The following is a 229697-nucleotide window of genomic DNA, read 5'->3' on the forward strand; positions in this document are numbered from 1 at the left end:
CGCCCCCCCCCCCCCCCGCCCCCCCCCCCCGCCCCCCCCCCCCAACCCCCCGCCCCCCCCCCCCCCCCCCCCCCCCCCCCCGCTTCATCTGTGCGCGAGGGGGGAGTTGAACCCCCACGCCCTTTCGGGCACTGGAACCTGAATCCAGCGCGTCTGCCTATTCCGCCACCCGCGCATTGGGTGGTCTCCCGGCTCCCTCACCTTTCGGTTCGTTTGCCTGGCGACATCTGAAGATTAGCACGTCGGAGGCGGTGGATTCACATCCGTTGTCCGTGACCCCCTCCACACCCCCTTCGCACCTCCCCCGGACCCCGTCCCCACCCACCCCCACCTCGTTCCCGTGCCGTTCCCGGAGCCGCGACGCGGCCGGGACCCGAAGGAGAACAAGAAGGCGGGGGCCGAGGAGGAGACCGGGGAAGGCAACGAGTGGAGGACGGAGGAGAACGAGGAAGGAGGGGGAGACCAAGAGGGAGCGGATGACGGGGAGGGCCGGGCCAGGAAGAGGCGGGGCGCGCCGACGAGGAACCGGAGAAACCAGAGGAACCAGAGAGATCAGCCGAGCCCTCCCGCCCGAAGAAGGCGCGGGTCGGGCACGTCTCGGGGAAGTCCCAGGGACGACCCTGGGGGAAATCAGGGGGAAAGCAGGGGGACAGGCGGATCGTCCCGGGGGAGGAAACAGGGAGAAGCGGGGAGGAAGCGGAGGCGGACCGGCGGCGGGCCGGGCCGGAAGGGGGCGGCGCGCGGGGGACGGCGAGGCGGTGACGTACGGGGAGCCCTCCTGCTCCGGCCCCCGGTGCGGGACACTGTCCACAGGCCACCTCTACGATCCGTGGGGAAGGCCCGCCGGAGCCTGCGAAGTCTGCGGAAGGTCTGTGAGAGAGGTGACACTCGTCCACAGGGCAGAGAAGGGGAACCAGCCGATTTCCCGACGCGTGGATACGATCAGTAAGCAGTACCAGGGCGACAACGACGGAGGAGGTGCCCCATGGGAGTCATGAAGAGGTTCGAGCAGCGACTCGAAGGTCTGGTCAACGGCACCTTCGCCAAGGTCTTCAAGTCCGAGGTCCAGCCCGTCGAGATCGCCGGCGCGCTCCAGCGCGAGTGCGACAACAACGCGACGATCTGGAACCGCGAGCGGACCGTCGTCCCCAACGACTTCATCGTGGAGCTGAGCGCGCCGGACTACGAGCGCCTCAGCCCCTACTCGGGCCAGCTCGGCGACGAGCTCGCCGGCCTGGTCAGGGACTACGCCAAGCAGCAGCGCTACACCTTCATGGGCCCGATCAAGGTCCATCTGGAGAAGGCCGACGACCTCGACACCGGTCTGTACCGGGTGCGCAGCCGCACGCTCGCGTCGAGCACGTCGCAGCCGCAGCAGCCCGCCGCCGGCCAGCAGTCCCCCGGCGGCTACGGCTATCCGCCCCGGTCCGCCGGGGCGCCGCCGATGCCACAGACCCCGCCGCCGGGTGCCCCGGCCATGCCGTCGCACCGTCCGCAGACCACCGCCCCGGGCGGCGGCGGTCAGACGCGGCGCTGGATCGAGATCAACGGGACCCGGCACCAGATCTCCCGCCCGACCCTGGTCCTCGGCCGCAGCACCGACGCGGACGTGCGGATCGACGATCCCGGCGTCTCGCGCCGGCACTGCGAGATCCGGACCGGAACGCCCTCGACGATCGCGGATCTCGGGTCCACCAACGGCATCGTGGTGGACGGGCAGCACACCACCCGCGCTACGCTCCGCGACGGCTCGCGGATCGTCGTGGGCAGCACCACCATCGTTTTCAGGCAAGCCGAAGGGTGAAGCGGGGGCAATGTCAGAGCTGACCCTGACGGTCATGCGGCTGGGTTTTCTGGCCGTTCTGTGGCTGTTCGTCATCGTGGCCGTACAGGTCATCCGGAGCGATCTGTTCGGTACGCGGGTCACCCAGCGCGGTTCCCGCCGCCAGGAGGCGCGGCCCCAGCAGGCCGGCCGCCAGGCGGCGCCACCGCAGCAGCGGGGCGCGCAGCCGAGCGCGGGCGGCGGCGGGCGGCAGCGCCGCGGCGCCCCGACCAAGCTCGTCGTGTCCGAGGGCACCCTCACCGGCACGACGGTCGCCCTCCAGGGGCAGACCATCACGCTGGGCCGGGCCCACGACTCGACCATCGTGCTGGACGACGACTACGCCTCCAGCCGGCACGCCCGGATCTATCCGGACCGGGACGGTCAGTGGATCGTCGAGGACCTCGGGTCCACGAACGGCACGTATCTCGACCGGAGCCGCCTCACCACCGCCACACCGATTCCGCTGGGCGCGCCGATCCGCATCGGCAAGACCGTCATCGAGCTGCGGAAGTAGTGCTACATCATGAATGAGCGCGAGTGGAGCGAGCGCCCCGGAACGGTCCGGTCGACGGACCGGACCGGAGTCGGCGCGGGCGCCCGGGCAGCGGGCCCGGGCGGGTACGTGCTCCCGACCGGAGGGTGGGCAGTGTGTCTCGAGACCGGCGGCACCCCCAGGCGGCGCCGACAGGGCAGGTGGGCATGAGTCTTTCGCTGCGTTTCGCCGCGGGTTCGCACAAGGGCATGATCCGCGAGGGCAACGAGGACTCCGGTTACGCCGGTCCCCGGCTGCTCGCGATCGCCGACGGCATGGGCGGTCAGGCCGCGGGCGAGGTCGCCTCGTCCGAGGTGATCTCGACCCTGGTGACGCTCGACGACGACGTTCCCGGCTCCGACATCCTCACCTCGCTCAACGCCGCGGTGGTCCGCGCCCACGACCAGCTGCGGATGATGATCGAGGAGGACCCGCAGCTGGAGGGCATGGGCACCACGCTCACCGCCCTGCTGTGGACCGGTCAGCGCCTCGGTCTCGTGCACGTCGGCGACTCGCGCGCGTATCTGCTGCGCGACGGTGTGCTCACCCAGATCACGCAGGACCACACCTGGGTGCAGCGGCTCGTCGACGAGGGCCGGATCACCGAGGAGGAGGCCACCACGCACCCGCAGCGTTCGCTGCTGATGCGCGCGGTCGGCACCGGCGACCACGTCGAACCGGATCTGTCGATCCGTGAGGTGCGGGCCGGCGACCGTTATCTGGTCTGCTCCGACGGCCTGTCCGGGGTGGTGTCGCACCAGACGATGGAGGAGACCCTCGCCGGGTACCACGGCCCCCAGGAGACCGTGCAGGAGCTGATCCAGCTCGCGCTGCGCGGTGGTGGCCCCGACAACATCACGGTGATCATCGCCGATGTCTTCGACGTCGACGCCGGTGACACCCTCAGTGGACATCTCGGCCATCTCAGCGACACCCCCGTGATCGTGGGCGCCGTCGCCGAGAACCAGCCGCTGCTGCACGACGGCGGTGCCATGCACACGCCCGCGGGCCGGGCCTCCGGGCTCGGCCGGCCGGCGCACCAGCGGCCCCCGGCCGGCGGCTTCGGGCCGCCCGGCAGTGGCGACGACCACGGCTACGGCGACATGCCCCCGGGCTCCTTCGACTCGTACACGGACGACGACTTCGTGAAGCCGCGTTCGGCGGGCTTCACCTGGTTCAAGCGCTCGCTCTACCTCGTGCTCGCGCTCGCCGTCGTCGGCGGCGGTCTGTACGGCGGCTACCGCTGGACGCAGACGCAGTACTACGTGGGCGCCAAGGACGACCATGTGGCGCTGTACCAGGGCATCAGCCAGGAGCTGGCCTGGGTGAAGCTGTCGGAGGTCGAGAGCGACCACCCCGAGATCGAACTCAAGTACCTGCCCGCCTACCAGCGCAAGCAGGTCGAGAAGACGATCGCGGGCGGCAGCCTCGGCAAGGCCCGCACGCGGATCGCCGAGCTGTCCCTGCAGGCCTCGGCCTGCAAGAAGACCGAACAGCGCCACAAGGCGGCCGCGGACGCCGCGGAGAACGCGAGCCCCAAGCCGCCGGCCGGCGACGACAAGTCCAAGGCAGCCACACCGTCCCCTGGACCGACCCTGTCCGCGGAGGAGCAGAAGCTGGCCTCGAACTGCGGCAAGCAGTAAGCGAGCCGCAGACCCGAGGGGGCCTTTCACCACCATGAGCGTTGTCACCAACACGACCACCATCGGCGCCATCGAGGCGCCGAGCCGTCGCAACACCGAGCTGGTCCTGCTCGCCTTCGCCGTCGCCATCCCGGTGTTCGCGTACCTGAACGTCGGTCTCGCGATCGACGGCAAGGTGCCGCCCGGCATGCTGGGCTACGGGGCGGGCCTCGCCCTGCTCGCGGGCGTCGCGCATCTCGTGGTGCGCAAGTGGGCACCGTACGCGGACCCGCTGCTGCTGCCGCTCGCCACCCTGCTCAACGGCATGGGCCTGGTGCTGATCTGGCGCCTCGACCAGTCGCCGCGGCTGATCGCCCTGGCCAAGCGCGCGTACGGCGCGTTCAGCCCGTCGGCGCCCAACCAGATGATGTACTCGGCCGTCGGCATCGCCATGTTCGTGGGCGTGCTGCTGCTGCTGAAGGACCACCGGGTCCTCCAGCGCTACACGTACATCTCCATGGTGGCGGCGCTCGTGCTGCTGCTGCTGCCGCTCGTCCCGGGCCTCGGCGCGGACGTCTTCGGCGCCAAGATCTGGATCCGCGTCGGCGGTTTCTCCATCCAGCCCGGCGAGTTCGCCAAGCTGGTCCTGGCGATCTTCTTCTCCGGTTATCTGATGGTGAAGCGGGACGCGCTCGCGCTGGCCAGCCGCCGTTTCATGGGGCTCTACCTGCCGCGCGGCCGTGACCTCGGCCCGATCGTCACGATCTGGGCCGTCAGCCTGCTGATCCTGGTCTTCGAGAACGACCTCGGTACGTCGCTGCTCTTCTTCGGCATGTTCGTGATCATGCTGTACGTGGCGACGGAGCGGACCAGCTGGGTCGTCATGGGTCTGCTGATGTCCGCGGCCGGTGCCGTGGCCGTCGGCTCCACCGCGAGCCACGTGCAGTCCCGTGTCGCGGCCTGGCTCGACCCCTTCGAGTGCCTGAAGACGGCCCCTCCGGGCACCAACATGGCCTACGCCTGCGACCAGATGACGCAGGTCCTGATGTCCTTCGGATCCGGCGGCATCCTCGGCACCGGCCTCGGCGAGGGCAACTCCGACCTCGTCCAGTTCGCCGCCAACTCGGACTTCATCTTCGCCACCGTCGGCGAGGAGCTGGGTCTGGCCGGTGTCATGGTCTTCCTGCTGCTGTACGGCCTGATCATCGAGCGCGGTGTGCGCACCGCCCTCGCGGCCCGCGACCCGTTCGGCAAGCTCCTCGCGATGGGCCTGTCCGGCGCGTTCGCGCTCCAGGTCTTCGTCGTCGCCGGCGGTGTCATGGGTCTGATCCCGCTGACCGGTATGACGATGCCGTTCCTCGCGTACGGCGGTTCGTCCGTGATCGCCAACTGGGCGCTGGTCGGCATTCTCATCCGGATCAGCGACACCGCGCGCCGCCCCGCGCCGTCCCCCGCCCCCAACCCCGATGCCGAGATGACCCAGGTGGTCCGTCCGTGAACAAGCCCCTGCGCCGGGTCGCGATCTTCTGCGGCCTGCTGGTCCTCGCCCTGCTCGTACGGGACAACTGGCTCCAGTACGTCCGTGCCGACGAGCTGAACTCCCACCCGAAGAACAAGCGGGTGCAGATCGAGCGCTACGCCAGCGAGCGGGGCAACATCATCGTCGACGGCAAGCCGATCACCGGCTCCGTCAACTCGGGCGACACGTTCTACCAGTTCAAGCGAACGTACGTGGACGGCCCGATGTGGGCGCCTGTGACGGGCTACGCCTCGCAGGCCTTCGACGCCAGCCAGATCGAGAAGATCGAGGACGGCGTCCTCACCGGCAACGACGACCGGCTCTTCTTCGACCGCACCCTGTCGATGTTCACCGGGGAGAAGAAGCGCGGCGGCGATGTCGTCACCACGCTGAACGGGGCCGCGCAGAAGGCCGCCTTCCAGGGCCTCGGTTCGAAGACGGGCGCGGTCGTCGCCCTGGACCCGGCGACCGGCAAGGTCCTGGCGCTGGCCTCCACCCCGTCGTACGACCCGGGCTCCTTCTCCGGCTACCACGACTCGGACGCCAAGGCGTGGCAGAAGCTGGAAGGGGACAAGAACAAGCCCAAGCTGAACCGCGCGCTGCGCGAGATCTACCCGCCCGGTTCCGTCTTCAAGGTCGTCACGGCCGCGGCGGCGCTGGAGAGCGGCAAGGTCACCGACATCAACGCGGCGACCGACACGCCCGAGGGCTGGAAGATCCCGCTGTCGACCAAGCCGATGATCAACCACGCGAGCGGCTGCGCCAACGCCAGCCTCAACGAGGCGCTGCGGGTCTCCTGCAACTCGGTGTTCGCGAAGCTCGGCGACGACGTGGGCCGGGACAAGATGGTGGAGACGGCGGAGAAGTTCGGCTTCAACGCCGAGCAGTTCATGCCGGTCCGCGCCGTGGCCTCGGTCTACGACAAGCAGTCCGACCGCGGTGGCAACGCGCTGTCGTCGATCGGCCAGTTCAACACCGCGACGACCCCGCTGCAGATGGCGATGGTGACGGCGGCGATCGCCAACGACGGCAAGCTGATGAAGCCGTACATGGTGGACGAGCTGCGCGCGCCCAGCCTGGAGCTGATCAAGAAGACCGAGCCGGAGGAGCTGAGCCGCCCGGTCTCGCAGAAGAACGCCCAGCTGATCCAGCAGATGATGGAGAACGTCGTCAGCCGGGGCACCGGCGCCAACGCCGATCTGGGGATTCCCGGGGTGAAGGTCGGCGGCAAGACGGGTACGGCGCAGCACGGCGAGCTGAACTCGAAGCGGCCGTACGCGTGGTTCATCGCCTACGCCAAGACCTCGCAGGGCTCGCCGGTCGCGGTCGCCGTGATCGTCGAGGACTCCGAGGGCACGAACCGTGAGGACATCAGCGGTGGCGGTCTGGCCGCGCCGATCGCCAAGGCCGTGATGCAGGCCGTCCTGAAGAGCAAGAGCTGACCCCTGGCCTCCGGGCGGCCGCTCGGCGACCGCCCCGGCCCGGATCGTGACCGACGTTACGGCGGGCGGCGTTCCGGTCCGGGAAGCGGCCGCCGGCACGGGCCGCGACCTGGGAAGGTTCCGGCGGCGGGCCGGCCGGTGAGCGGGCCGGGCCGGGTACCGGTCGGGTATCAGGTGCCGGTCTACGGGCCGGGCGCCACCCCGCGGCCGGTAGCGTATGCGCGAACAGCACACCGCCGGACCACACACGGGTGCGGTCGGGACAGACGGAGAGGGCTGGAGTAGCTATGGAAGAGCCGCGTCGCCTCGGCGGCCGGTACGAGCTGGGCTCGGTGCTCGGCCGTGGTGGCATGGCCGAGGTGTACCTCGCCCACGACACCCGGCTCGGCCGCACCGTCGCCGTGAAGACGTTGCGGGTCGACCTCGCCCGTGACCCGTCCTTCCAGGCCCGGTTCCGCCGTGAGGCCCAGTCCGCCGCCTCCCTGAACCACCCGGCGATCGTCGCCGTCTACGACACCGGCGAGGACTACGTCGACGGGGTCTCCATCCCGTACATCGTGATGGAGTACGTCGACGGGTCGACGCTGCGCGAGCTGCTGCACTCCGGGCGCAAGCTGCTGCCCGAGCGCACGCTGGAGATGACCGTCGGCATCCTCCAGGCGCTGGAGTACTCGCACCGCGCCGGCATCGTGCACCGCGACATCAAGCCGGCGAACGTCATGCTGACCCGTAACGGCCAGGTCAAGGTCATGGACTTCGGCATCGCGCGCGCCATGGGCGACGCGGGCATGACCATGACGCAGACGGCCGCGGTGATCGGCACCGCCCAGTACCTCTCCCCGGAGCAGGCCAAGGGCGAGCAGGTCGACGCCCGTTCCGACCTGTACTCCACCGGCTGTCTGCTGTACGAGCTGCTGACGGTCCGGCCGCCGTTCATCGGCGACTCGCCGGTGGCCGTCGCGTACCAGCACGTACGCGAGGAGCCGCAGCCGCCGAGCAACTTCGACCCCGAGATCACGCCCGAGATGGACGCCATCGTCCTCAAGGCGCTGGTCAAGGACCCCGACTACCGCTACCAGTCCGCCGACGAGATGCGCGCGGACATCGAGGCGTGCCTGGACGGCCGTCCGGTCGCGGCGGCCGCGGCGATGGGCGGCGGCGCCTACGGCGGGGGCTACGGCGGTTATCTGCCGGAGGAGCAGCCGACCTCGGCGATGCGCCAGGCTCCGGACGCGCAGGGCGCGCCGACCACGATGATGGCCCCGATGCCCGGGGACGACGCCGGCTACGGCGGGTACGACGACCGCCCGGCCCGGCGCCGGCAGAAGAAGTCGAACACCTCGACGATACTGCTGGCCGTCGCGGGCGTGCTCGTGCTCGTCGGCGCGATCTTCATCGGCAGCTCGCTCTTCGACAAGAAGGACGCCCCGGAGCAGGTTCCGGTCCCCCAGCTCGTCGGCAAGACGATGAAGACGGCCGGGGAGCTGGCGGAGAACTCGCGGATCAAGGTGGAGCAGAGCGGCTCGGAGCGCTGTGATCAGCCGAAGGGCACGATCTGCAGCCAGAAGCCGGAGTTCGGCCCGTCCGAGAAGATGGCCGTCGGCGACACGGTCTCCGTCGTGGTCTCCGAGGGTGCTCCGCAGGTCGAGATCCCCGATGTCGTCGAGCAGTCCCGCTCGCGCGCCGAGGAGCGGCTGACCAACCAGGGCTTCAAGGTCGTCGTGAAGACGGAGGAGTCCGACCAGGAGCCGGGCAAGGTGCTGAGCCAGAGCCCGGAGGGCGGCTCGAAGGCGGAGAAGAACTCCGAGGTCACGATCACCGTGTCCAAGAAGAAGCAGACTCCGCTGCCGGACGTCGTCGGCCGTGAGGTCAACCAGGCGACCGCCGACCTGGCCACGCTCGGGTTCGCGAATGTGGCCCGGCAGGAGGTCGACTCCGACAAGCCCGCGGGCGAGGTCGTCGGCATGACGCCGAACGGCGGCACCCCGCAGGCGAAGGACGTCCAGATCACGCTGAAGGTCTCCAAGGGCCCGCAGCAGCCGGAGCCGCCGGCGGGTCAGACCGTTCCGCCGGTGACGAACATGACCGTCGACGCGGCGCGCGCCGTCCTCGCGGCGGCCGGGTTCCAGCTCACCGTCGACGGTCCCAGCGACCCGGACGCGGTGGTCAAGGACCAGGACCCGAAGCCGGGACAGCAGGGGCAGCCGAACCAGGTGGTCACGGTGAAGACGGAGAAGGCCGGCGGCGGCCACGGCCTGTTCGGGCGGTAGGCCTGTTCAGGCGGTAGGCCATTTCGGCCGGTAGGAATCGCCTCGCGGACGCGAGCGCACGGCACACGGGTGAGCCCCGGTATCCGATACGGATGCCGGGGCTCGCGCGTGGGTGGGGCGGATCCGGCAGACCGGTGGTGACGGTTCCGGCTGCCGTGCCGTCAATGGCGGAGTTCCGCCGGAGGGGTGCGCTTGGCGTCGACCTTCTCGGTGCGGACGAGTTCGCCCCAGACGATGTAGCGGAAGTCCGAGGTGTACATCGGGGTGCAGGTCGTGAGGGTGATGTAGCGGCCCGGCTTGGTCTTGCCGGACTCCTTGGGGACCGCCTGGAGGACGTCCACGTTGTACTTCGTGGTCTCCGGCAGGGTCTTGTAGACCTTGTAGACGTACCAGGTGTCCCGCGACTCGAAGACGATCGGGTCGCCGCTCTTCAGCTTGTGGATGTTGTGGAACTTCGCGCCGTGCCCGTCGCGGTGGGCGGCCAGCGTGAAGTTGCCCTGCTTGTCGGCGGGCATGGCGGCCTTGACCGGATCGACGTAGTAGCCGGCGACACCGCCGTTGAGGACCTCGCTGTCGGTGCCCTTCTTCACGAGCACCTCGCCGTCGCCCATGGCCGGTACGTGCAGGAAGCCGATGCCGCCCTTTATGTCGATGGCTCCGGGACCCGCGGTCGTGCCGGCGGCCCACTGGTCGCGGACCTTGTCGCCCTCCTTGTGGGCGGCCCGGTCGGCGATGACGTTCGTCCACCACAGCGAGTAGACGACGAAGAGCCCGAGGATCAGGCCCGCGGTGATGAGGAGTTCGCCGAAGACGCTGATGATCCCGGCGATCCGGTTGCGCGCACGTGCCACGAGGTCGTCCCGTTTTCGAAGTGATGGTCCCGGTGTGGGGTCAGCCTACGAGCGCGGGGGGCTTCCCCTTGCTCCGCGGCCGTTCGTCGGCGAGCTGTCCCCACACGATCATGCGGTACGTGCTGGTGAATTCGGGGGTGCACGTCGTCAGCGTGATGTAGCGGCCGGGTTTCGTGAATCCGGACTGCTTCGGCACGGGGTCGATGACCGAGACGTTCGACGGCGAGGTCTGCGGCAGGATGCTGGTCATCTTGTACGTGTAGTACGCGTCCCGGGTCTCGACCACGATCGGGTCGCCCGGCTTCAGCCGATTGATGTAACGGAACGGTTCACCATGGGTGTTGCGGTGGCCGGCGACCGCGAAGTTGCCCTGTTTGTCGGCGGGCATGGCGGTCTTGAGACCGCCCTCGCCGTAGTGGCCGACCATGCCCTTGTCGAGGACGGCGGTCTTGCCGATGCCCTCGGCGACGGGCACCACGACGTCCAGCTTGGGGATGTACATGATGGCGAAGCCCTTGCCGGGTTCGAAGGCGCCCGGCACGTCGTCGCCACCCTGTTCCCAGGAGTTCTCTATCTCGTGCTTGGCCTGGTCGGTCTCCTGCCCGGCCCGGACGTTCGTCCACCACAGCTGGTAGGTGACGAACAGCAGCATCACCACGCCGAAGGTGATGAACAGTTCACCGACGCCGCGGCTGAGGACGACACCGAAGGAGTCCTTGGCGGCCCGGGCGGCACGGCGGGCCTCCACCCGGGACAGCGGACGCTCCGGCGCCCCGGGGGCCGCCGGGGCGGTGCCGGACGGGGCGGTGCCGAACGCTGCCGGGCCGGACGGGGCGGGGCCGCGCTGTCCGGGTACGGAGGGCCGCGGCGCGGCGCGGCCGCCCTTGCGCTTGGCGGCGCGGCGGCGCTCGGCGCGTCCGCCGGACGGCGCCGGCGGCTCACCGTTCGGGACGGCGTTCGGGACGGCGTTCGGGGTGGCGTTCGGGGCGGCGTTCGGGGCGGGAACGCCGTCGATGACGGGCATGGACACCGTCTCGCCGTCCCGCCCGTTGCGGTACCCGGGGCGGGGCCGACGGGGCGCGGGGGCCGGAGTGGGAGCGGGCACCGGAGCCGGCATGGGGGCGGGTGCGGGCATGGGGGCGGCGGGCTCGGCAGGCGTGCCCGGGGTGTCCCAGGCCGGCACGGCCGCGTAGGCCTGGGTGGCCTCGGAGCCCTGCGCCGTGTCATATGCCGGACCGGAGGTGTGGGCCTGCGCGGCGCCGTACGCCCGCACCGGTTCGTACGCCTGAGTGGGCGCGTACGGCGACGTCTCGTACCCACCGCCCGGGAACACCGGCTCGTACGGGGCCCCGTGGGCCTCCTGAGGCGCCTGAGGCACCTGGAACGGGCCCTGGGCATCAGGGTGGCCCGAGGGGGCCTGGTGGGCCCGCGCCGCCCCGTAGGGGGCCGTGTGGGCCCCGTACGCGGGCGGTGCCGGCTCTGGCTCCCCGTCCTCCGGCTGATTCGTCGCCCGGAACCACGGCGACCCGGCCGTCACGCGACGGCCTTGCCCACCACCGGCGCGAGTCCCGTCGACCGCGCCACCGCTCCCGTGTCGCCACACCGCTCCAGCCAGTTGGCGAGCATCAGGTGGCCGTGCTCGGTGAGCACCGACTCGGGGTGGAACTGCACGCCCTCGACGGGCAGTTCCCGGTGGCGCAGCCCCATGATGATGCCGTCCTCGGTGCGCGCGGTGACCTCGAGCTCGGCCGGCAGCGCGGCCGGCTCGGCGGCCAGCGAGTGGTAGCGGGTGGCGGTGAAGGGCGAGGGCAGCCCGGCGAAGACGCCCTTGCCCTCGTGGGTGACCGGCGAGGTCTTGCCGTGCAGCAGTTCGGGCGCGCGGTCGACCACACCGCCGTAGGCGACGGCCATCGACTGCATACCGAGGCAGACGCCGAAGACGGGCACCCCGGTGGCGGCGCAGTGGCGCACCATGTCGACGCAGATTCCGGCCTGTTCGGGCGTGCCGGGACCAGGTGAGAGCAGGACGCCGTCGAAACCGTCCTGCGCGTGGGCCGGCTCCACCTCGTCGTTGCGGCGCACCTCGCACTCGGCACCGAGCTGGTAGAGGTACTGCACGAGGTTGAAGACGAAGCTGTCGTAGTTGTCGACGACGAGAATGCGCGCGCTCACTGACCGTCCACCGTCACGTCATTGAACGGAAGCAGCGGCTCCGCCCAAGGGAACACGTACTGGAAGAGCCCGTAGACGACCGCGAGGACCAGCACGACCGAGATCAGCGCCTTCACCCAGGCGTTGCCCGGCAGATGCCGCCAGATCCATCCGTACATGACGTCCGAGGCCCCTTCCGTTCGTTACGGGGACCAGAGTACGGGTCGCGGGGGCGCTCGGGGGTCAGCTGTCCAAAGCCCGTGGCCGACCGTCCGAGACCGGCCTGGTGGCGTCCAGACGGGCCCAGACCACCAGCCGGTGACTGCTGCCCCATTCGGGGTCGCAGGTGGTGAGGGTGAGATAGCGGCCGGGGCCGGTGAAGCCGGATTTCCCAGGGACCGGATCGACGACTCCGGTGTCGGTGGGGACGGTCCGGTACGGGGCGCGGTCGACGCGGTACGTGAACCAGGTCGTGCCGTCGGTCAGGACGACGGCGTCGCCGGGGCGCAGCCGGGGGACGTCCTTGAAGGGGTCGCCGTGGGTGCGGCGGTGGCCGGCGACGGAGAAGTTGCCGGTCTGGCCGAGGCGGGCGGTGGCGGGGTAGTGGCCGAGGCCCTCGGCGAGGACTCCGGGCCGGGTGCCCTCCAGGACGGGCCACTCCCAGTCGCGGCCGAACCGGGGGACGTACATGACGGCGAATCCCTTGCCGTCGGCGTACGGGGCGGGGGCCGGGGCCGTCGGCGCGTCGGGAGTGGGCGCGGGCGCGGGTCCGGGGTCGGGGGCGAGGGGGCGGTCCGCCCATTCCCGCTGGAGGCCGTCGAGCCGTCCGGCGACGGCGCCGTCGGCCTGGACGCCCGTCCAGTACAGGAGGTAGCCGACGAAGAGCACGATCAGGGCGCCGGCGGTGACGCACAGCTCACTGAGGGCGCGGATCACCAGGCGGGCTGTCACAGGACCTCCCGGGCGGGCGGCCCGGGGCGGGGCGGGCGGCCGGAAGGCCGGCCGGGCGGCGCCGTCAGCTCACGGGCTTCGCGTAGTGGAGGTCCACTGTGCCCGAGTAGCCGGGCAGAGTCATCGCCTTGTGCTCGTCGACTTTCCAGCCGAGTCCGTACGCCTTCACGTACAGCCGGTAGTTCTGGATCGCGGGGGAGTCGGCGAGGGCCTTGTTCAGCCGTTCCCGGTCGCCTACGGCGGTGATCTTGTAGGGCGGGGAGTAGACGCGGCCCTGGAGGATCAGGGTGTTGCCGACGCAGCGCACGGCGCTGGTGGAGATGAGCCGCTGGTCCATGACCTCGATGCCCTGGGCGCCGCCCTGCCACAGGGCGTTGACGACGGCCTGGAGGTCCTGCTGGTGGATGACCAGGTCGTTGGCCTGCGGCTCGGGGTAGCCGGGGGCGGCCTGGGCGTTCGGCGGGGCGTCGTTGAGGGTGACCGTCAGACCGGTGCCGGAGATCTCGGAGGTTCCGGCGGCGCCCTCCAGGGCGCCGAGGCGCTTGTCCTGGGCTCCGCCGGAGCCGTCGTCGCGTGCGGCCAGGGAGTCGACCTGGCGGCGCAGGGCGGCGGCGGACTCGTCGAGGCCGGCGTTCTTGTGGCTGCGTTCCTCGATCAGGTCGGAGAGCCGCAGCAGGGAGGCGTCGGTGCGGAGGTTGGTGCCCTTGGCGGTGTTGAAGCTGGTCACGAAGATCAGCCCGGCGAGCGCGAAGACGGCGGCGGTCAGCACGCGGACCGGGCGCCACCTGAGGCTTCGTCCCGGCCTCGCGGGAGCGCCGGCGGAGGTGCCGGCGGGAGTGTCGGCTGAATTGCTCAACGTACCCTGATCCCCTTCGGTGCCGCGGAACCACTACGCTAACGGACGCCCGGGGGACGCCGCGGTCCGCTTCGTCGCTTCCGTACGTTCCGCCGGCGCCCGTCACAGTCCCCTGCGCGGTCACGCAGCGCATCGACAGGAGAGTCCCTCGTGCCGAAGTCACGGATCCGCAAGAAGGCCGACTACACGCCGCCGCCCGCCGCGAAGCAGGCCGCGACCATCAAGCTGACCAACCGCAGCTGGGTGGCCCCGGTGATGCTGGCGCTGTTCGCCATCGGCCTGGTGTGGATCGTGGTCTTCTATGTCACCGACGGCACGCTGCCGGTCCAGTCGATCAAGAACTGGAACATCGTGGTCGGTTTCGGCTTCATCGCCGCCGGCTTCGGTGTCTCCACGCAGTGGAAGTGACACTTCCCACCACATAGTTATCCACAGTGTTGTGCACAGCACTGGATAACTTACGAAGATCTGTGGATAACTCACACCAGGTTGACGCCGGTACGACTGCGGGATGCCCGGCCACCCCTGACTGTGAACACGCCAAAGCCCCTCGCCTCTGAGGCATCACTGCTGGTCAGAGACGAGGGGCTCAGGCATGTCCCGATCAAAGTAACCCCGTCGCCACACACTGTGGATAACTCTGGGGAAAGCTTGCGCCGCAGCGTATCCCCGCGCACGTTTCCCCGGGCCGCTCGGGGCCGCTCGGGGCCGCTCGCGGACCGCCCGGCGCCCTCAGAGGAGGGCGGCCGTGCGGACCAGCACCATCCCCAGGACGCTCAGCAGCACCAGCGCGCACGCCCCGTACTGGACGAACTCCCGCCGGGCCCGGGGCGCGTACACCATGGCGGCCGTCAGCAGGACGCCCGCCACCAGGCCGCCGACGTGCGCCTCCCAGGAGATGTCCGGCCGGGTGAACGTGATGAGCAGGTTCAGGCCCAGGAAGACGACGACGGGCCGCATGTCGGAACGCCGGTACCGGGCCAGCACCGCCCACGCGCCGAGCAGGCCGTAGACCATCCCGGAGGCACCGAGCGAGGGCTGGTTCGGCGGGGCGAGGAGATAGACCAGGGCCGAGCCGGAGAGGCCGGACAGCAGCGAGAGCGCGGCGAAGCGGCCGCGCCCCAGCTCCGGTTCGACGATCCCGCCGATCACCCACAGCCCCATCATGTTGAAGAGGAAGTGGACCAGGTCCTGGTGCAGGAACATCGAGGTGAACAGCCGGTACCACTCGCCCTCGGCGACGCCCACGACCTCGCCGAGCACCGGGTAGTACGCGTGCCCGATCAGGTCCAGCCGGTCCACCAGCCGGTCGCCGGCCGTGTGCACCGCCAGGAACAGGGCGAGGTTGACCGCCATGAGGACCTTGGTGACCGCCCGGCCGTCCGTCCGCAGCCGACCGCCGACGAGCGTCCTCGGCTGATTCGCGCCGGGGGCGTGCCCGGTGCCGGAGCCGCCCCTGACGCAGTCCGGGCACTGGAAACCGACGGACGCCGGGATCATGCACGACGGACAGACCGGCTGCTCGCAGCGGGTGCAGCGGATGCCGGTCTCGACATCGGGGTGCCGGGAGCAGCGCGGCAGACCGGACTGCACGTCCATGAGGGTCCTCCCGAGGGCGGGTGGTACGGGTGCGGGCGTGCGGGGCGTGGCGGACCGGGCCCGCGCGCCACCCCGCCCTCCTCCTGACGGACGGGCGGGGCTCAAGGTTCCTGCGCGCCGCTGATCAGCGGGTTTCGGCCGGTGGGTGGCGATCGGCGCGTCTCGATCAGCGCGTCGCGATCAGCGGGTTTCGATCAGCGGGTATCGATCAGCGGGTATCGATCAGCGGGTTTCGACGACCACCGTGTGCAGGACGACATCCTCGACCGGGCGCTCGGTGCGCGGGTTGGTCTCCAGGGCGGCGATCGCGTCCACGACCTTCTTGCTCTCCGCGCCGACGACCTCGCCGAAGATCGTGTGCTTGCGGTTGAGCCAGGTGGCCGCGCCAACCGTGATGAAGAACTGCGAGCCGTTGGTGTTCGGGCCGGCGTTGGCCATGGCGAGCAGGTAGGGCCGGTCGAAGAACAGCTCGGGGTGGAACTCGTCGGCGAACTCGTAGCCCGGGTTGCCCGTGCCGTTCCCGAGCGGGTCGCCGCCCTGGATCATGAAGCCCTTGATCACCCGGTGGAAGACCGTCCCGTCGTAGAGCGGGGCCGTGGACACCTCGCCCGTCGCCGGGTGCGTCCACTCGCGCTCGCCCCGGGCGAGCTCGGTGAAGTTCCGGACCGTCTTCGGGGCGTGGAACGGCATCAGCCGGACCTCGATGTCCCCCTTGCTGGTCTTCAGCGTCGCGTACTGCTGTCCGGCCACGGCCCGTCGTCCTCCACTGCTTCGGCATCCTGGTCGGTCGGCATCCTCGCATGCCCGCATGCCCCGGATGCCCGCCCCGCATGCCGGAGCGCGGACGGACATGCATGATTCCGAAAGGGATGGATAGGCGAAAACCGACTGCCACCGAGGATGATCGAGGAGGGATCCCGTGAACCGCATGGACAGCGTGCGCGCCGCGAAGGATTCGGCGAAGGAGAGCGTCCTGCACGCCGCGGACGCGGTGGCGCCGTACGCGGATCAGGCCGTCCACTACGGGCGGTGCACCGCCCGGGGGGCACGCGAAAAGCTCGCCCCGACGGTCTCATGGGCCGCTTCGCAGGCCCGTACTCAGGCGCGTCAGCAGTACGCCGCACTGGTCGCACCGCATGTACCGCCGCAGGTCGACGAGGCCGCGCAGCGTGCGCTGGCCATGACCCGCAAGGCCGCCCGGCAGGCGACCGACTACACCGTCCCGCGTGTCGAGCACGCGGTCGCCGCGACCGGTCCCGTCCTGGAGGAGGCCGGGTCGCGTTCGGCCGCCGCCCTGGCCGCACTGCGCGGGCAGGTGACGCCGAAGGACATCGAGCGGATCGTGCGGAAGAACGAGCGCCGGGCCTGTACCGGGCGCTTCGCCAAACGCGTACTGATCCTGAGTCTGCTGGCCGGCGGCGTCTACGCCGCCTGGCGGTGGTGGGACGCGCAGGCCAACCCCGACTGGCTGGTCGAGCCGCCGGCGCCCACCGATGTGGACGAGAGGGACGCGGAGGAGGGGACCGATCTGGAGACGCGGGTCGAGAAGGCCAGGGCCGCGGCGGAGGCGGAGGACCGGGCACGCGACGAGAGGCGCCGCTGAACGACGGGGACCGATGCCGGTGCCGAAGGCGGTGCCGGTGCCGGAGGCGTGGGCCGCGGGTAGTGCGAGTGGCGGGGGTGGTACGGGTGGCACGGGGCGATGGTGCGTACGGCCGCCGGCGTCGCCCCTGCCGCGGCGCTTCGTGCGCGCGAGCCGCTGGGGGTGGTGGTGCGTGGGGCCGGGTGCCGTGTGGCGAAGTGCCGTGGGGCCGTCGGCTGGAGGGCTGCGGGCTCTGCGGCCGCGTGCCGTGGAGCTGCGGGCCGGGAGGTTGTGGACGGTGAGGCTGTCGGCCGTGGAGCTGTGAGCTCTGCGGCTGCGTGCCGTGGGGCTGTGGGCCGGGAGTCCGTAGGTCTGAAGGCCGTGGGCCGGAGGCCGGAACTCGTCAGCGGGAGGGCACGGACCGGGAGGCGTGGATCGCGCCGGCTGTGCGAGCGGGCCGCGTGCGACGGGTACGAAGACCGCGACGCGTGCGACGTGTACGAGGAGTGCGACGCGTACGGCGAAGGGGCCGAACCGTCGGATGAGGCGGGGTGCGCCGGCCGGTGCGCGTCAGCCGAAGGGGTGAAGCGCGAGACGGGCGGGAACCGGAAGGCGTGAACCGCGAGCCGTGGGGCGTGTCCCCGGGGCCGTGGACCGCCGGGCCGCGCATGTGTGCGGGCGTCGTCCGAAGCGGGGCGGGGCGGAGAGAACACCGCCCTGCCCTACGCGGCCGTCGCGGACTTCGCCGCGTTCGCGTTGCGCGTCGCGGGCGCCGGGCTCGTCTCCTCGGTCTGGTCGGTCAGACGGGCCAGATCGGCGCTGACCGGGGCGTGGACATCGGCCCGCAGATGGCGGACGGAGGGGGAGGAGCCGTGCGCCTCGGCGCGGATGCGCTGCTTGAGGGTGGGTGGCAGAGCCTTCTTGGCGCCGGAGTACGCGTGCGTGGAGGCGGTCCGCTGGGCGGGGACGCGTACGGACCCGGAGCCGGATGCCGGCGCGGACCCGGGTGTGGATCCGCCGGGCGACTCGGCCGCCGGTCCGGCCGCCGCGGAGCGGGCACCGGAGACGGTGGCGGGCGTGCCGGAGGCGCGGTCGCCCGTGGGGGCCGGCTGCTCGCCGCGCGCGGTGGCGGGGGTGGCGAGGCCCAGGGAGGCGAGGAGGGCGAAGAGGACGGAGACGAAGGCGGTCCAGAACTGCTTGGCAGCGGCCATGACCCCTCACTTTCGGGACGTTCTCGGATGGTTCATTCCGAATTGCGTGTTTTTCGTACGTCCCTCATCATGGGGACGCGCAGCCGGAATATCCGGAACGACGCCGTTGCCGCGCAGTTCTTCTGATGAACACCACCCGACCGGCTCAGTCCCGGTCCGCCTCGCCCAGCCCTGGGGCGCCCCAGACGGGGAACCAGCGTTCCAGCTCCGGCTCCATCGCGAGGTCCCCCGCCAGCAGCCCTCTGACCTGCAACTCCAGGGTGTTGTTCCGGGACTCCGTACCGTCGGAGCGGGGGGCGAAGGGGTAGAAGGTGCCGCGTTTGTAGAGGTAGACGAGGGCCAGGTCGTGGCCGAGCGGGCTGCCCCCGCGCTCGGTACCCTCCGCGTGGAACACGGTCAGGGAGCAGAGCAACTGGGGCCCGAAGCCGGCCTCCTCCAGCAGGCTGTTGACCGCGTGCAGATCGTTGACCAGCGTGATCAGGTCGTCGGCGGAGCGGCGGGCGGCGAGCCAGGTGTAGCCGTACGCGTCCTGGCTGAACGCGACCGGCGCGGCCCCCAGCCGTTCGTCCACGTCGAGCAGCTGCCGTACGTCCTCCTTCAGCCGGGTGAACGCCCCGCCCTCCACTCCCGCGAAACAGACGGACCCAGCCCCGGTCGGCACGTAACCGGTGCCCGCCTCCAGGGTGAGCGCGGCGCCCGGAAGCGCGAACAGCCGGTCGAGATCGGGCCGGACCGGCTTGCTGCGCCCGAGGATGGTGTCGAGGAGTCCCATGGGCCCTGCTTTCGCTCGCGTCGGGTGGGGTGGGGGTGGGTCGTCTCCGTCAGTCAGTCAGTCAGTCCATCCGTCCGTCTGTCCGTCCGTCCGTCCGGAGCCGGGCAGGGGGATCGCGGGGCCGTCAGGGCGGCATCGGGGCGGCATATGCCTCGTGGCGGATCAGGCCGCCTCGCCGAGCTGCGCCGAGATCCGGGCGAGCTGGTCGAGCCGCTGCTCCAGGGTGGGGTGGGTGGCCAGCAGCCGGCTCAGGCTCTCCTTCGAGGAGAAGGCGGGCGCGAACCAGAAGGCGTTGTACGGCTCCGCCTTGCGCAGGTCCTGGGTCGGGATCCGGGACATGTCGCCGGTCACCTTGGTGAGCGCGGAGGCGAGCGCCGACGGCCGGCCGGTGAGCAGTGCGGCGGCCCGGTCCGCGGCCAGTTCGCGGTAGCGGGAGAGCACCCGGGTCAGCAGGAAGCTCAGTACGTAGACCGCGCCGCTGACCAACGGGACGAGGACCATGACGGCGGCTGTACCGGGGTCGCGGCCCCGGCCGAGGCCGCTGTAGAGCGCGACGCGGGTCATCATGCCGGCGAGCACGCCGAGGAACGAGGCGATCGTCATCACCGCGACATCGCGGTGGGCCACATGCGACATCTCGTGCGCGAGGACGCCTTCCAGCTCCTGTGGCCCGAGGCGGCGCAGCAGTCCGGTGGTGACGCAGACCAGCGCCGTCTTCTCGCCCCGCCCAGTGGCGAAGGCGTTGGGCACGTCGCTGTTCGAGATCGCCACCTTCGGCTTGGGCATGTCGGCGAGCGCGCAGATCCGGTCCACGGTGCCGTGCAGTTCGGGCGCCTCCTCCCGGGTGACCTCGCGGGCGCCCATGCCCCGGGCGGCGATCTTGTCGCTGAACCAGAACTGCGCGATGAACAGCCCGCCCGCGACCAGCAGGATCAGCGGCCAGGAGCCGCGCAGCAGCACCATCAGGACGCCGACGAAGACCACGTACAGCAGTCCGATCAGGAACATCGTCGTCGCCATCCGGGTCGAGAGTCCCCGGTCCGGGGCGTAGCGCGAGTGCGCGCCGCGTCCGGTCGTCCCCGGTGTCCTGGCCATACCGAGCACCTCTTCCGAGCCTGCCCCCTCCTGCCAGTGTGCGCCCGCTCCGCCCCGTACGCGACAAACCGCCCTGGTGGACGTCTTGGCAGGTCAGAGAGGTTCAGGGCACGGATTCGTCCGCTTGCGGAACGGGGGCCGGGGTCGGGGGCCGAGGGCGGGCTCCGCCGTCGCTACGCGAGCGCGTCGGCGGTGGCGTGCGCGAAGTCCCGCGGGTTGTCGAGCATGATGTTGTGCCCGCAATCCCGGATCGCCACGACGGACACCCCGGCGGCGCGCAGCTCGTCGGCGCCCGGGAGCGGCCCGTCGGCCTCGGGCAGCAGGAAGGTCCGGGGGATCTTCAGGTCGAGCAGCAGCTCGCGCATGGTGGGAACGGTCCCGGCGACGAGGTGCGTGGCGCTGCGGTGCAGGGCCTCGCGGCCGGCCAGGCGCATGGTGGACCACCAGTGGGCGCCGACCCGGTCGCGTACCTCGGCCCAGCCGCCGTCCAGGAACTCCTCCTCGGTGTACGCGGCGATACCGCTGCTGCCGGCGGCCCCGGGCACGCGCGGGAGCGGGTCGAGGTTGGCGTCGACCAGAACGAGCCGGGACACCAGGTGCGGGTGCCGGGAGGCCAGGACGATGGCCACGGAACCGCCCATGCTGTGCGCGATCAGCTCGGCGCCGCTGACGTCGGCGGCGGTGAGCGCCGCGGCGAGGGCGTCGGCGTGATCCTCCAGGGTGTAGCCGAAGCTCGTCGGCCGGTCGCTGTGGCCGTGGCCGAGCAGGTCGATCAGGAGGGAGCGGTGTCCGGCGAGGAGCGGGTGGACGGCGGTACCGGTGAAGTAGGCGGGCGAGGTGGCGCCCAGCCCATGGACGTAGACGCGGACCGGCTCCCGGCCCGGCAGCTCGACCCAGCGGATCCGGTCGCCCTCGGACGTCACGATGGCGTTGCGCACGGCTTGTTCCCCCTGAGGTCCTGGTGGGTGCGGAGAAGGAGCGTACCCATGGGTTGCGAACGGATGTGCTGGTCCCGGTAACCGGGCCAGGCCGGGCGGATCAACAGATCGGCGGATCACCGGCCCGGCCGGGCCATCGGGCGGGTGGTCAGGTGAGGTAGTACTGATACTTGGCGGTGATGGCGCCGTCGGTCAGCATGAACCTCGCGTTCGACCCGCCGACGTACGGTTCCTGCCGGCAGAAGTAGCCCACTTCATGCCCGGTCGTAGCGGGCCAGTTCGGGTACTCCTCCTCGCTCTGCACACACGAGTCGGGTGACACGTACGACCACAGCTGCGCCTCGGTCATCCCCAGTTTCACCTGGTTGAACTGGGCGAGGGTGATCGACGGCGTCTTCGGCTCGTACAGGAATTCGTGGTGCTTGCTGTACAACTTGCCGTTCTTGTCGAACGAGAAGGTGCCGTACGGCGCGTAGTCGTCGGACTTCGCGAAGCACTGGATGTACGTGCCGCCATCCGTGCACCAGCCGACGGACGATCCGGGCTTCGGCGACTGCGGGCCGCCGAGCTGCTGCCACACATTCGCCTTGCTCGTACCGAACGCCACCGCGGCGTACTTCTCCGCCGTGAAGAAGGCCTCGTCCGTACGCGCCTCGGCCCCCGTCGCACCGGCGAGCACCGTGCCGAGTGCCGCCGCGCTCGCCGCGGCGCTCGCCACCGCCGTCCGTAAGCTCCGCGCCGTCCTCGCCGGCGTCCGCATCCCGCGTCCTCCCTCTCCCCGTGCCCCACCGGTGATCCCCATCGACCACCGGCCCGGCCATCGTGGCGGGCGGCGCTCTCCCCGGGATCTCCGCCGCCACTCGAAACAGCGGCGGCGGCGGCAGCAACAGCGAGAACAGCGGGCGGTCAGCCGAGGACGGTGTCGACGTCCACCGCCTCCAGATGCCGGGGGTCGAGGATCCGTGAGCCGGCCGGGGCCCGCCGGGACAGTTCCCGGGCCGCCGGGGAGCCGGCCGCCGTGGACCCGGTCACGGCGAGGCCGAGCGGGGTGGTCAGGTCGTCGTGGTGGGTGGGGATCAGCAGGGGCGGATGACCCGTGGCACGCAGCAGCCGCTCGACATAGCGGTGGACGGCCGCGTGGGACGTCATCGGGACCAGCGCGATGTCCGGCCGGATGCCGGACAGTTCGCGCTCGACGAAGTTGCCCGCCCCCATGAGCAGGATGCGCGGACCGCCGTCGACGGACACCTGGAAGGCGAGGGTGTCGCCCTCGACGAGGTCGCCGAGGGCGTCCGGGCGGCGGTCCGGCGCGGCGATCAGCCGGCCGGGGGCGAAGTAGCCGTGGTCGGGCAACTGGCTGTGCAGACTGCGGAAGACCTCGACCGTGTAGCCGTCGAACTGCAGGTATTCGCCGCCGGTGACCTGGATGACGTCGGCGACCCGGGTGGGCGGGGTGCCGAGGGCGGTGAGCAGATGGCGGACGGTCTCGTCGCAGACGGTACGGATCCGGGCCCGCCGCCAGTCCGGGCGGGCCAGCAGCTGCGGGACGTCCGCCAGGTGGTCGAAGTGGCCGTGGCTGACGAGGACGAGTTCGGGCGGGCCTGCCAGATGGACGTCGGCCACCCGTTCCACCACGGCCCGGTCCTGGCGCAGCGGGAGCCGGGGGTCGAGCCCGCCCGAGCGGTCCCAGCAGGGCATCCGGCTCAGATACGGGTCGAAGAGAATGCTGCGGTCGCCGCCGATGACGATCTCCCAGCCGGCGACGCCGAGCCAGCGCAGCCGGACGGGGGTGGAGAAGGGGCCGCCGCGTCCCGTCGCCGGGGGCGCGGCGGCCCCCGTTCCGGCCACGGCGGCACCCGAGGCCGCGAGAACTCCCTTGAGCACCGACCGCCGGCCGGCCGGCCGCGTACCCCGGGCCCCGGAAACGGGACCGGGCCCCGGGCCGAAACCAGATCCGGGAGCCGGACCGGCCCCCGGACCAGGCCCGGATCCCAGGCCGGGAACGGATCCCGGACCGGACCCGGATCCCGCACCAGGCCCGGGACCTGCCTGCCGTGCCGCTTGCCGTACCGCTTGTACCGCTTGTACCGCTTGCCGTGCTGTTTCCCGTGTCTGCCGTCCGGCCACCGCCGCCGCCCTCGCCTTGCCCTGATGATCGTCTCGAACCAGGGCGAACGTAAGGGAGGAGACGGGACGGACGGCCCGTTTCACGCCATCCGGACGCGGGTCAATAGCCCCCGGGAATGGCGGCACGGAGGAAACGTTCGTCCTGGCGCAGGATGGCCTGCATCACCTTGGTCATCGGGGCACCGGGGTTGATCCCGATCTGCTCGCGCAACAGCTTCTTCGCCTGGTGGAAGACCTGGACGGCGTCGGCCTGGCGGCCCTCCGCGTAATAGGCCTTCATGAGGTCGGCGTAGAGGTCCTCGCGGAAGGGATCGCGGTGGATCAGCCCGTTGAGGCGGCTGATCGCCTGGGTGAACCGCCCGAGGCCGAGGTCGGTCTGGGCGTACAGCTCGACCGCCGAGGTCCGTTCCTCCTCCAGCACCTCGGCCTGGAGCCGGAGCCGGGAGGAGGTGACGTCGGCGAGGGCCGGGCCCCGCCAGAGGGCGAGCCCGGTATCGAGCCGTTGGGCCGCTTCGTGGTGCTTGCCCCGCAGATGGAGTTCGCGCGCGGTGCGCACGAGATCGCGGAACATGAAGAGGTCGATGGCTTCCAGGGGCGCTCTCAGTTCGTAGCCCCGGTCGTGCGAGCCGAGGACGTCACGGGGCAGGCCGGCCTGGGTGAGCACCTTGCGGATCATCCAGGCCGAGGTCTGGAGCTGGCCGGAGACGGTGAGCGGCGGCTCGCCGTCCCAGGAGTCCTCGCTGATCGTCTCCTTGGAGACGACCTGCCCGGCGCGCAGCGCCACGGAAGCGAGGAATCGTCGCTGTCGCTGTCCCTGCATCGGGACCGGTAGGCCGTCCTGGACCAGGGCCACGGGGCCGAGGAGCCGGATCGTCACGTTGTTCCAAGAACTCATGCGAATGTCTCCCGTCGGGGGTGTGCCGTGCCCGGAGGAGGAGTCGGGGCACGGCAGGGGAGTGTTTCTGGAGCAACTGCTGCTGACTGTCGTCCAGTCGTACGCAGGTCGTGCCGGTCTGGTGCGAGAAGTGGTGCCTGGGGGTGGTGCCGGGAGTGGCACCGGGAATGGCACCGGGAGTGGTGACGCCGGGGGAATGGCGCCGGGGGTGGTGGTGCCTGGGGAATGGTGCCGGAAGAGGGAGATGAGGAGAGGGCGAGGGCAGGACGAGAGAAGCGGGCGGGAAACGAGGGACGGGAAGGGGGGGAGGGAGTGGAAGAGAGAGGGGGGAGCCCGGGAAGGGGCAGGGGGGCTGCCGTGCCCCGGTCGGGCCGGGGCCGCACGGCGGAAGAGATTCGTCCGGATATCACCCCGTCAGGTTCCGCAGGAACTTCGCCGCGATGGGTCCGGCGTCCCGGCCGCCGGAGCCGCCGTCCTCCAGCAGCACCGACCAGGCGAGTTCGCGGTCGCCCTGGTAGCCGATCATCCAGGCGTGCGTACGCGGCGGGGTCTCGGAGCCGAACTCGGCCGTGCCCGTCTTGGCGTGCGGTTCGCCGGACAGACCGCGCAGGGCCTTGCCCGCGCCCTCGGTGACCGTCGCGCGCATCATGTCGCGCAGCGAGTCGAGAACCCCCTGGTCCAGCCGGGTGGGCGCCTCGTACCGCTTCTTCACGGCGTCGGGCACGAGGACCGGCTGCTGGAAGGTGCCGTGCTTCACGGTGGCCGCGATGGAGGCCATCACCAGCGGGGACGCCTCGACGCGCGCCTGTCCGATGGTGCTGGCGGCCTTGTCGTTGTCGCTGGTGGAGACGGGGACGCTGCCGTCGTACGTGATGGTGCCGACGTCCCAGTTCCCGCCGATGCCGTAGGCCGCGGCGGCGTCGTGGAGGCCCTCCTTGGGCAGCTTGGCGCGGGAGTTGACGAAGAAGGTGTTGCAGGAGTGGGCGAAGCTGTCCCGGAAGGTGGAGCCCGCGGGCAGCACGAACTGGTCCTGGTTCTCGAACTGCTGTCCGTTGACATGGGCGAACTTGGGGCAGTCCGCGCGGTCGGAGGGCTTCATGCCCTCCTGGAGCAGGGCGGTCGCGGTCACCACCTTGAAGGTGGAGCCGGGCGGATAGCGGCCCTCCAGGGCACGGTTCATCCCACCGGGCCGGTTCGCGGCCGCGAGGATGTGCCCGTTGGAGGGGTCGATCGCGACGATGGCCGCGTTCTTCTCCACGCCTTCCAGGGCGGCGGCGGCCGCTTCCTGCACCCGGGGGTCGATGGTCGTACGGACCGGGGTGCCCTTCGCCTCGCCCTTCCCGGTCAGGTTCTTGACCACCGAGCCGGAGTTGCGGTCCACCACGACGACCGACTTGGCGTGGCCCGCGCCGCCGGAGAGCTGCTTGTCGTAGCGCCCCTCCAGACCGGAGACGCCCTTGCCGCTCTTGGGATCGACGACCCCGACGACGGATCCGGCGCGCAGTTCCTCGCCGTTGGCATCCAGGATCGCGGCCCGCTCCTGGGACTTGAGGGCGAGGGTCTGTCCCGGGACCATGGCCGGATTGATCATGGAGGTATTGAATTCCACCTGCCACTTTCCGCCCGCCCGCTGATCACCGGCGGCCCCGGAGCTCTTGGCTCCCTTCGCTTCGAGGACGGTGGCCTTCGACTTCCAGGAGTAGTCGCCGGCTCCCGGAATGATCATTTTCACGGTAAACGGAAAGGTGATTCCCGCTTCCGCTTTCCGCTCCCCCCGGCCGGCCTCGATCAGCGTCTTCGACGGCTTGAGGTTGGTCATCACGGATTTGATCAAGGACTCGGCATTGTCCGGGGTGTCGGTGAGCGATCCGGCCCGCTTGGCGTCACCCGCCGCCCAGGCGTCGAGGAAGGTGGTCAGCGCTTTCGCCGCCTCCTCCACCTCGGGGTCGCCCGAGCCGCCGTCATCGCCGGTCAGGGTGGTGTATCCCCAGTAACCGCCGCCGCCCAGGACGGCGAGCGCCACGACGGTCCCGACGGCCAGGGGGCCGCGGGAGCGCCGGCGACGGGAGGGCGATAAATCGCCTGGACTGCGAGAGTGCGTCATGTGTCCGAGGTTAAACAGCTTCCCTCCACGCGCCACACCTCACGTGCCGATCAGGACATCTGTTCGCGTTGGGGAAAAAGGAGACGGACAAACTCGACAAACCATGCCGAGGTTTACGCGGAGGGGCATGATTCAAACAACTCCCCCGCCCGGCGAACCCCTTCGGGACCCCTACACCACGTCAAAGGCGGACACACAACTGGCCGAGAAACAGGGGAGGCAGGCGAAAAATATCGCCCCTTACAGGTTCCGATCAGGCCAAGATCTGTCCTGATCGGAACCCGCAGGGGATACCCGGTAAAAGGTTCCGTTTAGCGGACCTGGAATCCGTCCACGCCGGACCGCCCCGCGCCTCCCTCGGACGAACCGCCTGTTCCCGGCCCCGGCCGCGCCCTTGTCCGGTCCGCCGTTCGCCGGCCGTTGGACCGCCGTTCACCTCCGGGACCGCCCTCGCGCGAGAGCTTCGGCGGCCCCCTGCTCTCGCCCCTCTCTCCGCTTCCTCCTTCCGATACATCCGGGAGAGTCCGAGAAGAGAAGGCCCGGTCAGGGTGGCGGCACCGCACACCCGACGGACTGTCTGGAGACGCCCATGTCCCGAGTTTCGACCGGCCCCGGCACCGAGCCCACCGCCGCCCACGCGCTGCTTTCCCGGCTGCGCGACCACGGCGTGGACACGGTGTTCGGGGTCGTGGGCCGCGAGGCCGCGTCGATCCTCTTCGACGAGGTCGAGGGAATCGACTTCGTCCTCACCCGGCACGAGTTCACGGCCGGCGTCGCCGCCGACGTGCTCGCCCGTATCACCGGCCGTCCCCAGGCCTGCTGGGCCACTCTCGGCCCCGGCATGACCAACCTCTCCACCGGCATCGCCACCTCCATGCTGGACCGCTCGCCCGTCATCGCGCTGGCCGCCCAGTCGGAGTCGCACGACATCTTCCCGAACGACACCCACCAGTGCCTCGACTCGGTGTCGATCATCGCGCCGATGGCGAAGTACGCCGTGGAGCTCCAGCGTCCGCACGAGATCACCGACCTGGTGGACTCCGCGGTGAGCGCCTCGATGACCGAGCCGGTCGGTCCCTCGTTCATCTCGCTCCCCGTCGACCTCCTCGGCTCCGCCGAGGGCATCGACACCTCGGTGCCGGCCCCGCCGGCCCGCACCCCCGCCAAGCCGGTCGGCGCGATGGCCGACGGCTGGCAGCAGGCCGCCGACGAGGCCGCCGAGCTGCTGAGGGGTGCCGAGCACCCCGTCCTGGTGGTCGGCGCCGCCGCCATCCGCTCCGGCGCGGTGCCCGCGCTGCGCGCCCTGGCCGAGCGGCTGAACATCCCGGTCATCACCACCTACATCGCCAAGGGCGTCCTGCCGCACGGCCACGAGCTCAACTACGGCGCCGTCACCGGCTACATGGACGGCATCCTCGACTTCCCGGCCCTCGACACCCTCTTCGCCCCGGTGGACCTCGTCCTCACCGTCGGCTACGACTACGCCGAGGACCTGCGGCCGTCGATGTGGCAGAAGGGCGGCGCGAAGAAGACCGTCCGCGTCTCCCCCACCCCCAACCCGATCCCGCGCGTGTACCGGCCGGACGTGGACGTCGTCACCGACGTGCTGGCGTTCGTCGAGCACCTCGACGCGGCGACGGCCACCGTCGCGGCCAAGGACCGGCACGACATCACCCCGCTGCGCGAGCGGGTCGCGGAGTTCCTCGCCGACCCGGAGAACTACGACGACGGCATGCGCGTGCACCAGGTCATCGACGCGATGAACACCGTCATGGAGGAGGCCGCAGAGCCCGGCGAGGGCACGATCGTCTCCGACATCGGCTTCTTCCGTCACTACGGCGTGCTGTTCGCCCGCGCCGACCAGCCCTTCGGCTTCCTCACCTCGGCCGGCTGCTCCAGCTTCGGCTACGGCATCCCGGCCGCGATGGGCGCCCAGATGGCCCGCCCGGGCCAGCCGACCTTCCTCATCGCGGGTGACGGCGGCTTCCACTCCAACAGCGCCGACCTGGAGACCATCGCCCGGCTCGGCCTGCCGATCGTGACGGTCGTCGTCAACAACGACACCAACGGTCTGATCGAGCTCTACCAGAACATCGGTCACCACCGCAGCCACGACCCGGCCGTGAAGTTCACCGGGGTCGACTTCGTCGCGCTCGCCGAGGCGAACGGTGTCGACGCGACCCGCGCGACCGACCGCCAGGAGCTGCTGGCCGCGCTGCGCAAGGGCGCGGAGCTCGGCCGTCCGTTCCTCATCGAGGTCCCGGTCAACTACGACTTCCAGCCGGGCGGCTTCGGCGCCCTGAGCATCTGAGCATGAGGACGCCGGGTTTCCCGGCTGCCGTCGGATTCCTGGCCTCCGTCCGCTTCAGCGGCGGGGGCCGGGTTCCCGGCGCGGCGTTCGCCGCCCTCGGCAGCCGTACCGACATCGATGTCCGCCCGTCGTCGGGGCCGTCCCCGCAGGGGTCGTCCCCCGCCGGATCGCCCCCCGCCGGAACCCTGGACGGGCTGTCCCTGACCGCGACCCTGGTGCACCACCCGGACGTCGCGCCCGAAGGCGCGCTCGCGCGGGACGAGCGCACCGCCACCGCCGTCCTGCTGGCCGGCGAGCTGTACGACCGCACCGCGCTGCGTTCCGTACTGCCGGCCTCCGAGCCGGTGCCGGACACCGACGCGGCACTGCTCCTGGCCCTGCTGCGCCGCTACGGTCCGCACGCGTTCCGGCTGCTCAACGGGCGCTTCGCGGCCGTCGTCCGTACCGGGACCGGCGAGGACGCGCGGGTGCTGCTCGCCACCGATCACGCGGGCTCGGTGCCGCTCTACGCGCGCGTGGCGCCTGGTGAGGTCACCGCCGCCACCGAGGCCAAGACCCTGGCCCCGGGCGCCGGGAACCCTCCGGCACCGGGTCTCGCGCTGCCCGAGGGACGTCCGGTTCCGGGCCTCCCGTACGTCCACCAGGTCCCGGCGGGCACTTGGTGGGAGATCCGCCCCGAGTCCGGGGCCCTTGCGGCCCACCGCACCTGGGAGCCCGCCCACTCCCGGCGGATCGTGCCGGAGGAGGAGGCGGTGGCGGCCGTACGCGCCGCCCTGGAGAAGGCGGTCGCCACCCGCGTCGCCGACGGGGACACCCCGCTGGTGGTGCTGTCCGGCGGCATCGACTCCTCCAGCGTCGCGGCCTGCGCGCACAAGGCGGCCGGCACGCTCGACACGGTCTCCATGGGCACCGACACCTCCGACGAGTTCGCCGAGGCCCGCGCCGTGGTCGACCACCTCGGCACCCGGCACCGCGAGATCACCGTGCCGACGGCCGATCTGCTGGCGCAGCTGCCGTACGCGGTGTGGGCGGCGGAGTCGGTGGACCCGGACATCATCGAGTACCTGCTGCCGCTGACCGCCCTCTACCGGGCGCTCGGCGGTCCGCCCCGCCGGATCCTCACCGGGTACGGCGCGGACATCCCGCTCGCGGGCATGCACCGCGAGGACCGGCTGCCGAACCTGGACACGGCGGTGGCCTTCGACATGGCCACCTTCGACGGTCTGAACGAGATGTCCCCGGTGCTGTCCGCGCTCGGCGGCCACTGGACGACCCATCCGTACTGGGACCGCGACGTGCTCGATCTGCTCGTCCCGCTGGAGGCCGGGCTCAAGCGCCGGTACGGGCGGGACAAGTGGGTGCTGCGGGAGGCGCTCGCGGACGCGCTGCCCGAGGAGACCGTCCACCGGCCCAAGCTCGGGGTGCACGAGGGCTCGGGCACCACCTCGTCGTTCTCCCGGCTGCTCGCGGAGCACGGTGTCGCCGAGGAGGCGATGCGGGAGACGAAGCGGGCCGTGGTGCGCGAGCTGTTCGAGCTGACCGTGGTCGCGGGCCGGCATCCGTCCGAGGTGAGCACCGCCGAGGTGGTGCGGGCCGTGGTCGCCCGGGCCGGCCGGGAGACGTCATGACGGCATATGCCAAGCCGGCCTCGGCTACGGCCCCGGCCTCCGCCCCCACCTCCATCCTCCACACCGAGAAGGGGAGCTGACCGTGGAGCGCATCGACTCGCACGTCTCACCCCGCTACGCCCAGATCCCCACCTTCATGCGGCTGCCCCACGAGCCGGACCCGCGCGGCTACGACGTGGTGGTCATCGGCGCCCCGTACGACGGCGGCACCAGCTACCGTCCGGGCGCCCGGTTCGGCCCGAGGGCGATCCGGGGCGAGTCGGGGCTGATCCACGGCGTCGGCATCGACCGGGGCCCCGGCACCTTCGATCTGATCAACTGTGTCGACGCCGGGGACATGGACCTCACCCCGTTCGACATGAACATCGCGATCGACACGGCCCAGCGGCACCTGTCCGAGCTGCTGAAGGCCAACGCGGCCTTCCTGATGCTGGGCGGCGACCACTCGCTGACGGTGGCCGCGCTGCGCGCGGTCGCCGAACAGCACGGCCCGGTGGCGGTGGTGCACCTGGACGCGCACTCCGACACCAACCCGGCGTTCTACGGCGGCCGTTACCACCACGGCACCCCGTTCAGGCACGGGATCGACGAGAAGCTGATCGATCCCCAGGCGATGGTGCAGATCGGCATCCGCGGTCACAACCCGAAGCCGGACTCGCTCGACTACGCCCGAGGCCACGGCGTACGCGTGGTGACCACCGACGAGTTCGGGGAGCTGGGCGTGCGTGGGACCGCCGACCTGATCCGGGAGCGGGTCGAGGGCCGGCCGGTGTACGTCTCCGTCGACGTGGACGTCCTCGACCCGGCCTTCGCCCCCGGCACCGGCACCCCTTGCCCGGGCGGGCTCAGCTCCCGTGAGGTGCTCGGGCTGCTGCGCTGCGTCGGCGACCTCAAACCGGTCGGCTTCGACGTCATGGAGGTGTCCCCGCTCTACGACCACGCCGGGATCACCTCGGTCGTCGCGACCGAAATCGGCGCGGAGCTGCTCTACCAGTACGCCCGCGCCCACCGCATCCAGAAGTAAGGAGACCCGACGTCATGGCTTCTCCGGTCATCGACTGCACCCCCTTCGGGAAGGAGCTGCGCGCGCTCGCGAGCAGGCTCCCCCGGGTGCCGCGCGAGGATCTGTACGGCTTCCTGGAGGAGGCGAAGACCCTGTCCGCTGAACTGCCGGGGGAGATCGCCGACGCCCTCGACTCGTTCAACGCCCAGGGCAACCACGATGGCTACCTGCTGCTGCGCGGGCTGCCGGTGGACGACTCCGAGCTGCCCGTCACCCCGACCTCGACCCCCGCTCCCCTCGACCGCCCCCTGCTGGTGATGGAGGCGATGCTGGCGCTGGCCGGCCGCCGCCTCGGGCTGCACACCGGCTACCAGGAGCTGCGCTCCGGCACGGTCTACCACGACGTGTACCCGTCGCCCGGCGCGCACTACCTGTCCTCGGAGACCTCCGAGACCACGCTGGAGTTCCACACGGAGATGGCGTACCACGTCCTCCAGCCCAACTACGTGATGCTGTCCTGCTCGCGGGCGGATCACGAGCGCCGTGCCGAGACGCAGGTCGGCTCGGTCCGCAAGGCGCTGGAACTGCTCGACGACGCGACCCGGGCGCGGCTGCACGAGCGGCCCATGCCGTGCTGCGTGGACGTGGCCTTCCGCGGCGGGGTGCCGGACCCGGGTGCGATCGCCCTGGTCAAGCCGCTGTACGGCCCCGCGGAGGACCCGTACCTCGGCTACGACCGCGAGCTGCTCGCGCCGGACGACCCGCGCGACCAGGAGGCCGTGGCCGCCCTGTCGAAGGCGCTGGACGACGTGACGACCTCGGTCAAGCTGACCCCGGGCGACCTGCTGATCATCGACAACTTCCGTACCACGCACGCGCGGACGCCGTTCACCCCGCGCTGGGACGGCAAGGACCGGTGGCTGCACCGGGTCTACATCCGCACCGACCGGAACGGTCAGCTGTCCGGTGGCGAGCGGGCGGGCGACGTGGTCGCCTTCTCGCCGCGCCGGTAGTCGTACCGGAAGGCCGTACCGGAAGTCGTACCGGAAGTCGTGACGGGAGCTTGAACAGGGGCCGCTCCAGGGGCCCTTCGCGGCTCCCGACGCCCGCGCCCCGCCACCTTTTCGGGTGGCGGGGCGTTTGCGCGGGGTGCTGCATGAATATACTGACTTACTGAAAGTGATGCATCCTGGGGTGACAACCGGCCCCGCCGGTCACCCCCTGTCGCCCGCAGCCGCCCCCGCTCGACAGGAGACGCCACATGCCCGACACCACTTCCCGCGAACCGCGCGGTTTCGTCGTCCACACGGCTCCCGCCGGACTCGCCGACGACGGCCGGGACGACTTCACCGTGCTCGCCTCCACCGTCCCGGCCACCGTGAGCGCGGTCTTCACCCGCTCCCGTTTCGCCGGCCCCAGCGTGGTGCTGAGCCGCGCCGCCGCGGCGGACGGACAGGCCCGCGGCGTCGTCGTGCTCGCCCGCAACGCCAATGTCGCCACCGGGCGCCAGGGCGAGGCCGACGCGCGCGAGGTGCGCGAGTCCGTCGCCCGCACTCTCGGCGTTCCCGAGGACGAACTCCTCATCGCCTCCACGGGGGTGATCGGCCGTCAGTATCCGATGGAGAAGGTCCGGGAGCACCTCAAGTCGCTCGCGCTCCCCTTCCCGGACGGCGGCTTCGAGCGGGCCGCGCGCGCCATCATGACCACCGACACCCGCCACAAGGTCATCCGGCTGCGGGTCGGCGAGGCCACCCTCGTCGGCATCGCCAAGGGCGTCGGGATGATGGAGCCCGACATGGCGACGCTCCTGACCTTTTTCGCCACCGACGCCCGGCTGGACCCGGCGGAGCAGGACCGGATCTTCCGGCGGGTGATGGACCGGACGTTCAACGCGGTCAGCATCGACACCGACACCTCCACCAGCGACACGGCGGCGCTGTTCGCCAACGGGCTGGCCGGCGACGTCGACCCGGAGACGTTCGAAGAGGCCCTGCACACCGCCGCGCTCGCCCTGGTGAAGGACATCGCGAGCGACGGCGAGGGCGCCACCAAGCTCATCGAGGTGCGGGTCACCGGCGCCCTGGACACCGCCCAGGCCAAGCGGGTCGGCAAGACGGTCGTCAACTCCCCGCTGGTGAAGACCGCGGTGCACGGCTGCGACCCCAACTGGGGCCGGGTCGCCATGGCGATCGGCAAGTGCTCCGACGACACCGACATCGACCAGGACCGGGTCGCGATCCGCTTCGGCGACGTCGAGGTCTACCCGGAGCCCGCCCCCGACGCGTACACCGAGGCCGGCACTGACGGCACCGGCGACGAGGGGACGGAGGAGGCGCTGCTGGCCGCCGTCACCGCGCATCTGCGTGGCGACGAGGTGGTCATCGGCATCGACCTGGGCATCGCGGACGGCGCGTTCACCGTCTACGGCTGCGATCTGACCGAGGGGTACGTGCGGCTCAACTCGGAGTACACGACCTGAGGTTCACAAAGAAGTGATCGGTGCGAGCCCCGGCCGCCCCGGTCCCCTCGGTCGCCCCGGGTAGGCATATGCCTGCCCGGGGCGGCTTCGTACGAACGCTCCGTACGGCCGCGCCGTACGACCGTCACGGCATATGCCACCCCGCGCCGGGCCCGTACGACCGTCCCCCGCCGGATATGCCGAGCGGCGCCCGGCTATGCGTACGCCCTCCCGGTCCACCCCTCCCCGCCGCCCGCCCCCGGAGCATGGGACCGACGGCATCCGCGACGAGGGCTGGAGGACCATGGAGACCGAACGGTCGATGACCGCGGACGAGGGATTCGACGCCGCCGTACGGGGCGTGGCCGGGCCGACCGACACGCCGGGCGGCACACTCCGGCTGGTCCGTACGGACGACTTCGACTCCCTGGACCCCGGCAACACCTACTACGCGTACACCTGGAACTTCCTCCGGCTCGTCGGGCGGACCCTGGTCACCTTCGACACCGCGCCGGGCAAGGCGGGCCAGCGGCTCGTGCCCGACCTCGCCGAAGCCCTGGGCGAGTCCTCCGAGGGGGGCCGGGTGTGGACGTACCGGCTGCGCCCCGGCCTGCGTTACGAGGACGGCACCCCGGTCACCTCGGCCGACGTCAAGTACGCCATCGCCCGCAGCAATTACGGCACCGACGTGCTGGGCGCCGGGCCCACCTACTTCCGGCATCTGCTCGGCACCGACTACGGCGGCCCCTGGCGGGAGCCGGACGCCGACGGACCGGTGACCCTGCAGACCCCCGACGAACGCACCCTGGTCTTCCGGCTGAAGGAGCCCTTCGCCGGTCTCGACCTGCTCGCGACCATGCCGTCGACCACCCCGGTGCCGCGCGGCCGGGACACCGGCGCCGCCTACCGGCTCGCCCCCGTGGCCACCGGCCCCTACCGGGTCGCCTCCTACACCCGCGGCGAACTCTGCGTCCTCGAACCCAACCCGCACTGGGACCCGGCGACCGACCCGGTCCGGGTCCGGCGGGCCGAGCGGATCGAGGTGCACCTCGGCAAGGACCCGCACGAGGTCGACCGGATGCTGCTGGCCGGCGAGGCCCACATCGACCTGGCCGGCTTCGGCGTACAGCCCTCCACCCAGGAGCGGATCCTCGCCGACCCGGCGCTGCGCGCCCAGGCCGACAACCCGCTCACCGGCTTCACCTGGATCTACTGTCTGTCGAGCCGCATCGCGCCGTTCGACAACGTGCACGCGCGCCGCGCCGTCCAGTTCGCCACCGACAAGGCGGCCATGCAGCTCGCCTACGGCGGCCCGGTGGGCGGCGACGTCGCGACGACGCTGCTGCCGCCGACCCTCGACGGCCACCGGCCCTTCGACCGCTACCCGGTCGGCCCCGACGCCACCGGCGACCTGGACGCCGCCCGCGCCGAACTGAAGGCGGCCGGGATGCCGGACGGCTTCCGGACGAAGATCGCGGCCCGCAAGGACCGGCTCAAGGAGTACCGGGCCGCCGAGGCGCTGGCCGCCGGCCTCGCCCGGGTCGGCATCGAGGCCGAGGTGCTCGACTTCCCGTCGGGCGACTACTTCGACCGCTACGGCGGCTGTCCCGCGTACCTGCGCGACCACGGCATCGGGATCGTCATGTTCGGCTGGGGCGCCGACTTCCCCGACGGCTACGGCTTCCTCCAGCAGATCGTCGACGGACGGGCGATCAAGGAGCGCGGCAACCAGAACATGGGCGAGCTGGACGACCCGGAGATCAACGCGCTGCTCGACGAGGGCGCGACCTGCGCCGACCCGGTGCGGCGCGCGGAGATCTGGCACCAGGTCGACCGGCTCACCATGGAGCACGCGGTCATCGTGCCGTACCTCTACCCGCGTTCCCTGCTCTACCGGCACCCGGGCGCCCGCAACGTCTACGTCACCGGCTCCTTCGGGATGTACGACTACGTGGCGCTGGGCGCGAGCTGAGCACCCGCCGCCGGCCGGCCCCGGCCCACGGGCCGGCCGGCGCGGGGCAGCGCCGGACCGGCCGCGCCGCGGCAGGAGACGGCGGCCGCGCGCAGATCGGCCTCGTACCCGTCGAGAAGGCGCAGGAAGCGGCGGGTGGGGCCGGTCAGGCTGGTGCCCCGGGGACTGCGCAGAAGCAGCCGCGCGCCGAGCGCCTGTTCCAGGCGGTGGATGCGGCGGGTCAGGGCGGACTGGCTGATGGACAGCACGGCGGCCGCCCGGTTGATGCTGCCGTGCCGGGCCACCGCGCGCAGGAGGTGCAGATCCTCGATGTCGAGCTGACGCCCGGTGACGGGGGCGGAGGCGGAAGCGGAGGCGGGGCCTGTGGCGGGGACGAGGCCGTGAAGGGCGTCGGGCCCCGCTCCAAGCCCCGCCTCGGCTCTCGCTCCGGCTCTCGTACCGGGTCTTCCCCCGGCCCCGGCCGCCGCCGGATCAGCGTGTCTGCGGGTCTGCTCGGTGTGCCAGTCCGCCCACCAGGGGTCGGCGAGCAGATCGCGCTGACGGGCCGCGAACCGGCGCAGATGTCCCCGGGCGATCAGCGCGGCCAGCCGGCCGGCCAGCTCCGGCGGGACGACCGACGGATCGACGAGCAGGCTCGCCGTGCGGCTCGGGCGCTCGACGAGCGAGCGGCGCACCAGCCAGGAGGCGTGCACGGCCGGATGGGTGGGGGAGCCGAGCCCGACGGCGTCACCGCGGCCCAGGATGCCGCGGACCACCGAGGCGTCGGCGACCTGGAGCCGCGCGGGCGCCGGCAGACCGGCCGCGTGGAAGATCCGGGCCACCAGGGCCTCCGAGCCGGGCCCGGACTCCGACACCCATGCCTCGTCGCGCAGTTCGGCGAGCGAGAGCACCGGCCGGGCGGCCAGCGGATGGTCCTCCGGAAGGATCACCCACAGCGGGTCGTCGAGGACATGCTGGGCGCGCGTCGGCCGTTCCAGCGCGTGGCGCGGCGCCTCGGCGCCGCCGGTGCTCCAGGTGTACGCCGCGTCGGCGAGGTAGTCCGCGAGCTGGCCCGCGACCCGGTGCGGCTCCTCGCGGCGGACCGAGAGCAGCAGCCCGAGCGCGGTCGCGGCCTCCTCCACCATCTCCTCCAGGAGCGGTGTGGTGGTCGCGAGGGAGAGGATCTCCGGGGCGACGACGGCCTCGGCGCCGTGGCCGAGGAGCTGGGTCCGGGCGGCGTGGTCGATCCGGCGGAAGAAACGGCGTCCGGCGACCAGCATCCGCGAACCCGCCGACGTGAGCCGGGCGGTGTGCCGGCCGCGCAGGGTGAGCGGGGCGCCGACCGCCCGGTCGAGCCGTTCGAGGCGGCGGTCCACGGTGCCGTGCCGGACGCCGGCGTGCCGGGCGACCTCCGTGAGGTCCCCGTACTGTCCCACCGCGGCCAGCAACGACAGGTCGGTCCGGCTGAACGACACCGGGAATTCCGTTCCGTCGGCGACCTGCATCCACTCCACCCCGAGAGACAATTTCGAATCCCTTTTCTCCGAAGAATGACCGCCGCCGAATTACTTTTGCTTTTGACCTTGCCTTTTACCGGTCCGGAATGACGGAGCCGATCATAGGCAGGCGGTTCTCTTCTGGCGCTCCTCGCCGCGGGGCGCCGAGAGCGCGCGGAGATCGGGCCGATAGCGCACAGGACCGGCTGGATCCGACCGCCCGGGCCTGGCCGGTCCCGGCCCGTCCTGTTCGCTCGGGATAGGCCGGTTTTGTTCGCCGGGGCCCGGGGTCCGGCGCCTGGGGTCCGGGGCGCCTGGGGTCGGAGGCGCCTGGGGACGGGGGCTCGATCGTGGCCGGTCCTGGCCGGTCATGGCCGGTCGCGCCTGGCCGGTCGGCCGGAACCGGATCTCCCCGCCGGCCCGTGTACGGGTTTTCCGGTTTCCGGGGAACCGGCGCGTCAGAGCACCAGGGAATACGAAGCGGACGGCCCCCTGGGGTTTTTTCGGTTATGACCGTCCCCGCCTGGTTATGCGACCGGCCGCCGGGCCCGGCCACGGCCCGCGCGGGTCCGGCAGATTGGCCGTGCCCGGGCGCGCCACAGAACCGCACCGCACAGCACCACCACCTACGACAAGGAGCGCTGATGCAGGACGTCGCCGGTTCCCCTCCCCCCTCGGCCCACCCGTCCGACCGCGCCCACCAGGCCCACTCCTCCGACCGGGCCCGCGCGGCGCTCGCCACCGACCGCTCCCCCCTGGGCGAGGCGTCCCGCTGGGCCGTGGACCTGCTGACGGCCCCCGTCCCGCCCGCCGAGGACGCGGTCGCCGCGCGCTTCGTGCCCCCCACCCCCGGCCGTACGCCGGGCGACTTCCTCGTACGGCTCCGGGAGTGGCGGGAGCAGGGGCCGTTCACGGTCGAGGAGTACGAGCCCGTCGCCCACAAGGCATGGATCGTCCTCGCCGGTGCCTGCGGCGCCCGCCACACCCTGTCGCTGACCCTGGACTCCACCGGCCTCGTCCGCCTGTTCACCCTCCGGCCCGAGACCGTGATCCCGTACGTGAGCACCTGGGCCGAGGTGGAGGACGCGCTGCGCACTCCCGGGATCCGGCACTCCGTACTCGCCGCGCGGCTCGCCCCCGCCAAACCCGACAGCCCCGCCAGCCCCGCCGGCCCCGAGATACTCCACGAGTCGGCCGCCGGCCTGTCGATGCCCACCGGCTCGGCGTACAAGCTCTTCCTCCTGCGCGCGCTCCTGAGGGCCGTCGAGGAGGGCCGGGTGAGCTGGGACGACGAGGTCGTCGTCCGCCCCGAGTCGCGCAGCCTGCCCACCGGCGACATGCAGGAACTGCCCGACGGGACACGGGTGTCGGTCCGCGAGACCGCGACCAAGATGATCGCGATCAGCGACAACACCGCCGCCGACCTGATCCTGGAACTGCTGGGCCGCCGAGCCGTGGAGGACTCCCTGGCGGACGCCGGGCACCACGACCCCGCCCTCCTGCGCCCCTTCCTGACCAGCCGCGAGTTCTTCGAGCTGGGCTGGGGCGACCCGGCGCGGCTCGCCGAGTGGGCGCGGCGGGACGAGGCCGGACGGCGCGCGCTGCTGCGCGAGATCGACGGACCCCTCACGGTGGGACTGGCCGACCTGGGCGAGACGGTGCACCGGACGGGCCTCGACTGGTTCATGAACGCCTATGACGTCCTGCGGGTCCTCGACGGGCTGCGGCGGGACAGCGCGCGCGACACCACCGGCACCGCGGAGCGGATCCTCACCGCCAACCCCGGGCTGCCGGTGGACCGTGACCGCTGGTCGCGGGTCTACTTCAAAGCCGGCTCAAGCCCCGGAGTGATGATGTACGCCTGGCTCTTCGAGGACGCCGGCGGCGAGGCATGGGTCCTGGTGCTGCGGCAGTCCGCCGACGAGCAGAAGACGATCGGCGACGGTCTGTTCCTGCGCGGGATCGGCCGGCGGATCGCCGAGTCCGGTCTGCTGTCGGCGGTGACCCGATGAGCGCCCGGGACCGGCTGCTCGCCGTCCTGGTCGCCGTGGTGTGGGGCCTGAACTACCTCGCGGTGCGCGTCGGGCTCGACCACTACCCGCCGGTGTTCATGTCGGCGCTGCGGTTCGTGGTGCTCGCCGTGCCGGTCGTCCTGTTCGTGCCCTGGCCGAAGGTCAAGGTGCGCTGGCTGGTGCTGTACGGACTGGGCTACGGAGTCCTGCAGTTCGGGCTGCTGTTCCTGGCGATGGACCAGGGCATGCCGGCCGGGCAGGCGTCGGTGGTGGTGGAGGCCTCGGCGCCGTTCACCGTGCTGCTCGGGCTGCTGCTCGGCGAGCGGGTCACCGGGCGTCAGGTCGTCGGGATCGTGCTCGCCGCGGCCGGCCTGACCGCCATCGCGGTCGAACGCGCCCGGGGCGCCGCGCTGCTGCCGCTGGTGCTGACCCTGCTGGCCGCACTCGGCTGGGCGCTCGGCAACATCGCGGGCCGCAAGGCCCGGCCCGACCATCCGCTGCGGTTCGCCCTGTGGATGTCGGTGGTACCGCCGCTGCCGCTGCTCGCGCTCTCCGCGATCCTGGAGGGCCCGACGACCGGCTGGCGAGCGTTCGGCGCCTCGTTCTCCACCGAGGGGGTGCCCGGCCTCGTGGCGCTGCTGTACGCCGCGCTGGCCGGGTCGGTGGTCGGCGCGGGCATCTGGACGATCCTGCTGAAGCGGTACGAGGCCGGGACGGTCGCCCCGTTCTCCATGCTGGTGCCGGTCGTCGGCGTCGCGGTGTCCTGGATCTTCCTCGACGAACGTCTCTCGGCCTCGTCGGCGGTGGCCAGTGCGGCGATCGTCGCCGGTGTCCTGGTGGGCAGCACGGCCCGCCGCCCCCGGCCGGCCGACCGGGCCGGGGACCCGGCCGGGGAACCGGAGCCGGTCCCCCCGGTCCCGGCCCCCGACGTCCCCGCCATCCCACCCGCCCCCGGTCAGTCCTCCGCGCCGGCGTCCCCGGCCCAGAAGACCCAGCGGTCGTAGGGCTCGAACCCCATCGCCTCGTTGAGCGCGATCATCGGGTGGTTGTCCTCGGCGTTCGCCGTCTCCAGGAACCGCACCTCCGGCTCGTGGCGCAGCACCTGGGCCAGATTGGCCAGCTTCAGGAGCATGCCGAGCCGGTGGCCGCGGTGGTCGCGGTGCACCACCGTCATGCCCTGGAGGGCGTACGCCGGGTTGCCCGTCGTCTTGGACACGCTGGTGTACCCGGCGAGGACACCGCTCGCCTCGTGGACCACCCCGGTGTGATGGGCCCGCCGCCCCCGGCCGATCCGCATCGTCTCGAACTGCCGGGCATAGCTGGTGCGGACGTCCGTCTCGGCCGCGTCCGCCGGCTCGTCCCCGAGCGACAGTTCGAGCCGGGACACCTGCACGGCGTACTCGTCCGGGGTCCGGGTCCCCCAGGTGACCAGGGCGTACCCGGCCGGTACGGCGGGCACCCCGGCCGCCAGCGGATCGGTCCGGCCGAGGTCCAGCCACTGGTGCAGCCCGGCCGGGATCCCGGAGCGGCGCGCGCCCACGGCGTCGGCGAAGGCGGCCGCTCCCGGGTCCCGCCGCGGACCGGAGGGCAGGCTCTCCACGACCATGCCGGTGAGCACCGTCCGCCCGTGCTTGCGGGCGAGGCGTACCGCGTGCGCGTACAGCGCCCGGCCGATGCCCCGGCGGCGTGCCCCCGGATGGACGATCAGCTGGTCCACCCGGGCCGACGGCGCGCCCTCGGGCAGCGCGAGGCGCAGCGCGCCGACCAGCCGGCCGCCGCTGCGGACCACCCAGTCGTCCAGGAGGGTGGCGGGCGGGGCGAACCGCAGCGAGCCGATCAGGTCGACGTTGCAGGGCGGGGCGGAGCGCGGTCCGGTGGCGGCGGTCACGGCCACCAGGTCGAGCCACTGCCCGGCCGTCTCGTCGTCGTCGGCGCTGAGCGGGACGAACTCCAGGTCGTACGGCGGTTCGTGAGCGGCGTCGTTCATACGGTGTCCTTCGTGTCTTCGTACGGGTCACGGGGGGGGTACGGGGGCGCGGAGGTACGGGGATACGGGGATACGGGGATACGGAGGCCCTACGAGCCGCAGCCGCAGCCGGAACCAGAACCGGAGCAGCAGCCGCAGCCAGAACCCGAACCGCAGCCCGCACCGGCTCCAAAGCCGGACGGCGCGTCGGCGGCAAGGCCCATCGCCTGGATGTCGTAGAGCCCGAAGGCCGGGTGGACGTAGACGTTGGTGACCCAGGGATTGCGGAAGTGCAGCGTCTTGTCGTGCACGAGCGGCAGCAGCACGGCGTGGTCCATGACCCGGCGCTCCACCTCCCGCCAGAGGCGGGTGCGTTCGGCGGGGTCGGTGCTGTGCAGGGTCCGGTCGATCAGCCCGTTGACCACGGGGTCGTCGAGTTCGGGCAGGTTCCAGTTGCCCCCGTTGCGCTTGATCTGCCGGCCGTCCACCAGAGGCGCGAGGAAGCCGTACTCGGTGGGGAAGTCCGCGCCCCAGTCGGTGACGATCAGCCCGAGCCCGTGCTCGCGGACCGTACCGGGGTGTCCGGCGCCGAGCCGGAAGTACGTGGCCACGTCGAGTTCCTTGACCGTCAGCCGGATGCCGACCCGGGCCACCGACTCGGCGAGCGCGTCGGCGACCATCCGGAACTTCCCGCGCTGGGTGCCGATCACCGCCTCGAAGCCGTCCGGCATTCCCGCCGCCGCGAGTTCGGCCCGGGCCGCCGCCAGATCGCCGCGCAGATCCGGACCGGCCGGGTACGGGTCGAGGTCCTGGTGCGCGGGCAGCCGCGGCGGGAACAGGGCCGAGGTCAGGTCCCCGCCGGTGACGGGACCGCCGCGGGCCTCCTGGAGGAGGATCCGGTCCGCCGCGTAGTGCACGGCCCTGCGCGCGTGGACGTCGCCGAACGGCGGAATGTGCGGCTGGACGGCGACGAAGTGCAGGAAGCTGGTGCGCGGGTTGTCGGTGTGCGAGCGCAGGACGTCGTCCTTCGCGACCCGGTGCTGGGCGGCGTGCTGGAGTCCCCGGCCCTCCAGGTTGATGTCGAACTCGCCGTCGATCAGGCGGGTGTCGAGCTCGTCGACGTCCACCCCGATGGCGAGCTCCACCCGGTCCGGCAGCGCCGGCCGCAGCGGGTCCGTCGCCCGGTCCCAGTACGGGTTGCGTTCCAGCGTCAGCCGGGCGCCGGGCCGGTGTTCCGCGACCCGGTAGGGCCCGCTGGACAGCGGTGCCTCGCCGTAACGGGCGCCGGTGTCGGCGCGCTGTGGCACCGGGGCGGTGCACGGCTGCGCCATCAGATGGTCGAAGTCGGAGAAGGGCCGGTTCAGGCGGAACACGATCGTGTGCTCGCCGTGTACTTCGACCGACCGCAGCGGCTTGTCGCCGCGGTACGGCCCCGGGTAGGGCCGGTCCGGGTCGTCGAGCAGCGGGACCAGGTACGTCGGCCCGCCCGGCAGTACGTCCTGCGCGAAGATCCGCAGGACGGCGTGCCGGACGTCGGCGGCCGTGATCGGGCTGCCGTCGTCGTAACGCAGCCCCGGCCGCAGCCGGTACGTCCAGGTCCGGCCGCCGTCCGCGACCTCGGCCGGGCCCTCGGCGAGGTCCGGGACCGGGACGAGCCCGGCGGGGCCGGGGTCGGTCGGATAGGCCATGAGGGTCCGGTTGAGCATCCGCTGGAGCAGCCACACCCACACGTAGTAGGTACGGGCCGGGTCGAGCGAGTCGACATCGGCGGACGAGACCAGGCGCAGCGTTCCGCCGCGCCGGCCGGACGGGTTGACCAGGGCTCCGGTACCGGCGTTCCAGCCGGGGCCGAGGCCGGGAGTCGGCAGCCCCTGGACGTACGGCAGGCTCGGCACATCCGGCAGGCCCGACGCACCCGGCCCGCCCGGCGTGCTCGGCGTGCTCGGCACACTCGGTGCACTCATCGCGAGGACCTCTCCAGTCGGAGGAGAAAGGAATGTTCCCGGGCGGCGAGACAGCCGCGCGCGAGCTTGGCCTCGACGCTGCCGATCCCGGCGTGCAGCACGGGCACGCCCCTCTCGGCGGCGGCCTCCATGACCCGGTAGTACAGGACGTCGTAATAGAGCGGCAGCTTGCCCTGGGCCTCGTAGTCGAAGCCGGCCCGGTGGCCGAACCACTCCTCCCGGCCCCGGGCGCGCGAGCGCAGCACCATGCCGAAGCCGATCGGCACCCCGTCCTTGCGGGCCACCGACACCATCGCGTCGTCGCCCATGACCTCGCCGATCCAGCCGATCATCCCGGCCGAGTGCTCGGGCGAGGCGGGATTGCCGTACTTCCGCAGCAGATTGCAGTCGAGCTCGCCGAGCCGGGGCACCAGCTCCGGGGTGATCCGCTCGATCCGCGTCTCGATGCCCGCCTCGGCCAGGGCCCGGCGCTCCAGGCGCACCCGGCGGCGCCGGTGCTTGCTCATCTCGGCGAGGAACTGCTCCCAGCCCCCGGGTGGCACGGCCAGCCAGGCGTAGTGCGCCGACGGGTGCGAGCGGTAGCCGCGCGCCGCCAGCAGCTCCATCAGGGCGGTGTCGCGTTCGTCGACGTGCGGGAAGCAGACGGTGGCCGCGCCGCGCTCGCGGGCGATCGCCTCGGCCTCCTCGACCAGGGCCGCCACGTCCTCGGGCAGGGCGCCCGAGGCCGTCAGCGGCCGGGTACGGCCCAGGTGCCGGCCGCCGCACACGAGCGACGGCAGCAGCCCCGCGGGGTCGCCGCCGGCGGTGTCCCGGAGCCGGGCGAGCGCCTCCGGTTCCTCCTCCGCGACGCCCTTGCCCAGCATCGCGTCGGGGCGGGCGAGCAGCCAGGGCACCGTGTCGTCGGCCCAGGCGGTGACCAGGGCCGCCATCGGCCGGCCGGCCCGGCGGCGGACCAGGAAGTCCATGGTGGTGCCGGAGTTCTTCTCCTGTACGGCGAGCCAGCGCGAGGACTGGAAGAAGTCCTCCGGGCCGGCCAGCTCCGCCCAGCCCGCCGCGTCCAGGGCGGCGGCCCCGGGCACCCGCTCCACCACGGCCCGCGCCCCGGCGGGCACGTCGCCGCTCACGAGCGCCCGGCCCCGGCGGCCCCGGAGCCGTTTTCGGCCCCGGCCCCGGCCCCGGCGGCACAGGCCCCGTTTTCGGACTCGTCCTCCTCGACCACGAAGTCGAGGCACGCGGCGGCCTTGTCGGCCAGCGCCCGCGCCTCCAGCCGGTCGGGCCCGGTGCAGTAGGTGAAGCCGACGCAGGAGGAGTTGTCCATGCGCTGGAGCAGCTTGTCGCCCTTCTCCACGTGCAGCAGCACCTGCACGCCGGGCACCGCCTCGGCCGCCTCGACGCCGTCGACCCGCTTCAGGGTGCCGCGCCGCGCCGGGTAGATCATGCGGACGGCGGCGCCGCCCCGGTGGACGACGGGCTCGATCGGCGGGACCTCGCCGATCGTGAGGAGCCACGCGTCGAGGATGGGACTGCGCCCGGTGACATCGGTGACCAGCATCGTCATACAGCTCGACGGGGTGCGCGGGTTGGCCTCGATGACCCGCCAGCCGGTCTCGGTGCGCCGCACCTCGGTGTGGCAGGGCCCGTGCCGGTAGCCGATCGCGTCCAGGGTGGCGCGGACGACGCCGTACAGCGCCTCGCGCTCCTCGTCGGGCAGCGGCACCGGGAAGGTGTGCCCGCACTCGATGTACGCCGGGTCGCCGAACAGGTCCTTGGAGGTGACGCCGAAGACATGGGTGTGGCCGTCGACGGTCATCGTCTCGACACTGACCTCGACCCCTTCGACGTACGTCTCCAGGAGCACCTCGCCGGTGCGCGGCTGACCGCGCAGGCTGCGTCTGACCCGGGTCAGTTCCTCGAACGCCTCGGTCAGCTGCGCCATGTCGTCGACCCGCCGGACGCCGTAACTGATCGCCTCGGCCGGCGGCTTGGCGATCATCGGGAAGCCGAGCCGCCGGGCGGCCTCGGCCAGCTCGCCGGCGCTGGAGACCAGCATGTGCGGGATGTTGTACGGCACGTCGCCGAGCGCGACCCGCAGCCGGTCCTTGACGTTGGCGGTCTCCACGGCCTCGGGGTCGGGCCCGGGCAGAGCGAGCCGCCGGGCCGCCCGCGCGGCGAGCAGCGTGTGATAGTCCGAGAACGAGGTGAGGCCGTCGACCAGCGGCCGGCCGGCGTCGTCGGTGACGACGGCGAGGACGGCCTCCAGGTCGGTGGTGTCGACGTCGATCACCCGGTCGACGGCCGCCGCCAGGGGGTGGGAGTCCCAGTCGTGGCCGTGGGTGTACCAGCTCCGGTCCCCGGTGAGCAGCCACACCTCCAGACCGTTCTCCCGGGCCTGGTGCAGGCCCAGGACGAAGGGATGGTTCTGCATGTGCTCGACGATCGCTATCCGCTTGCCCGCGAACGTGGCGTAGTCGGCCAGGGGTGTGGTCATCGAACCGCCTCCGAGAATCCCCGTGCAGTCGCTTGAGTCGCTTGAGTGGGACTCAGTTGACCGCGCCGCCCTCCCGGAGGTCACGGAGGAGACGGCGGAGCGCATAGGCGGCGGGCGAGGCGCATAGGGAGAACGGCGGCGGCGGGCACGCGGCGGGTGTCTCACACGGCGACGAGCCGGACCTGTCCTCCGCAGAGCTTGCTCATGTCGTCGGTGTCGGAGGTCAGCATGATCACCGGGCGCTGCTGCCGCAGGGCGGCTTCGGCCACGGCCGCGTCGATGGCGTACTTGTGACCGTGCAGGCCGGTGCTCATCAGCAAGGCCGAGGCCGCCTTCGCCTCTTCGTCACCCACCGGAATCACCCGCAGGCCGGACAGCAGCCATCCCAGCCGCGCCTTGTTCGTGCGGGTGTGCACGGCCTCGATGATGGTGAGCGCGCTGATCACCACTTCCATGCCGCGCGAACGCGCCTCCGCTACCAGGGCGACGACGGTCTCGTCGTCGGCGAGCAGGCGCGAGAGCCCCTCGCTGTCCAGAACCAGGGTGCCCTGGTGGCTCAGCTTGCGGCGGGCCACTGCTCGCCCTCGGCGAACTGCTCGTCCTCGGCGGGCCGGTCTTCCTCGGCGAGCATCCCGTCGAACGCATCGTCGAACACCTGCCTCGCCCGCCGCCGCGCTGGCTCGGACACCGGCCCCTTGCGGCGCTCGTAGTCGGCCAGGTACTCGTCCAGCACCTGCCCCCTCAACTCCCTTTCGACGGCAGCGGCGATGAACGCGGAGAACTCCCGCTTCCCGACCCGTTCCCGGATCGCCTCCGCGGTTCCCTCGGGCAGGGAGAGACTGACCCGGACCGCGGGCCCCTCGCCGACGCTGTACTCCTTCTCGGACATGGAGCCATTGTGTCAAACGAGTAGGAAAGCGGAAAGCCGCAACGCAAAACACCTCCCTGACCAGCATTGACGCAGGTCAGGGAGGTGTCATCCGGTGGAGCCTAGGGGAGTCGAACCCCTGACATCTGCCATGCAAAGACAGCGCTCTACCAACTGAGCTAAGGCCCCGGAACGAGACCAGAGTACCGGGTCACCCCCCGTATCCCGCAAAAGGATTGGGACTCCCCGGATCCGACCACTCTCCGTAAGATGCTGACCGGGGTTCGCAGTGGCGAACCCAAGGGATGGGGAGAAACATTCATGGACACAGCGCAGCAGGAAGCCACGGCAAGAGCCCGCGAGCTTCAGCGCAGTTGGTACGGGGAGCCGCTCGGCGCGCTCTTCCGCCGGCTGATCGACGACCTCGGGTTGAACCAGGCCCGGCTCGCCGCCGTGCTCGGCCTGTCGGCGCCCATGCTCTCCCAGCTGATGAGCGGCCAGCGGGCCAAGATCGGCAATCCCGCCGTGGTCCAGCGGGTCCAGGCGCTCCAGGAGCTGGCCGGACAGGTCGCGGACGGCAGCGTGAGCGCCGCCGAGGCGGCGGACCGGATGGACGAGATCAAGAAGTCGCAGGGCGGCTCGGTGCTGACCGCCGGCACCAACGGCCAGTCCACCGGGACGAGCGGGGCGCCGACCGTGCGCCGGGTGGTCCGCGAGATCCAGTCCCTGCTGCGCTCCGTGGCCGCCGCCGGCGACATCCTCGACGCGGCCGACTCGCTCGCGCCCGTCCACCCCGAGCTGGCGGAGTTCCTCCGGGTGTACGGCGCCGGGCGCACCGCGGACGCGGTCGCCCACTACGAGGCGCACCAGAACTGACGCGGGACGGCCGGATCCGGGGACGGGTCCGACCGGCCCACCGGCCCTCGGCCCACCGGCACGAGCCGAGCAGGACCGGCCGGATCCGGGGACGGGTCCGACCGTCCGGGCGGGGCGAACGGGACCGGGCCGGGCACGTCAGACGAGTTCGAATCGAAGTCGGGCAGTCGGCCGTCACGTCCGTCGCGGCAGCCGAGACGGACGTACGTACGGGGAGCGGGCGCAGCGCGATGGGTGAGGTCTTCGCGGGTCGGTACGAGCTGATCGATCCGATCGGCCGCGGCGGGGTCGGCGCGGTCTGGCGCGCCTGGGACCACCGGCGCCGCCGTTACGTGGCGGCGAAGGTGCTCCAGCGGAGCGACGCCCACTCGCTGCTGCGCTTCGTGCGCGAACAGGCGCTGCGGATCGACCATCCGCACGTCCTCGCCCCGGTCAGCTGGGCCGCCGACGACGACAAGGTCCTGTTCACCATGGACCTGGTGGCGGGCGGCTCGCTGTCGCACGTGATCGGGGACTACGGCGCGCTGCCGCCCCGCTTCGTGTGCACCCTGCTCGACCAGCTGCTGTCCGGGCTCGCCGCGGTGCACGCGGAGGGGGTCGTCCACCGCGACATCAAGCCGGCGAACCTTCTGCTGGAGGTCACCGGCACCGGGCGGCCGCATCTGCGGCTGTCCGACTTCGGCATCTCCATGCGCAAGGGCGAACCGCGCCTCACCGAGACCAACTACGTGGTGGGGACGCCCGGTTACTTCGCGCCCGAGCAGATGCTGGGCGCCGAACCGGACTTCACGGCCGACCTGTTCGCGGTCGGTCTGGTCGGGCTCTATCTGCTCCAGGGCGCGAAGCCCGACTCGGACGCGCTCGTCCGCCACTTCCTCGACCACGGCACCCCGGGCGCCCCGCAGGGCATCGCGGAGCCGCTGTGGCAGGTGCTCGCGGGGCTGCTCCAGCCCGATCCGCAGGCCCGGTTCCGGACGGCCACGGGGGCGCGCAAGGCGCTGAACACGGCGGCCGAACTGCTGCCCGACCCGGGTCCCGACGGCGAGGACCCGGTCGAGATCTTCGACCAGATCGGTCCGCTCCCGGCCGGCTTCGGCCCGGACGGCCCCGAAGCACCCGAAGCACCCGAGGCCCCCGAGGCCCCCGAACCGGACCTGGCGGCGCCGCTGCCCGGACCGTCCGAGACGGGCAGCTTCCATCTGCCGCCGCCCCCGCCCCGCACCCCCGCGCAGCCCGCTCCCACGCCCGCCGCGCCGGCCCCGGCACCCGCCCAGGCTCAGTCCCAGCCCCAGCCCCAGGCGCCGCAGCCCGCGTACGCCCCGCCGACGCCCGGATACGGTCCCCCGGCCACGCCCCAGGCGTCCTACGGACCGCCCTACGGCCCCGCCACCCCGACCGCCCCGTTCACACCACCGGCCCCGGTCCCGACCCCCATGGCGCCCTTCTCCGCGCCCGCGCACGCCCCGGCACACGCCCCCGCACTCACCCCGGCGCCCGTTCCGGCGCGCCGCCCCGGCCCTCCGGCCAAGGTGGCGGTCCCGGTCCTCGTCACCGCGCTGGTGTGCCTCGCCGTGGGAATCTGGGCGCTCATCCAGGCATAGTCCCGGCGGAACCACCCGCCCCGCCCGTCCCGGCGCCCGTCCCGACAGCCGCTCCCCCCGCCGACCGCCGGCCCCACACCCACCACACACCGAGCCCGAGCAGCAGCACCGTCCCGGTGCCGATCCCGGCCATGCCGACGATCCACAGGGTGCCGTCGCGCCCCCGCGCGGACGCACTCGGCCCGCTCGACCCGCTCTCGGCCGCGTCCCGGTCGTCGCCGGTCACCGCGAACGGCCCGGCGTCCCCCTGATAGGCGGGCCCGGCCTTGGCCTGCCCCCGGACGGTCACCCGCAGCGTCAGCGGCAGCGGCCCGTCCCCGTACGCCTCCGCCAGCCCGGGGCTCAGGGTGGCCGACAGGTAGTACCAGCCGGCGAAGCGCATCGCGCTGGTTTGGCTGTTGGAAGCGAAACGGTTCTCGTAGGCGACCGGCCGCCGCGCGTCGAGCGTCATGCTCGCCGGGCCGCCGGAGTAACCGCTCTGGCGGTCGTCGACGTGCCCGTACGCCGGGTTCTCCAGGGAGAGCGCGAGCGCACCGCCGAAGTACGTGTTCGCGGCCGGGCTGCTGCCCAGCTCGGCGCCGACGAAGAGCTGCTGGCCCCAGTCGACCGGCACCCGGTAGAAAACCGTCCGGCCGGGCCGCAGATCCGTCCGCCACTCGCCCTGGCCCAGGGAGACCGCCTCGTGCAGCCCCGCGCCGCCGTCGCGCCGCCGGGGGCCTCCGGCGGGCGGCTGGGGCGTACCGGAGGCCCAGACCTCCGGCAGCTTCGTCGGACCGACCGGCTTCACCCCCGGCTCGGTGCGCAGCCGGATCTCCAGCTCCCAGTCGCCCGGGTCGGAGTCCTCCTTGGAGGAGCGCTCGACGAGGACGTAGTACGCGCCCGCCCGCCGGCACGTACTCGAATCGGGCTTCAGGGTGCGATCGGCATATGCCACGATCGGCCGCCCGTAGTCACCGGACCCGAAGCCCTCGTTCTGGTAGCCGCACTGCGTCCCGGAGCCGTCCCGCATGCTCACCTTGAGGCCGTCGGCGAAGGTCGCCACGGTGCCCGGCTTCGGTACGGCGACCACCGAGGCATAGGCGTTCCGCTCGCCGTCCAGATCGACCCGGTAGTAGAGCTTGCCGTCCTTCGCGAGGGTGTCGCGGTACGTCCGGCCGTCCTCCAGCCGCTCGGCGTCCAGGGTCGAGACGGCGCCCTTCACCCGCGGGGCGTCCGCCTCGAACGCGTACCCCTGCCCGCCCGCTCCGGCCCGGGCCCCGGCAGCCCTGACCCCGTCACCACCGGCCGCCCACGCCGCCCCGCCCGGCACCGCGAGCGCCCCGCACACCGCGACGCACACCACCGCGCCCAGCACTCCCGCCGTACGACCGCGGCCGCCACCCCGTCGCCTGTCCACACGCGCCCCCTCCTCGTGTCCGTGCCCGAGACCCTACAGACGCACGGAATACGGACGGGCGTTCGCTCGGGTGAAGCGGGTGCCGGAATGAGAGCCCCCACGGACACCGAGGACAGCCTGCGAGGACACGAGAACCTGACCCACCCCGCAAACAGAGTGAGGCCCCGACCGCTTTCGCGGCCGGGGCCTCACTCACAGACGACGCTTCGTCTCACACACCCGAACCTGCGGGCACGGAGTCGGTCGCCTCCGTCCACAGATCCTGCTCGGCGCGATCCGCCTGGATCTGGCGGTACACGAGGAGCCCGCCGATGGCGGCCAGTGCGACCAGGAGAAGCTTCTTCACCGCGCGACCTCGTCTTTCGTAGGCGTAGGAATTCTGACGCCCACTCTACACACCGGCCCTCGTGGACAAAGCAATCGGCCCGGACAGGTGAACTGTCCGGGCCGATCCATACTGTGGGGCTAACAGGATTTGAACCTGTGGCCTCATCCTTATCAGGGATGCGCTCTAACCAACTGAGCTATAGCCCCGCCGCGCTTTGCGGAGTGTGTCCCGCGCGCTGACTCCTGAAGATTAGCGCACGTGGGGGCCAGTCCCAAAATCGGTTTCCCGGGGCGGCCCCCACGCGTCTCACTCGTCCTCGGCCAGCGTCAGCTCGACACCGCCCACGAAGCCCGCCGACAGGTTGTAGATGAACGCGCCCAGCGTCGCCAGCGCCGTCATCAGGACGACGTCGATCACGGAGATCACCGAGGTGAACATCAGCACCCGCGGCAGCGACAGGAAGGACTGCAGGTCGAAGCCGTTCGACTCGTTGGAGCCGGTGGCCTCGCTGATGGTGCCGCCGACGGTCGAGAAGACGCCCATGGCGTCCATGACCATCCACAGCACCGAAGCCGCCACCACCGTGCACACGCCGAGCGCGATGGAGAGCAGGAAACTCACCTTCATCACCGACCACGGATCGGCCTTGGCGACCCGCAGGCGCGCCTTGCGGGTGCGCGGCGTGGTGCGCGCGCCCGTACGGGGCTTGCGCGTCGCCTCGGCCCCGTTCTGGCCGCCCTGCGTCCCGCCCCCTGCCTTGGTGGCCGCGCCCTGACCGCCGGCGCCGTACGCCTGCGGCGGGTGGTACGGGCCCTGCTGCCGCTCACCGGCGCGCTCGCCGGGCAGCGGCCCGTTGTAGGCCTCGTACGAGGGCTGCTGCCCCCGAGTGTCCGTCACCGTAACCCCCTGGGAGTCCGTGGCGGAGCCACGGGCACCGTTTGATCCTGCGGACCGTCCGTCGACCGGACCGGTGCCCGTGGCTCCACTCACGCTCTACTCCTCGTGCTCCCCGGCCGGGGCTTACATGCCCTCGGCCGCCTCGGCCCCACCGGCCGACTCGGCTGCTTCCTCGACACCGCCATCGGCGCCGCCGTCGACGTCGACCTCGCCGCCGACCTCGACGTTGCCGTCGCCGTCGCCGTCCACATCGCCGTCCACGTCGTCGTCCTCGCCACCCGCCTCGGCGTTGCGGGCGATGCCGACGACGGCATCGCGCTTGCCCAGGTTGATCAGCTGGACGCCCATCGTGTCACGGCCGGTCTCCCTGACTTCGTTGACTCGCGTACGAATCACACCGCCGGACAGCGTGATGGCGAGGATCTCATCCGTCTCCTCCACCACCAGCGCGCCCACGAGCGAACCGCGGTCCTCCACGATCTTGGCGGCCTTGATGCCGAGGCCACCGCGGCCCTGGACGCGGTACTCGTCGACCCCGGTGCGCTTGGCGTAGCCACCATCGGTCGCGGTGAAGACGAACGTACCGGGCCGGACGACATTCATCGAGAGAAGCTCGTCGTCCTCACGGAAACTCATCCCCTTGACACCGGACGTCGCTCGTCCCATCGGACGCAGCGAGTCGTCCGTCGCGGTGAAGCGGATCGACTGCGCCTTCTTGCTGATGAGGAGCAGGTCGTCGGTCGCCGACACCAGCTCGGCGCCGATCAGCTCGTCATCGGCGCCGTTGTCCCGCTCGCGCAGGTTGATCGCGATGACACCACCGGAACGGGGCGAGTCGTAGTCCTTCAGCGCGGTCTTCTTCACCAGACCGCCCTTGGTCGCCAGGACCAGGTACGGCGCGGCCTCGTAGTCGCGGATCGCCAGGATCTGGGCGATCTGCTCGTCCGGCTGGAAGGCCAGCAGGTTGGCCACGTGCTGACCGCGGGCGTCCCGGCCGGCGTCCGGCAGCTCGTACGCCTTGGCGCGGTAGACACGGCCCTTGTTGGTGAAGAAGAGCAGCCAGTTGTGGGTGGTGGTGACGAAGAAGTGGTCGACGATGTCGTCCTGCTTCAGCTTCGTCCCGCGCACACCCTTGCCGCCGCGCTTCTGCGAGCGGTAGTCCTCGGTCTTCGTCCGCTTCACATAGCCGCCACGCGTGATGGTGACGACGATGTCCTCCTCGGCGATCAGGTCCTCGATGGACATGTCGCCGTCGAAGGGCACCAGCTGGCTGCGGCGGTCGTCGCCGAACTTGTCGACCAGCGCCGCCAGCTCCTCGCTGACGATCGTCCGCTGCTTCTCCGGCGAGGCCAGGATCGCGTTGTACTCGTTGATCTTCGCCTGAAGCTCGTCGTGCTCGGCGACGATCTTCTGACGCTCCAGGGCGGCGAGCCGGCGCAGCTGCATCTCGAGGATGGCGTTGGCCTGGATCTCGTCGATCGCCAGCAGGTCCATCAGGCCGCCGCGGGCCACCTCGACCGTGTCGCTGCGCCGGATCAGCGCGATGACCTCGTCGATCGCGTCGAGGGCCTTGAGCAGACCGCGCAGGATGTGGGCGCGCTCCTCGGCCTTGCGCAGCCGGAACTTCGTCCGGCGCACGATGACCTCGATCTGGTGCGCCACCCAGTGCCGGATGAACGCGTCCAGGGAGAGGGTGCGCGGCACGCCGTCGACGAGCGCCAGCATGTTGGCGCCGAAGTTCGTCTGGAGGTCGGTGTGCTTGTACAGGTTGTTGAGGACGACCTTGGCGACGGCGTCGCGCTTGAGCACGATGACGAGGCGCTGGCCGGTACGCGAGGAGGTCTCGTCGCGGACGTCGGCGATGCCGCCGATCTTGCCGTCCTTCACCAGGTCGGCGATCTTCTGCGCGAGGTTGTCCGGGTTGGTCTGGTAGGGCAGCTCGGTGACCACCAGGCACTGGCGGTTCTGGATCTCCTCGACCTCGACGACCGCGCGCATCGTGATGGAGCCGCGGCCCGTGCGGTACGCCTCCTCGATGCCCTTGCGGCCGACGACGAGCGCGCCGGTCGGGAAGTCGGGGCCCTTGATGCGCTCGATGAGCGCGTCGAGAAGCTCCTCGTGGCTCGCCTCGGGGTGATCCAGGAACCACTGGGCGCCGTCGGCGACCTCGCGCAGGTTGTGCGGCGGGATGTTGGTCGCCATGCCGACCGCGATACCGGCGGAGCCGTTGATCAGCAGGTTCGGGAAGCGGGCGGGCAGAACGGTCGGCTCCTGGGAGCGGCCGTCGTAGTTGTCCGTGAAGTCGACGGTCTCCTCGTCGATGTCGCGGACCATCTCCATCGACAGCGGCGCCATCTTGCACTCGGTGTAGCGCATGGCGGCGGCCGGGTCGTTGCCCGGGGAGCCGAAGTTGCCGTTGGAGTCGACGAGCGGCATCCGCATCGCCCAGGGCTGGGCGAGGCGGACCAGGGCGTCGTAGATCGAGGAGTCGCCGTGCGGGTGGTAGTTACCCATGACGTCACCGACGACGCGGGCGCACTTGTAGAAGCCCTTCTCGGGCCGGTAGCCGCCGTCGTACATCGCGTACAGGACGCGGCGGTGCACCGGCTTGAGGCCGTCGCGGACGTCGGGGAGCGCGCGGGAGACGATGACGGACATCGCGTAGTCGAGATACGAGCGCTGCATCTCGGTCTCGAGCCCGACGGGCTCGATCCGCATCTGCGGGCCCTCTTCTTCGGTGGTGCCGGTCGGCGTGGTTTCGTCGGCCATTGCTGGTCGTCAGTCCTTTCGTACGGTCAGCTGAGACCGACTCAGATGTCGAGGAAGCGAACGTCCTTGGCGTTGCGCTGGATGAACGAGCGCCGCGCCTCGACGTCCTCGCCCATCAGCACCGAGAACAGGTCGTCGGCCTGCGCCGCGTCGTCCAGGGTGACCTGGCCGAGCACACGGTGGTCGACGTCCATGGTGGTGACGCGGAGCTCCTCGGCGTTCATCTCGCCGAGACCCTTGAAGCGCTGGATCGAGTCCTCGCGGATGCGCTTGCCCGCCTGCTTGCCCAGCTCGACGAGCGCGTCGCGCTCACGGTCCGAGTACGCGTACTCGATCTCGTCCCGGCCCCACTTGATCTTGTAGAGCGGCGGACGGGAGAGGTAGACGTGACCGGCCTCGACCAGCGGGCGCATGAAGCGGAAGAGGAACGTCAGCAGCAGGGTGTTGATGTGCTGACCGTCGACGTCGGCGTCCGCCATCAGGATGATCTTGTGATAGCGGAGCTTCTCGATGTCGAAGTCCTCGTGCACACCGGTGCCGAAGGCGGAGATCAGCGCCTGGACCTCGGTGTTCTGGAGGATCTTGTCGATCCGGGCCTTCTCGACATTCAGGATCTTGCCGCGGATCGGCAGGATGGCCTGGTACATCGGGTTGCGGCCGGACTTCGCGGAGCCGCCGGCGGAGTCACCCTCGACGATGAAGATCTCGCACTTGGTCGGGTCGTTCGACTGGCAGTCGGACAGCTTGCCCGGCAGCGACGCCGACTCCAGCAGACCCTTGCGGCGGGTCAGGTCGCGCGCCTTGCGCGCGGCCACGCGCGCGGTGGCGGCCTGGATGCCCTTGCGGATGATGTCCGCGGCCTCGTTCGGGTTGCGGTCGAACCAGTCCGTCAGATGCTCGAAGACGACCTTCTGGACGAAGGTCTTCGCCTCGGTGTTGCCGAGCTTGGTCTTCGTCTGGCCCTCGAACTGCGGCTCGCCGAGCTTGACCGAGATGATCGCGGTCAGACCCTCGCGGATGTCGTCACCCGTGAGGTTGTCGTCCTTCTCGCGCAACAGCTTCTTCTCGCGCGCGTACTTGTTGACGAGGGTCGTCAGCGCGGCGCGGAAGCCCTCCTCGTGCGTACCGCCCTCGTGGGTGTGGATCGTGTTCGCGAAGGAGTACACGCCCTCGCTGTACGACGAGTTCCACTGCATCGCGATCTCGACGGAGAGCAGCCGCTCGGTGTCCTCGGCCTCGACGTCGATGACGGTCGGGTGGACCAGGTCGCCCTTGCGCGAGTTGAGGTACTTCACGAAGTCGACGATGCCGCCCTCGTAGTGGTACTTCACCGTGCGCGCGGTGGGCTCGGCGGCGGCCTCGGCGTCCGGGTCGTCGGCACCGACGGTGGCCTTGGCCGACTCGCGCTCGTCGGTGAGCGTGATGGTGAGGCCCTTGTTGAGGAAGGCCATCTCCTGGAAGCGGCGCGAGAGCGTCTCGAAGGAGTACTCGACGGTCTCGAAGATCTCGGGGTCGGACCAGAAGGTGACCGACGTACCGGTCTCCTCGGTCGCCTCGTGCTGGACCAGCGGCGCGGTCGGCGCGCCCATCTTGTAGTCCTGCGTCCAGCGGTGGCCGTCGGTCTTGATCTCGACCGCGACCTTGGTGGAGAGGGCGTTGACGACGGAGACACCGACGCCGTGCAGACCACCGGAGACCGCGTAACCGCCGCCGCCGAACTTGCCGCCCGCGTGCAGGACCGTCAGCACGACCTCGACGGCCGGCTTGCCCTCGGACTCGACGATGCCGACGGGGATGCCGCGGCCGTTGTCGACGACGCGCACGCCGCCGTCGGCCAGGATCGTGACGTGGATGGTGTCCGCGTGCCCGGCCAGGGCTTCGTCGACCGAGTTGTCGACGACCTCCTGCACCATGTGGTGCAGGCCGCGCTCGCCGGTCGAGCCGATGTACATGCCAGGGCGCTTGCGCACCGCATCCAGGCCTTCGAGGACCTGGATGTTGCTGGCGGTGTACTGGTTGTTCTCGTTGGAATTGCCGGAATCGGCCACGAAGCGCCCTTTCTGGCACAGCACAGGCCGTTCTCCGGGCATGCGGGAGCGGCTGCGTCGTTCGACATGTTCCGCAGTGTGGCGGGATTGGCTCCCAGTCTACCGGTACCACTGACAGTCATGGGGGTTTGCCGGTCCCTGAAAGCTCATGTGCCGCCCTGAGCGGGCGGAAGACGACTCCCCATATCAAGGGAGGGGCTTCAGGGGCCTTAGACGGCCACCTAGCGCTTCCGGTCGTAGCGCGTAGTGGCGACCGGCGGTCAGGGCGGGGGTTTGGGGGCGTTTCCCCCGGATCGGGGGGCGGCGAACGCGCCGCGGAACACCCCGACGCGCACGAGTCAGCCCACGAGTCCGCGCAGGTGGGCGCGGGTATCGAGGGACACCGTGGGGACCCTGCGGAGTGCCGGGGGGTGCGCAGGGTCACCGGTGCGATACCCGGAGGCGGAGCCGGGCCCTGAAAGCCGGTCCCGCGAAGATCCGGGGCCGTGACGGTGAGGAGATTGTGGAGATGGGGAGGTACCGGGACGATTCCCGGTACTCAAGCCGCTCGCGCCGCCCGGGAAGCCCTTGTTCTTCGGGCGGGTGCCGGGATCGAGAGCGTGGGTCGGGCGGCCGGGTCGGGCGGGTGGGGTCTACCCGTAGGTGTCCCCCGGGCCGACGCTTCCGGGCGCCCGCAGCGGCCCGTAGCCGCGGCGCGGTCCGCCCGGCCCCAGGACCTTGATCATCCGTACGGTGCCGTGCCCCAGGTCCTCGTTCAGCCGGGCCACCAGCCGAGGCGCCAGCAGCCGCAGCTGGGTCGCCCACGCCGTGGAGTCGCACTGCACGGTGAGCACCCGCTGGTCCGGCTCCTCGTCGTACTTCAGCGGGACGCAGTGCTTGGCCAGGTCCTCGCCCACGATCTGCGGCCAGCGGCCCATGACACCGCCGACCGCCGCCGGCGTCTCCCAGCCGCGCTCGGTGATCAGCCGGGTGATCGCGGCGCCGAGCGCCATCGGGTCCCGACCGTCCGCGCGGGCCCCGGAGCGCAGTCCGCCGCCGCGCCGGGCCTGCTTCTTCTGGGCCGCCGCCGCGCCCCGGGCACGGGCCTGCTCCTTGGCGGCGCGCAGCGCGACGCGCGCGAGATCCACGCCGGACGGCTCGGGGGCCTTGGCGGCCTCCGGCTTGTCCACAGGCTGTGGGGAACTTTCTCCGTTCACGACCCGGCCGGCCTCTCCACAGGTTCGACCGGTTCGATCGGCTCGGCGGGCTCGGCGGGCTCGGCAGCCTGGGGCTCAAGCTCCACCGGTGCCGCGGAATCGGGTACGCCGGAAACCGTGCCCGGCTCCCCGCGCGTGATCCGCTCGACGGTCCCGCCGGACACCGCGTACCGCGTCCCCGCCAGCACCCCGGGCACGTCGTCGTCGACCGCCGCCGTGACCAGCACCTGCTCACCGGGGGCCACCAGCTCCGCGAGCCGCTCCCGGCGGCGCGCGTCCAGCTCGGCGAAGACGTCGTCGAGGACCAGCACCGGCTCGTTGCCCTCGCAGCGCAGCAGCTCGTACGAGGCGAGCCGGAGCGCCAGGGCGTACGACCAGGACTCGCCATGGCTCGCGTACCCCTTGGCCGGCAGATCGCCCAGCTTCAGGAGCAGATCGTCGCGGTGCGGGCCGACCAGCGTGACGCCCCGCTCGACCTCCTGCTTGCGATGGTCGGCGAGCGCGGCGAGCAGCTGCCCGTACAGCTCCTCGCGGGTGTGCCCGGAGCCGGGCGCCGAGCAGCGGTACTCCAGCTGGACCGGGCCGCCGCCCGGCGCAAGCTGCTCGTACGCCTTGTCGGCGAGCGGGCGCAGCACCTCGATCAGATCCAGCCGCCGGGCGAGCAGCTCGGCGCCGGCCCGGGCCAGATGCTGGTCCCAGACGTCCAGGGTGGACAGGTCCAGGGAACGCCCGCCGTGCCGCCGGGCCATGGCCGTGGACTTCAGCAGGGTGTTGCGCTGCTTGAGCACCCGCTCGTAGTCGGAGCGCACGCCCGCCATGCGCGGCGCGCGCGCCGTGATCAGTTCGTCGAGGAAGCGCCGGCGCTCACCAGGGTCGCCCTTGATGAGCGCGAGATCCTCCGGTGCGAACAGCACCGTCCGTACGATCCCCACCACGTCACGCGGCTTGACCTGCGAGGACCTGTTGATACGGGCCCGGTTCGCGCGGCCCGGGTTGAGTTCGAGCTCGACCAGCTGGGAGCGCTCGCCCTGGGTGACCGCGGCCCGTATGACGGCCCGCTCGGCGCCCATCCGCACCAGCGGGGCGTCGGAGGCGACCCGGTGACTGCCGAGGGTGGCGAGATAGCCGACGGCCTCGACCAGATTGGTCTTGCCCTGGCCGTTCGCGCCCACGAACGCGGTGACGCCCGGATCGAGCGGGACCTCGACCCGGGCGTAGGAGCGGAAGTCGGCCAGCGACAGATGCGTGACGTGCATGGTGGGCGCCGACCTTCCCCGGCCGGCTGTGCACCGCGCGGTGCACAGCCTGTGGATTGCTACTTCTTCTCGACCGCGTGGCCGCCGAACTGGTTGCGCAGCGCGGCGATCATCTTCATCTGCGGCGAGTCGTCCTGACGCGAGGCGAACCGCGCGAACAGCGAGGCGGTGATCGCCGGCAGCGGGACGGCGTTGTCGATGGCGGCCTCGACGGTCCACCGGCCCTCGCCGGAGTCCGACGCGTAGCCGCGCAGCTGCGCCAGGTGCTCGTCCTCGTCGAGGGCGTTGACCGCGAGGTCCAGCAGCCAGGACCGGATGACGGTGCCTTCCTGCCAGGAGCGGAAGATCTCGCGGACGTTCTCGACCGAGTCGACCTTCTCCAGGAGCTCCCAGCCCTCGGCGTAGGCCTGCATCATCGCGTACTCGATGCCGTTGTGGACCATCTTCGCGAAGTGGCCGGCGCCGACCTTGCCCGCGTGGACGGAGCCGAACTCGCCCTCCGGCTTGAGCGCGTCGAAGACCGGCTGGACCCGGGCCACGTGCTCGGCGTCGCCGCCGTACATCAGCGCGTAGCCGTTCTCCAGGCCCCAGACACCGCCGGAGACGCCGCAGTCGACGAAGCCGATGCCCTTGGCCGCCAGCTCCTCGGCGTGCTTCTCGTCGTCGGTCCAGCGCGAGTTGCCGCCGTCGACGACGACGTCGCCCGGGGACAGCAGCCGCGCCAGCTCGTCGATGGTCGACTGGGTCGCGGCACCGGCGGGGACCATGACCCACACGACGCGCGGACCCTTGAGCTTGCCCACAAGCTCTTCGAGGCTGTGGACATCGGCGAGGTCCGGGTTGCGGTCGTATCCGACGACGGTGTGGCCTGCGCGGCGAATCCGCTCGCGCATGTTGCCGCCCATCTTGCCGAGACCGACGAGACCGAGCTCCATCAGAGATTCCTTAAGCGTCGTGTGTGCGGTTCCTACCCGCGTCCGAGCCTACGCCGGGACGCGGGCGCACACCTTCCCCCGGGGCTCCGCCCGGGGGTACGCGGGGCCTGTCCGTCTCCGGTGGCCCCGCCGGCCGGTCAGCCGCTCAGGCGCACCGGCATGATCAGGTATTTGTACGTCTCGTCCGCCTCCGCGTCGACCGCCGGACGGCCACTGAGCAGGGCCGGCTTGGTGGAGGTCGTGAAGGAGAGCTGGGCGACCGGGGAGTCGATCGCGCTCAGACCGTCCAGCAGGAAGGTCGGGTTGAAGGCGATCGAGATGTCGTCGCCGTCCAGCTGCGCGTCGACCCGCTCCACAGCCTGTGCGTCGTCGCTGGAGCCGGCCTCCAGGATCAGCACACCCTGCTCGAAGCTGAGCCGGACCGGGGTGTTGCGCTCGGCCACCAGGGCGACACGCTTGACGGCCTCGACGAACGGGGCGGTCTCGATCACCGCGACCGAGTTGAACTCGGTGGGGAAGAGCGTCCGGTACTTCGGCAGGTCGCCCTCGAGCAGGCGGGTGGTGGTACGGCGGCCCGCGCCCTCGAAACCGATCAGGCCCTCGCCCTTGCCGGAGCCGGAGAGCGCCAGGGTGACCGTGTCACCGCTGGTCAGCGCCTTGGCGGTGTCCAGCAGGGTCTTCGCGGGCACCAGCGCGACGGCGGAGGCGTCCGGGGACTCCGGCTTCCACAGGAACTCGCGGACGGCGAAGCGGTAGCGGTCGGTGGAGGCCAGGGTGACCGTGTCGCCCTCGATCTCGATGCGCACACCGGTGAGCACCGGGAGCGTGTCGTCACGGCCGGCGGCGATGGCGACCTGGGCGGCGGCCGCGGCGAAGATCTCGCCGGGGACGGTGCCGGTCGCGGTCGGCATCTCCGGCAGCGCCGGGTACTCCTCCACGGGCAGGGTGTGGAGGGTGAAGCGGGAGGAGCCGCAGACCACGGTCGCGCGCACACCGTCGGTGGAGATCTCCACCGGGCGGTTGGGCAGGGCGCGGCAGATGTCGGCGAGCAGGCGGCCGGAGACCAGGACGGTGCCGGTCTCCTCGACCTCGGCCTCGACGGAGACGCGGGCGGAGACCTCGTAGTCGAAGCTCGAGAAGCTCAGCGCGCCGTCCTCGGCCTTCAGCAGAAGGCCCGCGAGTACGGGCGCCGGCGGACGGGCCGGAAGGCTGCGGGCCACCCACGCCACCGCCTCCGCGAGTACATCGCGCTCCACCCGGATCTTCACCGGAACCGCCTCCTGCTTGTTGCTGGCTCTTCGTCGACTGCGGGATCCAGTCTGACGTACGCCGCCGACACTCGGTGCGGCTCGGGGTCAAGTCGCGACAAGAGGAGGTCGGGGTCCCGGCATCGAGTTGTGCACAGGCCCCGCTTCAAAACGGATTCCGAGCTAACTATGGGTGGGAGTAGTAGTAGGGCCTGTGGAAACCGTGGATAACGCCATCCATGCAGGTCAGGCCGCAAATTTTGTCCACTGCCCCTGTGGGTGGAACCGGTGGAAAACCGGGGTCCGCTGTGGACACCGGAAAGTTCTGCACACCCCATGCACAGGCCGGGCCCTGTTCCCCACAGCTCCGTCCCCAGGTTTTCCCACGTTCCCCACAGCCCAAACGTCGCCGTCGGTGTGACCGCTTTCACTCGGGGCAGTGAGCCCGGGCGTTTCGTTGCCGAACAGTGGACAGGGGTGTGGAGAAGGTGTGGGTAAGGGACCCCTGCCTGTGGGCGGCCGGTGGACAAGTCCGAGGGCCGCCTGTGGACGAAACTTTCATCCACAGGCTGTGGATGAAAGTTGCCAACAATTCCACACCCCTCTGAGCTGGGGTGATGGCCAGTCAGCGCGGGCGCCTGTGGATGCGTTCCGGATAACTCGGTGGTCCCCACCCTGTGGACGGAAGATCATCCCTCAATCTGTGGAGAACCGGGTAGCGGAGCGGCTTAATCGAACAGACTCGGCTCGCCGGAGACGGTCTCCTCGACCGCCGAAGCCCTCGTTCGGCCCTCGATCGGCCCTCCCGAAGCCTCTTCGGAGGCCTTTCGGAGCCCTTCCGGAGCCGTCCTGGGGCCCGCTGAGGGCGCTTCCCGTACGTCTCTCGAAGTCCTTCCCCGGGCGCGCCGGCGGCAGTCGTCCACCGCATGGCGTTCACCCGCCCGCTCGCCGCTTTCCTCTCTCCTCGCTCCTCTCCCGGCCGCCGCACCACGACCCTCGCGGCCGTTCTCGGGCCCATGCGCCGTTTCCCACTGCTCTTCCGGCCGCCGTACGCCGCCTGTGCCCCTCTTTCTCAGCTCAGCTCCCTTGGCCGCCCGCCGGCTCCCCGCCCGGCCACGGAACACGCGAAGGGCGCCCCAGGAGGTGTCCCGGGGCGCCCTTCGAGGCGTTTCGACGGCCCGCTCGGCCGCGGCTCAGCCGTTCTTGATGCGGTTGGTCAGCTCGGTGACCTGGTTGTAGATGGAGCGCCGCTCGGCCATCAGCGCGCGGATCTTCCGGTCCGCGTGCATGACCGTGGTGTGGTCCCGGCCGCCGAACTGCGCGCCGATCTTCGGCAGCGACAGATCCGTGAGCTCACGGCACAGGTACATGGCGATCTGACGGGCGGTGACCAGCACGCGGCTGCGTGAGGAACCGCACAGGTCCTCCACCGTCAGCCCGAAGTAGTCGGCCGTCGCCGCCATGATCGCGCTCGCGGTGATCTCCGGGGCGCTGTCCTCGCCGCCGGGGATGAGGTCCTTGAGCACGATCTCGGTGAGCCCGAGGTCCACCGGCTGCCGGTTCAGACTCGCGAACGCGGTCACCCGGATCAGCGCGCCCTCCAGCTCACGGATGTTCCGTGAGATCCGGGACGCGATGAACTCCAGCACCTCCGGCGGCGCGTTCAGCTGCTCCTGGACGGCCTTCTTGCGCAGGATCGCGATCCGCGTCTCCAGCTCGGGCGGCTGCACATCCGTGGTCAGGCCCCACTCGAAGCGGTTGCGGAGCCGGTCCTCCAGGGTCACCAGCTGCTTGGGCGGCCGGTCCGAGGACAGCACGATCTGCTTGTTGGCGTTGTGCAGCGTGTTGAACGTGTGGAAGAACTCCTCCTGCGTCGACTCCTTGCTCGCGAGGAACTGGATGTCGTCGACGAGCAGGATGTCCACGTCGCGGTAGCGCTTGCGAAACGCGTCGCCCTTGCCGTCACGGATCGAGTTGATGAACTCGTTGGTGAACTCCTCGGAGCTCACGTACCGCACCCGGGTGCCCGGGTAGAGGCTGCGTGCGTAGTGCCCGATGGCATGCAGCAGGTGGGTCTTGCCGAGCCCGGACTCGCCGTAGATGAAGAGGGGGTTGTACGCCTTCGCCGGCGCCTCGGCCACCGCGACGGCGGCCGCGTGCGCGAAGCGGTTCGAGGAACCGATGACGAAGGTGTCGAAGAGGTACTTGGGGTTCAGCCGGGCGTGCGGCTCGCCGGGACCGCCGGCCCCGCCGCCCTGGCCCGACGGGCCGGAGTGACCGCCCGCGCCGCCGCGGCCCTGGGGGCCGCCCGGACCGCCATGGCCGCCATGGCCGCCGGAATTCTGCCGGGGACCGTGGCCCTGGCCCGGTGCCTCCGGCGCCGGCAGCTCGGCCCGCTCGGGGCGTTGCGGCTGCTCGTACGAGGAACGCTCGTCGTAGCGCGACGACGGGGACTGCTGCGGGCGCTGCGTCCCGTACGGCTCGCGCCACTGCTCCCCGGCCGGCTCGCGGTCCTGGAAACCGCCGAGCCGCTGCTGCTGCCAGGCGCTGACGTCGTCCTGGGCGCGCGGCCAGACGCCCGGGGCGGGGCGCTGCGGCTGCTGGTACTCGGGATAGGCGGGGCGGGCCGTCGGCAGCCCGTCCTCGGGCATGGGCCGGCCGTAGTCGTCGTAGGAGTCGTACGACTTCTCGTAGGTGTCGTATTTCCCATACGGCTGCGGGGCCTGCGGCCCGGGCGGGGCGGGCGGCGTCGGCTCGCCGGCCGAGTCGTCGACGGTGATCGCGATCCGGATCGGACGGCCGCAGGCGCGGCTGAGGGCCTCGCTGATCAGCGGCGCGAGCCGGCCCTCCAGGACCTGCTTGCCGTATTCATTGGGGACCGCGAGCAGCGCGGTGTCGGCGACCAGGGCGAGCGGCTGGCAGCGCTCGATCCACTGCTTGTCCTTGGGCTCTACCGCCTGTGGGCCCTCCCCGAGAAGCTGTTCGAGGACGCGCGGCCACACTGCGGCAAGATCGGCAGGTACGTCAGCCACGGGGCACGCTTCCTCGCAGGTCCCACGAAGGTGTGGTTCTCGGGGACGATCAATGGGAGTCCGGTCAGGACAGGTAAGGACAGAACGGAAAAAGACTGTGGAGTTCTGCCACGGTAGTCGGGGCGGCTGACGTGGTTCAAGTCGTTGTCCACAGCCTGTGTACAAGGGCCCCTTGTGACGGGCCGGTTTGACCGGATGGCGTAGCCGCGCGTACCGTAACCAAGTCGAGTTGTCGATGGCTGCTGCCGCCTGCCTCCGATGGGCAAAGGTCACCCTATGTGATCACGAAGCGGTGCACTCGGGCGTATTGCGAGCTACTCGTGGGCGCACGGTGACAGCCAGGCGATGTCCCGCCACCAACGAATCATTTCTGGAGCCCCCGAGTGAGCAAGCGCACCTTCCAGCCGAACAACCGTCGTCGCGCGAAGACCCACGGCTTCCGCCTGCGCATGCGTACCCGTGCCGGCCGCGCCATCCTGGCGAACCGCCGCGCCAAGGGTCGCGCGAGCCTGTCCGCCTGATCCGCGCACAGGTCATGACGTGCTGCCTACCGAGAATCGGCTGAGGCGGCGCGAGGACTTCGCGATCGCGGTACGACGAGGGCGCAGGGCCGGACGCCCACTCCTCGTCGTCCATCTACGCAGCGGTGCAACGGACCCGCACGCGTCAGGGGAGAGCGCTCCTCCGGCACGTGCGGGTTTCGTCGTGAGCAAGGCCGTAGGCGGCGCGGTCGTCCGCAACCAGGTCAAGCGGCGCCTGCGCCATCTCGTGCGCGACCGGCTCACCGTGCTGCCCCCCGGTAGCCTGGTGGTCGTACGGGCGTTGCCCGGAGCCGGTGACGCCGACCACGCACAACTGGCCCGCGACCTGGATGCCGCTCTCCAGCGACTGCTGGGAGGGGGCACGCGATGAAGTACCCGCTGCTGGCTCTCATCAAGCTGTACCAGTGGACGATCAGCCCGCTCCTGGGCCCTGTCTGCCGGTACTACCCGTCGTGTTCCCACTACGGATTCACGGCCATAGACCGGCATGGCGCGATCAAGGGCACTGCCCTGACCGCCTGGCGCATCCTGCGGTGCAACCCGTGGTCGCCCGGCGGCGTGGACCATGTCCCGCCGCGCAAGCGACCGCGCTGGCACGAAACGCTGCGCCATGCCCTGCGCGGGGACGAGGGCGGGCTCTCCGCCGAGACGAGCCCGGCCGCAGAGACCTCGCCCAATGCTCAAGGAGCCTGATTAGTGGACACGATTGCCAGTCTGTTCAGCTTCATCACCACACCTGTCTCATGGGTGATCGTCCAGTTCCACACCATGTACGGGGCGATCTTCGGCCCTGACACCGGTTGGGCCTGGGGTCTGTCCATCGTGTCCCTGGTGGTGCTGATCCGTATCTGCCTGATCCCGCTCTTCGTGAAGCAGATCAAGTCGACGCGGAACATGCAGGCGCTCCAGCCGAAGATGAAGGCGATCCAGGAGCGCTACAAGAGCGACAAGCAGCGTCAGTCCGAAGAGATGATGAAGCTGTACAAGGAGACGGGCACCAACCCGCTCTCCTCGTGCCTGCCCATCCTGGCGCAGTCCCCGTTCTTCTTCTCGCTGTACCACGTGCTGTCCGCGATCGCCTCGGGCAAGACGATCGGCGTCATCGACGAGCCGCTGCTCGCCAGCGCCCGGCAGGCCCACATCTTCGGCGCGCCGCTGGCCGCCAAGTTCATGGACAGCCCGGAGAAGGTCGAGGCGCTCCACGCCTCGCTGACCGACGTCCGGGTCGTCACCGCGATCATGATCGTGATGATGTCGGCCTCGCAGTTCTTCACCCAGCGCCAGCTGATGATGAAGAACGTCGACCTCTCGGTGAAGACCCCGTACATGCAGCAGCAGAAGATGCTGATGTACATCTTCCCGCTGATCTTCGCCGGCATGGGCATCAACTTCCCCGTCGGTGTCCTCGTCTACTGGCTGACCACCAACGTGTGGACCATGGGCCAGCAGATGTACGTGATCAACCAGAACCCGACCCCGGGCAGCAAGGCCCAGGACGCCTACCTGCAGCGTCTGCTCAAGAGCGTCACGCAGCACGGTGAGGTCCGCGGCCGTCGCCGGAAGACCATCGTCAAGGTGATCGTCGCCAAGGGCGCCGACCGCAACGACAATGAGCGCCGCTTCTTCGCGGGTCTGGCCAAGTCCGGCTTCGCCGCCCAGGCCGATGGCACCGTGATCAAGAGCGACAACGTCTCGGTCGAGGCCGAGGGAGGCGCTCCCAAGCGTCAGCAGCCCAAGCGCCAGACCAAGTCCCAGCGTCAGACGGGCAGCGGTCAGCAGGCGGCGGAGAAGCCCGAGCAGACGGAGCAGACGGAGCAGTCCGCGCAGGCCGCTCCTTCGCTGGAGAAGAAGCCGCAGGCGTCGCAGAAGGGCGCCAAGGCCGGTTCCGCCTCCGCGGGTGACAAGCCCGCTCGTCCGAGCCGGGCCAATTCCGGCCAGCGCAAGGGCCAGCAGCGGCCCAAGCACCCCTCCTCCAAGAAGTAAGCCTCCACGAAGCTAGAAGGAGTCCATCCGTGACGGAAGGCACCACCTCCGCCGCCGAGGGTGGCGACACCCTGACCCGCCTGGAGCAGGAGGGTGAGATCGCGGCCGACTACCTCGAGGGCCTGCTCGACATCGCCGATCTCGACGGTGACATCGACATGGACGTCGAGGCGGACCGGGCCTCGGTCTCGATCATCAGCGACTCCGGCGGCCGTGACCTGCACAAGCTGGTCGGCCGTGACGGAGAGGTGCTGGAGGCTCTTCAGGAGCTGACGCGGCTCGCCGTCCACCGGGAGACCGGTGACCGCAGCCGTCTGATGCTCGACATCGCGGGCTTCCGCGCCAAGAAGCGGGCCGAGCTGGCCCAGCTGGGCGCCCAGGCCGCGAGCGAGGTCAAGTCCACCGGCGAGCCGGTGAAGCTGGATCCGATGACCCCGTTCGAGCGCAAGGTCGTGCACGACGCGGTCGCGGCGGCAGGTCTGCGCAGCGAGTCCGAGGGCGAGGAGCCGCAGCGCTTCGTCGTCGTGCTCCCCGCCTGAACTCTCTCTTCGTGTCGGCCCCGTCTGTTCGCAGGCGGGGCCGAGTTTTGTCAGCCTGATAGTCAGCACCCAGTGCGCTCGGACGGTACGTGCGCGGTACGGAAGGACGGTTCCCCGTGACGGAGGCAGCGGAGGCAGCGGAGCTTCCCCAGGCGCCGGAGCAGGCGCGGACGGTCTTCGGTGAATACTTCCCGGAGGCGGTCCGGTACGCGGAGCTCCTGGCGGACGCCGGGGTCAAGCGTGGTCTCATCGGCCCGCGGGAGGTCCCGCGGCTGTGGGAGCGCCATCTGCTCAACTGTGCCGTGCTCTCCGAGGTCGTCCCGGAAGGCGTCACGGTCTGCGATGTCGGCTCCGGCGCCGGTCTGCCCGGCATCCCGCTGGCCCTGGTCCGCCCGGACCTGAAGATCACGCTGCTGGAGCCGCTGCTCCGCCGCACCAACTTCCTCCAGGAAGTCGTGGAGCTGCTCGGTCTCGACCATGTCACCGTGGTCCGCGGCCGGGCCGAGGAGATGCTGGGCAAGCTCCCGCCGGTGCATGTCGTGACCGCCCGGGCCGTGGCTCCCCTCGACCGGCTGGCCGGCTGGGGTGTGCCGCTCCTCCGTCCCTACGGCGAGATGCTGGCCCTCAAGGGCGACACCGCCGAGGAGGAGATCGTCGGAGCCCGTGCCGCGCTCGCCAAGCTGGGCGTGGTGGAGGCGTCCGTGCTGCATGTGGGGGAAGGCATCGTCGACCCGCTGACCACGGTGGTCCGGGTCGAGGTGGGCGAGAGCCCCGGTGGTGTGCGGTTCGCCGCCAAGCGGGCCAAGGCCGCCCGGCCCAGCCGGCCGCGCCGTCGTCGCTGACCCGGCAGCCGCAGCCGCAGGCACGTGCGTGCCTGCGGCTTTCCGCACCCTTGTGATCATTCCTCCCGCTCTGCTCCGTACAATCGGCGATACCTGCTGATGTCGGAGTGTCGAGAGCTCCCGGCCCTGCGGCACGTGCATCGTGTTTCACGTGAAACGTCGCTCACTGCTGCAAGGGATCATCAGCCGTGGCCGTGCGGTTGCCACGCCCCGAGATCGCACACCTCAGGCGAAGCCCCCCGTGAGGGTTACGGAGTTGTCCACAGAGGTGGATTCATCCACAGATCCACGGGCCTCGCTGGTTCACGGCCCCGGAAGCATGACAGGCTCTGTGCATCGCGAGCCTGAAGCCGAGGAGAGTGAATCCTTGCGGTCCGACGCCAACACTGCGGGACCGATGACCGACCCGGTCCCCGGTCCCCGAACCGAATCGGTCGGGGCGGATGTTTCACGTGAAACACCGCCTCCGATGGACGACACCCCCATCGGCCGTGCGGCCCAGCTGGCCGTCCAGGCCCTGGGCCGGGCCGGTGAAGGACTTCCCCGGCCCGCCCGGACCCGTGTGATGGTGGTCGCCAACCAGAAGGGCGGCGTGGGCAAGACGACCACGACCGTCAATCTGGCCGCGTCCCTCGCGCTGCACGGCGCCCGCGTCCTGGTCATCGACCTCGACCCGCAGGGCAACGCCTCCACCGCGCTCGGCATCGACCACCACTCCGATGTCCCCTCGATCTACGACGTCCTCGTGGAGAGCCGGCCGCTCTCCGAGGTGGTTCAGCCGGTCCTGGATGTCGAGGGCCTGTTCTGCGCCCCCGCCACCATCGATCTCGCCGGTGCGGAGATCGAGCTGGTGTCGCTGGTGGCCCGGGAGAGCCGGCTCCAGCGCGCGATCCTGGCGTACGAGCAGCCGCTCGACTACATCCTGATCGACTGCCCGCCCTCCCTCGGACTGCTGACGGTCAACGCCATGGTGGCCGGCGCCGAGGTGCTGATCCCCATCCAGTGCGAGTACTACGCGCTGGAGGGCCTCGGCCAGCTGCTGCGGAACGTCGATCTGGTGCGGGGGCACCTCAACCCAGCCCTGCATGTCTCGACGATCCTGCTCACCATGTACGACGGCCGTACCCGGCTCGCCTCGCAGGTCGCCGAGGAGGTGCGCACCCACTTCGGGGACGAGGTCCTGCGCACCAGCATCCCGAGGTCGGTGCGTATCTCGGAGGCGCCGAGCTACGGACAGACTGTCCTCACCTACGACCCGGGCTCCAGCGGTGCCCTGTCGTATCTCGAAGCCGCACGTGAGATCGCCCTCCGCGGCGTCGAGCTGCGCTATGACGCCACCCAGGCCCACGGCGGACAGCCGCCCATGGGTCACCAGAACAGCCAGCGAATGTCGGAGGGGATGCAGTGAGCGAGCGACGTAGGGGGTTGGGACGGGGCCTCGCCGCGCTGATCCCGGCTGCTTCCCCGGAGCCTCAGGTGTCGGCTGTCGGGGCGGGGACCGCCGGGGCCACCGTGTCTCCCGCGGGCCTTCCCGCGCTCGGCTCGGAGCGCGGGGTGGCCGCGGCGAAGCTGGTGACCCTGCCGGAGAGCGGGCAGCCGGTGGAGTCCGCGCCGCCGGAGCCGGGACCCGCGCCGCTACCGGAGGCCCCGGCCGGTGCGTTCTTCGCCGAGCTGCCGCTGGACTCCATCACGCCGAACCCCTGCCAGCCGCGCACGGTGTTCGACGAGGACGCTCTCGCGGAGCTGGTCTCCTCCATCAAGGAGGTCGGTCTGCTCCAGCCCGTCGTGGTGCGCCGGCTGGACGACGAGCGCTTCGAGCTCATCATGGGCGAGCGCCGCTGGCGGGCCTGCCGTGAGGCCGGACTGGAGCGGATCCCGGCGATCGTGCGGGCCACCGAGGACGACAAGCTGCTCCTCGACGCCCTGCTGGAGAACCTGCACCGGGCCCAGCTGAACCCGCTGGAAGAGGCCGCCGCCTACGACCAGCTGCTCAAGGACTTCGACTGCACCCATGACCAGCTGGCCGACCGGATCGGCCGGTCGCGTTCGCAGGTCACCAACACGCTGCGGCTGCTCAGGCTCTCGCTGCCGGTACAGAACCGGGTCGCCTCCGGGGTTCTCTCGGCCGGCCATGCCCGTGCCCTGCTCGCTGTGCAGGACCCGGAGGCGCAGGACCACCTCGCCCACCGGATCGTGGCCGAGGGGCTCTCGGTGCGGAACGTCGAGGAGATCGTGACGCTGATGGGCTCCGAGTCCTCGGCTCCGGTCAAGCCCCGGAAGCCGCGGGCGGGCGGCCGGGTCGCGCCGGCTCTGCAGGATCTGGCGACCCGGCTCTCCGACCGGTTCGAGACCCGGGTGAAGGTCGACCTGGGCAAGGAGAAGGGCAAGATCGTCGTCGAGTTCGCCTCGATGGAGGACCTGGAACGGATCCTGTCCACCCTCGCCCCGGGCGAGGGCCGTGTCCTCGGCCAGGGCAACGCCGACCAGGGCTGAGTCCCTGTAGTCGTCCCCAGGGCGGGGCGTGATCCGGACTTCACCGGATCACGCCCCGCCCTTTGCCTGTCGGCGGTATCGCCCCGAACAGGCCGTCGTTACGATGCGGAAAGGCTTATTCGTACGGCGCTGGCCGAGGGAAACGAGGAGGAGCCGTGGGGCGTCGGCTCGTACCGCTCACCCTGGACAACCTTCCGGATCTCCCCAAACGGTGTCGCTCCTGTGTCTTCTGGGAGCTCGACCCGGTGAGCGGGGAGGCGGCCGTGAAGGCCGGCCGCCCGGAGCTGGAGAAAGAAGCCTGGATCTCCGCGGTGCTCCTCGAATGGGGTTCCTGCGGACGGGTCGTCTATGTCGACGAGGTCCCGGTCGGCTATGTGCTGTACGCGCCTCCGGCGTATGTGCCGCGTTCCACCGCCTTCCCCACCAGCCCGGTCGCCGCGGATTCCGCGCAGCTGATGACGGCCTGGATCATGCCGGGGTATCAGGGCCAGGGGCTGGGGCGGGTGATGGTGCAGACCGTGGCGAAGGATCTGCTGCGACGCGGCTTCAAGGCGATCGAGGCGTTCGGAGACGCCCGCTGGAAGGAGCCGGCCTGTGTGCTGCCCGCCGATCATCTGCTGGCCGTGGGCTTCAAGACCGTACGGTCGCACCCTGCTTATCCCCGCCTCCGGCTGGAACTGAGGTCGACGCTCTCCTGGAAGGAGGACGTCGAGATGGCGCTGGACCGGCTGCTCGGCGCCGTACAGAAGGAACCGGTCCTGCGGCCTCTGTGAGGTGCGGCGGCCGGAAAGACGGCGGCCCGCCCCCTCGGAAGGGGGCGGGCCGCCGATGTTTCACGTGAAACAGCGAGAAGGTCAGGCCTTCGCGACGAGGAAGTCCGCCAGGTCACGCTCGAGCGCGGCCTTCGGCTTGGCGCCGACGATCGTCTTCACGACCTCGCCACCCTGGTAGACGTTCATCGTCGGGATCGACATGACGCCGTACTTCGCGGCGGTGGCCGGGTTCTCGTCGATGTTGAGCTTCACGATCTCGATCTCACCGTGCTCGGCGGCGATGGCCTCCAGCGACGGGGCGATCTGACGGCACGGGCCGCACCAGGCCGCCCAGAAGTCGACCAGAACGGGCTTGCCGCTCTTGAGGACCTCTTCCTCGAAGTTGGCGTCGGTGACGTTCTTGAGAGTGCCGGCCACGGCAGGCTCCTTCATTCGTGGGGTGTGGGGTGGGGGAGAAGAAAGGGTCAGACCGCGGGGGTCTCGGCGAGCTTCTCGCTGTCGGCGAGGGCGGCCAGGAAGCGCTCGGCGTCGAGAGCGGCGGAGCAGCCGGTACCGGCGGCGGTGATCGCCTGACGGTAGGTGTGGTCGACGACATCGCCCGCACCGAAGACACCGGGGAGGTTGGTGCGGGTGGAGGGGGCCTCGACCTTGAGGTAGCCCTCCTCGTCCAGGTCCAGCTGGCCCTTGAAGAGCTCGGTGCGCGGGTCGTGACCCACGGCGATGAAGAGGCCCGTGACCGGGAGCTCGCTGGTCTCGCCCGTCTTGGTGTTGCGCAGGGTCAGACCGCTGAGCTTCGGGTCACCGTGGATCTCGGCGACCTCGCTGTCCCAGGCGAACTTGATCTTCGGGTCGGCGAAGGCACGCTCCTGCATCGCCTTCGAGGCGCGCAGCGAGTCACGGCGGTGGACGATTGTGACCGACTTGGCGAAGCGCGAGAGGAAGGTGGCCTCCTCCATCGCGGTGTCGCCACCGCCGACCACGGCGATGTCCTGGTCCTTGAAGAAGAACCCGTCACAGGTGGCGCACCAGGAGACACCACGGCCGGAGAGGGCGTCCTCGTTCGGCAGGCCGAGCTTGCGGTGCTGGGAGCCGGTCGTGACGATGACGGCCTTGGCCTGGTACACGTTGCCGGCGGTGTCCGTCACGGTCTTGATCTCGCCCGTGAGGTCCACGGAGACGATGTCGTCCGGAACCAGCTCGGCGCCGAAGCGCTCGGCCTGGGCGCGCATGTTGTCCATGAGGTCCGGGCCCATGATGCCGTCACGGAAGCCCGGGAAGTTCTCCACCTCGGTCGTGTTCATCAGCGCGCCACCGGCGGTGACAGCACCCTCGAAGACGAGGGGCTTCAGCGAGGCGCGAGCGGTGTAGAGCGCAGCGGTGTATCCCGCAGGCCCGGAGCCGATGATGATCACGTTACGGACGTCGCTCACGGGTTTGTTCCTCGTCTCTGCAGACTGCCTACTGCCTACGGCGGCTGGGATTGCTTCCTTCACCCCACCCAACGGATCCTACGGGGCGGGCATTCCCGAGACCGTCACCCGGCACGACGAGGAAGGGACTAGGGCATGTGTCGAAAGTAGCTCCGTCCGCCCGCAGGCCAGGAGGGGCTTTCGATACATGCCCTAGCGCGGCAGGGACAGCTGAGCCAGGACCGCGGCCTTGCCGCTCTCTCCGTCGGCGCAGGAGACGTCCATCACATAAGCGTGCACCCGGGTGCTGTCGGCGGTGTCGGGGAGCACGACGAGATAGGCGGGCGTGCCGCTGTAGTCACCGCGCTGGAAGGCGAGGACCGGGTCGGTGCGCTGGATACCGGCCCGCACACAGGCGGGCAGCTCGTCGGCCGTCGCGCTCTTCTGGCTCTTCCCGCGGGCTTCGGCGGAGAACGATTCGGGAGCGCCGCCGCTCTCCTGGGAGGCCCTGAAGCCGGCGTCCCGGTGCAGCAGGCTGCGCACCGTGGTGGCGACCGGACGGCCGTCGAACCGGGTGGTGCCCGCGGCGACGGATGTGTCGGCCGGGCTGTCGGCGGTCGTCTCGTCGTTCCGGTCGTTCGACTGGAGGAAGAACAGACCCAGACCGAGGACCGCGGTGCCGAAGGCGGTGCCGAGGAAGGCGGTCCGACGGCGGATCCGGCGGGGGCGACCGGGTCCGGTGGCGGCGGACGGAAGCCGGGAGGGGCGGTCGGCCGCAGGACGGGCCGGGACGGAGGGAGCAGGTCGGCCGCGCGATGTTTCACGTGAAACATGGGCGTCGGCGTCCGGCGCGGTCGCGTTCAGCAGGGCCTCGGCGGCGAGGGCGGCGTCGATCCGGCCGGCGATCTCGGAGGGCATTCGCGGTGGTCCGGGCAGGGTGCCGAGCAGTCCCCGGATGTCCTCCAGGGCGGTCCGGACATCGGTGCACAGAGAACACCCGTCGAGGTGCTCGCGGATGGCCGCTCCCCGGGAAGGGGACAGCAGCCCCTCGGTGAGGTCGGAGATCTCCGAGACGTCCGGGTGCCGAGTCGTGTCGGCCGTGGAAGTCACGCGCGCCCACCTCCGCCCTTCACAACAGCTGGATTGCCTGGTCCGGATGGTGTCGGTCCCGGCACCGGTGGGACGGATGCCCCCGGCGTCCGGTTCCTTCCCCCATCGGAGCCCTCGTTACCCACCGTGTCACCGCGCAGATGAGTGAGGAGCGGCAGAAGTTTGGCCCGTCCGCGCGCGCAGCGGCTCTTCACGGTGCCGGTGGGGACATCAAGCAGCCGTGCGGCCTCCGCCACCGGGTATCCCTGCATGTCCACCAGGACGAGGGCCGCCCGTTGTTCGGCGGGCAGCGTGGCGAGCGCGGCGAGCAGCTGGCGGTGCAGATCCTGCCGCTCGGCGGGCGCCTCGGCCGATTCGTGAGGTTCGAGGAGCTGCTCGAAGCGGGCCGTGTCGTCCACGGGGGACGTCCGGCGCGAGGCCGCCTTGCGGGCCCGGTCGAGGCAGGCGTTCACGGTGATCCGGTGCAGCCAAGTCGTGACGGCCGACTGGCCCCGGAAGGTGTGGGCGGCCCGGAACGCCGACACCAGGGCGTCCTGGACGGCGTCGGCGGCCTCCTCGCGGTCGCCGAGCGTCCGAAGCGCCACCGCCCACAGCCGGTCGCGATGGCGCCGCACAAGCTCCCCGAAGGCGTCGGGATCACCGGCCACATGGCCGGCGAGCAGATCCTGATCGCTCCGGGAGCCGGATTCGCCGGCCTCTGATGCCACGTCCCCCTCCTCGATCAGTGGCATTACCCGTATTCACGCTGGTGCAACATCCGGGGAGCGGGAAGGTTACGCCGGGGCCCCCTTGAAGGACACGTTGGTCACGGCCTGCTTGTAGCCGGCGTTGCTGTACTGGTCTGCCCCGGAATGCGGGAGCGCTGTGAACCAGATCAGTACATAGCGGACCTTCTCCGGTGACTTCAGGGTCATCGGGAGAGAGGAACCGGAGGTCGTCGCCGTGGCGAGCTTCTTCATCGAGTCGGGGGAACCCCCCGGACTCAGGGAGTCCGCCGCGTACATCGTCGCGGCCGTGTGATTGCCGCCGTAGCGCAGGTCTATGGACACGGAGGCGAGACGCTGCTCGGAGCCGAGGTCGTAGACGATGCCCACGCCCTGCCGGAAGGGCGCCAGAACCGGTCCCTCGAAGAAGCTCTTGGTACGCCAGTAGGTGGACGGGTCCTTGTCGTAGGTGGCGCCCACGTTGTTGGCGTTCTGCAGTGGGCCGTCCGGGGCGTACTCCTGCGCCGCGGCGATGGTGAGCGGCTTCGCCGGCTCGGGCTTCTCGTCCCCGTCCGGGGTCTGCTGGGTGGGCGCGGGGGTCTCGGGAGTGTTCCCCTGCAGGAGCCGGTCCGCGATCTGCCAGCTGCCCAGGCCGAGGGCGGCGATCAGGAGGGCCGAGACGGCCCACTTCAGCGCCTTTCCGGTACGGCTCTGCAGCGGGGGCGGCGGGACCACGACGGGCTGGGTCACCGCGGGATGCGCCTGCGGACGCCCGTAGGTGCCCTGCTGATAGGTGGTGCGCTGGTACTCGGGCGGACTGGGGAGCGGGAACTCCGGTTCCGGCGGGCGGATGCGCGGCATCGCCGCGACGGCCTTGGCCAGCTCGTCCGGGGTGGTGCAGGGCGGCTCCTGGCGCGAGGCGGTGGCCCCGTCGTTCGCCAGGGCCCGCATCGCGATCTCCGAAAGCCCGCGGTGGACGCCCGCCCGTACCTGATCGGGGGCGAGCAGCCCGGTGCCCTTGGGCAGGCCGGAGAGCCCGTACGCGTCGCTCTCGTACGGCCAGCGCTGGGTGAGAGCCGCGTACAGCAGGGCACCGATCGCCTCGGTGTCCGTGCGCTGGGGGCGCTCGGCGCTGATGCCGCGCAGCGCGGCGTTCACGGCGAGACCGCGGATGCGGTACTGGCCGGTGGAGCTGCGCAGGACGGCACTGGGGGTGAGACGCAGATGCGAGAGGCCCTCGCGGTGCGCGGCGGCCATGGCCTGCGAGACCTGGCTGACGAGCTGGTAGGCGTCGTGCGGCTCCATGGGGCCGGCCGCGAGCAGCGCGGTCAGTTCGGTGGAGTCGGGCAGCCACTCGTGGACGACGTAGACGAGGTCGTTCTCCTCGACGGCGTCGAGGACCTGGACGAACCGGGGGTCGCCGAGCAGCGCGGCCGAGCGGGCGGCGGCGAGCACGGAGCGGGCGCGGGGGTGGTCGGCGGGCAGGATGTGCACGCCGACGGCGCGCCGCAGCTTCTCGTCCACGGCCCGCCAGCTGCTGAATCCGTCCAGCCGGGTGACGCACTCCTCCAGCCGGTACCGCTTCGCCAGCTTGTGGCCGCTGTGCAGTTCGGTTGCCGTGGAGGAGGACGGTTCGCCGTCGCTCTTCCGGTCGGCCGCTTCGTCCTTCGTGGTCTCGGCGGAAGGATCCGCCTTCTTCCGCTCTTCCGCCACCCCGTCGGTCGCGGCCGTGTCCGCCTTGGCGGTCAGCGGGTCGTCACCGCTGTTGTCGGCCACGTCGACGGCAGCCGTGCTACGTTCCGCCACCGTCGTTCCTGCCTCCCCATCCGTTGCGCCACATCCAACAGCCATGCCAATTGTGCCCACAGTCCGGCGCTATGCACGACACGCGCCGGCCTCCGATGGTTGTGCCGATCGCGCGTTCTCGTGTGTGGATCAGCGTCCCAGACGGCCGCGGACCATGCCGACCATGGAGTTGAGTTCCGCGATCCGCATGCGCTTGGCCGCGACGAAGAAGACTCCGAGCAGGACCACACCGCCGACCACGAGGGCGGCGAGCGACCCCAGGGCGCCTTCACCGAGCAGCTTCATCAGACCGAAGCCGGTCGCGCCGCCGACGAGGGCGGCGGGCAGCGCGGCCAGGCACAGCCGGGCGTAGGTGCGCAGGACGTGCGCGCCGTCCAGATCGCCGCCGAGGCGGTTGCGCAGTCGGCGCCAGGCGATGCCCACGCCGACCGCGTAGGCCAGGCCGTAGGCGCCGGCCATGCCGACCACGGCCCACTGGGCGGGCAGCACCACGTAACAGACGGCCGAGACGGCCGCGTTGACCGCGGCGACGATGACGGTGTTGTAGAAGGGCGTCCGGGTGTCCTCGTAGGCGTAGAAGCCGCGGAGCACGACGTACTGGACGGAGTAGGGGATCAGACCGAGGCCGAAGGCCATCAGGATGAAGCCCATGCCCCGGGCGGCCTCGACGCCGCTGGACGCGTAGAGCAGGGTGCACATCGGGACGCCGAGCGCCAGGAAGGCGAAGGCCACCGGGACGATCGCGACGGCCGAGTTGCGCAGGCCCTGGGAGATGTCGTCGCGGACCGCGCCCGCGTCGTCGTCGTGGGCGGCGCGGGAGATCCGCGGCAGCAGGGCGGCCATGACGGAGACGGTGATGATGGCCTGCGGCATGCCCCAGATCAACTGGGCGTTGGAGTAGGCCAGGAAGCCGGCGCCGTTCTTGCCGGACTCCTCGCCGGCCGCGGTGGCGAGCTGGGTGACGACCAGGACACCGGCCTGGTTGGCGAGCACGAACAGCACGGTCCACTTGGCCAGCTTGACCGTCTTGCCGAGGCCGTGGCCCTTCCAGTCGAAGCGGGGGCGGAAGCGGAAGCCGGTCTCGCGCAGGTACGGGATCATCGCCAGGGCCTGCACGACGAGACCGAGCAGGGTGCCGATGCCGAGCAGGCGGACGCCCTCGTCGGGGATGGTCGTGACGCCCATGTGGGATTCGGCGGAGGTGCCGTACACCCAGATGAACAGGCCGAAGGTGGCGATCATGACGATGTTGTTGAGGACCGGGGTCCACATCATCGCGCCGAACTTGCCGCGGGCGTTGAGGATCTGTCCCATCACCACGTGCACACCCATGAAGAAGATGGTGGGCAGGCAGTAGCGGGCGAAGGTGACGGCGACGCTGTTGGCCGCGGCGTCGTCGGCGATGGTGCTCGACATCGCCTTGATCAGGAGCGGCGCCGCGAACACGGCGACCGCGACGATCGCGCCGAGCGCGACCATGACGAGGGTCAGCAGCCGGTTGGCGTAGGCCTCGCCGCCGTCCTCGTCGTTCTTCATGGAGCGGACCAGCTGCGGCACGAAGACCGAGTTGAGGCCGCCGCCGACGGTGAGGATGTAGATCATCGTCGGCAGGGTGTAGGCGACGGTGAAGGTGTCACCGAGCAGGGCGGCGCCGAGGGCGCCGGTGATCACCAGGCTGCGGACGAAGCCGGTCAACCGGGAGACCAGGGTGCCGGCGGCCATCACGGCGCTCGACTTGAGCAGCCCGGACGCGCGGCCGGTCTTCTTCGACGCGGGGGGCGTGGGCAGCGGGTTCGGCTCCGGGGCGGGCGGCGGCACCTGGCCGGGGGCCTGCTGGTCGCGGTAGAGGTGGGCGAAGGCGTCCGCCTCGGTGGCCTCCTCCCCCGCCGCGGTCACCAGGTCGTCGACACCGGTGAACTGGACGGTGTGGGCGTCGTCGGCGTACGGCAGATGGCGCGAGGGGCCGTCGGGCTCCGGCGCGGGCGTCTGGGCCCACACCCGCGGGTCCGGGGCGTGCGGCTGCGCGGCCGGCTGCTGGTAGAGCGACTGCGGCTGCGCGTAGGTGCCGGGCGGGGGCGGCGGGTGCGCGGCCCGGTCGTAGAGCGCCTCGGAGACCGGGTCCTGGGCGGACAGATCGCGTCCCTGGTAGGGGTCGTGGGTGTAGGCGTCCTGGACGTACGGGTCCTGGCCGTACGGGCCCGGGGCGTACGGCGACGGCTCGGGGGTCCGGCCCTGCGGTGTCTGGCCGTACGGCGCCTGGGGCGCCTGCCCGTAGGGTCCCTGCGGGTTCGCGTGCGGGTTCGGGACGTACGGGCCCGGGGCGTACGGGGCCTGCCCGTACGAACCCTGCTGCGGCGCGTCCGCGTCCGGGTGCTGCGGGTGCGGGCCCCGCGGCGGCGTCGGCACCGGCGGGTGACCGCCGTCCGGTGTCGGGGGCGTACCACCGGACGGCGCGGTGTTGCCCGCGCCCTGACCGCGGTCACCGTCGTACGGCGCGTTCATGGTTTACCCCACCTCATCGTCCCCGGCCGACCGGCCACGACATCGCTCAACGGTCCACTTTCTCACCCGTGCCCGACGGGTCGCCGCTTTCGGACCCGGTGTTGGGTGTCGGGTCACTCGGCTGCTCCGTCTCGGCGCCGGGGTCCGCGGCCCCCGTTCCGGCCGTGCCCTCGTCCTCCTGACCGGCCTCGGACTCCGCTTCCGCCTCGGCGGCTGCCTCGGCGGCTGCCTCGGCCGCGGCACGCCGGGCGGCGGCCCGCTTGCGCTGCCGGTACATCCGGATGCCGGCGAGGACCAGCAGCAGGACACCGCCCGCGATGACGAGCATCACGGTGGGGGTGATCTCGGAGACCTTCACCGTGAACGTCATCGGAGCGCCGTAGGGCGTTCCGTCCTCGGTGTACAGCTGGGCCCTCATCAGGACCGGTCCGTTGGCGTTCGCCGAGGCGGTGAACTTCACCGACTGGCTGTGGCCGCCGTCGATCGTCACCGGCCGCGAGGCGACCGGGTCGCCCTCGACCAGCTTCAGACGGGTCCGGTTGTCGGAGGACAGCCGCAGCTCCAGATGCTCCACACCCTGCAACAGCCGGTTCTGCACGGTCACCGGAATGGTGGCGCTCCGGCCGGACAGCGTGAGGTCCGACTTCTTGACCAGCTGCACCTCTTCGGTGAGGCTCCGCAGATAGCGCAGGACCTCCTCGCGATAGAGGGTGGCCGAGGGGCTCTCGCCCCGCCAGGACGTGGACATCTCCCGGCTGATCGCGTTGGTGAAGGGCGGCACGACCCGGTCCGCGGCGGTCAGGATCACCCGGAAGTCGTCCAGCTCGTCCCGGGTCTCCTTCATCTTCTGGAAGGCCGCGGTGTCGAGTTCCCGCGCGCGCAGCTTCTTCGGGTACGAGGCGCTGCCCGGGACCCGCGTGGAGGCGTCCGGGTCGGCGGTGTCCAGAGCGGCACCGGGGAGGTCCTGCGGCTCCGTCCACCGCTTGGCGGACAGCGCCTGCAGCGCCGCCGCCATGCTCTGGGCCTGCGCGGTGGTGGGCATGCGCTGCGGGGCGACCACGACGCTGCGCTGCTGTTCGGGCAGCTCCAGGGTTGTGGCCAGCGACTGGGCGAGGAACGACTGGATCGCCAGCGTGGAGTTCTCGGCGCGGACGAGGTCCCCCTGGAACGCCTTCGACAGCGCGGCGTCGCTCACCACCGCGGTCGTGCCGCCGCCCACCGCACGAGCGGCGGTCGGGGTGTACGGCAGATCGTCGCGGAAGCTGTCGCTGCGGGCGATCACATTGCGCGCGCCCGCCGAGGTGGCGACCGACATGACGGAGGGATCGACGGCACCGTCGACGGGCCAGGCGAAGTCGGTCGACGGCTTCACATGGAGCACCGTCTCGACCGTGCCGGACGCCAGCGCGGTCGCCTGCTGGAGGTGCGCCAGGGAGCCCGGGACCTCCTTGCCGTGGTGGGCGAGGGCGGCCAGATCGGGATCGGCGAAGGGCAAGGCGACGACCTTGTGGCCCTGTACGGCCTTCTCCAGCTGGTCCAGCCAGCGCTTGGCGATGTCCTGGTTCTGGCCCGGCACCGTGGTCGTGCCGTTCTTGACCATGTACGGCGCGGCCATGGCGTCCACGCTGGCGAGCAGGTCCGGGTCGATGACCCAGGTCACCGGGAGGTCCTTGCCGAGCGAGACCATCTCGTCGAGCCGCCCGCCGGGGGCGAGGTCGGCGGCGAGATCGTCGTTCTCGAAGACGGGGGTCTGCTGCTGGTTGGCGCCCGTCTCCGCGGAGACGTGCGCCGTGGAGATCAGCGGCCAGAGATAGGTGAGCTTGGTGCGCTTCTCGGTCTCGTCGGGCTGGTACGGCAGGAAGGTCCGCTCGATGCCGAGCACCCGGTCGTACGGCTGGCTCGCGGTCCGTCCGCTGACGGACACCCCGAGCTGATAGACGCCCGGATCGTCGAGCTCCAGCTTGGACACGGGCACGGACAGCGAGAAGTCGCGGCTGAGCCCGGAGCCGAGCCGGGGGATCTCCACCGTGTAGCGCCCGCCGAGCGCCTCCCCTTCGCCGCCGAGACGGAAGGCGCCCCGGCCGGACACGTCGTCGATCTCGCTGCGATTGGTCATCCGGGGGCCGACACGGAGGTCGACGGTGGCGTTGGTCACGGCCTGCTTGGTCCGGTTGGTGACCGTTCCCGTGACGGTGAGCGTGTCGCCGTCCACGGGGGCCTTCGGCGCCAGGGTCTCCAGCGACACGTCCACGCCGCCGGCGCTGTTCGCGCTCTCGGCGGCCTGGGCCGCCGGCGCGGGCACACCCTGAAGGAGGCCGGTCAGCAACGGCGCGGCCACAGCGAGTGAGGCCATGCGCCGTAGCCTGCGGCGGGCAGGTGAGGGATGGGTCCCCTGAATAGCTGCCGCCTCGCCCACGCGTCGCCCGTCCTCGTCGTTGTCTCGTGGTGTCAGTGGTGTCGGTGGTTCCGGATGCTGTGTCCAGGCATGGTAACGAGCAGCGCGGGGGCCGAGTGCCGGGGACCGCTCCGGCGGAGGGCGCGCACGGGCTTCCCCGGGACCTCTCCCGGGGCCGTTCACGCCCCGCGGGCGGGAAACCGGGACGCCGGGGTGAGCCGGGGCACGTACCCTTTTCTGTTGTGCCGAACGCCAACGAAGACACCCCCACCGTACTGAGCCAGGTGCAGCGCCGCGCCGTCAGCGAACTGCTGCGCGTCTCCCCTGTCGCCGACGACCTCGCCCTTCGCTTCAAGGAGGCGGGGTTCAGCCTCGCGCTGGTCGGCGGCTCGGTACGGGACGCGCTTCTTGGGCGTCTCGGCAACGACCTGGACTTCACCACCGACGCCCGCCCCGAGGACGTTCTGAAGATCGTCCGGCCCTGGGCCGACGCGGTCTGGGAGGTCGGAATCGCGTTCGGCACGGTCGGCTGCCAGAAGAGCGGTTACCAGGTGGAGGTCACCACCTACCGCTCCGAGGCGTACGACCGCACCTCCCGCAAGCCCGAGGTCTCCTACGGCGACTCCATCGAGGAGGACCTGGTCCGCCGCGACTTCACCGTCAACGCGATGGCCGTGGCACTCCCCGAGAAGGAGTTCATCGACCCGCACGGCGGTCTGGAGGATCTGGCCGAGCGGGTGCTGCGCACCCCCGGTACCCCCGAGGAGTCCTTCTCCGACGACCCGCTGCGGATGATGCGTGCCGCGCGCTTCGCCGCGCAGCTGGACTTCGCCGTGGCCCCCGAGGTCGTCACCGCCATGACGGAGATGGCGGGCCGGCTGGAGATCGTCTCCGCCGAGCGGATCCGCGAGGAGTTCAACAAGCTCCTGCTCTCGGCTCACCCCCGCAAGGGCCTCGGTCTCCTCGTCGGCACCGGTCTCGCCACGCATGTCCTGCCCGAGCTTCCGGCGCTGCGCCTGGAAAGCGACGAGCATCACCGGCACAAGGACGTCTACGAGCACTCCCTCACCGTCCTCGACCAGGCCATCGACCTGGAGGAGGACGGCCCGGACCTGGTGCTGCGGCTGGCGGCCCTGCTTCACGACATCGGCAAGCCGCGCACCCGCCGCTTCGAGAAGGACGGCCGGGTCTCCTTCCACCACCACGAGGTGGTCGGCGCGAAGATGACCAAGAAGCGCATGATCGCGCTCAAGTACTCCAACGAGATGGTCAAGGACGTCTCGCGGCTGGTGGAGCTGCATCTGCGCTTCCACGGCTACGGCACGGGCGAGTGGACCGACTCGGCCGTCCGCCGCTACGTCCGGGACGCGGGCCCTCTGCTCTCCCGGCTCCACAAGTTGACCCGCTCCGACTGCACCACGCGCAACAAGCGCAAGGCCGCCGCGCTCTCCCGCGCCTACGACGGTCTGGAGGAGCGCATCGCCCAGCTCCAGGAGCAGGAGGAGCTGGACGCGATCCGTCCCGACCTGGACGGCAACCAGATCCAGGAGATCCTCGACATCGGCCCCGGTCCGGCCATCGGGCGCGCCTACAAGTTCCTGCTCGAGCTGCGCCTGGAGAACGGGCCCATGGAGCAGGACGCCGCCGCCGCCGCGCTCAAGGAGTGGTGGGCGACCCAGGAAGGCTGAGCTGGAGCCGGCCGTTTCACGCGATGTTTCACGTGAAACATCGGTAGGCCGGCCATGCGGAGGGGCGGTGTTTCACGTGAAACACCGCCCCTCGGTCATTCGGCCGCGCGCCGCCACCACAAGGCCAGGGGGATGACCGCGTAGAGGACGGACACCAGCACGACGAGCGCGGACGAGCGCCCGTCGGGCGGCAGCATCAGGGCCGCGACCCCGGCCGCACCGACGAAGGCGACATTGAAGAGCACGTCGTAGAGGGAGAAGACGCGTCCGCGGTAGGCGTCGTCCACCGTGGTCTGGACGACGGTGTCCGTCGCGATCTTCACCCCCTGGGTGGTCAGGCCCAGTGCGAAGGCCGCCACCAGGAAGGGGGCCTTGGCGAAGGTCAGCCCCAGGGCAGGCGTGAGAACCGCGGCGCCCCCCGCGCAGCACATGATCCAGCCGAATGCTCCCAGGTGGCCGATCGCCCAGGGCGAGAGCACCGCCGCGGCGAAAAAGCCGGCCCCGGATGTGGCGACGGCCAGCCCAAGGACCGCGAGCCCTTGTGCCTCGGTGGTGCCCCACGCGTACCGGCTGAGCATGAGCAGCGTCACGAACAGCGCGCCGTAGCAGAACCGCATCAGGGTGACCGCGGCGAGCGCGCGGGCGGCGGGGCGCCGCTGGGACAGATGCCGCAGCCCGCTCACCAGCCCCCGCGCGGTGGAGGACAGCGCGGCGCCGAGCCGGGGCTGGATCCGGTCCGGGTCGGGCCCGAGCAGTTCGCGCGACATCCTGAGCGAGGAGAGCGCGGAACAGAGGTAGAGCGCGGCACCCAGCAGGACGACGGCGGCGTCGGAGTTGTGGGCGATCAGCCGGACGATGAAGGCGAGCCCCCCGCCGAGCGTCGCCGCGAGGGTGCCTGCGGTCGGCGACAGCGAGTTGGCGATGACCAGACGCTCGTCGTCGACCACGCGCGGGAGCGCGGCGGAGAGTCCCGCCAGGACGAAACGGTTGACGGCCGTGACGGCGAGGGCGGAGGCGAAGAAGAGCGCGTCGGGCGCGGAGGACAGCATGAGCAGCGCGGTCCCGTAGGCCAGGAGAGCCCGGAGCGCGTTGCCGTAGAGGAAGACCTGGCGCCGCTCCCAGCGGTCGAGCAGCACGCCGGCGAACGGCCCGACGAAGGAGTACGGCAGCAGCAGGACCGCCATGGCGGAGGCGATCGCGGCGGCGCTGGTCTCGTTCTCGGGAGAGAAGACGACATAGGTGGCCAGCGCGACCTGATAGACGCCGTCGGCGCACTGGGAGAGCAGTCGCACGGTCAGCAGACGGCGGAAGTCCCGCAGATGGAGGAGGACGCGCAGATCACGCACGACGGACATGGCAGCAAGACTCACATACGACGAGGGTCCCCGGGCAGTGCCACGGGGACCCTCGTCGTCGGATCGGCGGTTCTCAGCGGTCCGTTCGGACTGCCGGACGGCCTTCAGGGGCTGGCCGGTGCGCGGTTCAGCGCTCGACCTCGCCCTTGATGAACTTCTCGACGTTGGCCAGGGCCTCGTCGTCGAAGTACTGCACCGGCGGGGACTTCATGAAGTAGCTCGACGCCGAGAGGATCGGGCCGCCGATGCCGCGGTCCTTGGCGATCTTCGCGGCGCGCAGGGCGTCGATGATGACACCCGCGGAGTTCGGGGAGTCCCAGACCTCGAGCTTGTACTCCAGGTTCAGCGGGACGTCGCCGAAGGCGCGGCCCTCAAGGCGGACGTACGCCCACTTGCGGTCGTCCAGCCAGGCCACGTAGTCCGACGGGCCGATGTGGACGTTCTTCTCGCCGAGGTCCCGGTCGGGGATCTGGGAGGTGACGGCCTGCGTCTTGGAGATCTTCTTGGACTCCAGGCGCTCGCGCTCGAGCATGTTCTTGAAGTCCATGTTGCCGCCGACGTTCAGCTGCATGGTGCGCTCAAGGCGGACACCGCGGTCCTCGAACAGCTTCGCCATGACGCGGTGCGTGATGGTCGCGCCGACCTGCGACTTGATGTCGTCACCGACGATCGGGACACCGGCCTCGGTGAACTTGTCCGCCCACTCCTTGGTGCCGGCGATGAAGACCGGGAGGGCGTTGACGAAGGCGACCTTGGCGTCGATGGCGCACTGGGCGTAGAACTTCGCCGCGTCCTCGGAGCCGACGGGCAGGTAGCAGACGAGGACGTCGACCTGTCGGTCCTTGAGGATCTGGACGACGTCGACCGGGGCCTCGGTGGACTCCTCGATGGTCTGGCGGTAGTACTTGCCGAGACCGTCGAGGGTGTGGCCGCGCTGGACGGTGACGCCGGTGGCCGGCACGTCGCAGATCTTGATGGTGTTGTTCTCGCTGGCGCCGAGGGCGTCCGCCAGATCGAGGCCGACCTTCTTCGCGTCGACGTCGAAGGCGGCCACGAACTCCACGTCACCCACGTGGTAGTCGCCGAACTGGACGTGCATCAGACCGGGGACCTTGGACGCCGGGTCGGCGTCCTTGTAGTACTCGACGCCCTGCACCAGCGAAGTGGCGCAGTTGCCCACGCCGACGATGGCTACGCGAACCGAACCCATTTCGGTTGCTCCCTGTGTGATCGTGGAAGCCCTGCGGCGAGCAGGGTTTCACTTGGCGGTGTCGTCGGACGGATCCGGCCGGGGAGTGCTCCCGGGCCGGGGCAGACCGTCCGTGTCTCCAGAGTTTTCGTGCTGCCGAGCGGTGTCCTCGGATCCGGAACGCTGGTCCCGTCCCGCCCGCTCGCTCTCGATGAGCTCGTTCAGCCAGCGCACTTCGCGCTCCACGGACTCCATTCCGTGGCGCTGGAGTTCGAGCGTGTAGTCGTCCAGGCGCTCGCGCGTCCGGGTCAGGGAGGCGCGCATCTTCTCCAGACGCTCCTCCAGCCGGCTGCGCCGGCCCTCCAGCACCCGCATCCGCACGTCGCGCTCGGTCTGCCCGAAGAAGGCGAAGCGGGCGGCGAAGTGTTCGTCTTCCCAGGAGTCGGGGCCGGTGTGGGAAAGGAGCTCTTCGAAGTGCTCCTTCCCTTCGGTCGTCAGCCGGTAGACGATCTTGGCGCGGCGTCCCGAGAGTGAGGCCGCCACGGCGTCCTCGGGCCCACTGCCCGGCTCCTCGATCAACCAGCCGTTGGCGACCAGCGTCTTGAGGCAGGGGTAGAGGGTCCCGTAGCTGAACGCCCGGAAGATCCCCAGCGAGGTGTTGAGCCGCTTGCGCAGCTCGTACCCGTGCATCGGGGCCTCACGGAGCAGACCGAGAACGGCGAACTCGAGGATTCCTGAACGCCTGCTCACTCGCCGCCTCCTTCGCTCCGCGGACCCGCCCGCCGTGCGGACGGGTCTCGGTGACCTCATGGGAAAACTCGTATGCCGAGCCGATGTGCCGCGCTGATGTATCGACTCGATACATCCAGACGATAGGGCTGCCCCTGTGTCGCGACAAGGGGGGCTCGGGTGACCGGTGTCACATCACCAATTCACAGCAATCGACTTGCCTGATTTGGGGTGAACTCGGAATCTAGGCAGGTTTTGGCCGTGCGTAGTCTGTGCGGCATGCAGACCACCGGGAACCGCGCAATGCCGCGAAGCGTCAGTGAAGCGAGTGCCCGGTCGGCACGGTCCGGCCTTGTTCGAGGCACGGCCGTGTGCATGTCGGGGGGACCGGAACTCAACTGCCGCTTCCAGGCGTACGCGCCTGCCCGAGGAGTAGTCGTTCGATGAGCGAGCACCGTCGCAAAATGCCGCAACAGCCGCCGACCGGCGGCCGCGCTGCGGCCCGGCGCGCCGCCCAGCAGCCCATGGGCCGCGGGCCGGCCCCTGAACATGATTCCGCTGCGGGGTCCCCTTCGGCCTCGTACGGTCCGCCCCCCACGCATGGTGGAGAGGAGCGTCCCTACGGTGGACGCGCCGAGGCCCGGCGGGCCGCTCAGCGGGGCGGGCGCAGGCGCGTACCCGAGAACGGAGGCGCCGGCGGGGGGCGCCGCGGCGGTGGCGGTGGCACGCCCCGGGGCGGCGGTGGACCCGGACGCGGCAGAGACGGCGGCCGGCCGCCCGGCAAGAAGCGGATGATCGACTACCCGCGTCACGACAAGTACGGCTGGAAGCGCTGGCTGCCCTCGTGGAAGCTGACGACGGGTCTGTTTCTGGGGTTCATCGGCAGCCTGCTGGGCGCGAGCGTCATCGCGTACGCCTGGGTGGACATTCCCAACGAGGCCCTCAGCGCCAAGCAGCAGAACAACGTCTTCTACTGGGACGACGGCACGCAGATGGCCGCGACCGGTGGTGACGTCAACCGTCAGATCGTCGAGTACGCGCAGATCCCGCAGGCCATGCAGGACGCGGTCGTCTCCGCCGAGAACAAGACCTTCTGGACCGACTCCGGCATCGACCCGTGGGGCATCGGCCGTGCCGTGTGGAACATGGCCAAGGGCGGTAACAAGCAGGGTGGCTCGACCATCACCCAGCAGTACGTGAAGAACAACCGTCTCGACGACCAGTCGCAGACAGTGAGCCGCAAGGTCAAGGAACTCTTCATCTCCATGCGGGTCGGCAACGACCTGGAGAAGAACGAGATCATGGCGGGCTACCTCAACACCTCGTACTACGGCCGAGGTGCCTACGGCATCCAGGCCGCGGCCCGCACGTACTTCGGCAAGGACGCCCGCAAGCTCAACCCGAGCGAGTGCGCCTTCCTCGCCTCGCTGCTCAAGGGCGCCACGTACTTCGACCCGGCCGGATCCCCCGAGATCGACCCGACGGCCACGGCCGAGGCGAACACCGACCGGGCCAAGAAGCGCTGGAAGTGGATCCTCAAGGAGATGGTCAAGGACGGGCACCTGACCGAGGCCGAGCGCGCGAAGTACCCCGAGTTCCCGAAGGTGAAGCCCCGCACGCAGGGCGCGCAGCTCGGCGGCCAGGTCGGCTACCTGGTGCGGACGGCCGAGGCGAACTTCCTCAACAAGAACGACCGCGGCATCACCACGCAGCAGTTCGCCAAGGGCGGCTTCGAGGTCCACACGACCTTCAAGAAGAAGAACGTCAGGGCCCTCGAGGACGCCGTCAACGGCATCTACAAGGAGTACATCAGGCCGGAAGAGCGTCCGAAGACCGACACCCATGTGCAGTTCGGCGGCGCTTCGGTGGACCTGAAGACGGGCGCCATCGTGGCGCTGTACGGCGGCAAGAACGCCACCGAGCACTTCATGAACAACGCGGACACGACCGGTGCCCAGGTCGGCTCGACCTTCAAGCCCTTCGTGCTGGCCGCCGCGATGCGGGACGGCGTACGCGACCCCAAGCTCGACAAGGTGCAGGGGCCCGCCGACCGTACGAAGGTCGACCCGGACAAGAGCCGCTACAACGGCCAGAACGGTCTGGTGATCAAGAATTACGACGGCACGGTCTGGCGCGACGAGAAGGACAAGGAGTGGCGCCAGGTCAACGACGACGACGCGAGCTACGGCAACATCGACCTGCGTGAGGCGATGGAGCACTCCGCGAACTCGCCCTATGTCCAGCTCGGTATGGACGTCGGCATCGACAAGGTCCGCCAGGCCGCCATCGACGCGGGTCTGCTGGAATCCTCGCTGGTGAAGAGCGACGTGCCGTCGTTCACCCTCGGCATCTCCTCCCCGAGCGCGATCCGGATGGCCGGCTCGTACGCCACCTTCGGCAACAACGGCAAGCAGAACGACCCCTTCTCCGTGACCAAGGTCCTCCAGCGCGGCGAGGTCATCTACGAGCACAAGCTGGCGCCCAAGCAGGCGTTCTCGACCGCGATCGCGAGCAACGTCACCGATGTCCTGAAGGATGTCGTCAAGAAGGGCACCGGACGGACGGCCGCCCTGCCCGACCGCGACTCGGCCGGCAAGACGGGTACGACCGACGGCAACAACTCGGCCTGGTACGTGGGCTACACCCCCGAGCTGTCGACCGCCGTCGACATGTACCGCTTCGACGACGCCGACACGGCCAAGAACCGCACGTTCGAGTCCATGTACGGAACGGGCGATCAGCCGAAGATCCACGGAAACTCGTTCCCCTCGCGCATCTGGCGCGAGTACATGACCGCGGTCCTGCAGGGCACCCCGGCCCAGAGCTTCCCGGAGCCCGAGGAGCTCGACGGCGAGGCGGTCTTCGGTGGCGGCGCCGTCAGCCCGACGCCGACTCCGACGCCGACTCCGACGCCGTCGCCGGAGCCGACCGAGGAGCCGTCCGAGGAGCCGACCACCCAGGCGCCGACCAAGTCCCCGAAGCCGGAGAAGTCCTGCACCGTCTGGGAGTGGCCGTGCGATCCGAGCGGTGAGAACAACGGCGGGGCCGCGAACGGTGGAGCCGCTAACGGAGGCGCCGCCAACGGAGGCGCCGCCAACGGAGGCGCCGCCAACGGCGGGGCCGCTAACGGAGGCGCCGCGAACGGTGGAGCCGCCAACGGCGGGACGACCGCGGGCACCGAGACCGGTGGAGCCGCCAACGCCGGGACGACCGGCGGCGACAACGGCGGGGGTCGGCCCAACGGCGGCACCGGCTGGGGTGCCATCGGCGGCTGAGCAGCCGCGCCCGGCACCTTCGAGGGCCGCCGCGCCGGTCCGTACCTCGCGTACGGCACCGGGTGCGGCGGCCCTCCCCGCGTTCCCGGGCCCGTACGGCAGGATGGCCCCCATGCCGAGCCTCCAGAAGACGAGCCTTCCGCGGGATCAGGTGGTCCGCCCCACCCGCGCGGACGAAGTGGCGGCCCGGGGCAGCGAGCTGATCGGCGGGCCGGCCGGACGCCGGGCGGCACCCGGCCGCGGCGGGCTCACCCCGGTCGGCGTGGTGGCCCTGGTGACCCTCGGAATGTTCGCCCTCGGCATGGTGCAGAAGCTGCCCTGCTACAACTGGGCCTGGTTCCAGGGCTCCACCTCCCAGTACACCCACGCCTGCTACTCCGACATCCCGCACCTGTTCTCCGGACGCGGCTTCGCGGACGGCCTGGTCCCGTATTTCGACCGGATCGGCGGCGACATACCGTTCCTGGAGTACCCGGTCCTGACCGGCCTGTTCATGGAGGTCGCCGCCTGGCTGACCCCGGGCGGCGAGCTGATCGCGCGGCAGCAGTCGTACTGGATGGTCAACGCGGGCCTGCTGATGGTCTGCGCGGCCGTGCTCGCCGTCTGCGTCGCGCGGACGCACCGTGCGCGGCCCTGGGACGGTCTGCTGGTGGCCCTCGCGCCTGCCGTCGCGCTCACCGCCACCATCAACTGGGACCTGCTGGCCGTGGCCCTCACCGCCGCCGCGATGCTGCTGTGGTCGCGCGGGCGCCCGTTCGGCTCCGGGGTGCTGCTCGGCCTCGCGACGGCCGCCAAGTTCTACCCCGTGCTGCTGCTCGTCCCCCTGTTCCTGCTGTGCTGGCGGGCGGGGCGGCCGCGGGCGTTCGCCACGGCGGCCGCGGGCGCGGCCGGGGCGTGGCTCGTGGTGAATCTGCCGGTGATGCTGGCGGCGCCCGAGGGCTGGCGGCAGTTCTACGTCTTCAGCACCGAGCGGAACGTCGACTACGGCTCGATCTGGCTGCTGATCAGCCAGAACACCGGAAACACGATCCCGCCCGGCACGGCCAATCGCGGGGCGATGGTCCTCATGGCCCTCGCGGTCCTGGGCCTCGCGTATCTGACCCTGACCGCGCCGCGCCGGCCCCGGTTCGCCCAGCTGGCGTTTCTGATCGTGGCCGCGTTCGTGCTGGTCAACAAGGTCTACTCGCCGCAGTACGTGCTGTGGCTCGTCCCGCTCGCCGCGCTCGCCCGGCCGCGCTGGCGGGACTTCCTGGTCTGGCAGGCGGGCGAGGTGCTCTACTTCCTCGCCATCTGGCTCTATCTGGCCTACGGGGCGAGCGGCGACAAGCAGGGTCTGCCGGGCGACGGCTACCAGTTCGCGATCGTCCTGCACGTCCTCGGCGCGCTCTGGCTGTGCGCGCTGGTCGTCCGCGACATCCTCGCGCCCGACCGGGACGAGGTACGGCGGGACGGCTCGGACGATCCGTCGGGCGGGGTCCTGGACGGTGCGGGGGACGTGTTCGTCCTCGGCCGCACGGCGCGTACGGCGCTCGGGGCGCTTCCCGGGGAGCCGGACGGCCAGGGGCCGCGGGTGGAGTGGGGTACGCCGGAGAAGTGAACCCGGCGGATGCACGAGGAGCGGCCCCCGGGGTGTCCCGGGGGCCGCTCTTCTCTCGTACGGGGCGATGCCGCCCACCGGACCGCCGGCGGGCGGGCCGGCGGATCAGCGCTCGACGATCCGGTCGAACTGGGTCGTGGTGTGGCGCAGGTGCGCGACGAGTTCGTCGCCCACCTTGGGCTCCTGGGCGTCGGACGGCACGAACAGGATCGACACCTGCATGTGCGGCGGCTCGGCGAACCAGCGCTGCTTGCCGTCCCAGACGAACGGGGAGAGGTTCCGGTTCACCGTGGCGAGACCGGCGCGGGCGACGCCCTTGGCGCGCGGCATCACCCCGTGCATGGCCTTCGGGGCCTCCAGGCCGACACCGTGCGAGGTGCCGCCGGCGACCACCACGAGCCAGCCCTCCGAGGCGGCCTTCTGCTGCCGGTAGCCGAAGCGGTCGCCCTTGGCGACGCGGGTGACGTCGAGGACCGATCCCCGGTACTCGGTGGCCTCGTGGTCGCCCAGCCACAGCCGGGTGCCGATCCGGGCGCGGAACCGGGTCTGCGGGAACTGCTGCTGGAGCCGGGCCTGCTCCGCGGCGCGCAGATGGCTGACGAACATGGTGTGCAGCGGCAGCCGGGCGGCCCGCAGCCGGTCCATCCAGGCGATGACCTCATCGACGGCGTCGGTGCCGTCGGTGCGGTCCAGCGGCAGGTGCAGGGCGAAGCCCTCGAGCCGTACGTCCTCGATGGCCGCGTGCAGCCGGGGCAGGTCCTCCTCGTGGACGCCGTGACGCTTCATCGAGCTCATGCACTCGATGACGACCCGGGCGCCGACCAGGGCGTGCACACCGTCCACGGACGACACGGAGCGGATCACCCGGTCCGGCAGCGGCACCGGCTCCTCGCCCCGCCGGAACGGCGTGAGGACGAGCAGGTCGCCGCTGAACCAGTCCTTGATCTGGGCGGCCTCGTACGTGGTGCCCACCGCGAGCACGTCGGCGCCGAGCCGGGCCGCCTCCTCGGAGAGGCGTTCGTGGCCGAACCCGTAGCCGTTGCCCTTGCAGACCGGGATGAGACCGGGGAACTGCTCGGTCACGGTCTTCTGGTGCGCCCGCCAGCGAGCGGTGTCGACATAGAGGGAGAGCGCCATGGCCGGCCCGGGACCTTTCTGGTGGCTACGACAGATCGAGAGAAGGTGTACGAACTGCTTATGAGACTACGCAAGCCTCGGGCGTGCCGTCAGCGCCGCGACATGTAGATGTCCAGGGCCTTGTGCAGGAGCTTGTTGAGCGGGAAGTCCCACTCGCCCACGTACTCGGCGGCCTCGCCGCCGGTGCCGACCTTGAACTGGATGAGACCGAAGAGGTGGTCGTTCTCGTCCAGCGAGTCCGAGATGCCCCGCAGGTCGTAGACGGTCGCGCCCATCGCGTACGCGTCGCGCAGCATCCGCCACTGCATCGCGTTCGAGGGCCGGAACTCACGGCCGATGTTGTCGGAGGCGCCGTAGGAGTACCAGACGTGTCCGCCGACGACGAGCATGGTGGCGGCGGAGAGGTTCACTCCGTTGTGGCGGGCGAAGTAGAGCCGCATGCGGTTGGGGTCCTCGTTGTTGAGGACGGTCCACATGCGCTGGAAGTACGAGAGCGGGCGCGGGCGGAACTTGTCGCGGACGGCCGTGATCTCGTACAGCCGCTGCCACTCGGCGAGGTCCTCGTAGCCGCCCTGGACGACCTCGACACCGGCCTTCTCGGCCTTCTTGATGTTGCGGCGCCACAGCTGGTTGAAGCCCTTGAGGACGTCGTCGAGCGCGCGGTTCGCGAGCGGGACCTGGTACACGTAGCGGGGCTGCACGTCGCCGAAGCCGGCGCCGCCGTCCTCGCCCTGCTGCCAGCCCATCTTCCGCAGCCGGTCGGCGACCTCGAAGGCGCGCGGCTCGATGTGGGTGGCCTCGATGTCCCGCAGACGCTTGACATCCGGGTCCTGGATGCCGGCCTTGATCGCGGCCGCGTTCCAGCGGCGGATGACGACCGGCGGGCCCATCTTCACGGAGAAGGCGCCCTGGTGCTTCAGATGGGCGAGCATCGGCTGGAGCCAGTCGTCCAGGTTCGGGGCGTACCAGTTGATGACCGGGCCCTCGGGCAGGTAGGCCAGGTAGCGCTTGATCTTCGGCAGCTGGCGGTACAGCACCAGACCGGCGCCGACGAGCCGGCCCTCCTTGTCGAACCAGCCGAGGCTCTCCGAGCGCCACTCGGTCTTGACGTCCGCCCATGCCGGGACCTGGCAGTGACTGGCCGAGGGCTGGCTCTGGATGAACGCCAGATGCTGCTCGCGGCTGATGGTCCTCAGGGTCAGGCTCATGTCGGGGCGCTCCTCGGCAGGTGTGTCCCCATCGGGTCAGGGGCTCCGGCTCTCGCGCCGAAGCCTACTGCGACCTCGGAGCGCTCCGAATGGCCGTGCCGGGCCCGGCATCCCCCGTGACGTGCCGGGACCGGCACGAGGTCGAGTCATGATCGACTCGCCCGCTAGTGGATCACGCCGCCGAAGAGGCCGCCGTGGGCCATGCCCAGAAAGAAGCCCACGCCCGCCAGGCCGAGACCCACGACCAGCACGAAGCGTTCGCGCGTGGTGGCGGAGATGTACTGCCCGTAGGCACCGGTCAGGATCCCGATCAGACCGGACCAGGAGCTGAGCAGATGCAGGTTGTGGAACATCGCGGTGATGAAGGAAAGCAGGCCCAGCACCAGCGTCACGGCCATCAGGGTGTCCTGGACCGGGTGGGGCTTGCCGTCGGTGGCGAAGAGGGAGTGTCCGGAGTCGGGTCGCATTGCCTGTGCCATGGGGCACCTCCTGGCGTACCTGCGGGACGGCGGCGCCTGTGACGCCGCCGACATCCGTCGTGTACAGATTGCGGCCCTCCACCGCTGGATTTCAACCGCAGCGCCCTCTCGGGCCGCGTTTCGACCGCCGTGCCCCTCACCACTTAATTTCAACCGCAGGGTGATGTGCGGGTAGTCTGTACCGTCTGCACCGGTGTCTGCCCAGGTCCGTCCAGGACTCGCGTGGCCGGCGCCGTTGCTACACGCATCACGACCCTCCTGCCACGGAACGACCGTGGCCGCTGAGTCCAAAGGAGGTGGGTTCCACATGCGTCACTACGAGGTGATGGTCATCCTCGACCCCGATCTCGAGGAGCGCGCTGTCTCCCCGCTGATCGAGAACTTCCTCTCCGTCGTCCGTGAGGGCAACGGAAAGGTCGAGAAGGTCGACACCTGGGGCCGTCGTCGTCTCGCCTACGAGATCAAGAAGAAGCCCGAGGGCATCTACTCGGTCATCGACCTGCAGGCCGAGCCTGCGGTCGTCAAGGAGCTCGACCGCCAGATGAACCTGAACGAGTCGGTCCTCCGGACCAAGGTCCTCCGTCCCGAGACCCACTGAGCCTTCGGCTCAAAGGTTCTCGGGTCCGAGTAGCAACAAGCAGCCAGAAGCAATCCCGCCGAGAGGTTCCCCCATGGCAGGCGAGACCGTCATCACGGTCATCGGCAATCTTGTCGACGACCCCGAGCTGCGCTTCACCCCGTCCGGCGCGGCGGTCGCGAAGTTCCGTGTCGCGTCCACTCCCCGCACCTTCGACCGTCAGACCAACGAGTGGAAGGACGGCGAAAGCCTCTTCCTGACCTGCTCGGTCTGGCGTCAGGCGGCGGAGAACGTCGCGGAGTCCCTTCAGAAGGGCATGCGCGTCGTCGTGCAGGGCCGTCTGAAGCAGCGGTCCTACGAGGACCGCGAGGGTGTCAAGCGCACGGTCTTCGAGCTGGACGTCGAGGAAGTCGGCCCCAGCCTGAAGAACGCCACGGCCAAGGTCACCCGTACCACCGGTCGCGGTGGCCAGGGTGGCGGCGGCTTCGGCGGCGGCCAGCAGGGTGGCAGCGGCGGTGGCTGGGGCAACGCCCCTCAGCAGGGCGGCGGAGCTCCCTCCGACGACCCCTGGGCCTCCAGCGCTCCGTCCACCGGCCAGCAGGGCGGTGGCGGCGGTGGCTGGGGTGGAAACTCCGGCGGCGGCTACTCGGACGAGCCCCCCTTCTAGGGCGCAAGCCCCGGAAGCGGCTCGTACCCCCACTTCTTGATCACACAGGAGAAACACCATGGCGAAGCCGCCTGTGCGCAAGCCTAAGAAGAAGGTCTGCGCATTCTGCAAGGACAAGGTCACGTACGTTGACTACAAGGACACGAACATGCTGCGGAAGTACATTTCCGACCGCGGCAAGATCCGTGCCCGTCGCGTGACCGGCAACTGCACGCAGCACCAGCGTGACGTCGCCACGGCCGTCAAGAACAGCCGTGAGATGGCGCTGCTGCCCTACACGTCCACCGCGCGCTAAGGGAAGGGTGACCGAAAAATGAAGATCATCCTCACCCACGAGGTGTCCGGCCTCGGTACCGCCGGCGACGTCGTCGACGTCAAGGACGGCTACGCTCGCAACTACCTGGTCCCGCGCGGTTTCGCGATCCGCTGGACCAAGGGTGGCGAGAAGGACGTGGCGCAGATCCGCCGCGCCCGCAAGATCCACGAGATCGCGACCATCGAGCAGGCCAACGAGATCAAGGCTCAGCTCGAGGGCACGAAGGTCCGTCTGGCCGTTCGCTCCGGCGACGCCGGCCGTCTCTTCGGCTCCGTGACGCAGGCCGACATCGCCGACGCGATCAAGACCGCCGGTGGCCCGGCCGTCGACAAGCGTCGTGTCGAGCTCGGCTCGCCGATCAAGACCCTGGGCTCGCACCAGGTGTCGGTGCGCCTGCACGCCGACGTCACCGCGAAGCTCGGCGTCGAGGTCGTCGCCGCGTAACACTGCCCCTGGCAGTTCGCGTTCAGCAGTACGGAAGGGCCGTACCCCCTCGGGGGTGCGGCCCTTCCACTGTTTCACGTGAAACCTTGGCCTCGCGGTGCGCCCGGTGTTTCACGTGAAACACCGTGAGCCGGGAGCCTCAGCGGGTGGCCCCGGTGACGACCCACCGGCCGGAACGGGCGCGCCACCACAGGGTTGCCAAGCGCACCGTCATCATCAGCGTCATCGCGCCCCAGAGCGCCGTGAGCCCGCCGCCGAAGGCCGGGACCAGCAGGGCGACCGGCGCGAAGACGAGCAGCGTGACGAGCATGGCCCCGGCGAGATACGGGCCGTCGCCCGCGCCCATCAGGACGCCGTCCAGGACGAAGACGGCCCCGGAGACCGGCTGGGAGAGCGCGACGACGAGAAGCGCGGGCAGCAGAGTGTCCCGGACCGCCGAGTCGCCGGTGAAGAGCGGGATGAAGAGGGGGCGGGCGAGGATGACCAAGACTCCCAGGACGATCCCGGAGAGCACTCCCCACTGGACCATGCGACGGCAGACCTGCCGGGCGCCGTCCGCGTCGTCGGCGCCGAGGTACCGCCCGATGATGGCCTGCCCGGCGATGGCGATCGCGTCGAGAGCGAAGGCCATCAGGCTCCACAGGGACAGGATGATCTGGTGCGCGGCGACATCGGCGTCGCTGAGCCGCGCGGCGACGGCGGTGGCGATCATCAGGATCGCCCGCAGCGAGAGCGTCCGGACCAGAAGCGGGGCACCGGCCTGGGCACTGGCCCGTATACCGGCCGCGTCGGGGCGCAGAGAGGCGCCGTGCCGACGGGCGCCGCGGACGACCACGTAGAGATAACTGGCGGCCATGCCGACCTGGGCGATGACCGTACCCCAGGCGGATCCGGCGATGCCGAGCCCGGCGCCGTAGACCAGGACGACATTGAGGACGCCGTTGGCCGCGAAACCGGCGATGGCGACGTACAGCGGAGTGCGGGTGTCCTGGAGGCCGCGCAGCACCCCGGTGGCGGCGAGGACGACGAGCATCGCCGGGATGCCGAGGCTGGAGATCCGGAGATAGGTGACGGCATGGGCGGCGGCCGCGTCGGAGGCTCCGAAGACGTCGACGAGCCAGGGTGCGCCGGGCAGGGTGACGGCGATGACGACGGCGCCGAGCAGCAGGGCGAGCCAGATCCCGTCGATGCCCTGACGGAGGGCGGCCCCGAGATCGCCCGCGCCGACGCGACGGGCGACGGCCGCGGTGGTCGCGTAGGCGAGGAAGACGAAGACGCTCACCGCGGTGGAGAGCAGGGCCGAGGCGATGGCGAGACCGGCCAGCTGGGGGGTGCCGAGATGGCCGACAATGGCGCTGTCGGCCATGAGGAAGAGCGGCTCGGCGACGAGTGCGCCGAAGGCCGGCACGGCGAGGGAGACGATCTCGCGGTCGTGTCGGCGGCGGACGGCTGCGGGGGTCGCGGGGGCCGGATGCATACGCACAATCTAATCGTCCACAGGTAAGTGATGCAATGCTGTGGCGATCCTTACATTCCAGGAGCGGGGGGCTCCGGGTGTGCGCCGTTTGTTCTGATCTTGGTCCAAGCGGAGAAGTTTTTCTCCCCCACAGCCCGTGGATGGAAAAAGTGCAGGTGAGGGGCGCGTGGGAGGGTGCCCTATGAGTTTGTCCACATGGCTGTCCCCCGGTCCGTGCACAGGTTCCGCCGAGTTCTCCACAGCATCTGGGCCTTCGCCCACAGGGCCTGTGGATAACCAGATTGGCTGAAGGTGCCGACGGCCCTACCGTGGACCGGCGACCAACGCGCCAGAAGCGGGTTCAAAGCCTCTCGTTTGTCCGAGCCGTGGCGTAAGAAAGAGTGGCACGGTTGTCCGCGGTGCGGACGTGAGGAGGTGGCCGGGTGAGCATGCCCGACCCCATGGACGATCCCTGGGCCGACAGCGGTCCCGGAGACCGCCTGCCCACCCGCACTCGCGGTGGCGGCGGCAAGGGCGGCGAGAGCCGCGGCCGTGGCCGCGAGGACCAGCACGAGCGCGGCAGCGAGGGCGGCTGGGACGGCGGGATGTCCCCGTTCGAGCGCGTCCCCCCGCAGGATCTCGACGCCGAGCAGTCCGTTCTCGGCGGCATGCTGCTCTCCAAGGACGCCATCGCCGACGTCGTCGAGATCATCAAGGGCCACGACTTCTACAAGCCGGCCCACGAGACCGTCTACTCGGCGATCCTCGACCTGTACGCGAAGGGCGAGCCCGCCGACCCCATCACGGTCGGCGCCGAGCTGACCAAGCGCGGCGAGATCACCCGGGTCGGCGGCGCCTCGTATCTGCACACGCTCGTCCAGTCGGTGCCGACGGCCGCCAACGCCTCGTACTACGCGGAGATCGTCCACGAGCGCGCCGTGCTGCGCCGGCTCGTGGAGGCCGGTACGAAGATCACGCAGATGGGATACGCGGCGGACGGCGACGTCGACGACATCGTCAACCGCGCCCAGTCGGAGATCTACCAGGTCACCGAGCAGCGCACCACCGAGGACTATCTGCCGCTCGGCGACATCATGGAGGGCGCGCTCGACGAGATCGAGGCGATCGGCTCGCGCAGCGGCGAGATGACCGGTGTCCCCACCGGCTTCACCGACCTCGACGCCCTCACCAACGGTCTGCACCCCGGCCAGATGATCATCATCGCGGCCCGTCCCGCCATGGGTAAGTCGACTCTCGCGCTCGACTTCGCGCGCGCGGCCTCGATCAAGCACAACCTGCCCAGCGTCATCTTCTCCCTCGAAATGGGCCGCAACGAGATCGCGATGCGTCTGCTCTCGGCCGAGGCCCGGGTGGCGCTGCACCACATGCGTTCCGGCACCATGACCGACGAGGACTGGACCCGGCTCGCCCGCCGGATGCCGGACGTCTCGCAGGCCCCGCTCTACATCGACGACTCCCCGAACCTGTCGATGATGGAGATCCGCGCCAAGTGCCGCCGCCTCAAGCAGCGCAGCGGCATCAAGCTCGTCGTCATCGACTACCTCCAGCTGATGCAGGCCGGCGGCTCCAAGCGCGCCGAGAGCCGTCAGCAGGAGGTCTCGGAGATGTCGCGAAACCTGAAGCTGCTCGCCAAGGAGCTCGAACTCCCGGTGATCGCGCTCTCCCAGCTGAACCGTGGCCCCGAACAGCGCACGGACAAGAAGCCGATGGTCTCCGACCTCCGTGAGTCCGGATCGATCGAGCAGGACGCCGACATGGTCATCCTGCTGCACCGCGAGGACGCCTACGAGAAGGAGTCCCCGCGGGCCGGCGAGGCCGACATCATCGTCGGCAAGCACCGTAACGGTCCGACGGCGACCATCACCGTCGCCTTCCAGGGCCACTACTCGCGCTTCGTGGACATGGCCCAGACCTGATCCGTCGCGGCGACGCGGACGCGGCGATCGGGTCGCCGCGATCGGGAGGTCCTGGCGCGCCCGCGCTCCGGATGTCGTGGCGCGCGCCGCGAGCCGGCGTCAGCGCCTGGTCTCGTACCTGGTCAGGGTCACGCCGCAGGGAAACGTCCGTGTCTCCACCAGGTTCAGGTTCACCCAGGTGTCCAGCGTGGTGAAGAACGGCGTGCCGCCGCCCACCAGGACCGGCGCGGTGGCCAGCAGGTACGTGTCGATCAGCCCGGCCCGCATGGCCGCCCCGGCGAGTGTCGCGCCGCCGATGGCCATCGGGCCGCCCTCCTCGGCCTTGAGCCGGGTGATCTCGGCGACCGCGTCGCCGGAGACCAGGCGGGTGTTCCAGTCCACCCGGTCGAGCGTCGAGGAGAACACCACCTTCGGCATCTCCCGCCAGCGGCGCGCGTACGCGGTCTCCGCCGGGGTGGCGCCCGGCTGCCGGTCGGCGGTCGGCCAGTGGGAGCTCATCGTCTGCCACAGCTTGCGCCCGTACAGCGACAGATCGGTCGCCCGCAACCGGTCGGACCAGAACTGGAACAGCTCGTCGCTCGGCACGCTCCAGCCGATGTCGTCGCCGGGTGCGGCGATGTAGCCGTCCAGGGACAGATTCATGCCGTAGATCAGTTTCCGCATGGCGCCAGCCTTCCGTGCTCCGGTCTCACGGGTACGGATCGACGCGGCGTGGGAAAGCCCCGTGGCTCCTGTCCCGGCGCCTCGCCCGTTCCTCGGATCAGACCGCGTAGCTCACGACGAGCACGGCCACCGAGAAGGTCGGCATGCCCAGGCGGTTGAGCCGGAACTCCTGTTTGAGGAACCGCGCCCGCATATGGGCATATGCCGCACAGAGGAAGTACCCGACGACGGCGATGTTCGTGGTGAACGCGACGCCGGGGTAGCGGAGGCCGGCGACCGGCCCGGCCGCCGCCAGGAGCTCGACCGCGATGAGGGCCCACCACCAGTCACGTGGCAGCCGGACCCCGTCGAGGCAGCGCTGGATGAAGACCGGCGGTCGGAACGACATCACCGCGTCGCCGAGCAGGACGAGCGCCGGCAGTGCCCTGAGCCACCGGTGGTGCGGGGTGCCGATCATCGCTCTTCTCCTTCACGGGCGATCGCGAATTCGATCACTTCGCGGAGCCGGTCCCTCGCGTCGTGGTTCACCGAGGGCGCCGTCGGCGAAGGCCATGAGGAGGCCGAGATGCGCGAAGTAGACGACGCGGGCACCGGGGCCGGCGTCGGCGGCCGGCCGGCCCGGGGGCGTGAGTACGGCTTCGATCTCGGTGATCAGGGACAGGGCGAGATTCTGGAAGATCACCGACTCGCGCTGTCCGCACACGATGACCGCCGCGTACTCGCGGGAGAGCGGCCCGGGTTTCCGCGCTCAGAACCAGTGGAGGCAGTGCGGGGGACGCGCGGTGTGGAAGAGGGCGTCGGCGTGGGCTGTGGCGTCCGGGTGATGGGCCTGGACACGGCCCGCGCGGACGAGCGTGCCCGGGGTGGTGCCGCCGAGATACACCGAGCCCAGGTCGCTTATGTCCAGCGACAGGTCGGGCGCCCGGTCCGTGGGGACGCACGTGGCCTCGCCGCCCCGGACGGTCAGCAGATGACGCTGGTGCTCGCCCAGGAACGGATCGTCGACATCGAGGACGAGTTCGCCGTCCGTGAGCCAGCCGCGTGCGGTCAGCGCGCGCGGGATGTCCAGCAGCCGCACCCAGAGCCAGTCGCTCTCGTTGCCCACCTGCCCGGCACGGAAGTCGGTGAACTGCCAGCGCAGCGGGTTCTCGGCCGGGACGTGCCGGAACACGACCTCGGAGACCAGGTCGTGGCCGAGGATCAGGCGGGCCAGGGCCGTGAAGACGGCGTCGTCGGCGGCGATGGTCTCGTCGACCGTCAGCACGCCGGAATCGTTGATCGAGTACACGGCATACCCGTCCGGAACACCGTCGGCGTCCCGGTGGACGGCGACATGGCGCGGTGTACGGGCGATCGGGGGATGCCCCGCGCCCCGGGTCCACCAGAGGGGCGGACGGGACAGCGCGCCGGGCTGGACGCGGCGGTAGCGGTCGTAGATCTCCTCCAGGAGCCCACCGCACTCGGCACGCCGGTGGATCTCGAGGGAGCCGGTGTCCGTGCCGTCCACACGCGGGTCGAAGACGGCCCGGTGGCGCTCCACCGTCAGACGGCGCGTGTACGTCGCGGGGCCGTATCCGAATCTGCGGTAGATCGCGGCCTCGGAGGCCAGCAGCACGGAGAGAAAGTCCCCCCGCTGCCGTATCTCGGCGAGCTGATGACGCATCATCGCGCTGAGCACGCCCTGGCGGCGGTGCGACGGGACCACACCGACGCAGGTCACTCCGGAGGCCGGAACGACGGCGCCACCGGGCAGCGTGAGCTCGAAGGAATACGCACCGGCGGTACCGGCCGGCCGGCCGTCGTCGGTCTCGGCGAGCAGACAGCGGTCCATTTCGAGGGCCGACCACCAGAGCCCGCCCCCGTCCTCGTCCGGTGTCTCCGTGAAGCGCCCGAACGCGGTGTGGAGTGTGTCGACGAAGACGCCGGAGTCCTGGTCGGTCGTCGTGCGGATCTTCAACGCTGCAGCCTCCCGAATACCGGCCCCACGACGCGTGGCGCCCGCCACAGTCCAGCCTCGACAGGCGGCCGGGGCAAGCGAATTACCAGGGGACGGGGGGCGGCCGATGGCGCGAAATCCGGGCCGCGCCGACCGGAAGCGGGGTGATGATGTCGGTATGACCTCATCCTTCGAAGCTCTGCTGCCCAGCACCGAACGCGCTCTGTTGCACCGAATCGCCGTCGCTCAGACCGAGGGACGTGCGCCGTCCTTCGCCGCGGGCGTGGTGCGAGAGGGGAAGGCCGTCTGGTTCGGCGCGCGCAGTTGTGTGGACGGGCACGAGCCCGACACCGGCACCCAGTTCCGGATCGGCTCGATCACCAAGGTGTTCACGGCGGTTCTGGTGATGCGGATGCGGGATGAGGGCCTGCTCGGGCTCGACGACCCGCTGGAGAAGCATCTGCCGGGTACCGGCGTGGGCGAGGTGACGATCGCCCAGCTGCTGAGCCACAGCGCGGGGCTGGCCGCGGAGACGCCGGCGCCATGGTGGGAGCGGTCGTCGGGCACCCTTAGGCCGGAGCCGGCCGACGTCCTGGGGGAGCGGCCGACGCCGCATCCGGCCGGGCGGTTGTTCCACTATTCCAACCCCGGTTACACGCTGCTGGGCTCGCTGGTCGAGGCCGTACGCGGAGTGTCGTGGGAGGAGGCGCTGCGCGGCGGGATCCTGGAGCCGCTGGGGCTCACCCGTACGACGCTCCGGCCGGTCGCCCCGCACGCCGGGGGCTGGGCGGTGCACCCATGGGCCGATGTGATGCTGCCCGAGCCCCTGGAGGACCTGGGGATCATGGCACCGGCCGGCGCGCTGTGGTCGACGGTCGGGGACCTGGGCAGGTTCGCCGCGTTCCTCGCCGAGGGCGACGACCGGGTGCTGTGCCGGGCGTCGGTGGAGGAGATGCGGGTGCCGGCGGTGCCCCCGGCCGCCGGTGACGCGGAGGGGGGCTATGGCCTCGGACTCCAGTTGCTGCGCCGGGACGGGCGTACCCTCGTCGGCCACACCGGCTCGCTGCCGGGCTTCCTCGCCGGTCTCTGGGTGAGCGTCGAGGACGGTGTGGCCGCCGTGGCGTTCGCGAACGCCACCTCCGGGCCCCTCGTGCCCACGGTGGCCGCCGATCTCATCCGGATCGTCGCCGAGGCCGAGCCGCGTATTCCGGAGCCCTGGCGACCCCTTTCCGAGGCCGAGGCGGACCCGGAACTGCTGGCGCTCACCGGCCCTTGGTACTGGGGGACATCGGCCTACGGGCTGAGGGTGAGCCCCGGAGGCGGGGTGACCCTGGAGCCGCTCCGGGGCGTCGGGCGGCGGGCGAGGTTCCGGCCGCTGCCCGAGGGCGGCTGGATCGGCCTCGACGGTTACTACCTGGGCGAGACGCTGCGGGTGGTGCGGAGGCCGGACGGCTCGGTGAGCCATCTCGATCTGGGGTCCTTCGTCTTCACCCGGGAGCCGTACGGGCCGGAGGACGCCGTGCCCGGCGGGTGGACGAGGCCGGCTGGCGCGGTCTCTGACCGGCACCGCCGGACGCGGGTGCGCGCTGTTTCACGTGAAACAGCGCGCGTCACCGCTCACAGACTCAGCTTGAACCCGAGGTGCGAGGGCTCGAACCCGAGCCGCTCGTAGAAGCGATGGGCATCGGTGCGGGTGACATCGGAGGTCAACTGCACCAGCCCGCAGCCCTGTGCGCGCGAGGTCTCGATGGCCCACTCGATGAGCCGGGTACCGAGGCCGCTGCCGCGTTCGTCCGTGTGGACGCGGACGCCCTCGATGACCGAGCGGGTCATGCCCCGGCGGGAGAGCCCGGGAATGAGCGTGAGCTGAAGGGTGCCGACGACCTTGTCCGCCCGTACGGCCACGACGACATGCTGGTGTGGGTCGCCGTCGAGCCGGTCGAAGGCCTCGGTGTACGGGGTGAGATCGCCCGGCGACTCGCGCAGCGCGCCCAGGGGATCGTCGGCGAGCATCGCCACGATGGCGGGGAGATCGCCGCGTGTGGCGGGCCGGATCGCGAGATCGCTCATGTAGGGGGTGTCCTTCCGGTCGGTTGCCAAAGGCAGGACGGGACCGATCGTCACCGGCCCGCCTTCCGCCTTGCTGCTGAGGCCCGTGCGCGGAAGCCTGCGCACGGGAACGCGTGCTCGGGAACCCGTGCACGGGGACTGCCGCTCTCCCGCGCCCGCTCTCCCGTGCCCGGTCTGCCGCTATCCCGCCGCGACGGTCAGAGGGGCGAAGCGGCGGCTGTCGTCGCCCGGCAGATCAGGGATCGAACGGACCATGAGGGACGTGCGGATGATCCGGTCCATGCCGTTCGCCTTCAGCCAGGAGACCAGGGCGCTGTGCCGTCCGGAGTCGATGTCCGTACGCAGCGGCCGGTCGGTGGCGGCGGCCAGCGAGGCCACCAGAGCCTGAGCCGTCTCCGGGTCGTGGGCGATCAGGGGCCCGAGGACATGGGTGTCCATGTTGGGCCAGAGCGCACCGAAGCCGGTGATCCGGCCGTCGTGCTCGGCGACCCGCAGGTGGTCGGTGAAGGCGGGCAACCGGGTGAGGACATGGGTGCGGTCGGCGCCGAAGACCTCCTGGTCGAGACGGAGGAGGGCCGGCATGTCCTCCGCGGTCGCGGGCCGGACGGACGTCCCGGGCGGGGGCTCCGGAGCCGGCTCGGCGAAGGTGAAGCCGCCCTTGAGCATCTCCACCTGGGCGATCTCGGAGAACCCGAGCTCCTCGTAGAGGGGCCGGCCGTTGGAGGTGGCGTACAGCGTCAGCGGGGTGTCGCCGGCCTCCGCCACGACCTGGCGCATCAGGCGTCGCCCGATGCCCCGGCGGGCGTACCGCTCGGCGACCAGCACCATGCCGATCGCCGCCAGCCCGGGCCCGTACGAGGTGACCACACAGGCAGCGGCCAGGCCCTCGCCGTCGGGGGCGTCGATGCCATAGCCGGTGCCCGCGGCGAGCAGCAGGCCCCACTTGTGCTCTTCCCGGAGCCAGCCCCGGTTCTCGGAGAGGTCGGCGCACGCGAGGAGGTCGTTCGGGGTCAGACACCGGATCGGAAGCTGGTCGAGCGAGGGAGGCGAAAGCGGCATGACGATCATGCTGGGCGACACGGCGACAGCGTGTCCACCCGTTTGCGAGAGCCATGACGGCGAGACGGGCCCTCGGCGCGACCGGTGGATGTTTCACGTGAAACACGTCGAACGAGTCGTCCTTCCCGGATCCGTTCCGGGGGCGCGAGCGGACGTACTAGCCTCGCCATACATGGCGGACAATGAAGCTCCTCACGGCGGACACAGACTGCATCTCTTCGATCTCGACGGCACGCTGATCCGCGGCTCGGCGGCAGCGGTGGAGATCTCCCGGCAGCTCGGACTGAGCGCGGAGATCGAACGGCTGGAGCGGGACTTTCTGCTCCGGGGGCTCGCCCCCGAGGAGTTCGCCGTTCAGGCCCGGGAGCTGTGGGCCGAGCTCACCCTGGAGCAGGTCGCGGCGGCTTTCGAGGGGGCGCCCTGGCTGGCGGGCATCCGGGAGGTGTGGGCGGAGATCCGAGCCGCGGGCGACCACTGCGCGGTCATCTCGCTCTCGCCCGACTTCTTTGTCGAGCGGCTGCTGGACTGGGGCGTGGAGGCGGCCGAGGGGTCGCGCTGGCCCGCGGTCCCGTTCACCGGGCCGATCCACCGCCCCGGCCTTCTCAACGCCGCCGCGAAGGTACGGATCGCCGGGGAACTCTGTGAACGGTTCGGGGTCCGACCGACCGACTGTGTGGCCTACGGCGACTCGATGTCGGACGCGGCGCTCTTCGGGATCGTCCCGGAGACGGTCGCGGTGAACGCCGATCACCACCTGGTGGACCTGGCGACGCACCACTACGCCGGAGCCGATCTGCGCGAGGCGTACGCGATGGTCCGGCGAGGCGGGGCGGTGCCGCCCGGGCTCAGGGGCTGATCCGGCCGGCGTCCGGGTCGAGGCAGGGGCCGACGCCGACCGGACCCGGAGGCCGTTCGGCCGGCGGTAAGCGGACCGTGTCGTGGACGGTGGCTCAGCCCAGGTCGGGGGCGTGCATCGCGCGGACGCCCTCGATGTTGCCGTCGAGATAGTGGCGCAGCGACAGCGGTACGAGATGGACGGCGGCGATCCCGACCCGGCTGAACGGGACGCGGACGATCTCGTACTCGCCCAGCGGCTCGTCGATCTCCGGTCCGTGCCGCTGCCCGGTGTCCATGGACTCGAGCCGGCAGACGAAGAAGTGCTGCACCTTCACCCCGGAGACGCCACCGCCGACGATGTGCTCGACGGTGTCGACGAAGCAGGGCACCACGTCGGTGATCTTGGCGCCGAGTTCCTCGTGGACTTCGCGGTGCAGGGCCTCGACGACCGTCGGGTCGCCCGGTTCGACCCCGCCCCCTGGTGTCACCCAGTAGGGATCGACGCCGGGTTTGGTGCGCTTGATGAGGATCAGGTCGTCCCCGTCGAGCAGGATGGCGCGTGCGGTGCGCTTGACCACTGGTCGTTCGGTCATGGGGAGAAAATGGCCCGTCCCGGATGCCCTGAAACTCACCACTGCTCGGCGGCTCGCAACAGCCGCTCGTGCGCCCGGGCGAGATGCGGCAGGGCGAGCGTGCCGGTGCGGACCACCAGGAAGTAGGTGCGCAGCGGGGGCACGGGCGGGTCGAGCAGGGCCACGAGCCGTCCCCGGGCCAGGTCCGGTTCGCACAGATAGCGCGGCAGCACGGCGAGTCCGGCCCCGGCGACCGTGGACTCCAGGACGGCGCGCAGATCGGGGACGATCACGGCGGCGGTGCCGGACGGCTTGGTCTCGAAGACGGCCGCCCAGTAGCGGGTGACGAACGGCAGCGACTCGTGCACCTCGACCACGGGCAGTCGCTCCAGGGCGGCGGCGCCCTCGAGCGGTGGCCGGCCGGGTGTGAGCGGCCCGGCCCAGCGCGGCGCGGCGACCAGGACGAGTTCCTCGTCGCAGAGCGGGGTGGCGGTGAAAAGCCCGGCGCGGGGCCGGGCCGTGGCCACGGCCAGCTCGTGATGGCCCGCGGCCAGCCCGTCGAGGATCTCCTCCGCGTTGCCGAGCAGACTGAAACGGACGGCGAGCCCCTGGGCGACCAACGGGGTGAGCGCGGGCAGCACCCGGGCCGAGGTGAACTCGGGAGGCCCGGCGGCGTGCAGCGTACGGATGCCGTTCTGCTCGTCCAGGCCGGTCTCGGCGATCTCGACGAGCGCGTCGAGATGCGGTGCGGCCCGCCGGGCGAGTTCGTCGCCGATGGTGGTCGGGGTGACCCCGCGGGCCTGCCGGAGGAAGAGAGGGCGCCCGAGCCGGCGCTCCAGGGTGCGGATCTGGCCGGTGACGGCCGGCTGGGAGAGGCCGAGCAGCGCGGCGGCGCGGGTGAAGGATCCGGCCCGGTGCACGGTGACGAAGGTGCGCAGCAGGGTCAGATCCATGCCCGCCCCTTCCCGGCCTCGCGGCCGTTGGACTCGCTTCGCCGGTGGGCGGACCGTCTGGCGGCGCCCCGGAACCGTCCAACTATAAATAAGTCGATAGGTCGCTGTCGCTACCGTGATTGGACACTGACGCAGGGTCAACTAGCCTTGTTCGAGCGGGAGTCCACAGGGCCAGACCTTGTGATCCGCGCGGAACGGGGCGTTCCGAGCCACGAGGGGGGAGGCTCGGAGCGCCCCCTTCCTGTTGTCGCCGGTGCCGGCCGGGCCGGGCCGTTTTTCAGTCGTTGTCGGGCAGGACGACGTTCAGCGCCCAGGAGACGACGGAGATGATCAGGCCGCCCAGCACGGCGGTCCAGAAGCCCTCGACGTGGAAGCTGAGGTCGAGCACCCCGGCCAGCCAGGACGTCAGCAGCAGCATCAGTGCGTTGACTACCAGGGTGATCAGGCCGAGTGTGAAGATGAAGAGCGGGAAGGTGAGCAGCTGTACGACCGGCTTCACCAGGAAGTTCACCAGGCCGAAGACGAGGGCGACCAGGATCAGGGTCCACGCCTTCTTGGCGGTGCTGTCGCCGGTCAGTGTGATGTCCTGGAGCAGCCAGATGGCGACTCCCAGCGCGCCCGCGTTGGCGAGCGTCTTGACGACGAAGTTCTTCATGTACCAGATCGTGGCAGACAGGATCCGGTCAACGGCAGGGGCGGACAAGAGATGAAGGCATTCCGGCTGGACGAGCTGGAGGCGGAGCGGGCGGCCAACGACGGCGCGTACCTCCAGTTCCTGCGGGAGCGGAACATGTCGGTGGGCCTGTACGCCCTCGACGCGGGCGCGCTGGACCCGCAGCAGCCGCACCGGCAGGACGAGGTGTACTTCGTCGCGAGCGGACGGGCCTCGATCACCGTCGGGGACGAGACGACGCAGGTCGCGCGGGGCAGCGTGGTGTACGTGCCGGCCGGGGTGTCGCACCGCTTCCACCACATCACCGAGGACCTGCGGGTCCTGGTGGTCTTCTCCCCGCCGGAGGCGTGATCCGGCTGGTCGGCGGCCTGGTCGCCGCGGCGGTCACCGGGGTGGTCTCAGGGTCGGCACCCTGATTCACCGGGCAGCCCCTAGGGGTCGGATCAGGGAAGAGCGGGGGCCGGGCGGCCCCCGCTCGGGTGGTCGGCGCCTCTAGCATCGAAGGTGTCCGGCACGGTGGGTGCCGGCGGGCCACCGGGCCCGAAGAGAAGGCTTCGGCTCCGGGCTCTTCAAGACTCTTCCGAGATGAGGTAAGCGCAATGGCGGTGAAGGAGATTCTCGCGGGGATGCCGTGGTGGGTGAAGTGGATCGCCATACCCGTCATCGCTCTGGCCGTGTTCGGCGGTCTGATCACCACGGTCCTGAGCTTCGTGATCGGCGTGGTGTTCAAGGTGCTGCTCTTCGTGGCGCTGGTCGGTGGTCTGATCTTCGTCGTCCGCAGGGTCACCTCGGGCGGCTCGCGCGGGGGCTGGTGACACCGGCGGCTCCCGGCCGGCCCCTTCGGACCGGCCGGACCGACGGGATGGACCGGATCGACGGGGGCGAGAGGGCGGGTGCTCGCCAGGTCGTGTCTTCAAAGTGCCCCTCCCAGGCGAAGCTCCGGGGGAGGCAGTTTGAAGACACGGTCTAGCACGGGCTCTTCGTCGGTTCGAGGCCCCCGTCGGCTTTTAGCCCGGCCGGGGGAACGCGCAGGTTGAAACGGGGGTACCCGTGTGACCTGCCATTAGAGTGGAAATCCTCTGCCGCTCCCGGAGGTTCAGGTCTCGGCCTTTACGGTTCCAGGCCGCGGCGGGCGCGCGGGGGAGGCCCCCGCGGGCGGGTGCGACGCACTCGTCGACACGCCTGGGGGTGACCTGTGGCCACTGCTTCGCAGCCCGCTGCTCCTACCCTGATCGGCTCAGTGCAGCGAGCCCTGAGACTGCTGGAGGCCGTGGGCTCCCACGGGGACGGGGCCCCCGCCAAACAGCTGGCACGCGAAGCGGGACTGTCGCTGTCCACCGCGTACCACCTGCTCCGCACCCTGGCGCACGAGGGCTATCTGCGCCGTGAGAAGGGTGTCTTCCTCCTCGGTGACGCCGCCGGCCGACTGGCCGGCGGCGCTGCTGTGCAGAATCGTCGCACCAAGATCGAGGAGTCGCTCGCCCACTGGCGCGACACCATCGGGGTGCCCCTCTACTTCGCCCTGTACCGCGAGGGCGAGATCGAACTGGTCTCCGTCGCCGACGCTCCGGCCTCCCCGGCCGTCGAGGAGTGGGCCGACTTCCGGGAGACCGGCCACGCGCACGCGCTCGGACAGTGTCTTCTCGGTCAACTCGATCCGAAGAGCCGTCAAGAACATCTCGACCGTCACCCGGTCCGAACCCTCACGCCGTATACGGTGCGTAGTCAACATGAGCTTCTGGACCGTTTGGGTGGAATTGGGCGAATGGAGCCCCTGGTGGAACGCCAGGAATATGCGCTCGGCACAGTCTGTGGTGCCATCCCTATCACCGTGGGCTCCACGGCCGCCGCGCTGGCCCTTTCCCTGCCCCTGCACCAGGAAGAACGGTTGCTGCCCGCAGTCGAATGGCTACGCAATGAGGTCGGATCGCTCTTCTCCTCCCTCGCCCTCTCTATCAGTATCTGAAAAATCACTCCTTGTGATCTGCTAGCGCTTACAGCACGATTGCGTCAAGAGGGCCATGGTGGATCATTCCTGGCCGTTTCGACCACAGCTTTCACCAAGCCTGCGTACACAACTGCCCATCCGATGCGGGGTACATGATGCGAGAGACGGTTCAGGCCGAGGTCCTGATGAGCTTCCTCGTCTCCGAGGAGCTCTCCTTCAGGATCCCGGTGGAACTGCGATACGAGACCGGTGACCCCTACGCGGTGCGGATGACGTTCCATCTCCCCGGGGACGCGCCCGTGACCTGGGCATTCGGTCGAGAACTCCTGCTTGACGGGATCAACGGACCCAGCGGGGACGGCGACGTGCACATCGCGCCGACCGACCCCGACGGACTGTCCGATGTCATGATCCGGCTCCAGGTCGGCGGCGACCGCGCCCTGTTCCGGGCGAGTGCGCCACCGCTGGTCGCCTTCCTCGACCGTACGGACAAGCTTGTCCCGCTCGGTCAGGAACGGACACTCGGCGACTTCGAAGACCACCTGGAGGCGGCACTCGGACGGATTCTCGCCGAGGAGAACGCGGGCTGAGCCCGCGCCCGGAGTGGTGTCACTTGGCCCGGCGCCGCCGACCGCCGCCGCCTTTCCGACCGTTCCACCCCGCCGGTCGTCCCACCGGCTGTCCCCCTTCCCGTTCCGCCGGCGCGTCCCCGGCGCCCGGCCGGTCCGCCGACACCACGAGCGCCGCGAGCGCGGTGGTGACCGGGACCGACGCGACCAGACCGATCGACCCGACCAGGGTCCGCACGATCTCCTCAGCGACCAGCTCGCTGTTGGCCACCGTGCCCACGCTGCTCTGGGCGATGGAGAACAGCAGCAGCAGCGGCAGCGCCGCGCCCGCGTAGGCGAGCACCAGGGTGTTCACCACCGAGGCGATGTGGTCACGGCCGATCCGGATGCCCGCCCGGTACAGCGCCCGCGGTCCCATGGCCGGGTCCGCCTGGTGCAGCTCCCAGACCGCCGACGTCTGGGTGACGGTCACATCGTCGAGCACGCCGAGCGAGCCGATGATGATGCCGGCGAGCAGCAGACCCGACATGTCGATGTCCGGATAGAGACCGTGGATGAGGCCGGTGTTGTCGTCCGTGTTGCCGCTCAGCGAGGCCCAGCCGATGAAGAACGAGCCGAGCAGACCGATCAGCAGCAGGGAGACGAGCGTGCCGAGCACCGCCACCGAGGTGCGCGCCGACAGACCGTGACACATATAGAGCGCGATCAGCATGATCGCGCTCGATCCCACGACGGCCACCACCAGCGGATTCGACCCCTCGATGATCGCCGGCAGGATGAACAGGGTCAGCAGCGCGAAGCTCACGACGAGCGCGATCAGCGCCATCACCCCACGCATCCGGCCGACGAGCACGACGACCAGCGCGAAGATGCCGGCGAGCACGGCGAGCGGCACCTTCCGGTTCACATCGGTGACCGAATACTGGAGTTCGCGCGGTGCGTCCGGCGCGTACGCGACGATCACCCCCTGCCCCTGGCGGAGCTGGCGCGGCGCGTCCGGCGGGACGATCTCGGTGAAGGTGCGGCCCTTGTGCGGACCCGTCGTGACCTCGACCGTGGCCTTCGCGCACAGCTTCTCCGCGGCGTTCGTCGCCGCGCTGTCCCCCGGGGCCGGCTCTCCGGCGCCCGGTGCCTGGGCGGCGTTCACGTCCTTGCAGTCCAGGTGCGCGACGGAGACGACCCTGCCCTGCTCGGTCTGCCGGTCGAAGCCGACCCCCGTGCGATGGTGCGCCGGGGCGCTGCCCGGCCACAGCATCACCAGGCCGACGACCACGGCCGCGGCGAAGGGGACGAGGACCGCGGCGATGACCCTTCTCAGGTGCAGGGAGACGGGCGCGGCCGGCCCGTGGTGGTGGCTGTGGCCCTGTGAGGGGCCGTGCGGATCGGGGGCGTGGGGCGTCGGGTTCACCGGTCGATCATCCCAACAGGGTCCGAGGCCCACTGTTCAGCGCGCCAGAGATGGCGCTAGCGTGGTGACGCCTTTGCACACGCGGGAGCTCGGAGCACCGGGCTGAGAGGGCGCTGACGATTCGCTGCGCCGACCGCCGAACCTGTTACCGGGTAATGCCGGCGTAGGGAGATTCGGTCATATGACCATTCAGGATGCGCACACCCCTGCCTCCGATCGGAACGAGCGGCAGGAGCGCACGCCGGGCTGGCACAAGGGATACGTCGAGGGCTCCCGCCCCGACATCCGGGTGCCGGTCCGCCAGGTGCACCTCACCAACGGCACCGACGTCACGCTGTACGACACCTCCGGCCCGTACACCGACCCCGCCTTCGACACCGATGTCCGGCGCGGTCTGCCGCCGTTGCGGGAGAACTGGATCACCGGCCGGGGCGACACCGAGGCATATGCCGGTCGGCCCGTCCGCCCCGAGGACGACGGCCTCAAGCACACCTCGCCGCGCGGCGGGCTCAGGAACCTCGACGCGGTGTTCCCCGGCCGTCCGCGGCTGCCGCGCCGGAGCCGGACCGGGCGGGCGGTGACCCAGCTCGCGTACGCCCGGCGCGGCGAGATCACGCCCGAGATGGAGTTCGTCGCCCTCCGGGAGAACGTCTCCTCCGAGGTCGTCCGGGAGGAACTCGCGGCCGGCCGGGCCGTTCTGCCGGCCAACGTCAACCACCCCGAGATCGAGCCGATGATCATCGGCAAGCGTTTCCTGGTGAAGGTCAACGCCAACATCGGCAACTCCGCGGTCACCTCCTCCATCGAGGAGGAGGTCGAGAAGATGACCTGGGCGACGCGCTGGGGCGCCGACACGGTCATGGACCTGTCCACCGGTCGCAACATCCACACCACCCGCGAGTGGGTGCTGCGCAACTCCCCCGTCCCGATCGGCACGGTGCCGCTCTACCAGGCGCTGGAGAAGGTCGACGGCCGGGCCGAGGAACTGACCTGGGAGATCTACAAGGACACCGTCGTCGAGCAGGCCGAGCAGGGCGTCGACTACATGACGGTGCACGCCGGTGTCCTGCTGCCGTACGTGCCGCTGACCGCGCGCCGCAAGACCGGCATCGTCTCGCGCGGCGGCTCGATCATGGCCGCCTGGTGCCTGGCGCACCACCAGGAGAACTTCCTCTACACGCACTTCGAGGAGCTTTGCGAGATCCTGGCGGCCTACGACGTCACGTACTCGCTCGGCGACGGCCTGCGGCCCGGCTCGATCGCCGACGCCAACGACGAGGCGCAGTTCGCGGAGCTGCGCACGCTTGGCGAGCTGAACCGGATCGCCCGGCGGCACGACGTACAGACGATGATCGAGGGCCCGGGACACGTCCCGATGCACAAGATCCGCGAGAACGTGGAGCTCCAGCAGGAGATCTGCGACGAGGCGCCGTTCTACACGCTCGGCCCGCTCACCACCGATGTCGCTCCGGCATATGACCACATCACCTCGGGCATCGGTGCGGCGATGATCGCCTGGTGGGGTACGGCGATGCTCTGCTACGTCACCCCCAAGGAGCACCTGGGCCTGCCGAACCGGGACGACGTGAAGACCGGCGTCGTCACCTACAAGATCGCCGCGCACGCGGCGGATCTGGCGAAGGGGCACCCCGGCGCGCAGGCGTGGGACGACGCGCTGTCGGACGCGCGGTTCGAGTTCCGCTGGGAGGACCAGTTCAATCTGGCCCCCGACCCGGACACGGCGCGGGAGTTCCACGACGAGACGCTGCCGGCGGAGCCCGCGAAGACGGCGCACTTCTGCTCGATGTGCGGGCCGAAGTTCTGCTCGATGAAGATCAGCAGGAGCATCACCGAGCGGTTCGGCGGGGACGCGCCGTCGGCGAGCGACGCGGAGATCGCCGCCGGGATGCTGCGGAAGTCCGAGGAGTTCGCGGCGTCGGGCAACCGGGTCTATCTGCCGATGGCGGACGGCTGACCGGTCGGCTGACCGGCTGACCGGCCGGCGGGCCGGCCGACCGGCCCGCCGGCGACAGGGCGACCGGCTGATCAACGGCGGACGGCCGGTGATCAGCCGGGGTCGTGCCCCGGCGCGCCGAGGTCCGGCCCGGTGAAGTCGGGGCTGGTGAAGTCCGGGGCGCTGTAGCCGGTCCGGGGGAGGCGGCCGGTACCCGGAGCCGGGTTCGCCGGGTCTTCCTGGGGCTCCGGGCTCCCACGGTGTTCGTCCGGGGTCGGTGGCAGGGCGCGGGCGTCGCGGAGGAAGGGGACGATCCCCCGGTCCCGCAGCGCCCGGCGCCAGGCATCCTCGGCGCGCGCGGTCTCGTCGTCGGCGGTCGCGGCGGCGACGGCGGGAGCCCGGGTTGCGGCGGTTTTGTTGCGCAGGGCCGTGATCACCAGGGCCATCGCCCCGCACAGCAGCCCGGCCGCCGCACCGGCGCCGAAGTACAGGCCCGTGGTGAGCAGGGTGTCCGCGAAGGCGGGAGCCGGTTCGACGAGCCGGAGGACCGCCCCGGCCAGGAGCAGGATCGCGGCCGCCGTGCCCGCGAGGAGGGGAGCGAGGACAGTGAGGGCGGTGACGAGCTCCGTCCCGCGCGCGTGGGCGGGGCGCTGCGCCGTATCGCCGCCTCCGTGGGCGGAACGGGCCTGTTCACCGGCTTGCTCATGGGCCTGCTCGCCGGCTCGTTCACGGGCCCGGGCCTGCTCGCGCACCCGTTTGAAGTGGTCGTACTCGGTCGCGGCGGTGGTCGTGATCGGTTCCACGGCTTCCAGTGCCCGTGCGCGCAGCTGCGCGATGGTGGGCCGGGCGGCTCCGGCCGGGCCGGGGACATCCCGGCCGGGAACCTCCGCGCCGGCCATGGCGTGCAGCGCGTCGTCGAGGGTCTGTTCGAAAGCGAGACGGTCTTCGGTCAGCAGATGTGGGGCCACGTACATGTGCATCCCCCGATGCTCCGTGGGGGCCAAAACCGGCCGGAAAAGACTGCCGGTCGGGCGGAAACGGAGGAGGACCCGCCACGGAGGGACCGGCCGGGAGCGTGTGGCCGAGTACTGCGCGCGTGGTGGCGGGGCGTCCCGGGGTTCGGATTCCCCGGGTGCGTACGGTTATGCCTCAGGCGGGCAGGGGGAGTTGGACGACCAGTAGCTTTCCGGCCATGGTCACTCCGCCGTCCATCGCGATGGCCAGCCCGTCGGCGTAGACGTGCGGGCCGTCGACGACCGGACGCTCGTCGTCCTCGCCGTCCTCCGTGCCGACCTGGCCGAGGAGGTACGGGATCGGGCTGTGGCCGTGCACGATCCGCCGGCCGCCGTACGTGGCGAGCAGCTCGCGCACGGCGCCCGGGCCGCTTGCCTCGTCGCGGAAGGCGAAGCGCTTGGTGAACTTCCGGAAGAGGTCCCAGACTTCGTCCGCGTCGTTGCGGGTGAGGATCTCGTGGACGGTGTCGTTGACGTCCTCGATGGTCGCGCCGTAGTCGAGATACGCGGTGGTGTCCGAGTGCAGGAGCAGGTGGTCGTCCTCCGCCACGACGGCGTCGAGCCGGGACATCCACTGGAGGTGGACGTCCTGGAGGCGGTCCATGTCGTGCTTCTGGCCGCCGTTGAGCAGCCAGGCGGCCTGGAAGGTGGCGGTGCCGGCCCCGGAGTTGACCGGCGTGTCGCCGAAGCGCTTGGCGCCGATCAGCAGCAGCTCGTGGTTGCCCATCAGGGCCTTGCAGTAGCCGCCGGCGGCCGCGGCCTCGGCGGACAGCCGCATCACCAGGTCGATGACGCCGATGCCGTCCGGACCCCGGTCGGTGAAGTCGCCGAGGAACCACAGCCGCGCGTTGCCCGCGGCCCAGCCGCCGTTCTCGTCGATGAGGCCCTGGGCGCGCAGGGCCGCCACCAGCTCGTCGAGGTAGCCGTGGACGTCGCCCACGACATAGAGCGGGCCGCGGCCGTCGGAGGCCTGGGCGTCGGGGCGCGGCAGCGGGTCGACGTGCACCTGGACGGTGTCGCCGCGGTTGATGACCGGCAGGTCGCGCTCGGTGGGGGTGTACCCCTCGGGCAGCGCGTCCTCGGGGAAGGCGTTCCCGGGGTGCCCGTCGGTCGTCCGCGCCACGGGCGCGGGGGCCGGTGCCAGGGGTTCGGGGACGGCCCCGGGGGCGACCGGCGCGTGCGCGGGGGCCGGCGCTCCGGCGGCGAAGACGTCGTAGGGCTCGGACTCCTCGCCCCGGTACGGGTTCAGGGGGTGTCCGAGCGGGAGGCTGCCCAGGTGGAGCGTGGCGTCCGCGGGCATGGGAGCCGCGGGCGCGGTCGCGGGATCCGGGGCGTGCGCCGGGGCGGTCCGCGGGTCGGCGGGCTGCCCCTGGACGGGCACCTTGGCGTACGGAGGTACACGGAAGTCACGCAACGTCGCCGTGCGCACTACGGGTTCCTGCCCGTCCCCCTGTGTCATCGACCCCTCCACCACCGTCGCGATGCCCTGCACATCGCGGACCGGCCTGGTAGTGATGGTCCGCGGTGTCGTCCGCCCATCATAGGAATGAGCGTCCTCCTGTGTGACGCACCAGGGGTGGTGAATCCGGGTCCACTCCGGGTTCACCGGCCGTTTCGCCCGAATTGGGAAGATCCGGTTCAGGGCTCGGCCCGGGCCGCGTCGCGGTGTGCGACCGATGCCGGGCCGAACGGTTCACGCGTCCCCCGGCTCCCCCGCCCGCCCCGGGGCTCCGGGCCACGCCCGGAGCCTGTCCCCCGCTCGGCCCCCCTCGGGCCGTGTCGTTCCCCTTCGCGGGGCCGCTGCTCCGGTGCCCTTTCGGGCCGGGCCGTCCGGGTCCGTCGCGGTTTTCGTACGGCCCGGGCGGCCCTTTCCGGCGCTCGACGGTTTTCAGTCCTTCGAGGGAGAGCGGGGCGGGCTTACCGTCGTTCGCGGCGGCCGCCGCTGCGACGAGGTGCGGACGATCAGCTCCGTCGGTATGACCCGTTCGACCGGACCGTCCGTCTCGATCCCCTCGATGGCGTCGATGAGGAGCTGGACGACGGCGGTGCCGATCCGGCGCGGTTTGAGCGAGAGCGTCGTGATGGGCGGTTCGGTGGTGGCGTACACCGTGGACTCGCTGCAGCACACGAGCAGCAGGTCGTCCGGGACCCGCAGCCCGTAGCGGCGGGCCGCCGCGAGCAGGTCGGTGCCGTTGGGGTCGAAGAGCCCGTACACGGCGTCGGGGCGGTCCGGGCGGGCGAGCAGCCGGTCGGCCGCGATGGCGCCCGCGCACGGATCGTGCGCCGGATAGGCCTCGTAGACGGGGTCCTGGCCCACCCGTGCGCACCAGTCGAGGTACGCGGTGGTGGAGAGCCGGGTGTACGTGTCGGTCGTCGTCCCGGTGAGCAGACCGATCCGGCGGGCGCCGGCGGCCGCGAGGTGGTCGAGCAGATCGAGGACGGCGGCCTCGTGGTCGTTGTCCACCCAGGCGGTGACCGGCAGCGTGCCGGCGGGGCGTCCGTCGGAGACGACGGGCAGGCCCTGGCGGACGAGTTCGGTCACGACCGGGTCGTGGTCGGAGGGGTCGATGACGACGGTGCCGTCGAGGGCGACGTTCGACCAGACGTCGTGACGGGAGGTGGCGGGCAGGATGACCAGCGCGTAGCCGCGGGCGAGCGCGGCCGAGGTGGCGGCCCTGGCCATCTCCGCGAAATAGGCGAATTCCGTGAAGGTGAAAGGTTCATCCCCGTACGTGGTCACGGTCAGGCCGATGAGGCCGGACTTGCCGGTGCGGAGCGTGCGGGCGGCCGCCGAGGGGCGATAGCCCAGTCGGTCGGCGACCTCGCGGACGTGACGGCGGGTGGCGTCCGGGAGCCGGCCCTTGCCGTTGAGTGCGTCGGAGACAGTCGTGATGGAGACCCCGGCGGCGGCGGCCACGTCCCGGATGCCCGCCCGGCCCTGCCGGGTTCCCCGGGTTTGTGCCCGGCTCACCTGGTGCTTCCCTGCTGCTGTCATGGCGAGCCGATAGTAGGGCGATGCGGGTGGGTCGGGCCGCGCGCATATGCAGGCATCGAGAGGCACGTTTCTGCAAGGCAATGCAGGGTCAATCCCCTTGGAAAGAAAGGGTAATTCGGATGTCGCCATAGGTTCTGCGGCCCCTTGTGCCGATGTGCCTGGCGAGGGGTGGAGGTCTCGAAGAGGTCTCAACTCACCTCTATGGGGGACGCGCGCCACGGCGCCCGCCACCGGCGCGCGCCATCTTGATATGCGCCCCCTGGGTGAAGACCGGGCCGGCGGGCCCCTCGTCACGCCCCGGCGGGCCCGGCTCGCCCCCGAGCGCCCCGAGTTGTCCCCCGCCAGTTGTTCCCAGGCCATTCGCAGCGGAGCCGAATCCTCATAAGGTGAGCAGTATTGGTGCCAGGTACGGAGGAGGACACACTGTGAGCGAGACCAGCGGGATCCCCGGGGCGGATGTGGCAGGCCCGAAGCTGCGTGCCGAACTGGACGGCGTCCCCACTTACAAGCCGGGCAAGCCGGCCGCCGCCGGTGGTCCGGTCGCCTTCAAGCTGTCCTCCAACGAGAACCCCTATCCGCCGCTGCCCGGCGTGATGGAGAGCACCCTCGCCGCGGCCGCGGACTTCAACCGCTATCCGGACATGGCCTGCACGGGCCTGATGCAGGAGCTGGCCGACCGCTTCGGCGTGCCGGTCTCCCACCTGGCCACCGGCACCGGCTCGGTCGGCGTGGCGCAGTCTTTGCTCCAGGCCACCTCGGGCCCGGGCGACGAAGTGATCTACGCCTGGCGGTCCTTCGAGGCGTACCCGATCATCACCCAGATCAGCGGGGCGACTTCGGTGAAGGTGCCGCTCACCGACGGCGAGGTGCACGACCTCGACGCGATGGCCGCCGCGATCACCGACCGGACCCGGCTGATCTTCGTCTGCAACCCCAACAACCCCACGGGCACCGCGGTGCGCCGGGCCGAGCTGGAGCGCTTCTTGGACCGGGTGCCCTCCGATGTGCTCGTGGTCATCGACGAGGCGTACCGCGAGTTCGTCCGCGACACCGAGATCCCGGACGGCATCGAGCTGTACCGCGACCGGCCGAACGTGGCGGTGCTGCGGACCTTCTCGAAGGCGTACGGACTGGCCGGCCTGCGGGTGGGCTTCGCCGTCGCGCACGAGCCGGTGGCGGCCGCGCTGCGCAAGACCGCGGTCCCGTTCGGCGTGAGCCAGCTGGCGCAGGACGCCGCGGTGGCCTCGCTGCGGGCCGAGGACGAGCTGTTCGGGCGGGTCGGCGCGCTGGTCGCCGAGCGCGAGCGGGTCCACGCCGGCCTCGTGGCCCAGGGCTGGACCGTGCCGGAGACCCACGCGAACTTCGTCTGGCTGCGGCTCGGCGAGCGGACCATGGAGTTCGCCGCCGAGTGCGAGCGGCAGGGCGTGGTCGTGCGGCCGTTCGCCGGTGAGGGCGTGCGCGTCACGATCGGCGAGGACGAGGCGAACGACCTGTTCCTGAAGGCGGCCGAGAGCTTCCGCAGGGACGCGTAACTCCCGCACTTCTTTCGTACATACGGCCCCGGGGCCGGTCGCGAGGGCGACCACTCCGGGGTCGTCGCCGTTCCCGGGCCCGTCGTGCTCCGGCACCCGATGATTTCGAGCCGTGCGGTGCCGTGCCCTCGTCAGGCCGTTCGGCCCCGGTCCTCCGGCCGGTCCTCGGCGCGCCGGGCCTCCCGGAGGTCGTCCGGGGCCGTTCGACGGCCTTCGTCATGGCCGGAAATCGTGGGTACGCGTCCAATGTGGCGCGTGCCACGGGATCCGGCCACCGCGCAGGGTCACCCCTTCGGCCCGGTGCCCCGGGGCGGTTGCTTGGCTCGTCCGATAAAAGCCCTGGTCAGCGTGGTGGGGGTGGCCGGAGGGAAGGTGGCGAAGGTCCCGCTCAGGGGGTGACCCCGGGTAGGGGACCCCGGCCGAAGGGGCCTATTGCATATGAGCCATAATGCTTGTGAATGTGAACGCGTTCACAAGCGTGTCCCTGTTCCTCCAGGAATGTGTGGGATCAAAGGGGCAGACTGCCGATGTGACCACGGCGATGTAAGGAGCAGACGTGGACCTCGCTTTGGCGCCCGAGACACTGGCGCGCTGGCAGTTCGGCATCACCACCGTCTATCACTTTCTCTTCGTCCCGCTGACGATCTCACTCGCCGCGCTCACGGCAGGTCTACAGACGGCCTGGGTGCGCACCGACAAGGAGAAGTACCTCAGGGCCACCAAGTTCTGGGGCAAGCTCTTCCTGATCAACATCGCCATGGGTGTCGTCACCGGCATCGTGCAGGAGTTCCAGTTCGGTATGAACTGGTCCGACTACTCCCGCTTCGTCGGCGACATCTTCGGCGCCCCCCTCGCCTTCGAGGCGCTGATCGCGTTCTTCTTCGAATCGACCTTCATCGGTCTGTGGATCTTCGGCTGGGACAAGCTGCCGAAGAAGATCCACCTCGCCTGCATCTGGATGGTGTCGATCGGCACCATCGCCTCCGCGTGGTTCATCCTGGCCGCCAACTCCTGGATGCAGCACCCGGTCGGCTACCGGTTCAACCCCCAGCGGGGACGCGCCGAGCTCACCGACTTCTGGCTGGTGATCACGCAGAACACCACCCTCAACCAGGTCTTCCACACCCTCTCGGCGGCCTTCCTCACCGGTGGCGCCTTCATGGTCGGCATCGCCGCGTACCACCTGGCTCGCAAGCGCCATGTCGCGGTGATGAAGACCTCGCTCCGGCTGGGTCTGGTCACGGTCGTGGTCGCCGGTCTGCTCACCGCGCTCAGCGGTGACACGCTCGGCAAGGTCATGTTCAAGCAGCAGCCGATGAAGATGGCCTCGGCCGAGGCGCTGTGGGACGGCCAGGACAGTGCGCCGTTCTCCGTCTTCGCCTACGGAGACGTCGAGAAGGGCCGCAATACCGTGGCCATCGAGATCCCCGGTCTGCTGTCCTTCCTCGCCGACAACGACTTCAGCTCGCATGTCCCCGGCATCAACGACATCAACAAGGAAGAGCAGGCGCGGTTCGGGCCCGGCGACTACCGGCCGATGATCCCCACCACGTACTGGAGCTTCCGGTGGATGATCGGCTTCGGTATGTCGTCCTTCGTCATCGGACTCGTCGGACTCTGGCTGACCCGCAAGAGGTTCTGGCTGGCCCCCGCGCTGCGGACGGGCGAGGACGAGGTACCGCACCTGGTGCCGTTCAAGAACAAGGCGCTCAGCCCCAAGCTCGCCCATGCCTACTGGATCCTGGCCCTGTGGACGCTGGCCTTCCCGCTGATCGCCAACTCGTGGGGCTGGATCTTCACCGAGATGGGCCGTCAGCCGTGGGCCGTCTTCGGGGTGCTGCAGACCCGCGACGCCGTCTCCCCCGGGGTCTCCCAGGGTGAGGTGATCACCTCGATGAGCCTCTTCACGGCCCTCTACGCGATCCTCGCCGTGATCGAGGTGAAGCTGCTCGTCAAGTACATCAAGGCCGGCCCGCCCGAGCTGACCGAGGACGACCTCAACCCGCCCACCCGGATCGGCGGGGACGACGCCGACCGCCCCATGGCCTTCTCGTACTGAGGCTCAGGAGATCGAGGCATGGAACTCCACGACGTCTGGTTCGTACTCATCGCCGTCCTCTGGATCGGCTACTTCTTCCTGGAGGGATTCGACTTCGGAGTAGGCATCCTCACCAAGCTGCTCGCCCGGGACCGGACCGAGAAGCGCGTCCTCATCAACACCATCGGACCCGTCTGGGACGGCAACGAGGTGTGGCTGCTCACCGCGGGCGGTGCGACCTTCGCCGCCTTCCCCGAGTGGTACGCCACGCTCTTCTCCGGCTTCTATCTGCCGCTGCTGATCATCCTGCTCTGTCTGATCGTGCGCGGTGTCGCCTTCGAGTACCGGGCCAAGCGGTCCGGGGAGAAGTGGCAGCGCAACTGGGAGCACGCCCTCTTCTGGACCTCCCTCGTCCCCGCGTTCCTGTGGGGTGTGGCCTTCGGCAACATCGTCCGGGGCGTGAAGATCGACCAGGACTTCGAGTACGTCGGCAACTTCTGGGATCTGCTCAACCCGTACGCGATCCTCGGCGGCCTGGTCACGCTCACCCTCTTCACCTTCCACGGTGCGGTGTTCACGGCGCTCAAGACGGTCGGCGACATCCGTGGCCGGGCCCGGGCGCTCGCGCTCAAGCTGGGGATCGTCACGGCGCTGCTCGCGCTCGCCTTCCTCATCTGGACCCAGCTGAACCACGGTGACGGCTGGAGCCTCGCCGCGATGCTGGTCGCCGTGGTGGCGCTGGTCGGCGCGATCGGGGCCAACCAGATCGGACGCGAGGGATGGGCGTTCATGCTCTCCGGCGTCACGATCGTCGCGGCGGTGGCCATGCTGTTCCTGACGCTGTTCCCGAACGTCATGCCGTCCACGCTCAACGAGGCGTGGAGCCTGACGGTGACCAACGCGTCGTCCAGCCCGTACACGCTCAAGATCATGACGTGGTGCGCGGCCATCGCGACGCCCCTGGTGCTGCTCTACCAGAGCTGGACCTACTGGGTGTTCCGCAAGCGGATCGGCACACAGCACATCGCCGACGCCGCGCACTGACCCTCTCTCCGCCCGGCCGGCCCCCGCAGGGCCGGCCCTCTCCGGGGCGATGTTTCACGTGAAACATCGCCCCCGGGGAAGGATGTTTCACGTGAAACCGATCGATCCGCGTCTGCTCCGTCATGCTCGGGCGACCCGCTTCTTCCTGCTGGCGGTGGTCGGACTCGGCCTCGTGGGGGCGGTACTGATCGTCGCCCAGGCGATGCTGATCGCCGACGTTGTGGTGGGGGCCTTCCAGAAGGGTCTGCCGGTCTCCGGTCTCACCACGCCGCTGGTGCTGCTGGCCGTCGTGGCGGTGGGGCGGGGGCTGGTCTCCTGGCTCACCGAGCTGGCCGCCCACCGGGCCAGCGCGGCGGTCAAGTCCGAACTGCGCGGCCGGCTTCTCCAGCAGGCCGCGGCGCTCGGGCCCGGCTGGCTCGGCGGGCAGAAGGCCGGCTCGCTGGCCGCGCTCGCCACCCGGGGCGTGGACGCGCTCGACGACTACTTCGCCCGCTATCTGCCCCAGCTGGGGCTCGCGGTCGTGGTGCCGGTGGCGGTGCTCGCCCGGATCGTCACCGAGGACTGGATCTCGGCGGCCATCATCGTGGTGACCCTGCCGCTCATCCCGCTCTTCATGATCCTCATCGGCTGGTACACCCAGGCCCGGATGGACCGTCAGTGGAAGCTGCTGTCCCGGCTCTCGGGGCACTTCCTCGACGTGGTGGCCGGTCTGCCGACGCTCAAGGTGTTCGGCCGTGCCAAGGCGCAGGCCGAGAACATCCGGAAGATCACCGCCGAGTACCGGCGGGCGACTATGCGGACGCTGCGGATCGCCTTTCTCTCCTCCTTCGCCCTGGAACTGCTCGCGACGCTGTCGGTCGCGCTGGTCGCGGTCGGCACCGGTATGCGGCTGGTGCACGGCACTCTCGATCTCACGACCGGACTCGTCATCCTGATCCTGGCGCCCGAGGCGTATCTGCCGCTGCGGCAGGTGGGTGCGCAGTTCCACGCGGCGGCGGAGGGACTGGCCGCCGCCGAGGAGATCTTCGAGGTCCTGGAACAGCCGCTGCCCGCCGGCGGTACGGGGACGGTGCCCGCGTCGTTGCGTCTGGAAATCGACCGGGTGACGGTACGGCACCCCGGCCGCACCACGGCCTCGCCCGCCGCCGCCTCGCTCACCGTCGAACCCGGCGAGACCGTGGCCCTCGTCGGACCGAGCGGCTCCGGCAAGTCGACCCTGCTCGACGTGGTGCTCGGCTTCACCCGCCCGGAGGAGGGCGGCACGGTACGAGTCGGAGGCGCCGACCTCGCCTCGCTGGACCTGGAGGAGTGGCGCTCGCGGATCGCGTGGGTGCCACAGCGCCCGCATCTCTTCGCCGGGACCATCGCGGAGAACGTCCGGCTGGCCCGGCCGGAGGCCTCCGACGCGGCGGTCCGGCAGGCGCTGCGCGATGCCGGCGCGGACGGGTTCGTCACCGATCTGCCGGAGGGTGCCGACACCCTGCTCGGTGAGGACGGTGCGGGTCTCTCCGCCGGTCAGCGCCAGCGGCTCGCGCTGGCCCGGGCGTTCCTCGCGGACCGGCCCCTGCTGCTTCTCGACGAGCCGACCGCCGCCCTCGACGGGGACACCGAGGCCGGTGTCGTCGACGCCGTCCGCCGGCTCGCGGTCGGCCGTACGGTGCTGCTGGTCGTGCACCGGCCGGCGCTGCTCGCGGTCGCGGACCGGGTGGTGCGGATCGGCGCGGCCGAGGAGTTCGGTGCGCCCGAGGGGGCCGTGCGCGATGCGGTGGCCGGTGGCGCGAGGAGCGCGCTGCCCGTGGCTGCCGACCCCAGGGGAGCGGGTACCGCTCCGGCCGCTCCCGCGGCTGTGGAGTCCCGGCAGTCCGCGTCCTCCCTGGACACCGGCCTCATGGGCACCGGCTCCACCGGCACCGGCTCTCTGGGCTCCGGCCCCATGGACGCCGGCGCCGTGGGCCGGGCGCCGTCCGCGCGGCGGGTGTTCGGCCGGGTGCGGGCGATGGCCGGCGGGCTTCGGGGCCGGGTCGCGCTCGCGCTGCTGCTGGGCAGCCTGGCGCTCGGTTCGGCCGTGGGCCTCATGGCGGTGTCCGGGTGGCTCATCTCCCGGGCGTCCGAACAGCCGCCCGTGCTCTATCTGATGGTCGCCGTGACCGCGACCCGCGCTTTCGGTATCGGGCGCGCCGTGTTCCGTTACGCCGAGCGTCTCGTCTCGCACGACGCCGTCCTGCGGATGCTCGCCGATCTGCGGGTCGCCGTCTTCCGCCGGCTGGAGCGGATCGCGCCCGCCGGACTGCGCCGCACCCGGCGCGGCGATCTGCTGGCCCGGCTGGTGCACGACGTCGACGCGCTCCAGGACTACTGGCTGCGCTGGCTCCTCCCGGCCGGGGCCGCGCTGGTCGTCGGCGCCGGATCGGTCGCCTTCACCGCCTGGCTGCTGCCCGAGGCCGGCGCGGTCCTCGCCGCCGGACTGCTGCTCGCCGGCGTCGCCGTACCGCTGACCGGCGCCGCGCTCGCCCGGCGCGCGGAACGGCGGCTCGCCCCCGCGCGCGGCACGCTCACCACCACCGTGGTCGACCTGCTGCGCGGCTGCGCCGAACTCACCGTCGCCGGGGCCCTGAAAGGCCGCGTCGAACGGGCCGCCGCGGCCGACCGTACCCTCACCGCCATCGCCTCCCGGCAGTCCGCCGCCACCGCGCTGAGCGCCGGTCTGTCCGCCCTGGTCTGCGGCCTCACCGTGGCCGGTGCCGCGCTCGTCGGCGTCCAGGCGGTGCGGGACGGCCGGCTCGACGGCGTCGCGCTCGCCGTGGTCGTCCTCACCCCGCTCGCCGCGTTCGAGGCCGTCACCGGACTGCCCCTCGCCCTCCAGTACCGCCAGCGCGTGCGGCGCAGCGCCGAGCGGGTCCTCGCCGTGCTCGACGCCCCGGTCCCCGTTCCCGAGCCGGCCGCACCCGCGGCTGCCCCAGCGAGTCCGTTCCCGCTGGAACTGGACGGGCTCACGGCGCGGTACGCCGGAGCGGACCGGCCCGCGCTGGACGGCTTCGGGCTGCGCCTCGAGGCCGGGCACCGGGTGGCCGTGGTCGGCGCGTCCGGCTCCGGCAAGACGACCCTCGCCCAGGTGCTGCTGCGCTTCCTGGACACCGAGTCCGGTGCGTACCGGATCGGCGGCGTCCCCGCCCGGGACCTCGACGGCGACGACGTCCGCCGCTTCGTCGGCCTGTGCGCTCAGGACGCCCACCTCTTCGACAGCACGCTGCGCGAGAACCTGCGGCTCGCCCGGACCGGGGCGAGCGACGGCGAACTGCGCGAGGCGCTGCGCCGCGCCCGGCTCCTGGACTGGGTGGACACCCTGCCCGACGGGCTCGACACGCTCGTCGGCGAGCACGGTTCACGGCTCTCGGGCGGCCAGCGGCAGCGCCTCGCGCTCGCCCGGGCACTGCTCGCCGACTTCCCCGTCCTCGTCCTCGACGAGCCGGCCGAGCATCTGGATCTGGCCACCGCCGACGCGCTCACCGACGATCTGCTGCGGGCCACCGAGGGACGCACCACCGTCCTCATCACCCACCGGCTGCACGGACTCGACGCCGTCGACGAGGTGATCGTCCTCGACCGGGGCCGGATCGCGCAGCGCGGGCCGTACGCGGACCTGGCGGCGGCCGACGGGCCGCTGCGGCGGATGCGGGAGCGGGAGCGGGCGAGCGATCGGCTGCTCGCGACCGGGGCCGCCGCGACCGACGCCGACGCCGCCGCTACCTTCGTACCGGGGACCGCGCCGGACGACCGGTCCGCGTCCCCGGCCCCCGCGCGGTCCGCACAGCCGACTGCCGCCGCCCCATAGGAAGCGAGAGGCCCACGGTCATGACCGCCGCGCCCGAGGTACCGGACCCGCTCGACGCCGCGACCCAGGCGACCCGGGGTCTGCGCGGTCTGTCGACCGAACTGACCGCGCGCGTGCCGCTGCTCCTGGAGGCGATGCGTTCCGTCGGCGCCGGCCTCGAACCGCACACCACCCTCGACCGGATCTGCGAGACGGCGGCGGCGCTCGCCGGTGCCCGGTACGCGGCCATCGGCGTCGTCGACGAGGAGCGCGACGGCCTGTCCGACTTCGTCACCTACGGCGTCGGCGAGGACGTCGCGCGCCGGATCGGCCACCGGCCCGACGGGCACGCCGGGCTGCTCGGCGCGCTTATCCGTGATCCGCAGACGATCCGGCTCGCCGATGTGGCGGCCGATCCGCGTTCGGCCGGGTTCCCCCCGGGCCATCCGCCGATGCGGACCTTCCTCGGTGTCCCGATCAAGGTGCAGGGCGAGATCTTCGGCAATCTCTATCTCGCCGAGAAGAACGACGGCGGCGAGTTCAACGACTACGACGTCCACATGGTCCGGGTGCTCGCCACCGAGGCCGGGATCGCCATCGGCAACGCGCGGCTGTACGAGGCCGCCCGGCAGCGCGAGCGCTGGATCGACGGCTCCGTCGCCGTCACCACCGCCCTGCTCTCCGGCGGGGACGCCGACGACGCGCTCACGGTCGTCGCCGAGCAGGCCCGGCGGCTCGCCGACGCCGGCGCGGGCATCGTGCTGCTGCCGGCCGAGGAGGGCGGTCTGGAGGTCGTCGCCGTCTCCACCGACCAGGCGAGCCGGACGCTCGGCCTGGTGATCCCGGCCGAGAGTCCGGTGACGGAGAGTCTGCTGGAGGGCGAGGCGGTGTTCCTCGACGACGCCGCCGGCGACCCCCGGATGGCCACCCCGCTCGCGGCGGAGTACGGGCCCGCGATGATGCTGCCGCTGCAGAGCGGCGGCCGGGTGCTCGGGGCGCTCGCGGTGCCGAGGGCCCGGGGCGCGCGGCCGTTCACGGAGGCGGAGCGGACCCTGGCCGCCCAGTTCGCCTCGCAGGCGGCACTCGCGCTGATGATGGCCGAGGCCCAGCGGGACCGGGAACGGCTCGCCGTCTACGAGGACCGCGACCGGATCGCCCGCGATCTGCACGACCTGGTCATCCAGCGGCTGTTCGCCACCGGGATGATGCTGGAGAGCGCCCAGCGCAAGTCGATCGTGCCCGCCGTGCGGGACGGGGTCGGCAAGGCGGTCGACGAGCTGGACGTGACCATCCAGGAGATCCGTACGGCGATCTTCGCGCTCCAGCAGGGGCCGGCGGAGGCGCCCTCGGGGCTGCGCACCCGGGTCCTGCGGGAGATCAACACGGCGGCCGTGCCGCTCGGTTTCAAGCCCGCGCACCGCTTCCTCGGCGCGATCGACGCGACCGTCGGCGAACTGACCGGCAAGAACCTCATCGCCGCGCTGCGCGAGGCGTTGTCGAACGCCTTCCGGCACGCGGAGGCGTCCCGGATCGAGGTGGTCCTGGACGCCACGGTCACGCTGGCGGACGGCACCCCGGGGGTCCGGCTGTCGGTGGCCGACGACGGGATCGGGATCCCGTCCGGGGGCCGGCGCAGCGGGCTGCGCAATCTGGCCCGGCGCGCCGAGTCGCTCGGCGGCGCGAGCTGGTGCGACCCGGGCATCGGCGAGGACGGGGCCGGGACGACGGTGGTGTGGCAGGCGCCGCTCTGACCTGGGTTCCCGGGGCGTTGCCCGGAGGCGGGGACGGCGGGACGGCAGGCAGGACGGCGGGGCGATGTGGCGTGGTGCGGTGCCGGCGTGATTGCGGTGCGGTGCCGGTGTGGCGCGGGCCTGGAGGCGGGCCCGGGCCGGGTGGTCCGGGGCCGGAGGCAGGGCTGGGGCCCGTGCCGGGCCCGGGGGATCAGCGGGCGTGGACGGATTCGGCGACGAGGCGCTCGATGACCAGGGCCACGCCGTCCTCGTTGTTGCCCGCGGTGACGCCGGTGGCGGCGGCGACGGCGTCGGGGTGGGCGTTGCCCATGGCGTAGGAACTCCCCGCCCAGCCGAGCATTTCGATGTCGTTGGGCATGTCGCCGAAGGCCACGACCTCCTCGGGCGTGATCCCGCGCTCGGCGCAGCACCGGGCGAGAGTGGAGGCCTTGGAGACGCCGAGGCCGCTGATCTCCAGGAGCGCGGTGGGGCTGGAGCGGGTGAAGGAGGCGAGCGCGCCGGCGGCCTCGCGAGCGGTGCCGAGGAAGGCGTCGGGGTCGAGGTCCGGGTGCTGGGCGAGCAGCTTGAGGACGGGGTCGCCGGTGCCGGGGGCGTCCTCGAACAGGAGCTTCTCGGCGTCGGCGACGGTGGCACCCGGGTCGAGGAAGAACGGCGGGTAGTCCGGCTCGTAGTGGATGCCGGTCGTCATCTCGACGGCGAAGGTGGTGCCGGGGACGGTGGTCCGCAGGGCCTTGACGATGTCCAGGGCGGTGGGCCGCATCAACGGGCGCACGTCCAGAAACGTTTTTCCACGGTGGAGGTCGACCACCGCGGCGCCGTTGGCGCAGATGGCGAGACCGTGACCGTGGACGTGATCGCTGACGACATCCATCCAGCGGGCCGGGCGGCCGGTGACGAAGAAGACCTCGATACCCGCCCGCTCGGCGGCCGCGAGGGCCGCGACGGTGCGCTCCGAGACGGTCTTGTCGTCCCGCAGCAGAGTGCCGTCGAGATCGGTGGCGATCAGGCGGACGGACCGGTTCTCGGGGTGCGCGGAGTCAGATGGAGTCACCGCTTCATTGTTCCGCACAACGCGCACGTGCGTGCGGAAGCCCGCACATTTGAGTGCGGGAGCGGGCCGGAGCCCGGCGGTTTCCGGCCAGTCGGCACCCTGGGGGACAAGGGGCGGGTGCCGACGGGTCGGGGGCCGTGCGCCGGGGCGGTCGGTCAGCCGAGCTGCGCGAGGGCCTCGGTGGCGATCTGCTCGAAAACGTCCTGGTCGGCGGCGAAGATGGAGTCGGCGACCGGCCAGTGGATCACGATCTCGGTGAAGCCCAGCTCCTGGTGACGGCCGGCGAAGTCGACGAAGGCGTCGAGGGACTCCAGGGGCGCGTTCCGGTCCGGGGTGAAGCCGTGGAGAAGGATCCTGTCCATTTCCGAGACGTCCCGGCCGACCTCGGCGCAGGCCTTTTCCAGCTTCTCGCCCTGGATGGCGAGCGCTTCCCGCGACTGCTCGGGGGTGCCGTTCTCGTACAGCTTCGGGTCGCCGGTCGTCAGCCACGCCTGACCGTGGCGGGCGGCGAGCAGCAGCCCGCGCGGGCCGGTCGCGGCGACCGCGAACGGCAGCCGGGGGCGCTGGGCGCAGCCGGGGATGTTGCGGGCCTCGTGGGCCGAGTAGAACGTGCCCGGCTCGGTCACCGCGTCCTCGGTGAGCAGCCGGTCGAGCAGCGGGACGAACTCGGCGAGGCGGTCCGCCCGCTCCCTCGGCGTCCAGGGCTCCTGGCCGAGCGCGGTGGCGTCGAAGCCGTTGCCGCCCGCGCCGATGCCGAGGGTGATCCGGCCGCCGGAGATGTCGTCGAGCGTGATCAGTTCCTTGGCGAGGGTCACCGGGTGCCGGAAGTTCGGCGAGGTGACCATGGTGCCCAGGCGCAGCCGGTCCGTCGCGGTCGCGGCGGCGGTGAGGGTCGGCAGCGCGCCGAACCAGGGGCCGTCGCGGAAGGTCCGCCAGGACAGGTGGTCATAGGTGTACGCGGCGTGGAATCCGAGCTCCTCGGCCCGCTGCCAGACGGCGCGGCCCCCCTCGGCCCATCGTCGGGTGGGGAGGATCAGGGTGCTCAGGCGCAGGTTCATGCGTCGAGCCTACGTCGGGCGCGTCGGGAGTGCGGCGGGACCACGTCGGGGCTCCCGGGAAGGGCGGTCGCCGGGGCGAGGGGACCCCGCCGCGAGCGGCGCGGGCGCCCATCAGCTCTCGCGGTACCGCGCGAAGACGCGGGCGCGCTCCTGCTCCCAGGTCCAGTCCGCGGACGTCCGGTGGAACGGGGCGCCGATCGCCAGCTCGAAGAACTGGCCGGCGGGCCGGCCGGTCGTCTTGAGGACCACGAGGGCGGAGAGCATGGGCGCGGTCCCCTCGCTGTCCTGGCGGCAGGCGTCGGCGAGGAGATGGCTGATGACCGGGCCGCGGAAGTGGACCCGGTGGCCCTCGGCCTGCAGCTCTTCGCTGAGGGACTTGTACGAGCCGACGCGGCCTTCCCGCGCCCAGCGCCGGAGGATGTTCACCGCCTCGGCCAGTGCTTCCTGGTACTTCTCGTCGCCTTGCTTCACCTGAACCCCCCACGTTCACAGCGGAGTTGCACGGTATCCCGTGACGGTCGACGACTGGATCACTATCGCTTTATTGCTTCCCGGGCGCCGTAGTGTCCGGCTGGTCGTCGCGGGCCCGGGGCGTCGGGATCAGCCTGAGAAGCGGATGTACCGCGGGGGCACGGCGGCGGTGAGCCAGACGCCGTTCGCGCTGACATGGAAGACGTGGCCGCCTTGGTGCATCGCCCCGGCGTCGACGGCGAGGACCACGGGGCGGCCTCGGCGGGCGCCGACCCGGGTGGCGGTCTCGCGGTCTCGGGAGAGGTGCACATGGTGGCGGGCCATGGAGCGCAGGCCCTCTTCCCGGATCGCGGGCAGCCGGGCGGCGATCGTGCCGTGGTAGAGGTACGCGGGCGGCTCGGCGGGCGGCAGGTCCAGGTCGACCGGGATGGTGTGGCCCTGGGCGGCGCGGATACGGGTGCCTTCGACGGTGAAGCGCTTCTTGTCGTTGGCGGCGACCACATGGTCGAGTTCGGCGCGGGTGATCGGGAAGCCGTGCGCGGCGGCGGCGCGCAGGAGCGTGTCGATCTCGGTCCAGCCGTGTGGGTCGAGGGCGATTCCGATGCGGTCGGGTTGGTGGCGCAGATGCTTCGAAAGGTATTTCGAGACTCTCACCACGCGTTTCTCGTCCTTCACGAATTCATTGAATCCCCAGGTTTGATCCACAGGCAAGTTGTTTTATCCACAGGCTAGTTGGCGATTCTGTGGACAACCCGGCCGCATTTTCAGTCTATTTGGGGGATTTCATTACTCTTTGCCCGAGTTGAGGTGAGTGCATCCAAGGTCCGTGTCTGGACTTCCCGTTCGGCGGCGGCCGTGATGAACGCCGACACGTTCCGCTCACCAACGAGCTCCCGTACGGCCCGGATCGTCTCGGCGGGCAGGGTCACCGCACGCGGTTCGCGACCGCCGGGCACCGGGGCGTCCGGGGAGAGGTGGAACTGGAGGTGGGCGGTGGCGAACAGACGCATCGCGCGCGCCAGTTCGGCGTCCACGGTCTGCTGGGCGAGCGGCCGCAGCCGCCGGACCAGGGTCGCGGCCTCGGTCGCGTCCGCGTCCGTCGGTGGACGGTGCTCCAGATAGCGGGCGAAGACGTGCTCGCTCGTGAACTCCAGGAAACGGGCGGCGATGTGCTCGACCTGGCCGCGAAGTTCCCGCAGATGCCCGGTGATCGCACCGAGCGGCACCCCCGCGGCGTACAACTCGGCGGCCACCGCCAGCTCCTGGGGGCTCGGAACCAGGTACTCCTCGTTCTCCCTGCCCGTGACGCGCTCCAGGACACCCAGCTCGATGGCCTCCTGGACCGCGTCCTCGTCCGGCTCGCCGCCGAACCGCGCGTCCAGCTCGGCGCGCGAGATCCGGTCGGCTTCCTCGTCCGTCCACGGCCCGTCGACCTCGGCGACCAGCCCGAGGACCCCGCCCAGACCGCGTCCGGCGTCCCACGCCTCCAGGAGTTCCTTGATGGAGGCGAGGGTGTAGCCGCGGTCGAGCAGGTCCGCGATCTGCCGGAGCCGGGCGAGATGGGTCTCGCCGTAGACGTTCGACCGGCCGCGGCGCTCGGGACGGGGCAGCAGGCCCCGGTCCTGGTAGGCGCGGATGGTGCGCACGGTGGCCCCGCTGCGATGGGCCAGATCCTCGATCCGGTACTCCGGGGGTACCGACTGCTCCGACACATCCGCTCCCACCGACCGATCCTTCCACCCGATGGTACGGCCCGCCCCCGGACCTCCGTACGGACGTACGGACGGCTTGCCGGGGCGGGGCTCCGCGCCACCGGCTCCGCGCCACCGGCTCCGCGCCGCCGGGGCTACGCCGGCGGCTGCCAGCGCGCGAACGCCCGCAGCACCCCCGGCGAGAGCCGGGACAGCGCGTGCGCGCCCCGCGCCTCGGGGGTCACCGGCACCACGGCCCGGTCGTGCAGCACCGCGCCCAGGATCGCGTCCGCGACCTTCTCCGGCGGGTAGTTGCGCAGCCCGTACAGCCGCGACGCGTTCTTCTGGCGCCGCTTCTCCTCCGCCGCGTCCGTCACGCCCGCGAACCGGGCGGTGGAGGTGATGGCGGTGTTCACGATGCCGGGGCAGATGGCCGACACCCCGATGCCCCGCTCGGCGAGCTCGGCCCGCAGGCACTCGCTCAGCATCAGTACCGCCGCCTTCGAGGTGCTGTACGCGGGCAGCGCCCGGGACGGCTGGAAGGCCGCGGCGGACGCCGTGTTGACGATGTGGCCGCCCTGTCCGCGCTCGGCCATCCGCTCCCCGAAGAACCGGCAGCCGTGGATCACGCCCCACAGGTTGACGTCGAGGACCCGCTGCCACTCCTCGCTCGTGGTGTCGAAGAAGGAGCCGGTCAGCCCGATGCCCGCGTTGTTGACGAGCACGTCGACCACGCCGTACTCCTCGGTCACCCGCGCGGCCAGCTTCTCCATCGCCTGCTCGTCGGCCACGTCGACGGTCTCGCCCCAGGCCGCGGGCGCCCCGATGAGCCGGGACATCTCGGCCGTACGGGCCGCGCCCTCGGTGTCCCGGTCGACCGCGATCACCCGCGCGCCCGCCTCGGCGAAGGCGAACGCGGTGGCCCGGCCGATGCCGCTCGCGGCACCGGTCACCAGGACCAGCTGGCCGCCGAACCGCTCCGCGTACGCGGGCCGGGTCCGGCTCTTCACCGCCGGTTTCGGGGCCGCTGTCGCCGGTTCCTCGTGCCGGTCGACGAACTCGGTGATCCAGGCGGCCAGTTGGTCGGGCCGGGTGCGCGGCACCCAGTGCTTGACCGGCAGGGTGCGCCGGGTCAGGTCCGGCACCCAGTCGCCCAGGTCGTCGTAGAGCCGCTCGGAGAGGAACGCGTCACCGGTCGGCGTGATGAGCTGGACGGGCGCGTGGGCGTACGCGTCGGGACGCGGGCGGGTGAGCCGGGAGCGCACGTTGTCGCGGTAGAGCCAGGCGCCGTTGGCCGCGTCCGACCGCAGCGACGCGGTCGGGTAGCCGCCGGCCGGGATGCCCTCCATCCGCTCCAGGAGCGCCGGCCAGTGCTTGCCGAGCGGTCCGCGCCAGGCCAGTTCGGGCAGCTTCGGGGTGTGCAGCGCGTACACGTACCAGGACTTGGCGCCCTGGCCGAGCAGCTGGCCCAGCCGGCGCGGGGTGGGCCGGGCCATCCGCTTCTTGATCCAGTGCCCGAAGTGGTCGAGCGAAGGACCGGACATCGAGGTGAAGGACGCGATCCGGCCCTCGGTCCGCGCCACCGTCACGAACTCCCAGGACTGCACCGAACCCCAGTCGTGACCGACCAGATGGACCGGCCGGTCCGGGCTGACCGCGTCCGCGACGGCCAGGAAGTCGTCCGTCAGCTTCTCCAGGGTGAAGCCGCCGCGCAGCGGGCGCGGCGCCGTCGAACGGCCGTGGCCCCGGACGTCGTACAGCACCACATGGAAGCGCTCGGCGAGCCTCGGCGCGACCTCGGACCACACCTCCTTGGAGTCCGGGAAGCCGTGGACGAGCAGGACCGTCGGCCGGCTCGCGTCGCCCAGCTCCGCCACGCACAGCTCGATCCCGCCCGTACGGACCAGGCGCTCGCGCGCCCCGCTCAGCCCGGTGTCGGCCGCCATCGAACCTCCCCTTCCCGTTCCTCGTCCGCTGTCGTCACTCATGTCGCTCGCATCGTCCGTATCGTCGGCGTGGCTCGCATCGCCGAAGTCCCTCATGCCGCCGCCTCGTTCCAGCGGCGTACGTGCGGCAGGTCGTCGTCCAGCCAGAACGCGCTCTCCTCGGGATCCCGGGAGTCGGTGACCACCAGGATCTCCTCGAACTTCGCGCCCGTGCCCCGGAATCCGAGGTGCGGCTCGACGGCCCACAGGCCCGGCTTGGGCGGGTGGTCGGAGAATTTGTACGGCGACCACAGCGGCGACCAGCCGTCCCGGTGGCCGTGCAGCGCGTCGCTCGCCAGGCCCTTCAGGGACTGGGTGCCGAAGCCGAACAGCGTGGGCGCCCAGCGGCGTTCGCGCACCCGGTCGACCTTGTGGGCGATGACGCCGAAGGGATAGGCGCGGTGCCGGTTCTCGTACCCCTGGCGGACCATGAGGCGGTCCACGTCCTCGTAGATCTCCCGCAGGGGGCGGCGCTCGCGCACCTCGCGGAGGATCAGGGTGCGGTGCTCCTCCAGATCGGCGAGCAGCTTGTCGTGGAGGGGGTCGAGCCCGAGGCAGCCGGAGTAGCCGATGTCCGCCGTGTAACCCCGGTACACCGGGGCCATGTCGAGGATGAACGGCATCCCCGCCTCCAGGCGGCGGTCGGTGGGGAAGAACTGGAGCGGGATCTTGAAGCCGGCGAAGGCCGTGCGGTCGCCGAACCAGGCGAACGGCCGGTGGAACCAGTCCTTCACCCCGCGCTCGTACAGCCACTCGCGCTGCATCCGCGCCGCCTCGCGCTCGGTCACCCCCGGCTTCAGCTGGGCCGCGACCGCCTCCGCGCACGCGTACGCGAGCCGCTGTGTCTCCCTGAACCCCCGCAGCTCAGCGTCGAGTTCACGCGCCGCCACCGTGCCCGTGCCCGTCCCCGACCCCGGCCTCGTGCCCGTGCTGCCCGCCGTACCCGTCGATGCCATGCCACCACCCCGCCCGTCCCGCTCAGCGCCGGCTGCGCTACGTAGCCGTAACTTGACACTGATGAATGTGACAATGGTCGGCGGCTGCGTCAAGGGGTGTGCGCGAGCCTGTGGACAACGGAGCCGTGGCTGGACGGGGGGCCGGCTCGCCCGCCCCGTCCGGCCCCGGTCCCGGCCGAGATCCGCCGTACACCCCCCGGGACCTGTCCCTCCTCAGCCCGCCGGACGGCCCCTAAGGCCCCGTACACCTGGAGACGGAGACGGATCGGACCGCTGGTCTGACGACGGCCGTGACGCACGCCACTACCGTCGATTGCGTGACTGTGATCGCGACCGAAAGCCTCAGCAAGCGGTTCCCCCGGGTGACCGCTCTCGACCGGCTCTCCCTGGACATCGGGCCCGGTGTGACCGGACTGGTGGGCGCCAACGGAGCCGGCAAGTCCACGATGATCAAGATCCTGCTCGGTCTGTCCCCGGCCACGGAGGGCCGCGCCGAAGTCCTCGGGCTCGACGTCGCCACCGAGGGCGGCCGGATCCGCGAGCAGGTCGGCTACATGCCGGAACACGACTGCCTGCCCCCCGACGTCTCGGCCACCGAGTTCGTCGTCCACATGGCGCGGATGTCGGGCCTGCCCGCGACCGCCGCCCGCGAGCGGACCGCCGACACCCTGCGCCACGTCGGTCTGTACGAGGAGCGCTACCGCCCGATGGGCGGCTACTCGACCGGCATGAAGCAGCGGGTGAAGCTGGCCCAGGCCCTCGTGCACGACCCGCGCCTCGTGCTGCTCGACGAGCCGACCAACGGCCTCGACCCGGTCGGCCGCGACGAGATGCTCGGACTGATCCGGCGGGTGTGGACGGACTTCGGGATCTCGGTCCTCGTCACCTCGCACCTGCTCGGCGAACTGGAGAGGACCTGCGACCACGTCGTCGTCATCGACGGCGGCCGGCTCCTGCGCTCCAGTTCCACCAGCGACTTCACCCGCACCACCGCCACCCTCGCGGTCGAGGTCACCGACTCCGACGCGCACCCGGACGGCACGGAGGCCCTGCGCGCCGCGCTCACCGCCGCCGGAGTCACCCTCCACGCGGGCGTGGAGGACGGATTGCCGGGCGCGGGGCACATCCTGCTCCTGGAGGCGCCCGGCGAGGAGACGTACGACCTGGTCCGCGACACCGTCGCCGGCCTCGGGCTCGGTCTGGTCCGCATGGAACAGCGCCGCCACCACATCGCCGAGGTCTTCACCTCCGCCGACCAGGCCCAGGCCCAGGCCCAGGCCCAGGACCAGGTGCAGCTGCAGGCTCAGTCGCAGCCGCACGCGCGGGCCCAGGATCACGCGCAGCCGCACGGGCAGGACCCGCAGAACCAGAAGGAGGTGCCGACGCGATGACGACATCCCCGATGTCCTCCGCTCCCGGACCCGCCCCGGCGGGCGCGCCCGGAGGCTCCGGCCCCGAGGCCACCCGTATCCACAACATCGGATACCGCGGCTACGACGGCCCCCGCCTCGGCCGCGCCGCCGCCCGCCAGGCGCTGTTCTCGCAGTCGCTGCGCGGCGCGTACGGACTGGGCCGCAGCGCCAAGTCCAAGGTGCTGCCGATGCTGCTGTCCGCCGTGATGTGCGTGCCCGCGCTGATCGTCGTGGCGGTCGCGGTGTTCACCAAGTCGTCGAAGCTGGCCATCGATTACACCCAGTACGCGGTGTTCCTCCAGATGGTCATCGGCATCTTCGTGGCCGCCCAGGCCCCGCAGTCCGTCTCCCGCGATCTGCGGTTCCGTACCGTGCCGCTGTACTTCGCCCGCCCGATCGAGCGCGTCGACTACGTCCTCGCCAAGTTCGGCGCGATGGCCTCGGCGCTGTTCGTCCTCACCGCCTCGCCTCTCCTGATCATGTGGATCGGATCGCTGCTCGCCAAGATGGACTTCGCCACGCAGACGAGGATGTTCGGCGAGGGCCTGGCGTCGGTGGCCCTGCTGTCGCTGCTCTTCGGCGGCATCGGCCTCGTCATGGCCGCCCTCACCCCGCGCCGCGGGTTCGGTGTCGCCGCCGTCATCGCCACGCTGGTGATCTCGTACGGAGCGGTTTCCACGCTCCAGGGCATCGCCTACGGCACCGACAACCCCGGCGCCATCCAGTGGATCGGCCTCTTCTCACCGATCACCCTCATCGACGGGGTGAACTCGGCCTTCCTGGGCGGGACCTCGGCGTTCCCCGGCGGTGACGCCGTGGCGCCGGGAGCCGGGGCCGGCGTGGTCTATCTGCTGGTCGTGCTCGCCCTGATCGCCGGTTCGTACGGGGTGCTGATGCGCCGCTACCGGAAGGTCGGCCTGTGACCGCCCCCGGCCCCCGCTCCCTCTTCAGCCCCGGTACCCGCTCCGGCTCCGGCCTCCGCCCCGGTGCCGGCCCCCGCCCCCTTCACCAGAACGGGCCGCGCTCATGAGCGTTCTCACCATCGACCATGTCTCCCGCTGGTTCGGCAACGTCGTGGCCGTCAACGACGTCACCATGACCATCGGCCCGGGTGTCACCGGCCTGCTCGGCCCCAACGGCGCCGGGAAGTCCACCCTCATCAACATGATGGGCGGCTTCCTCGCCCCCTCCGCCGGCAGCGTCACCCTCGACGGGGCGACGATCTGGCGCAACGAGTCCGTCTACCGCTCGATCGGCATCGTCCCCGAGCGGGAGGCCATGTACGACTTCCTCACCGGGCGCGAGTTCGTCGTCGCCAACGCCGAACTGCAGGGCCTCGGCGACGAGGAGGCGCGGCGGGCGCTGGCCACGGTGGAAATGGAATATGCCCAGGATCGCAAGATCTCCACGTACAGCAAGGGCATGCGGCAGCGCGTGAAGATGGCCTCGGCCCTCGTCCACGAGCCGTCCGTACTGCTGCTCGACGAGCCGTTCAACGGCATGGACCCGCGCCAGCGCATGCAGCTGATGGAGCTGCTGCGCCGGATGGGGGCCGAGGGCCGTACGGTCCTGTTCTCCTCGCACATCCTGGAGGAGGTCGAACAGCTCGCCTCGCACATCGAGGTGATCGTGGCCGGACGGCACGCCGCCTCCGGCGACTTCCGCCGTATCCGCCGGCTGATGACCGACCGGCCGCACCGCTATCTGGTGCGCTCCAGCGACGACCGGGCGCTGGCCGCCGCGCTGATCGCCGACCCGTCGACGGCCGGGATCGAGGTCGACCACGCGGACGGCGGGGGACTGCGGATCCAGGCCGTGGACTTCGGCCGGTTCACCGAACTGCTGCCGAAGGTCGCCCGCGAGCGCGGCATCCGGCTGCTGACGGTCTCGCCGTCGGACGAGTCCCTCGAATCCGTCTTCTCGTATCTCGTAGCGGCCTGAAAGGAGCCCGACTCCCATGTACAACCCCACTGTCGCCCGGCTCACCTACCGGGCCCTGCTCGGCCGCAGGCGGGCACTGATCCTCTTCGCGCTGCCCGCGATGCTGATCCTGATCGCCGCCGCGGTCCGGATGTTCAACGGTGCCGACGACCAGGTCGCCGCCGACGTCCTCGGCGGGTTCGCGCTCGCCACGATGGTGCCGCTGATCGGCGTGATCGCCGGAACCGGCGCGATCGGACCGGAGATCGACGACGGCTCGATCGTCTATCTGCTGGCCAAGCCGGTGAAGCGGCCGGTGATCGTCTTCACCAAGCTGATCGTCGCCATCGCCGTGACCATGGTCTTCTCGGCCCTGCCGACGTTCATCGCCGGGTACATCCTGAACGGCAACGGGCAGCAGGTCGCCGTCGCCTACACCGTCGCCGCTCTCGTCGCCTCCATCGCGTACAGCGCGCTCTTCCTGCTGCTCGGCACGGTCAGCCGGCACGCCGTCGTGATCGGTCTGGTCTACGCCCTGGTGTGGGAGGCCCTGTTCGGCTCGCTGATCGCGGGCGCCCGTACGCTCAGCGTCCAGCAGTGGGCGCTCGCGCTGGCCGAGAAGGTCACCGGGGACGGGCTCGTCAGCTCCGAGGTCGGACTGCCGACGGCCGTGGTGCTGCTGGCCGCCGTGACGGTCGTGGCGACCTGGTTCGCGGGGTACAAGCTGCGGACGATGAGCGTGGCGGGCGAGGAGTAGGCGTACGGAGCGTACGGACGTTTCCACACGCGCGTAGAAGTACGCGTAGCGGTACGCGTACGGGTCATGGGTCCGCGTCACGGGTCCACGCACGTGTACGGGTACGCGAACGGGCTCCGGGCGCCGTCTCCTTCGAAGAGGCGCGCCCGGAGCCCGTAGTGCTTCCCTCGCTTCAAGAGCCCTTCGGGACCAGGTTTCTTACGCTGTACGAGCCCGCTCTCACACCGTACGATCGCGGGCCGCGAGCAGCCCCACCACCAGCGCCGCCGCGCACACGCCGAGGACCGTGAGGATCGGCGCCGTCCAGGAGCCGGTCGCCTGGTGCAGGGTGCCGGCGGCCAGCGGGCCGAAGGCGGCGAGGAGGTAGCCGACGGTCTGGGCCATGCCGGAGAGCCGGGCGGCCGTCATCGCGTCGCCCGAGCGCAGCACGATCAGGGTGAGCGCGAGGCCCACCGCCCCGCCCTGGCCGATGCCGAGGGCGGCCGACCACAGCCAGGCACCCTCGACCGGGGCCACCATGAGGCCCACGTAGCCGGCCGCGACCATCGAGGTGACGAGCGCGATCAGCGGACGCTGGCCGCGCATCCGGCCGGCCAGCAGGGGGACGGCGAAGGCGCCCGCGACCTGGACCAGGTTGTTGAAGGCGAAGACGACACCGGCGGTCGACCGGTCCATGCCGTGGTCGGTGAAGATCGTCGGCATCCAGGCGATCAGCACATACGTCCACAGCGACTGGAAGCCCATGAACAGGGTCACCTGCCAGGCGAGCGGCGAGCGCCACACGGAGCGGCGCTCCAGGGCGTGCGCCACCGTCTCCGGAGCCACCGCCGGAGCCGTGCCCGCGCCCGTACTCGTCTGCGCGCCCGCACCCGTTCCCGCGCCCGTTCCCGCGCCCACGCGCGTGTGGGCCTGGAACGGTGCCCGGCGTATCAGGAGCTGGGGCAGCCAGGCGAGGGCCGCGACGCACGCGAGCACCGACCAGGAGGCCAGAGAGCCGCGCCAGCCGCCGAGGGCCCGCTCCAGCGGGACGGACGCGGCCGCGCCGAGGGTGGCGCCCGCGATCATCGCGCCCGTGTAGACGGAGGTCATGGCCGCGGCCCGGTCGGGGAAGTCCCGCTTGACCAGGCCGGGCATCAGGACGTTCAGCAGGGCTATCGCGGTGCCGACGAGGACACCGCCGCCGAAGAGCGCGGCCGTCGACGGCAGGACGCGGACGACGACGCCCGCGGCGAGCAGCAGCAGGGCCGTGAACAGCACCCGTTCGGCGCCGTAGCGCCGGCCGAGCCAGGGCGCGACGACGGCTCCGGCGCCCAGGAAGAGCACGGGCACCGAGGTCACCAGGGAGCCGGTCGCCGACGACAGCCCGTACTCCTGCGCCAGCTCGCTCACCAGCGGTGACACGCTCGACAGGGCGGCCCGCATATTGAGCGAGGCCAGCACGATGGCGAGGAGGAGCAGCGCCGGGTGGGCGAGCCGGGAGCGGCGCGGACCCGGTGCGGCGGTCGTCCCGGCGGTCGTCCCGGCTGCCGTCTCGATGGTCGTCTCGGTGGCGGACCGTATCGAGGACCGCTCGGCGGCCCCCGGACTCACGGCCGTCGTTCCGGAAGTCCCTTCCGTCACAGGGACACCTCCGGCCCTGCCGTATCGTCCGCGCCACCGACGCCACCGACGCCACCGACGCCGCCGTCGGCGGCGTTCGTACCGTCGTCGCCTCCGCCCGCCCCCGCGAGCAGCAGGTTCGTCTCCATCGGCAGCCGCAGCAGCTCGCGGGCGCCCGCCGACGCGGCCTCCGCGTCCCCCCGCTCGATGGCCACGACCACGGCCTCGTGCGCGTCGATGTCCACCGGCGGCATCGCGCGGTCGCCGAGGGCGCTGCTCAGCACCTCGTGCACCTGGGTGGAGAAGAAGCGGTACACCTCGCGGAAGGCCGTGTTGTGGGTGGCCTCGACGACCGCGAGGTGGAAGGCGAGGTCGGCGTCCGCGTCGCGGTCGCCCTCCTCGCGCAGGGTGGTCAGGGCCGCCCGCAGCCGCAGCAGGTCGTGGGTGTCGCGCCGGACCGCCGCGAGCCGGGCCGCCTCGGCCTCCAGGGCGGCGCGCAGTTCCAGGACGTCGCGCGCGCCCGCGCGCCGTACGCCGCCCAGGACGGCGGCCGGGTCGGCGGTGGACCTGACGAATGTGCCGTTGCCCTGCCGGGACTCCAGGAGTCCCGCGTGGACCAGCACGCGGACCGCCTCGCGGACGGTGTTGCGGCCGACCCCGAGGAGCTGCGCGAGTTCGTGTTCGGTGGGGATGCGGTCGCCGACCGCCCACTCGCCCTGGGCGAGCTGGGCGCGCAGCTGTCCGACCACCGAGTCCACCAGCGAGGTCCGTCCCGCCGCCTTCAATGCCATCGCCGTCCTCCGCGGTCCCTCGGCTTCGCTTCCCGCAGCCTTCATTCGCCCGGTTGCCCAGTCATCCTACAACTGCCATGCGCCGGGGTCCCGGGAGTGCCGGGAGCGTCGGGAGTGCGAGGAGCGGCGGAGCTACTGTGGGCACGTACGCGGACTCAACACCCTCATCACCCTCGGGAGTCAGTCATGTCAGACCGCTTCGACGTCGTCGTACTCGGAGCTGGCCCCGGCGGCTATGTCGCCGCCATCCGCGCCGCCCAGCTGGGCAAGCGGGTCGCGGTCGTCGAGGAGAAGTACTGGGGCGGTGTCTGCCTGAACGTCGGCTGCATCCCGACCAAGGCGCTGCTGCGCAACGCCGAGCTGGCCCACATCTTCACCCACGAGGCCAAGACCTTCGGCATCAAGGTCGACGGCACGGTCTCCTTCGACTACGGCGAGGCGTTCCGCCGCAGCCGCACGGTCGCGGACGGCCGCGTCAAGGGCGTCCACTACCTGATGAAGAAGAACGGCATCACGGAGTTCGACGGCCGGGGCACCTTCCTCGACGCGCACACCCTTCAGGTGGCGAAGGCCGACGGCACCACGCAGACGATCAGCTTCGACAACTGCGTCATCGCCACCGGCGCCTCCCCGAAGATGCTGCCCGGCACCGCCCGCAGCGAGCGCGTCGTCTCCTACGAGGAGCAGATCCTCGCCGAGGACGCCCCGCAGTCGATCATCATCGCCGGTGCCGGCGCGATCGGCATCGAGTTCGCGTACGTGCTGAACAGCTACGGCACCAAGGTCACCATCGTCGAGTTCCTCGACCGGGTCGCCCCGCTGGAGGACGAGGAGGTGTCCAAGGAGCTGGCGAAGCAGTACCGCAAGCTCGGCATCGACGTCCTCACCTCCACCCGGGTCGAGGCCATCGACGAGTCCGGCCCGCAGGTCCGCGTCACCGTCACCGGCAAGGACGGCGCGCAGAAGGTGCTGGAGGCCGACAAGGTCCTCCAGGCCATCGGCTTCGCCCCGAACATCACCGGCTACGGCCTGGAGAACACCGGTGTCGCCCTCACCGAGCGCGGTGCGATCGACGTCGACGGCCGCTGCCGCACCTCCGTGCCGCACATCTACGCCATCGGCGACGTGACCGCGAAGCTGATGCTCGCGCACACCGCCGAGTCCATGGGTGTCATCGCCGCCGAGACCCTCGCCGACGCCGAGACGATGGAGCTCGACTACGCGATGATCCCGCGCGCGACCTACTGCCAGCCGCAGATCGCCAGCTTCGGCTACACCGAGAAGCAGGCGCGCGAGCGGGGCTACGACGTCAAGGTCGCCAAGTTCCCGTTCACCGCGAACGGAAAGTCGCACGGCCTCGGCGACCCGACCGGCTTTGTGAAGATCATCGCCGACGCCAAGTACGGCGAGATCATCGGCGCCCACCTGATCGGCCCGGACGTCACCGAGCTGCTGCCCGAGCTGACCCTGGCCCAGCAGTGGGACCTGACGGTCCACGAGGTCGCGCGCAACGTGCACGCCCACCCGACCCTGGGTGAGGCCGTCAAGGAAGCGATCCACGGCCTCGCCGGCCACATGATCAACTTCTGATCCGGCCGGTCCCGACACGTCGGGACTCGCTCGATGAGCCGGTGCTCGTCCCCATGAGCCGGGGTTCCGCCCGGCTCATGGAGGATTCTCGGCGATATACCGGTTTCGCTCACGGTTCACCCTCTTCGAGGTGATAGGCACGGAAACGTGCCGAGTGACAGCGACACCGACTCCCCCGTACCGGGTGGCGAACCGTCCCGACCGATGAGGTCGTGGGTGCGTTCGTCACCCGGTACGCATGTGTGGCTGGCGGTCGTCGCGCTCACCAGCCTTGTGATCGCGCTCGCCCCGGAATCGGTCGACCGCTATCTGATGCACCGCAACAGCAGCAATCTCTACGAGCTGGCCCGCCATCCGACGCGCGCGCTGCTCGGCAGCGCCTTCTGGATCGAGGACCCGGGAAGCCTGCCCCTCTACGTGGTGCTCTTCGAGATCCTGCACGCGCCCGTGGAGCGCTGGCTCGGCACGCTGAAATGGCTGGTCGTCGTCGTCACCGCGCATGCCGCCGCCACGCTCATCAGCCAGAAGGTGGTGCTGCAGTCGATCCAGGACCACGATGTGCCGCGCAGCATGGCGCATGTCGTGGACATCGGGGTCAGTTACGGACTCGCGGCCTCGGCCGGCCTTCTCACGTACCGGCTGCCGCGGCCGTGGCGCTGGTTCTATCTGGGCGGCGCGGTGGTGTTCTTCGCCGTGCCGCTGGTCACCAGCCACACGTACACCGATCTCGGGCACGCGGTCTCGCTGCTGATCGGGCTGGCCTTCTGGCCGCTGAGCAGGGAAAAACCGCTGGAGGGCGGCGGGGAGGGCGGCGCACACTAGAGGAACGGGAGCGGGGCGGCCGCTTCGAGCACGCGGCGGCGAACCGCGTGGGCCGCCCCGCTTCCGTATGTCCGGCCGAGTGACCGTGCGCCGGGGCCCGTGGGCGTACGCCGGGGCCTGTGGCCGTACGCCCGGTAGCCGGGCGTACGGCCTCGTCAGGCACCTCAGGCGTCGAGCAGACGCTCCAGGACGGCGGCGATGCCGTCCTCCTCGTTCGAGCCGGTCACCTCGTGGGACACGGCCTTCAGTTCCTGATGGGCGTTGGCCATGGCCACGCCGTGGGCCGCCCAGCCGAACATCGGTATGTCGTTGGGCATGTCGCCGAAGGCGATCGTGTCCGCGGACTTCATCCCCAGCCGGCGCGCGGCCAGCGACAGACCGGTCGCCTTGCTGAGCCCGAGCGGCACGATCTCCACGATGTCGGGACCGGCCAAAACGACATCGACAATGCCGCCGATGCCGCCGACGGCCTCGCGGGCGACCCGGGTCAGCTCGTCGTCGGTCAGCGTCGGGTGCTGGATGTAGAGCTTGGTCAGCGGCTTTGCCCACACGTCGGCAGGGTTCTCGAACGGGAGGTACGGCAGCGGCCCGTCCTGGTGCCGGTAGCCGGGTCCGACCAGGACCTCGCCGTCCAGACCGTCGCGGCTGGCGGCCAGGGCCAGCGGCCCGACCTCCGTCTCCAGCTTGGTCATGGCGGCCTGGGCGAGCCTCCGGTCCAGGGTCAGCGAGGTCAGCAGCCGGCGCTCGCCCGCGTGATAGACCTGCGCGCCCTGCCCGCACACCGCGATCCCCTCGTAGCCGAGGTCGTCGAGGATGGGGCGGGTCCAGTTGACGCCCCGGCCCGTCACGATGATGTGCGCCGCGCCGGCGGCAGCGGCCGCCTTGAGCGCCTCGCGCGTCCGGACCGAGACGGACTCGTCGGCACGCAGCAGTGTGCCGTCGAGGTCCGTCGCGACCAGACGGTAGGGGAAGGTGCTCACTTGGAGACCGGCTCCAGGACCTCACGGCCGCCGAGGTAGGGACGCAGCACCTCGGGCACGCGCACCGAGCCGTCGGGGAGCTGGTGGTTCTCCAGGATCGCCACGATGGTGCGCGGGACGGCGCACAGCGTGCCGTTCAGGGTGGCCAGCGGCTGTACGGCCTTCTTGCCCTCCTTCTCCTCGCGGAGACGGATGGACAGCCGGCGGGCCTGGAAGCTGTCGCAGTTGGAGGCGGAGGTCAGCTCGCGGTACTTGCCCTGGGTCGGGATCCACGCCTCGCAGTCGAACTTGCGCGAGGCGGAGGCGCCGAGGTCGCCGGTGGCGACGTCGATGACCTGGAAGGGCAGCTCCAGGGAGGTGAGCCACTGCTTCTCCCACTCCAGGAGACGGCGGTGCTCGGCCTCGGCGTCCTCCGGAGCGACGTACGAGAACATCTCGACCTTGTCGAACTGGTGGACGCGGAAGATGCCGCGGGTGTCCTTGCCGTACGTGCCGGCCTCGCGGCGGAAGCACGGCGAGAAGCCGGCGTAGCGCAGCGGCAGCTTGTCGGCCTCGATGATCTCGTCCATGTGGTACGCGGCGAGCGGCACCTCGGACGTACCGACCAGGTAGTAGTCGTCCTTCTCCAGGTGGTACACGTTCTCGGCGGCCTGGCCGAGGAAGCCGGTGCCCTCCATGGCGCGCGGGCGGACCAGCGCCGGGGTGAGCATCGGGATGAAGCCGGCCTCGGTGGCCTGGGCGATCGCCGCGTTGACGAGGGCCAGCTCCAGCAGGGCGCCGACACCGGTCAGGTAGTAGAAGCGCGAGCCGGAGACCTTGGCGCCGCGCTCGACGTCGATGGCACCCAGCGCCTCGCCGAGTTCCAGGTGGTCCTTGGGCTCGAAGCCCTCGGCGGCGAAGTCGCGGATCGTGCCGTGCGTCTCCAGGACGACGAAGTCCTCCTCGCCGCCGACGGGAACGTCGGTGTGGACGAGGTTGCCGATCCGGAGCAGCAGGGCGCGGGCCGTCTCGTCGGCCTCCTGCTGCTCGGCCTCGGCGGCCTTCACGTCGGTCTTCAGCTGCTCTGCCTTGCGCAGCAGCTCGGCCCGCTCCTCGGGAGTGGCCTTGGGAATGAGCTTGCCGAGCGCCTTCTGCTCGGAACGGAGCTCGTCGAAGCGGACGCCGGACGACCTGCGCCGCTCATCGGCGAAGAGCAGGGCGTCGACAAGGTCGACGTCCTCTCCACGGGCGCGCTGGGAGGCGCGAACACGGTCGGGGTCCTCACGGAGCAGGCGAAGGTCAATCACCCCACCAGGCTACCGGTGTGGCAGGGAGAGCCGCCCTCCATAAAAGAGAGTTCTGTGCCGTTTTGCCCGAATTGATTTCCTTTCTTTCCTTTCCTTGGGCGGAGTGACGGGGCACGGATTAGGCACGGGCACACGCCTTCCTCCCCACCTTCGCTTCACTTATCCACAGGCTGTGCGGAAAATCTGTGGACGGGGAGAGGAGGGGTGGCCGAGGGATTTTCCCGCCCTTTTCGCCCGGGGAAAGCGGCGACCTCGTGGAGATAGGGCGTCTCAACAGCGGCGATACCGGGCGATGGGGGCAAAGGGAGAGCCGGAACGGGTTCCGGGCCGGCCGGGAAGGGGCGTCGGCGGCACTGTAAGCATGTCGACTTGTCCCCAGGTCGAGCTGTGGTCCTGTGGATAACTTGACGGAGCTGTGGGCGGGTACGACACAGCACGCTGCCGGGCCTCCCTTTTGCCGGGCCCGGCCATTCCGCATCTCATATGTCAGACGCAGGCGTTCCGGCGCAGGCCCGGGACCGGCGATCTCGGCTCAGGCCTGGCGGTCTCGGCTCAGGCCCGGCCGTCCTGTGCGCGGGCCAGCCAGTCGGAGGCCTCCGTGAATTCGGTGTCCGAGGTGCCGCGCCGCAGCGGCGACAGTTCCCCGGCCGAGACTCCCGCCCTCGGGTACGAGCCGAGGAAGCGCACCTTCCGGCACGAGCGCTTCAGCCCCATCAGGGCTTCTCCGACCCGGCGGTCGGAAATATGCCCCTCGGCGTCGACGGCGAAGCAGTAGTTGCCGATGCCCGCACCCGTCGGACGGGACTGAATGAGCATCAGGTTGACCCCGCGCACCGCGAATTCCTGGAGGAGTTCGAGCAGGGCGCCGGGGTGGTCGTCGTGCGGCCACAGCACCACCGAGGTCTTGTCGGCGCCCGTCGGCGCCGACGGCCGGGCCGGCCGGCCCACGAGCACGAAGCGGGTCTCCGCGTTCTCGGCGTCGTGGATCTCGGTGACCAGGGCCTCCAGGCCGTACGTCGCCGCCGCGAACTCGCCCGCGAAAGCCGCGTCGAACCGGCCCTCCCGCACCAGCCGGGCCCCGTCGGCGTTGGAGGCGGCCGACTCCCACACCGCGTCCGGCAGATGGGCCCGCAGCCAGTTCCGCACCTGCGGTTGGGCGACCGGGTGCCCCGTGACCGTCTTGATGTCCGCGAGCGTGGTCCCGGGCCGTACGAGCAGCGCGAACGCGATCGGCAGCAGCACCTCGCGGTAGATCGTCAGCGGCTCGCCGGACGCCAGCTCGTCCAGGGTCGTGGTCACCCCGCCCTCGACCGAGTTCTCGATCGGGACGAGCGCCGCGGCCGCCTCGCCGTTGCGTACGGCGTCCAGTGCGGCCGGCACCGAGACCATCGGGACGAGCTCCCGCGTCGCGGCCTCGGGCAGCGTACGCAACGCGGCCTCCGTGAACGTGCCTTCGGGGCCGAGATACGTATACCGGGTGGCTGACATAGGGGTCACCCTAATGGCAGCGAACCCCGTCCCCGGGGCCCGTCCACGCCTCGGCGCGCGGCCGGGGCGGGCGGCGGTGACGGATTGACGAAGCGGCCGCCGGGCCGGTGTCGCGTTGGCGTCGCACCGGTCCGACGGCCGCCTTGGCATATGCCGCGAACAGGCCCTACGCCTCCAGGAGCCGCTGGCCCACGTACTCGCCCGTGGCGGGTCCGCCCGGCACCGCGAACAGTCCACTCGCCTCGTGCCGGATGAACGTGGACAGCGCGTCGCCCCGGTCGAGCTTGCGCTGCACCGGTACGAAGCCGCGCAGCGGATCGGCCTGCCAGGCGATGAACAGCAGTCCGGCGTCCGGGGTCCCGTCCGCCGCGATGCCGTCGTGGTAGCTGAACGGACGGCGCAGCATCGACGCTCCGCCATTTTGTGCGGGGGCGGAGATCCTGGAGTGCGCGTTGTTCGGGATGACGGTCTTGCCGTCCGCCCCGAGCTTGTTCAGATCGAGCGGGGTGGTCTCCGAGCCGCCGGTCAGCGGCGCGCCATCCGACTTCCGGCGGCCGATCACCTGCTCCTGCTTCTCCCGGGACAGTTTCTCCCAGTCGTCGAGCAGCATCCGGATCCGCCGGACGACCGCGTACGAGCCGCCCGCCATCCACGCCTGCGCGCCGGACGCGGTGTCGGGCACGTAGATCTGCTGGTCGAAGCTCGCCTGCGCGGGCACGGGGTTGTTGGTGCCGTCGACCTGGCCCATCAGGTTGCGGGCCGTCATCGGCTGGGCGGTGGCCCCGGCCGAACGGTTGAAGCCGTTCATCTGCCAGCGCACCCGGGCCGCCCCGGCCGCGTCCTTCTGTACGGCGCGCAGCGCGTGGAAGGCGACGAGCGCGTCGTTCGCGCCGATCTGCACCCACAGATCGCCCTCCGACCGCTTGGGGTCGAGGACGTCGGAGGAGAAGGCGGGCAGCGGGTCGAGCTGCGAGGGCCGGTGGGCGGTGAGTCCGGTGCGGTCGAAGAAGGTGCGGCCGAAGCCGAACGTCAGTGTCAGGGAAGAGGGGCCGGCGTCCAGCGAGACACCGGTGTCGGTGTCCGGCGTCCCGCCCGCCATCAGCGTCCTGGCCGTCGCCGACCAGCGGCGCAGCAGCGCGGCGGCCTCCTTGCGGCCCGCGCCCGGCACGAGGTCGAAGGCGACCAGATGACCGCGGGACTGAAGCGGTGTGCTGATCCCCGCCTGATGTTTCCCGTGAAACATCACCTCGGTCGACCCGACCGTCGTGAGGGCGGGCGCGCCGGCGGAGGACCCTTCCGAGACGGCCGAGGCGATCCCGGCGCCGCTGACCGCGCCGACCACCAGTCCGCCGGCACCGGCCGCGCCGAGGGTGCCGAGCACCCGGCGCCGGGACATCTCGACGGTGGTGCTCGTGGTGTCGGCGGTGTCTCCGTCCGGGCCGCCCCCGGACGTGCCCCCGGACGTGCTCGCGGACGTGCTCGCGGACGTGTTCACAGACGGATTCACCAGCTTGTTCTTGGACTTGCTCACGGGTCAGCCGATCTTCACGGTCTTCTGGATGGTGGTCTGGTCGATCTCGGAGGTACGGACCGTCACCTTCATCAGCCACTCGCCCGGCATCGGCAGCTGGACGCCGGACGCGCTCCAGTGGCCGCTCTGGACGCGGTCGGGGACGACGGGGAGCGGCCCGATGTTCTTCGCCGCCAGGGTGAAGGAGACCTTCACCTCGGGGACGTCCAGGGCGCTTTTGTCGGGCCGCACCACGAAGAGGTGCAGCGCGTTGGCGCCCGTGCGGCCGGGGTCGAGGGTGAGCTGGACGGTGCCCTTGCCGTTCGTACCGCCGGTGTCGAAGGGCAGCCGGACGTCGACGGGGCGGTCGGGGACGGCGGGGGCACCGGCCGCGGTCCGGCCGGGGCCCGCCTCCTCCTCGGTACGGGCGGGCTCGGTGGAGGTCAGGACGGTGGCCACGGCGAGCAGGACGACGGCGACGGCGGCCTCGGTGAACACCGAACGGCGCAGGCCGGACCGTTCCGGGTCGGCCTCCCGTTCCTTCTTCCGGCGCGCGGTGGCGACGGCGGCCCGCTGCCGGGCGAGCTGCTCGGCCCGCTCGGAGCCGACCCCCGCCTCGCCGGGGTCCACCGTCTCGTCGGCGGCCTCCGCCTCGCTCGATTCGCCGTCGCCCTCCCGGTCCCCGTCGCCCTCCCGGTCCCCGTCCCCGTTCCCGTCTCCCGTGGCGGCCGGTTCCCCGACCCGCCGGACCCAGCGCCGCGAGATCCAGGCGATGCCCAGGAGGACGGCGACCAGACCGGCCTTGACCATGAGCAGCTGCCCGTACCGGGTGCCGGTCAGCGCCGACCAGGTGCCCACCTGCCGCCAGGACTGGTAGATCCCGGTGGCGACGAGGACGGCGACCGCGCCGAAGGCGACCGTCGAGTAGCGCTCGATCGCCCGCCGTTCGAGGGAGGGGGCGCGGTGCAGCGCCACGAGGAGGGTGGCGAGTCCGCCCAGCCAGACCGCGACGGCCAGCAGGTGCAGGATGTCCACCGGCATGGCGATGCCCGGCTGGAGCCCGGTCGAGGCGTGCTCGGCGAGCGCCCAGGTCCCGGCGATGCCGGCGGCGACCACGGTGCCGCCGAGGGCGAGGCCGAAGGTGAGGTCGCGGTGGTCGGCCTCCTCGCGCCGCCGGGCGTACGCGCCGAACAGCACGGCCACGAAGAGCGCCGCCGCGCCGAGCAGCAGCAGCCGCGAGGAGAGGGCGGCCCCGGTCTTGGTCTCCAGGACGGCCCGCAGTCCGCCCAGATCGAAGACATCGGCGAGCTTGCCCGTGCGGGTGTACGGATGCCGGAGCAGCAGCAGCGCGAGGGTGGCGGCGGTCAGTGTGAGCCAGCCGCGGACCACCAGCTTCTGCACGGGCCGTACGGACGCGCCGCGCGGCCAGCACATCAGGACGAAGGCGCCGCCGCCGACGAGGACGACGAAACCGGCGTACGCGAGGTAGCGCGCGGTCCCGTACAGCGCGCCGACGAGTCCGCCGCCCACCGGTGTGTCGGGCAGCACGACGGCGGTCTTCGAGGGGGCTCCGACGGAGAAGGTGAGGGCCCCGGAGACGGGGTGGCTGTCGGCGGAGACGGCCTGCCAGGCCACCGTGTAGGTGCCGTCGGGCAGACCGGGCAGCAGGGCGACCCCGTAGCGGACGGTCGCGTTGCTGCACAGGTCGCGGATCTCGCCGGTGTCGACGCGCTTGCCCGCCGGGTCGAGGACCCGCAGGGAATCGTCGCTGAGGGCGACCTGCTCGGAGAAGGTGAGGTTGACCTCCTTGGGGGCGGTGGCGACCACCGCCCCGTCCTGCGGGTCGCTGCCGGTCAGTGCCGCGTGCGCGGACGCGGGGCCCGCCATGGCGAGCAGGGCGCCGAGGAGCGCGGCGGTGACGAGCAGCAGCCGGGCGAAGGCCGGCCCGAGGCGCGGGGCGGTGGTCAGCATGGGTGGGTCACTCCCTCACAGGGCTCAGTGCTGCTTCGGGTTGTGGTTGGGCGCTTCGACGGAGAGCTCGACCTTGAGGGCGGCGGACTTCTCGAAGTGCAGCTCGACGGCGACCTTCTCGCCCTGCTTGGGGTGCTGCTTCATCTGCATGAACATGATGTGGTTGCCGCCGCGTTCGAGCTTCAGTTCCCCGTTGGCGGGGATGTCGAACGACTTCACCTGCCGCATCTTCTGGTCCTTCGTCTCGTGCAGCGAGACGTCGTCCGAGACGGAGCTGGTGACGGAGATGAGCTTGTCGGCGGTGTCCCCGGTGTTGGTGAGGGTGAGGAAGCCGCCGCCCATGTCCATCACGGGCTGCGGCATGAACGCGCCGCTCACCTTCAGTTCGGGCTTGCCGGTGCCGGCCTTGGGAGAGGCGTCCGAGGAGTCGGACGAGGAGCAGCCGGTCAGGGTGAGCGCGGCGGCGACGGCTATGGCGGAGAAGGCGGACAGGGCGGTGGTGCGGCGGTTCACGGGGTCTCTCCCTTGATGAGCTTCGGCAGGTCCTTGGCGTAGTCGTCGGCGCTGGTGCTCTCGCCGTACAGGACGTAGCCCTGGTCGGTCGTCGGCGAGAACGCGATCACCTGCGCTCCGTGCATGGAGACGACCGTGCCGTCCTTGTCCTTCGTGGCCGGGTCGATGCCGATGCCGATCGACCGGGCACCGGCCTGGATCGCGGCGAAGTCGCCGGTCAGTCCGATGAAGGAGGGGTCCCCGGCGGCGGGCAGCCACTTGCCGAGTTCGGCGGCGGTGTCGCGGGCGGGGTCGGTGGTGACGAAGACGACCTGGAGCTTGTCCTGGTCGGCCTTGGGGAGCTGCTTGCGGGCGATGGCGATGTTGCTCATCGTCAGCGGGCAGACGTCGGGGCAGTGGGTGTAGCCGAAGTAGATCAGCGTCGGCTTGCCCTTGGTCCGCTCGCGCAGATCGAAGCTGCGGCCCTTGGTGTCGGTGAGGACCAGGTCGGGCTTGGTGAACGGCCGGTCGAGGACGGTGGCCGCCTTGGCGTTGTCGGACCCGCCGGCGAGCTGGGCGACACCGCCGTTCGCGCTGCCGGGCCGCGGACTGTCGTCGCCGTCGCCGGAGCCGACGGCGATGGTGATCGCCACGGCCGCGGCGATCGCGGTCGCGGCGATGAACAGCGGGGCGCGGCGGCCCGGTCGGCGGCCCTCGGCGCCCGCTGTGGTGCTCCCGGCCGTCTTGACGGCCGGGGGTGTCTTGTCGGACATGGTGCGTCTTTCGGTTCGGGGACGGGCGTCAGGCGGAGCGGCGGCGGCCGGCCAGGACACCGAAGGCGACTCCGGCGATCCCGAGGAGGATGCCGACGACGCCGAGCACGCGGGCCGCGGTGTCGGTGGCCGAGGTCTCGGCCTTGGCCTCGGCCGTGGTCACGGACTTGGCGTCGGCCTTGTCCGTGGTCGCGCCCGGGGCATGGGTGTCGGTCTTGCTGTCGGTCTTGGCGTCGGCCGCGGCACCGTGACCGCCGTGCTCGTCGTCGGCCGCGGCCGACAGCTTCAGGACCGGCGCCGGGTTGTCGGGTTCGGCCGCGCCGTCCTGGGGCTCCTCGATCCAGCGCACGACCTCCTTGTTGTCGTACGTCTGGAGGGCCTTGAGGACGAGCCGGTCGGTGTCCTCGGGCAGCCGGCCGAGGGAGATCGGGAACTGCTGGAACTGGCCGGGGCCGATCTTCGAACCGTCCGCGGTCCAGGTGACCTTGGTGACGGCCTCGTTGATCTTCTCGCCGTGCGTCTCCAGCGGCTTGGCGAGCTTGGACCGGGTGACGTCGACCTTCCAGCCGGGGACCGGCTGCGGCATCACGGAGGCCAGCGGGTGGCCGGCCGGGAAGCTGAGCTCGATCTTGACGGTGGAGGCGTTGTCGCGCTCGTTCGGGACCTTCAGGTTGACGGTCGCGTACCCGCCCTGGGCGGCCTCGCCCTGCGGCTGCACGCTCACGTGCGCGAAGGCGGTGCCGGACAGCAGCAGGACGGCGGAGGCGGCGACTGCGCCCGCGACGGTGATACGGGACAGAGCAGTGCTCATGGGAGGACTCCACTCGATGGAGGAACGCGGGATACGTGCGGGGGACGGCCCGTGCGTACGGATACGCGTACGGGGCGTCCGCGGTCCCGCTCCCGTCCCGGTGGGGAGGCCGCCGGGGCCCGGAAGGGCCGTCGGGGGCGGTGGAGCGGTCCGCGTCAGGCTGCGAGCACGCAGCGGACGGCGGCCGGCGGGCCGCGCCGGATCACCGTGTCCGCGAGGGCCACCACGACGGGCGGCGGCGAGGAGTCGAAGGCGGTACGGGCGGGGCCGCGGGGGCCGGCGGCCGGGGCGGCCGGCAGGCCGGCGAGCAGGGCCCGTACGAAGGAGAGCGCGACGCGCAGCGAATGGACGAGCGCGGCGCCCGTGAACTCGGCGGCGCCCTCCGCGGACAGCCGTACGAGCCGGCCGAGGGCCAGGTCGCCGCGGCGCAGCAGCCAGCCGGTGGCGAGCGCGGCGAGCAGATGGCCGAGCAGCATGGGCAGGCTGGGGAACATCCCGGCGACCGGGTCGGCCGAACCCATCGCGTGCGCCAGGTGCGACGGCGCCCCGGTGACCGCCGGCGCGGTCGCCGCGGTCGTCGCCGCCGTGGTCGTCGCCGTGGTCGTCGCACCGAACGCGGACGAGGGGCCGAGTCCGGCGTCGTCGACGATCCGGGCGGCCTCGGCGGCGTTCAGCTGGGCGGCGCCGCGCCCGCAGATCAGGTCGGCCGCGAGCCGGACGAGCGCGTCGTTCGCCCGGAGGCCGGTTCCGGTTCCGGTTCCGACGGTGCCCGTACCCGGGGTGAGCGAACGCTGTCCGAGACCGAACAGGGCGTGCAGGGCGAGCTGTCCGAACGCGAGGGCGCCGACGACTCCCGCCAGCGAGCGTTCCCGGCCGGTGAAGAGCACGGCCACCCCGAAGACCCCGAGGAAAGCGGCGATCAGCGACCACGGCGCGATGCCCGCGCAGGCGGCCAGCGCGTGGCCGAGCGCGGCCAGCACGACACAGACCGCGGTGAACACCGCGGCCCTCAGCATGCGTGGCGCGAACGCGGGGGCAGACATGGCGGGGCCATCATCGCACCAGGCCCCTCCCGGCGATACGGCAGGTCCGGAAGGTCACTCTTGCGCCGTCCTCGGGCGGTTCGCTCCGCCATACACCGGGCCGGACCGCACGTGAATCCGCCGAACGAGCGGACCGCGTTCTCTCGCGTGCTTACGGAGGGTTCTGATCGGCAATAGGTATCGGTATGTCGTGCCGCAGCATGTCGAGCCGCAGCCAGGAGGCTGGAGCATGAGCATCTGGTGGTCCTTCCATCTGCGCCGCGATGCCGCGAGCGTGCCGCTCGCCCGTCGGCTGCTGCTCGGCGCGATGGAGACGGCGGGGGTCGACCCGGACGTCTCGTACGAGCTGTCGGTGGCCTTGACGGAGGCGTGCGCGAACGCCGTCGAACACGGCGGCCGCCCCCTCGACGGCGGGGCCGGCGGCGCCGGGGGTGGGGTGGACCCGGCGCGTGGTGCCGAGCAGTACCGGGTGACCGCTTATCTCGACGGCGAGACCTGCCGGATCGAGGTGGCGGACTCCGGGCCGGGTTTCCCCGGTTTCCCGGGACGCGCGGGCCAAGCCCGCGAACGGCTCCCGGCCCCGTCCGCACCGGACCCGGACGCGGAGAGCGGCCGGGGTCTGCGCCTGATCGAGGAACTCGCCGACCACGTCCACTTCGGCCGGACGGGCCGGGGCGGCGCGCTCGTCAGCTTCGACAAAATCATCAAATGGCGCACGGACGCCCCCTTGGTCCTGGCCTGACGTCCGGATGAGGGCCGCCGCGATCCGGTGCGGTCCCGGAGACACCGTGAGTGCGGGCCACCTCCCTGCCGCTTTGCACTCGTGCGGGCCCATTCCCGGAGGCACTGTGAGTGCGGGTCGTGCCTTTGACGAGGCCAGAGCTACCGGGCCGGCCTATGGCCGAGTGAGCCGAAGGGGTGCGTCGGGGGAACAGTGCCGAACGCGCGCAGGCCCGCGAGGAACGAGTGGGCCGAGCACGATCGGTGCTGTGAGTCCGACTCCAGCACCCCGGAGGTGAACCGAGGCACAAAAAGGCCAACGCGACGCAAACAACATGCGCTCAGGCTTGCCGCCTCGCTTACGTGCGGGCCGCACACCAGCCGCCGCGCTTACATGCGCGCCCAGCCCCAGCCGCCTCGCTTCACGTACAAACCCAGCCCCCGCACGTCCCCGCACGCCCCGCCCCAGCCCCCGCACCTACGTACAAGCCCAGCTCCCGCCACCCCCACCCGCCCCCGCACCCTGCCCAGACCACCGCCCCATGCCGCCCTGCCCCGCGCCCCAACCGAAGAAGCCCCCGCCGACCAGTGGTCGGCGAGGGCTCCTCCACGTCATATGACGTGAAGCGACGCGGTGCGAAAGGTCAGCCCTGGAGGCCGGCCATCCACGCCTCGACGTCCTCGGAGCGGCGCGGCAGAGTGGCGGAGAGGTTCCGGTTGCCGTCGGCGGTGACGAGGATGTCGTCCTCGATCCGGACGCCGATGCCCCGGTACTCCTCGGGCACGGTCAGGTCGTCGGCCTGGAAGTAGAGGCCCGGCTCGACGGTGAGGCACATGCCCGGCTCCAGCGTCGTGTCGACGTACGTCTCGGTGCGCGCGGCGGCGCAGTCGTGGACGTCCATGCCGAGCATGTGGCCGGTGCCGTGCAGGGTCCAGCGGCGCTGCAGGCCCAGCTCCAGGACGCGCTCGACCGGGCCCTCGACGAGGCCCCACTCGACGAGCTTCTCGGTGAGCACGCGCTGCGCGGCGTCGTGGAAGTCGCGGTAGCCGGCGCCGGGCTTCACGGCGGCGATGCCGGCTTCCTGCGCCTCGTACACGGCGTCGTAGATCTTGCGCTGGATGTCCGTGAACGTGCCGTTGACGGGCAGGGTGCGGGTGATGTCGGCGGTGTAGAGCTCGTTGGTCTCCACACCGGCGTCGAACAGCAGCAGGTCGCCGGCGCGGACCGGGCCGTCGTTGCGGACCCAGTGCAGGGTGCAGGCGTGCGGGCCGGAGGCGGCGATGGTGCCGTAGCCGACGTCGTTGCCCTCGACGCGGGCGCGCAGGAAGAAGGTGCCCTCGATGTAGCGCTCGCTGGTGGCCTGGGCCTTGTCGAGGACCTTGACGACGTCCTCGAAGCCGCGGGCGGTGGCGTCGCACGCCTTCTGCAGCTCGGAGACCTCGAACTCGTCCTTCACAAGGCGGGCCTCGGAGAGGTGGATCCGGAGTTCTTCGTCCGTCTCGGCGGTGACCTTGTCGGCCAGCGCGGCCTCGATGCCGGCGTCGTGGCCGCGGACGTTGCGGACCGGGCCGGTGGCCTCGGCGAGGTACGCGGGCAGTTCGCGGACGTCCTTCGCCGGGAGGCCGAGCAGCTGCTCCGCCTCGGCGAGGGAGTGGCGGCGGCCGACCCACAGCTCGCCCTGGCCGTCGAGCCAGAACTCGCCGTTCTCGCGGTTGGAGCGCGGCAGCAGGTAGAGGGTGGCCTCGTGGCCGCCGTCGACGGGCTCCATGACGAGGACGCCGTCCTGCGTCTGGTCGCCGGTGAGGTAGGCGTACTCGGTGGAGGCGCGGAAGGCGTACTCGGTGTCGTTGGACCGGGTCTTCAGGTTGCCGGCCGGGATCACCAGGCGCTGGCCCGGGAAGCGGGCGGACAGCGCGGTGCGGCGGGCGGCGGTGTGCTCGGCCTGCGCGATCGGCGTGAGGTCGTGGAGTTCGGTGTCGGCCCAGCCGGACTGCATGTTCTCGGCGAGCTCGTCGGAGACGCCCGGGTACAGGCCGTTCTTGCGCTGCTTGATCGCCTGCTCTTCGGACTGCTCCGGGGTCTCCGGGGTGTCCGTCGTGAGCTCTTCGGCCACGGGTCTGCCTCCTTTTGGTACGACTCTGAACCATCCCCATCGTACGGTCGTACGGAAGAGGGCCCGGAGGCGGAAGGCCCTTGAGGGCCGGGGCGACGGGGCGGCCGGTGACTGTTCTCACGCGATGGTCACGCAGTGCTCGGGGCGCGTGCACAGTCCGTTGATGTCCGGCATATGCCAACTCGCGTGTCCTATGCCATTCCTGTGCCTTTCCCGCCGGCCTGTGCCGCTTCTGGCGGAGCGTGAGGCCCCGAGGGCCCGACCCTTGGACCGTCGAAAGAGGCGGCGGCGGACTCCCGGATCAGTCGAAGCGGACGGCCAGCAGGACGGCGTCCTCGGCACCCTCGGCTCCCTCGGAACCTTCACGGCCTTCGCGCGCCTCACAGCTCTCACGGCCCTCGGCGCCGCCCACACCCCGCGTACCGCCGACACCCCGCGTCCCGCCCGCACCCCGCCCGTCGCGCAGGACGGCCCGCAGGACGTGGTCGGCGACGGCGCCCGGGTCGGTGCGGGCGGCCTTCGGGACGCTCGCGGCGGCCGCGTGCAGCCGGGCGAAGGCCAGGTCGGTGCCGTCACCGGTACGGCGCAGCAGTCCGTCGGTGTACAGCAGCACCGTTTCTCCGGGTGCGGGGGTCAGTTCCACGCTGGGCGCCTCCCAGCAGGCGAGCATGCCGAGCGGGGCGGACAGCGAGGTCTCCACGAACTCGGTGCGGCGGGCGCCGACGAGCAGCGGGGGCGCGTGTCCGGCGCCGGCGAGGAGGATCCGGCGGGCTCGCGGCTCGCAGTAGGCGAAGAGCGCGGTGGCCGAGCGGGCGGGTTCGGTGAGCCGCAGCAGCAGTTCAAGGTCGGACAGGACGGCGACCGGGTCCTCGCCCTCCATCACGGCGTACGCGCGCAGGGAGGCGCGCAGCCGTCCCTTCGCGGCCAGTACGTCCGGTCCGGTTCCGCAGACGGAGCCGACCGCGAGGCCGAGCGCGCCCTCGGGCAGCGGCAGCGCGTCGTACCAGTCGCCGCCGCTGCGGGTGCCGCCGCTGTGGCGGACGGCGAGCTGGACGCCGGGGGTCCGGGGGAGCCGCCGGGGCAGCAGTTCCTCGGCGAGCGCGGCGGCGTGCGCGCGGGCGCGTTCGACTTCGAGGAGCCGGGCGAGATGGGTGGTGGCGAGGCTGCCGTAGAGGCCGACGAGGTGGCGCTGACGGTCGGCGGGCTCGGCGGGTTCGTCGTACAGCCAGACGGCGGCGCCGAGGGTGCCGGTGTCCTCGGTGGCGAGGGGCAGCGCGTAGCTGGCGGCGTAGCCGAGCCGGGCGGCGACCTCGCGGTGCCGAGGGTCGAGGTCCCGGGCGGTGCGCAGGTCGGGGATGGTGATCGGGCGGGGCAGGGCGCCTTCGGGGCGGGGGTCGAGCCCGTCGAGGATGCGGCCGTACGAGGTGACGCCGCGCGGCACGGTCTCGATGGTGCCGAGTTCGGCGTGGGCCAGGCCGAGGCCGATGGTGCTGGCGGGGCCGAGTCCGTCGGCGGGTTCGAGGACGGCCAGCCCGCGGCGCGCGCCGACCAGGGAGGCTCCGGCGCGCAGGAGTTCGCGCAGCGCTTCGTCGAGGGAGGCGGTGCGGATCAGGGCCTCGGTGAGGTCGTGGAGGAGGGTCAGATCCGAGACCCAGCCGGCCAGCTGGTCCTGGAGCGGGGTGGTGCGGGAGGGGGCTTCGTCCGGGCCCGGCGGTCCGCCGGACAGGGGCGGGGGAAGCGGCGCGCCGGAGGGCTCCGCAGTGTGCGGGGGAGCGGTGACGGCGGAATCGATTCCGGCCACATTCGGCGCGTGAGGCGTACTCATGGCGCTTGTCTTTCCGACCAGCACATTCGCTGCAATAGCACCGCGAACCCCCAAGTCATTCTGCGCAGCTATCCATAGATCCACATCTACACGGACATGTAGAGGCATGTCCAGCATCGTCACGTGCGGACTTCTGGTGTCCGTGAGGCTGTACGAGAGGGTTGAAACCCAAGGGAAGTTGGCTGAAAATTGACCCCGGTGTGCACCATTTGCGGTCGACTGGCGTCGTTTTAAAGCGCGTCATTTCAAGCATGACGGGTACGTAATCGGTGACGGGCAGGGGCAGTTGGAGACGCCCCTGGACACGGACGCGGAACCCGAGCGTCCTCATCACCGCAGGCCGCACCCTTACCCCGAGTGGCGGGGAACGTGTTCCGGCAGGACCGACCGCCTGGAACGACCGCCGACCGCCGGAAGCGCGCAGGGGCCCGGAGCTCGCGATGCTCGTGAGACCGGGCGCAGACCGTACGAACAGCGAAGAGCCGCGTACACCGGTGTGTGCGCGTGTACGTGATGTTGTGATGTGGATTCGGCGTTCAACGAAAGGAACGAGCGCTCATGCGCGAGATCCTCGGAAGGCGACGCAGGCTCCGGTTCCGGCGTGACAAGCGCGAGACGGGTACCGAGGGCACCGAGGGCAGGACAAGCGACGCGGGTGGCACCGGCGGCGCGAACGGCGTGGCCGGCGCGGGCGGTCCGGGCGGTCCGGGAGGCTCGGACGGTACGGGCGGCGGCGGGGACGGCGGCGCACCGGACGGCGGTGACGGCGCGGCCCGGCGCGACGAGGCGCTGCGGTGCGCGGCCTGGGGCTGGCCGGTGCTGCCGGGCGCGGGACTGCGGACGGGCGGCGTGCGGGCGACGGGCTTCCTGCGGACACGCGTCCGGGTGATGGACTCCCGTCCGGGCGCGGACCCGGGCCGGGGGACCGGTCCCGGCGGCGTCGTGAGCTGCGCCTGCCCCGACCCCGAGTGCGTCGTGCCCGGTGCGCACCCCCTGGACCCGGAGCTCCTCGCGGCCACCACCGACCGCCGCATGATCCGCTGGTGGTGGGACAGCCGCCCGGACGCCCCGGTGCTGCTCGCCACCGGCGGACGCGCCCCGTGCGCGGTGAGCCTGCCGGCCGTCGCGGGCGTCCGCGCGCTCGCCGCGCTCGACGGGCAGGGCCTGCGGCTCGGCCCGGTGGTGGCGACGCCCACCCGCTGGGCGATCCTCGTCGCCCCGTACCGCCTCGAACGGCTCGGCGAACTCCTCTACGCGAAGGACGGCGTGCCCAGTTCGCTGCGGTTCCACGGCGACGGCGGCTACCTGCCGCTGCCGCCCTCGGTCACCGGGACCGGGCAGGTCCGCTGGGAGCGGGCGCCGCTGGAACACCGGGCGGAGCCGGCGGGTGCGGAGGATACGGCGGGCGCGGCGGACACGGCCGAAACCGCTGGTCCGGTGGGCATGGCGGGTACGGCTCCGGCGGGCGACGGCCTCGCGGTCCGGGGCGGGCGCGAGGGTTCCACGGGGCCCTGGCTGCCTGATGTGGAGGCGGTCCTGGACGCGCTCGTCGAGGCGAGTTCGAGCATGCCGGGCGGCGGCAGCCGGCTCGCGTACTGACCCCTCCCTGCCGGGGCCCGCGCGACCGAGGCCGTAAGAACGCGGCGCGCGAGCAGAGCCGTGGGAACGCAGCCGCACGACGCAGCCGGGCGAGACGCGGTGGCCGCTCCGGTCACGAGTTCGCCATCTCACCCGAACGGGCGAGGGTGCTCCGGCATCCCGGAACGGCGCCCGCGCGCCCCGCCGGGAGCCGGACGGGGCGCGGATAGGTTCACCGGAAGAACCGTCCGGTTCCGGTGGACAGATGGGCCGTCGTATGAGGCACAGGCGCGTGACCCCGGTGGCGCTGCGCGCGTTCGCGCTCGGACTCGTGGTCGCGGCCGCCGCCCTGGTGCCGGTCATGGCGACGGCCGGCCCGGCGGACCGCCCCGCACCGGCGGCTCTCGGGGGCGGATCGCCGGCCGTGCTCGCCGCGCAGGAGTCCCCCGAGCCGGGATTTCCCGAGCCGGATCAACCGGCGCCTTCCGCTCCCGCGCCGCGCCCGGCCCCCGAGCCCTCAGTGGTTCTTGGGGTTTTCGACCCAGAGCCCGACCCCGATACCGCCCCCGCGCCCGCTCCCCTTCCCGTGGTCACGCGCTGCGGCCTTGAACTCTCCTCGCCCGACGGTGTCGAGGCCCAGACGTGTGTGGTGAGCGAAGGAGCCGGGGTCCGCGCGCGGACGTATTACCGCAACGCCACCGGCCGGGAGCTGGACGCGGTCCTCACTTTTCTCGCGCCCGCCGGCCGGACCGTTCAGGTGCGCTGTGCGATCGAGGCGCGCGATGAACCGGGAACGTGCCAGACACCAATGGAACCGAGGGAAGAGAGCCGTGCGGCGGAGTATTCGGCGGTCGCGGAATTCGCCGGATCGGGAGAGGGCGACAGCACGCCACTGTTGCTGCGTTCGGGGAGCAACGGAGCCCGAACGGAGGGTAGTTGAGCCCTGTACGGCTTCGCGGGCGCGAGGCGCGCGCGGTTTCGGGCATGGAAAGGCCCGGTCGCTGGCGACGGGGGATGCACCAGCGACCGGGCTTCAAGAACGGTAACAAGAGATTGGCCGTTCGCAAATTCGATCTCGGTTATTCGGACAGGGATTTAGCCCGTCCGGCGAGAACGTGTGGCGGAGGTCACCGACTGACCGGTCTGTCAGTCACGGATACCGCGCGGGGTATCAGCTGAGCGTCACCTGACGGTTGGTGAGACCGCCGCGCGCCCGGCGCTCCTCGACGGTGAGCGGAGCGTCCGAGGCGAGCGCCTCGGTGAGCCGCTCGGCGAACTCGGCGGCCGGCTTCTCGCACTGCTCCGCCGTCATCGAGGTCGGCAGGTCCCACACGGGAACGGTCAGACCGTGCGCCCGGAACGAGCCCACCAGCCGGGTGTCCGCGCCGAGCGAGGACGTGCCGGCGGCCTGGAGCCGGGCCAGCGCGTCGAGCAGCTTCTCCTCCGGGTACGGCATGACCCAGCGCAGGTGGTTCTTGTCCGGGGTCTCGCACCAGTAGGCGGAGTCGACGGAGGACAGCTTCACGGTGGGGATGGCGGCGGCGTTCGCGCGCTCCAGGGAGGCGGCGACCTCCGGGCTGGAATTGTCCGAGGACTCCGGAATCCAGAATTCGAATCCGGTGTGCACTTCAGGCGCAAAATCGCTGTTCGGGTCGAGCAGATCCTGGAGCCGCGGCCCCTTTGCCGGTACGCGGCGCGCGGTGACCGGCGTGCCGGGCTCGGCCACCAGGGCGCGCTCCAGGGTGTCGGCGAGGTCGCGGCCCAGGTCGCCGGTGGACGAGTCGTTCTGCAGCGCGAGCAGCACGGAGCCGTCGTCGCGGCGCAGCGCGGGCCACGCCATCGGCAGCACCGTCGCGAGAGTCACCGACGGGACGCCCTCGGGCAGCCCGCCCTTGAGGGTGAGCGGCACGGTCGCGGCGGGCACCAGCTCGCGCAGCGCGACCCAGTCGCACTCGCCCGGCAGGCCCTCGAACGGCCGCTGGACCAGCTCGGCCACGGCGTGCGCGGCGGCCCGCCCGTGGCACGCCTTGTAGCGGCGGCCCGAACCGCAGGGGCACGGCTCCCGCGCGCCGACGACCGGGATCTCCCCGTCGGCGAGCTGGGCCTTGCCGGCCTTGCCGGGCTTCGTCTGGGGGCGCTTCTTGGCCATGGTGGGGTTTCTCCCGATCGCGGCGTTCCAGTGATCCAGTGTTCGGCCGCGAGCCTAGCCGCCCGGTGTCCTTCGACGCCCCTTTCTCCGTTGTCCGTACGGGCGGTGCGGGGGTGCGGCGGTACGGGGCCGCGTAAGGGCGTACGGGAGGCGCGGCGTACGAGAGACGCCGGGGTCGCGCGTACAGCCGAGGAACGGGAGACCGAGGCACCGAGGAACCAAGGAACGGAGAAAGGGCGGCGGCCCGTGCGGGACCACCGCCCTTGGAATCACTCCAAGTCGCTCCGGGTCATTCCAGGTCGTCGTACGCGTCGAGGAACCCGAGGCCGGACCCGCCGCCGACGCGCGCCGCGAAGTCCTCGCGACGGTGCCCGCCGGTGACCCGGACCCAGACGGTGACCTCGCCCGTCGCGCTGTCCCGTACGCCCCAGTCCTGCGCGAGCGCCCCGATGATGTTCAGCCCGCGGCCACCGTGCGCGGTGACCGAGGGTGTGGCCGGAACAGGGCGGGTCGGACCACCGCCGTCCGTCACCTCGACCAGGAGACCGCCCGCTCCGTCGATGCTCCAGGCGGCCCGGACCTCACCTTCTCCGACGTCCGCGCGGCCCAGCGGCCTGCCATGGCGATACGCGTTGCTCAACAGCTCCGAAAGGATCAGCACCGCGTCGTCGACGACCGATTCGGCCATGCCGCTGCGGTCCAGCTGCTCCCGCATCCGGTGCCGTGCCTGCCCCACGCCCGCAGGACCATGAGGAACGGCCATGCTCGACGACGTGGGCACTGTCTGTGCCACCATCAACGCCACCCCCGAGACCTCCTTTGCCCCACGCCACCGTGTGGATGCCCCGATGGCGTGGGCCGGAAACCGGCCAGTAATGCCAGGGTGGCGCACTCGTGACGATCGCGTACGCCCCGAACGCGCCGGAGCACACCCCCTTACCCGTGTGACGGATGAGGCAAAGGGGGTGAAGACGGGCCCGGGATTTCGCCCGGGGAAACGGTTCTACAGGCAGTGGCTTCACCGGGAGCGGTTCCCCGGGGAGCGGTGCTACAGCCGGCCCAGCTGGGTCAGTACCTGCTTCGGCCGGTTGGTGATGATCCCGTCCACACCGAGCTCTACGCACAGCTCGACGTCGGCCGGTTCGTCCACCGTCCATACGTGGACCTGGTGTCCGGCCTCCTGCAGGCGCCGGATCACGGCCGGGTGGTGGCGCACGATCCGGACCGACGGGCCGGCGATCCGCGCGCCCGCCGGCAGCCGCCCGTCGCGCAGCCGAGGGGTGACGAACTGGGTGAGCGAGACGGTCGGCAGCGTCGGCGCGGCCGCCGCGACGCGGTGCAGCGAGCGGGCCGAGAAGCTCATGACCCGGACGGACGACTCCTCGGGCGCCGCGGGCGCGGCGAGACCGAAGCGGTCGAGCAGCCGGAGCAGCTTGTCCTCGACCTGGCCGGCCCAGCGGGTGGGGTGCTTGGTCTCGATGGCCAGCTCGATGGGGCGGCCGGTGTCGGCGACCAGCTCCAGGAGGCGTTCGAGGGTGAGGACGGAGGTGGCGCCGGGGTCGCCCCAGTCCGGGACCTCGCCCGCCTCGTCGCGGCCCTTCCAGGTGCCGAAGTCGAGCGCGGCGAGGTCGGCGAGTTCGAGGGCGGAGACGGCGCCGCGGCCGTTGGAGGTGCGGTTGACGCGCCGGTCGTGGACGCAGACGAGATGGCCGTCGGCGGTGAGCCGGACATCGCACTCCAGGGCGTCCGCGCCGTCCTCGATGGCCTTCACATAGGCGGCCAGGGTGTGCTCGGGGGCGTCCTCGGAGGCTCCGCGGTGGGCGACCACCTGGACGGGAAGGCGGCTCGGGTGCCGCTGTGCGTGGGTCACCGCGACATGGTACGGGCGTCCGATATGTCCGCAGTAAAGAATCGGGTGCCGATGCACAGCTCCGGCTTACAGTGGCCTGACGTGCTGTGGGAAAAGCTGATCGCAGCACCTGACGACGTCCGCGCAGTGCAACGAGGAGAGAGCTGTGAGCACCGAGAACGAGGGTACGCAGGTTCCGGAGAGCCGGCCCACCCCGTCCGCCCCCGCGGCACCCCCCACGCCTCCCGCGCCCCCCGTCGCGCCTCCGGCCCAGGCCGAGAGCCAGGCAGAGACCCCGGCCGAGAAGCAGATCGAGCCCCAGGCCGGTACTCCGGGCGCGGCCCCGGCCCCGGCCCCGCAGGAGGCCCCGGCCCCGGCCCCCGCCGCCGATGCCGGCGCAGGCTGGCCGCCCGCCCCGCCCGTGGCCCCGGCCTGGGGCGTACCGCAGCAGCCCGTACCCGAGGCCCCGGCGCGGGGGCGCGGCGGCGGTCTGATCGCGGCGGTCCTCGTCGCGGCCCTGGTCGCGGGCGGCATCGGCGGCGGGGTCGGCTACTGGGCCGCGAACCAGCGCGACGGCGGCCCCGGCGGCTCGACCACCATCTCCGCGGGTGACTCCCCCTCCTCCTTCAAGCGTGACCCCGGCACCGTCGCCGCCGTCGCCGCCAAGGCGCTGCCGAGCGTCGTCACCATCAGCGCGAAGTCCGGCGGCCGGGAGGGCGAGGGCGGCACCGGCACCGGCTTCGTCTACGACCGCGAAGGCCACATCGTCACCAACAACCACGTGGTGGCCTCGGCGGCGAACGGCGGCACGCTCTCCGCGACCTTCTCCAACGGCAAGACGTACGCGGCGGAGGTCGTGGGCCGCGCGCAGGGCTACGACGTGGCCGTACTGAAGCTGAAGAACGCCCCCTCCGGTCTCACCCCGATCCCGCTGGGCGACTCCGACAAGGTCGCCGTCGGCGACTCGACCATCGCGATCGGCGCGCCCTTCGGCCTGTCGAACACGGTCACCACGGGCATCATCAGCGCCAAGAACCGCCCGGTCGCCTCCGGTGACGGCTCCGGCGGCAAGAACTCCTACATGAGCGCGCTGCAGACCGACGCCTCGATCAACCCGGGCAACTCCGGCGGGCCGCTGCTCGACGCGAGCGGCGCCGTGATCGGCATCAACTCCGCGATCCAGTCGGCCGGCAGCGGCTTCGGCCAGTCCCAGGCGGGCTCCATCGGCCTCGGCTTCGCGATCCCGGTCAACCAGGCGCGCAACGTCGCCGAGCAGCTGATCAAGACCGGCAAGCCGGTCTACCCGGTCATCGGTGCCACCGTGAACATGCAGGACCAGCTCGACGGCGGCGCCGGCGCCGTCATCGCCGAGGAGGGCTCCGGTGGAACCCCGGCCATCAGCCCCGACGGCCCGGCCGCCAAGGCCGGCCTGAAGGGCGGCGACACGATCGTCGCCTTCGGCGGCCGCCCGATCGACAACGGCCGCACCCTCATCGGCGAGATCTGGACCCACCAGCCCGGCGACAAGGTCGAGATCACCTACAAGCGCGACGGGAAGACCTCCACCACCACCGTCGTCCTGGGCGAGCGCACCGGCGACAGCTGACCTCCGCCGACGCGGCCGATCTCCGCGTCGGCGCGGACACGCGGGTACGGCCCCGGGGCTCCGGCTCCGGGGCCGTACCCATGTCCGTTCCGGGTCCCGTTCCCGTACCCACGCCCGTTCCCGAATCTGCGCCCGCTCAGCGGGGCCCGGACGTCCGACGATCGCGGGAGCCCGCTTCGGACTGCCGAGGTACGGCATCCGCCGCGCGCAACGACCGCTCCGCCAGTCGGGCGCGTTCCCGGGCCTCGGGAGGCGGGGCCAGAGTGATGCCGGCGTCGGTGAGGATCCCCAGATCCAGCTCCCAGGTCACCCGCGAGCGCTGCTCCCACACCGCGAACGCGGTGGTCACGTGCCGACGAGCCTCGGGCACGGTCATTTTGGTGACCCGCACCAGGTGGGCGAACGCCTGGGCCTCGATGCCGCGGACCTGGGCGTAGCCGAAGTGCGTGACCGTATGGCAGTCCGTGCACAGGCAGATGAGCCGCTTGAGGGTCTGCGTACGGGTGCGTTCGTCGAAGGTCCACCGTTCGTGGGCCTCCAGCCACCGCTTCGTCTCGCGGTTCTCCTCGGCTCCGCAGATCTCGCAGCGCCGGCCCGCGCGACGGGTGATCATCCGGCGGAGACGTTCCCAGTCCTTCGACGCGACACAGGACCGGACGTTCGTGAACCAGCAGGTCTGCGGGACGAGGTCGACGAACAGACCGCTGCCGAGGCCGCGGTCCTCCCCGGGCAGCAGGTCGGGGATGTCGGGGACCGCCGCCCAGCGTTCCAGCTCGGCGATCCCGGGACGGGGCGCGTACCAGCGCTTCGCGGCCGGGTCCCAGCGCGCTCCCCCCTTCTTCGCTTCGTCCTTCTCGGCGTAGGGGACATCCAGCCAGAGTCGTTCAACTGCCATGCGCTGCCCTCTCGTTGGCTCCTGAATCGATGCTGGCACGCGAGGTCGCGCGAAGCGGCCCGGATGCGAAGACATCTCTCTCGGACGAGCCGGCGGGCCGGCCCCGGCCGCTCGCCCTGACTCCGGCCGACCAGCGAGCGAACAGCCGGGGACGGCCGCACTGGAGCGGTGCGCGGCGCGCCAAGGCCCGAAGCGTCCGGACGGGGGCGGGACGGCGGGCGGAAGACTGTCCGTGCGGCCGGCCCGGCGGCTTGTGGCCATCCTCGGGCCAGGCTTCCGCGACCGGCGCGGCCAGCCGGTACGCTGTACGTGCTCCGTCCCTGGTGGGCGGGGCGAGGGTGGGTTGCCCGAGCGGCCTAAGGGAACGGTCTTGAAAACCGTCGAGGCAGCGATGTCTCCGTGGGTTCAAATCCCACACCCACCGCAGGAAATCGGCGTCCGCGCCGCGTACAAGGGGTGTCCCGGTCAGGGGCACCCCTTCTTCGTATGTCCGGTGCCCTCGCGGAGGGCCGAGGGCCGAGGGGTGAGGGCCGAGGCCGGTGGGGGCGGCGCGAAGAACGGTGTGTGAGGAGGTTTATCGATAAGTCCTCACACCTGAGGGGGAATCGGAGGGTCCGGGGCGATTGGTCCGGGATGCGCTGGGCAACTCTGGTCTCGCGAGATCGGAAACACGATCGGAAGCACGACCGGAAAGACCAAGGCGGTCGATCAACCGCCTTGTCGAGCAAGCACTGTTCACAGCCCCAGCCGCAATCCCTTGATTCACCGCGGATCCTTTCCGGATCCAGAGCCCAGTTCCCGGAGGAACCCTTATGCCCAGCATCCGCACCGCCCGCGTCCTCGCCGTCGCGGCGGCTCTGCCGCTCGCCGCCGTGCTGTTCGGCGGGGTGGCCCTGGCCGACGACGGAGGATTCGCGAGCGACGGATCGGACGCCAGTGCCGCGTCGGTCCTCGGCAGCGGGGTGGTCGGCGAGAACGACGGCAACTCGACCACCACCCAGCAGGTGGCCACCGGTCCCGCCGCCTCCAACGAGAACCACACGGCGAATGTGAGCGGCTCCGCCTTCACCGAGATCAAGCAGCCGGACAAAGTGCTGACCTTCTCCTTCTTCTGACAGCCGGTCCGAGGGGGCGGCGTGTGGTGAACGCGGGCCCGTGCTCCGGTGCTTCGGTGCCGGCGCGCGGGCCGCTCGTGTGCGGGGCGTGTGCCTCCGGCGCTTCGGGCGCCCCGTGTGTCCGGCCTTGACAGTTCTCCGGAACCTGACGGACAGTCAGGCAATCCGAGTGGGCAGTCCCGCCGCGACACGAGAGGGCCATGCCGTGCATCTCGCCCCGACCGAACGCCAGTTACGGCTCCGTGCCGAACTCCGCGCGTACTTCCGCGACGTGATGCCCGACGGCCCCCCGCCCCCCGCCGACTCCGCCGCACAGCGCACGCTGCTGCGGCGGATCGGCGCCGACGGCATGCTGGGGATCGGCTGGCCCGAGGAGTACGGGGGCCAAGGGCGCGGTCCTGACGAGCAGTTCGTCTTCTTCGACGAGGCGTGCCGGGCCGGTGCCCCGGTCTCGATGGTCACGCTCAACACCGTCGGCCCGACCCTGATGCGCTACGGCACCGACGAACAGAAGGCGTACTTCCTCCCCCGCATCCTGCGCGGAGACGTCGTCTTCGCCATCGGCTACAGCGAACCCGAGGCGGGCACCGACCTGGCCGCCCTGCGCACCCGGGCCACCCGTGAGAGCGCAGGGAGCGGGGACGGCGGCGAAGACGATCCGGGCGCCGGGGGAAGCGGCGGCTGGCGGATAGACGGGCAGAAGGTCTTCACCTCCAACGCCCAGAACGCCGACTGGATCTGGCTGGCCTGCCGCACCGGCACCACCGAGGACCGCCACCGGGGTATCTCGATCATCCTCGTCCCCACCTCCGCGCCCGGCTTCTCCTGGACCCCGATCGAGACCGTCGGCGGGCTGACCACCACCGCCACCTACTACGACGCGGTCCGCGTCCCGGCCGGTCATCTCGTCGGCCCGAAGAACGGCGGCTGGGGGCTCCTCACCAACCAGCTCAACCATGAACGGGTCGCCCTCGCCGCCCTCGGCATGCAGGCCGAGGACTTCTACGAGGCGGCGCTCCGCCAGGCCCGGCGCCCGGTCGCCGCGGGCCGCCGGCGGCGGATCGACGAGCCATGGGTACGGATACGGGCCGCCGAGGCGCACGCCCGGCTGGCCGCGACCCGGCTGCTCAACTGGCGTCTCGTGGGCGACGTGGGCGCGGGCCGGCTCGCCCCCGGGGACGCGAGCGGCGTGAAGTTCGCGGGGACGGAGTCGGCGGTCGAGGTCTACCGGCTGTGCCAGGAGATAGCCGGCCCGGCGGCACTGGTCCGCACCGGCTCGCCCGGCGCGTTCGACGACGGCGGGCTGGAACGGATGAACCGGGCCGCCCAGATCAACACCTTCGGCGGCGGCGTGAGCGAGGTGCAGCGCGAGATCGTCGCGACGACGCGGCTCGGCATGAAGCGGAGGGGGCGGCGATGACCCCGCCCCACCGGGACACCCCGGCTTCGGCCCCGGCACCCGGTCCCGCTCCCGCTCCCGTGTCCGACCCCGGGGCCCGGCTCCTGCCGTACGAACGACTCGCCGCCTACGAAGGCCGGCCCGTCTCCCGTCCCCGGGCCGGCAAGGACCCCGTCAACGAGCCCATGATCCGCCACTGGTGCGAGGCCATGGGCGACACCCACCCCGCCTATCGGGGCCCCGGCGCCGTCGCCCCGCCCACCATGCTCCAGGCCTGGACCATGGGCGGTCTGTCCGGGCACGGGGACGGGCACGGGGACGAGGACGGGCACGGGGACGGTTCCGGAGACGGGCCCGGCGCGTACGAGGAACTCTCCACCCTCCTCGACGCCGCCGGCTACACCTCGATCGTCGCCACCGACTGCGAGCAGGAGTATCTGCGGCCGCTGCGCCCCGGCGACACGGTCGTGTGCGACTCCGTCATCGAGTCGGTCTCGCCCCGCAAGACCACCCGGCTCGGCACCGGTCACTTCATCACCACCCGGATGAACGTCAGGACCGGCGGCGGCGAACTCGCCGGCACCCACCGCTTCCGCGTCCTCAAGTACGCCCCCGCGCCCCCGGCGCCCACCCGGCTGCCCGCGCCCCCCAGGCCCTCCGCGCGCTCCCCTCGCCCCCTCCGCCCCCGCCCCGTCGTCAACCGCGACAACGCCGGTTTCTGGGCCGGAGTGGCCGAACACCGCCTCCTCGTCCAGCGCTGCGGCACCTGCGCGACGCTCCGGTTCCCCTGGCTGCCCGGCTGCAACGCCTGCGGCTCGCGCGCCTGGGACACCGTCGAGGCGAGCGGCGAGGGCACCGTCTACTCGTACGTCGTCATGCACCACCCGCCGTTCCCGGCCTTCGACCCGCCCTACGCGGTCGTGCTCGTCGAACTCGCCGAAGGCGTACGGATGATCAGCAATGTCGTCGGGATCCCGTACGACGAGGTGCGCATCGGCATGCCGGTGCGGCTGGAGTTCCGGAAGGTGGACGAAGAGCTCGAACTCCCGCTGTTCAGAGCCCTGGTGCCCGCAGACCGCGAAGAAGGCGCGGTGCGCGAAGAGGGTGAGAACTGACATGGACTTCACCCCCACCGAGGAGCAGTCGGCGGCCCGCGCGCTCGCCGCGCGGATACTCGGGGATCTCGCCACCCACGAACGGCTCACCGCCACCGGCACCGGCAGCGATCCCGAGCTGTGGAAGGCCCTGTGCGCGGCGGGCCTGCCCGAGGCCGTCCTGGAGACCGGTCTCCTCGGGCTCGTCCTGCTCGCCGAGGAACAGGGGCGGACGACGGCGCAGGTCCCGTTCACCGCGAGCGCCGTCTACGGGTTGCTGACCCTCGCCCGGCACGGCACGCGGAAGCAACGGGCCCGGCTGCTGCCCGGACTCCTCGCCGGGACGACGGTGGTGACCGGCGCCTTCCCCGCGTACGACGGCCAGGGCGCCGTCCGCGCGGGCCCCGGGGGCCGGCTCGCCGGTGCCGTTCCGTGGGTCCCGTGGCTGCGCGACGCCACCCATGTCCTCGTCCCCGACGAGACGCGGGCGCTCTGGCTCGTGTCCCTGCGGGATGCCGGAGTGGAGCCCGTCGAGCTCACCGCGCCCTGGTCGGCCGGACGGCTGGTGCTCGACGGGGCGCGCGGGGAGCGGGTGGGGGTGCCCGGGGCGTACGCGGGGGTGCTGGGCGCCGCCCGGATCGCGTTCGCCGGGCTACAAGCGGGCGTGTGCGCCGGTGCGCTGGCCCGCGCGGTCGCGTACACCTCCGTACGCGAGCAGTTCGGCCGTCTGCTCTCCGCCCACCAGGCCGTCCAACTCCGGGCGGCCGACGCGTACATGGACACCGAGGCGATCCGGGTCACGGCCTACGAGGCGGCCTGGCGGTACGACGAGGGCCTGTCGTACGCCGAGGAGGCGCTGACGGCCGCCTGGTGGGCCGCCGAGGCCGGAACCAGGGTGGTGCACGCCGGACAGCATCTGCACGGCGGTCTCGGCGCCGACCTCGGCCACCCCGTGCACCGGCACTTCCTCTGGGGACGGCAGCTCGGCGCGTATCTGGGCTGCGGCACCGAACTCCTCGCCGAACTCGGCGACCTCCTCGCGAAGGGAACGCCCGCATGACGACAGACCCCGCAGGGGTACGGGAGGCACGAGTACGGACGGCGGCGCGGGTGCGGCCGGGCGACACGCTCGCCCCGCTCGTCGTCCCGGTCACCCGCACCCTCGTCGTCGCCGGGGCGATCGCCGCCCGCGACTACCAGGACGTGCACCACGACGCCGAGCGCGCCCGCGAGAAGGGCTCCCCGGACATCTTCATGAACATCCTCACCACCAACGGTCTCGTCGGCCGCTACATCACCGACCACTTCGGCCCGCGCGCCGTCCTGCGCGCCGTCTCCATCCGGCTCGGGGCCCCCAACTACCCCGGTGACACCATGACGTTGACCGGAACGGTGACGGAGGTCGACGGCGCGACGGTACGGGTCCGGGTGGTCGGAGCGAACGGGCTCGGCCACCATGTGACGGGCACGGTGACAGTCGACGTCCCGACGGATCCGAAGGACCTGGCGGATCCGCCGGCCCCGGAAGTCCCGGCAGCCCTGACGCCCCCCACGCCCCTGACAACCCTGACAGGGAACCCTGACCCGGACCCGGACCCGGCCCCTGACCCCGCCCCCGACCCCGCCCCGGAGGGACCCCGATGACCGCGCACGCCCGCGCGGACGGGCTCGGCGGGCGCGCCGCCATCGCCGGGATCGGCGCCACCGCGTTCTCCAAGGACTCCGGCCGCAGCGAGCTGACCCTGGCCGTGGAGGCCGTGCACGCGGCCCTCGACGACGCCGGGCTCGCCCCCGGCGACGTCGACGGCATGGTCACCTTCACCATGGACACCAGCCCGGAGATCACCGTCGCCCAGGCGGCCGGCATCGGCGAGCTCTCCTTCTTCTCCCGGGTCCACTACGGCGGCGGCGCCGCCTGCGCCACCGTCCAGCAGGCGGCCCTCGCCGTCGCCGCCGGGGCCGCCGAAGTCGTCGTCTGCTACCGGGCGTTCAACGAGCGCTCCGGCCGCCGTTTCGGCTCCGGCGTACAGCACCGCGAACCGTCGGCGGAGGGCGCGGCGCTCGGCTGGCCGCTGCCGTTCGGGCTGCTGACCCCGGCCTCCTGGGTCGCCATGACCGCCCAGCGCTACCTCCACACGTACGGGCTCTCGCCGGACGTCCTCGGCCATGTCGCCGTCACCGGCCGCCGCCACGCGGCCACCAACCCCGCCGCGTACTTCTTCGGCAGGCCGATCACCCTCGCCGACCACGCCGCCTCCCGCTGGATCGCCGAGCCGCTGCGGCTGCTCGACTGCTGCCAGGAGACCGACGGCGGCCAGGCCCTCGTCGTCACCTCCACCGAGCGCGCCCGCGACCTCGCCCGCCCGCCCGCCGTGGTGGTGGCCGCCGCGCAGGGCGCGGGGCGGGGCCAGGAGGCGATGACCGGCTTCTACCGGGACGCGCTGACCGGGCTGCCCGAGACGGGGGTGGTGGCCCGCCGGCTGTGGCGGACCTCGGGGCTCGCGCCCGGCGACATCGACGTCGCGATCCTCTACGACCACTTCACCCCGTACGTCCTGATGCAGCTGGAGGAGTTCGGCTTCTGCGGGCCGGGTGAGGGCGCCGGCTTCGTCGAGGCGGACGTACTGCCGCTGAACACCCACGGGGGCCAGCTCGGCGAGGCGTATCTGCACGGCATGAACGGCATCGCGGAGGCGGTCCGGCAGCTGCGCGGCAGCTCCGTGAACCAGGTGGCGGGGGCGGCCCGGGCCCTGGTCACGGCGGGTACCGGGGTCCCGACGTCCGGCCTCGTCCTGGGCACGGACACCTGAGGCCCGCCCGCCCTCCTCGCGGCACCCGGGGTCCCGAAGAACCCTTAACGCCGCTGCCCCCGACCCCTGAGGCATCCCCGAGAGGACCCTGAGGGACCGCCTCCGGGCGGCGTACCGACCCGCTCCGGCACCACCCCGGACCTCGCCCCCGAGCCCGTCCCCGACCTCATCCCCGATGCCGCCCCTGATCCCGTCTCGGGGTCCGACCCTGACCCCTCCCCCTACCGGCTCCACCCTCAGGAGGTGGGGCGCTCCCCACCCCTACAACCTGAGGGGGACCAGGGGTCGGGACCTGGGACCGATCCCCGCCGCACCCCCTCGCTCTTAACGTGGAGTCATGACTCCGCGACCCTCCGGCTCTGTCTGCGCCGGTGCCTCGACGCCCGCCGGCCGCCGCGCGCCCCGTCTCGGCATCCTGTCCCTCGTCCCCGCCCAGCCGGGACCGGCGGCACCCGCGGCCCCCCAGGCCCGCCCGTTCGCGTACCCCTCCTTCGCCTCGTACGTCCGTGCCCGGGGCCCGGTCCTGCTGCGCGCCGCGCGCTCGCTGACCGCGAACCCCTCGGACGCCGAGGACCTGCTCCAGACGGCGCTGGCCAAGACGTTCGTCGCCTGGGAGCGCATCGAGGACCACCGCGCCCTGGACGGCTACGTCCGGCGCGCGCTGCTCAACACCCGTACGTCCCAGTGGCGCAAGCGCCGGGTCGACGAGTACGCGTGCGAGGAACTTCCGGAGCCGGTCCTGGACCGGGAGCCGGACCCGGCGGAGCGCCAGGTGCTGCACGACGCGATGTGGCGCGCGGTGATGAAGCTCCCCGAGCGGCAGCGGGCGATGGTCGTCCTCAGGTACTACGAGGACCTGAGCGAGGCGCAGACCGCCGAGGTGCTCGGGGTCTCGGTCGGCACGGTCAAGAGCGCGGTGTCGCGGGCGCTCGGCAAGCTGCGCGAGGACCCGGAGCTGGCCCCGGCGGCGTGACGCGGTGAGGGCGCGGTGACGCGGTGCCGGGTGACGGTGCGGATGGTCATGGCCCCCGAAGGACTTCGTCCCCGTGAGGGGCCACACCACCCGGAAGTACCCGGAATGCATGGTTCCGGTACGGCCCCCGGAACCGTAGTCCGTCACCTCGCCGGCCGGCCCCTCCGGCGTCGTGGCAGGTCACCCGGGTATACGTTACCCTCGGTTATGCCAGTGATCACTGGCGAAATTGGATACTCCCGGGTAGTGACATACCGGGTGGACGTGAGCAGAATCAGCACACCCCCACCTCACTACCGCCGCGTAGCGCCCTCGGGAGGACGCCGTGCTGAGCACCATGCAGGACGTACCACTGACCGTCACCCGCATCCTCCAGCACGGGATGCGTGTCCACGGACAGTCGACCATCACCACCTGGACCGGCGAGCCGGAGCCGCAGCGCCGCACCTTCGCGCAGACCGGTGCCCGCGTCGCCCAGCTGGCCCATGCCCTGCGCGACGAGCTCGGTGTCACCGACGGCGAGTGCGTGGCAACCCTCATGTGGAACAACGCCGAGCACGTCGAGGCGTACTTCGCGATCCCCGCCATGGGCGCGGTCGTCCACACCCTCAACCTGCGACTGCCCGCCGAGCAGCTGGCCTGGATCGTGGGCCACGCCGCCGACCGGGTCCTCCTCGTCAACGGCTCCCTCCTGCCGCTCGTCGCCCCGCTCCTCCCGCATCTGCCGACCGTCGAGCACGTCGTCGTCACCGGCCCCGGCGACCGCTCCGTCCTCGACGGCGCGACCGCGCGCGTCTGGGACTACGAGGAGCTGATCGCCGGCCGTCCCGCCACCTACGACTGGCCCGAGCTGGACGAGCGCGCCGCGGCCGCCATGTGTTACACCTCCGGCACCACCGGCGACCCCAAGGGCGTCGCCTACTCCCACCGCTCCATCTACCTGCACTCCATGCAGGTCGGCATGACGGAGTCGATGGGGCTGAGCGCCAAGGACACCTCGCTGGTCGTGGTTCCGCAGTTCCACGTCCTCGCGTGGGGGATCCCGCACGCCGCCTTCATGACCGGTGTCAGCCTGCTGATGCCGGACCGGTTCCTCCAGCCGGCGCCGCTCGCCGACATGATCGAGATGGTGCGTCCGACGCACGCCGCCGCCGTCCCCACCATCTGGCAGGGGCTGCTCGCCGAGGTCCTCGCCCGTCCCCGCGACCTCACCTCGATGGCCCAGGTCACCATCGGCGGCGCCGCCTGCCCGCCCTCCCTCATGGAGGCGTACGACAAGCTCGGCGTCCGGCTCGTGCACGCCTGGGGCATGACGGAGACCTCCCCGCTCGGCACCGTGGCCCACCCGCCGGCCGGCCTCACCGCCGAGGAGGAGTGGCCGTACCGCGTCACCCAGGGCCGCTTCCCGGCGGGCGTGGAAGGCAGGCTGGTCGGCCCCGACGGCGAACTCCTGCCCTGGGACGGCGAGTCGGCCGGTGAGCTGGAGGTGCGCGGCAACTGGATCGCGGGCTCCTACTACGGCGGCGCCCACGGCGAACCCCTGCGCCCGGACGACAAGTTCAGCGCCGACGGCTGGCTCAAGACCGGCGACGTCGGCATCATCACCGCCGACGGCTACCTCACCCTCACCGACCGGGTGAAGGACGTCATCAAGTCCGGCGGCGAGTGGATCTCCTCCATAGACCTGGAGAACGCCCTGATGGCCCACCCGGCCGTCGCCGAGGCCGCCGTCGTCGCCGTCCCGGACGAGAAGTGGGGCGAGCGTCCGCTCGCGACCGTCGTCCTCAAGGAGGGCGCGAGCGCGGACTACACGGAGCTGCGGGCCTTCCTCCTCGCCGAGGGCGGCGTCGCGAAGTGGCAGCTCCCCGAGCGCTGGGCCATCGTGCCGGCCGTTCCGAAGACGAGCGTCGGGAAGTTCGACAAGAAGGTGATCCGCAAGCAGTACGCGGACGGTGACCTGGACGTCACCCAGCTGTAGGGCTATTGCCCTGACCTCGGCGCCAACCGACCGGCTCGGCCGATCGGTTGGCGTCGGCCGCCCTGCACAGGGCGGCCGGTACAGGTCAGTTGGTGCCGATCTTCGCGAGCAGGTCGACGATCCGGGACTGCACCTCGGTGCTGGTCGACCGCTCGGCGAGGAAGAGGACCGTCTCGCCCGAGGTGAGCCGCTCCAGCTCCGACTCGTCGAGACCCGCCGAGGTGTAGACGACGAGCGGAGTGCGGTTCAACCGCCCGTTCGCGCGCAGCCAGTCGATGATCCCGGCCCGGCGGCGGCGCACCTGCATCAGGTCCATCACCACCAGGTTCGGCCGGAGATCCTGGGCCAGCGCGACCGCCTCGGTGTCGGACGCGGCCCGCGCGACCTGCATCCCGCGCCGCTCCAGCGTCGCGGCCAGCGCCTCCGCGATGTCCTCGTTCTCCTCGATGAGCAGCACGCGCGACGGGTGCTGCTCGCTGTCCCGGGGCGCCAACGCCTTCAGCAGGACGGCCGGATCGGCGCCGTACGCCGCCTCGCGGGTCGCCTGCCCGAGCCCGGCCGCGAGCAGCACCGGCACCTCGGCGGCGACGGCGGCCTGGCGCAGCGACTGGAGCGCGGTACGGGTGATGGGGCCGGTCAGCGGGTCGACGAAGAGCGCGGCCGGGAAGGCGGCGATCTGCGCGTCGACCTCCTCACGGGAGTGCACGATCACGGGGCGGTAGCCGCGGTCGCTCAGCGCCTGCTGGGTGGCCACGTCCGGCGCGGGCCAGACGAGCAGCCGGCGCGGGTTGTCCAGCGGCTCCGGGGGGAGTTCGTCGTCGACGGGCTGCGGCAGCGGCTGGTTCGCCACCTCCACGGCACCGCCGGGGCCGTCCAGCGGCTCCGGACCCTCCGCCGAGCCCTCTGCGGGCGCCTCTATCGCGTACGAGCGGCCCTCGGGCGCCGGGGGCGTGCCCAGCTTCGACACGGGCAGACCCGCGGGCCCGGGCACCGGCCCGGGCACCGGCGCGGATACCGGCATCGGCGCGGACGCGGGGGCCTGCGCGGGGGCCGGGGCGCCGACGGTCGCCGGTACGGGCAGGGGCATCGGCGCGGGCATCGCCGAGGGCACCGGCAGGGGCTGGCCGCCCTGCGGCTGGGGCTGCTGTGGCTGGGGCGCGGGGAGCGCGGCAGCGGCGGCCGGGGCCGGGCGGTTCTCCTCGGCCGGGTTGCCGAGCTTACGGCGCCGGCCGGACGCGGGGGCGGGCGCCGGGGCCTGGGCGACGGGCGCCGCGGTGGCGGGGGTGGCCGGCGCGACCGGGGCGGCCGGAGCGGACGGCGGGGTCAGCGGGACGCCCTGCCCGAGGGTGCGCACACTGAACGCCCGTCCCTGCGAGGCGTCCTGGGACGCGTTCCGGGGCGCGGGGGCCGCCGGAGCCGCCGGAACCTCGGGCGGCAGGGGTACGGAGCCGGTGCCGGTCGCGGTGGCCGCGCCCAGAGCCGTACCGGAACCCGAACCCGTGCTCGTACCCGAACCCGAACCCGTGCTCGTACCCGAACCCGAACCCGAACCCATGCTCGTACCCGAACCCGTACCTCCGCCGGTGCCGGGCGTCGGCGCGGGCAGCGGGTGGGACTGCGGCGAGACGTGCTCGTCCGCCGGCAGCGCCCGTACGGCCGCGTGCTCGGCGGGGTGTTCGGCCACGTGCCCGGCCGCGGGGTGGTCCGGCGTGCGGTCGGCGTCGGCCGGCGGCAGCGCGAACGGCGTCCGCGGTCCCGCCTCGGCGGCCGCGGCCCGCTCCTGCGCGGCGGCGAGCGCCCGGCGGCGCCGCCCGGTCGGCTGCTGCCGCGTCGCGGAAGCCTCGGCCGACGCGATGGCGGGCAGCGCGGGCAGAGCGGAGGCCGCGGGCATGCCGGAGGGAGGCACGGGCATACCGGAGGGCCCGGACGCGGGCACGGGGGCCAGTGCCGGAGCGGCGGATACGGCGGGGGTACCGGCGTCGGCCGGAACACCCTGCGGCGGAACCGTGTCACCGAGCGCGGGGCGCGGCTGCGCGCCCTCGGCGGCGGTCACGACCGCGCCCTCGGCGGGCCGGCCCCGGCGGCGGCCGGTGCCGGTGGGCTGCCCGGCCGCGGCCGGGGGGGCGGCCTGGGCGGGGATCAGCTCATGGGGCGTACCGCCGGGCGGGGTGTCGCCCTGCCGGCCGCGGCGGCGGCCGGTCGGCTGAGGTACCGCCGTCGCGTCGTCCGACGCCAGCGGGCTCTCCAGGAACGCGTCCGTGGACGCCCGGCGCCCGCGCCGCCGCCCGCTCCCCACCACGGCCTCGGCCTGAGCCGGCTGGGGCGACTGGGTGGCCTGCGCGGGCAGCGCGATGGGCTCGGCGCCCGCCGGCTGCCGCTCCTGGCTCCCTCGCGCGGCGGGTACGGCCACGGCGGGCTCGGCGGCCGACTCGGCCCGCGGTGAGGATCCCGGCTCGTTGCCGGCCACGCCGGCGGCCTCGGCCCCGCTGTCGGCCCCGGTCTCGTCGTCCCCGTTCTCGCTGCCGGGCTCGTTCTCGTCGACGTCATCGACATCATCGACCTCGTCGGACCCGTTCCCGGCCTCGGCCTCCGGCGCGAGGGTGCCGCGTCCGGCGCCGAGCGGCACCTCCACGACGTACGCGCCGCCCGCCGTCCCCGGCACCTTGTGCGTCTGCACCACACCACCGTGCGCCGCGACGATCCCGCGCACGATCGGCTGATGGACCGGATCGCCGCCCGGGTACGGGCCGCGCACCTCGATCCGTACGACGTCACCGCGCTGCGCCGCCGCGACCACGATCGTCGAGTCGCCGGGCGCCGCCTTGCTCTTGCCGGTCGCGTCGACCCCGGCCACGTCCGCGACGAGATGCGCGAGCGCGGTGGTGAGCCGTACCGCGTCCACCTCGGCCTCGATCGGCGGCGTGTGCACGGCGAACTGGACCCGGCCCGGTCCGATCAGCTCCACGGCCCCGTCGATGCCGCCGGTCACGATGCCGCCGAGCGGCACCACGCTCTTGTCCAGCTCCTCCGCGCCCGCGTCGAGGCGCTGGTAGCCGAGGACGTTGTCGACGAGGGTGGTCATCCGGGCGTAACCGGCGGCCAGATGGTGCAGCACCTGGTTGGCCTCGGGCCACAACTGCCCGGCGTCGTCGGCGGCGAGGGCGCCCAGCTCGCCGCGCAGCTCCTCCAGGGGCCCGCGCAGCGACCCGGCCAGGACGGCCGTCAGCTGCGCGTGCCGGGCCGCGAGCGCCGCGTACCGCTCCCGCTGCTGCTCCAGCTCGGTGGCGTGCCGCTCGGCGCGGTCGGCGAGTTCGGTGGCGTGCTCCTCCAGCAGCCGCTCGTGCGGCCTGCGGTCGGTGAAGGTCATGACGGCGCCGACGAGCTGGTCCCCGTCCCGTACCGGCGCGGTGGTCAGGTCGACCGGCACCCGCTCGCCGTTCTTCGCCCACAGCACCTGTCCGCGGACCCGGTGCTTGCGGCCGGAGCGGAGGGTGTCGGCGAGCGGCGACTCGTCGTACGGGAAGGGGTCGCCGTCGGCGCGCTTGGCGAGGATCAGCCGGTGCAGATCGGCACCGCCGAGCTCGGGCGCCCGGTAGCCGAGGATCTGCGCGAAGGCGGGGTTGACGAGGACGACCCGGCCGTCGGTGTCCGTGCCCACGACGCCCTCGGACGCGGCGCGCAGGATCATCTCGGTCTGCCGCTGGGAACGGGCCAGTTCGGCCTCGGTGTCCACGGTGCCGGTGAGGTCCCGGACGACCAGCATGAGGAGTTCGTCGCCGGTGTAGCCGCCGCCGTGCACGTGCCCGTGGCCGGTGACGCCGTGCGGGGCGTACGCGTCGCGGCCGTCCTCCAGGTTGGCGCTCGTCACCTCGACGGGGAACTCGCCGCCGTCGGTACGGCGGGCGGTCATCCGCGCCGGGCGGGTACGGCCCTGCTCGTCGACGGTGTCGGGGCGGCGCATCGAACCGGGGATCAGCCGCGAGTCGAACTCCGGCAGCAGATCGAGCAGCCCGCGCCCGACGAGCGCGGTGCCGGGGGTCTCGAACATGCCGAGCGCGATGGTGTTGGCGTTGACGACCGTGCCGTTGCAGTTCACGAGCACGAGGCCGTCGGGGAGCGCGTCGAGTATGGCGGCGAGGCGAGCAGCGCCTCGGGATGGCCTGCTGCTCACGAGACGCTTCCTCCCTGAACCCACTGCAGGTGCCCTGCAGCTCTTGCGCTTGCGCTGGTGCTTAGTGGCCGGCGGGCCCCATCTTGCCCCCGGGGCCGCGGTGTGTCACGGAGGGATTCTAAGGGAGACACCGGCGGCCGGGGGCTCTGCCCCGGCCAGGGGCCGGACATGAGGGGGCTTCAGACGCGGGTCAGGGGGAGCACGGGGCGCAGGTTGTCCCAGCGGTCCGTCTCGCATCCGTTGATCCGCGAGAAGCGGGCGTCGACGCGATGACCCTGCCAGGTCCCGGTGACGCGCGCGGTGGCCGGACCCCCGTACAGCTGGGTGCACATCTGCCCCTGCGGGACCGGCGCGAACGGGTTCTCGCCCGCCTGCGCGAGCTGCCTCAGCCGCCGGCACGCGCTCGCCGCCGCCGGGTGCGTTCCGCCGGGTGTGGCACCGCACTCCAGCCGGAAGTCGCCGTCGGCCTCCGGGGACCCGCTGCGCTCGACCCGCACCCGCAGGGTGTCCGCCGCCGGGGCCGAGAGCAGCGGCAGCGGGGGCAGCGGCCCGCGCGCCGGGGCGGCGGTGACGCTCGCGCTCGCGGTCGGGCCCGCGACGGGTACGAGGGCCGCGGCGGCGACGAGGACGGCGGCCGCGGTGGCGGTACGGAGCGGGGCACGGAGCGGGACACGGGTGCGCTGCGGCATGGGGGACTCCCGTCGGGATGTCTGGGTGCCCCGGCGCCGAGGCCGCGCCGGGGCGGGCGTGCCGCGGCGGCGCCCGGGGCGCGGGGCGTTCTGCCCTGACTAACGCTCCCGGGCCCGCCGCGTTGCGCGATCCGGGTGAGCCGGCGGGAGCAAGGTCTGGAGCCGGGTGCCGGGCGGGTGCGGGCAGCGCGGGGAAGCCGGGCGTGGAACGGGGCGCGCGGGGGGCGCAGGGGCTTTGCCCCGGGCACCCGGTGCCTAGTACGGTGAAAGCGATTGGTGACACGCCGCTCTTCTGTGTCATCATCTGCACACACCGCTCGCCTGCGCGTGAGGTGTATGGAGGCGTCGCCTAGTCCGGTCTATGGCGCCGCACTGCTAATGCGGTTTGGGTTTTAAAGCCCATCGAGGGTTCAAATCCCTCCGCCTCCGCACGAAGACTGAAGCCCCGGCCCTCAAGGCCGGGGCTTCAGTCGTTCCCGGCCCCGGCGATCCCCGCCGCGCCCACTTCGTACCCCCGCACCTCTTGCGCTTCGTGTGACCCCGGTCTCTTTCCCGCCATTCCGGCCCCCTGACGGCGTTCCGCTTGCCCTCCCCGCCCACCTGGGCGACCTCCACGCGATTCGCGTTTCCGCAGGTCAGAGGGGGTGTGGCCAATGGATTTCACAGGACGGCGGCAGTCATGTAATGTTCTTCCTGTCGCCGCGAGCGGGCCGAAAGGCCGGGGAGCGGAGACGAAAACTAAAAACAAGCACTCGTAGCTTAACGGATAGAGCATCTGACTACGGATCAGAAGGTTGCAGGTTCGAATCCTGCCGAGTGCACAGAGTCGAGAGGCCCGGACGAAAGTCCGGGCCTCTCGCGTTGTCCGGACACGCGATGGCTGGAGCGGCGGGTACGGCGAGCGCGGGGCCGGAAGTCGTCGGTGGCGGGCCGTGGTGGTTGACGGGGGCCTCGGCCGGGTGGTGAGGGTGGGGGATGGCTGAGCATCCGATGCCCGAGTCCGAGCCCGTATCCGTTCCCGCGCCTGTGCCCGTGCCCGCGTCCCCGGTCGTTCAGCGGCTGGCGCGGTACGCGAAGGAAGAGCAGGACGAGATCCTCGGGGGCGGCGACGATCCCTTCGGGGTCGCGTACGCCGGACTGACGTGGCGGCCCAAGGAGGAGCACTTCGGGGTCAGGGTCGGCGGGCGGCTCGTGGCGCATGCCGGGCTGGTGCGGTTGCCGTTGTCGGTCGGCGGCGTGGACACCGAGGCAGTCGGTGTCGGTGGGGTGGCCGTCGCGCCCGGGATGCGGGGGCAGGGGCTCGCACGGCTGGTGGTCGGGGCCGCGCTGGATCACGCGCGCACGTGGGGTCCGCCGTACGGGTTGCTCTTCTGCCGGCCCGCGCTGGTGCCGCTGTACGAGCGGCTCGGCTGGCGGGAGGTCGGCGAGGAGGTCCGGGTCGAGCAGCCGGAGGGGACCGTGGTGATGCCGCTGCGGGCCCTGTGGACGCCGCTCGGTGAGGGAGTGGCGTGGCCGGGCGGCGCCGTAAGGCTGCGCTCGTATCCCATGTAGGCGTATGCGGTCACAGGTGGGGCCTGCGTAGCCGCAGGTGGTCCCATGCGGTCGATGCCCCCGGCCGGTTCGGACGGGGGCATCGGTGCGGCGGGGCCGGCGGATCGGAGAAGAGGAGAGGGTCAGCAGCCGTCGAGGTAGGCGGTGTGGATCCAGACGCCCGTGCGGCCGCCCCAGAGATCGCCCATCACCCAGTTGCCCTCGGTGCCGCGGTAGTTGAGTTTCTGGCCTCGGTTCACCGTGCCCAGGACGGGATAGTTGGTGCCTGGACCGCCGCGGAAGTTCACCCCGTTGTCGTTGACGGTGCACACGGCCTCGACCTGGGGCGCGTGGACGGCCGGGGCGGCGGTCTGGGGGGTGGCCGCGGTGGCCATGCCGGTGGACACGGCGGCCCAGCCGAGGAGTGCTGCGGCGACGGCGGTGGAAGCGCGCTTGATCACGATGATCCCTTCGTTCGTACCGGAGTCTCGCGCCCTCAGTCTGCATTGCTCTCTGTGGCCTTGAACAGGAAATTCACTACTGTGAGTGACTATTAAGGGGTGGGGGAATGCGTCTCGGAGTGTCGGGGTAGCGGGCGCCGCGCGATAGCGTCATGCGTCGTGGATGTCTGGTACGTCGCCTATGGGTCGAACATGCGGGCCGAGCGGCTCGGGCGGTATCTCGCGGCCTGCCGGGACACGGCCGCACCCCGGGAGTCACGGGCGGTCGTGACGGCGGGGACGGTGTACTTCGCGACCGAGTCCCGGGTGTGGGGCGGCGGCCGGGCGTTCTGTGATCCCGGTGCGCCCGGGGCCGTGTGGGGGCGGGCGTATCTGCTGTCCGCGGGGCAGTTCTCCGACATCGCCGCGCAGGAGATGTACCGGGAAGCGGGCGCCGACCTGGATCTCGGCGGCGTACTGGCGCGTGGGCGGGCGGAGTTCGGGCCCGGACGGTACGAGACCCTCGTCCGCGTCGGCGAGCTGGACGGGGTGCCGCTGCTGACGTTCACCGCGCCCTGGTCCCTCGGCGAGGTCGAACTGCGCGCGCCCGTCGCGGCGTACCTGCGGCAGATCGCCGCCGGCCTGCGCGAGGCCGGCGCCTGGAGCGACGCGGAGATCGCCCGCTATCTCGCCACCCGCCCCGGCGTGGCGGGGTGTTGGGGAGAGGCGGAGCTTCGCGGGTTGATTGCCGGGGATTTCCCGGAAACCTACTGATCCATCCTGAAAGACCGTTAACATCCTGAATACGGAGAACCCACACCTTCGGGTGAACCGAACTGATATCCACGTCAGTTGAATATGCCTTCGGCCTAGCTTGTGCGTGGAGGTGATGACCGGTGAAGGCCACCGATGCCATCGATGTCGACGACTTCGTGTACGCCGCCACGGGATCGCGGCTCAGGAGGCTGACGCTCCCGGACGGGACACACTGGTTCCCCGCCGTGGACGCGGCCCGGCAGCTCGGGTACGCCAGTGCGCGGCAGGCACTCCGGGCGCATGTCGACCCGGCCATGCACACCACGGTCGGAGAACTGCCCTGCGATCCCGACACGGCCGCCCAGGACGCCCACCCCAAGGGGCTCAAGGATTCGACCCGCGTCGTGTGCCTCGAAGGGCTCGTGCAGCTCGTCACCGCCTCCGCCCGCGTCGAGGCGAGGCCCTTCAGAACCTGGGTCGCCGAGGTCGTGACCGGCGTCCAGCGGGACGGTTCCTATGGTCTGGAGCTCTCGCCCCTGCGCGCCGCCGGGTTCGTGCTGCCGCAGCAGCTGCTCGACGTCCTCGTGCGGCTGGAGGAGGGCACCATCGAACTCGACGCGGAGCAGAGCGCGCTGCTGGAGGAGGCCGGCCGGGATCTGCACCGGATCGCCGAGCGGCTCTCCGAGTCCCTGGGGCGGTTCGCCTTCCCGCAGATCCCGGCCCAGCGCTCGCTCGGCGCTTCCTCCCCGGTCTCCCCGGCAGCTCCCGCCGCTCCCGCCGCCGCTCCCCCTTCCGCGGACGGCCGTACGGACCGGCCGGTCCGATCCGCCGGCTCCGGCTCCGGTACGGCCGGTGCCTCCGCCGACAACGAGGCCACCGGCACCGGTTCAGGCGGCGGCTCCCGCTCCTCCGCCCTCACCCCGCAGGAACTGCTCGCCTCCTGGTCCGCGCGGGACGTCGTCGTCGGCGAGGACATCCACGCCGTCGCCTCCTGCCTCGCCCCCGCCCTCGTCCGCGGCGGGGTCCGCTACCGCCTGGAGGAGGTCGCCCGCCGCACCGGGCTCACCTCCGAACGGGTCCGCGACTGCGTCCGCATACTCGTGGAGCGCGGCTGCATGCGGCACGCGGGCGGCACCGGAGCCGACGGCGGACTGCTCTACGTCCTGCCCTGACGGCCCCGAGTCCCGCACCCCGCACCCCGCACCCCTATGCCCCGCGCCCGGCTCTCCGGCTCCGTGGCGCCCGCTGTCAGCGGGCCGTACGAGACTGGACCCATGGTGGTGTGGCGGAGTGCCGGCGTGTCCTGGCGGGACGGACGGCCCGCGCTGCGGTGGGAGGGCCGCGGCGGCCGGGCCAGCGCGCTCGCGTACGGGCAGGACCTGGCCTTCCGGGCCCTCGGCGAGCGGCACTGCTCCGGCGCCCGCGGCAACCCCTGTCCCCTCGCCGCCACCGTGCCCGGCCCCGCCACCGGTGGACGCTGCCCCTCCTGCGCACGCCTCGACCGGGCGCACTCCGTGGCCGCCGACACGCTCGCCGACGACCGCCGCCCGTACCGCGTCTATCTCGCCTGGTTCGGCCCCGGGATGGTCAAGGTCGGCATCACCGGCGAGGCGCGCGGCGCCACCCGCCTGCTCGAACAGGGCGCGATCGCGTTCTCGTGGCTGGGGCGCGGACCGCTGATGGCCGCCCGGCGTACGGAGGAGGTGCTGCGGCACGCGCTCGGCGTGCCCGACCGCATCCCGTACGCCCGTAAGCGCGCCGCCCGGTACGCCCTGCCCCCGGCCCCCGAGCGGGCGCGCGAGGTCGAGGAACTGTACGAGCGGGCACGCGGCGTCCCGGCCTGGAGCGAGACGCTGGAGGCGCTGCCCTGCGAAGTCCACGACCACGCCGAGACGTTCGCCCTGGCCGCGCTCGGCCCGACGGCCCCGACGGCCCCGACGGCCCCGACGGCCCCGACGGCCCCCGGCACAGCCACCCCGCCCGGCCTCGCCACCGGCCCCGCCTCCCCGCCCGGACCGCGCACCCCGCCCCGTACCCACGACCCCTATGGGCTCGTCGTCACCGAACTCGTCGACGGCGGTGTCGTCTCCGGGCGGCTGCTCGCCGCCGCCGGTCCCGATCTGCATCTGAGCGACCGCGACGGGCGGGCCCTGGTCCTCGACACCCGGCTCCTCACCGGCTGGGAACTCGCCGCCGCGCCCGCCGGGCACCCGGTGACCGTGCCGCTGGCCGCGCCGCCTCCACCCGCCGAGGGCAAGGGGGTCCGGGGCAGCCAAGGAGCCCCGCAGGAACCGCTGTTCTGACCCCGCCCGCGACCGGAGCCGTACAGTCGCCTCACCTGCCAGGAGAGGAGCGACGCCCATGAGCGCGACCGAGGACCGGTCCGAGGCCGATGACGTCAGGGACTTCGCGCGGCGGATCGGGATACCCGGACTCGTCGACGTCCACACCCACTTCATGCCCCGCAACGTCCTCGACAAGGTGTGGGCGTATTTCGACTCCGTCGGCCCCCTCACCGGCCGCCCGTGGCCCATCGCGTACCGCACCGAGGAGGACCGGCGGGTGGCGACCCTGCGGGAGTTCGGGGTCCTCGCCTTCACCTCGATGCTCTACCCGCACAAGCCCGGCATGGCCGCCTGGCTCAACGAATGGTCCGCCGGCTTCGCCGCCCGTACCCCCGACTGCCTGCACACCGCGACGTTCTTCCCCGAGCCCGGCGCGCCCGGTTACGTCCGGCAGGCGCTCGACGGCGGGGCCCGGGTCTTCAAGGCGCATCTCCAGGTCGGCGCGTACGACCCGAACGACCCGCTGCTCGACGGCGTCTGGCGGCTCCTGGAGGACACCGCGACCCCGGTGGTCGCCCACTGCGGATCCGGACCCGTCCCCGGCCCGCACACCGGCCCGGGCCCCGTCGGCGCGCTCCTTGCCCGGTACCCCCGGCTGCGGCTGATCGTCGCGCACATGGGGATGCCGGAGTACGGCGACTTCCTGGACCTCGCCGAACGATACGAGGGCGTCCACCTGGACACCACCATGGCCTTCACCGACTTCAGCGAGGAGGCCGCGCCCTTCCCGGCCGTCGATCTGAAGCGGCTCGGGCAACTGCGCGAGCGCATCCTGCTCGGCACCGACTTCCCCAACATCCCCTATCCGTACGTCCATCAGCTGCGCGCCCTCGAACGGCTCGGGCTCGGCGACGACTGGCTCCGTGCCGTCTGCCACGGCAACGCGGCGCGTCTGTTCGCCCTCGGGTAGCGACGGCTTTGCCCGCCCTTTTCCGTTCTCAGGAGATTCACAGGAAAGCGAAAGAGTCGTCTCACGCGCGTCGGAGAGCGTGTCCCGTATGACTGCGACCACGTTCCGCTCGCGTACCGAAGCCCCCCGGTCCGACAGCAGCAGTACGGTCCGCGTCCTCGTCGTCGACGACGAGGACGCGCTCGGCGAACTCCTCTCGATGGCCCTGCGCTACGAGGGATGGCAGGTGCGGCGCGAGGGCGACGGCGCGGGGGCGCTGGGGGCCCTACGGGCCTTTAGGCCCGATGTCGTCGTGCTCGGTCTGTCCCTGCCCGACATGGACGGCCTGTCGGTCCTCGCCCGGCTGCGGCGCGAACTGCCCGAGGTGCCGGTGCTGTTCCTGGCCGGGAAGGCGGACCGGGCGGCGAAGTCCGGCAAGGACGCCACCAGGGACACCGCCAAGGGCGCCACCGAGGACCGGGTCGCCGGGCTCACCGCCGGCGGGGACGACTACGTCACCAAGCCGTTCGGCATGGAGGAGGTGGTGGCCCGGCTGCGCGCGCTGATCCGCCGGTCCGGGGCCGCGCGGGCGCGCGGCGGCCGGCCGCTGCTCACCGTCGGCGACCTCACTCTGGACGAGGACAGCCACGAGGTGACGCGGGGCGGCGAGTCCGTCCATCTGACCGCCACCGAGTTCGAGTTGCTGCGCTATCTGATGCGCAACCCGCGCCGGGTGCTCAGCAAGGCGCAGATCCTGGACCGGGTGTGGTCGTACGACTTCGGCGGCAAGGCCAACGTCGTCGAGCTCTACATCTCCTACCTGCGGCGGAAGCTCGACGCGGGACGCGCCCCGATGATCCACACCCGGCGCGGGGCCGGTTATCTGATCAAGCCGGCGGAGTGACCGCGCCAAGTCGCCTTTTCCGGGCGTGACGTCGCTCGCGGCCGGCTCCGGCCCCGGCCCCCGCTTCGGCCCCGGGTGGCCTGGGGGCGGCCCGCCCGGGCTTGCGCCGACAGGTCTTCCATAAATCCCTATACAGCGTACGAGGACTCCTCTACGGTGTACGAGAACTCGCCTCGTACACCGTATAAGGAGTTGCCATGACGGCGTCGACCGCCACGAGCGGACGCGTAGCGACAGGCGGCCATCCCCAGCGCTGGCTGATCCTCGGCGTCATCTGCCTCGCCCAGCTCACCGTCCTCCTCGACAACACCGTCCTCAGCGTCGCCATCCCCTCCCTCACCACCGAACTCCACGCGTCCACCAGCGACATCCAGTGGATGATCAACGCGTACTCGCTCGTCCAGTCCGGCCTGCTCCTCACCGCCGGCAACGCCGCCGACCGCTACGGCCGCAAGAAGCTCCTCGCCGTCGGCCTCGCGCTCTTCGGTATCGGCTCGCTCACCGCCGGCCTGGCCGGCTCCACCGGCCAACTCATCGCCGCCCGCGCCGGCATGGGCATCGGCGGCGCGCTCCTGATGACCACGACCCTCGCCGTCGTCATGCAGATCTTCGACGACTCCCAGCGGGTCAAGGCCATCGCCATCTGGGCCACCATCGGCTCCCTCGGCTTCGCCGCGGGCCCGCTGATCGGCGGCGTGATCCTCGACCACTACTGGTGGGGGATGATCTTCCTGATCAACATCCCGGTCGCCGTGATCGGCCTCGCCGCCGTCCTCAAGCTGGTGCCGGAGTCCAAGAACCCCAAGGGCGAACGCCCCGACCCGCTCGGCGCACTGCTCTCCACCATCGGCATGACCGCGCTCGTCTACGCGATCATCACCGGCCCCGAGCACGGCTGGACCTCCGCCCAGGTGCTGATCCCGGCCGCGATCGGCATCGCCGTCCTCGGCGCCTTCGCCGCGTGGGAACTGCACATCCCGTACCCGATGCTCGACATGCACTTCTTCCGCAACCAGAAGTTCGTCGGTGCCGTCGCCGGTGCGATCCTGGTCATGCTCGGCATGGGCGGCTCGCTCTTCCTGCTCACCCAGCACCTGCAGTTCGTCCTCGGGTACGAGCCGCTGGAGGCGGGCCTGCGGATGACGCCGCTCGCACTGACGATCGTCGTCCTCAACCTCTCCGGAGTCGGCCCGAAGCTCGTCATGAAGATCGGCACGGCACCGGCCGTGGCCGGCGGGCTCACCCTGGTCGCCGCCGGTCTGACCTCGATAGCCCTGCTCGGTGGCGGTACGGACGGCGCGTACAGCGGCATGCTGCTGGGCCTGGTCCTGATGGGCGCGGGCATCGCGCTCACCAACCCGGCCATGGCCAACGCCATCATGAGCGCGATCCCGCCGGAGAAGGCCGGTGTGGGCGCGGGCATCAACGGCACCCTCGCCGAGTTCGGCAACGGTCTCGGCGTCGCCATCCTCGGCGCCGTCCTCAACGCCCGCTTCGCCGCCCTCGTCACCGTCACCGCCACCTCGCTCCCGGCCGCCCTGGCGGCGGCGTCCGGCACCGCCGAGCGGCAGAAGATCGCGGACGCCTTCGCCACCGGCCTCCAGACCAGCCAGCTGGTCGGCGCGGTCGCGGTCTTCGTCGGCGGTCTGCTGGCGGCGGCCCTGCTGAGCCGGGCCGAGCGCGCGGAACGGCGGGCCGCGGCGGCGAACGGCGGGGCGAACGGGGCGGCGAGCGGGTCGGCGAACGGAAGCGAGCCCACCGGGGGATCGGAGGACCCGGTGTCCGCTGCATAGCATGGGCGTGAGCGACGGACAGACGGAGGAACGCGATGGTCAGGGCAGCGGACAGGGCCAAGAACCCGACGCGTTCCAGTGTCTGGCTGGAACGGAACAAAGAGAGCCGGACCGCCCGCGGCGTGAGCGGCGGAAGCGGCCCGGCCGGGCTCGACCGTGAGCGGATCGTCGCCGCCTCGATCCGGATGCTGGACGAGGACGGCCTGGCCAAGCTCTCGATGCGCCGGCTCGCGACGGAGCTGAACGTCACCGCGATGTCCCTGTACTGGTACGTGGACACCAAGGACGACATCATCGAGTACGTCATCGACTCCTGCTACGAGGAGATCGACCTGGCCGAGGTCGCGGCGGCCGACGGCTGGCGGGAGCGGATCCGGGTGCTCGCCCTGGCGTACCGGCGGATGCTGGTACGCCACCCGTGGCTGTCGGCGTGCATGGGCCAATACCTCAACGTCGGCCCGAACTCGATCGCCGTCGGCAACGAGATGCAGCGGGCGATCCGGGACACCGGTCTGCCGCTCTCGCGCGTGCCGAGCGCGATGTCCGCCGTCTTCCAGTTCGTCTACGGCTACGGGACGATCGAGGGCCAGTTCGGCCGGGTCGCGGAGCGGGCCGGCATGTCGCAGGACGACTTTTACACGGACTCGATCAAGGCGTTCCGCGAGGAAGAACAGTTCAAGGAAGCCATCGAGGACATGTCATGTCTGCTCGACGAGCGGCTCACGCACGGCACCGTCGAGGAGATCTGGGACCGGGACTTCCTGTACGCCCTGGACGTGCTGATCGCGGGCATCGAGGTCATGGTCGAACGCGGGCGCGGAGAAGCGGCGGCGGAGTCGGCCGAGTCGGCGAAGAGGGCGTAACCGGCGGGGCGGCGGAGCGGTCGTACGGTCCGGCCCCCGGCCCTCCCGTCGTACGCATGAGGAAATGACGAAGCGGCGGGCCGTCCCCTGCCCGCCGCTTCGTACGTACCCGGCCGCGCCTCCGCTCGAAGCGCGGCCGGGAGTTTTTCTACTTGCCGGACGCGTCCGCCGGGACGGCGTCGGCCGGGACGGAGTCCTGCGGCTCGTCGGCCTTCTTCACCGTGTTGCTCTTCAGCGCGACCTCCTTGATGAACAGCGTCACCAGGAAGGCGAGGAAGGCGAACGGCGCCGAGTAGAGGAAGACGTCACCGACACCGTGTCCGTACGCGCTCTCCATGACGGTACGGATCGGGGCGGGCAGCTTGTCCATGTCGGGGATGCCACCGCCACCGGCCTGGCCCATGGCCGCCGCGGCCTTCGGGCCGAGCTCGGCGATGCCTTCCTTGACGTAATCGGTGACCCGGTGGGCCATGACCGCGCCGAGCGCCGAGACACCCATCGCACCGCCCAGGGAGCGGAAGAAGGTGACGACGGAGGAGGCGGCGCCGAGGTCGGCGGGCGCGACCTGGTTCTGGGTGCACAGGACCAGGTTCTGCATCATCATGCCGATGCCGAGGCCGAGGATCGCCATGAAGAGGGCGATGTGCCAGTACGGGGTGTCGTACCGCAGGGTGCCGAGCAGACCGAGGCCGCCGGTGGCGAGGGCGCCACCGCTGACCAGCCAGGCCTTCCAGCGGCCGGTCTTGGTGATGATCAGGCCGGAGACGGTCGAGGAGACGAAGAGACCGGCGATCATCGGGATGGTGAGGACGCCGGACATCGTCGGCGACTCGTTGCGGGCCAGCTGGAAGTACTGGCTGAAGAAGACCGTGCCGGCGAACATCGCGACACCCACGAAGAGCGAGGCGAGCGAGGCGAGGGTGATCGTCCGGTTGCGGAACAGGCGCAGCGGGATGATCGGCTCGGAGGCACGGGACTCGACGAGTACGAAGATGAGACCGAGCAGGACCGAACCGCCGACCATGGCGCCCGTCTGCCAGGACAGCCAGTCGTACTTGTCACCCGCGAAGGTGACCCAGACGAGGAGCAGGGAGACGGCGGCGCTGATGAAGAAGGCGCCGGCCCAGTCGACCTTGACCTGGCGCTTGACGACGGGGAGCTTCAGCGTCTTCTGGAGGACCAGGAGGGCGATGATCGCGAAGGGCACGCCGACGTAGAAGCACCAGCGCCAGCCGAGCCACTCGGTGTCGGTGATGACGCCGCCGAGCAGCGGGCCGCCGACGGTGGCGACGGCGAAGGTCGCGCCGAGGTAGCCGCTGTAACGGCCGCGCTCACGCGGGGAGATCATGGCGGCCAGGATGATCTGGGAGAGGGCGGTCAGACCGCCGACGCCGATGCCCTGGACGACACGGACGGCGATGAGCGTGCCGGTGTTCTGGGACAGGCCGGCCACGATCGAGCCCGCGACGTAGATGACCAGGGCTATCTGGACCAGCAGCTTCTTGGAGAAGAGGTCGGCCAGCTTGCCCCAGAGCGGGGTGGTCGCGGTCATCGCCAGGAGGGAGGCGGTGACGACCCAGGTGTAGGCGGACTGGCCGCCGCCCAGGTCGGTGATGATCTGCGGAAGCGCGTTGGAGACGATCGTGGACGACAGGATCGCGACGAACATGCCGAGCAGGAGCCCGGACAGTGCCTCCATGATCTGCCGGTGCGTCATCGGGGCGTCGGAACTGTCGCTCCGGCCCTCCTGTGCACCCTTGGAAGGTGCGGTGGTGGCCATGAATGTCCTTTGCGTGAAGTCTGGGTCTGGCTGCGTGAGGCCTGGGCAGGTCAGGCAGGTCAGGCGTGGTGGGGCAGGAAGTCGGGTGTGATCAGGCTCGGTCGGGCTTGATCGGGCTTGATCGGGTGGGTCGGGCAGGGTCAGGCGTGGTGGGCCCGGCAGTCCCCGAAGGAGTCGCGGAGGCGGGCGAGGAGGGTCGTGAGCAGGACGACGTCCTCGTCGGACCACTCCGCGAGATGGCGGGCGAGGACGTCGTTCAGCCGGCGGTCGAGTTCGGCGAGCATCTCCTCGCCGCCCGGGGTGAGGTGGAGAAGGCGGGAACGCCGGTCGGCCGGATCGGGCAGCCGCTCGACCCAGCCGTTCTCCACCGTGTGGGCGACGTGCCGGCTGCTGACCGACATGTCGACCGACATCAGCTCGGAGATCCTGCTCATGCGCATGTCTCCGTGGTGGTGAAGCAGTGCGAGGACGATCGCGGAACCGCCCGGGCACTCGGCGGGCAGGCTGCGGGCGAGTCCGCGCTTGACGGCCCCGATCGCACTCATCTGCCGGCTGAGCGCCTCGTACCGGTTCAGCTGGTCCATCAGGCACCCCTCCATCTTGTTGCTTAGAGCAACGATATAGATGGATGGTTGCTCCAGGCAAACTAAATCGGTCAAAGAGGGCTAAAGAATCGGCAAAGGTGGGGGTGTCGTACGGGTCACGTGCGCGGCTGCGGGGAACGGCGGGGGCAGGGCTTGGGGGCGTCCGCCCGACTTCGCTAGGGTCCGGGCCATGGCACACAACCCCCAAGCACCGTACGGCCAGGGCGGGCAGCCCCCCGAGGGCTCCTACGACCCCGCCGGCAGCACCCAGATGTTCCGCGCCTTCGTCGACGAGGGTGCCCCGCAGGGGCAGCAGCAGTACTCGGCTGCCGTCACCTCTTCCTCCTCCGGCGGCCCGCGCGTCGGCTTGATCGTCGGCGTCATCGTCGCGATCGCGATCCTGGCGGGCGTGGCCTGGCTGGCGCTGGGCTGACCTGCCCGCCACACGGCACTGGTCACTCGCCGCTCGCCGCTCGTCGCTCGTCATTCGACTCGGTACTCGCCTTCGACGGCCCCTGTGTGCTTCGGCATGTGGGGGCCGTCGGGGTTTGGGGGCGGGCGTACGGGGCGGGTGCGAGGTTGTACGAGGGGGTGGGGCGCGCAGGGAGCGGGCGTGGGCGTGTCTGAGCGCGAGGCCCGGGTGAGTGTGACGTGGTGTCCGCCCTCCTTCCGAGAGTCGCGCCTTCCAGCGCCGCGTCAAGGGCGCTCCTTCGTCGCGTCACTGCGTGATGGGCTGCGCCCACCCCTGACCCGGCGCTTCCAGGCGCGAAAAACACTCTCGGAGGGCGGCCCGGGGGAAGTCCACGCGGGGGCGGTGCCGTCTGTTGGCCGCCGTGGGCGGGCGGCGGGCCGCTGGTGGTGGGGTCCGGGTATCGCTCCGGTGGTGGTGTTGTTGCCCGTCCGCCGGTGGGGTGGGGCTCGGCTTGCGGTCCGGGCCGGGGGGACCGTGCCCGCCGGCCCTGGGTGCGCGGCTGGGGCGGCCCGGCACGGCTCAGCGAGTGACGGCCGTCGGTTGGTCGGGATTCATGCCCCGCTGGTCACCCCCGGCGGAAATAACTCGAAATCCCCGACCGGAGTGGGGCCGGTGTGAACTTGTGTGACTCCAGAGGCGACCCCGGGCGCTCGTGAGCGAGGAAACAATCCCGCGCCCCACCAGCAAGAATGAGGTGACACGCTGGATCGGGGAGGGTTTGTGCGGGACTACACGTTGACCATTTTTCTCGTCGTGTACGTCCCCTTCATGGCGAGCAGCGCGATCGACCGGCTCTCCGGCGATGGGTGGGCGCGGGTATGGGGAGCGGCCGAGGCCGCCCTGGCCGTCGCCATCCTGATCGGTTCGATCGGCGAGATGCGTCAGGGCTGGAAGAAGAAGCGGCAGAGCGCCGCCGCCGAGTAGGGCGCCTCCGGCAGGCCTGGGTCTCACCGGGCTTCCGCCGGGCGGTGGTCTCCTTCCGGCAGGCGACTGGTCCGGAACATGACGCAGGGGCGGAGGGGACCTTCGGGCGCGGTCGTGTCCTCGAAGTCGTCGGCCGGATCATGGGTCATGCCGAGCCGGCGCATGACCGCCTGGGAGCGGAGGTTGGCGACCTTCGTCATCGCGACCACTTCCGTGAGTCCCAAGGTCTCGAACGCGAAGGTCAGGCAGGCCAGAGCGGCCTCGGTCGCGTAGCCGTTCCCCCACGCGGCACGCTTCAGCCGCCATCCCACGTCCACGCCCTTGACCGGCAGCCCCTTCACGACATCCAGGCCGGCGCGACCGAGGAACTCCCCCGTCTCCAGCGATTCGAGGGCCCACCATCCGAAGCCCCGTGCGTCGAAGTCGGCCCGCATCCGGGCCACCGTGGCATCACTCTCTTCCCGCGTCAGCAGGTCGCCCAGGTATCTCCGGATCTCGGGGTCGGCATTCATCGCCGCCCACGGCTCCAGGTCGGACTCTTGCCAGGGACGCAGGAGAAGGCGAGCGGTTCGCAGTTCTGACATACCGATCAGCCAACCCAGTCCCCTTCAGCGTGTCGATCGGTTTCTTCCAGCCATCCGCCGGGGGCGATCAGCGGGGCATGAATCCCCGCCCGCCGACGGCGGTCATCCGCTGAGACGGCCCTGGCCGCCCCACTTCACGACCGAGCGCCCCGAACCGGCGGAGACCGTCCCACCCAGCCCGGGCATCCCGGATGACGGCGAACATGCCCGTCTTCCTGGAGCACGTCCTGTGTTCGTTCTCCGGAGCGGCTGATCGGCACCCCTGCGGGCGTAGGGGCTGTCCGGTGGGTCACCGCCAGTGGGCGGTGACCTCACGGGTGTCGACGCGCATCCCGAGCGGCACCCGCCAGGCGTCCACGCAGACCGTGTACGTAGGGGTCTCGGACGCGCCGGGCGCGAGCGGTACGGGCAGGGGCTGCGTGGAGTCGAGCGTGGCCCAGTCGACGCCGAGAGCGCCGATCACATGCGTGGCGAAGGTGACCGTACCCGAACGAGCCGCCGTACCACCGGCGTTGTGGAAGGTGACGGTGACCTTCTCGCACCAGCGTCGGTCGGTGCCGGCGCGCACGGGCGCGGAGAGAGTGAGCGCCGCGGCCGACGGCGGCCCGGTGGGCGCCGGAGCCGGGGACGGGGCCGTACCCGGGGTGGTGGAGGGGGCGGGAGCCGGTGGTGTCGCCGGAAGGGGCGGGGTGGGCGTGCCCGGTGTCCGGCCGGGCGTTCCGGGTGCGTCCGGCGCCCTGGAAGCCTGAGGGGCCCGGGGGCCGGGCAGGGCCACGGGCGATACCTGGTCGCCGTCCCGTGCCGGGCGCCCTCTCGGAGCCGTACCGCTGGAAGTCTTCGGCGCGGCGGAGCGGTCGGGCTCCAGGGGGACCAGCGTGACCGGGCCGGGCGAGGGCGCCGCACCCCGAGGGCCCGTCGGGCCTGCGGCGCCGACCGCCGCGTAACCCTGGGGGGCGTCGTCCGTGCCGCATGCGGTCAGCGCTCCACCGAGGCAGAGTGCGACCAGTACGGCCGCCCTGACCGTGACCGCAGCCCCCGCTCGGTTCCCGCGTCGACGACTCATGGCTGCCATGCCCGCCAGTCTGGCTGACGGGCCGTCAGGAAGGAAGTGCGGGGATTCCGGCGGGAGTTCAGTCCGCGATCAGGCCCTCACGGAGCTGCGCCAGGGTGCGCGTCAGCAGGCGCGAGACGTGCATCTGCGAGATGCCGACCTCCTCGCCGATCTGCGACTGGGTCATGTTGGCGAAGAAGCGCAGCATGATGATCTGCCGCTCGCGGGGCGGGAGTTTGGCGAGCAGCGGCTTGAGCGACTCGCGGTACTCGACGCCTTCCAGAGCCGTGTCCTCGTAGCCGAGGCGGTCGGCCAGCGAGCCCTCGCCGCCGTCGTCCTCCGGGGAGGGCGAGTCGAGCGAGGAGGCGGTGTACGCGTTGCCGACGGCGAGGCCGTCGACCACGTCCTCCTCCGACACCCCGAGTACGGCGGCGAGTTCGGGGACGGTGGGGGAGCGGTCGAGCTTCTGCGCGAGCTCGTCGCTGGCCTTGGTGAGGGCGAGCCGCAGCTCCTGGAGGCGGCGCGGGACGCGCACGGACCACGAGGTGTCGCGGAAGAAACGCTTGATCTCGCCGACGACCGTCGGCATCGCGAACGTCGGGAATTCCACGCCCCGTTCGCAGTCGAAGCGGTCGATCGCCTTGATCAGGCCGATGGTGCCGACCTGGACGATGTCCTCCATCGGCTCGTTGCGGGAGCGGAAGCGGGCCGCCGCGTACCGCACGAGGGGGAGGTTGAGCTCGATCAGGGTGTCGCGGACGTAGGTCCGCTCCGGGCTTTCCTCGGCCGCGCCCTCCTCGTCCAGGGCGCGCAGCCGCAGGAAGAGAGAGCGGGAGAGCGTGCGGGTGTCGATGGCCTCGGTGGTGACGGCCGTCTGCGCGGAGGCGCGGCCCGCGACGCCGTCGGCGGCGGTCGGAGCCGTCGTCTGCGCGGGCATGGGCGTGAGCGTGAGCACCTTCGAGCTGCCCTGTTCTGCGGACATGCCACCCCCTTTGAGGTCGCGGACGGTCGTGGCGGCCACGGCCATCTGAGGAACGCAGCCTCCACCTGAATACCGGAGGTGGGGCCATGGCAAACGCGGTTTCCACAGAATGTCACAAGTCGGCAACACGCTGTAGTGATTTGTCGACACAAAGTAGCCGAGTATCCGCAGGAAACAAGGGGTGCAGGGCTTTTGGGAGGCCGAAAAGCCGCTCCGGAAGGGTCTACCCGATCCAGTTACGCCTCGATCCTATTTGCGGATCTCAGGCGGGCGAAGCTCCGGGCGAGGAGTCTTGACACATGCATCTGCGAGACCCCGAGCTCCTGACTGATCTGGGACTGGGTCAGGTTGCTGTAGTAGCGGAGCATCAGGATGCGCTGCTCGCGCTCGGGCAACTGGACGAGCAGATGCCGTACGAGATCGCGGTGTTCGACTCCGGCGAGCGCGGGATCCTCGTAGCCGAGGCGGTCGAGCAGGCCCGGCAGGCCGTCGCCCTCCTGGGCGGCCTCCAGAGAGGTGGCGTGATAGGAACGGCCGGCCTCGATACAGGCGAGCACCTCGTCCTCGCCGATCTTGAGACGCTCGGCGATCTCGGCGGTGGTGGGGGACCGGCCGTGGGCGGTGGTGAGGTCCTCGGTGGCACCGTTGACCTGGACCCACAGTTCATGGAGGCGGCGGGGGACGTGCACGGTGCGGACGTTGTCGCGGAAGTAGCGCTTGATCTCGCCGACGACGGTGGGCATGGCGAACGTCGGGAACTGCACGCCCCGGTCCGGGTCGAAGCGGTCGATGGCGTTGATCAGGCCGATGGTGCCGACCTGGACCACGTCCTCCATCGGCTCGTTGCGGCTGCGGAAGCGGGCGGCGGCGTAACGGACGAGGGGGAGGTTGGCCTCGATCAGGGCGCCGCGGACGTGCTGGTGCTCGGGGGTGCCCGGCTCCAGGTTCTTGAGCCGGGCGAACAGCACCTGGGTGAGGGCGCGGGTGTCGGCGCCGCGGGTGCCGGGGCGATGAACGCCGGTACGCGGGCCGGAGGAGCCGTCTCCGTCTCCCTCGCTTTCTCCGCCGGGACTCTCGGGTGCGTCCGGCGTGCCGGGGCCCGCGGCGGGGCCGGTGCTGGGGTCGGTGCCGGCGTGGGGGGTGGTCTCGGGGGCGCCGGGGGCGCCGGAGGTGTCTGAGGCGTCGCGGGGGCTCGGGGCGCCGGGCGTGGGCGTGGGGGTGGGCGCGGTACGGCGGCGGGGGGTGTCCGGGCTTCCGGGCTCGTTCTGGGGAGGGACTTGAGGCGCTGCACTGGCCGGCACGTTCACGCCACCCCTTCACGTCAACTTCGGTCGACTCATTCGTCAAAAGCGGTCATAGCATCACAAGACATGTCCACTGTGTGCAAGCACCGCATAACTACGTGTTGAGTGAGCGCGTGACGGGTAAGAATCCGGGCCCTCCGCCGTCGACGGCGAAGGGCCCGCAAGGGTGGTGACGCGTGCGTACGCGTGAGTGGGCCGGAGAGGCCGGAGTGAGGGATCAGGCCTCGAACGGGTAGTCGGCGATCACCCAGGTGGAGAACTCGCGCCAGAGCGCGACACCGGCCTGATGAGCCGGGTGCTCCAGGTAGATCTTGAGCGCGTCCGCGTCGGCGACGGCGGAGTTGATGGCGAAGTCGTACGCGATCGGCCGGTCCGAGACGTTCCAGGCGCACTCCCAGAACGTCAGCTCGGGGATCTGCGAACCGAGGGCGCGGAACGCCTCGACGCCCGCGACCACCCGCGGCTCGTCCCGCTCGACACCGTCATTGAGTTTGAAGAGGACCAGATGGCGGATCACTGCCGTCTCCCGTGAACGAGTCCGATACGAGTCAGTTGACGAGCTCCGTCATGAACTGGCCGACGCCTTGAGCGGCGCTCGATATGCCCTCGAACCCTACCTGGACGAGATCCGCCGCCCGGGCCGGGGAAGTGATGATCGTGTACAGCACGAACACCCCGACCGCATAGAGCGCGACCTTCTTCACCTGCGCCATTCGTCCGCTCTCCCCAGTCGCCCCGAAGACCCCTGTCACCACCGCTGTCGGCGCCGCGTTCACGCGGTCGCCGAGTCTAACGGAGCCCCTTCCGGCCGGGCCTTTATGGACCAATGGCCCACCCAACGGGGCCTTTCGCCGACCCCCGGAACAACGGCCACCAGAGCAGGATGGGTGTCGAGCCCGGCGGATCTGGCAGGAATCCGCAGGGCATCGAACCGGCCCTCACTGCGGGGTCCGCGCCGAGTGCTTCCCCTGACCACGGCGCTGGACTTGAAGGCCCGGTTCGCATCGGGGGGAGCGGCTTGTCCCCCCGATGCCGCTCCCCCCGGCCAAGCGCCTCCAGTGGCTGTTCCGCGCCTTCTGGGGGGCCTCCCCTCCCCGCCCCCCGCCCCCCTCCCCGCCCCCCCTTCTTCTCCCGGCCCCGGCCCCGGCTTCGGCCTCGCTCTCGGCGTTCCGCGGCCGGGGGCCTTCACCGTCCCTTCGCGCTCACCTCACGCTTGTCCCTTCGCTTCCGTCTTGCCCGGGCGTCCGGCGCGCCGTCGGCCTGATGGCGCATCAGGCGCACGGTGGGCGGCCAGTCCGAGGGGGTCGAACGGTGAGCACTCACGAAGGACGGCGGAGCGACGAGCGGCCGGACGAGCGATCCACCGGGCGCCCCGACGACCGGGGGCCGGCGGCCTCGCACGCGTACGCCTCGGTGCGGGACCCGGCCGGCGCCGAGCAGGGCGACGTCCGCCTCCGCGTCGACTGCACCGAGACCACCGACGGCTGCGAGCACCACGCCGTGGGCCCGATCGCCGACGACTGCCGGTCTCCCGGTCCGTCCGCCTTCACCGCATCCCAAGCCGACCGTTTCCGCACGGGCCGCGACGGTCAGGGGTTTTCGACGCTGATGCTCCCGTGGCTGCTCTTCAGGGTGAGTCGATGCAGGCCCGCCGGGTCGTCGGGCAGTCCGATCCGCTTGTCGCCGTTGCTCGTCCGCGCGGCTATTCGATAGCCCGTGCCGGGCACCTTCAGGGCGATGCTGCCGTTGGTCGTCCTCGCCTCGACATCCAGGGGCGCTGCCAGGGTCAGATCGATGCTGCCGTTGGACGTCCGGGCCTGGACCCGGCCGCCCTTGACGTCCGACCCGGTGATGCGGCCGTTGGCGGTCGTGACGTCGACCGGGCCGTTCACCCCGGTCAGTTCGATCCGGCCGGCGCCGGTCTTCACCCGGACCGCCCCCACCTTCGTCAGACTGACCGTGCCGTTGGACACCTTGCCGCTCACCGGGATGCCGGCGGGGACCTCGACGTCGTACGCGACCGAGCAGTCGAAGCTGCCGCAGTCGTCGAGGATCAGCACCCCGTTCTCGACGCGGTGGGTGGGGCCCTCGGGCTTGCCGTGCTGGTACGAGACCGTGCGCCGCAGCGACGGAGGCTCGCCGTCCGCGATGCCATGGACGGTGACGTGTCCCGACCCGTTCTCGAGCCGGACCGAGGTGATCTTCGCGGGCAGCGAGCCGCTGTCCTCGTAGGTCTTGCTCTTCACCAGGCCGCACCCGGAGAGCCCGCCGATGGCGAGCCCCGCCGTCGTCACCGCGATGCCGAGTAGACGGAAGTTCCTGCGCATTCGTGTCCCCCTGTTGCGGAAGGCCGCCTGGATCGGGCCGGGCCGGCCCGATGGCAGCGCCGGGCCAGGCAGGGCCCTGTGGCGTCCGACTCCTGTTGCCTGACGCTCTTCGAAGCTAACGGGCGCTGGGGGAGGCGGACATCAGGGAAGCCCCCGAATAAAACCCCTGATTCGTCCCGGGGTTCCGACCGCCGGACCCTTCCGGGTCGGCCCGGCGGAGAGCCCGCGGGAAGGGTGCGGGAAGGGTGCGGGAGGGGCGTGGGAGGGGCGCGTGGGGCAGCAGGGGGCGGGGGGAACGGTGGCGGAACAGCCGGCGGGAGAAGGAGCCGGGGCACCACCGGAAAGTCCGCGGGAAAAGCAGAACCGCCCCCGGCCTGCTGTCGCAGATCGGAGGCGGTTCAAGAGCGGTAGCGGAGGGATTTGAACCCTCGGTGAGTTTCCCCACACTCGCTTTCGAGGCGAGCTCCTTCGGCCGCTCGGACACGCTACCGAGAGAGAGCTTAGCCCAAAGGCGCCCAGGACTGAAATCCGTATCCCCGCGCAGGTCGGAGCGGGTGCCCGTAGCTCGGCCGGAGGCCGGGCCGGGAGGCGTCAGCGGGTACGGAAGAAGCGGGTCAGCTGGGCCGAGCACTCCGCTTCCAGGACGCCGTGGATCACCTCGGGGCGGTGGTTGAGACGGCGGTCGCGGACCAGGTCCCAGAGCGAACCGGTCGCTCCCGCCTTCTCGTCGAAGGCGCCGAAGACCACCCGTTCGACCCGCGCCTGGACGAGGGCGCCCGCGCACATCACACACGGCTCCAGGGTCACGACGAGCGTGCAGCCGGTCAGCCGCCACTCGCCCGTCGCCGCCGCCGCCCGGCGCAGGGCGAGCACCTCGGCGTGGGCGGTCGGGTCGCCGTTCGCCTCGCGCTCGTTGTGGCCGGTGGCGAGGACGGTGCCGTCCGGGGCGAGCACGACCGCGCCGACCGGTACGTCACCGGCCAGCGCGGCCAGGTCGGCCTCGGCGAGCGCGTGCCGCATCGGGGCACGCCAGGGGTCCCGTACGGGATCCCCTACGGGCTCCGGCACGGGTTCGGGGGCAGGGGAGGGAGCGGTGTCCTCGCCGCGTGCTGCGCGGGGCACTAGCGCACGGCCTCCAGGATGTCCGCGGCGCCGATGGCCTCCGCGATCTCCCCGAGGGCGTCGCCGGTCTCCAGACCGAGCAGTGCCTGCTCGTCCATGCCGAGGTCGGCCAGGACGAGCGTCTCGCCGAGGGGTCCGGCCGGGGCGACGGCCGCGGCGTCCGGCGCGTTGTCGTCCTCGTCCGCGTCCTCCGGCTCGCCGTCCTCCGTGCCGTCCAGGTCGGTCAGTTCGTCGAGCACGCCGTCCTGTTCGTCGGCGCCGAGGATCTCCGAGGTGAGGATCTCCCCGTACGAGGAGCGGGCGGCGGCGGCGCCGTTCGAGACGAACACGCGGGGGTCGTCCTCGCCGTCGACGCGGACGACGCCGAACCAGGCGTCCTCCTGCTCGATGAAGACGATCACCGTTTCCCCGTCGTCGGCGGCGGCCTCACGGGCCAGTTCGGCAAGGTCCGCCAGCGTTTCCACGTCGTCGAGCTCTGTATCGCTCGCTTCCCACCCGTCTTCGGTGCGCGCGAGCAGTGCGGCGAAGTACACCTGACTCTCCCACTGTCCAGAGGTGTGATGACCGGCGGCGCGCTCCTGATGCCCCGCCCAATCGGCATCGTGACAGAAACCTCGCCGTCAGGAGAGGTCTTCGGCTGTTGCGTCGTGCATCAGTCTGAATGACACCGCGATCGGGCGGGCGCGCGACCCCGGCGCACGCGGGCGCACCCGGCGTGGCGGGACTTCCCGCAGGTCACCCGGGCGCACTACCGCGCCCGTCGCGGCGCCACCGGCGTGCCACCGTCGTGCCGCCCCCGTGTCACCACCGGAACGTACGCATCCGCATCGCCTGCCGCATCCGGGCCGCCCGGGCGCGCCGCGGCTGGACGCGGTCGCGCAGCGCCTTGGCCTCGTGCAGTTCGCGCAGGAACAGCGCGCGCCGGCGGCGGCGATCGGTCTCGGGGTCGAGATCGGGGTGGAGATAGGGGTCGGCGTCGGGGTCGGGCAGATCGGGGGCGGCGTCCGGTCCTGACGCGCTTGGTCCGCTTGGTCCGCTTGGTCCGCTCGGCCCGTCCGGTCCGCTCGGCCTACCCGGGCCGGCCTCCGGCGCGTCCGGGTCAAGGCCCGGCGCCGGTGCCGGTGAGGTGCCCGGCGGGGCGTTCCGGCCCGGCGGCGCCGAGGCGCCGACGGGCTCCGCTTGCCCCCTCCTACCCCTCCCACCAGGCATTCCGGGCGTTCCAGGCATCTCTTCCGGGTCGGGCATCGGCCACACCACCCCACGACTGTGTCCCTGTGTCCCCACCTTCCCCCGGCGCCCCGGGGCCGCGCCACCCCGGCCGCTGTCCGGGCCCCGCCACCGACCCGGCTACTGTTGACGTATGCGTCTCCACGTCGTCGATCACCCGCTGGTCGCTCACAAGCTCACCACGCTGCGCGACAAGCGCACGGACTCCCCGACCTTCCGCCGGCTCGCCGACGAGCTGGTCACCCTGCTCGCCTACGAGGCGACCAGGGACGTGCGCACCGAGCAGGTCGACATCGAGACCCCGGTCACGAAGACCGCCGGCGTGAAGCTGTCGCACCCCCGCCCGCTCGTCGTTCCGATCCTGCGCGCCGGTCTCGGCATGCTCGACGGCATGGTGCGGCTGCTCCCGACCGCCGAGGTCGGCTTCCTCGGCATGATCCGCAACGAGGAGACGCTGGAGGCGTCGACCTACGCGACGCGGATGCCGGAGGACCTGTCCGGTCGCCAGGTGTACGTCCTCGACCCGATGCTCGCGACCGGCGGCACGCTCGTCGCGGCGATCAAGGAATTGATCCGGCGCGGTGCGGACGACGTCACCGCCGTCGTGCTGCTCGCCGCCCCGGAGGGCGTCGCGATCATGGAGCGCGAGCTGGCCGGTACGCCGGTGACGGTCGTGACGGCCTCGGTCGACGAGCGCCTCAACGAGAACGGCTACATCGTGCCGGGCCTCGGCGACGCGGGCGACCGCATGTACGGCACCGCCGAGTAGGACCAGCGGACCCGCGGACCCGCACCGGTCCTGGTTCGGGCCGGCACCTGGGCCACGGCTCCGGGTCACGGGGCCACGGCTCCGGCCGGCGGGCCTCCCGCCGTTTGAACGCATGTGAAGGCGCCCGTCCCCTCGTACGGAAGAACTCCGGTTCATCCGTACGAGAAGGGGGACGGGCGCCTTCGTGCTGTCAGCAGTGTCCCGGAACCGGCTTCGGCTTGTTCAGCGCCACGAGCGCCGCGTCCGCCACCGTCTTCGGGTCGAGCTGTTTGAAGGCGGTGCCGATGACGAAGTCGATGTCCGCCGTCGTCCGGGTGTCGACCTTCGTCGTCGCGCCCTTGAGCTGGGTGCCGACGACGGAGAAGCCGCCCTTGGTGGCGCCCGGAGCGCCGAGCAGAAGTCCTGTGCCGGTCACCTTCTTGTCGAGGGCGGCCGGTGCGTTGCCCACCTTTCCGATGACGAAGCCGCGCTTCTTCAGCTCGTCCGCGGTCGCCTTCGCGAGACCGCCGCGCGGGGTCGCGTTGTAGACGTTCACGGTGATCTGGGCCGGCTTCGGGAGCGTCGCGGCGGCGGGGGTGGTCGGCTTGGGCGCGGGCTTGCAGTCGCTGGGCTTGCCGGCGGCCGTGGCCGTCTTCGTACCGTTGCCACCACCGCCGGAGAAGACGTCGACGAGCTGGAATGTCCCCCAGCCGGCCGCGCCGAGCACGAGCACGGCGGCCGCCGCCCCGAGAACGATTCTGCGCCGGCGGTGAGGGCGGCGCATGCGGGGATAGACGTCCCCTGTGATGCGGTACTTTCCGCCCATTCCAGGGGGAGTGAGCATGCTCATGAACGCAGCGTAGTGCGGCCCGTGGGTGATGCCTACTGGATGATCATGTGATCGCGTCCGGACGGGCGTGAAGTGGCCCCGAAAGGGTCAGCCCCGAGAGCCGTACGCCCCGGAGCGCACGCCGGGCGGGTATGGGGCCGGTGCGTCGGCCGCGTGCTCCAGGGCAGTCGGCCCCGGGCAGTCGAACCCGGACAGCCCGGACAGCCGGACAGCCGGACGGGCGGACGGGCGGACGGGCGGATGGCCGGTGGCCGGATGGGCCGTCCCCGTCGTCCAGGGAGAAGCGGTCAGCCCAGTTCCAGTACGCGCGCGTGGAGCACCTGACGCTGCTGGAGTGCGGCGCGGACCGCTCGGTGCAGTCCGTCCTCCAGATAGAGATCGCCCTGCCACTTCACGACGTGCGCGAAGAGGTCGCCGTAGAAGGTGGAGTCCTCGGCGAGCAGCGTCTCCAGATCCAGCTGGCCCTTGGTGGTCACCAGCTGATCGAGGCGGACCGGGCGCGGTGCCACGTCCGCCCACTGCCGGGTGCTTTCCCGGCCGTGGTCGGGATACGGCCTGCCGTTTCCGATGCGCTTGAAGATCACACGGAAAGCCTACCGGGCCCGCGGCTCCCGGCGCAGCCACGCGAACTCAGTGCGATGCCGGGGCAAAACGGGACCGATCCGTACGCATGGAAGGTCCCGCCGCGCGGGAGCGGCGGGACCCGGGACGGTTCGGCGGCCGGGACGGCCGCGCACGGGTGTCCGGCACCGACACGGCCACCATGCCTTCGCCACCCTGCCGGTGACGGGGAGCGGGAGCGGGAGCGGGGACGGCTGCGGACTCGGTTGCGGGGCCGGGCGGGGAGCCGGTCGCGGACTCGGCTACGGAGTCGCCTTCTCCTTCTCGACCACTGGAGCGGACGGGGCGTTCGCCTTCACCGACTCGATGCCGTTCAGGCAGGAGGCCTTGCTCTCGTACGCCTCGCCCACCGCGATGATCTCCCCGTTGCCCGCCTTCAGGCGGAACCGGTACTTGTCCGCCTTGTCCCTGTAGACCTCGAACTTGCCCGCCATGCGCGTCACCTCTCAGCTCTGCCCCCTGAGGCGACGCTAGGCCGCCGCGCCGGGACGCGCAGCCGGAAGAGGGCCGACGGGCCGACGGGCCGACAGGCCGATGGGTCGAGGTGGGGGCGATGAGCCGAGGGGGCCGACGAGACCTCTCGGGCCCTTGGCCCCTCGATCCCCTCAGCCCCGCCGGCAGGCGGTGTCGGCTACTCCGTCGCCTCGTCGTGGTCGGCGTGCAGACCGCCGTTGGCCGTGCCCTCGCCGTCCGTCCGTCCGGTGCTCGCGACCGGCTTCCGCAGCGAGCTGATGTCGTGGGCGTAGGTGCCGACGGCGTTGGCGACGACACCGATGTTGATGTCGAACGCCCGCATGTCGATGTTCGTGATGTCGTCGCCCTTGGCGTGGTAGTTCACGTCGTACGCGACGCCCGCCTGGCCGCCGAACTTGCGTGCCTGGGCCTCGGTCTTGAGGCCCTCGGCGCCGGTGAAGGTGCCGCCGGAGGGGATGCCCGCGTCGATGAACGGCCCGTAGTCGGAGCGGCCGTCGAAGTCGGTGCCCTCGTGCGGGACGCCACGCCGGTCGAGGTAGTCGTTGATGTCGCGCTCCAGCTGCGCGGAGCCGGCCGGGCCGGGGCCCGCGCCCTTGCCGTCGGAGTCGTCGCCGTCGTAGACGAAGATCCCGTAGTTCGGCGAGGCGATCATGTCGAAGTTGAGGTAGAGCTTGATCTCCTTCTTGTCGAGGGAGCTCATGTGGTCGGCGTAGTACTCGGAGCCGAGCAGGCCGTACTCCTCGGCGGACCACCAGGCGAAGCGGACCTTGTTGCGGACCTTGTCCTTCTCCTTGGAGGTGGCCTTGGCGAGTTCCAGGGCGGTCTGGAGGAGGGCGGCCGAACCGGAGCCGTTGTCGTTGATGCCGGGGCCGGCGGCGACCGAGTCGAGGTGGGAGCCGAGCATCACGGTGTTGGCGGCGTTGCCGCCCTTGGTCTCCGCGATGACGTTGTTGGTGGTGCGGTTCTCCCGGAACTGGCGGATGTCCAGGGACAGTTCGACCGGACCCTTGGCCAGGTCGGCGGCGAGCTGCTCGCCCTCCGCCTTGCTGATGCCGCCGGTGGGGACCTTGCCGGCGTCGGCGGCGCCGAGGGTGCCGTTCAGCGCGCCGTCGGTGTTGTTGTAGATGACCGCGCCGACGGCGCCGGCCGCGGCGGCGTTCGCCTGCTTGTCGGCGAAGGTGCAGCCGCCGCGCTTGATGAGCGCGATCTTGCCGGTGAACGTGCCGGAGGCGAAGTCACCCGGCTCGCAGCCGTTGCTGCCGTCGGCGTCGACCGGGGCGGCGGCGAGGCCGGCCTTGATGCCGCCGACCGGGGTGGACGCGGTGTATGTCATCGCGTGGATCGCGAGGTCGCGCGGGGCGGGGGAGACGACGGCGGCCTTCTCGGCCCGCGTCTCCGTGAAGATGAAGTCGAACTTCTGGTACGAGACGTTGTAACCGGCCTGCTTGAGCAGGGAGTACACGTACGCGGCCGAGGCGTCGTGGCCGGCCGAGCCGGCCACGCGGGTGCCGCCCGACGAGTCGGCTATCGCCTGGAGCTTCTGGAGATGCCGGTAGGCGTCCTTGGCGGTGGTCTCGCGTACCAGCGTCTTCGCCAGCTTGGCGGCGTCCCGTGCCTCGGCGGCCCCCGGGGCGGGGTCGGCGGTGGCGGGGACGGCGAGGACCAGCGGGGTGGCGAGGGCGGCGGCGGCCAGAACGGCGGCGGCTCTGCGCTGCGAGGCGTTCACAGAAGTCCTTCCCGGTGGGTGCGAGGTTGAGGGGAAGCTAGCGACCGTTGGGGGTTCCTGTGAACAGATTCGTCACAATTTCTGCCGTGCGACACAGGATTGGCATCGGGAATGAACAATTCCCCGTGTTTTAAGGCTTTTTGGCGGGGGGTGTGGTCTTCTTCGAGGTCGCGGACCGGGCGGACTTCGCGGTCCCGGTCGCTCCGGGCGCCTTGGTCGCCTTGGCGGTCTTGGCCGTCTTGGCCGCCTTCGCGGCGGCCTTCAACTCCTGCTTGTGGGCGCGGACTTTGGCGAGCGACTCCGGCCCGGTGATGTCGGCGGCCGAGCGGAACGCGCCCGCCTCCCCGTACGCCCCGGCCGCCTCCCGCCAGCCGTCGGGCCGCACCCCGTACTGCTTGCCGAGGAGGGCCAGGAAGATCTGCGCCTTCTGCTTGCCGAACCCGGGCAGCGCCTCCAGCCGCGCCAGCAGCTCGGATCCCGTCGCCACTCCCCGCCACACCGCTTCCGCGTCACCCCCGTACTCCTCCACCAGGAAGCGGCACAGCTGCTGGATCCGCTGGGCCATGGACCCCGGGTAGCGGTGCACGGCCGGCTTCTCGGAGAGCAGCGCGGCGAAGGTCTCCGGGTCCTGGGCGGCGATCTCGCCCGCGTCCAGATCGTGCCGGCCCAGCCGGCGGGCCACGGTGAACGGTCCGGAGAACGCCCACTCCATCGGCACCTGCTGGTCCAGGAGCATGCCGACGAGCGCGGCGAGCGGGGAGCGGCCGAGGAGCGCGTCGGCGTCGGGCTGCTGGGCGAGATGGATCTCGGGGCTCATACCCCGATCATCGGGCCGCGCGGCCCGCCGCGCCCGGCGAGTGCGGCACCGGGAGCAGCGGGAGTTACGGGAGTACGGCCCGACGGGTGCCGGCGGGTGCTGACGGGTGCCGGCGGGTGCCGACGGGGGTTCAGCTCTCCGGGGCGGTGCCGTCCGCTGCCCCGAACCGGGCGAGGGCCGTCATCACGCGCGTACGGGTCTCGTCGACCCCGAGATGCCCGCCCGCGTCCACGATGTGCAGCTCGGCGTCCGGCCAGGCGCGGGCCAGCTCCCAGGCGGTGAGCGCCGGGCCGCCGAGGTCGAGCCGTCCGTGTACGAGGACGCCGGGGATGCCGGCGAGCCGGTGGGCGTCCCGGATCAGCGCGCCCTCTTCCAGGAACGCGCCGTGCGCGAAGTAGTGCGCGCAGATCCGGACGAAGCCGAGCCGGGCATCGTCGACCCGGTCCATGTACGGGGTGCCCTGGCCCTCCAGGGACAGGACGGTGTCCTCCCAGACGCACCAGTCGGCCGCCGCCTTCTCCCGTACGGAGCGGTCGGGATGGTTCATCAGGGCGGCATATGCCCCGATGATGTCCTGGCCCTCGGTGCGCGAGGGTACGCCGGCTCCGTCCCGGAACCGTTCGTGGGCCTCGGGGAAGTACCGCCCGACGCCCTCGTACAGCCACGCCGTCTCGGTACGGCGGGTGGTGGTGACGGCCGCGATCACGATCTCGGTGACGCGCTCCGGGTGCGTCTCGGCATAGGCCAGGATCAGCGTGGATCCCCAGGAGCCCCCGTACAGCAGCCAGCGGTCGACGCCGAGGTGGACCCGCAGCCGTTCCATGTCGGCGATGAGATGGGCGGTCGTGTTGACGGACAGGTCGGTGGCCGGGTCGCTCGCGTGCGGGGTGGAGCGGCCGCAGCCGCGCTGGTCGAACTGGACGATCCGGTAGACCGCCGGATCGAAGACCCGGCGCGCGTGCGGCGATGAGCCGGAGCCGGGGCCGCCGTGGACGACGAGCGCGGGCTTTCCTTCGGGGTTTCCGGCGACGGACCAGTACACGTGGTTGCCGTCGCCGACGTCGAGCATGCCTTCGTCATGGGGTGCGAGCTCAGCGAACATCCCGACGACGCTACTCCCGCGGGCCGGTCCGCGCCGCCGGTTTACGGCCCGGACGGCACGGGTGGGGCCGGCCGAACCGGTCTGACATATGCCCCGATGGCTCTCTGCCGCGGCTCCCTACCGCGGCTCGGCAGCCGGCTCGGCATCCGTCTCGTCGTGAAGGAGCTGGCGTATGCCCGCCTTCAACTCGTCCGGCGACAGATGCTGTTCCTCCGTCAGGTGGTGCATCAGGCTCGGGGAGAACGGGGCCAGCAGGAGGTGGGCGAGCAGAGGGGCGTTGGCGGTGGGGCGGGTCTCGGCGAGCAGCAGCCTGACGTGGGCGTGCGTGGCGAGGTACGCGCCGTTGGTGTAGCGGCCGGTCGGCGAGGCGGTCTGGGCGGCCAGAAGCAGTGCGCGCTGGTCGACGACATGGTCGACGTAGGCGCAGAGGAAGGCGTAGAGGCGCTGCGCGGCGGGCGCGCCGGGGCCGAGCGGCGGCGGGCCGCTCAGATACGTCTCCTGGAACCGGCGTTCGCGTTCGTCGAGCAGTGCCCACAGCAGCTGCGAGACCTCGCCGAAGCGGCGGTAGACCGTGCCGACGCCGATGCCGCTCGCCTGCGCGACCTGGTTCATGGTGACGGCTTCGGGGCCGTTCTCCGCGACGATCCGGGCGGCCGCGTCGAGGATCTTGCGCCGGTTGCGGGCGGCGTCGGCGCGCTCGGGGACGGGGGCGCCGAGGGCCGGGAGCAGGGGGAGCGGCGGAACGGGCCGGTCGGCCGGCATCGGCGCCGCCGGCTCTGCCGATCCCGTCGATCCCGCGGGTGCCGCCGGACCGGCCGTGGCCTGCGGTTCGTGGGTGCTCATCGGCTGCTGCCCGCCTCTCGTTCCTGCTCTCGTTCGCGCGCTCTCCCGGCATCGGCGGCTCCCTGTCCGGGGTCCGCCCGCGCCTCCCCCTCGGCCGCTTTCCGACATCGAGCATACCCGGGCCCCTTGCTAAACGGATAGTCCTCCGCTTAGGCTCCGGGTGTCGAACCGGAAAGTAATCCGTTTCCTTGCGGGGGTGTTGTCGCAGGTCACGGGTTGCAGGTCGTAGATCGCTCGCAGGTTCTTTCCAGGTACAGGTGCAGGTACAGGTCCTCAGGAGGGCTCAGCATGTCCGTCAAGGTCGCCGTCATCTACTACTCGTCCACCGGGAACGTCCACCGGCTCGCCGAGGCGGTCGCCGAGGGCGCCGAGAAGGCCGGCGCCGAGGTGCGGCTGCGCCGGGCCGCCGAGCTGGCCCCGGACGCCGCGATCGACGCGAACCCGGCCTGGCGCGCCCACGTGGACGCCCACGCGGACCAGGTCGAGGTCGCCACGCTGGAGGATCTGGAGTGGGCGGACGCGTACGCGTTCGGTTCGCCGACCCGGTTCGGCAACATCAGCGCCCAGCTCAAGCAGTTCATCGACACCGCCGGCGGCCTGTGGCAGCAGGGCGCGCTGTCCGACAAGCCGGCCACCGCCTTCACCAGCGCTTACAACACGCACGGCGGCAACGAGTCCACGCTGCTCGCGCTCTACAACACCTTCCACCACTGGGGCTCGATCATCGTCTCGCCCGGCTACACCGACCAGACCGTCTACGCGGCCGGCGGCAACCCCTACGGCACCGCCTTCGCGGGGGCCAAGGGCGAGATGGACGAGGCCGTCCTCGCCGCCGCCCGCTACCAGGGCGAGCGCCTCGCGAAGATCGCCAAGCGGCTGAACGGCATCGCGGCCGACTGACCGGCGGCCTCGCGGCCTCCTTGTGCCGCGCACGGTGTGTGGCGCGTGGCGCGTGGCGCGCGGCGCGTGGCGCGTACCGAGAGTGTGATGTACCCCCGGGGTTGGATACCCCCGGGGGTACTTCTGTTTCTGTTATGGTCGGTTGTATACCCCAGGGGGTAACCAAGGGTTATTCGGGGGTCCCGTTCCTGGAAGGAGTGCAGGTTTGCTCATCGCCCTCGCGGCCGGCGCAGTCGTCGGGCTCTCGCTCGGCGCGCTCGGCGGAGGCGGCAGTGTCCTCGCCGTCCCCGCGCTGATCTACCTGCTCGGCTTCACTCCCGCCGCCGCTGCCACGGCGAGTCTGTTCATCGTGCTCGCGACCTCCGCGACCGCACTGTACGGACACGCACGGGACGGTCAGGTGCGCTGGCGCACCGGCGCGCTCTTCGCGGCCGCCGGAGTCGTGCCCGCGGCGCTCGGCGGACTGCTCTCCAGCAGGCTGCCCGACGCACTCCTGACCCTGGGATTCTCCTTGGTCGCCGGCTTCGCGGCGGTACGGATGGTCCGCCGGGCCCCGGAGGCCGAGTCGGTACGGCGTCCGGCGCCGGCCGTCGCGGGCGCGGGGGCCGGACTCGGTGCCGTGACCGGCGTGCTCGGTGTCGGCGGAGGGTTCCTCACCGTGCCGGCGCTCGTCCAGGTCGTCGGCCTGAAGATGCGCCCGGCTGTCGGGACCAGCCTCTTCGTCGTGGGAGCCAACGCTCTGGTCGCGCTGCTCGCGCGGGCCGGCAGCGCCCCGGCCATGAACTGGGCGGTCGTCGCCCCGTTCACGGGTGCGGCGGTGCTCGGCGCCTGGGACGGGCGACGGCTGGCGAAACGTATCCCCGGAGACAAGCTGCGCCGGATCTTCGGCGTGATGCTGCTCCTGGTGGCGGTGGTGATGCTGGTCGACCTGCTCCTGTAGCCGAGGCGAGCCGAGCGAGCCACGGCGCCCCGCGCGGGCGTCCGGGACTCGTACCCGTACCGGCGCGCGTACCACCGTCCGTACACCTGTACCCGTACCCGCACCCCTACACGTGCCCGTCCCCGCGTCCGCGCGCGGATCCGGACCTGCCGGACTAGGCCAGCGAGAGGAACAGCTTCTCCAGCCTGGCCCGCATCTGGTCGGGGTCCTCGCCGCCGCGCTGTCCCTTCTCCATGTCGGTGAGGCACTGCTGGAGACCGGTCGCGATGATCGCGAACCCGGCCCGGTCCAGTGCCCGGGAGGCGGCGGCCAGCTGGGTCACGACCTCCTCGCAGTCGCGACCCTCCTCGATCATCCGGATGACTCCGGCGATCTGCCCCTGTGCCCGGCGCAGCCGGTTCAGTACGGCCTTCAGCTCGGCGCCCGCGAGATCCAGTTCCACAACCACTCCTCCACAGATACCCCCGGGGGTAAGTTACCCCCCGCTCCGGGGTTCCGTCGAAGACCAAGGATGACACCTGCCATGAGCACCACGACCCGTACCGTCGAAGCCGACCAGATCCGCACCCGCCTCGACGAGCTGACCGTCATCGACGTCCGCTCGCCCGGCGAGTACGCGGGCGGTCACCTCCCCGGCGCGATGAACATCCCGCTCGACCGCCTCAAGCACGCCCTCCCCGCGCTGAAGGAGGCCGCGTCGCGCGGCGAGCTGCTCGTCGTCTGCCAGTCCGGCAACCGCTCCCGCAACGCCTGCGCGCAGCTCGCCGCCGAGGGCATCCCCACCCTCGACCTGGTCGGCGGCACCAGCGGCTGGGCCTCCCGCGGCAACGCCCTCGACCGCCCGGCCGGCGGCCCCGTCCGCGTCCCGTGGGCCATGGACCGCCAGGTCCGCCTGGCCGCGGGCTCGCTCGTCCTGCTGGGCCTGCTCCTCGGCGTCCTGGTCCACCCGCTGTTCCAGCTGCTGTCGGCCGGTGTGGCCGGTGGTCTCGTCTTCTCCGCGCTCACCAACACCTGCGGCATGGCGGCGATGCTCGGCAAGCTCCCCTACAACCGCGCCACCTCGTGCGGTGTCGACCTCTCCACCACCCTGAACCGTCTCAACAACGGCGGTAAGTGAGCCCGGACATCCTCCGGCGCTCGCCGACGATCCGGACCCGTAGGGGCCGCCACGTGAGGGGCGGTCCGTACGGGTCCGTGTTTCGTCGGGGCCGGGGGAGGGTGTTCCCGGAAGGGGCCGAGGAAGGGCGCTCCGGGAGCCGGGAAGCGCCTGAGGGAAGAGCCCTGGGGGTCAGCCGGTCTCCGGCCCCGCTCCCTCGCCCTCGTCGACCGGGCGGATCACCACCGGGTGGTCCGGCGCGCCGGCCGGCTGCGGACACCGGGCGACCCGGGCCGCGATCTCGGTGACCCGCTCCAGGCTCGCGCAGTCCAGCACCCAGTACCCGGCGATCACCTCCATCGTCGCCCCGTAAGGGTTCTCCTGGACGACGGGGCGGCCCTCGGAGTCCGCCGTGACGAACCGGGTACGGGCCGGCTCGACGAGCCCCCGCGCCTCCACGAGCTCGCCGCTGTCCCGGAGGTCGTCGTTGATCGCGTTCATGTACGCGAACATCGCCCGCAGCTCCGACTCGCTCCAGGCCGGGCCGTGCCCGGAGGAATGCCCCTTCATCGCGTCGTAGTCGGCCTGGGCGCCCTGCACCATCACCAGGTACTTCATGAGCTTCTCCCGCTTCCGTTCTCCGCTCCCGCTCCGGTTCCCGACCCCGGCGGAGCGTCGGACCGCCGGGAAGGCTCTCTCACAGGAGACGGCAGAGCCCGGCGCCGCCGCCCGGCGCTTGGTCCGAACCCCCGCGGGACGCCACCCGAAAGGGGTGGACGCGCCGGAAGTGACCTCCCCGAGGGGGTGTCCAGGGGCCCGAGAGGCTTCCCGAGAGGATCCCTGGCCCCTGATCCCCGCCCCTGCCCTCCGCCCCTGACAGGGTCTTCCCGGGCGGGATCCCCCGTAGGGGCCGCGCGGCGGGGCGCCGTGGGGCCGGGCTCAGCCGCCGGACAGTTCCTTCTCCAGCGGGGTACGGAAACGCGGGGTGACCCGAACCGCGCCGAGCCGGCCGGCCAGGCGCGCCGCCTCCGCCTCCACCGCCCGTACGAGAGCCTTCCGGTCACGTTCGCGGTCACGTTCGCGTCCGGTCCCGTCGCCACCCGCACCCGGCAGCAGCCGCCACACGATCTCGCCGTCGGGGCGCTGCGCCCAGCCGCCCACGATCCGGCCGTTCCACCACACCGTCGGCCCGATGTTCCCGCTCCGGTCGAAGAGCGGGGGACGATGGGCCGGGTCCAGGTACCAGTCCCGGTCCTGCCAGCCCATCGCCGTCGGATCGAGCGCCGGAAGCAGCGCCGCCCACGGCTCGGCCGGGGACGGGACGGGATCGAGATCGTCGGGCAGGACGAACCCGGGCGCCGGCCGACCGGCCTCGGCGCCCGTACCCCCGGCCCCGCCGAGCGCCCCGCCGAGCGTCACCCGTACGGCGCCGAGCGCGCTCAGGGCCCGCCGTACATCCGTCAGGGTCCACCCCGTCCACCACTTCAGATCGGCTTCCGTCGCCGGTCCGTACGCGGCCAGCCAGTGCCGTACGAGTTCCGCGCGGGCCTCGGCGGGCGACGGGACGGGGGCCGGGGCGGTGCCGGTAACACCGGCGCCAGGGGCGTTTGGGGCGGGCGACCAGCGGAACCGGTTCGACGTCCAGCCGCCCTGCGGCCGTCCCCGGACGATCAGCCCCCGCATCCCGAGTATCCGCAGGACCCGGGTGCCGACGGTCTGCGGCCCTTCCTGGCGGGTGCCGACCCCGTACACGTACGTCGCTCTCAACCTCGGTACCGCAGCGCCGAGTTCCGCCCCGGTCGCCTCGCCGCGCGCGGCCAGTTCGGCGAGGACCAGGCGTTCGGTCTCGGCGAGCCAGGCCTCGTCGTAGTCGCTGCCCTCCGCCAACTGCTTGACGAGCCGGGCGCGTTCGCGGACACCCGCGGCCTCGGAGGAGGAGTGCACGGCGGCGGCGAGTTCCGAGGGCACCACGAAGACGGTGTGCCGCATGCCGTGCATCCGCACCAGCGTCCGCTCCTCGTACAGCGCCCGTTCGGTGTCCGCGACCGGATCCGGGCCGCCGTCCGCCAGCCGCGCGCCGACCGCCAGGAACACCGTCGCCGGATCCGTGCCGTGCAGCGCCACCAGCGACGTCGCGACCTCCTCCGCCGCCGTCGCCCGTGCGCCGCCGGCCAGCCGGTGCCGCGTCGCGAGCCGCGCCCGGCGCTCCTCGGCGCCGATCAGCCTCTGTTCGCCCATGCCGGTTTTCTATCGCGGGTCAGGGAGCCCGTAGGGGATCCCGGAGAGGAAATCCCTGAGCACGGCGTGCAATACCCCCGGCTGCTCCAGATGCAGATCGTGTCCCGCGTCCGGGATGCCGACCCCGTGCAGCCGCGCGGGCTGCCGCTCGGCCATCCCGCCGTACTGCTCGGTGGACACGATCCCGCGCCGGCCGAGCACCGCGAGGACGGGTACGCCGATCGCGGCCCACTCCTCCCAGCGGTCGCGCCCGGAGTTCTCGGCGAGCGCGGCGACCAGGACCTCGGGGTCGAACCGGGGCCACAGTCCGTCGTCCCGTACCTCCAGACCGTCCGCCCAGCCTTCCCCTACGGGTCCGCCGCCGAGGTACGCGACCGCCGCCTCGCGCGTCGGGAACGGCACCGGCCAGGCCCGCAGCCAGTCGCCGACCTCCGCCACGGTCCCGGGCGCGGTGCCGGCGGGCCCCGCCTCGACCAGGACGGCCCCGGACAGCCGGGCGGAGTGTGCTGCGGCGGCGAGGAGGGCGGCGTGGCCACCGTACGACTGGCCGATCAACACCGGCCGGTGCAAGCCGAGTCGGTCGATCACGGTGAGGATGTCGGCGACGTACGCCTCCCGGGTCACGTCCCGAGGGCGCCGCTCGCTCACGCCGTGGCCGCGCTGGTCCAAGGCGACGACCCGATGGCCGTCGGCACGCAGCCGGCGGGCGATCCCGTCCCACTCGCCGGCGTGCCCGGCGAGCCCGTGCAGGAGAAGCAGCGGTGCGCGCCCGGAGTGCTTCCCGGGGGCCTCGTCGGGGTGTCGGCACCAGTCGCGGAGGGAGAGCCGTACCCCGTCGCGTATCAGGGTGCGTTCCGTCCATTCCCCAGGGGAATGGGGGAGCGCGGAGGACTCGGGGATCCTGGGGATCCTGGGGTTCATGCGGTCTCCCGAGGTGTTGGAAGCGGTGGGGCGGCGGGACGGTGGGACGGCGGCCGGTCCGGCGCGGGCCCGTCCGGGCCGGCTAGTTGTTGCGGTAGTGGGCGACGAGGGCGTTGGCGTGACCGTGGCCCAGACCGTGCTCGGTCTTCAGCCACTTCACCAGCTCCATGTGCTTGACCAGCGGGGAGGCTTCGATCAGCGCCAGCCACTCGGTGACGGGGCGCCCGTACTTCTTCTCGATGGCGGGGAAGTAGCTGGCGGGGTTCGGGGCGGTGGCGGCGGCCATGACGGGACCTCTTTCCGGGTGCGTTCGCGGTGACGTGGGGGTGTTCAGCGGTGCTCGGTGGTGCTCGGTGGTGCTCGTACCGACAGGTCAGACCGTCACCTCATCAGAAACTCATCGGTGGGGCGAAGATTTATTCGACGAGTTGTCGACGCCCCGTCATGTGCCCGCCCGAAAGCGCGTGTCGTGCGGATTTGCGGTGCCCGGCCCGTGCCGCCTCCTAGGCTCGGCGCGTGACCGAGAACGAGATCAAACTCAAGGCCATCGCCGCACTGACGGCCTTGCGCGGCGGGGTCGACGAGAGCCTGGTCTCGGACCTGCTGGGAGAAGTGATCCCGGGGCAGTTCGCGGTGCCTTCGGGGGCGAGCGCCGAAGAGGTCGGCATGGCCGTCCTCGCCCAGCTCTCGGAGCCGTTGAGCGCGCTCGTCAACGGCTTCATCGTGGCGTTCGACGCGGTGGCCGACGCCCATGACTCCGCCGGGGCGGACCCGGACACCGAGCACATCCTCCAGGAGTTGGCACTGCGGCTGGCGAGCGACAACTTCGAGTGACCGTCCGCCCGGTGAGAGAAAACGGAAGGGATGAGTCATGGGCTGACGGGGCAAGGGCTGTCCGGCCCCTCGGCGGGGGACCATTCGGGGACGGCTGCCCCCGGAAAAAGGGCAGGCCATCCGCGTCGGGCTGGCGTACCGTCACGTCTCGATTTCCCGATCTTGGCCGGATCACCCACCCTGACGACGGAGTCGCCGTGTCGATACGCCTCACCCCGCTCGCCGATCCCGAACGCACGGCGCTCGGTCACCGCCTCGCCTGGCTGGCGACCGGAGACGACGGAACCCCGCTGGGGCACGCGTTCCTGCGCCTGCTCACCAAGCAGGGCCAGCGGCACCTCGCCGAGGTGGACGTACGGGTCCACCCGACCGAACGCCGCAACGGCGCCGGATCGCTGCTGCTCGGCGCCGCCGTCGAGGCAGCCCGCGAGGACGGGCGGCGCAGTCTGGTCGCGCAGGCCGAGGCCGGATCGCCGGGGGCGGCCTTCCTCGCCGCCCGGGAGTTCGGTGTGGCGCTGCGTCTGACATATGCCCGACTCGCGCTGGCCGACGCCGACCTGCCCGTGCTGACGGCGCTCGCCGAACGGGCGCACCCCGGCTACCGGCTGGTGGAGTGGACGGGCCTCGTGCCGGACGAACTGGCCGACAGCTACGTGGCGTCGCGCCGGGCCATGGACGACATGCCGATGGGGACGGTCGACTACGGCCGGGTGGTCTGGGACCGCGAGCGGGTACGGGCGGCGGTGGCCGCGGTCGCCGGGCGCGGCGAGGTGCTGCACACGGTGGCGGCGGTGGCCGAAGCGGACGGCTCCGTCGCCGGGTTCACGGAGCTGGTGACCCCGGGCAGCGGCACCGGCGACGGCCTGCACTACGGGACGGCCGTCCTGCCCGAGCACCGCGGGCACGGTCTCGCCCGCTGGATGAAGGCGGCCTCGATCGTGCGGGCCCGCGAGCGGCAGCCGGGCCTTGCCGGACTCGTCACGGACACGGCTGACAACAACCCGTACATGCGCCGGGTCAACGACAGTCTCGGGTATCTGCCGACTCACGAGGCGCACGAGTTTCAGCGTTCGCTGTGAGGCGGTGAGACGGTGAGGCTGTGAGGCGGTGAGACGGTGAGGCGGTGAGGCGGTGAGATGGGGAGGTGGCGAGGCGGGGAGGCGGTGAGGCGGTGGTCCCGGCTCGGTGGTCCGGAGCCGGGTGCACCCCTAAGGGTGATCGCCAGGGTGCCTGCGTAAAGGGGCCCGGAGCGGCCTTCGAGGATGCGCCCATGCGCCCTTCCCCCTCCGGATTCCGGCCAAGTACGGCAACCCGCTGGGCCCGCCCGCCGACCAGCTCTACGCCAAGTACGGCTCCTGGGAACTGGTTTCCGACGCCGCCACGCGCACCAGCTACGCTGTCGACCGCGAACTGAGCCTGGAGTACCGCCCCTGCCGGGCCGGGAAGGGGCGATGTCAGTGGCCGCTCCTAGCCTGCGGCCATGAGCATGATCGGCGAGTACTTCCGTGTGACAGCCGCCCAGTTGGCCCGAGCGATCGAGGACCCGGACTGGGCGCTCGCATACATCGAGGGCGCGCTCGACGCCGAGGAATCCCCGGACTCCAGGGGCGGGGAGGGCGGGCCACCGCCGGCCGAGGTTCGTCATTTCTCGACGGACAAGGCGTGGCACCTGCTCGACTTTCTGCTGAGGCGCGTGGACTTTCCCGTCGACGTCGTCCACGGGGAAGAACCCCTCGGCGACGCCGGCGACTGGGGATACGGGCCGCCGCGCCATCTCCCGGTGGACCGGGTCCGTCTCGCCGCCGATGCGCTGAGCGGTCTGACGTACGACCGGCTTCTCGACGGAGTCGACCCGCGCGACCTGACGGCGGCGAAGATCTATCCGCTGGGCTGGGAGGACTCCGCCTCCCTCGGCTGGGCCAGGGACTGGTTCGCCGGCCTGACCACGTACTTCGAGGCCGCCGCACGGGACGGCCACGCGGTCGTCGTCTGGGTGGACTGACAGCGGCACCGACCTGCCCCGCGGTGGCCGCGGGGCGAGTCGGGTCGGGCGTGGCGGCGGGGTGGTCGACGGGCTACTCCGGGCGGGTCGCCGTGACGACGTAGTAGTCGAGGATCCGCTCCTCGTACGCGCGCAGGAAGTTGCGGGGCCAGGTGTCCGGGGCCCACCACCGGGCGAGCCACTGGTCCCAGCCCGGCCAGACGTCCGGGCCGATCGACTCGACCCGTACCTCCGTGAGTCCCGCCGCCGTGAACGCGTCGGCGAGGGCCCGCACCGGGCGGGCGATGTCCAGGCCGTTGGCGTACGTCTCCAGCAGCCGGGCCGGCTGCTCGGTCCGGCCGGGCGCGTCGTCCACGGTGAAGAAACTGGTGACGGCCACCCGGCCGCCCGGCCGCAGTACCCGCGCCGTCTCCGCCGCGAAGGCCTCCAGGTCGGGGAAGTGCTGGGCGGCCTCGACGCTGATGAGCGCGTCGAATCCGCCATCCCCCACGGGCATGTGCTCCGCCGCCCCCTGGACGAACCGCAGCCGCTCCCGCTCCGCAGGGGACAGGCCGGCCTGGGCGCGGCGCGCCCGTTCCAGCTGGTCGGGGTGGATGTCCAGGCCGGTGACCGCGACGGGCCCGTACTCCCGCAGGGCGATCGCGCACCCCATGCCGAGCCCGCAGCCCACGTCGAGGATCCTCGGGTGCCGCGGCAGCCCGGCGGCCGTCAGGGTGTCCAGGACGTGCCGGTAGAGGTCCTCCTGGCTGCGGACCCGTTCGGCCTCGCCCACCGGGCGCTCCAGATCGATCGCCCGCCAGTAGCCGAAGTTGATGAAACCTCCGGCGAAGATCGGCTCCCGGCTCAGATCGACCGGACCGTACGTCTCCCGCACCATGGGCCGCATACCGCCGTCCGCCACCATGCCTGCCGTACCTCCCGAGAATCCGGCCCGCGCGCGTGCGCGCCGACGCGTCCGTCTGTCTGCCTGTCCGCCTGCTCCGTCAGGGAGAACTACCCGTGCGGCGGACGGGTAACGGCCGGTTCCGGGGTACGGCCGGAGTACGGCCAGGGCCGCCGCCAGGAGCCGGCCCGCCCCCGGGCATGGCCCGGAGGGGAGAGGCAGGCGAGGGCCGCCGTGCGGGAGCGGATGCCGGTGTCGCTCCGGCTACTTGTCGGCTGGTACGGACGGGCTGTCGTGATCGCCAAAGCGGCCGGTCACCCCGACATGATGTCGGGGTGACCGGCCGCAGTGCGTCGGTTGGACTCCGGTGGAGGAGGCTCACGCGGGCGGTTGCGCGCCGGTGGCGGTCAGCGGCCCGAGGCGCGGATGGTCGGCGGCGATTTCAGGTGATGGTGAAACTGGGGAGGGTCAGGTTCACGATCGTGTTGGTCCCGGACTTGGCGCGGGTGCCGTACGCGGTGTCCGCGATGATCCCTTGGTTGAACGTGCCGCTGTGGACCTTACCGGCGCCGACTTCGAGGACGTTGCTCGTTCCGGTGATGGTGCGCGTGTAGGTCACGGTGCTCTGTGTCCCGTTGCTCCACCCGATTGTCCCTCTCATGTTCAGCACCAGCCGTCCCGCCGTGTTCGTGGTCGCCGTGCCGAACCCGTTGAGGCCGCCTTGTGTGATTTCGGAATTCCCGGGTGCGCGGCATCCGTAGAGGAAGACGAACTCGCTGGCGGTGCCGCTCGTGGTCACGGTGATGGTGTCGGTCGACGGCCGGTTGCTGAATCCGACGCACTCGACGAGGGCCGCCGCCGCATGGGCCGGAACGGCGGCCCCGGACGCCGCGAGCAGCGTCGCGGCTGCCAGGGCCACACCTACGGCACGGGATCCGGTTTTCATGGGGTCATTCCCTTCGATGGGTGCCGCGAGGCGGCGACCTTCCGGGCGCATCGGCAGGGCTTCCGGCTGAGATGTTCCCGGTGTGAAGAGCCGCTGCCTGCCGTGCTGAGCCACCATGGGAATCCCCGGGGGCGTAGGAGGACACGCCGACAGAGGTCAAAAACCACCCGTTCGACGGATGCAGGCGAGGGCGGGTGGCGGCGCAGGAAGCCGGCCCGTCCGAGGCGCGCTCGTGGAGGGGCAGCGTGCCGTGTGTGTCGGAGGCGGGTGCAGGTGTCGGTGAGGAAGGCGGCCTGCTCGGGCGCCGGGTGCATGTCCAGTGCGGTGGGCGCCGTCGGTCCCGGCCGGGCGGGTGCCTCGGCCGTGAGCTTGTCCAGCGTCTCGGCGAGGGCATCCGGGTCTTTGGCCGGGAAGAGTCGGGCCCACGGCTGGCCGGTCAGCCGGGCCGTCAGCTCGTGGTCGTGCGCGGAGATACGACTGCGGCCGGCTGATGCGGCGCTACGGGCGGGACGCGGCCATGTACTGCAACGTGTGCCGGTCCGTCCTCAACGGGCGGTAGCCGGGAACCGGGACCAGAGCCGCGACCGGAACCGAGACCGCCAACGCCGAAGGGCCCCGCTGCAAGCAGCGGGGCCCTTCGACTTAGTGCCCGGTGAGGCACTTGGCGGAGGATACGAGATTCGAACTCGTGAGGGGTTGCCCCCAACACGCTTTCCAAGCGTGCGCCCTAGGCCACTAGGCGAATCCTCCGGGGCAAACATTACATGACCGGGGAGGGTGCTCGCGACCATGATCGATTCGGAGGTGAGCGGGGGTGGAGGGGTGTGGAGGAGTGCGGGGGAGTGGGGGACGGGCGGGGTCGGGGATCGGGTACTCTGGGCGGAGCCCCTCACGTGGCGCTATCTGACTGAACTCCCCCAGGGCCGGAAGGCAGCAAGGGTAGGTCGGCTCTGGCGGGTGCGTGGGGGGCGCTTGCGTTTCCGGGGCGGCCGGACAGTCGCGGCGACGGAGGTGCCTGGGGCGCTTGGGGCAGGTGGGGCAGCCGGGGCTGCCAAGGCCACCAGCACCGCCAAGACCGCCAAGACCGCCAAGACGCCCGGAACGATCGCCGCACCCGTCGTACTCGTCGCGTCCGAGGCAGCCGCCGCACCCGTCGCACCGAAGACACCCGGCGCGGCCAAGCCCGTCGCGAAGCTCCTGGCAGACGCGGACCCCCGCACGTCACAGGACCCCGCTTCGGCCGGCCCGGCGATCGCCGTTCCCGGGTTGTCGGCGGGCGCCTATAACCTCGTATACGTGTCGTCTCTCGCGCTGTACCGCCGCTACCGCCCCGAGTCCTTCGCCGAGGTCATCGGGCAGGAGCATGTCACCGACCCGCTGCAGCAGGCGCTGCGGAACAACCGGGTCAATCACGCGTACCTGTTCAGCGGGCCGCGCGGCTGCGGAAAGACGACCAGCGCGCGCATCCTCGCGCGGTGTCTGAACTGTGAGCAGGGCCCCACCCCCACGCCTTGCGGCGAGTGCCAGTCCTGCCGGGACCTGGCGCGCAACGGCCCGGGCTCGATCGACGTCATCGAGATCGACGCCGCGTCGCACGGTGGTGTGGACGACGCCCGTGACCTGCGCGAGAAGGCGTTCTTCGGGCCCGCGTCGAGCCGGTACAAGATCTACATCATCGACGAGGCCCACATGGTCACCTCGGCGGGCTTCAACGCCCTGCTGAAGGTGGTCGAGGAGCCGCCGGAGCACCTCAAGTTCATCTTCGCGACGACGGAGCCCGAGAAGGTCATCGGGACCATCCGCTCGCGTACCCACCACTACCCCTTCCGGCTCGTGCCGCCCGGCACCCTGCGGGACTACCTGGGCGAGGTCTGCGGCCGCGAGGGCATTCCCGTCGCGGACGGGGTGCTGCCCCTGGTCGTACGGGCCGGAGCCGGTTCGGTACGTGACTCGATGTCCGTCATGGACCAGCTGCTCGCCGGCGCCACCGAGGACGGTGTGACGTACGCCATGGCGACGTCCCTGCTCGGCTACACGGACGGCTCGCTGCTCGACTCGGTCGTGGACGCGTTCGCGTCCGGTGACGGCGCCGCGGCCTTCGAGGTCGTGGACCGGGTGATCGAGGGCGGCAACGACCCGCGCCGGTTCGTCGCCGACCTGCTGGAGCGGCTGCGCGACCTGGTGATCCTCGCCGCGGTGCCGGACGCCGCCGAGAAGGGCCTGATCGACGCGCCCGTCGATGTCATCGAGCGGATGCAGGCGCAGGCGTCGGTGTTCGGCGGCGCCGAGCTGAGCCGGGCCGCCGACCTCGTCAACGCCGGGCTGACCGAGATGCGCGGCGCCACCTCGCCGCGGCTCCAGCTGGAGCTGATCTGCGCGCGCGTGCTGCTGCCCGCCGCCTTCGACGACGAGCGCTCGCTCCAGGCGCGGCTCGACCGGCTGGAGCGCGGCATGGCCGCCGCGCCGCCCGCCGCCGTGTTCACGCCCGCGCCGGCCGCGCCGCAGATGGGGTACGTGCCCGGGCCGGAGGCGCATGTCCCGCCGCCCGCTCCGGCCCCCACGCCCCCGCAGGCCCAGGCGGCGGCCCCCGCCGCGCCCGCCGCCCCGTACACGCCCGCCCCCGCCCCCCAGCCGGCCACCTCCGCACCAGCAGCCGCCCCCGCCCCCGCCCCCGCCCCCGCCGCCGAAGCGCCGCGCCCGGGTACCTGGCCCGGGGCCGCCCGGCCCGGTTCCGGCGCGCCCGGCGCCTGGCCCGGAGCGTCCGCGCCCCAGCAGCACCAGGCCCCCGCCCAGACCCCGGCCCCGGCCGCCGCGGCCGCCCCCCAGCAGTCCGCCGCGCCCTCGGGCGACGCGGCCGCCGGCGCCGTACAGGTGCGGAGCATGTGGCCGTCGATCCTGGAGGCGGTCAAGAATCGCCGCCGGTTCACCTGGATCCTGCTCTCCCAGAACGCGCAGGTGGCGGGCTTCGACGGCACCACCCTCCAGATCGGTTTCCTCAACGCCGGTGCCCGCGACAACTTCTCCGGCAGCGGCAGCGAGGACGTCCTGAAGGCGGCCCTCGCCGAGCAGTTCAACGTTCATTGGAAGATCGAGGCGATCATCGACCCGTCGGGCGGTGTCAACCCGCCTCCCGCCGCCGGCGGCTTCGGCGGCGGACGCCCGTCCGCGCCGTCCGCCCCGCCGCGCGGTCCCGCCTCATACCAGCCGGCCCCGGCCCCCGCGCCGGCCCAGCCCGCGCAGCCCTTCCAGGGCCAGGCCCAGCCGCAGGCGCCCGTCCAGCCGCCCGCCGCGTCCGGCTCCTCGTACTCCGCCCCGTCGTCCCCGTCGGCATCGTCGTCCCCTGCCTCCTCCTCGTCGTCGTCCGCTCCGCGGTCGGCGGCCCGGCCGCAGGCCCCCGCCCCGGCGCCGGTGGCACCGGAGGACGACGTTCCGGAGGCGGACGACCCGGACCTCGTCGACTCGGCGCTCTCCGGTCACGAGCTGATCGTGCGCGAGCTCGGCGCCACGGTCCTGGAGGAATACACGAACGAGTAGCCGGATCCCGCTCGGTGACCCGCACAAAGGGCATACGCCCGAGCGGGCTACCCTGGCTGCCGTGAAGGTCCTCGTCATCGGCGGCGGCGCCCGCGAACACGCCCTGTGCCGCTCCCTCTCCCTCGATCCCGACGTCACCGCTCTGCACTGCGCGCCCGGCAACGCCGGTATCGCCGAGGTCGCCGAGCTGCACCCGGTCGATCAGCTCGACGGCACAGCCGTAGCCACGCTCGCCACCGGTCTCGGCGCCGACCTGGTCGTCGTCGGCCCGGAGGCCCCGCTGGTCGCCGGTGTCGCCGACGCCGTCCGCGCCGCCGGCATCCCGGTCTTCGGCCCCTCCCGGGAGGCGGCCGAGCTGGAAGGCTCCAAGGCGTTCGCCAAGGACGTCATGGCCGGCGCCGGGGTGCCCACCGCCCGCAGCTATGTGTGCACCACCCCGGCGGAGATCGACGAGGCGCTGGACGCCTTCGGCGCCCCGTACGTCGTCAAGGACGACGGTCTGGCGGCCGGCAAGGGCGTCGTCGTGACCTCGGACCTCGCCACGGCCCGGGCGCACGCGCTGTCCTGCGAGCGCGTGGTGATCGAGGAGTTCCTGGACGGCCCCGAGGTCTCCCTCTTCGCCATCACCGACGGCACCACCGTCCTCCCGCTGCGCCCCGCGCAGGACTTCAAGCGCGCGCTCGACGGCGACGAGGGCCCGAACACCGGCGGCATGGGCGCCTACTCGCCGCTGCCGTGGGCCGACCCGGAGCTGGTCGACGAGGTCCTCGCGACCGTCCTGCAGCCCACCGTCGACGAGCTGCGCCGCCGCGGCACCCCGTTCTCGGGCCTGCTGTACGCGGGGCTCGCGATCACCAGCCGAGGCGTCCGGGTCATCGAGTTCAACGCCCGCTTCGGCGACCCCGAGACCCAGGTCGTGCTGGCCCGGCTGCGGACCCCCCTGGCCGGCGTTCTGCTGAACGCCGCCAACGGCACGCTCGCCGACCAGGAGCCGCTGCGCTGGAGCGACGACGCGGCCGTCACCGTCGTGGTCGCCTCCCACAACTACCCGGACACCCCGCGCACCGGTGACCCGATCGAGGGCTTGGCCGAGGTCGCGGAGCACGACGCCCCGCACGCGTACGTGCTGCACGCCGGGACGAAGCGGGACGGCGACGCCGTCGTCAGCGCGGGCGGCCGGGTCCTGTCGGTCACCGCCACCGGTTCGGACCTGACCGAGGCCCGCGAGCGGGCGTACGCGGCGGTCGGCCGAATCCGTCTTGACGGCTCCCAGCACCGCACGGACATCGCGCGGAAGGCCGCCCAGGGCTGACCCTCCGCCCGCCCGCGGTCCCCGCCGCGGGCCGTCCCCGGCTGTGGTCCGGCCTGTTCCCCGGAGTACGGCCGGGGCACGATCCGGGGTACGCCGGGGCCCCTCGGGCGCGGTCGCACAGTGAACCGTACGACCGCGCCGCCGTCATCACCTTTACCCAAAGCCATTCCATCGAGTGACGGCTTGCCCATCCGGATGACGCCCGCCGACGCCCCAACTAGGGTGCGGCGCAGGCGTTCGGCGGCCTGCTCCGGCACTTGGCCCACCGACATTGCGGTGTCGGTGCCGGGTGCCACAGTGGGGGAGTGAGCAACACCGCCACGGGCAGTCCCGACGAGGACAGGAGGGGGTGATGTACGGCGTGTCCGGCAGCAACGGCAGCAACGGCAGCAACGGCAGCAACGGCAGCAACGGCAGGCACAGCAGCCACAGCAGCAACAGCGCCAACCGCGGGAACAGCGCGAGCGGCGAAAGCCGTGAGAGCGGCGCGAACGCTTCGAAGCGCGCGAACGGCACGGACGGTGCGCGTCCCGGCCCGGGCAGCGGCCCCGGCCCCGGCTACGCGGACGGCGACGAGCTCGGAGCCCGCGCCGCCCGCGCCCGCGCCCTCGCCGTACTCCGCGTCCGCGGCCGGGCCCTCGGTCTCGCCGTACTCCCCGCCGCCGTCGCCGCCGTCCTGCACGCGGGCGGCCTCACCGGCCACTTCACCGGCCCCGGCTGGGACACCGCCCGCTGGGTGACGACCGCCCTCGCCGTCCTGGTCCTGCTCGTGGCGACGGCCGTCGCCCTGGTCGTGGCGCGTTCCCGGCCGGCCGTGACACCGACGGTGGAACTGTCGGAGAGCGCGGCCCCCGACCTCTACCGGCTGGTACGGGACCTCGCCGACCGCCTTGAGGTCCCGCCGCCCTCCGCGATAGCCCTCACCCCGGACTGCGACAGCTGGCTGGAGGACCGCTCGCACCGGGCGCACGAGAACCGCCGCGCCGGTGCCGCGCCGGTTCTCGTCATCGGCTCGCCCTTCCTCTGGTGGATGCGGGTCGGCGAGCTGCGCGCCGTCCTCGCCCCCGTCGTCGCCGGTACGGGCCCGGCCGCGCACCCCGACATAGCGGCCGCCCGGCGCTTCGTCCGCGGCCTGGACGCGGCGGTGGCCGTCCCCCGTACCCCCGGACTCGACCCGGTCCGCCGCCTTGGCGCCCTCGGGGTCGGCCGGCTGGCCAGGACCCTGCTCCTGGGCTGCCGGGGCCACGCCGCCGAGATGGAGCGCGGGGTCGCCGCGGCCGGCTCGGAGCGCGCGCAGGCCGTCGACTACGGGGTACGGATCGTCGCCCAGGAACAGGTCGGCCTCGCCTACGCGGGCTGGGACCGGCTGCTGACCCGGGTCGCGCTGCCCGCCTGGCGGATGGGCCGCTGGCCCGCCCGGCTCGACGCGGGCGTGGTCTCGGCGCTCACCGAACTGTCCCGCCGCGACCGGCTCGCCGCGGGCTTCACCTCGCGCCTCGGCGAACGGCCCGCCTGCGACCTCCTGGAGGAGCCGGGCGCGGTCGACGAGGCGACCTCGCTGCTCGCCGCCCGGCTCTTCCACGGCGCGCCGGCGGGGCCGGGGGCGGAGTGGGCGCCGGTGGAGTGGGGCGCGTACGCGGAGGAGGTCGTCGACCGTACGTGGCGCGCCGACGCGGCCCGCCTCCACCGGGTCCTCGACAGTGTCGCCGCCGCCCCGGCCACCCCCGTGCCCGCCTCGGCCGGTCCCGCCCCGGCCGGTCCCGCCCCGGCCCCGGTACCGGCCGCCGGGCCCGACGCGCCGCCCACCCTGGCCCGGATCATCGCCCACCTCACGGTGCCCGGCGGTGCCGATGGTCGTCACCGGGAGCCGGCCCTCGAACACCCCGCCCTCGAACACCCGAGCCCCGAAGCCCCAGCCCTCGAAGACCCGGACCTCGAAGACCCCGGCACCACCACACCCACACCCACACCCGCCGCCGACGCGCTCGCGGCCGCGCTCACCGCGCAGGCCGCCCGCGAGGAGCGCGGCCGCCCGGTGACACAGGCGGTGGAGGGGTTCGACGGCCCCGGCCCGCTGTTCCCGCTCCAGCCGCCCCGCAGTGGCCGGGATCTGCTGGCCGATCACGTCACGGCCATGGTGTGCTGCGCCGCCGTCGATACCACGGACGCGGTCCCCGGCCTCGACTGGCTCGACGGCCCGGCCCTGTTCGTCCGGGGCGAACGCTGTACAGATCTGGCCACCGCGGTGCTCGCTCTCGTCGAGGACGGCGACCCCGAACCGCTGCGCACCTGGCTGACCAGGACCGGAGTCCGCGCCGAGAAGCCGGTCCGGCTGGGCTGAGCGAAATCCGGCCGAACCCCACCGGGCGGAATGTTGGGTTCTCCCCTCAACTATTCACTGCGAACCGTGACGGATCGCATGCGTTATGTGATGTGCTGGTTGCCGACACGGACAACGGCGGAGACGGACCGCGGGCAGCGGCCGGCCGACCGGGGGGCCGAGGGAGGGGCGCGACATGGGTGCGGAGCAGATCAGGCGGTGGGAGTCGGGAGCGCTTTTCCACGCCGTGTCCGATCCCTTCGCTCAGGGCCCGCTGCCCTGGCTGCGCGGTTCGGACAACTACTTCGACGACACCGGCCAGTTGGTGCCCTGGTACGCGGACGAGATTCTGGCCCGGGGCGGCGCGGGCAACCCCCGTACCGCCGACGACATGCACGGCCAGATCAAGGGTTTCGCCTCCAACGGCGCGGTCGCGCCCGGCGAGGTGATCGACTTCCACGTCACGGTGGACCCGCCCCAGCAGTTCCTGGTCGACATCTACCGGATCGGCCACTACAGCGGCGACGGCGCCTTCAAGATCAGCACCAGCCCCCGGATCGCCGGCATCGTCCAGCCGGCCCCGCTGGCCGTCGACCGCACCGTCTCCTGCCACCACTGGTGGCAGTCCTGGCGGCTCCAGGTCCCGCCGCACTGGCAGATCGGCGCCTATGTCGCCGTGCTCACCACCGCCGGCGGCTACCGCTCCCACATCCCCTTCACCGTCCGCGACGCCAACCCGGCGGACCTGCTGCTCGTCCTGCCGGACGTGACCTGGCAGGCGTACAACCTGTACCCGGAGGACGGCCACAGCGGCGCCAGCCTCTACCACGCGTGGGACGAGGACGGCCGGCTGCTCGGCGAGGAGGAGGCGGCGGTGACCGTCTCCTTCGACCGGCCGTACGCGGGCGCGGGTCTGCCTCTGCACGTGGGCCACGCCTACGACTTCATCCGCTGGGCCGAGCGCTACGGCTACGACCTGGCCTATGCCGAGACCCGCGATCTGCACGCGGGCCGGATCGACCCCAGCCGCTATCGGGGCCTGGTCTTCCCCGGGCACGACGAGTACTGGTCGGTGCCCATGCGCCGGGCCGTCGAACTGGCCCGCGACCAGGGCACGTCGCTCGTCTTCCTGTCCGCCAACACCATGTACTGGCAGGTGGAGCTGGGCCCTTCGCCGTCCGGCGCCCCGGACCGGCTGCTGACCTGCCGCAAACGCCGGGGTCCCGGCCGTCCGGTGCTCTGGCG

195 protein-coding genes, 8 tRNA genes, 1 other RNA gene, 3 pseudogenes and 1 riboswitch (1 of these 208 running past the window's edge) are annotated in these 229697 nt (G+C 71.6%); of the genes and pseudogenes, 90 read left to right on the forward strand and 117 right to left on the reverse strand.

Translation table 11 applies throughout. The features are described from left to right. Window positions 1-91: 91 nt before the first annotated feature. Window positions 92-175: transfer RNA gene (locus ACGFRB_RS20000), tRNA-Leu, on the reverse strand. Window positions 176-985: 810 nt separating this feature from the next. On the opposite strand from ACGFRB_RS20000, the gene ACGFRB_RS20005 reads away from it, so the two are divergent. The 6 genes from ACGFRB_RS20005 to pknB all read left to right on the forward strand — a co-directional run bounded on the left by ACGFRB_RS20005 (window position 986) and on the right by pknB (window position 9210). Beyond that, the gene (locus ACGFRB_RS20005) at window positions 986-1804 is read left to right on the forward strand and encodes an FhaA domain-containing protein (RefSeq protein ID WP_393244645.1); all 819 of its coding nucleotides are present in this window, start codon (window positions 986-988) and stop codon (window positions 1802-1804) included. 10 nt (window positions 1805-1814) lie between these two features. Beyond that, the gene (locus ACGFRB_RS20010) at window positions 1815-2339 is read left to right on the forward strand and encodes an FHA domain-containing protein (protein ID WP_361237877.1); all 525 of its coding nucleotides are present in this window, start codon (window positions 1815-1817) and stop codon (window positions 2337-2339) included. A gap of 185 nt (window positions 2340-2524) precedes the next feature. Beyond that, window positions 2525-4000 carry a PP2C family serine/threonine-protein phosphatase gene (locus ACGFRB_RS20015; protein ID WP_363003664.1) on the forward strand — a complete coding sequence of 492 codons (1476 nt, stop codon included), beginning with the start codon at window positions 2525-2527 and terminating at the stop codon, window positions 3998-4000. A gap of 34 nt (window positions 4001-4034) precedes the next feature. Further along, complete coding sequence (locus ACGFRB_RS20020) at window positions 4035-5477, forward strand: FtsW/RodA/SpoVE family cell cycle protein (protein WP_393244647.1); 1443 nt, start codon at window positions 4035-4037, stop codon at window positions 5475-5477. After that, a complete protein-coding gene (locus tag ACGFRB_RS20025) occupies window positions 5474-6940 on the forward strand; it encodes a penicillin-binding transpeptidase domain-containing protein (RefSeq protein ID WP_363003660.1) in 1467 nt (488 codons plus the stop codon). The genes ACGFRB_RS20020 and ACGFRB_RS20025 overlap by 4 nt, the downstream gene beginning before the upstream one ends. A 287-nt stretch (window positions 6941-7227) precedes the next feature. Continuing rightward, the gene (gene pknB, locus ACGFRB_RS20030) at window positions 7228-9210 is read left to right on the forward strand and encodes a Stk1 family PASTA domain-containing Ser/Thr kinase (protein ID WP_393244649.1); all 1983 of its coding nucleotides are present in this window, start codon (window positions 7228-7230) and stop codon (window positions 9208-9210) included. A gap of 161 nt (window positions 9211-9371) precedes the next feature. Here the strand turns inward: pknB and ACGFRB_RS20035 are convergent, their stop codons facing one another. The 6 genes from ACGFRB_RS20035 to ACGFRB_RS20060 form a co-directional block, all read right to left on the reverse strand. Beyond that, on the reverse strand, window positions 9372-10061 hold the full coding sequence (locus ACGFRB_RS20035) for a class E sortase (protein ID WP_363003656.1): 690 nt from the start codon (window positions 10059-10061) through the stop codon (window positions 9372-9374). A 40-nt stretch (window positions 10062-10101) separates the two neighbouring features. Further along, entirely contained in the window at window positions 10102-11334 is a 1233-nt protein-coding gene (locus tag ACGFRB_RS20040) for a class E sortase (protein ID WP_393244925.1), read from the reverse strand. 260 nt (window positions 11335-11594) lie between these two features. Then, window positions 11595-12233, reverse strand: coding sequence for an aminodeoxychorismate/anthranilate synthase component II (locus ACGFRB_RS20045; RefSeq protein ID WP_363003652.1), 639 nt, complete (start codon window positions 12231-12233; stop codon window positions 11595-11597). Beyond that, entirely contained in the window at window positions 12230-12391 is a 162-nt protein-coding gene (locus ACGFRB_RS20050; protein ID WP_361227031.1) for a hypothetical protein, read from the reverse strand. The genes ACGFRB_RS20045 and ACGFRB_RS20050 overlap by 4 nt, the downstream gene beginning before the upstream one ends. A 64-nt stretch (window positions 12392-12455) precedes the next feature. Beyond that, complete coding sequence (locus ACGFRB_RS20055; RefSeq protein ID WP_363003649.1) at window positions 12456-13163, reverse strand: class E sortase; 708 nt, start codon at window positions 13161-13163, stop codon at window positions 12456-12458. 64 nt (window positions 13164-13227) lie between these two features. Continuing rightward, window positions 13228-14019, reverse strand: coding sequence for a DUF881 domain-containing protein (locus tag ACGFRB_RS20060; protein ID WP_393244652.1), 792 nt, complete (start codon window positions 14017-14019; stop codon window positions 13228-13230). A gap of 150 nt (window positions 14020-14169) precedes the next feature. Between ACGFRB_RS20060 and crgA the strand changes: the two genes are divergently transcribed. Further along, window positions 14170-14427 (forward strand): cell division protein CrgA, encoded by a 258-nt coding sequence (crgA, locus tag ACGFRB_RS20065; protein WP_361227040.1) that lies wholly within the window; start codon window positions 14170-14172, stop codon window positions 14425-14427. Between the two features lie 324 nt (window positions 14428-14751). Here the strand turns inward: crgA and ACGFRB_RS20070 are convergent, their stop codons facing one another. Then, on the reverse strand, window positions 14752-15618 hold the full coding sequence (locus ACGFRB_RS20070) for a rhomboid family intramembrane serine protease (protein ID WP_363003644.1): 867 nt from the start codon (window positions 15616-15618) through the stop codon (window positions 14752-14754). A 222-nt stretch (window positions 15619-15840) separates the two neighbouring features. Beyond that, a complete protein-coding gene (locus ACGFRB_RS20075) occupies window positions 15841-16368 on the reverse strand; it encodes a peptidylprolyl isomerase (protein WP_363003642.1) in 528 nt (175 codons plus the stop codon). Between the two features lie 169 nt (window positions 16369-16537). Here ACGFRB_RS20075 and ACGFRB_RS20080 point away from each other — a divergent pair, with 169 nt between their 5' ends. After that, window positions 16538-17221 (forward strand): DUF5324 family protein, encoded by a 684-nt coding sequence (locus tag ACGFRB_RS20080; RefSeq protein ID WP_393244654.1) that lies wholly within the window; start codon window positions 16538-16540, stop codon window positions 17219-17221. Window positions 17222-17922: 701 nt separating this feature from the next. Here the strand turns inward: ACGFRB_RS20080 and ACGFRB_RS20085 are convergent. From ACGFRB_RS20085 to ACGFRB_RS20120, 8 genes are all read right to left on the reverse strand, one after another. Continuing rightward, window positions 17923-18411 carry a DUF6344 domain-containing protein gene (locus ACGFRB_RS20085; protein WP_393244656.1) on the reverse strand — a complete coding sequence of 163 codons (489 nt, stop codon included), beginning with the start codon at window positions 18409-18411 and terminating at the stop codon, window positions 17923-17925. Window positions 18412-18556: 145 nt separating this feature from the next. Continuing rightward, on the reverse strand, window positions 18557-19183 hold the full coding sequence (locus ACGFRB_RS20090) for a hypothetical protein (RefSeq protein WP_363003636.1): 627 nt from the start codon (window positions 19181-19183) through the stop codon (window positions 18557-18559). A 162-nt stretch (window positions 19184-19345) separates the two neighbouring features. Then, on the reverse strand, window positions 19346-20278 hold the full coding sequence (gene htpX / locus ACGFRB_RS20095) for a zinc metalloprotease HtpX (protein ID WP_363003634.1): 933 nt from the start codon (window positions 20276-20278) through the stop codon (window positions 19346-19348). A gap of 173 nt (window positions 20279-20451) precedes the next feature. Continuing rightward, window positions 20452-21216: an alpha/beta fold hydrolase gene (locus ACGFRB_RS20100; protein WP_393244658.1), complete on the reverse strand. Its 765-nt coding sequence runs from the start codon at window positions 21214-21216 to the stop codon at window positions 20452-20454. 148 nt (window positions 21217-21364) lie between these two features. Then, on the reverse strand, window positions 21365-21934 hold the full coding sequence (locus ACGFRB_RS20105; protein WP_393244660.1) for a BLIP family protein: 570 nt from the start codon (window positions 21932-21934) through the stop codon (window positions 21365-21367). 188 nt (window positions 21935-22122) lie between these two features. Further along, window positions 22123-23064, reverse strand: a complete 942-nt coding sequence (locus ACGFRB_RS20110; RefSeq protein WP_363003628.1) for an MBL fold metallo-hydrolase — start codon at window positions 23062-23064, stop codon at window positions 22123-22125. Between the two features lie 379 nt (window positions 23065-23443). Beyond that, entirely contained in the window at window positions 23444-24238 is a 795-nt protein-coding gene (locus tag ACGFRB_RS20115) for a BTAD domain-containing putative transcriptional regulator (protein ID WP_363003626.1), read from the reverse strand. A 406-nt stretch (window positions 24239-24644) separates the two neighbouring features. Continuing rightward, window positions 24645-26261 (reverse strand): penicillin-binding transpeptidase domain-containing protein, encoded by a 1617-nt coding sequence (locus ACGFRB_RS20120; RefSeq protein WP_393244663.1) that lies wholly within the window; start codon window positions 26259-26261, stop codon window positions 24645-24647. 670 nt (window positions 26262-26931) lie between these two features. Between ACGFRB_RS20120 and ACGFRB_RS20125 the strand changes: the two genes are divergently transcribed. The 6 genes from ACGFRB_RS20125 (at window position 26932) to ACGFRB_RS20150 (ending at window position 35714) form a co-directional block, all read left to right on the forward strand. After that, on the forward strand, window positions 26932-28653 hold the full coding sequence (locus ACGFRB_RS20125; protein ID WP_363003622.1) for a thiamine pyrophosphate-binding protein: 1722 nt from the start codon (window positions 26932-26934) through the stop codon (window positions 28651-28653). A gap of 2 nt (window positions 28654-28655) precedes the next feature. Further along, complete coding sequence (locus ACGFRB_RS20130) at window positions 28656-30281, forward strand: asparagine synthase family protein (RefSeq protein WP_393244665.1); 1626 nt, start codon at window positions 28656-28658, stop codon at window positions 30279-30281. Between the two features lie 82 nt (window positions 30282-30363). Further along, window positions 30364-31305, forward strand: coding sequence for an agmatinase (gene speB / locus ACGFRB_RS20135; protein WP_363003617.1), 942 nt, complete (start codon window positions 30364-30366; stop codon window positions 31303-31305). A 14-nt stretch (window positions 31306-31319) separates the two neighbouring features. Beyond that, window positions 31320-32297, forward strand: a complete 978-nt coding sequence (cs1, locus tag ACGFRB_RS20140; RefSeq protein ID WP_393244667.1) for a clavaminate synthase Cs1 — start codon at window positions 31320-31322, stop codon at window positions 32295-32297. A 248-nt stretch (window positions 32298-32545) separates the two neighbouring features. Further along, window positions 32546-33763 (forward strand): bifunctional glutamate N-acetyltransferase/amino-acid acetyltransferase ArgJ, encoded by a 1218-nt coding sequence (argJ, locus tag ACGFRB_RS20145; protein ID WP_393244669.1) that lies wholly within the window; start codon window positions 32546-32548, stop codon window positions 33761-33763. A 283-nt stretch (window positions 33764-34046) separates the two neighbouring features. Continuing rightward, the gene (locus tag ACGFRB_RS20150) at window positions 34047-35714 is read left to right on the forward strand and encodes an ABC transporter substrate-binding protein (RefSeq protein WP_393244671.1); all 1668 of its coding nucleotides are present in this window, start codon (window positions 34047-34049) and stop codon (window positions 35712-35714) included. On the opposite strand, the gene ACGFRB_RS20155 is transcribed toward ACGFRB_RS20150, so the two are convergent. Then, window positions 35690-37219 carry a LysR family transcriptional regulator gene (locus ACGFRB_RS20155; RefSeq protein ID WP_393244673.1) on the reverse strand — a complete coding sequence of 510 codons (1530 nt, stop codon included), beginning with the start codon at window positions 37217-37219 and terminating at the stop codon, window positions 35690-35692. The two genes, ACGFRB_RS20150 and ACGFRB_RS20155, sit on opposite strands and share 25 nt — an antisense overlap. A 614-nt stretch (window positions 37220-37833) precedes the next feature. Here ACGFRB_RS20155 and ACGFRB_RS20160 point away from each other — a divergent pair. Both ACGFRB_RS20160 and ACGFRB_RS20165 read left to right on the forward strand, forming a co-directional pair. Beyond that, window positions 37834-39201 (forward strand): serine hydrolase, encoded by a 1368-nt coding sequence (locus tag ACGFRB_RS20160; RefSeq protein ID WP_393244675.1) that lies wholly within the window; start codon window positions 37834-37836, stop codon window positions 39199-39201. Further along, complete coding sequence (locus ACGFRB_RS20165) at window positions 39198-40205, forward strand: EamA family transporter (protein WP_393244677.1); 1008 nt, start codon at window positions 39198-39200, stop codon at window positions 40203-40205. Before ACGFRB_RS20160 ends, ACGFRB_RS20165 begins: the two co-directional genes overlap by 4 nt. Here the strand turns inward: ACGFRB_RS20165 and ACGFRB_RS20170 are convergent. The 7 genes from ACGFRB_RS20170 to ACGFRB_RS20200 form a co-directional block, all read right to left on the reverse strand. Further along, complete coding sequence (locus tag ACGFRB_RS20170) at window positions 40157-41188, reverse strand: GNAT family N-acetyltransferase (RefSeq protein ID WP_393244679.1); 1032 nt, start codon at window positions 41186-41188, stop codon at window positions 40157-40159. The two genes, ACGFRB_RS20165 and ACGFRB_RS20170, sit on opposite strands and share 49 nt — an antisense overlap. Window positions 41189-41277: 89 nt before the next feature. After that, entirely contained in the window at window positions 41278-43131 is a 1854-nt protein-coding gene (locus ACGFRB_RS20175; protein ID WP_393244681.1) for an ABC transporter substrate-binding protein, read from the reverse strand. Next, complete coding sequence (locus ACGFRB_RS20180; RefSeq protein WP_393244683.1) at window positions 43128-44255, reverse strand: GNAT family N-acetyltransferase; 1128 nt, start codon at window positions 44253-44255, stop codon at window positions 43128-43130. The genes ACGFRB_RS20175 and ACGFRB_RS20180 overlap by 4 nt, the downstream gene beginning before the upstream one ends. Further along, window positions 44252-45619, reverse strand: a complete 1368-nt coding sequence (locus ACGFRB_RS20185) for an ATP-grasp domain-containing protein (protein WP_393244685.1) — start codon at window positions 45617-45619, stop codon at window positions 44252-44254. The genes ACGFRB_RS20180 and ACGFRB_RS20185 overlap by 4 nt, the downstream gene beginning before the upstream one ends. Before the next feature lie 161 nt (window positions 45620-45780). Continuing rightward, entirely contained in the window at window positions 45781-46194 is a 414-nt protein-coding gene (locus tag ACGFRB_RS20190) for a DNA-binding protein (RefSeq protein WP_393244687.1), read from the reverse strand. After that, the gene (locus tag ACGFRB_RS20195; protein ID WP_393244689.1) at window positions 46176-46508 is read right to left on the reverse strand and encodes a hypothetical protein; all 333 of its coding nucleotides are present in this window, start codon (window positions 46506-46508) and stop codon (window positions 46176-46178) included. Before ACGFRB_RS20195 ends, ACGFRB_RS20190 begins: the two co-directional genes overlap by 19 nt. A gap of 95 nt (window positions 46509-46603) precedes the next feature. Continuing rightward, window positions 46604-46676 (reverse strand) — tRNA-Ala (locus ACGFRB_RS20200). A 132-nt stretch (window positions 46677-46808) separates the two neighbouring features. On the opposite strand from ACGFRB_RS20200, the gene ACGFRB_RS20205 reads away from it, so the two are divergent. Then, window positions 46809-47363 (forward strand): DNA-binding protein, encoded by a 555-nt coding sequence (locus ACGFRB_RS20205; RefSeq protein ID WP_363003595.1) that lies wholly within the window; start codon window positions 46809-46811, stop codon window positions 47361-47363. A 230-nt stretch (window positions 47364-47593) separates the two neighbouring features. After that, entirely contained in the window at window positions 47594-48964 is a 1371-nt protein-coding gene (locus ACGFRB_RS20210) for a serine/threonine-protein kinase (RefSeq protein ID WP_393244691.1), read from the forward strand. Here the strand turns inward: ACGFRB_RS20210 and ACGFRB_RS20215 are convergent. The 11 genes and pseudogenes from ACGFRB_RS20215 to dnaA all read right to left on the reverse strand — a co-directional run bounded on the left by ACGFRB_RS20215 (window position 48951) and on the right by dnaA (window position 64068). Further along, the gene (locus ACGFRB_RS20215) at window positions 48951-50360 is read right to left on the reverse strand and encodes a hypothetical protein (RefSeq protein ID WP_393244693.1); all 1410 of its coding nucleotides are present in this window, start codon (window positions 50358-50360) and stop codon (window positions 48951-48953) included. The two genes, ACGFRB_RS20210 and ACGFRB_RS20215, sit on opposite strands and share 14 nt — an antisense overlap. Before the next feature lie 211 nt (window positions 50361-50571). Continuing rightward, window positions 50572-50706: a DLW-39 family protein gene (locus ACGFRB_RS20220; protein WP_003958712.1), complete on the reverse strand. Its 135-nt coding sequence runs from the start codon at window positions 50704-50706 to the stop codon at window positions 50572-50574. Between the two features lie 114 nt (window positions 50707-50820). Then, window positions 50821-50894, reverse strand: a tRNA-Ile gene (locus ACGFRB_RS20225). 100 nt (window positions 50895-50994) lie between these two features. Next, window positions 50995-51585: a DUF3566 domain-containing protein gene (locus ACGFRB_RS20230; RefSeq protein WP_393244695.1), complete on the reverse strand. Its 591-nt coding sequence runs from the start codon at window positions 51583-51585 to the stop codon at window positions 50995-50997. Between the two features lie 123 nt (window positions 51586-51708). After that, window positions 51709-54354, reverse strand: a complete 2646-nt coding sequence (gyrA, locus tag ACGFRB_RS20235; protein WP_363003586.1) for a DNA gyrase subunit A — start codon at window positions 54352-54354, stop codon at window positions 51709-51711. Between the two features lie 41 nt (window positions 54355-54395). Next, entirely contained in the window at window positions 54396-56426 is a 2031-nt protein-coding gene (gyrB, locus tag ACGFRB_RS20240; protein ID WP_363003584.1) for a DNA topoisomerase (ATP-hydrolyzing) subunit B, read from the reverse strand. A 608-nt stretch (window positions 56427-57034) separates the two neighbouring features. Further along, window positions 57035-57571: a DciA family protein gene (locus tag ACGFRB_RS20245; protein ID WP_361227138.1), complete on the reverse strand. Its 537-nt coding sequence runs from the start codon at window positions 57569-57571 to the stop codon at window positions 57035-57037. Between the two features lie 164 nt (window positions 57572-57735). Beyond that, window positions 57736-58854: pseudogene (gene recF, locus ACGFRB_RS20250) on the reverse strand (DNA replication/repair protein RecF); the annotation flags it as partial. 59 nt (window positions 58855-58913) lie between these two features. Continuing rightward, window positions 58914-59789, reverse strand: coding sequence for a phosphogluconate dehydrogenase (NAD(+)-dependent, decarboxylating) (gene gnd, locus ACGFRB_RS20255; RefSeq protein ID WP_393244698.1), 876 nt, complete (start codon window positions 59787-59789; stop codon window positions 58914-58916). Between the two features lie 137 nt (window positions 59790-59926). Further along, window positions 59927-61057 carry a DNA polymerase III subunit beta gene (gene dnaN, locus ACGFRB_RS20260; protein WP_363003580.1) on the reverse strand — a complete coding sequence of 377 codons (1131 nt, stop codon included), beginning with the start codon at window positions 61055-61057 and terminating at the stop codon, window positions 59927-59929. 1172 nt (window positions 61058-62229) lie between these two features. After that, window positions 62230-64068 carry a chromosomal replication initiator protein DnaA gene (dnaA, locus tag ACGFRB_RS20265; protein ID WP_363003578.1) on the reverse strand — a complete coding sequence of 613 codons (1839 nt, stop codon included), beginning with the start codon at window positions 64066-64068 and terminating at the stop codon, window positions 62230-62232. 383 nt (window positions 64069-64451) lie between these two features. Between dnaA and rpmH the strand changes: the two genes are divergently transcribed. The 9 genes from rpmH to ACGFRB_RS20310 all read left to right on the forward strand — a co-directional run bounded on the left by rpmH (window position 64452) and on the right by ACGFRB_RS20310 (window position 71240). Beyond that, window positions 64452-64589, forward strand: a complete 138-nt coding sequence (gene rpmH / locus ACGFRB_RS20270; protein WP_015659252.1) for a 50S ribosomal protein L34 — start codon at window positions 64452-64454, stop codon at window positions 64587-64589. A gap of 19 nt (window positions 64590-64608) precedes the next feature. Beyond that, window positions 64609-64980: a ribonuclease P protein component gene (rnpA, locus tag ACGFRB_RS20275; RefSeq protein WP_363003576.1), complete on the forward strand. Its 372-nt coding sequence runs from the start codon at window positions 64609-64611 to the stop codon at window positions 64978-64980. Continuing rightward, the gene (gene yidD / locus ACGFRB_RS20280; RefSeq protein WP_361227152.1) at window positions 64977-65303 is read left to right on the forward strand and encodes a membrane protein insertion efficiency factor YidD; all 327 of its coding nucleotides are present in this window, start codon (window positions 64977-64979) and stop codon (window positions 65301-65303) included. Before rnpA ends, yidD begins: the two co-directional genes overlap by 4 nt. A 3-nt stretch (window positions 65304-65306) precedes the next feature. After that, the gene (gene yidC, locus ACGFRB_RS20285; RefSeq protein ID WP_393244701.1) at window positions 65307-66593 is read left to right on the forward strand and encodes a membrane protein insertase YidC; all 1287 of its coding nucleotides are present in this window, start codon (window positions 65307-65309) and stop codon (window positions 66591-66593) included. A 29-nt stretch (window positions 66594-66622) separates the two neighbouring features. Beyond that, on the forward strand, window positions 66623-67132 hold the full coding sequence (locus ACGFRB_RS20290; protein WP_393244703.1) for a protein jag: 510 nt from the start codon (window positions 66623-66625) through the stop codon (window positions 67130-67132). Window positions 67133-67248: 116 nt separating this feature from the next. Continuing rightward, on the forward strand, window positions 67249-67974 hold the full coding sequence (gene rsmG, locus ACGFRB_RS20295) for a 16S rRNA (guanine(527)-N(7))-methyltransferase RsmG (protein ID WP_393244705.1): 726 nt from the start codon (window positions 67249-67251) through the stop codon (window positions 67972-67974). A 319-nt stretch (window positions 67975-68293) separates the two neighbouring features. Then, window positions 68294-69382, forward strand: a complete 1089-nt coding sequence (locus ACGFRB_RS20300; RefSeq protein WP_363003569.1) for a ParA family protein — start codon at window positions 68294-68296, stop codon at window positions 69380-69382. Then, window positions 69379-70467, forward strand: a complete 1089-nt coding sequence (locus tag ACGFRB_RS20305; RefSeq protein ID WP_393244707.1) for a ParB/RepB/Spo0J family partition protein — start codon at window positions 69379-69381, stop codon at window positions 70465-70467. Before ACGFRB_RS20300 ends, ACGFRB_RS20305 begins: the two co-directional genes overlap by 4 nt. A gap of 155 nt (window positions 70468-70622) precedes the next feature. Next, on the forward strand, window positions 70623-71240 hold the full coding sequence (locus tag ACGFRB_RS20310; protein WP_361227166.1) for a GNAT family N-acetyltransferase: 618 nt from the start codon (window positions 70623-70625) through the stop codon (window positions 71238-71240). Between the two features lie 81 nt (window positions 71241-71321). Here ACGFRB_RS20310 and trxA read toward each other — a convergent pair whose 3' ends face one another. The 7 genes from trxA to ACGFRB_RS20345 all read right to left on the reverse strand — a co-directional run bounded on the left by trxA (window position 71322) and on the right by ACGFRB_RS20345 (window position 81187). Continuing rightward, window positions 71322-71657 carry a thioredoxin gene (gene trxA, locus ACGFRB_RS20315; RefSeq protein ID WP_361227169.1) on the reverse strand — a complete coding sequence of 112 codons (336 nt, stop codon included), beginning with the start codon at window positions 71655-71657 and terminating at the stop codon, window positions 71322-71324. Window positions 71658-71704: 47 nt separating this feature from the next. Beyond that, window positions 71705-72670: a thioredoxin-disulfide reductase gene (trxB, locus tag ACGFRB_RS20320; protein WP_393244709.1), complete on the reverse strand. Its 966-nt coding sequence runs from the start codon at window positions 72668-72670 to the stop codon at window positions 71705-71707. A 192-nt stretch (window positions 72671-72862) separates the two neighbouring features. Next, window positions 72863-73759, reverse strand: coding sequence for a hypothetical protein (locus tag ACGFRB_RS20325; protein ID WP_393244711.1), 897 nt, complete (start codon window positions 73757-73759; stop codon window positions 72863-72865). Continuing rightward, entirely contained in the window at window positions 73756-74466 is a 711-nt protein-coding gene (gene sigM / locus ACGFRB_RS20330) for an RNA polymerase sigma factor SigM (protein WP_393244713.1), read from the reverse strand. Before sigM ends, ACGFRB_RS20325 begins: the two co-directional genes overlap by 4 nt. A 66-nt stretch (window positions 74467-74532) precedes the next feature. After that, entirely contained in the window at window positions 74533-76269 is a 1737-nt protein-coding gene (locus tag ACGFRB_RS20335) for a protein kinase family protein (protein ID WP_393244715.1), read from the reverse strand. A gap of 129 nt (window positions 76270-76398) precedes the next feature. Beyond that, window positions 76399-78771: a murein biosynthesis integral membrane protein MurJ gene (gene murJ / locus ACGFRB_RS20340; protein ID WP_393244717.1), complete on the reverse strand. Its 2373-nt coding sequence runs from the start codon at window positions 78769-78771 to the stop codon at window positions 76399-76401. A gap of 46 nt (window positions 78772-78817) precedes the next feature. Next, window positions 78818-81187, reverse strand: coding sequence for a DUF6049 family protein (locus tag ACGFRB_RS20345; protein WP_393244719.1), 2370 nt, complete (start codon window positions 81185-81187; stop codon window positions 78818-78820). A 221-nt stretch (window positions 81188-81408) separates the two neighbouring features. Here ACGFRB_RS20345 and ACGFRB_RS20350 point away from each other — a divergent pair, with 221 nt between their 5' ends. Next, window positions 81409-82854, forward strand: a complete 1446-nt coding sequence (locus ACGFRB_RS20350) for a CCA tRNA nucleotidyltransferase (RefSeq protein WP_393244721.1) — start codon at window positions 81409-81411, stop codon at window positions 82852-82854. A gap of 95 nt (window positions 82855-82949) precedes the next feature. Here the strand turns inward: ACGFRB_RS20350 and ACGFRB_RS20355 are convergent, their stop codons facing one another. From ACGFRB_RS20355 to ACGFRB_RS20365, 3 genes are all read right to left on the reverse strand, one after another. After that, window positions 82950-84209 carry an MFS transporter gene (locus ACGFRB_RS20355; protein ID WP_393244723.1) on the reverse strand — a complete coding sequence of 420 codons (1260 nt, stop codon included), beginning with the start codon at window positions 84207-84209 and terminating at the stop codon, window positions 82950-82952. A 127-nt stretch (window positions 84210-84336) separates the two neighbouring features. Then, window positions 84337-85419, reverse strand: a complete 1083-nt coding sequence (locus ACGFRB_RS20360; protein ID WP_363003548.1) for an inositol-3-phosphate synthase — start codon at window positions 85417-85419, stop codon at window positions 84337-84339. A gap of 48 nt (window positions 85420-85467) precedes the next feature. Continuing rightward, complete coding sequence (locus ACGFRB_RS20365; RefSeq protein ID WP_363003546.1) at window positions 85468-86148, reverse strand: PadR family transcriptional regulator; 681 nt, start codon at window positions 86146-86148, stop codon at window positions 85468-85470. A gap of 422 nt (window positions 86149-86570) precedes the next feature. On the opposite strand from ACGFRB_RS20365, the gene ACGFRB_RS20370 reads away from it, so the two are divergent. Further along, a complete protein-coding gene (locus ACGFRB_RS20370; protein ID WP_393244725.1) occupies window positions 86571-89402 on the forward strand; it encodes a transglycosylase domain-containing protein in 2832 nt (943 codons plus the stop codon). Between the two features lie 112 nt (window positions 89403-89514). After that, window positions 89515-90999 carry a glycosyltransferase family 87 protein gene (locus ACGFRB_RS20375; RefSeq protein ID WP_393244727.1) on the forward strand — a complete coding sequence of 495 codons (1485 nt, stop codon included), beginning with the start codon at window positions 89515-89517 and terminating at the stop codon, window positions 90997-90999. Between the two features lie 105 nt (window positions 91000-91104). On the opposite strand, the gene ACGFRB_RS20380 is transcribed toward ACGFRB_RS20375, so the two are convergent. The 3 genes from ACGFRB_RS20380 to ACGFRB_RS20390 form a co-directional block, all read right to left on the reverse strand. Next, window positions 91105-92136 carry an alanine racemase gene (locus tag ACGFRB_RS20380; protein ID WP_393244729.1) on the reverse strand — a complete coding sequence of 344 codons (1032 nt, stop codon included), beginning with the start codon at window positions 92134-92136 and terminating at the stop codon, window positions 91105-91107. 89 nt (window positions 92137-92225) lie between these two features. Next, window positions 92226-93344, reverse strand: coding sequence for a peptidoglycan bridge formation glycyltransferase FemA/FemB family protein (locus ACGFRB_RS20385; protein WP_361227207.1), 1119 nt, complete (start codon window positions 93342-93344; stop codon window positions 92226-92228). A gap of 164 nt (window positions 93345-93508) precedes the next feature. Next, complete coding sequence (locus tag ACGFRB_RS20390) at window positions 93509-93823, reverse strand: hypothetical protein (protein ID WP_361227210.1); 315 nt, start codon at window positions 93821-93823, stop codon at window positions 93509-93511. A 307-nt stretch (window positions 93824-94130) separates the two neighbouring features. Here ACGFRB_RS20390 and rpsF point away from each other — a divergent pair, with 307 nt between their 5' ends. From rpsF to rplI, 4 genes are all read left to right on the forward strand, one after another. Next, a complete protein-coding gene (rpsF, locus tag ACGFRB_RS20395) occupies window positions 94131-94421 on the forward strand; it encodes a 30S ribosomal protein S6 (RefSeq protein WP_004950685.1) in 291 nt (96 codons plus the stop codon). Between the two features lie 73 nt (window positions 94422-94494). Further along, complete coding sequence (locus ACGFRB_RS20400) at window positions 94495-95067, forward strand: single-stranded DNA-binding protein (protein ID WP_363003539.1); 573 nt, start codon at window positions 94495-94497, stop codon at window positions 95065-95067. A gap of 58 nt (window positions 95068-95125) precedes the next feature. Then, window positions 95126-95362 (forward strand): 30S ribosomal protein S18, encoded by a 237-nt coding sequence (gene rpsR, locus ACGFRB_RS20405; protein WP_008746874.1) that lies wholly within the window; start codon window positions 95126-95128, stop codon window positions 95360-95362. An 18-nt stretch (window positions 95363-95380) separates the two neighbouring features. Next, a complete protein-coding gene (rplI, locus tag ACGFRB_RS20410) occupies window positions 95381-95827 on the forward strand; it encodes a 50S ribosomal protein L9 (RefSeq protein ID WP_361227217.1) in 447 nt (148 codons plus the stop codon). 139 nt (window positions 95828-95966) lie between these two features. Here rplI and ACGFRB_RS20415 read toward each other — a convergent pair whose 3' ends face one another. Beyond that, window positions 95967-97304 carry an MATE family efflux transporter gene (locus ACGFRB_RS20415; protein ID WP_393244732.1) on the reverse strand — a complete coding sequence of 446 codons (1338 nt, stop codon included), beginning with the start codon at window positions 97302-97304 and terminating at the stop codon, window positions 95967-95969. Between the two features lie 440 nt (window positions 97305-97744). Here ACGFRB_RS20415 and dnaB point away from each other — a divergent pair, with 440 nt between their 5' ends. Beyond that, window positions 97745-99220: a replicative DNA helicase gene (gene dnaB / locus ACGFRB_RS20420; RefSeq protein WP_361227546.1), complete on the forward strand. Its 1476-nt coding sequence runs from the start codon at window positions 97745-97747 to the stop codon at window positions 99218-99220. A gap of 99 nt (window positions 99221-99319) precedes the next feature. On the opposite strand, the gene ACGFRB_RS20425 is transcribed toward dnaB, so the two are convergent. The 4 genes from ACGFRB_RS20425 to ACGFRB_RS20440 all read right to left on the reverse strand — a co-directional run bounded on the left by ACGFRB_RS20425 (window position 99320) and on the right by ACGFRB_RS20440 (window position 101840). Further along, entirely contained in the window at window positions 99320-99883 is a 564-nt protein-coding gene (locus ACGFRB_RS20425) for a dihydrofolate reductase family protein (protein WP_393244734.1), read from the reverse strand. A 97-nt stretch (window positions 99884-99980) separates the two neighbouring features. Beyond that, window positions 99981-100340 carry a DoxX family protein gene (locus ACGFRB_RS20430; RefSeq protein ID WP_393244736.1) on the reverse strand — a complete coding sequence of 120 codons (360 nt, stop codon included), beginning with the start codon at window positions 100338-100340 and terminating at the stop codon, window positions 99981-99983. A 12-nt stretch (window positions 100341-100352) separates the two neighbouring features. Then, window positions 100353-100586, reverse strand: a complete 234-nt coding sequence (locus ACGFRB_RS20435; RefSeq protein WP_393244738.1) for a hypothetical protein — start codon at window positions 100584-100586, stop codon at window positions 100353-100355. Window positions 100587-100631: 45 nt separating this feature from the next. Next, window positions 100632-101840 (reverse strand): GNAT family N-acetyltransferase, encoded by a 1209-nt coding sequence (locus ACGFRB_RS20440; RefSeq protein ID WP_393244740.1) that lies wholly within the window; start codon window positions 101838-101840, stop codon window positions 100632-100634. A 157-nt stretch (window positions 101841-101997) separates the two neighbouring features. On the opposite strand from ACGFRB_RS20440, the pseudogene ACGFRB_RS20445 reads away from it, so the two are divergent. Beyond that, window positions 101998-103379: pseudogene (locus tag ACGFRB_RS20445) on the forward strand (serine hydrolase domain-containing protein). A 57-nt stretch (window positions 103380-103436) separates the two neighbouring features. Here ACGFRB_RS20445 and ACGFRB_RS20450 read toward each other — a convergent pair. Both ACGFRB_RS20450 and ACGFRB_RS20455 read right to left on the reverse strand, forming a co-directional pair. Then, complete coding sequence (locus ACGFRB_RS20450; RefSeq protein ID WP_363003524.1) at window positions 103437-103889, reverse strand: GNAT family N-acetyltransferase; 453 nt, start codon at window positions 103887-103889, stop codon at window positions 103437-103439. A gap of 180 nt (window positions 103890-104069) precedes the next feature. Next, window positions 104070-104948, reverse strand: a complete 879-nt coding sequence (locus tag ACGFRB_RS20455) for a GNAT family N-acetyltransferase (protein WP_363003522.1) — start codon at window positions 104946-104948, stop codon at window positions 104070-104072. 172 nt (window positions 104949-105120) lie between these two features. On the opposite strand from ACGFRB_RS20455, the gene ACGFRB_RS20460 reads away from it, so the two are divergent. After that, window positions 105121-105804 carry an HAD family hydrolase gene (locus ACGFRB_RS20460; protein WP_393244742.1) on the forward strand — a complete coding sequence of 228 codons (684 nt, stop codon included), beginning with the start codon at window positions 105121-105123 and terminating at the stop codon, window positions 105802-105804. 94 nt (window positions 105805-105898) lie between these two features. Here the strand turns inward: ACGFRB_RS20460 and ACGFRB_RS20465 are convergent, their stop codons facing one another. The 3 genes from ACGFRB_RS20465 to ACGFRB_RS20475 form a co-directional block, all read right to left on the reverse strand. Next, window positions 105899-106378 carry an NUDIX hydrolase gene (locus ACGFRB_RS20465; protein ID WP_361227246.1) on the reverse strand — a complete coding sequence of 160 codons (480 nt, stop codon included), beginning with the start codon at window positions 106376-106378 and terminating at the stop codon, window positions 105899-105901. Between the two features lie 35 nt (window positions 106379-106413). Then, window positions 106414-107310 (reverse strand): LysR family transcriptional regulator, encoded by an 897-nt coding sequence (locus ACGFRB_RS20470; protein ID WP_393244743.1) that lies wholly within the window; start codon window positions 107308-107310, stop codon window positions 106414-106416. A gap of 277 nt (window positions 107311-107587) precedes the next feature. Continuing rightward, complete coding sequence (locus ACGFRB_RS20475) at window positions 107588-107965, reverse strand: phage holin family protein (protein WP_361227252.1); 378 nt, start codon at window positions 107963-107965, stop codon at window positions 107588-107590. Between the two features lie 51 nt (window positions 107966-108016). Here ACGFRB_RS20475 and ACGFRB_RS20480 point away from each other — a divergent pair, with 51 nt between their 5' ends. The 4 genes from ACGFRB_RS20480 to ACGFRB_RS20495 all read left to right on the forward strand — a co-directional run bounded on the left by ACGFRB_RS20480 (window position 108017) and on the right by ACGFRB_RS20495 (window position 110521). Continuing rightward, on the forward strand, window positions 108017-108334 hold the full coding sequence (locus tag ACGFRB_RS20480) for a cupin domain-containing protein (protein WP_393244745.1): 318 nt from the start codon (window positions 108017-108019) through the stop codon (window positions 108332-108334). Between the two features lie 248 nt (window positions 108335-108582). Continuing rightward, a complete protein-coding gene (locus tag ACGFRB_RS20485; RefSeq protein ID WP_361227256.1) occupies window positions 108583-108798 on the forward strand; it encodes a DUF5326 family protein in 216 nt (71 codons plus the stop codon). A 380-nt stretch (window positions 108799-109178) separates the two neighbouring features. Beyond that, window positions 109179-109949 carry a helix-turn-helix domain-containing protein gene (locus ACGFRB_RS20490; RefSeq protein WP_363003514.1) on the forward strand — a complete coding sequence of 257 codons (771 nt, stop codon included), beginning with the start codon at window positions 109179-109181 and terminating at the stop codon, window positions 109947-109949. A 137-nt stretch (window positions 109950-110086) separates the two neighbouring features. Continuing rightward, the gene (locus ACGFRB_RS20495; RefSeq protein ID WP_359880199.1) at window positions 110087-110521 is read left to right on the forward strand and encodes an SsgA family sporulation/cell division regulator; all 435 of its coding nucleotides are present in this window, start codon (window positions 110087-110089) and stop codon (window positions 110519-110521) included. Window positions 110522-110540: 19 nt separating this feature from the next. Here the strand turns inward: ACGFRB_RS20495 and ACGFRB_RS20500 are convergent, their stop codons facing one another. Beyond that, entirely contained in the window at window positions 110541-111908 is a 1368-nt protein-coding gene (locus ACGFRB_RS20500; RefSeq protein WP_393244747.1) for a YibE/F family protein, read from the reverse strand. A 71-nt stretch (window positions 111909-111979) separates the two neighbouring features. Further along, a riboswitch (TPP riboswitch) is annotated at window positions 111980-112095 on the forward strand. Here ACGFRB_RS20500 and thiC point away from each other — a divergent pair. Further along, on the forward strand, window positions 112090-113883 hold the full coding sequence (gene thiC / locus ACGFRB_RS20505; RefSeq protein ID WP_393244749.1) for a phosphomethylpyrimidine synthase ThiC: 1794 nt from the start codon (window positions 112090-112092) through the stop codon (window positions 113881-113883). Its footprint overlaps the riboswitch before it by 6 nt. A gap of 92 nt (window positions 113884-113975) precedes the next feature. On the opposite strand, the gene ACGFRB_RS20510 is transcribed toward thiC, so the two are convergent. The 3 genes from ACGFRB_RS20510 to ACGFRB_RS20520 all read right to left on the reverse strand — a co-directional run bounded on the left by ACGFRB_RS20510 (window position 113976) and on the right by ACGFRB_RS20520 (window position 117870). After that, the gene (locus ACGFRB_RS20510) at window positions 113976-114842 is read right to left on the reverse strand and encodes a hypothetical protein (RefSeq protein ID WP_393244751.1); all 867 of its coding nucleotides are present in this window, start codon (window positions 114840-114842) and stop codon (window positions 113976-113978) included. A gap of 169 nt (window positions 114843-115011) precedes the next feature. Further along, entirely contained in the window at window positions 115012-116334 is a 1323-nt protein-coding gene (locus ACGFRB_RS20515) for a metallophosphoesterase (protein ID WP_393244753.1), read from the reverse strand. 429 nt (window positions 116335-116763) lie between these two features. Then, entirely contained in the window at window positions 116764-117870 is a 1107-nt protein-coding gene (locus ACGFRB_RS20520; protein WP_361227273.1) for a LacI family DNA-binding transcriptional regulator, read from the reverse strand. A 458-nt stretch (window positions 117871-118328) separates the two neighbouring features. On the opposite strand from ACGFRB_RS20520, the gene hisC reads away from it, so the two are divergent. The 5 genes from hisC to ACGFRB_RS20545 all read left to right on the forward strand — a co-directional run bounded on the left by hisC (window position 118329) and on the right by ACGFRB_RS20545 (window position 128046). Continuing rightward, window positions 118329-119402, forward strand: a complete 1074-nt coding sequence (gene hisC / locus ACGFRB_RS20525) for a histidinol-phosphate transaminase (RefSeq protein WP_393244927.1) — start codon at window positions 118329-118331, stop codon at window positions 119400-119402. A gap of 556 nt (window positions 119403-119958) precedes the next feature. Then, entirely contained in the window at window positions 119959-121461 is a 1503-nt protein-coding gene (locus tag ACGFRB_RS20530) for a cytochrome ubiquinol oxidase subunit I (RefSeq protein WP_363003504.1), read from the forward strand. Between the two features lie 18 nt (window positions 121462-121479). After that, a complete protein-coding gene (gene cydB, locus ACGFRB_RS20535; protein ID WP_363003502.1) occupies window positions 121480-122484 on the forward strand; it encodes a cytochrome d ubiquinol oxidase subunit II in 1005 nt (334 codons plus the stop codon). 91 nt (window positions 122485-122575) lie between these two features. Next, on the forward strand, window positions 122576-126316 hold the full coding sequence (cydD, locus tag ACGFRB_RS20540; protein ID WP_393244755.1) for a thiol reductant ABC exporter subunit CydD: 3741 nt from the start codon (window positions 122576-122578) through the stop codon (window positions 126314-126316). Window positions 126317-126336: 20 nt separating this feature from the next. Next, on the forward strand, window positions 126337-128046 hold the full coding sequence (locus tag ACGFRB_RS20545; RefSeq protein WP_393244757.1) for a GAF domain-containing sensor histidine kinase: 1710 nt from the start codon (window positions 126337-126339) through the stop codon (window positions 128044-128046). 190 nt (window positions 128047-128236) lie between these two features. Here ACGFRB_RS20545 and ACGFRB_RS20550 read toward each other — a convergent pair whose 3' ends face one another. From ACGFRB_RS20550 to ACGFRB_RS20580, 7 genes are all read right to left on the reverse strand, one after another. Continuing rightward, window positions 128237-129097, reverse strand: a complete 861-nt coding sequence (locus tag ACGFRB_RS20550) for a Cof-type HAD-IIB family hydrolase (protein WP_393244759.1) — start codon at window positions 129095-129097, stop codon at window positions 128237-128239. 155 nt (window positions 129098-129252) lie between these two features. Then, window positions 129253-130155, reverse strand: a complete 903-nt coding sequence (locus ACGFRB_RS20555) for an LLM class flavin-dependent oxidoreductase (protein ID WP_393244760.1) — start codon at window positions 130153-130155, stop codon at window positions 129253-129255. 111 nt (window positions 130156-130266) lie between these two features. Beyond that, window positions 130267-130626 (reverse strand): hypothetical protein, encoded by a 360-nt coding sequence (locus ACGFRB_RS20560; RefSeq protein WP_393244762.1) that lies wholly within the window; start codon window positions 130624-130626, stop codon window positions 130267-130269. Between the two features lie 129 nt (window positions 130627-130755). Beyond that, the gene (locus tag ACGFRB_RS20565) at window positions 130756-131301 is read right to left on the reverse strand and encodes an RNA 2'-phosphotransferase (protein WP_393244764.1); all 546 of its coding nucleotides are present in this window, start codon (window positions 131299-131301) and stop codon (window positions 130756-130758) included. Window positions 131302-131390: 89 nt separating this feature from the next. After that, on the reverse strand, window positions 131391-132350 hold the full coding sequence (locus ACGFRB_RS20570; RefSeq protein WP_393244766.1) for a MerR family transcriptional regulator: 960 nt from the start codon (window positions 132348-132350) through the stop codon (window positions 131391-131393). A 122-nt stretch (window positions 132351-132472) separates the two neighbouring features. Then, window positions 132473-134263 (reverse strand): SDR family oxidoreductase, encoded by a 1791-nt coding sequence (locus ACGFRB_RS20575; RefSeq protein ID WP_393244768.1) that lies wholly within the window; start codon window positions 134261-134263, stop codon window positions 132473-132475. A 92-nt stretch (window positions 134264-134355) separates the two neighbouring features. Next, complete coding sequence (locus ACGFRB_RS20580) at window positions 134356-135258, reverse strand: M24 family metallopeptidase (RefSeq protein WP_393244770.1); 903 nt, start codon at window positions 135256-135258, stop codon at window positions 134356-134358. Window positions 135259-135581: 323 nt separating this feature from the next. Here ACGFRB_RS20580 and ACGFRB_RS20585 point away from each other — a divergent pair, with 323 nt between their 5' ends. The 4 genes from ACGFRB_RS20585 (at window position 135582) to ACGFRB_RS20600 (ending at window position 139347) form a co-directional block, all read left to right on the forward strand. Continuing rightward, on the forward strand, window positions 135582-136649 hold the full coding sequence (locus tag ACGFRB_RS20585; protein WP_393244929.1) for an ABC transporter ATP-binding protein: 1068 nt from the start codon (window positions 135582-135584) through the stop codon (window positions 136647-136649). Between the two features lie 11 nt (window positions 136650-136660). Beyond that, complete coding sequence (locus ACGFRB_RS20590; RefSeq protein ID WP_393244931.1) at window positions 136661-137593, forward strand: ABC transporter permease; 933 nt, start codon at window positions 136661-136663, stop codon at window positions 137591-137593. A 103-nt stretch (window positions 137594-137696) separates the two neighbouring features. Then, window positions 137697-138611: an ABC transporter ATP-binding protein gene (locus ACGFRB_RS20595; protein ID WP_393244772.1), complete on the forward strand. Its 915-nt coding sequence runs from the start codon at window positions 137697-137699 to the stop codon at window positions 138609-138611. Window positions 138612-138627: 16 nt separating this feature from the next. Then, complete coding sequence (locus ACGFRB_RS20600) at window positions 138628-139347, forward strand: ABC transporter permease subunit (RefSeq protein ID WP_363003480.1); 720 nt, start codon at window positions 138628-138630, stop codon at window positions 139345-139347. Window positions 139348-139566: 219 nt separating this feature from the next. Here ACGFRB_RS20600 and ACGFRB_RS20605 read toward each other — a convergent pair whose 3' ends face one another. Further along, complete coding sequence (locus ACGFRB_RS20605) at window positions 139567-140883, reverse strand: CynX/NimT family MFS transporter (protein WP_393244933.1); 1317 nt, start codon at window positions 140881-140883, stop codon at window positions 139567-139569. Between the two features lie 80 nt (window positions 140884-140963). Continuing rightward, window positions 140964-141737 (reverse strand): FadR/GntR family transcriptional regulator, encoded by a 774-nt coding sequence (locus ACGFRB_RS20610; protein WP_393244774.1) that lies wholly within the window; start codon window positions 141735-141737, stop codon window positions 140964-140966. A gap of 186 nt (window positions 141738-141923) precedes the next feature. Between ACGFRB_RS20610 and lpdA the strand changes: the two genes are divergently transcribed. Both lpdA and ACGFRB_RS20620 read left to right on the forward strand, forming a co-directional pair. Then, window positions 141924-143327 (forward strand): dihydrolipoyl dehydrogenase, encoded by a 1404-nt coding sequence (lpdA, locus tag ACGFRB_RS20615; RefSeq protein WP_363003476.1) that lies wholly within the window; start codon window positions 141924-141926, stop codon window positions 143325-143327. A gap of 216 nt (window positions 143328-143543) precedes the next feature. Continuing rightward, on the forward strand, window positions 143544-144149 hold the full coding sequence (locus tag ACGFRB_RS20620) for a rhomboid-like protein (protein WP_363003474.1): 606 nt from the start codon (window positions 143544-143546) through the stop codon (window positions 144147-144149). Window positions 144150-144313: 164 nt separating this feature from the next. Here ACGFRB_RS20620 and ACGFRB_RS20625 read toward each other — a convergent pair whose 3' ends face one another. From ACGFRB_RS20625 to ACGFRB_RS20665, 9 genes are all read right to left on the reverse strand, one after another. Then, window positions 144314-145129 (reverse strand): HAD family hydrolase, encoded by an 816-nt coding sequence (locus tag ACGFRB_RS20625; RefSeq protein ID WP_393244776.1) that lies wholly within the window; start codon window positions 145127-145129, stop codon window positions 144314-144316. Beyond that, a complete protein-coding gene (gene serS / locus ACGFRB_RS20630) occupies window positions 145126-146415 on the reverse strand; it encodes a serine--tRNA ligase (RefSeq protein ID WP_363003470.1) in 1290 nt (429 codons plus the stop codon). The genes ACGFRB_RS20625 and serS overlap by 4 nt, the downstream gene beginning before the upstream one ends. A gap of 552 nt (window positions 146416-146967) precedes the next feature. Continuing rightward, entirely contained in the window at window positions 146968-147903 is a 936-nt protein-coding gene (gene pheA / locus ACGFRB_RS20635; RefSeq protein ID WP_363003468.1) for a prephenate dehydratase, read from the reverse strand. 166 nt (window positions 147904-148069) lie between these two features. Next, window positions 148070-149299, reverse strand: coding sequence for an iron uptake transporter deferrochelatase/peroxidase subunit (gene efeB, locus ACGFRB_RS20640; RefSeq protein WP_363003791.1), 1230 nt, complete (start codon window positions 149297-149299; stop codon window positions 148070-148072). A 138-nt stretch (window positions 149300-149437) separates the two neighbouring features. Next, window positions 149438-151384 carry a copper resistance CopC/CopD family protein gene (locus tag ACGFRB_RS20645; protein WP_393244779.1) on the reverse strand — a complete coding sequence of 649 codons (1947 nt, stop codon included), beginning with the start codon at window positions 151382-151384 and terminating at the stop codon, window positions 149438-149440. 24 nt (window positions 151385-151408) lie between these two features. Beyond that, window positions 151409-151897, reverse strand: a complete 489-nt coding sequence (locus ACGFRB_RS20650; protein WP_393244781.1) for a copper chaperone PCu(A)C — start codon at window positions 151895-151897, stop codon at window positions 151409-151411. After that, window positions 151894-152649: an SCO family protein gene (locus ACGFRB_RS20655; protein ID WP_393244783.1), complete on the reverse strand. Its 756-nt coding sequence runs from the start codon at window positions 152647-152649 to the stop codon at window positions 151894-151896. The genes ACGFRB_RS20650 and ACGFRB_RS20655 overlap by 4 nt, the downstream gene beginning before the upstream one ends. A 28-nt stretch (window positions 152650-152677) precedes the next feature. Further along, entirely contained in the window at window positions 152678-153460 is a 783-nt protein-coding gene (locus ACGFRB_RS20660; RefSeq protein ID WP_393244784.1) for a YcnI family protein, read from the reverse strand. 155 nt (window positions 153461-153615) lie between these two features. Further along, the gene (locus ACGFRB_RS20665; protein ID WP_393244786.1) at window positions 153616-154503 is read right to left on the reverse strand and encodes a hypothetical protein; all 888 of its coding nucleotides are present in this window, start codon (window positions 154501-154503) and stop codon (window positions 153616-153618) included. A gap of 229 nt (window positions 154504-154732) precedes the next feature. Between ACGFRB_RS20665 and ACGFRB_RS20670 the strand changes: the two genes are divergently transcribed. After that, window positions 154733-155245: an ATP-binding protein gene (locus tag ACGFRB_RS20670; protein WP_393244788.1), complete on the forward strand. Its 513-nt coding sequence runs from the start codon at window positions 154733-154735 to the stop codon at window positions 155243-155245. 622 nt (window positions 155246-155867) lie between these two features. Here the strand turns inward: ACGFRB_RS20670 and ACGFRB_RS20675 are convergent. Both ACGFRB_RS20675 and ACGFRB_RS20680 read right to left on the reverse strand, forming a co-directional pair. Beyond that, window positions 155868-157337, reverse strand: a complete 1470-nt coding sequence (locus ACGFRB_RS20675) for an aminopeptidase P family protein (RefSeq protein ID WP_393244789.1) — start codon at window positions 157335-157337, stop codon at window positions 155868-155870. A 301-nt stretch (window positions 157338-157638) separates the two neighbouring features. Then, the gene (locus ACGFRB_RS20680; RefSeq protein WP_393244935.1) at window positions 157639-159279 is read right to left on the reverse strand and encodes a PP2C family protein-serine/threonine phosphatase; all 1641 of its coding nucleotides are present in this window, start codon (window positions 159277-159279) and stop codon (window positions 157639-157641) included. Window positions 159280-159951: 672 nt separating this feature from the next. Here ACGFRB_RS20680 and ACGFRB_RS20685 point away from each other — a divergent pair. Both ACGFRB_RS20685 and ACGFRB_RS20690 read left to right on the forward strand, forming a co-directional pair. Further along, window positions 159952-160761, forward strand: a complete 810-nt coding sequence (locus tag ACGFRB_RS20685; protein ID WP_393244937.1) for a bifunctional DNA primase/polymerase — start codon at window positions 159952-159954, stop codon at window positions 160759-160761. Window positions 160762-161032: 271 nt separating this feature from the next. Continuing rightward, window positions 161033-161680: a hypothetical protein gene (locus tag ACGFRB_RS20690; RefSeq protein ID WP_393244791.1), complete on the forward strand. Its 648-nt coding sequence runs from the start codon at window positions 161033-161035 to the stop codon at window positions 161678-161680. Between the two features lie 231 nt (window positions 161681-161911). Here ACGFRB_RS20690 and ACGFRB_RS20695 read toward each other — a convergent pair whose 3' ends face one another. The 3 genes from ACGFRB_RS20695 to ACGFRB_RS20705 all read right to left on the reverse strand — a co-directional run bounded on the left by ACGFRB_RS20695 (window position 161912) and on the right by ACGFRB_RS20705 (window position 164759). Beyond that, a complete protein-coding gene (locus tag ACGFRB_RS20695; RefSeq protein ID WP_363003450.1) occupies window positions 161912-162889 on the reverse strand; it encodes a DUF5926 family protein in 978 nt (325 codons plus the stop codon). A 289-nt stretch (window positions 162890-163178) separates the two neighbouring features. After that, the gene (locus ACGFRB_RS20700; protein ID WP_363003448.1) at window positions 163179-163781 is read right to left on the reverse strand and encodes an ATP-binding protein; all 603 of its coding nucleotides are present in this window, start codon (window positions 163779-163781) and stop codon (window positions 163179-163181) included. Window positions 163782-163937: 156 nt separating this feature from the next. Further along, window positions 163938-164759 carry a glycerophosphodiester phosphodiesterase gene (locus tag ACGFRB_RS20705; RefSeq protein WP_363003446.1) on the reverse strand — a complete coding sequence of 274 codons (822 nt, stop codon included), beginning with the start codon at window positions 164757-164759 and terminating at the stop codon, window positions 163938-163940. A gap of 145 nt (window positions 164760-164904) precedes the next feature. Here ACGFRB_RS20705 and ACGFRB_RS20710 point away from each other — a divergent pair, with 145 nt between their 5' ends. Further along, a complete protein-coding gene (locus ACGFRB_RS20710) occupies window positions 164905-166344 on the forward strand; it encodes a S1C family serine protease (protein WP_393244794.1) in 1440 nt (479 codons plus the stop codon). A 136-nt stretch (window positions 166345-166480) separates the two neighbouring features. Here ACGFRB_RS20710 and ACGFRB_RS20715 read toward each other — a convergent pair whose 3' ends face one another. Next, on the reverse strand, window positions 166481-167239 hold the full coding sequence (locus ACGFRB_RS20715; RefSeq protein ID WP_393244795.1) for a DUF5710 domain-containing protein: 759 nt from the start codon (window positions 167237-167239) through the stop codon (window positions 166481-166483). Window positions 167240-167576: 337 nt separating this feature from the next. Between ACGFRB_RS20715 and ACGFRB_RS20720 the strand changes: the two genes are divergently transcribed. The 9 genes and pseudogenes from ACGFRB_RS20720 to ACGFRB_RS20760 all read left to right on the forward strand — a co-directional run bounded on the left by ACGFRB_RS20720 (window position 167577) and on the right by ACGFRB_RS20760 (window position 176608). Further along, window positions 167577-167663: transfer RNA gene (locus ACGFRB_RS20720), tRNA-Ser, on the forward strand. Between the two features lie 388 nt (window positions 167664-168051). Then, on the forward strand, window positions 168052-168354 hold the full coding sequence (locus tag ACGFRB_RS20725; protein ID WP_363003440.1) for a hypothetical protein: 303 nt from the start codon (window positions 168052-168054) through the stop codon (window positions 168352-168354). A gap of 205 nt (window positions 168355-168559) precedes the next feature. After that, the gene (locus ACGFRB_RS20730) at window positions 168560-169774 is read left to right on the forward strand and encodes an acyl-CoA dehydrogenase family protein (RefSeq protein WP_393244797.1); all 1215 of its coding nucleotides are present in this window, start codon (window positions 168560-168562) and stop codon (window positions 169772-169774) included. Then, entirely contained in the window at window positions 169771-170868 is a 1098-nt protein-coding gene (locus tag ACGFRB_RS20735) for a bifunctional MaoC family dehydratase N-terminal/OB-fold nucleic acid binding domain-containing protein (RefSeq protein ID WP_393244799.1), read from the forward strand. Before ACGFRB_RS20730 ends, ACGFRB_RS20735 begins: the two co-directional genes overlap by 4 nt. Before the next feature lies 1 nt (window position 170869). Then, on the forward strand, window positions 170870-171907 hold the full coding sequence (locus tag ACGFRB_RS20740; RefSeq protein WP_393244801.1) for an acyl-CoA dehydrogenase family protein: 1038 nt from the start codon (window positions 170870-170872) through the stop codon (window positions 171905-171907). Beyond that, window positions 171904-172335: pseudogene (locus tag ACGFRB_RS20745) on the forward strand (acyl dehydratase); the annotation flags it as partial. The gene ACGFRB_RS20740 and the pseudogene ACGFRB_RS20745, both read left to right, overlap by 4 nt. A gap of 152 nt (window positions 172336-172487) precedes the next feature. Beyond that, window positions 172488-173657, forward strand: coding sequence for a lipid-transfer protein (locus tag ACGFRB_RS20750; protein ID WP_393244803.1), 1170 nt, complete (start codon window positions 172488-172490; stop codon window positions 173655-173657). A gap of 337 nt (window positions 173658-173994) precedes the next feature. Beyond that, entirely contained in the window at window positions 173995-174630 is a 636-nt protein-coding gene (locus ACGFRB_RS20755) for a SigE family RNA polymerase sigma factor (protein WP_393244804.1), read from the forward strand. A 325-nt stretch (window positions 174631-174955) separates the two neighbouring features. Beyond that, the gene (locus ACGFRB_RS20760) at window positions 174956-176608 is read left to right on the forward strand and encodes a long-chain fatty acid--CoA ligase (RefSeq protein WP_393244806.1); all 1653 of its coding nucleotides are present in this window, start codon (window positions 174956-174958) and stop codon (window positions 176606-176608) included. An 85-nt stretch (window positions 176609-176693) separates the two neighbouring features. Here the strand turns inward: ACGFRB_RS20760 and ACGFRB_RS20765 are convergent, their stop codons facing one another. Both ACGFRB_RS20765 and ACGFRB_RS20770 read right to left on the reverse strand, forming a co-directional pair. Beyond that, window positions 176694-180779: a PAS domain-containing protein gene (locus ACGFRB_RS20765; RefSeq protein ID WP_393244808.1), complete on the reverse strand. Its 4086-nt coding sequence runs from the start codon at window positions 180777-180779 to the stop codon at window positions 176694-176696. Between the two features lie 179 nt (window positions 180780-180958). Continuing rightward, window positions 180959-181468 (reverse strand): SSI family serine proteinase inhibitor, encoded by a 510-nt coding sequence (locus tag ACGFRB_RS20770; protein ID WP_393244809.1) that lies wholly within the window; start codon window positions 181466-181468, stop codon window positions 180959-180961. 338 nt (window positions 181469-181806) lie between these two features. Between ACGFRB_RS20770 and ACGFRB_RS20775 the strand changes: the two genes are divergently transcribed. The 3 genes from ACGFRB_RS20775 (at window position 181807) to ACGFRB_RS20785 (ending at window position 183019) form a co-directional block, all read left to right on the forward strand. Beyond that, window positions 181807-181897: transfer RNA gene (locus ACGFRB_RS20775), tRNA-Ser, on the forward strand. 319 nt (window positions 181898-182216) lie between these two features. Further along, window positions 182217-182289 (forward strand) — tRNA-Arg (locus ACGFRB_RS20780). 154 nt (window positions 182290-182443) lie between these two features. Continuing rightward, window positions 182444-183019: a GNAT family N-acetyltransferase gene (locus ACGFRB_RS20785; RefSeq protein WP_393244811.1), complete on the forward strand. Its 576-nt coding sequence runs from the start codon at window positions 182444-182446 to the stop codon at window positions 183017-183019. A gap of 122 nt (window positions 183020-183141) precedes the next feature. Here ACGFRB_RS20785 and ACGFRB_RS20790 read toward each other — a convergent pair whose 3' ends face one another. Further along, complete coding sequence (locus tag ACGFRB_RS20790) at window positions 183142-183459, reverse strand: SH3 domain-containing protein (RefSeq protein ID WP_393244813.1); 318 nt, start codon at window positions 183457-183459, stop codon at window positions 183142-183144. 159 nt (window positions 183460-183618) lie between these two features. Between ACGFRB_RS20790 and ACGFRB_RS20795 the strand changes: the two genes are divergently transcribed. The 7 genes from ACGFRB_RS20795 (at window position 183619) to ACGFRB_RS20825 (ending at window position 190988) form a co-directional block, all read left to right on the forward strand. Further along, on the forward strand, window positions 183619-184212 hold the full coding sequence (locus tag ACGFRB_RS20795) for a histone deacetylase (protein WP_363003420.1): 594 nt from the start codon (window positions 183619-183621) through the stop codon (window positions 184210-184212). Window positions 184213-184334: 122 nt separating this feature from the next. Beyond that, window positions 184335-185366 carry a Bro-N domain-containing protein gene (locus ACGFRB_RS20800; protein WP_393244815.1) on the forward strand — a complete coding sequence of 344 codons (1032 nt, stop codon included), beginning with the start codon at window positions 184335-184337 and terminating at the stop codon, window positions 185364-185366. Window positions 185367-185468: 102 nt separating this feature from the next. Further along, the gene (locus tag ACGFRB_RS20805) at window positions 185469-186497 is read left to right on the forward strand and encodes a DUF2797 domain-containing protein (RefSeq protein WP_393244817.1); all 1029 of its coding nucleotides are present in this window, start codon (window positions 185469-185471) and stop codon (window positions 186495-186497) included. A 58-nt stretch (window positions 186498-186555) separates the two neighbouring features. After that, on the forward strand, window positions 186556-187449 hold the full coding sequence (locus ACGFRB_RS20810; protein ID WP_393244819.1) for an amidohydrolase family protein: 894 nt from the start codon (window positions 186556-186558) through the stop codon (window positions 187447-187449). Between the two features lie 88 nt (window positions 187450-187537). After that, window positions 187538-188332, forward strand: coding sequence for a response regulator transcription factor (locus tag ACGFRB_RS20815; protein ID WP_393244820.1), 795 nt, complete (start codon window positions 187538-187540; stop codon window positions 188330-188332). Window positions 188333-188529: 197 nt separating this feature from the next. Then, window positions 188530-190125, forward strand: coding sequence for an MFS transporter (locus ACGFRB_RS20820; RefSeq protein ID WP_393244822.1), 1596 nt, complete (start codon window positions 188530-188532; stop codon window positions 190123-190125). A 35-nt stretch (window positions 190126-190160) separates the two neighbouring features. Next, on the forward strand, window positions 190161-190988 hold the full coding sequence (locus ACGFRB_RS20825; protein WP_393244823.1) for a TetR/AcrR family transcriptional regulator: 828 nt from the start codon (window positions 190161-190163) through the stop codon (window positions 190986-190988). A gap of 148 nt (window positions 190989-191136) precedes the next feature. On the opposite strand, the gene ACGFRB_RS20830 is transcribed toward ACGFRB_RS20825, so the two are convergent. Continuing rightward, window positions 191137-192768: a DHA2 family efflux MFS transporter permease subunit gene (locus ACGFRB_RS20830; RefSeq protein WP_393244825.1), complete on the reverse strand. Its 1632-nt coding sequence runs from the start codon at window positions 192766-192768 to the stop codon at window positions 191137-191139. A 140-nt stretch (window positions 192769-192908) separates the two neighbouring features. Then, window positions 192909-193352, reverse strand: coding sequence for a MarR family transcriptional regulator (locus ACGFRB_RS20835; protein WP_361227440.1), 444 nt, complete (start codon window positions 193350-193352; stop codon window positions 192909-192911). Between the two features lie 190 nt (window positions 193353-193542). Here ACGFRB_RS20835 and ACGFRB_RS20840 point away from each other — a divergent pair, with 190 nt between their 5' ends. Together ACGFRB_RS20840 and ACGFRB_RS20845 are read left to right on the forward strand one after the other, a co-directional pair. After that, window positions 193543-193785 (forward strand): hypothetical protein, encoded by a 243-nt coding sequence (locus tag ACGFRB_RS20840; RefSeq protein ID WP_361227442.1) that lies wholly within the window; start codon window positions 193543-193545, stop codon window positions 193783-193785. Window positions 193786-194559: 774 nt separating this feature from the next. After that, complete coding sequence (locus tag ACGFRB_RS20845; RefSeq protein ID WP_393244827.1) at window positions 194560-194748, forward strand: hypothetical protein; 189 nt, start codon at window positions 194560-194562, stop codon at window positions 194746-194748. 23 nt (window positions 194749-194771) lie between these two features. Here ACGFRB_RS20845 and ACGFRB_RS20850 read toward each other — a convergent pair whose 3' ends face one another. From ACGFRB_RS20850 to ACGFRB_RS20895, 10 genes are all read right to left on the reverse strand, one after another. Further along, the gene (locus ACGFRB_RS20850; protein WP_393244829.1) at window positions 194772-195332 is read right to left on the reverse strand and encodes a GNAT family N-acetyltransferase; all 561 of its coding nucleotides are present in this window, start codon (window positions 195330-195332) and stop codon (window positions 194772-194774) included. A 289-nt stretch (window positions 195333-195621) separates the two neighbouring features. Next, the gene (locus ACGFRB_RS20855) at window positions 195622-195900 is read right to left on the reverse strand and encodes a hypothetical protein (protein WP_393244831.1); all 279 of its coding nucleotides are present in this window, start codon (window positions 195898-195900) and stop codon (window positions 195622-195624) included. A 562-nt stretch (window positions 195901-196462) separates the two neighbouring features. Continuing rightward, window positions 196463-197365 (reverse strand): RNA polymerase sigma factor SigF, encoded by a 903-nt coding sequence (locus ACGFRB_RS20860; protein WP_363003396.1) that lies wholly within the window; start codon window positions 197363-197365, stop codon window positions 196463-196465. A 236-nt stretch (window positions 197366-197601) separates the two neighbouring features. Further along, window positions 197602-198666, reverse strand: coding sequence for a SigB/SigF/SigG family RNA polymerase sigma factor (locus tag ACGFRB_RS20865; RefSeq protein ID WP_393244833.1), 1065 nt, complete (start codon window positions 198664-198666; stop codon window positions 197602-197604). 220 nt (window positions 198667-198886) lie between these two features. Beyond that, window positions 198887-199186 (reverse strand): Dabb family protein, encoded by a 300-nt coding sequence (locus ACGFRB_RS20870; protein ID WP_361227466.1) that lies wholly within the window; start codon window positions 199184-199186, stop codon window positions 198887-198889. 31 nt (window positions 199187-199217) lie between these two features. Continuing rightward, window positions 199218-199382: a hypothetical protein gene (locus ACGFRB_RS20875; protein WP_363003394.1), complete on the reverse strand. Its 165-nt coding sequence runs from the start codon at window positions 199380-199382 to the stop codon at window positions 199218-199220. An 876-nt stretch (window positions 199383-200258) separates the two neighbouring features. Then, window positions 200259-200996: a DUF4097 domain-containing protein gene (locus tag ACGFRB_RS20880; RefSeq protein ID WP_393244835.1), complete on the reverse strand. Its 738-nt coding sequence runs from the start codon at window positions 200994-200996 to the stop codon at window positions 200259-200261. A 405-nt stretch (window positions 200997-201401) separates the two neighbouring features. Then, window positions 201402-201486 (reverse strand) — tRNA-Ser (locus tag ACGFRB_RS20885). A gap of 101 nt (window positions 201487-201587) precedes the next feature. Further along, entirely contained in the window at window positions 201588-202016 is a 429-nt protein-coding gene (gene tadA / locus ACGFRB_RS20890) for a tRNA adenosine(34) deaminase TadA (protein WP_361227574.1), read from the reverse strand. A gap of 101 nt (window positions 202017-202117) precedes the next feature. Beyond that, on the reverse strand, window positions 202118-202651 hold the full coding sequence (locus ACGFRB_RS20895) for a hypothetical protein (protein ID WP_393244837.1): 534 nt from the start codon (window positions 202649-202651) through the stop codon (window positions 202118-202120). Between the two features lie 827 nt (window positions 202652-203478). Between ACGFRB_RS20895 and upp the strand changes: the two genes are divergently transcribed. Beyond that, entirely contained in the window at window positions 203479-204114 is a 636-nt protein-coding gene (gene upp, locus ACGFRB_RS20900) for a uracil phosphoribosyltransferase (protein ID WP_363003388.1), read from the forward strand. A 190-nt stretch (window positions 204115-204304) separates the two neighbouring features. On the opposite strand, the gene ACGFRB_RS20905 is transcribed toward upp, so the two are convergent. From ACGFRB_RS20905 to ACGFRB_RS20935, 7 genes are all read right to left on the reverse strand, one after another. Then, window positions 204305-204943 (reverse strand): LytR C-terminal domain-containing protein, encoded by a 639-nt coding sequence (locus tag ACGFRB_RS20905; RefSeq protein WP_393244839.1) that lies wholly within the window; start codon window positions 204941-204943, stop codon window positions 204305-204307. A gap of 287 nt (window positions 204944-205230) precedes the next feature. Next, window positions 205231-205527 (reverse strand): type II toxin-antitoxin system VapB family antitoxin, encoded by a 297-nt coding sequence (locus ACGFRB_RS20910; RefSeq protein WP_003955420.1) that lies wholly within the window; start codon window positions 205525-205527, stop codon window positions 205231-205233. A gap of 279 nt (window positions 205528-205806) precedes the next feature. After that, on the reverse strand, window positions 205807-205998 hold the full coding sequence (locus ACGFRB_RS20915) for a YegP family protein (protein ID WP_393244841.1): 192 nt from the start codon (window positions 205996-205998) through the stop codon (window positions 205807-205809). A 197-nt stretch (window positions 205999-206195) separates the two neighbouring features. Then, window positions 206196-207764 (reverse strand): M28 family metallopeptidase, encoded by a 1569-nt coding sequence (locus tag ACGFRB_RS20920; protein WP_393244843.1) that lies wholly within the window; start codon window positions 207762-207764, stop codon window positions 206196-206198. Between the two features lie 130 nt (window positions 207765-207894). After that, window positions 207895-208581 carry an HhH-GPD-type base excision DNA repair protein gene (locus ACGFRB_RS20925; RefSeq protein WP_393244845.1) on the reverse strand — a complete coding sequence of 229 codons (687 nt, stop codon included), beginning with the start codon at window positions 208579-208581 and terminating at the stop codon, window positions 207895-207897. A gap of 130 nt (window positions 208582-208711) precedes the next feature. After that, window positions 208712-209683: a prolyl aminopeptidase gene (gene pip / locus ACGFRB_RS20930; protein WP_393244847.1), complete on the reverse strand. Its 972-nt coding sequence runs from the start codon at window positions 209681-209683 to the stop codon at window positions 208712-208714. Window positions 209684-209800: 117 nt separating this feature from the next. After that, window positions 209801-210526, reverse strand: a complete 726-nt coding sequence (locus ACGFRB_RS20935) for a TetR/AcrR family transcriptional regulator (RefSeq protein WP_393244849.1) — start codon at window positions 210524-210526, stop codon at window positions 209801-209803. 288 nt (window positions 210527-210814) lie between these two features. Between ACGFRB_RS20935 and wrbA the strand changes: the two genes are divergently transcribed. Further along, window positions 210815-211426 carry an NAD(P)H:quinone oxidoreductase gene (wrbA, locus tag ACGFRB_RS20940; protein ID WP_363003374.1) on the forward strand — a complete coding sequence of 204 codons (612 nt, stop codon included), beginning with the start codon at window positions 210815-210817 and terminating at the stop codon, window positions 211424-211426. 205 nt (window positions 211427-211631) lie between these two features. Continuing rightward, window positions 211632-212366 carry a sulfite exporter TauE/SafE family protein gene (locus tag ACGFRB_RS20945; RefSeq protein WP_361227502.1) on the forward strand — a complete coding sequence of 245 codons (735 nt, stop codon included), beginning with the start codon at window positions 211632-211634 and terminating at the stop codon, window positions 212364-212366. A 154-nt stretch (window positions 212367-212520) separates the two neighbouring features. Here the strand turns inward: ACGFRB_RS20945 and ACGFRB_RS20950 are convergent, their stop codons facing one another. Further along, the gene (locus tag ACGFRB_RS20950) at window positions 212521-212808 is read right to left on the reverse strand and encodes a metal-sensitive transcriptional regulator (protein ID WP_361227505.1); all 288 of its coding nucleotides are present in this window, start codon (window positions 212806-212808) and stop codon (window positions 212521-212523) included. Window positions 212809-212889: 81 nt separating this feature from the next. Between ACGFRB_RS20950 and ACGFRB_RS20955 the strand changes: the two genes are divergently transcribed. Beyond that, entirely contained in the window at window positions 212890-213483 is a 594-nt protein-coding gene (locus ACGFRB_RS20955) for a rhodanese-like domain-containing protein (RefSeq protein ID WP_393244851.1), read from the forward strand. Between the two features lie 171 nt (window positions 213484-213654). Here ACGFRB_RS20955 and ACGFRB_RS20960 read toward each other — a convergent pair whose 3' ends face one another. The 4 genes from ACGFRB_RS20960 to ACGFRB_RS20975 all read right to left on the reverse strand — a co-directional run bounded on the left by ACGFRB_RS20960 (window position 213655) and on the right by ACGFRB_RS20975 (window position 216907). Continuing rightward, the gene (locus ACGFRB_RS20960) at window positions 213655-214080 is read right to left on the reverse strand and encodes a YciI family protein (RefSeq protein ID WP_363003366.1); all 426 of its coding nucleotides are present in this window, start codon (window positions 214078-214080) and stop codon (window positions 213655-213657) included. A 321-nt stretch (window positions 214081-214401) separates the two neighbouring features. After that, window positions 214402-215700, reverse strand: a complete 1299-nt coding sequence (locus tag ACGFRB_RS20965; RefSeq protein WP_393244853.1) for a winged helix DNA-binding domain-containing protein — start codon at window positions 215698-215700, stop codon at window positions 214402-214404. Between the two features lie 9 nt (window positions 215701-215709). Further along, window positions 215710-216621, reverse strand: a complete 912-nt coding sequence (locus tag ACGFRB_RS20970; RefSeq protein WP_393244855.1) for an alpha/beta fold hydrolase — start codon at window positions 216619-216621, stop codon at window positions 215710-215712. 82 nt (window positions 216622-216703) lie between these two features. Continuing rightward, window positions 216704-216907, reverse strand: coding sequence for a DUF4287 domain-containing protein (locus ACGFRB_RS20975; protein ID WP_363003360.1), 204 nt, complete (start codon window positions 216905-216907; stop codon window positions 216704-216706). Between the two features lie 230 nt (window positions 216908-217137). On the opposite strand from ACGFRB_RS20975, the gene ACGFRB_RS20980 reads away from it, so the two are divergent. The 3 genes from ACGFRB_RS20980 to ACGFRB_RS20990 all read left to right on the forward strand — a co-directional run bounded on the left by ACGFRB_RS20980 (window position 217138) and on the right by ACGFRB_RS20990 (window position 219457). After that, entirely contained in the window at window positions 217138-217455 is a 318-nt protein-coding gene (locus ACGFRB_RS20980; RefSeq protein ID WP_361227520.1) for a hypothetical protein, read from the forward strand. 197 nt (window positions 217456-217652) lie between these two features. After that, window positions 217653-218534 carry a GNAT family N-acetyltransferase gene (locus ACGFRB_RS20985; RefSeq protein ID WP_363003358.1) on the forward strand — a complete coding sequence of 294 codons (882 nt, stop codon included), beginning with the start codon at window positions 217653-217655 and terminating at the stop codon, window positions 218532-218534. Window positions 218535-218935: 401 nt separating this feature from the next. After that, window positions 218936-219457, forward strand: a complete 522-nt coding sequence (locus ACGFRB_RS20990; protein WP_393244857.1) for a YfbM family protein — start codon at window positions 218936-218938, stop codon at window positions 219455-219457. A gap of 73 nt (window positions 219458-219530) precedes the next feature. Here the strand turns inward: ACGFRB_RS20990 and ACGFRB_RS20995 are convergent, their stop codons facing one another. The 3 genes from ACGFRB_RS20995 to ACGFRB_RS21005 form a co-directional block, all read right to left on the reverse strand. Beyond that, complete coding sequence (locus ACGFRB_RS20995; RefSeq protein WP_393244859.1) at window positions 219531-220361, reverse strand: class I SAM-dependent methyltransferase; 831 nt, start codon at window positions 220359-220361, stop codon at window positions 219531-219533. 421 nt (window positions 220362-220782) lie between these two features. After that, window positions 220783-221403 (reverse strand): hypothetical protein, encoded by a 621-nt coding sequence (locus ACGFRB_RS21000; protein WP_393244861.1) that lies wholly within the window; start codon window positions 221401-221403, stop codon window positions 220783-220785. A gap of 545 nt (window positions 221404-221948) precedes the next feature. After that, a tRNA-Ser gene (locus ACGFRB_RS21005) sits at window positions 221949-222036 on the reverse strand. 130 nt (window positions 222037-222166) lie between these two features. Between ACGFRB_RS21005 and ffs the strand changes: the two genes are divergently transcribed. The 5 genes from ffs to ACGFRB_RS21030 form a co-directional block, all read left to right on the forward strand. Further along, window positions 222167-222265: signal recognition particle sRNA small type (ffs, locus tag ACGFRB_RS21010), an RNA gene on the forward strand. A 317-nt stretch (window positions 222266-222582) separates the two neighbouring features. Continuing rightward, window positions 222583-224820 (forward strand): DNA polymerase III subunit gamma and tau, encoded by a 2238-nt coding sequence (locus ACGFRB_RS21015; protein WP_393244939.1) that lies wholly within the window; start codon window positions 222583-222585, stop codon window positions 224818-224820. Between the two features lie 61 nt (window positions 224821-224881). Beyond that, window positions 224882-226132 (forward strand): phosphoribosylamine--glycine ligase, encoded by a 1251-nt coding sequence (purD, locus tag ACGFRB_RS21020; protein ID WP_363003331.1) that lies wholly within the window; start codon window positions 224882-224884, stop codon window positions 226130-226132. Window positions 226133-226484: 352 nt separating this feature from the next. Then, a complete protein-coding gene (locus ACGFRB_RS21025) occupies window positions 226485-228473 on the forward strand; it encodes a hypothetical protein (protein ID WP_393244863.1) in 1989 nt (662 codons plus the stop codon). Between the two features lie 175 nt (window positions 228474-228648). Then, on the forward strand, window positions 228649-229697 hold the 5' portion of the coding sequence (locus ACGFRB_RS21030; protein ID WP_393244865.1) for a N,N-dimethylformamidase beta subunit family domain-containing protein. The gene runs 412 nt beyond the window's last position; 1049 of the gene's 1461 nt are visible here — the first part of the coding sequence; the start codon lies at window positions 228649-228651; its stop codon lies off the right edge, out of view.

The organism is Streptomyces sp. NPDC048718, assembly GCF_043198875.1.
In the GTDB taxonomy this organism is placed as follows: domain Bacteria; phylum Actinomycetota; class Actinomycetes; order Streptomycetales; family Streptomycetaceae; genus Streptomyces.

Excerpts from the sequence above, each read along its gene's own strand:
- ACGFRB_RS20005 (WP_393244645.1), top strand. The coding sequence starts at position 986 with ATGGGAGTCATGAAGAGGTTCGAGCAGCGACTCGAAGGTCTGGTCAAC.
- ACGFRB_RS20010 (WP_361237877.1), top strand. The coding sequence starts at position 1,815 with ATGTCAGAGCTGACCCTGACGGTCATGCGGCTGGGTTTTCTGGCCGTT.
- ACGFRB_RS20015 (WP_363003664.1), top strand. The coding sequence starts at position 2,525 with ATGAGTCTTTCGCTGCGTTTCGCCGCGGGTTCGCACAAGGGCATGATC.
- ACGFRB_RS20020 (WP_393244647.1), top strand. The coding sequence starts at position 4,035 with ATGAGCGTTGTCACCAACACGACCACCATCGGCGCCATCGAGGCGCCG.
- pknB (WP_393244649.1), top strand. The coding sequence starts at position 7,228 with ATGGAAGAGCCGCGTCGCCTCGGCGGCCGGTACGAGCTGGGCTCGGTG.
- ACGFRB_RS20050 (WP_361227031.1), bottom strand. The coding sequence starts at position 12,391 with ATGTACGGATGGATCTGGCGGCATCTGCCGGGCAACGCCTGGGTGAAG.
- ACGFRB_RS20070 (WP_363003644.1), bottom strand. The coding sequence starts at position 15,618 with ATGGACGTGCAGTCCGGTCTGCCGCGCTGCTCCCGGCACCCCGATGTC.
- ACGFRB_RS20085 (WP_393244656.1), bottom strand. The coding sequence starts at position 18,411 with ATGGCCGCTGCCAAGCAGTTCTGGACCGCCTTCGTCTCCGTCCTCTTC.
- ACGFRB_RS20090 (WP_363003636.1), bottom strand. The coding sequence starts at position 19,183 with ATGGGACTCCTCGACACCATCCTCGGGCGCAGCAAGCCGGTCCGGCCC.
- htpX (WP_363003634.1), bottom strand. The coding sequence starts at position 20,278 with ATGGCCAGGACACCGGGGACGACCGGACGCGGCGCGCACTCGCGCTAC.
- ACGFRB_RS20115 (WP_363003626.1), bottom strand. The coding sequence starts at position 24,238 with ATGAGTTCTTGGAACAACGTGACGATCCGGCTCCTCGGCCCCGTGGCC.
- ACGFRB_RS20125 (WP_363003622.1), top strand. The coding sequence starts at position 26,932 with ATGTCCCGAGTTTCGACCGGCCCCGGCACCGAGCCCACCGCCGCCCAC.
- ACGFRB_RS20130 (WP_393244665.1), top strand. The coding sequence starts at position 28,656 with ATGAGGACGCCGGGTTTCCCGGCTGCCGTCGGATTCCTGGCCTCCGTC.
- cs1 (WP_393244667.1), top strand. The coding sequence starts at position 31,320 with ATGGCTTCTCCGGTCATCGACTGCACCCCCTTCGGGAAGGAGCTGCGC.
- argJ (WP_393244669.1), top strand. The coding sequence starts at position 32,546 with ATGCCCGACACCACTTCCCGCGAACCGCGCGGTTTCGTCGTCCACACG.
- ACGFRB_RS20150 (WP_393244671.1), top strand. The coding sequence starts at position 34,047 with ATGGAGACCGAACGGTCGATGACCGCGGACGAGGGATTCGACGCCGCC.
- ACGFRB_RS20160 (WP_393244675.1), top strand. The coding sequence starts at position 37,834 with ATGCAGGACGTCGCCGGTTCCCCTCCCCCCTCGGCCCACCCGTCCGAC.
- ACGFRB_RS20165 (WP_393244677.1), top strand. The coding sequence starts at position 39,198 with ATGAGCGCCCGGGACCGGCTGCTCGCCGTCCTGGTCGCCGTGGTGTGG.
- ACGFRB_RS20170 (WP_393244679.1), bottom strand. The coding sequence starts at position 41,188 with ATGAACGACGCCGCTCACGAACCGCCGTACGACCTGGAGTTCGTCCCG.
- ACGFRB_RS20175 (WP_393244681.1), bottom strand. The coding sequence starts at position 43,131 with ATGAGTGCACCGAGTGTGCCGAGCACGCCGAGCACGCCGGGCGGGCCG.
- ACGFRB_RS20185 (WP_393244685.1), bottom strand. The coding sequence starts at position 45,619 with ATGACCACACCCCTGGCCGACTACGCCACGTTCGCGGGCAAGCGGATA.
- ACGFRB_RS20195 (WP_393244689.1), bottom strand. The coding sequence starts at position 46,508 with ATGTCCGAGAAGGAGTACAGCGTCGGCGAGGGGCCCGCGGTCCGGGTC.
- ACGFRB_RS20205 (WP_363003595.1), top strand. The coding sequence starts at position 46,809 with ATGGACACAGCGCAGCAGGAAGCCACGGCAAGAGCCCGCGAGCTTCAG.
- ACGFRB_RS20210 (WP_393244691.1), top strand. The coding sequence starts at position 47,594 with ATGGGTGAGGTCTTCGCGGGTCGGTACGAGCTGATCGATCCGATCGGC.
- gyrA (WP_363003586.1), bottom strand. The coding sequence starts at position 54,354 with ATGGCCGACGAAACCACGCCGACCGGCACCACCGAAGAAGAGGGCCCG.
- gnd (WP_393244698.1), bottom strand. The coding sequence starts at position 59,789 with ATGGAGCTCGGTCTCGTCGGTCTCGGCAAGATGGGCGGCAACATGCGC.
- yidD (WP_361227152.1), top strand. The coding sequence starts at position 64,977 with ATGAAGTACCCGCTGCTGGCTCTCATCAAGCTGTACCAGTGGACGATC.
- ACGFRB_RS20300 (WP_363003569.1), top strand. The coding sequence starts at position 68,294 with ATGACAGGCTCTGTGCATCGCGAGCCTGAAGCCGAGGAGAGTGAATCC.
- murJ (WP_393244717.1), bottom strand. The coding sequence starts at position 78,771 with ATGAACGCGCCGTACGACGGTGACCGCGGTCAGGGCGCGGGCAACACC.
- ACGFRB_RS20355 (WP_393244723.1), bottom strand. The coding sequence starts at position 84,209 with ATGTCCGTCGTGCGTGATCTGCGCGTCCTCCTCCATCTGCGGGACTTC.
- ACGFRB_RS20360 (WP_363003548.1), bottom strand. The coding sequence starts at position 85,419 with ATGGGTTCGGTTCGCGTAGCCATCGTCGGCGTGGGCAACTGCGCCACT.
- ACGFRB_RS20370 (WP_393244725.1), top strand. The coding sequence starts at position 86,571 with ATGAGCGAGCACCGTCGCAAAATGCCGCAACAGCCGCCGACCGGCGGC.
- ACGFRB_RS20375 (WP_393244727.1), top strand. The coding sequence starts at position 89,515 with ATGCCGAGCCTCCAGAAGACGAGCCTTCCGCGGGATCAGGTGGTCCGC.
- ACGFRB_RS20380 (WP_393244729.1), bottom strand. The coding sequence starts at position 92,136 with ATGGCGCTCTCCCTCTATGTCGACACCGCTCGCTGGCGGGCGCACCAG.
- ACGFRB_RS20385 (WP_361227207.1), bottom strand. The coding sequence starts at position 93,344 with ATGAGCCTGACCCTGAGGACCATCAGCCGCGAGCAGCATCTGGCGTTC.
- ACGFRB_RS20390 (WP_361227210.1), bottom strand. The coding sequence starts at position 93,823 with ATGGCACAGGCAATGCGACCCGACTCCGGACACTCCCTCTTCGCCACC.
- rpsF (WP_004950685.1), top strand. The coding sequence starts at position 94,131 with ATGCGTCACTACGAGGTGATGGTCATCCTCGACCCCGATCTCGAGGAG.
- ACGFRB_RS20400 (WP_363003539.1), top strand. The coding sequence starts at position 94,495 with ATGGCAGGCGAGACCGTCATCACGGTCATCGGCAATCTTGTCGACGAC.
- rpsR (WP_008746874.1), top strand. The coding sequence starts at position 95,126 with ATGGCGAAGCCGCCTGTGCGCAAGCCTAAGAAGAAGGTCTGCGCATTC.
- rplI (WP_361227217.1), top strand. The coding sequence starts at position 95,381 with ATGAAGATCATCCTCACCCACGAGGTGTCCGGCCTCGGTACCGCCGGC.
- ACGFRB_RS20415 (WP_393244732.1), bottom strand. The coding sequence starts at position 97,304 with ATGCATCCGGCCCCCGCGACCCCCGCAGCCGTCCGCCGCCGACACGAC.
- dnaB (WP_361227546.1), top strand. The coding sequence starts at position 97,745 with ATGGACGATCCCTGGGCCGACAGCGGTCCCGGAGACCGCCTGCCCACC.
- ACGFRB_RS20425 (WP_393244734.1), bottom strand. The coding sequence starts at position 99,883 with ATGCGGAAACTGATCTACGGCATGAATCTGTCCCTGGACGGCTACATC.
- ACGFRB_RS20430 (WP_393244736.1), bottom strand. The coding sequence starts at position 100,340 with ATGATCGGCACCCCGCACCACCGGTGGCTCAGGGCACTGCCGGCGCTC.
- ACGFRB_RS20450 (WP_363003524.1), bottom strand. The coding sequence starts at position 103,889 with ATGAGCGATCTCGCGATCCGGCCCGCCACACGCGGCGATCTCCCCGCC.
- ACGFRB_RS20455 (WP_363003522.1), bottom strand. The coding sequence starts at position 104,948 with ATGCCGCTTTCGCCTCCCTCGCTCGACCAGCTTCCGATCCGGTGTCTG.
- ACGFRB_RS20460 (WP_393244742.1), top strand. The coding sequence starts at position 105,121 with ATGGCGGACAATGAAGCTCCTCACGGCGGACACAGACTGCATCTCTTC.
- ACGFRB_RS20465 (WP_361227246.1), bottom strand. The coding sequence starts at position 106,378 with ATGACCGAACGACCAGTGGTCAAGCGCACCGCACGCGCCATCCTGCTC.
- ACGFRB_RS20470 (WP_393244743.1), bottom strand. The coding sequence starts at position 107,310 with ATGGATCTGACCCTGCTGCGCACCTTCGTCACCGTGCACCGGGCCGGA.
- ACGFRB_RS20475 (WP_361227252.1), bottom strand. The coding sequence starts at position 107,965 with ATGAAGAACTTCGTCGTCAAGACGCTCGCCAACGCGGGCGCGCTGGGA.
- ACGFRB_RS20480 (WP_393244745.1), top strand. The coding sequence starts at position 108,017 with ATGAAGGCATTCCGGCTGGACGAGCTGGAGGCGGAGCGGGCGGCCAAC.
- ACGFRB_RS20485 (WP_361227256.1), top strand. The coding sequence starts at position 108,583 with ATGGCGGTGAAGGAGATTCTCGCGGGGATGCCGTGGTGGGTGAAGTGG.
- ACGFRB_RS20495 (WP_359880199.1), top strand. The coding sequence starts at position 110,087 with ATGCGAGAGACGGTTCAGGCCGAGGTCCTGATGAGCTTCCTCGTCTCC.
- thiC (WP_393244749.1), top strand. The coding sequence starts at position 112,090 with ATGACCATTCAGGATGCGCACACCCCTGCCTCCGATCGGAACGAGCGG.
- ACGFRB_RS20510 (WP_393244751.1), bottom strand. The coding sequence starts at position 114,842 with ATGCACATGTACGTGGCCCCACATCTGCTGACCGAAGACCGTCTCGCT.
- ACGFRB_RS20515 (WP_393244753.1), bottom strand. The coding sequence starts at position 116,334 with ATGACACAGGGGGACGGGCAGGAACCCGTAGTGCGCACGGCGACGTTG.
- ACGFRB_RS20520 (WP_361227273.1), bottom strand. The coding sequence starts at position 117,870 with ATGACAGCAGCAGGGAAGCACCAGGTGAGCCGGGCACAAACCCGGGGA.
- cydB (WP_363003502.1), top strand. The coding sequence starts at position 121,480 with ATGGAACTCCACGACGTCTGGTTCGTACTCATCGCCGTCCTCTGGATC.
- ACGFRB_RS20545 (WP_393244757.1), top strand. The coding sequence starts at position 126,337 with ATGACCGCCGCGCCCGAGGTACCGGACCCGCTCGACGCCGCGACCCAG.
- ACGFRB_RS20555 (WP_393244760.1), bottom strand. The coding sequence starts at position 130,155 with ATGAACCTGCGCCTGAGCACCCTGATCCTCCCCACCCGACGATGGGCC.
- ACGFRB_RS20575 (WP_393244768.1), bottom strand. The coding sequence starts at position 134,263 with ATGGCGGCCGACACCGGGCTGAGCGGGGCGCGCGAGCGCCTGGTCCGT.
- ACGFRB_RS20580 (WP_393244770.1), bottom strand. The coding sequence starts at position 135,258 with ATGGCATCGACGGGTACGGCGGGCAGCACGGGCACGAGGCCGGGGTCG.
- ACGFRB_RS20590 (WP_393244931.1), top strand. The coding sequence starts at position 136,661 with ATGTCCTCCGCTCCCGGACCCGCCCCGGCGGGCGCGCCCGGAGGCTCC.
- ACGFRB_RS20595 (WP_393244772.1), top strand. The coding sequence starts at position 137,697 with ATGAGCGTTCTCACCATCGACCATGTCTCCCGCTGGTTCGGCAACGTC.
- ACGFRB_RS20600 (WP_363003480.1), top strand. The coding sequence starts at position 138,628 with ATGTACAACCCCACTGTCGCCCGGCTCACCTACCGGGCCCTGCTCGGC.
- ACGFRB_RS20610 (WP_393244774.1), bottom strand. The coding sequence starts at position 141,737 with ATGGCATTGAAGGCGGCGGGACGGACCTCGCTGGTGGACTCGGTGGTC.
- lpdA (WP_363003476.1), top strand. The coding sequence starts at position 141,924 with ATGTCAGACCGCTTCGACGTCGTCGTACTCGGAGCTGGCCCCGGCGGC.
- pheA (WP_363003468.1), bottom strand. The coding sequence starts at position 147,903 with ATGTCAGCCACCCGGTATACGTATCTCGGCCCCGAAGGCACGTTCACG.
- efeB (WP_363003791.1), bottom strand. The coding sequence starts at position 149,299 with ATGTCCCGGCGCCGGGTGCTCGGCACCCTCGGCGCGGCCGGTGCCGGC.
- ACGFRB_RS20645 (WP_393244779.1), bottom strand. The coding sequence starts at position 151,384 with ATGCTGACCACCGCCCCGCGCCTCGGGCCGGCCTTCGCCCGGCTGCTG.
- ACGFRB_RS20655 (WP_393244783.1), bottom strand. The coding sequence starts at position 152,649 with ATGTCCGACAAGACACCCCCGGCCGTCAAGACGGCCGGGAGCACCACA.
- ACGFRB_RS20660 (WP_393244784.1), bottom strand. The coding sequence starts at position 153,460 with ATGAGCACTGCTCTGTCCCGTATCACCGTCGCGGGCGCAGTCGCCGCC.
- ACGFRB_RS20665 (WP_393244786.1), bottom strand. The coding sequence starts at position 154,503 with ATGTCTGCCCCCGCGTTCGCGCCACGCATGCTGAGGGCCGCGGTGTTC.
- ACGFRB_RS20670 (WP_393244788.1), top strand. The coding sequence starts at position 154,733 with ATGAGCATCTGGTGGTCCTTCCATCTGCGCCGCGATGCCGCGAGCGTG.
- ACGFRB_RS20680 (WP_393244935.1), bottom strand. The coding sequence starts at position 159,279 with ATGCTGGACATGCCTCTACATGTCCGTGTAGATGTGGATCTATGGATA.
- ACGFRB_RS20695 (WP_363003450.1), bottom strand. The coding sequence starts at position 162,889 with ATGGCCAAGAAGCGCCCCCAGACGAAGCCCGGCAAGGCCGGCAAGGCC.
- ACGFRB_RS20715 (WP_393244795.1), bottom strand. The coding sequence starts at position 167,239 with ATGGCAGTTGAACGACTCTGGCTGGATGTCCCCTACGCCGAGAAGGAC.
- ACGFRB_RS20725 (WP_363003440.1), top strand. The coding sequence starts at position 168,052 with ATGCCCAGCATCCGCACCGCCCGCGTCCTCGCCGTCGCGGCGGCTCTG.
- ACGFRB_RS20735 (WP_393244799.1), top strand. The coding sequence starts at position 169,771 with ATGACCCCGCCCCACCGGGACACCCCGGCTTCGGCCCCGGCACCCGGT.
- ACGFRB_RS20740 (WP_393244801.1), top strand. The coding sequence starts at position 170,870 with ATGGACTTCACCCCCACCGAGGAGCAGTCGGCGGCCCGCGCGCTCGCC.
- ACGFRB_RS20750 (WP_393244803.1), top strand. The coding sequence starts at position 172,488 with ATGACCGCGCACGCCCGCGCGGACGGGCTCGGCGGGCGCGCCGCCATC.
- ACGFRB_RS20755 (WP_393244804.1), top strand. The coding sequence starts at position 173,995 with ATGACTCCGCGACCCTCCGGCTCTGTCTGCGCCGGTGCCTCGACGCCC.
- ACGFRB_RS20770 (WP_393244809.1), bottom strand. The coding sequence starts at position 181,468 with ATGCCGCAGCGCACCCGTGTCCCGCTCCGTGCCCCGCTCCGTACCGCC.
- ACGFRB_RS20785 (WP_393244811.1), top strand. The coding sequence starts at position 182,444 with ATGGCTGAGCATCCGATGCCCGAGTCCGAGCCCGTATCCGTTCCCGCG.
- ACGFRB_RS20805 (WP_393244817.1), top strand. The coding sequence starts at position 185,469 with ATGGTGGTGTGGCGGAGTGCCGGCGTGTCCTGGCGGGACGGACGGCCC.
- ACGFRB_RS20810 (WP_393244819.1), top strand. The coding sequence starts at position 186,556 with ATGAGCGCGACCGAGGACCGGTCCGAGGCCGATGACGTCAGGGACTTC.
- ACGFRB_RS20815 (WP_393244820.1), top strand. The coding sequence starts at position 187,538 with ATGACTGCGACCACGTTCCGCTCGCGTACCGAAGCCCCCCGGTCCGAC.
- ACGFRB_RS20820 (WP_393244822.1), top strand. The coding sequence starts at position 188,530 with ATGACGGCGTCGACCGCCACGAGCGGACGCGTAGCGACAGGCGGCCAT.
- ACGFRB_RS20825 (WP_393244823.1), top strand. The coding sequence starts at position 190,161 with ATGGTCAGGGCAGCGGACAGGGCCAAGAACCCGACGCGTTCCAGTGTC.
- ACGFRB_RS20830 (WP_393244825.1), bottom strand. The coding sequence starts at position 192,768 with ATGGCCACCACCGCACCTTCCAAGGGTGCACAGGAGGGCCGGAGCGAC.
- ACGFRB_RS20835 (WP_361227440.1), bottom strand. The coding sequence starts at position 193,352 with ATGGACCAGCTGAACCGGTACGAGGCGCTCAGCCGGCAGATGAGTGCG.
- ACGFRB_RS20840 (WP_361227442.1), top strand. The coding sequence starts at position 193,543 with ATGGCACACAACCCCCAAGCACCGTACGGCCAGGGCGGGCAGCCCCCC.
- ACGFRB_RS20850 (WP_393244829.1), bottom strand. The coding sequence starts at position 195,332 with ATGTCAGAACTGCGAACCGCTCGCCTTCTCCTGCGTCCCTGGCAAGAG.
- ACGFRB_RS20860 (WP_363003396.1), bottom strand. The coding sequence starts at position 197,365 with ATGTCCGCAGAACAGGGCAGCTCGAAGGTGCTCACGCTCACGCCCATG.
- ACGFRB_RS20875 (WP_363003394.1), bottom strand. The coding sequence starts at position 199,382 with ATGGCGCAGGTGAAGAAGGTCGCGCTCTATGCGGTCGGGGTGTTCGTG.
- ACGFRB_RS20880 (WP_393244835.1), bottom strand. The coding sequence starts at position 200,996 with ATGCGCAGGAACTTCCGTCTACTCGGCATCGCGGTGACGACGGCGGGG.
- tadA (WP_361227574.1), bottom strand. The coding sequence starts at position 202,016 with ATGCGGCACGCGCTCGCCGAGGCCGACCTGGCCGCGCTGGCCGGTGAC.
- upp (WP_363003388.1), top strand. The coding sequence starts at position 203,479 with ATGCGTCTCCACGTCGTCGATCACCCGCTGGTCGCTCACAAGCTCACC.
- ACGFRB_RS20905 (WP_393244839.1), bottom strand. The coding sequence starts at position 204,943 with ATGAGCATGCTCACTCCCCCTGGAATGGGCGGAAAGTACCGCATCACA.
- ACGFRB_RS20915 (WP_393244841.1), bottom strand. The coding sequence starts at position 205,998 with ATGGCGGGCAAGTTCGAGGTCTACAGGGACAAGGCGGACAAGTACCGG.
- ACGFRB_RS20925 (WP_393244845.1), bottom strand. The coding sequence starts at position 208,581 with ATGAGCCCCGAGATCCATCTCGCCCAGCAGCCCGACGCCGACGCGCTC.
- pip (WP_393244847.1), bottom strand. The coding sequence starts at position 209,683 with ATGTTCGCTGAGCTCGCACCCCATGACGAAGGCATGCTCGACGTCGGC.
- ACGFRB_RS20935 (WP_393244849.1), bottom strand. The coding sequence starts at position 210,526 with ATGAGCACCCACGAACCGCAGGCCACGGCCGGTCCGGCGGCACCCGCG.
- wrbA (WP_363003374.1), top strand. The coding sequence starts at position 210,815 with ATGTCCGTCAAGGTCGCCGTCATCTACTACTCGTCCACCGGGAACGTC.
- ACGFRB_RS20955 (WP_393244851.1), top strand. The coding sequence starts at position 212,890 with ATGAGCACCACGACCCGTACCGTCGAAGCCGACCAGATCCGCACCCGC.
- ACGFRB_RS20960 (WP_363003366.1), bottom strand. The coding sequence starts at position 214,080 with ATGAAGTACCTGGTGATGGTGCAGGGCGCCCAGGCCGACTACGACGCG.
- ACGFRB_RS20965 (WP_393244853.1), bottom strand. The coding sequence starts at position 215,700 with ATGGGCGAACAGAGGCTGATCGGCGCCGAGGAGCGCCGGGCGCGGCTC.
- ACGFRB_RS20970 (WP_393244855.1), bottom strand. The coding sequence starts at position 216,621 with ATGAACCCCAGGATCCCCAGGATCCCCGAGTCCTCCGCGCTCCCCCAT.
- ACGFRB_RS20975 (WP_363003360.1), bottom strand. The coding sequence starts at position 216,907 with ATGGCCGCCGCCACCGCCCCGAACCCCGCCAGCTACTTCCCCGCCATC.
- ACGFRB_RS20990 (WP_393244857.1), top strand. The coding sequence starts at position 218,936 with ATGAGCATGATCGGCGAGTACTTCCGTGTGACAGCCGCCCAGTTGGCC.
- ACGFRB_RS20995 (WP_393244859.1), bottom strand. The coding sequence starts at position 220,361 with ATGGTGGCGGACGGCGGTATGCGGCCCATGGTGCGGGAGACGTACGGT.
- ACGFRB_RS21000 (WP_393244861.1), bottom strand. The coding sequence starts at position 221,403 with ATGGTGGCTCAGCACGGCAGGCAGCGGCTCTTCACACCGGGAACATCT.
- ACGFRB_RS21025 (WP_393244863.1), top strand. The coding sequence starts at position 226,485 with ATGTACGGCGTGTCCGGCAGCAACGGCAGCAACGGCAGCAACGGCAGC.